The organism is Pokkaliibacter sp. CJK22405 (genome assembly GCF_046614695.1).
In the GTDB taxonomy this organism is placed as follows: domain Bacteria; phylum Pseudomonadota; class Gammaproteobacteria; order Pseudomonadales; family Balneatricaceae; genus Pokkaliibacter.
This window is the reverse complement of sequence record NZ_JBKKHQ010000001.1, coordinates 1-227,257: the sequence shown is the minus strand read 5'-3', so window position 1 is coordinate 227,257 and position 227,257 is coordinate 1. Positions and strand designations below refer to the sequence as shown.

Genomic DNA, 227,257 nt, shown 5'->3' with positions numbered 1-227,257 from the left:
TAGTTTTCTTATCAATGTCGGGCGTGGCGGGCTGGTCGAGCGGGATGCATTATTTGATGCCTTGGCTTCAGGGCATCTGGCCGGAGCCGGCCTGGATGTGTTCTGGCAGGAGCCACCTGATGCCAATGACCCGATCTTCTCCCTGAATGTGGTAGCGACGCCGCATATTGGCGGCGTAACAGATATTGCTCAGCTGGGGATCTTTCGGGCTGTTTCAGACAATCTCAGACGTTTGCAAAAAGGGCAGGAGCTGCTGTATCGCGCGGTTTAGTCCTTATATATAACCCTATTAGCTGTGCGGCCGGATGAGCGGCACAGTCCTCAGGAAGCTAACGAGGGTTAATTGCATGGATGTTATGACCAAGAATGTGGACCGTAGCGCACCTCTTCCTCAACAGAATGCCGAAGCGACGGGTTCAACACAGACCGCTAATCAACAGAACAAGCCAAATATTGATCTGACCAAGGCACCACTTCATCTGGTTGCCAATGGTTCGTCCGGTAGTGGCCAGCGTGACCAGCTGGTCAGCATTATGAAATCCCGTTGTGAAGCGGCAAATCGTGCACTGCATCTGCATTTGCCTGAGGAGCCGGATGAGTTACCCATCGCGGCTCAGGAAGCGGTTCGGGCGGCAGAGCAGGATAACGGGATTGTCATCGCGGCCGGTGGTGACGGCACCATTCGAACCGTGGTCGACAAGGTTCTCGGTAAAAACGTGCCGATGGCCGTTATCCCTATCGGCACCTTTAACTTCTTTGCCCGCAACCATGCAGTGCCGGAGGATCTGGAACAGGCCGTCGATGTTGTCCTTAATGGTCGGCTGAAGCAGGTCGATATTGGTGATATCAACGGCGAAGTGTTTGTGATTAATGCCAGCCTGGGCCTGTACACGCGCCTGATTCGTGCTCGCGAACAGCACACCAGCCGCTGGGGACGTAACCGCCTGGTAGCCACGATCTCGACACTACTCAGCCTGCTCAAAGGCGCTCCCAGTTTGTCGCTGGATATCGATTCCAACGGTCATGCCCATCATGTGAAATCGCCCATGGTCTTTATGGGCATTAACGCCTTGCAGTTGCACAGTGTCTCTCTGGATGTCGCTCATTGTGCGCTCAACAATCAGCTGGGTGTGGTGCTGATGAAGCCCACCAGCCGCTGGGCACTGATCAAGCTTTGCTTTCATGGGCTGACCCGACGTCTGAATGATGATGAAAGTCTGCGTGGTTTCTGCGCTTCCAACCTGACGATTCACTACAAGCACAAACGTATGTCAGTGGTAATGGACGGTGAGCGCCTGAAACTGGACACGCCGCTTAAGTTCAATGTGCATCGTCAGGCCGTGTCTCTAGTCGTGCCCAAGGATATTGCGGGTGCGGAAGAGCAGGTGGCCAACGATGATGTGCCGGTGCCACCGGACGCCGATGAAGTCTTACGGGATATGGAGGAATAAGCGATGCAGATTGCTCATATCTCAGACCCGCATTTCGGTACAGAGCAGTTGCCGCAGCTGCAGGCGATGGAGAAAAGCCTGCGTCAATCCGCGCCTGACCTGGTGGTGATTTCCGGTGATCTGACCCAGCGGGCACGCAAAGATCAGTACCAGGCGGCGAGGGCGTTTTTCGACCGGCTGGGTCTGCCGATTCTGGTGGTTCCGGGCAATCACGATATCCCGCTTTACAACGTATTCGCCCGGCTTCTGCATCCGTACCGTGGCTATCAGCGTCATTTTGGTGGCCAGCTGGACACCCGCTTTGTGAAGGATAACGTCGAGATTATTGGTCTGACGTCGGCCCAATGGTGGCGTCACAAAGACGGTGAAGTTGATATCAAGGCGCTGCGCCAGAAGCTCAGTGAGGAGAATCCGGCGAATCAGGAGGCAGAGAGTCAGCCCAGGCTTCGCTTAGCGGTGTTTCATCACCCTTTGGACTGCAAGCGCAAGCAGGATGAGGTCAACATCATCCGCAATGCTGATGAAGTGCTGCATACCATGATCGACTGCAAGATTGATGCAGTACTGGGGGGGCATATTCATGACCCTCTCATGCGCACCAGCGCCCATCGCTATCCACGACAACCGGCGCCTATGCTGTTTGTCCTTGCGGGCACCTGCATCTCACACCGGGTAAGAATTGGCGCGCCAAACTCCTTTAACTACCTGCGTTTGCGTCCTGAGAAGTCGCAGATTGAGACAGTACGAATGGATTGGAACAAGGATGCCAAAAGCTTCTTTGAAAAAGAGGTCCGACATTTTGAGCGGGGCGGCACCGGCTGGTTTGAATCAGCTCAGGCGGTGCATGTCAGAGACATTCATGAAACGCCAAAGCACCCCGTGAGTGATCTGATTATCTAAAGCGTCTTCTGAAGGCAGGCATCGGTACTGCTTCTACTCCATTAGCAACTAAACTTGCAGAAGGCTGGGCAGGGCGGAAGCAACCGCTATAATGCCCGGCTGATTTATTCACCCTGAGTAAGCCTGCATGTTTGATTTATCCGTCTATCTGAACGCCGTCACGGGTCTCTTTGTCATTATCGACCCCATCGGCGCGGCGCTGATCTTCCACTCCCTGATTCCTGCTGATGATATTCAGCACCGTGTCCGTATGGCGGTTAAGGCATCCATCATCACCAGCTTGCTGCTGATCGTTTTTGGTAACTACGGACAGCCACTTTTGCACCATTTAGGCATCAGTATTCACGCATTGCGCATCTCTGGCGGACTGCTGCTGTTTTACACCGCGTTCAATATGATCACCAAAGATGTGAGCCATCAGCAGCAGAAAGAGCGCAAGGATATTTCAGTGTTCCCGATGACCATCCCTTTGTTGGCGGGGCCTGGCTCTCTGACGCTCTGTATCCTGCTTTTTTCAGGGGCTCGCAGTAACAACGCTACGTTATCTGTACTGGCGGCGGTTATCTCCATTGTTTTGATTACGTTGGCACTGATGTTGCTGAGTCGTTATGTGAAACACCTGATCGGTCGAACCGGGGATGAAATCCTGCGACGCTTTCTGGGGGTGATTCTGGCAGCACTGGCGATACAGTTCGTTTATGAGGGGGTATCACGTATCGCACAGGGAAGCCTTTGAACGCTTCATGGTCTCCAACGAGGAAGTACCTCACTAACGACCTGAGTTTTCAGAGGCTCTGAGCAGCGCTTATCAGGCGTACTGCTCAGTCTGAAATAAGCGCAAAATCCGTGTTTTCAGAAATGGATAGCGATGATTATTTCAGCCTGGTTTCAGCTGGTGTCAGTTGCCGTGAACCCCTTTGAACATTCCAATGCTGCTGGCTAGGATGGATCGCAACGGTGAAATAACACCGTCCACACTGACAGGTAACCCGCTACCCCGGTAGCTAATGGTCGATACCTCAAAGGAGATGAGTCATGAATCTGTCTTTCAGCGAATCTGCGATCTGCCAACAAATGGCCCGTATGGGTGAAGCGCGTCGTGCACGCAACGCCAAGCTTTTTGATGAAGCGATGAGCAATGTCCGGGAGACCTTGCATCATATCCAGCACTCCGAACCCGATCTTTACAGCACCTATGCGCGGGTACTGGAACAGAAGTTCGAGCATCACTGATTCCATTATTTGATATCGAGTCGCTAGATAAGAAAAAGCCGGTTCCTGATGGACCGGCTTTTTTGTGCCTGCTCGTTTTGTCCCGTTGTTTATCTCTGGTTGTATATCCAAGGCAGCATTGCCATGACAGGGCTTCCTGACTAGGCTCATGGCGAAACAAGAACAGGATATGAATGTATGCCGTTGTCTGCCTGTCGCCGTGCTGAAACCTTGTCACTGGATGCTGCAACTGCCGCGATGGAGCTTGCCCGGCAACTGGAGCATCCTCATTTGGGCTACGTGCTTTTCTTCTGCTCTGCCGAATATGACCTGCCGGCCCTAGAGCACGAGCTTAAACACCGCTTTCGACAATCCATTGCTGTCTTTGGTTGCACAACTGCCGGGGAAATCACTCCTGCAGGCTATCAGCGGCGCTGCATTTCTGCGGTCGGGCTGGACCACCGCTACTTCAGGATTAGCCACCGGTTATTGCAGGACCTTGAGCACGTGGACTTCGTTACTGCGCAGGAGGTGGTCGACCAGCTCATCATCAGTAACACCCGCTGTGGTGTCGGTAATGTGAGAAGCCAGAGTTTCGCGCTGACATTACTTGATGGTCTTTCCAGTAAAGAAGAGCTAGTGCTCTCGGCGCTCTCGGCAACCCTTGCGGACATTCCGCATTTTGGCGGTTCAGCAGGGGATGATAACCACCTCAGTGAAACCTATGTTTTCTGTGATGGCGCTTTCCACACCGACGCAGCCATCGTGATGCTGATCACCACTACGCTGCCTTTTGAGGTATTTACCACCCATCATCTGCTGCCCACTGACATAAAGCTGGTGGTCACAGAGGCTGATCGGGATACCCGCACCGTCAAGGCACTGAATGGTTTACCTGCCGCTGATGCCTACGCTTCTGCGCTCGGCATCCCGACTGAACAGCTGAATGATGTGGTCTTTGCCTGCTCGCCGCTGGCGGTGCGCTTTTCTGATGAGTTTTATGTTCGTTCTATTCAGCGCGTTAATGCCGACAAAAGCCTGACCTTTTATTGTGCGGTTGATCGAGGCATCGTCCTGACCCTGATGGCAGCCGATAACATCGTCGAAAATCTGGCCCGAATGCTTGAGTGTCGGCAAAAGCGCTTAGGCAATCACAGCATTGTCATTGCCGCCGATTGTTTTCTGCGCCGGGAAGAGGTTAACGCCCGTCATTTGCAGGAGCCCATGAGCCAGTTGCTTCGCCAGCATCGCGTGATGGGGTTTAACTCCTATGGCGAGCACATTGATGGCATGCATATTAACCAGACCTTTACGGCGGTCAGGCTGGGAACCACGGATCAGGCATCACACGAGTTGAATCATGACTGACGACCACACAAAGGCGCTTGATGATGCCAATGCCACAATTCAGGCTCAGGCGGAGGAAATCCGGCAACTACGCCTGATCCGTGATGCACTGATTGACCGCGTGGAAACCAGCCGTCCTCAGCAGGCAGACCCGTACGGTGCCTTTCAGCACAGCGCCATTCTGGCCAAACAAGTGCGGGAGCGCACAGATGCCCTCAATTCTGCGCTGCATGAACTACAGCAAAGTAACCAGGCACTGGCGCAGGCCAACCAGTCAAAGTCACGCTATCTGGCGGCCATCAGCCATGATCTGATGCAACCCTTGAATGCGGCTCGACTCTTCACCGAAGCCATGCACGAGGCGCCATCCTCTGGAAGTAATTACCTTACCCAGATCAGTCATGCGCTGGATGATCTTGAAAGCCTGATTCATAGCCTCGTGGATATTTCGCGCCTGGATGCTGGCATCATGCCAGTACGTTGTGAGGAGCAAAACCTGCTGACTATTTTGCAGCCTCTCGCCGAAGAGTTTCGGATGACGTTTGATCGTCAGGGGCTCAGTTTTGCCTCGCGGCTGCGTTCTGCCTGGGTATATACCGATGCCGCACTGCTAACTCGCATCCTTCGTAATCTGGCGGGAAATGCCCTTCGGTATACCGAGCAGGGCGGAGCCTTACTTGCGGTACGTATTCGTCAACAGCAGGTCTGGATTGATATCTGGGACACGGGCATGGGTATTCCTGCCGATCAGCTTCGACCCATTTTTGATGAGTTTCATCGCGGCAAGAATAGCGTTGGACGAGGGGAACGTGGCCTGGGATTAGGGCTCAGCATTGTTCAGCGCATTGCCGGGCTGTTGGGCATTGAGGTCAACTGCCTGTCCCGCGAAGGTAAAGGCTCCTGTTTCCGCCTGAAACTGGCCTTACGTTCAGCAACCCAAACGACAAAGGCAGAAGAGAACTCTCAGCCAATCGCTGAATTCGTTCCAGCCTTAATGTCAGCTGCTGGCACGCCTTCAATTGGCATCGTGGATGATGATGTGGCTGTGTGTGCAGCGATGAAAGCCCTGCTTCAAAGCTGGGGTTTTCGCGTGGTTTTGCTGCCGCTGGAGCTTGAACCCCTCAAGCAAAATCTTAAGCAGCTAAAACCGGCGCTGATGCTGGTGGATTACCATCTGGGGAACCAGCGTGCGGATGGGCTCACTCTGGTTAAGCGCCTGAAAGAGCAGGGCGAGTGGATGCCGCCTTTGATCATGATGTCAGCCGCAGCGGATGAAACCCTGAGACAGTATCTTTATCAGAACCAGCTGCCCTTTGTCGGCAAACCGGTGAAAGCGCCACGGCTTCGGCTGATGTTGTCTGAGTTGGTCAGAAGCATGAGTGAGGATATTGAGTAGCAGTAAATCCAGTCCGGGAGACTCAAGGGTTATAGCTGCTGACGAATAGCTTCTTTGTCGATGACAGAACAGACGCGGGCAATCCTGCCCTCGTTAAATTCATAGAGCACATTTTCAATAAACTGCACCCGCGTCCCATTCACAGGTATCTGAAAAAGCTCGCCCCGCGGAGTGCAGTCAAAGTGAAGGCTGGCCGCGATCGTCGGTGGATCACTCGCCAAATGCGAGATAGTGAACGCCAGATCGGGTATTGCCTTGAAGTCTGCTTCCAACATTTCTCTGTAACCTGAAAGACCGATACGTTCGCCATTGTAGATAACGTCCTCATCGACAAAGCGATACAGGTTTTCCCAGTCCTGATGATTCAAGCAGGCAATATAGCTCCTGTAGGCGTGAATAAGCTCTTCGCGTGTCAACGTTCACCTCTCTATGTGATGGCAAATGTTGGGCAGGGAACTCTAGAGGTGTTACTCGACGTTAATCGAATTCACAACCCGTTGAACGTTATCAGCCAGCGTGGCGATGCGGATAGCGCGCTCGCGAACATCGACTGAGCTGACTGTGCCACTCAGTGTGACGACGCCTTCATCAGTGGAAACGCTGATCTGTGATGCGGGCACTGTATCGTCCCAGAAGAGTTGTTTCTTGATATCCCAGGTGGTTAGTGCGGCATCAAAACCAGTGCTCACGTGGGCTTGAGGCACGTTGGTAGCCGCCATAACCAGTGTGGAAGTGGTGAGTATTGCGATACCAGCGATAGTACGGATTCTGCGAATCATGGGAGAACTCCTTCTCACTCAGTCCTTGCGGTGATGTCGCGTTCGCAGAGAATTTCCTATAGCAGATCGCTATCAGGCGCAGCCTCTTGTCAAAGCCGACTTCTGGATTCCCGGAGTCATGCACTCCTTTTTATCTTGAACGTCACCGCGTATTGACCGGAACTCTGGCCTGTCTGGCTTACCTGCCAAAACAGACCGGCTTTCCTAAGTGTAGTTTATAGGGCCAAATGCGAAAGTTGGGAGTCTAAGGTCGTAATGGCTTGTGTGAAAACGTGGCCAACTGTTTCAGGCCTTGGAATTTTCCGTGAGCAATAAAATGGCCTGAACCCGGCTTTGTACACCCAGCTTTCTCAGGACCGCAGAGACATGTGCCTTAACGGTGGTTTCAGCAATGTGCAGACGAGTCGCAATCTGCTTATTGGACTCACCCAGAATCATCCGCTCCAGCACTTGCTGCTGCTTGCGTGTCAGGCAAAGCTCCTGAAGATTCGGTGCCTTGGGTTGGGAAGCGTGATTACTGGTGGAGCCAATGACACTGGTGGGAATAAAAACACGGCCGCTCATCACCTGGGTAATGGCTTGCTGCATCTCCAGGCGTGGCATGGATTTTGGGATATAACCCATGGCGCCGTAACTGATGGCCTGCAAAATGAAATGCCGCTCTTCTTCGGCAGAAATAATAATCAACGGTAGGAAAGGGTAGGCATTTCGAATATTGGCGACTCCCTGAAGACCTTCCATTCCAGGCATGTGCAAGTCCAGCAACAGGAGATCCGGCTCATTCTCTGCAAGCTGAGTCAGGGTTTCATCAAGGCTTGCGGCCTCACTCAGGCTAGGCTCAGGCAGACTGGCTGTTACAACATTGACCATGGCTTCACGGAAAATGGGATGGTCATCAGCAATAAGAATGTGGGTCACGAGTCAGTGGGCCTAATGGACTGATTTCGACCAGAGTAAAAAGATTTCTGTCGGGATTAAAGCAGTACTTTGGTACTGGTTATTTCACTCCTCAGCATAATTTCGCGACCTGAGCCCCTGAACTAGTCTCATTAAGCACAGGCAGAACGTCAGCAATGACGACTGACGCTGCTGAAAATAACAACAAAATGAGGCGTTATCATGATCTATGCTCAGCCAGGCACTCAGGGTGCCGTTGTCTCTTTTAAAAGCCGTTATGACAACTTCATTGGTGGTGAGTGGACTGCTCCCGTCAATAGCCGCTATTTCACCAACACCTCGCCCGTTAACGGGCAAGCCTTCTGCGAAGTCGCACGCTCTGATGCTGACGATATCAACAAAGCGCTGGATGCAGCGCATAAAGCTGCGCCTGCCTGGGGTCGTACCTCGGTGGCAGAACGCTCGAATATCCTGCTAAAAATTGCCGACCGTCTTGAGCAAAACCTGGAAAAACTGGCCGTCGCCGAAACCTGGGATAACGGTAAAGCCGTGCGCGAAACACTGGCTGCGGACATCCCGCTGGCTGTCGATCACTTCCGTTACTTTGCAGGTTGCATCCGTGCACAGGAAGGCAGCAGCGCTGAAATTGATGCGAATACGGCCTCATACCATTTCCACGAGCCACTTGGAGTGGTCGGTCAGATTATTCCCTGGAACTTCCCGATCCTGATGGCCGCGTGGAAGCTGGCGCCAGCACTGGCCGCAGGTAACTGCGTGGTACTGAAGCCTGCGGAACAAACCCCGGTATCGATTCTGGTGCTGATGGAGCTGGTCGCAGACTTGCTGCCTGCTGGCGTCATCAACATCGTTAATGGATTTGGTAAAGAGGCAGGTGAAGCGCTGGCCACCAGCACTCGTATCGCCAAAATTGCCTTCACAGGTTCAACGCCTGTGGGCTCTCATATCCTGCGCTGCGCCGCTGAAAACATTATTCCTTCAACCGTAGAGCTGGGCGGCAAGTCACCCAACATTTACTTTGAAGACATCATGCAGGCAGAAGATGCCTTCATTAGCAAGGCGGCGGAAGGGCTGATTCTCGGCTTCTTTAACCAAGGCGAAGTCTGTACCTGTCCTTCACGCGCATTGATTCAGGAAAGTATTTACGACGACTTTATCGGCCGTGTCATTGAGCGTGCCGGCAAGATCAAACGCGGTAATCCGCTGGATACGGAAACCCAGGTTGGGGCGCAGGCTTCTCAGCAGCAGTTCGACAAAATCATGTCTTACATGGAAGTTGCCCGTAATGAAGGCGCGGAATTCCTGTTGGGGGGTGGTGTAGAGCAGCTGCAAAGTGATCTGGCGACAGGCTATTACATTCAGCCTACGTTGCTTAAAGGCCGTAATGATATGCGGGTGTTCCAGGAAGAAATTTTTGGCCCTGTCATCGGTATCACCACCTTCAAAACCGAAGAAGAGGCTCTGGCCATTGCCAATGACACCCAGTTTGGTCTGGGCGCTGGCGTGTGGACGCGTGATATCAACCGAGCCTATCGCATGGGCCGTGGGATTCAGGCGGGCCGTGTCTGGACCAACTGCTATCACATGTATCCAGCCCATGCGGCCTTTGGCGGCTACAAAAAATCTGGTATCGGTCGTGAGACCCACAAAATGATGCTGGATCACTATCAGCAAACCAAAAACCTGCTGATCAGCTACGACATCAACCCCTTGGGCTTCTTTTAAGTAGGCCCTCTTCCGGGCCGGGAACGCTCCCGCCCGGAATTTTTATCACTCTTGCGTTCTCCAACGCTTTTTCTGCTGCTACTCCTAAGGCAACGGCGAGCCCCCACTCGCCGTTTTTTTCATTCCGAAAACCTCTACTGGCGTTTGATGCTGAGAATCAGCGTGACCAGCAAACCACCGACCAGTCCCCAGAAAGCGGCCCCAACACTCCAGAGCGTCAAGCCTGAGGCGGTAATCAGGAAGGTAACCAGCGCCGCTTCACGCTCACTCGGCTCAGACAGCGCCGCCGATAAGCTATTGCCAATGGTTGAGAAGAGCGCAATGCCCGCCAGTGCCATAATCAGCGCCTGAGGAAAGGCGCTAAAAAGACTGACCACAGTGGAGGCCAGCAGGGCCGTGATCAAATAGAAAACGCCTGCCCACATGGGTGCCTGGTAGCGTTGTTTGGTATCCGGATGTGCTTCAGGACCACTGCAGATTGCGGCGGTAATCGCAGCAAGATTCAGGGCAAAACCACCGAAAGGAGCCAACACCAGTGATGCAAGTCCGGTCCAGGTAATCAGTGGTGAAATCGGCGTGTCATATTGGTTCGCCCGAATCACCGCGACCCCTGGCAGGTTCTGTGAAGCCATGGTCACGATAAACAGCGGCAATGACACACCAATAATGGCGGAGAGAGAGAAATCCGGCATGACAGCCGAGGGTAGGGTAAAGGCGAAGGTTAAGTCTTCCATGTGCATTTGCCCGTTAACACCGGCGTAGGCACAGCCAACCACCAGCACTAGCAGAATCGCGTAACGTGGCAGCAAGGCTTTACCGAAGAGGTATGCCAGCAGCATCAGGCCAATCAGCAGCTGGTGGTCCTGCATTTGCGTGAAGACATTGAGGCCAAAGTGAAACAAAACGCCAGCCAGCATCGCCCCTGACAGCGCTTTGGGAATGTGCTTCATCAACCGCTCGAAAAGGCCAGTAACACCGCATAAAACGATGAGTATTGAACTCACGATAAAAGCCCCTACAGCCACATTCATGGAGTAGCCGCTAAGGGCGCTGACCAATAAGGCCGCACCGGGCGTAGACCAGGCCGTTAGCACGGGCGCCTTATACCACCAGGAAAGTCCAAAGGAGGTCAGGGCAGTGCCAAGGCCCAGCGCCATCAGCCAGGTGGTCGTTTGTTCGGCATTGGCACCTGCCGCGCTTGCGGCCTGAAATATCAATACGGCAGAACTGCTAAAGCCCACCAGCACGGCGATGAATCCGGCCACGATAGGAGAAAGTGAAAGCTGGCGCATGACGGCGCTCCTGTATTTAGCTAACCTGTACGCTATAGCGCACAACGTGCAGCGACTTTAGCATTGTGCGTTATTGCGCACAACGGCTGCGATGCCTCAACTAGAAAGGAAACTCATGGCTTATCTGACGCCTCTGGAAGATCTCACGGGTCTTATTGCCAGCCGACTTAAAGTTCTGCGTCAGGAGCAGGGCTGGAGTCTTGATAAAACAGCTGCAGCAACCGGCGTAAGTAAGGCAATGCTGGGGCAAATCGAACGCGGTGAATCCAGCCCGACGATGGTGACGCTCTGGAAGATTGCTTCAGGATTCAATGTCAGCCTATCGACCCTGCTGGATAACCAGCAGAGCGAAACGGCGGAAGTCATCAAAGTTGCGGGCAGCAGTTTCGGTGAACAACGAATCGGCATGACAGCCAAAACGCTGTTTCCATTTGATCCGCAGATGGGTTTCGAGTTCTTTGTGATTGAGCTTGAGCCTGGGGCAGAACATGTCTCTATTGCTCATCGCGAAGGTGTGGTTGAGCATGTGATCTGTATCGAGGGAACAGTTGAGGTGTTAGTGAACGGATTATGGCAACCCATCGAGAAAGGAGAAGCCATTCGTTTCGGGGCGGACAGCGAGCATGGGTACCGGAACCAGACCGCAGGCTCGGCCGTGTTCCATAACGTGATTCATTACCCCGCTTCGTGATTGCTCTCTGCGGTAGGGACAAATAAAAAGGGCTGAAAATTCAGCCCTTATTTTTTCGGAGCAGCTCAGTGTCAGGTCGAAAGTATCGCCGCATTTTTAATGCTTTGATGCTGTTCATCCAGATCGCGACGAAGCTGTCGGCGCATCTTGGCGGCCTCAAAGCGTTGCTTCTCTTCTTCCGTCTGCGGCTCAAATACCGGCACCTGCGCTGGCTTTTTGTCATCGTCCAAAGCCACCATCGTGAAGTAACAGCTATTGGTGTGCCGCACCAGCTTCTCGCGAATATTCTCGGTGATAACCTTGATACCAATTTCCATTGAGGTGTTGCCGGTGAAATTCACCGAGGCAAGAAAGGTCACCAGCTCACCCACATAAATTGGCTGGCGAAAAGTGACCTGATCAACGCTCAGCGTGACGACATAACGTCCGGCATAACGGCTGGCACAGGCGTAAGCGACTTCATCAAGGTATTTGAGAATCGTGCCACCGTGAACATTGCCGGAAAAATTGGCCATGTCAGGTGTCATCAAGACCGTCATGTGAAGCTGATGGTTATTAAATTCCATGCAGTGATTCCTGGTGATCGGTAGGAAATATAAGTAAGGCCGTCAGGCGTCGCCTTTGGGCGATCCATGGAGAATACGGTGTCGACAACCGCATAATCCATATAACCCAGACGTGTCAGGGGTTTTAGCTTGGCGATATCGACCTTGCCATCCGTCAGAACGCGCTCATCGATATACACACCCACCACTTCGCCCAGCACCATAAAGTCACTGGGCTCTGCGCCATCAGAGCGTGGAACTGGAATGGTCGCCAGATATTTACACTCCAGCGCCGCCGGTGACTCTGCCACGCGCGGTGGCTTTACCTTGACCGAAGGTGCGGCAGTCAGGCCAGTCAGGGTCATTTCATCGACACCATGATCCACCGGAACTGAGCTATCGGAGACAGCATCACGCAGTTCATAGGTTGCGAGGTTACAGACAAACTCACCCGTGGCCTCAATATTCTTCAGGGTGTCTTTACGACCAGCGCTGGAGAACATGACCACGTTGGGATTGTAGCCGACCATATTGAATGCGCTGTAGGGAGCGAGATTCACCTGGCCCTTGGTATTGAGCGTACTAATCCAGCCAATGGGTCGGGGTACAATCAGCCCTTTGAACGGGTCATGAGGAAGGCCACCGTTACCGGGTTCTTGCGGGTCAAAGTGCATAGTCATCCCTTCACATAAAACAAAAGATGGATGTGGAGCTATCCGGCACAAAAGACAAATACAGGATTAGCCACCGGCGAGTTTGACGGTGAAACCTTTAGCCTCAAGCAAGCCTTTGATCAGATCCCGGTTGTCACCCTGAATCTCGATAACGCCGTCTTTCACCGAGCCGCCGGTACCGCACTTTTTCTTAAGCTCGGCAGTCAGTAACTTAAGCGCGGCATCATCCAGATCAATACCAGAGACGGTGGTCACCCCTTTACCTTTGCGACCGCTCGTTTCACGCCGAATCCGAACAATGCCATCACCTTTAGGGCGGCTGGGCGCCTCTTTTTCTTCCTTGATACGACCAGAATCAGTGGAATAGACCAGAGTAGAGTCTCGTTTTGCCATAAGGAATTTCACGCTCCATTGCCCATGAATTGAGGGCTAGACGACATCGAAGTGCCAACACTACAGGTTAAGCGAACCGTGAATGCTCACGGCAGTGCTTTAAAAAGGTAGTGTAACGAGAATACAAAAAAGCCCCAAACGGGGCTTCTTTAAATGAGGTGTGTAACGACAGTGAGCGTCAGGCAGCCTGGGTGCAGGGCAGTTTTAACTCGCTGGCTTCCAGTACCCAGTTCATCCAGGGCTGATGATTACTGATCACCAGTTGTTGCCAGGGAATGGTATTGAACAGCTGTCCTTCTTCCGGCCAGAGGACAAACGCATGGGGCTTGCCTCCCCAGCGAAACTGCAGTGCCGCCGCATGAAGATAGGCCCGGTCAGTATTCACCGCGTTTTGAGCGTTGTAGAGCGGGTCGCCAATAATCGGCGCCGCCAGACTTTTCATGGCGACGCGCAACTGATGGGTTTTTCCGGTATGGGGGAAAAGAAAAAAGCTGCGCAGGCCCGCGCGGACGTTAATACTGGAGAACTGGGTAATCGCCGGGTGTTTCATGGTCGGCGTCAGTTTCCACGCGCCACGACGTGCTTTCACCATATCGCCCTTGATCCACCCCTGTTTCTTGCTGGGACGCTTATCTGAGAGGGCGACATAGAGTTTTTTGATCTGATGAGTTTCAAACTGAATGCCGATGCTTTGGGTGAACTCCAGCGTCTTCCCAAAAAGTACCAGCCCTGAGGTCACCTTATCCAGACGGTGAACGGGGTACAACGAATCCAGTTTCAGGTCAGCTTTAATAGCCGCCGCCAGTCCGGCTTCATCTTCACTGTGAAAATTAATGCCTGGGCATTTGTTAACCAGGAGGAAATCCTGTGTATCAACAAGCAAATGGTACATGTAGGTCTCCAACAATCAGCATAAGCTAACAAAGTTCAGGTACGGCCCCAAGCAAGACGCTGATGATGGCGTGAGAGTGACTCAATACTTCGCTAACGGATTGATTTGCATTAACGTTTATCGGGAGATAGTCATAAAAGTACTAAAGTACCGATTTTGTCGACATGCAGGTTTAGCGTTGGTTGCATACGTCAGATGTACGAAACAGAGCGGTGAACTTGTCTAAAACAAGGCTTCTTACTTTACTCACCACTCTGTTATTGGAAGCGAATACTTCAGGTGAAACGATTCAGCTTCAGATTTTTTGCAGCAATTGATGGAATTGACGCAACCATTCAGGATGAGCAGGCCAGGCTGGCGCCGTCACGAGATTACCGTCAGTAATAGCCTCAGTCACTTCAATGTCAGCAAAGACTCCGCCGGCCAGGGTCACTTCCGCGGAACAGGCCGGATAGGCAGACACCTTCTTGCCTTTAAGCGCAGAGGTTGGAGAGAGCAGCTGTGCACCATGACAGATGGCAGCAATAGGCTTGTCAGCATCAATAAAGTGCTGGATGAACTCCATCACAGACTTGTGCTTGCGCAGATATTCAGGCGCACGCCCACCAGGCAAGCACAGCGCATCATAGGAACCTGGGTCAGTATCCTTGAAGGTCGCGTTCAGGGTGAAGTTATGGCCGGGCTTTTCAGAGTAAGTCTGGTCACCTTCGAAATCATGGATGGCTGTCTTGATTTGTTCGCCCGCGGCTTTATCCGGGCAGACGGCATCAACGCTGTAGCCCATAGCCTGTAATGCCTGAAAGGGCACCATCAACTCGTAGTCTTCGACAAAGTCACCACAAATAATGAGTATTTTCTTGGCGTGTGACATTCGGCACTCTCCTTGCCTGTGTCAGAGGGGAAAACCGTGCGACAGGAGTTGCCGCGACGGGCTGCAGGCGTACATCCTCATCACCCAGAACAAGACTAACCAAGGAGATTCATCACGACCAGTCTGTATCCGGGCTCATTGAATACAAGTTGTTGCGCCTCTAAAGATCCTGAGGTGTACGAAGCTTGGCTGACAGCATTGTTGGCTTGCCTCAATCAACCCTCTGTTTTTTAATGCTTTTTAAACTTACAGCGAACTGGAGACCTTGCCCATGCACGTGATTGTGGATTTATGCGTCATTCCTTTGGGTGTGGGCGTTTCCGTCGCTAACTATGTGGCGGAATGCCAGCGCGTGCTTGAAGCCGCCGGATTGAGTTACCAGATGCATGCTTATGGCACCAATATCGAAGGTGAATGGGATGAGGTCATGGCCGCGGTGAAAAAGTGCCATGAAGTCGTCCATGAAAAGGGCGCGCCCAGGATTTCCTCTTCACTGAAAATCGGCACGCGAACGGATCGTGACCAAAGCATGCAGGACAAGATCGATAGTGTGCATGAGATTCTGGGCACTCGGCCTGAGTAAAAGAAAGTTGTACTCCACTGCTCATTTTTCTACCAGAACCGCTAATACGTAATGACACAGGAGAACAGCATGGCAGCATCAATGTCTGATTCATCCGATTTTATGCAGGCAATGGATGGTGTGGCACCCATTCGGCAGAAAGCGCGGGTTCAGGAAGCAGGAGCCTCCTCAAGAGTCGATACACAGGCTCGTCGTGAGGCCGCTACCGGCGGTTTGCTAAGCGATAAGGATGAAGAGTTTGTCGAGCTGATGGACCCTTTGGATGAACTGGGGTTTAAGCGTCCGGGGATTCAAAGCGGCGTTTACCGTAACCTGCGACTGGGTAAATATCCTTATGAAGCGCGCCTGGAAATTATGGGCATGCCGATTCGTGAAGCTCGCCGGGAGATTAAGCAGTTTATAAACGACTGCTATCGTATGGAGATTCGTTCAATTGCTATCGCTTTTGGCCGCTCTCAGCACAAGGAAAGCCATGCGGTCTGGCTGAAAAGCTATGTCAACAAATGGCTGAAAGCGCGGGAGGAAGTCCAGGCGTTCCACTCGGCGCAGCGCCAGCATGGTGGACTGGGAACCGTCTATGTTCTGCTTCGGAAAACGGAGCGTCAACGTATGGAAACACTAGAGCGGCATCAGCGCCGTATGGGATAAAACAGTACCGTTAACACCTGAGGGGACGGTACAAAGCATCATTGGTGGAGTGGCATTTCATTCGTGGCAAAGAAAAAGAGTTCGTCGGGTAAAAAAGGATCTTTGGGCTATCGCTTGAAACGCGGTCTGATCATCGCTGTGGCAATACTGGTGCTGGCACCGGTCATGCTGGTCGTGGCGGGCCGCTGGATTAATCCCTTCACCACCATGTTTATTGTTGAACGTTATGTTCAGGCCTGGGATCAGGGAGACTGGGATTTCCGTGCTGAACGCGAGTGGGTCGATTGGGACCGGATCAGCCGTAACCTGCCCCTGGCGGTCATGTCCTCGGAAGACCAGCGTTTCCCGGACCACAATGGTTTTGACTGGAAGCAGGTCGAAAAGGCCTATACCGACTGGCAGGACGGTGATCGCCTGCGCGGTGCCAGCACGATTTCCCAGCAGCTGGCGAAAAACCTCTTTCTCTGGTCAGGCCAGAGCTGGGTTCGCAAAGGCCTGGAAGTACCGCTCACCTATCTGATTGAGCTGACCTGGAGTAAGCAGCGCATTCTTGAGGTGTATCTGAATGTCGTTGAGTTTGGTGATGGCATCTATGGTGCCCAGGCCGCCGCCCTGACGTTTTATCGGGAGCCTGCATCCTCGTTGAGTATGAGCCAGGCCGCACGAATGGCTGCGGTTTTGCCTAACCCCAAGAAGTTTATTGTTGATCGCCCCTCAAACTACGTTATGTCACGCCAGCGCTGGATTGTTCGTCAGATGAACCAGCTGGGTTATGGCTACCTCGATAAGCTCCATTAACTCGACCTGCGACAGGATGTGCTTGTGCGCCAACTATTGATCTACGTTGCTGCCGCCTGGAGTGGTTTTTTTGTGATGGGAGTGGAGCTGCTCGGCGGAAGGCTTCTGGCGCCATTCTTTGGCAGCAGTATTTTCGTGTGGGGAGCAGTCATTACCGTATTTATGGCCTTCCTGTCTCTGGGATACCTGCTGGGAGGCCGGTTTTCACTGAAGAATCCCGGGCTATCGCGGCTGGGGATCTTACTGATCGCCGAAGCTTTGCTGGCAGCGCCACTGCTGATCTGTGGTAATGAGATGCTTGAGTGGGTCTCGGCGCGGGTGGGGGATCCACGTTATGGCTCCTTACTTGCCTCACTGATGCTGTTTGGCTTGCCGACGCTGCTTTCCGGGATGGTGTCACCCTATGCTGTAAGACTACTGATTCACAGTATTCATGCAGCGGGGAACTCCGCGGGCAGATTGTACTTCGCCTCGACCGTTGGCTCCGCTGCCGGAACCATTGTGACCTCCTTTTATCTGGTGTTGTATCTCCCCATAAATTCCATTCTGGGCTTATTGATGGCCATCTCATTGGCCGTTGGTTCCACACTCTTTCTGGCTTCACGCGTCTTGGGTAGTAACGCATCGCCTTCCACCTGAAAAGGATCATCATGAACCGCACAGGGACACGCTTACTATCAGCCTTGGCTTTGCTCACGGGCCTTTCCTTCAGTGCTGTGAAACCAGCCAGTGCGGATGTCGTACTGGAGAAGCAGTCGCTCTATCGGAATATTCTCATCAGCGAAGACCAGGGCTTGCGTTGCATGCTCTTTGGCCGGGAAAATGGTCCCCGCCAAAGCTGTATCGATATTGATAACCCGCAACGGCTGGTATTGCATTACTCGCAGGGATTTCTGCTCAGTCTGGCCTTTATCGAGCCACCTGAGCACATTCTGGTGCTGGGTCTTGGCGGGGGGATTCTGCCTAAAACTCTGCGGGCGCTTTATCCGCAAAGCTGGATTGACGTTGCCGAGCTGGACCCTGCGGTGATCGAACTGGCGAAATCCCAGTTCGGTTTTCAGGAAGATGCCAGAATGCGCGCTTACGCTGCTGATGCACGAGTTTTTGTCAAAGCGGCGATCAAGAAAGGCGGGAAATATGACCTTATCCTGCTGGATGCTTTTGATCAGGACTATATCCCCGAGCATCTGTTAACACAGGAGTTCCTTCAGGAGGTGAAAAGCCTGCTGCCTGCAGATGGTCTGGTTGCCGCCAATACTTTCTCCAGAAACAAGCTTGCACCTTATGAAGCAGCAACCTATCAAAGTGTCTTTGGAGATATTGATCAGCTGGCATTACCCAGTGGCAACCGAATTCTGTTTGCTACGCAGAAGCCGCTACCCTCAAAAGCAACCCTGATGGAACACGTTAAAGTACTGAAACCCAGGTTTGCGGGTTATGGATTTGATGCAGAGGCCATGGCCGGTTCCATTGAAAAAGTGCCGGAGGCAACTGTGAAACCTTTAACGGATCAGTTCTCACCGTCCAATTTGCTGCAGTTTCAGCAATAGCCTTGGCTAATAGCACTGGCGATTGGCCATTAATAAACCACACACATAAAAAAAGCGGACAGTACGATCCGCTTTCTTTTTTAAACACCTGCAGGCCGTCAGGCTTTTTTGGGTGGCTGGGCATCGAAGGCCTGACCTGTTAGGCCCTGGCTGTCCTTCCCCATCAGGAACAAATACGTCCCCATGATTTCTTCAGGTGCTCGTACATCCAGAGGATTTTCTGCCGGATATGCATTCGCCCGCATCGGTGTGCGAGTGCCACCCGGATTAATCGAGTTCACCCGGATACGTGTCGTGTTTTCCAGTTCGTCAGCCAGCGTTTGCATCATGCCTTCTGTGGCGAACTTGGAAATCGCATAGGCTCCCCAGTAGGCTCGCCCTTTGCGTCCAACGGAAGAGGATGTGTAGATGATCGACGCATCCGCTGAGCGCTCAAGCAAGGGAAGCAGTGCCTTGGTCAGGTAAAAGTGACTGTTGACGTTGACCTGCATCACCTGATTCCAGGTTTCGACATCGTACTGTCCGAGAGTTGTTCGCTGACCCAGTACAGAGGCGTTGAACAGGATGCCGTCCAGCACACCAAAAGCCTCACCCAGCTTTTCTGCGATCAACTCATAGTCATGATAAGTCGCGCCCTCGAAATGAATCGGAATAATGGCCGGTTGCGGACCGCCGGCTTTCTCGATTTCATCGTAAACAGCTTCAAGCTTGCTTAACGTCCGGCCCATGAGAACCACGGTCGCACCGTGGGCAGCGTAGGCGAGGGCGGCGCCACGTCCGATTCCGGAGCCTGCGCCAGTAACAACGATAGTCTTCCCCGCGAGTAAGTCTTTGGGGGCATGATACTCAATATGACATGTCATAAGGGTTCCTCTTTACTTGGTGCTGATGGATACAAGCAGCACCTGACGTCCTGTCATGAAAAGTCGTTTGAATCACTCATAGCTACGCTTTAACCAATCAACAAGTTCTGCCCCTGAAGCGATACAGACGTCCGCGCCCCAGGTCTCCGCCGCTGAATCCTCATCGACATAACCGTAAGCAGCCGCGACAGTCATCATGCCCGCGGCCTTGCCGGCATCGATATCACGTTGGTGATCGCCGACATAGACGCATTTATCTGGCGAGACATTCAGCTGAGCACACGCAAGATACATGGGTTCAGGATGCGGCTTGCGGTGCGTCACATCATCCGGACAAACCAGTACGGCGCAGTCAGCAAGATCAGGCAAGGCTGCCATCAATGCCTCACTGTAAAGTCGTGGTTTGTTGGTGATGATGCCCCAGGGAATTTTTCTCTGCCGTGCCCAGTTCAGTGAGGATTCAAGCCCCGCGAAGAGTGATGTATCGACACAGACCTCAGCCAGATAAAGCTCAAGCAGACGCGCTCGACGCACATCATGCTCTGCATGCTCAGGCGTAATATCAAACGCACCACAGACCAGCGCAGAGGCACCATGAGAAACGCGCGCCCGAACGAATTCATAGGAGCGCTCATCACGCTGAGCTTCACGCAACTGCTGATTAATCACCCGATAAAAATCCGGTGCGGTATCCAGTAAGGTGCCATCCAGATCAAATAATAAGGCTTCAGGCAGGGCAGAGACCGACATTGAATGGGCTCCTCAGGCTTGCGCTTTGGTGCAGTGGATCATGTAGTTCACATCCACGTCGGAGTCGACCAGACGATAAACCTTGGTGACAGGGTTATAGGTGAGCCCGGTCATGTGCTCCATCTTCAGCCCTGCCTGACGTACAAAACGGCCCATTTCTGCAGGTGTGATAAATTTTTTGAAATCGTGCGTACCTTTGGGCACCAGATTGAGCACGTATTCCGCACCGGCAATCGCCATTAACCAGGCTTTTGGGTTGCGGTTGATCGTCGAGAAGAAAACATGACCACCGGGTTTCACCAGGGCCGCACAAGCTAGCACCACTGATGCAGGGTCAGGAACATGCTCAAGCATCTCGAGGCAGGTGACGACATCAAAGCGCTCGACATCACTGGCGGCAAAGTCCTCAGCGGTGGTCAGCTGATAATTGATGGACACACCAGACTCCAATGAATGCAGACGTGCCGTTTTAAGCGGCGCCTCACCCATGTCGATACCAGTGACATCGGCACCGCGAAGTGCCATGGACTCGCTCAGAATACCGCCGCCACAGCCGACGTCGACTACACGTTTTCCGGCAAGTGAGGCTTTCTCATCCACATAATTGACGCGCAGAGGATTGATGTCGTGCAGGGGTTTAAACTCGCTGTCCTTATCCCACCAGCGGCTGGCTAAGGCTTCGAATTTGGCAACTTCACTATCATCAACATTGGGGCTGCCTGGAGCTTTACCCTGAGTGGCCATGCGGTATTCCTTTAAGACAGAGGTCATGACGACCTGATTCACGAATGGCAGTCATCATAATGTTCAACCCGCAGGGATTCCAATGTTCCGGACGGGTTGATCTGACCGACGACGAAACAATGAGGAATCAATGGCTTGAGACAGAATTGTGGTATACTCGCGAAATTTGCCGAAGCCGTAGTCGCAGGGTAGCTGATATCCTCTCTGGCTGAATCGATGTGTAGACAAAGGAAAGCGGATAACCATGGCTGAGCTGGCTAAAGAGATTCTTCACGTCAACATTGAAGATGAACTTAAACAGTCCTATTTGGACTACGCCATGAGCGTCATCGTCGGCCGTGCGCTGCCGGATGTACGCGATGGCCTTAAGCCTGTGCACCGCCGCGTGCTGTACGCGATGCACGAACTGGGCACGGACTGGAACAAGCCCTACAAGAAATCTGCCCGTATCGTCGGTGACGTCATCGGTAAATATCACCCCCACGGTGATAGCGCGGTATACGACACCATCGTTCGTATGGCGCAGGATTTCTCTCTTCGTTACACGCTGGTGGATGGTCAGGGTAACTTCGGTTCCATTGACGGTGACTCTGCTGCAGCGATGCGATACACCGAGATCCGTATGGATCGTATTGCCCATGAGCTGCTGGCAGATCTGGAAAAAGAGACCGTCGATTACATTCCTAACTATGACGGCACCGAACAAATTCCTGTCGTACTTCCCACCAAGGTGCCTAACCTGCTGGTTAACGGCTCCTCGGGGATCGCTGTTGGTATGGCGACCAATATTCCTCCTCATAACCTCACGGAAGTTATCAATGGCTGTCTGGCATTGATTGATGATGACTCCCTGAGCATCGATGACCTGATGGAATATATTCCAGGTCCGGACTTCCCGACCTCAGGCATCATCAACGGCAAGGCTGGCATCATCGAGGCCTACCGCACCGGTCGTGGACGTATTTACATTCGTGCCCGTTACCACGTTGAAGATATGGAGCGTGGTGGCAAGCAGGCGCTGGTCATCACTGAGATTCCTTATCAGGTCAACAAAGCGCGTCTGATCGAGAAAATCGCGGATCTGGTAAAAGAGAAGCGTATCGAAGGCATCACCGAGCTGCGTGATGAGTCCAACAAAGAGGGTATGCGTATTGTTATTGAACTGCGTCGCGGCGAAATGCCCGAAGTAGTGATGAATAACCTTTATGCCAACACCCAGATGCAGAACGTATTCGGTATCAATATCGTTGCTCTGGTCGATGGCCAGCCGAAAACCCTGAACCTGAAAGAGCTGTTGGAAGCTTTCGTTCTACACCGTCGTGAAGTGGTGACTCGTCGCACCCTGTTTGAACTGCGTAAAGCCCGTGAGCGCGGCCACATTCTGGAAGGTCTGGCCGTTGCCCTGGCCAATATTGATCCGGTTATTGAGCTGATCCGTAATTCTGCCAACGCAGCAGAAGCCAAAGAGCGTCTGCTGGAACGTTCCTGGGCTCCGGGCAATGTTCTGGCCATGCTGGAAAAGGCGGGGGATGATGCCTGCCGTCCAGAGAACCTCCCCGAGGCACTGGGTCTGCGTGATGGCCAGTATTTCCTGTCGCCTGAACAGGCTCAGGCAATCCTTGATCTTCGTCTGCACCGTCTGACCGGTCTTGAGCATGAAAAACTGCTCAAGGAATATGAAGAGATCATCGCTAACATCGCTGAACTTCTGAAAATTCTCGGTAGTGCAGCACGTTTGATGGAAGTTATTCGTGAAGAACTGGTTGCGGTACGTGATCAGTTTGGTGATGCACGTAAAACAGAAATCACCATGAGTCAGCAAGATCTGACTATCGCCGATCTGATCAACGAAGAAGATCTGGTAGTCACCATCTCTCATACCGGTTATGCCAAGACCCAGCCTGTGACGGATTATCAGGCACAGCGTCGTGGTGGTCGTGGTCGCGCAGCAACCTCCGTTAAAGAAGAAGACTTTGTCGAGCATTTGCTGGTCGTGAATAGTCACTCAACCATTATGCTGTTCTCTGACAAGGGTAAGGTGTACTGGCTGCGTGTCTTTGAAATTCCGCAAGCCAGCCGTGGTGCACGTGGCCGTCCGATTGTGAACCTGCTGCCACTGGATGCTGACGAGCGCATTACTACTATTCTGCCAGTTACTGAGTATCTGGAAGGCCACTACGTCTTCATGGCAACCCAGAACGGCACGGTTAAGAAAACCCCGCTGCCACAGTTCTCCCGTCAGCGCTCCACTGGTCTGATTGCACTGGCGCTGGATGAAGGTGACATGCTGATTGGCGCTGCAATCACGAATGGTCAGCAAGACGTCATGCTGTTCAGTTCTCAGGGCAAGGCGATTCGCTTCAACGAGTCTGATGTCCGTGAAATGGGCCGTACGGCACGTGGTGTCCGTGGCATGAAGCTTGGCGAAACACCGAAAGGTGAACCCGCTAAAGTGATTAGTCTGGTCATCCCTGATGATGAGGCCTTTATCCTGACGGCTTCTGTGCATGGTTATGGTAAGCGAACCGCTATCAACGATTTCCCTGTTTACGGGCGTGGAGGTCAGGGCGTTATCGCTATGCAGACAACTGAGCGTAACGGTGAGCTGGTTTCTGCCATTCAGGTAGTTGAAGGCAACGAAGCCATGCTGATCAGTGATCGCGGCACTCTGGTGCGTACCAGCATCGCAGGTATCTCCTGCCTGGGACGAAATACTCAGGGCGTTACCCTGATTCGTCTGGGTGCGGATGAGAAACTGGTTGGTCTGGCTCGTATCGAAGAGCCAAGCGTCGAAGACTTGCCGGAGGGTGAGGAAGCTGAAGGCGAAGAAAATCTGACTGCAGACAATGCCGATACGGCAGATGCTCCCTCAGCAGAGGATCAACCTGACGATAACTGATAAACCTGTAATGCGGCTCTCGGGCCGCATTACTGTTTCTTAAGAACGTATTTGTATCCAACAGCTAATCGTACTACCCGAACTATGGCCATAAGGCCTGATTACGGAGATTTTTTCATCATGACTCGCGCATACAATTTCTGTGCTGGCCCCGCTGCATTGCCGGAAGCTGTTCTTCAACAAGCACAGGAAGAAATGCTGGACTGGCATGGCAAAGGCCTGTCCGTAATGGAGATGAGTCACAGGAGTGACGAATTTGTCGGTATCGCTGAACAGGCAACTCAGGATCTGCGTGATCTACTGAGCGTCCCTGCTGAATATGAAATACTGTTCCTGCAAGGTGGTGCGAACCTGCAATTCAGCTCTGTTCCAATGAACCTGTTGGGCACTTCCACTAAAGCGGACTATATCGACACTGGCGTTTGGTCTGCCAAAGCCATCAAGGAAGCTTCTCGCTACGCCAGCATCAATGTGGCGGGCTCCACGAAGGCAGACAAGTATCACCGTGTGCCAACCCAGGCAGAATTATCACTGCAGCAGGATGCCGCTTATGTGCACTACTGCAGCAACGAGACTATCGGTGGTCTTGAATTTGATTACATCCCTGAAACCAGCACGCCACTGGTTTGTGATATGTCTTCCACGATTCTATCTCGCCCACTGGATGTCTCACGTTTCGACATGATCTATGCCGGTGCTCAAAAGAACATTGGTCCGGCAGGTCTGTGTCTGGTGATCATCAAGAAAGATCTGCTTAACCGTGAGATAGCTTCCATTCCAACCATGATGAGCTACCGTGTGGCGGCAGAAAATGCCTCGATGTACAACACGCCACCGACCTATGCCTGGTACCTGTCCGGACTGGTCTTCCAATGGCTGAAGAAGCAGGGCGGTGTCGATGCAATGGCAACGATCAACGAGCGCAAGGCAATGAAGCTTTACTCTGCGATTGATAACAGCGCGTTATTTGCTAACCCTATTGCGTTGGCCAACCGCAGCTGGATGAATGTGCCGTTTACGCTGGCAGATACTTCACTGGAAGATATCTTCCTGAAGGAATCCGAAGAAGCCGGTCTGCTTAACCTCAAAGGTCACCGTTCCGTCGGTGGCATGCGTGCCAGCATCTACAACGCAGTGCCTGAGGCAGCGATCGATGCGCTCATCAGCTTTATGAAGGACTTTGAACAGCGTCACTTTAAAGGGTAACGTCTGATAAATGTTTTTCAGTGGTAGCACCATCACAGGCGCTACCACATTTCAGTTATTTCCGCTTTGGGCATCGCCCTACGCAATACCGGAGAACTCTCATGGCAACTGAGCAAGAACAGCTTGCCCTGCTGCGCGATCAGATTGACGACATCGACCAGCAAATCCATCGCCTCATCAATGCTCGTGCCAAATGCGCGATGCAGGTGGCAGAAGTCAAACTGCATCACCATACCCCTGATCAGGGCGATCCGGTGTTTTATCGTCCAGAACGTGAAGCACAGGTATTGCGCAAAGTTATTGATCGCAATGAAGGCCCGCTGGAAGGCGCTGTTGTTGCCCGGTTATTCCGCGAGATCATGTCTGCCTGCCTGGCACTTGAAAGCCCGGTACGCGTGGCGTTTCTTGGCCCAACGGGCACCTTTACCGAACAGGCGGCACTTAAACATTTTGGCCATTCTGCGGTTTGTGTCGCCATGCCGACGATTGACGATGTCTTCCGTGAAGTGGAAGCACAAGCGGTTAAATACGGCGTCGTTCCGGTAGAGAATTCCACTGAAGGCGTTGTCCACCACACACTGGATAACTTCCGCGCGTCCGGCCTTAAGATTTCAGGTGAAGTTGAGCTGCGGATTCACCACAATCTGCTGGTGAAACCCGGTTCAGATTTACGCTCCATTACCCGTATTTATTCCCACCAGCAGTCTCTGGCCCAATGTCGCCTCTGGCTTGATTCCCACTACCCAAGTGTTGAACTGATTGCGGTGAGTTCAAACGCTGAAGCAGCCCGTCGCGTCAGCGAAGAAGGTGAGGGCGTTGCCGCCATTGCAGGTGAAATGGCTGCTCTGGCTTACGGTCTTGATCATGGCTACAACAATATCGAAGACCATCCGGAGAACACTACTCGCTTCCTCATCATTGGCCATGAGTCTGTCGGGGTAAGCCAGCGCGACAAAACCTCCATTATTGCCGGATCGCAGCATCAGCCAGGCGCGCTGTATCAGATTCTTGAACCCTTTTATCGTGCTGGAATCGACCTGACCCGCATCGACTCGCGCCCTGCGAAAGACGGCGCCTGGGGTTATGTGTTCTATATCGATTTTGTGGGCCATCAGGATGATGAGCCTATCAAGCAGGTTCTGAAAGAAGTCGGAGAGAAGTCAATTCTCCTGAAAATTCTGGGCTCCTACCCACAGGCCGTTATTTAATGAGTCGATTTAGTACCGAGCATATTCTCTTTATCGGGTTGGGGCTTATTGGTGGATCGCTGGCCCTGGCCCTGAAGAAAAAGGGAACGTCCTCCACGCTGACAGGCTTTGATCTCAAAGAAGAGAATTGCCAGCTGGCGCTGTCCCGTGGAGCAGTTGATCGTATCGCTGACTCACTTGAGAGCGCAGTACGCGAGGCAACGATGATCGTTCTTGCGGTGCCTGTCAAAGCGATGGAAAGCGTACTGACGCAAATTGCACCTTTCCTCAAAGAGAATGTGCTCCTTACCGATGTGGGCTCCACCAAAGGTAATTTGGTGAGCTTTTCACGCCGGTTATTCTCCCCCATGCCAGAAGGCTGGGTGCCAGGCCATCCGATTGCCGGGGCAGAAAACAGTGGCATGAGTGCGGCCAAAGAGGATCTGTTTCAGCGCCATAAGGTCATTCTTACGCCTTTGCCTGAATCATCAATTGAAGCAACGTCGATGATTCGCCAGGTATGGGAAATGGCGGGTGCTGAAGTACTTGAAATGGCGGTTGAGCACCACGATGAGGTGCTGGCAGCCACCAGTCACCTGCCACATCTGCTGGCTTTTAGTCTTGTCGATACACTGGCTAAAGATCAGGAAAATCTCGATATTTTCCGTTATGCCGCTGGTGGTTTTCGTGATTTCACTCGCATCGCCGCCAGTGACCCGACCATGTGGCACGATATCTTTCTTGCCAACAAATCTTCCGTTTTGAATGTGCTTGATCGCTTTACCGATGATCTTGCCGTGCTGCGTAAGGCCGTTGAAACGGGCGACAGCCTTTCAATGCTGGGTGTGTTTACACGCGCTAAAGCCGCACGTGAACACTTTTCACGTATTCTGGAAGGCACCGCCTATACCTCCGATGCCCATTTATCTGGCTCCTCGACCTATGAGGTTCACCCTGGCAGTTTCTGTCGTGGGCGTATAGACATTCCTGGTGATCGGTCCATTTCACATCGCGCAGTCATTCTGGGTGCTATTGCAGAAGGGACGACTGTTATCGAAGGCTTCTATGAGAACGAAGACAGCCTGGCTGTCATTCAGGGCCTTCGAGATATGGGCGTCGTGATTGAGGGGCCAAAAGAAGGACGTCTGACTGTCCACGGCGTTGGGCTTCATGGTCTCAAACAACCACCCGGCGAAATCTATCTGGGCAGATCGGCAACCTCAATGCGATTGCTCACCGGCCTGCTCAGTGGTCAGTCATTTGACTCTGTATTAACAGGCGATGCGTTTCTCAGCAGCCGCTCCATGGCGGAAACCGCTCAGGCCATCAAGTCCATTGGCGGAATTGCTCGTACCCAAACAGGTCATGCACCGATTTATCTTCACGGAAAAGCAGTGCTTGAAGGGGGCGATGTCTCACTGAGCACGCCAAGTGCACAGATCAAATCCGCGCTTCTGTTGGCAGGCCTGTACGCGAGCTCAGGAGTTAACATTAAGCTACCTGTGGTGACACGCGACCATACTGAGCGAATGCTTGCCCGTTTCGGCGCCCACATTCGCTATAGCGAAAACTCGGTGGCGTTAGCACCTGGAAGTGTACTGAAAGCCACTACAGTGAACGTACCTGCAGACTGTTCTTACGCGGCGTACTTTGTTGTGCTAGCGGCAGTAACGCCCGGCAGTGATATTGTTCTGGAAAATGTCGGATTAAATCCAACTCGTACCGGCTTTTTGAACGCGCTCAAGGCGATGGGTGCCAATATTGAAATCGAACCTCATCCGGTTTCATGCGAGACCGAAGAACCTATGGGTAATCTTCGAGTGCGTTATCAGGCCCTTAAGGGAGCATCGCTTGATGAAACGGTAGTGTCTCGCGCCACGGATGAGCTGATGCTCTTAGTGGTTGCCGCCAGCTTTGCGGAAGGAATAACCACCTTCAATATGGGTAGCGCGCAGCGTTCATTGACGATGAAAAGTATTCAGAGTCTAGGGGCTGAGCTACGAAAGCTGGGTATTGTCATCGAAACTCAGGATGTTATCAGTGTGATGGGTCTTGCCAATAGCAGTGATCCGTCACCATTACTGCAAAGTGCGGCTTTGACTTGTCAGGGCAACCAGCGTCTTGCTCTGGCGCTGAGTATTGCTGCCTCTCGTGCGAGCGGCAAAGTTACTATCGAAGAATGTGAAGGGCTGGATGCCTACTTTACGTCTTTTCAGACACTGGCCAAGTCTGCGGGCTTGAACCTCACTACAACTGGATGATTCATGTCTAAAAATACCGCTCCTGTTATTACTGTGGATGGCCCCAGTGGTTCTGGAAAAGGTACCGTCTGTAAACGTCTGGCCGAAATGCTGCAGTGGCAGTTGCTGGACAGTGGTGCGCTTTATCGTCTTGTGGGGCTTGCCAGCCAAAAACACTCGATCGCGATTGAAAATGTTGATGCCATTACCACCTTGGCAGCCTGTCTTGATGTGCAGTTCAATGCACTGAAGGGTCATGAAGGAGTGAGCGTTATTCTTGAAGGTGAAGACGTCACTCGAGCCATTCGTAATGAAGAGGTGGGAGCGCTAGCGTCAAAGGTGGCCTCTTACCCTTCGGTTCGACAGGCGCTTCTTGATAGACAGCGCGCGTTTTCAACCGATCAGGGGTTAGTCGCGGATGGTCGTGACATGGGCACGGTAATCTTTCCTGAAGCACCTCTTAAGGTGTATCTCACTGCCTCCGCAGAGGAGCGAGCTCGCCGCCGGGTGCTTCAGTTGCAAAAGCAGGGGGCCAGTGCTAGCTTTGATAAGATTTTACACGATATTCAGGCGCGCGATGCGCAGGATATGAACCGCAGTATTGCACCGCTCAAACCGGCTTTGGATGCAGTCATTATTGATTCCAGTGAGCTGGACATCGACACCGTCGTCGCCCGAATTGGGCAACTCCTACGTGAACGAGAGCTGGTGTAGAAGATGTGTTTTCTTAGTTGGGTTCGTTGAGCTTTCCCAGACAGTCGCTCATCGGATTTCTTGTCATTGACCCATGCGGTCTGGTGCATGGTTAAACCGATGCAGAATTATTTCTGGCGTCACAGGAACGAACATGAGCGAGAGTTTTGCTGAACTGTTTGAAGAGAGCTTAAAAGATCTTGATCTCAAGGTTGGCTCTATCATCGAAGGAACCGTCGTCGCTGTCGACAAAGAGTGGGTGACAGTCAATGCCGGTCTGAAATCTGAAGGGGTTATCCCGGTCAGCCAGTTTCTGGATGATAAGGGAACTCATACCCTGTCAGTCGGTGACACTGTCACTGTAGCAGTCGAAGCCCTCGAAGATGGCTTTGGCGCTACCCGTCTCTCCCGTGAAAAAGCCAAGCGTGCTGAAGCCTGGGTCGAACTTGAAAAAGCGTTCGAGAATGGCGATACCGTTAAAGGCATTATCTCCGGGCGTGTCAAAGGTGGCTTCACGGTCGATGTCGATGCAGTTCGTGCCTTTTTGCCGGGCTCACTGGTTGATGTTCGTCCCCTGCGTGACACCTCTCATCTAGAAGGTAAAGAGCTTGAGTTCAAGTTGATCAAGCTGGATGCCAAACGGAATAACGTTGTCGTAAGCCGCCGAGCAGTGCTTGAAGCTGAAAATTCCGCTGAGCGTGAGTCTTTGCTCACCAACCTGCAGGAAGGCCAGAAGCTTCAGGGGATCGTTAAGAATCTGACCGACTACGGTGCATTCGTGGATCTAGGCGGTGTTGATGGTCTGCTGCATATCACTGATATGGCATGGAAACGTGTTCGTCATCCCAGCGAAATGCTTGCAGTGGGTGACGAAATTGATGTGATGGTCCTGAAGTTCGACCGTGAGCGTCAGCGCGTTTCCCTGGGCATTAAACAGCTTGGCGAAGATCCCTGGGAAAACATCAAGAAGCGCTTCCCGGAAAACTCGATTACTCATGCTCGTGTGACCAATCTTACCGATTACGGCTGTTTTGCCGAGATTGAAGACGGTATTGAAGGTCTGGTTCATGTGTCCGAAATGGACTGGACCAACAAGAACATTCATCCCTCCAAGGTCGTTCAAATGGGTGACGAAGTGGATGTGATGATTCTTGATATTGATGAGGATCGCCGCCGCATATCCCTTGGTATGAAGCAATGTGTTGCCAATCCTTGGGAAGCATTTTCTTCCAACTTTAATAAAGGCGATCGGATCAGCGGCAAGATCAAGTCCATTACTGATTTTGGTGTTTTTGTTGGTCTCGATGGTGGTATCGACGGTCTGGTTCATATGTCAGATATCACCTGGAATGAATCACCAGAAGAAGTGGTGAAGAACTACCGCAAAGGTGAAGACATTGAGACGGTGGTTCTCGCTGTTGATCCAGAGCGTGAGCGCATTTCTCTTGGTATCAAACAACTGGATGAAGATCCTTTCATGAGCTATGTCTCTCTCAATGAGAAGGGAGCTGTTGTTAATGCCAAGGTGATCAGTGTTGACGCCAAAGGTGCAACCGTTGAACTGGTTGAGGGCGTTGAAGGCTATATTCGAGCGGGTGAAATTAGTCGTGATGGCGCTGCAGATGCCTCTGCCGTGGTCAGTGTGGGCGACATGCTTGAAGCACGTATTCAGCAGATCGATCGTAAAAACCGCAATATTACTCTGTCCGTCAAAGCCAAGGATGTAGCGGAAGAAAAAACCGCTATGGAAAGCCTGAAACAGGCGACCACTGAAACCGCCAGTGGTCCAACCACCATTGGAGACCTGATCAAGGAGCAAATGAAAAAGTCCTGATCAGACAGCAAGAAATCTAACACGGCCTCAGGGCCGTGTTTTTGTTTGGGTGAATTACTTTCGCTAAACCCTTGATTAAAAAGACTGAGTAATTGATTTTCCTCGATCTTTTTTTTATCTTTAAAAAACGTAGTTTGTTTTTTGAACAATTGCTGATGTGGCTGAATATGGTTAACCAGTATCGACTGGTCACCTCAGTGCAGATTACAGATAGCTATTGGTGAAGTTTTCTCACGAAGACAAGCTGACTTAATCAAGGAGAAGGGCATGACCAAATCTGAATTGATCGAGCGTCTGATTGCTCGTCACCCAGAAATGCCGATCAGAGATGTCGAGATGGCTGTCAAAACTATCCTGGATCATATGTCAGAGTCACTGGCCCAGGGCGACAGAATCGAGATTCGAGGGTTTGGGAGTTTTTCACTTCACTTCAGGGCGCCGCGGGTTGGCAGAAATCCTAAAACAGGTGAATCAGTTCCCTTGGGCCCTAAATACGTTCCACACTTTAAACCTGGCAAAGAGCTACGAGATCAAGTCAACTGCGACTGATCAGCCGAAAGTCTTCTACTTAAAGAGTGATGCTTTCGTGTCATTGCATGTCTTCGCTTGGCGCATGCGTTGTGCTTCTTTACAATGCCGATACGTTAATTTGATGAAGTGAGGAATACTGTGCGTCTACTCAAAGGATTGCTGCTCGGTCTTGCCACGCTGGTTCTTTTGTTAATCGGCATCATGTTCGCTATCCATAACACCCAGCCCGTTCCTCTGGACTTTATTGTCTTCTCCCTGCCTGCTTTCAGCGTATCTTTCTGGCTGATTCTAAGCTTCTTTATTGGTGGAGTTATTGGTGTCTCACTGAGCGTGTTGATGCTGCTTCGCATGAAGGCAAAGGTATTGCAGCTTAAGCGTAAGCTGAATCAAAACAATACCGAGCTGGCTAAGCTCAAGTCTGCTCCACAAGTTTAATAAGTTCTCTGTTGCATGCATCCCTGGATATATCTTTTCGGGATTATTGCCGCGCTGCTCTTAGGCTGGTCAATGGGGTCCGGGCGCTTACGCAAACAGCGCTTGATGGCTATGGCCAGCCGTCTTCGTCATGAATATTATCTTGGCCTGCAACATCTCCTCAGCGATCGTAATGATGAAGCCATGGAGTCCTTTGAAAGGGCACTTGAGCTTGATTCAGATGCGATCGATATTCACCTTGCCGTAGCAGATCTTTTCAGACGAAAGGGTGATGTCGCAAGAGCGGTGCGTGTACACCTCAATCTTCTTGAACGAGGTGATCTTAGCTCAAGGCAACGTCAGCATGTCCGTATCGGCCTTGCGAGGGATTACCTGTCCAGCGGCCTTCTCGACAGAGCAGAAGATATCCTGCTGCAGTTTCTGAACCGACCTGAAACGACGAATCGCCTCGAAGTCCTCTCTTTGTTGGCTGATATCTATGAGCAGGAGCGGGATTGGGAAAAAGCTATTGATGTCATGTCCCGTTATCTGGCATTGCAGGACGATTCAGGTACCCGGGCTCGTATTGCGCATTATCACTGCGAGATCGCCGAACTTGCTCTTCAGCAAAAACATCCCTCCGATGCTCAACGCTCCTGGGAAGATGCTCTGAACATGAAGCGAGGAATGCATCGCGCTTTACTGGCACGCTGCCGCTGGGCTCTTCAGCAAAGTCACTGGCGAATTGCCCTCAGAGATATCAAAAGTTTCCGTCGATACAACAAGGAGCGCCTCGTTGAGGGCTTGAGCTTACTTCTCGAGGTCTATACAGCAATCGGCCACAGAGGAAAGTTGATCAAACTGCTGGAAGACTGGTATCAGGCTTCGCAGGCCAGCAGCATTTTGATTGCTCGGGCACGTTTAATGGAGTCACTGGATCGACCCGTCGATGATTTCTTTCTGGCACAACTTAAAAGCAGGCCAACATTAAAAGCGGCTTCCTATCTTTTAGCTCGTGTTGGCCCCGGCGCCGGCGGAGTTGTCGCCGATACACTGACGATTACACGCCGCACGCTGGATGACCTAACACAGGCAAGACCTGTATACTTGTGCGCAAATTGTGGCTTCAGGACCCGCCAATTACATTGGCAATGTCCCAAGTGCCGCACTTGGGATAGTGTCAAACCCATTACCGGGCTTGAAGGCGAATAAGTTAGTAGTCTTATCTGAGGAGAGGAGTTAATGATCTCCAGCCCCATCATTGTCGCCCTGGATTACCCCACTCAAGAAGCTGCACTGGACATGGCAAGTCAGCTTGATCCCAAGCAATGTCGAGTTAAGGTTGGCAAGGAGCTTTTCACACTGGCCGGACCTGCAGTGGTGGATGCACTTCAATCCAAAGGCTTTGAGGTTTTTCTGGATCTCAAATTCCATGACATCCCCAATACAACTGCAATGGCAGTGAAAGAAGCGGCCAAACTCGGGGTATGGATGGTCAACGTCCACGCATCAGGTGGTCGTCGCATGATGGAAAACTGCCGCAATGAACTGGATAAGCTGGGCGGAACATTGCCATTACTGATTGGCGTAACGGTTCTTACGAGTATGGATCGCGAAGACTTACGCGAGATTGGGATTGATCTCGAGCCACAGGAGCATGTCCTTCGACTGGCGCGTTTGGCAGAAGACTCAGGTCTGGATGGTGTCGTTTGCTCCGCTCAGGAGGCCACCGCACTTCGTTCTGTCGTAGCCGATCAGTTTGCTTTGGTGACACCAGGCATCCGTCCACCGACAGCAGAGCAGGGTGACCAGCGGAGAATTATGACCCCGCGTCAGGCACTGGATGCAGGCAGCAACTACCTGGTCATTGGACGCCCCATTACCCGAGCTGAAGTGCCTAATGAAGCACTGGTCGATATTCTGGCGTCTCTCGACTGACGCTTCAGATATTCCTCAGGCTTTTTGATAAAGCCGTATGACAGCCTGGATGGTGACATTCAGGCTGTTGAGTTTCAGTACGGCTTCTTTCCCCGCTACCGGCGCCTTGTAACCATGTGGTGTCATACAGAGCAGATTCTGAATCGCCACTTGCTCGAGCGTAATCTTGTCTGTAACACACTCCTGAGATTCCAGCGTAAAGCCCGCATGTTCAAGATTGGCTGGAGGTCCGCCACGGCGCACCTCGTCATACAGAGCCTCCCGCAACTCAAGTAAATGCTCATCTCCCGCTTCAAGAAGAAGAATCCTGCCGCCCGGTTTCAGGTAGGGGGCAAACCATTCAAACTGATAAAAACCAAAAGCACAGATAATAAGATCCAGACTTCCCGGCGCGAATGGCAAAGCGGCATTGCTGCCTACCAGCCATGTCACTCTGTTATTGCGCTTGGTGGCTGCCTGAACTGCCCACTTAGAGATATCGAGACCATAGGCATCAAGAGGCGCGAAATCCATCTCAACGTCTCGAGCAAGGCTGTCGATGTAAAATCCTTCGCCACATCCCGCTTCGAGAGCACTGTAGGTCGAGTTTTTCCCTTGCTGGAGTAATGGCTTTACCACTTCAGTCATCCGCTGACTAAAGCTATTAAAATGCCCTTCAGCGAGAAAATCACGACGAGCATTCACCATAACTTTGTTATCGCCAGGATCTTTCGAATGCTTTTTTTGAACGGGCAGCAGGTTCACATAGCCTTGCTTGGCTATGTCGAAGCTATGACCGTTAGCGCAGGAAAGCTGCTTTGATGAGGTAGTCAGTGGCTGCTGACATAGAGGGCAAACAAGGTTTACAGAGTTCAGCATGAGAAACGCGCAAGCTTAATGAAGTTTGCGCGTCAGTCTACCACAAAGGGGAATATTCAGGTCTTATGCATCAAGCGATTACCGCTGAGCTTCGACCAGCGTTTGCTGGTAATCCTTGTTATCAGGGGCCAATGCCACGGCTCGTTTGGCCGCCGAAATAGCACTATCACGATGCCCCAACTTGCCTTCGATCACGGATAAATTGTTATACAACGGCGCCGACTTCGGATGCTGAGTGATAGCCTGCTCGAGAATCTGTTGTGATTCTTTAAAAGCATGCATCTGATAGTAGACAACGCTCAGTCCTAATGCCGCTGTTTCGCTATCAGGCCAACGCTTTAACGCTTCTCCGTAAGCTTTATGCAAGTCTTCAGTGGTAAACGATTGCTCACTTTGGGCAATGGAATCCAGCGTCAGTTGCTGATCAGCAGAGGCGGGCATTTTTCCGGGAGGCAGGGCCACAAATGCCCAATTACCACCGCGTTGCCAGGTTCTGGCAAACGTTGTGACTGAGACTCGGTGGTTTTCATCCAGAGCGGAGTGCAGTACCAGCTCCTGATTCTTCGCGTCATAACCCGTCACCACAGCATAGTGCCACTGCGGATACCAGCTAAGTGCCAGGTTCTGGAAAACCAGTACAGGATTCCCTGCACTCAGCTCCTGAGTAATGGCATTCAATGTTCCGGGAATTCTAAAAGGAATCAGGCCAAAGTGCCGGGTCGCACCGAGCATTTCCACCTGAATACTGCCTTGCTTATTAGGCAGATAAACAAAAGGTTTAACCTTATCCGGCGTGGTATCCACGCCCTGATAATCTAAAACCATGGCCAGTGCGGCCGGACCACACTGGTACTCCTCCTGAGCAAAGAAAGGCACATTCTGAACATAAACGGATTGACCCACTGCCGTTGACTGCTGGAACTGATCTACCGTTTTAGGCGGAGCCAACGAACAACCGCTCAGCCAGGCAATCGCCATTGAACTGATGATCGCTCGCAATCCATAGCGAATCGAAGGACGCATCCGTTTCACTGCCAGATCCATCAGAATGTGCCTCTTCTCTTAATGATGGTTTACAAAACTGAATACATTGGTGAAACCAAGGATGTCAGTTACCAGTAACACCAGGAACACTAAGACAATAGCGCCGATGACGCCCTGACCTGCTGGTTGTTGATCGATCTTGTTGGCGACCATTTCAGCTTCCGCATTACTCAGGCTGGCGACTCGGGATTCTACACTGGCGGGGTCTACACCCTCAGCCAAGAGCCCTTGACGTACATCATCGCGCGCTAGCAAGGCATTCAGCCTGGCTTTAGCATCCTGCTGCTGAGACTGCTGAATAGAACCGGGAGAGATCATTGCTGCATTGGCAAAACCGGGAACGGTCGCGGAGACCAGTGAGAGAGAGACCAGCAGACTACCGGTCCAACGCTTGAAAGAGGCACTCTTACGCATATTGATTCCTTGCTGTTGTGTATTCGAACTGTTTTCCATCAGCCGAAACTACTAGTGCCGGCAGAATACTGATTTTCAAAGCAGCTGTAAGGGTTCAAAACATTTCAGTCGGTTTGCAGCGTGGCAGGAAGATGTATAAAAAATCGTTCATGCCTGCATTTTCGGTTAAAGTTTCAAGCTGCAATTTCCTGAGGAAGAGTACAAGTTATGGGTTTATTGGATTCGATTGCAAAGCTGTTTGGTGGAAATGGATCGTCCGGAGCGGTTGCTCAGGACAGTGCCGAAGCTCTTGAATACAAGGGTTTTGAAATTGTTCCTCAGCCGAGAAAAGTGGGGGCGCAATATGGCGTTGGTGCCACCATCAGCAAAGAGGTCGATGGAGAGCGTAAAGAACATTATCTGATTCGTTCAGATCAGGTAGGCTCCCGTCAGGATTGCATTGATCTGACCGTCATCAAGGCCAAGAGAACTATTGATGAGCAGGGCGAACGCCTGTTTGGTTAAACCTCAATTAAAATTCGTTTGTGGGGCTAAAGACTAAGAGACCTTCCTCTTGGCACGATATTGTCTGTGCTACGCTTTATTTATCAGGTTTCAGGTGCAGCGTTTACTGTACAGGAGGCAGTGATGGGAATAGCGGCAGTATTCGGGCAAAAACTGGCAAGTTATCTTGCCAGGCCCCGCTATGCGGAATCCTCCCGATCCACCTTTGATATAGAAAAACTTCGCTCGGTTATCAAACCGGGTGATGTCCTTCTTGTAGAAGGAACGAGTCGCATCAGTACGACGATCAAATATCTGACACAGTCTACCTGGTCTCATGCAGCATTCTATCTGGGAAGTTTTACTTCTTATGAGATTAGAACCCTTGGCATTGCCTATCAGATTAAAGAAAACTGGCCAACAGAACAGGAGAGTTTTTCTCTTCTCGTAGAGGCTGACATTCTTGAAGGTGTTCGTGTTGTACCGCTTGAGGAGTACCGAGGACTCCACACCAGAATCTGTCGGCCCGTCGGTCTAATGAAGCGTGATCTTGAGCAGTTAAGACACTTCTTTCTTGCCAGAATCGGTCATCAGTATGACCTGAAAAACATAGTTGATCTGATTCGTTATCTGGTGATTCCACCGATTCCAACACCCTGGCGTCGTGCTTTTTTAAGACTGGGCAGCGGGGATCCGACACAGGCTATTTGTTCTTCCCTGATTGCTCAGGGTTTTCAGGCCATTCAATACCCCGTCTTGCCGCGTGTATCCTGGATTGCCTGGCAGGATGCCAAAGGGGTTGAGCGCCGTGAGGAAATTCTGCACAAGCGCGATGCCAGCCAATATGTTCCCAGGGATTTTGATGTCTCGCCCTATTTTCAGGTCGTAAAGCCCAGCATAGAAGCAGGATTCGATCTAAGGGATTTACACTGGGCGCGCTCTGAGCAAAATGATCAGGCAGTTGTCGAGCAAGTCGAAGAAGGGTGGTAGTCCAATCAGTGATGCCGATAATCAATGAGGATAAAGTGGATAGCAATCTGCGGGATGACACTGATGAGATTTGGTGGATATATATCATCGAGACTCAATGCGGAAAGCTCTACACTGGCATTACCAATCACTTGCTGAGACGCTGGCAGCAACATAACACCGGCAAAGGCGCTAAATATTTTCGGGGACGCTCGCCAAGATCAGTGGTCTATCTTGAGCTTTCAGAGAATCGTTCTGCCGCCAGTAAACGTGAATATGCCATCAAACAATTGGGAACGAGAGCCAAAAGGGCGCTGGTGAATGAATTCTCGGAGCTAACGAGGCTATAATGTCTCCTTTTTGCTTGCCCGGATCCCCATGCCGATTTTCGACCTTTCCCATATCCGCCAAAGCTTCCCTCTGATAGAGCAGGAAGCCCGATCAGGTCGTGTCTATCTCGATAACGCGGCAACGACTCAAAAGCCTGAAGTGGTGATCAAGGCAGTTGAAGCCTTCTACCATTCCAGCAATGCCAATGTTCATCGCGCAGCTCATCATCTCTCGACAGAGGCTACACTGCGTTATGAAGCCGCTCGCGATAGCGTAAAAAACTTCCTCAATGCTCAGCATCGTGAAGAGATTGTATGGACGTCAGGCGCTACTGAAGCCATCAATCTTGTGGTGCAAACCTATGGACGGCGCTTCCTGCAGGAAGGGGATGAAGTCGTATTAAGCCTGTTGGAACATCACAGCAATATCGTTCCCTGGCAGCTTTTGGTCCAAGAGAAGGGGATCAAGCTACGTTTTCTCGAACCTGATGACGAAGGCAGGGTCAGTATTGACCAAATACGCTCGGTCATCGGCGATCGGACAAAGTTTGTCTCTGTCACCCAAATGGCCAATGCCACAGGTGACATACTCCCCCTGAAGGACATTATCGAACGTGCCCATGAGGTGAGCGCCAGGGTATTAATTGATGGTTCTCAGGGAATTGCACATGAGAGTGTCGATGTTCAGGCACTGAACTGTGATTTTTACGTTTTTTCTGGTCACAAGATCTATGCTCCGACAGGCATCGGCGCGCTCTACGGGCGTTATGAATTGCTGGAGATCATGCCTCCCTGGAAAGGAGGTGGCGAGATGATTGACCGTGTCTCACTGCACGGAACAACCTTTGCCTTACCTCCACTGCGTTTTGAAGCAGGTACACCGAATATCGCCGGAGTGATCGGATTGGGAGCCGCCATTGAGTGGCTCGCCACGATTGACCGAACCTCTGCTTTCGAATACGAAAGGCATCTTCGCCGCACCATGGTTTCACTCTGCCAGGAAGTACCTGGTTTCCGGCTGATTGGGCACAATGAAGATACCAGCATCCTGTCTTTTATCGTTGAAGGATCACATCCTCAGGATCTTGGCACACTACTGGACATGCAAGGCGTCGCACTGCGAGTAGGGCATCACTGTGCTATGCCGCTTATGGAGTCGCTCAAGCTTAACGGAACCTTGAGGGCCTCCATCGCGCTTTATAACACCACCGATGAAGTCGTTCATTTCGCCAGCGCTCTAAAAAAAGCAGTCACGGAGTTTTAAGACATATGCTGCCTTTGCTCGATGAGGCCTTTCTACCTCAATTCAAGGAACTACCCTTCGGTATCTCGCACCAGGCCAGTGTCGATTTCGATGCACTGGTGTCGATGGGATGGGAACAGAAATATCGCGAGCTTATGCGTCTTGGTCGTGACTTTCCTTTATTACCACTCGATATAGCGAAACAAAGCCAGAAGATTGAAGGCTGTGAAAGCGAAGTCAGGATGGCTGCGGTGAAAGATGAGGCCGGGCACCTATGGTTCTGGGGGCACAGTGAGGCACGTATCATCACAGGCTTGATTGCCTTGCTGCTTCAAAAGGTGAATGGTGCGAAAGCGGCTGATATCGCCCTGATGGAAATGGAGTCCTGGTTTCAGGAGACCGGATTGATCAAACACCTGAGCCAAACGCGCGGTAATGGCTTACGTGCCATCATGCGGGAAATCCATGCGCTGGCAGTGACGATTAAATAAGTGCAAAGGCACAAGATAGTGCAATTATAAAGCCCCGACTGGTGCACGACTTCGGGGCTTTCTTCTCTGGACTTTATACTTTCGCAGCGATTTTGCTGGCAACACGTGAAGCAGCAACCATCCCGAAACTGGCGGTTACCATGGTCACGGCACCAAAACCAGCGGCGCAATCGAGTCGTACAGGGCCTTCGCCAGGTTCTGGTTTTTGATGGCAAACCGTCCCATCCGGCGAGGGGTATCGGAGCTGCTCTGTCGAATAGACACACTCAATACCAAACTTGGCTTTCTCCCCCTTGGCAAAGCCGTATTGGCGGCGTAGCTGATTACGCACCCGTGCGGCCAGAGGATCGTGCTTGGTTTTAGCCAGATCAGCGACGAGAATTTGGGTCGGGTCGGTTTGGCCTCCCGCGCCACCGGTCGTCACTACCGGAATCTTGTTGCGCTTACAGTAGTTGAGCAGAGCGGCCTTCGCACGAACACTGTCTATCGCATCCACCACATAATCGAGCTCACCACCTAGCAACTGCGCCTGATTATCCTCGCCGATAAAATCATCCACTCTGATGACGTCGCATTCAGGATTGATCGCCAGAATTCGCTCTGCCATCACATCCACTTTACTTTTACCCACGGTAGGCCCCATGGCATGCAGCTGACGGTTAACGTTACTGATGCAGACCTCATCAAGATCAATCAGGGTGATCTTGCCAAAGCCGGTCCGCGCCAATGCTTCAGCGGCCCAGGAACCAACGCCGCCAATGCCGATAACGCAGACATGGCTTTTCGCAAACCTGTGCAGAGCATCCAGCCCGTAAAGACGAGCAATGCCGCTAAAGCGTGAAAGATAGGCTTCAGAGGGCTCAAAAACATCAGGAGAAGAGGCGGACATCGGCATAACCACAGGTTAGGAATGGACAGAGCGCGAAAGCTTAACTGATGGGTATGAAATGGCAAAATTTAGTCCTGTTGGCACCGATTCATAACGGCACAGGCGCATAAGCAACTCTAATGATGCTCTGAGTATCATTAGGCTATATTCATGACTCTGTTTGACCCTAATAACGGAATGCTGTTCATGAAGACAAGTACGCTTCGCGCCGATGGCCTGCTGCTGATCACTGCGATCATCTGGGGCACTGCCTTTGTGGCCCAACGGGTAGGGATGGATCATCTTGGCCCCTTTGGCTTTAACTTCGCTCGCTTTCTCTTAGGCACACTTTCACTACTGCCTTTGTATTTTTTCCTGAAGATGCGACGTAAGCGAAAAGGTATTCAGGACGCGCAGCCGGCCAGTCGATCGTTGCTGATTTGGGGTGGGATCGCCACAGGACTGATCCTGTTTATGGGGTCGTCATTCCAGCAAATTGGTTTGCTTTATACGACGGCAGGTAAAGCGGGCTTCATTACCGGACTCTATCTGATTTTTGTCCCGATTCTCGGCTTGGCGTTTCGCCACAAAACCGGTGTCCACACCTGGGTTGGGGCGGTGCTGGCTCTGGCCGGACTCTATTTCCTGAGTATTAATGAGCACCTGGTGTTGGCACGTGGCGATGCACTGGAGTTGATCGGCTCACTCTTCTGGGCAGGCCATGTGCTGATCATCGCCTGGTTAAGCAAGCATGTGGATGCGATTGCGCTCAGTATCATACAGCTTATTACTTGTACCACCCTGAGCCTGATTGTCGCTCTGGGCTTTGAAACCCTGACGTGGCAAGCCATCGCGGATACCTGGTTCCCGATTGTTTATGCCGGTTTCTTCAGCGTGGGTATTGCTTACACACTGCAGATCATTGGTCAGAAAGAAGCTCCTCCGGCGCATGCGGCCATTATCCTGAGTGGTGAGGCTTTATTTGCGGTGGTTGGCGGCTGGCTTCTTATTGACGAAGGGCTGGGCTCTCGCGAACTTCTGGGTTGCGGCTTAATGATGGCTGGTATGCTCGTCTCCCAGTTCTCGCTGAAATGGCTCATGCGCCGCAAACGCATCAGCATGGCGGCTGTCTCCAGCTAAAGAGTTCAACTCATCACTTTTTAAAAGAGCGCTTAGGCGCTCTTTTTTCTTCTCGTACTGAAACGATCTCGTCTTCCATTGTGCAAATGCACAAAAGTGACTGGCAAATTTCACTGGGGAACACCACAGTAACTACATCACCTTTTTCAGACTGCTAAAGACAAGGAGGCAGCAATGGCACGTCCATGGGTTCTGGTTACTGGTGCAGGAAGTGGTATAGGGCAGGGTATAGCAGAGAAGCTGGCCAAAGAAGGTCACCCGGTGCTGGTGACGGATATATCAGCAGAAGCCGCCGATAAAGTTACCGCTCTGATCAATGAGTCCGGGGGCCAGGCGAAAAGCGGCGTACTGGATGTAGGTAGCGTTGAAGCCATTGAGGCTTACGTAAAATCACTGGATGTGCCCGTGGGTGTGCTTGTAAATAACGCGGGTCTACAGCACGTTGCACGGTTGGAAGAATTTCCTCCCGAACGGTGGGAGATGATGATTCAGATTATGCTGAATGGGGCTGCCATGCTGACGCGTGCTTTGCTCCCTGGAATGCGTGAACTGGGTTATGGCCGGGTGGTAAATATCGGTTCCATCCACGCGTTGGTGGCATCACCCTATAAGAGTGCCTATGTCGCGGCAAAACATGGCTTGCTGGGTTTCAGCAAGGTGATGGCGCTTGAAACGGCTGATACGGACATCACGGTGAACACGGTATGCCCGTCCTATGTTAAAACGCCTCTGGTCGAAAAACAGATTGCCAATCAGGCCAAGGAAAACGGCATCACACCGGAAGAGGTTGAGTCAGAAATCATGCTGAAGCCCATGCCTAAAGGCGTGTTTATCAGTATTGAGGAGCTGGCCGATATTACGCTGTTTTTGATGAGCCATTCGGCAAGAAATATCACTGGCCAGACCATTACCGTCGACGGTGGCTGGACCGTACGCTAGTCACCTCTTGTCTCTCCTTAAGAAAAGGGTCGCAAAATGCGGCCCTTTTGTCGTTAATTCACATCATTTAAGCGCCATTTCGATAATTTCCGCCAACGGGTTGACGCTGATCAAAGATCTCTTTAGTGTTTATTTTAAATGAACGTTCAATTAAAAAAGGATGACACGTGCCCAAGGTTGGAATGCCTGAAATTCGAAAGCCTCAGCTTATCGAGGCCACACTTGAGGTGATTGGTGAAGTTGGTTTGAACAAAACCACGGTTGCCATGATCAGTAAAAAAGCGGGCGTTTCTGCAGGAATCATCAACCATTACTTTGGCGGAAAACACGGTCTTCTGGATGCGTCGATGCGCACCATCCTCAAAGAATTGAATGATGGCGTTCGTGAGCGCCGGGACGCGGTATCGGCAGAAAAACCTTACGAGCGCATCCGTGCCATCGTCGGTGGGAACTTTGACTCTCGCCAGATTGACCCCCGGGTTATGAAGACCTGGCTGGCTTTCTGGGCTCAGGCCATGCATGACCCAGAGCTGGCACGACTGCAAAAGGTCAATGAGAAACGCCTTTTGTCACACTTACGCTATGAATTGCGAAAGCTGATGCCCGCGCAGCGTGTTGAGAACACCTCCTCAGCGATTGCGGCCCTGATTGATGGAATCTGGCTGCGCGGCGCACTCAGCGGCGGCATTGATCAGCGTAAGGCACTCGACATTATTGATGACTTTCTGAGTCGGCAGATGGCTGATCTGGAATCTCAATCCACCTCGCAACTGACAGGATGAAAAGATGACGACGAATACCCACACCTCCACAAAATATCCGCTGTCATCGGGTTATTTGTTCATTAACGGAGAACGTTGCGAGGCGTCCTCCGGTGAGACTTTCCTGAGCACCAACCCGGCGAACGGCGAAACCCTTGCCGTGATTCAGCAAGCCGATGCCTCCGATATGGAACGCGCGATGCAAGCGGCCAATAAAGGCTTTGCAGTCTGGTCTGCCATGTCAGGTATGGAACGCGGTCGTATTCTGCAAAAAGCGGTGAAACTGATTCGTGAACGCGCTGAGGAAATCGCTCGTCTTGAAGTGGAAGATACCGGCAAACCTTATCAGGAAGCTATCGCCGTTGACGTTCCCACCGGAGCAGATGCCATTGAGTACTACGCGGGTCTTGCTCCTACTGTGCAGGGCGAGCACCAGCAGTTGAATCCGGATTGCTTCTTCTATACTCGCCGTGAGCCACTGGGCGTGTGCGCAGGCATTGGCGCCTGGAATTATCCTTTCCAGATCGCTTGCTGGAAGTCAGCACCTGCGTTGGCTTGTGGCAATGCCATGATCTTCAAACCTTCTGAAGAAACACCGCTGACCGTTCTTCTGCTGGCTGAAATCTACCGTGAGGCCGGTGTGCCTGACGGGGTATTCCAGGTGATTCAGGGGGATTACCGCGCCGGACAGTTGCTCTCACGCCATCCTGACATCGCCAAAGTTTCCTTTACCGGCGAATCCGGTACCGGTCGAAAAGTCATGGCCGATGCCGCGGGCAGTCTCAAAGAAGTCACGATGGAGTTGGGTGGCAAGTCACCTTTGATCATTTTTGACGATGCCAACTTTGATAACGCCGTCACAGCGGCACTGCTGGCTAATTTCTATACGCAGGGTGAAGTCTGCACTAACGGCACGCGCGTGTTCGTTCACCGCTCAATGTACGACCGCTTTGTCGAGGCAGTGGTCAAGCGCGCACAAGCGATCACCCTGGGCGATCCTCAGGACCCTGAAACCCAGATGGGCTCGCTGGTTTCCCGCGGTCATCTGACCAAAGTGATGGAATACATCGAGAAAGGGAAAAACTCCGGCGCCACTCTCGCTACAGGTGGTTATCAGCTGACCGACGGCGAATTCGCCAAAGGCTGCTTTGTCGCGCCGACCATCTTTACTGACTGCACTGATGATATGCCTCAGGTCACTGATGAAATTTTCGGTCCTGTCATGTCAGTGCTGGTTTTTGATACTGAAGAAGAAGTGATTGAACGCGCTAACGCCACGCCTTATGGCCTGGCAGCAGGGCTCTTTACGCAAAACCTTTCTCGCGCACATCGCGTGATCGGCAAGATTCAGGCAGGGATTTGCTGGATCAACACCTATGGCGGCTCTCCCGCAGAAATGCCGGTTGGCGGTTACAAGGGCTCAGGTATTGGCCGAGAAAATGGCCAGATGACCATCAATCATTACACCCAGGTGAAGAGTGTGATGGTTGAGCTGGGCGACCTCGAAGGCCCGTACTAAGACCGCGAAAGCCAATCCATTTGACGATCACGAGAGGCGATTTATGACCCGGAACACCACATTTGATTACATCATTATCGGCGCAGGTTCTGCCGGTTGCGTGCTGGCAAACCGGCTCACAGAAGATGGCAAGGATCAGGTACTGATTCTTGAAGCAGGCCGCAAGGATGATTCCTGGACCATTCATATGCCAGCGGCGCTGACCTATAACCTCGAGTCCAAAAAATACAACTGGTACTACACCACTGAGCCGCAGGAACACATGAACCAGCGCAAAATGTACTGGCCTCGCGGCAAAGTATGGGGTGGTGGCTCTTCACTGAATGCGATGGTGTACATCCGCGGTCATGCTTTTGACTATGACCGCTGGGCGGACGAAGAGGGCGCAGAAGGCTGGAATTATGCCGACATTCTGCCGTATTTCCGTAAAGCTGAATCCCGTCGCGTGGGTGGCGATGCCTATCATGGCGCTGACGGCCCCCTGCACGTTCATACCGGTGACTTCCCGAATCCGCTGTTCAACGCTTTTATTGAAGCCGGCAAGGAAGCAGGTTACCCCTACACTGAAGATATGAATGGTTATCAGCAGGAAGGTTTTGGTGTCATGGATATGACGATCCGTGATGGCAAGCGCTGGAGCACAGCTCAGGCCTATCTGCGTCCGGCACTTGAGCGTCAGAATCTGTCTGCTGAGGTTGGCGCGCATGTCACCCGCATCCTGTTTGAAGGCACCCGTGCCGTGGGCGTTGAATACAGTCAGGACGGGGAAACCAAAAAAGTCATGGCCAACAAGGAAGTCATTCTTAGTGGTGGCGCGATCAACTCACCACAAACCCTGATGCTTTCCGGTGTTGGCCCTGCCAGTGAACTGCGCGATCTTGGTATTGATGTCAAAGTCGATCTGCCGGGTGTTGGCCAGAATTTACAGGACCACCTTGAAATCTACATTCAGCAAGCCTGTAAAGAGCCGATTACGCTGTTCCACTCCACCAAGATTCATAAACAGGTGTTGTGGGGCGCCGAGTGGTTCCTGACCCGTAAGGGTTGGTGTTCAACCACGCACCTTGAAGCAGGCGGCTTTATTCGCACAGAGCCCGGCGTTAAGCATCCGGATATCCAGTACCACTTTCTGCCCGGTCTGGTGAATGACCATGGCCGTGATCAGGGCAACTGCCATGCCTATCAGGCTCACGTGGGGCCAATGCGTCCAACCAGCCGTGGCTACCTGAAACTTAAGTCGGCAGATCCTTTTGAATATCCGATCATTCAACCGAACTATCTGCAAACCGAGCGTGACCGGATCGAAATGCGTAATGCGATCAAACTGACTCGCGAGATCTTTGCGCAGCCAGCGTTTGAGCAATATCGCGGGCATGAAATCATGCCGGGCGAGTCAGTGAAGACCGATGCCGAGATTGATGACTTTGCCCGCCGTCGTGGTGATAGTGCCTACCATCCTTCCTGCACCTGCAAAATGGGCAGTGCCTCTGACCCTATGGCTGTGGTTGATGCGCAAGGCCGTGTTCATGGCGCCGAAGGCTTGCGTGTGGTGGACGCGTCCATCATGCCTAGCATCGTCAGCGGTAACCTGAATGCTCCGACCATCATGATGGCAGAGAAACTGTCCGATGCGATTCGTGGACGCGCGCCACTTCCACGTTCTGATGCACCGGTCTGGGTTCACCCACAGTGGGAAACCCAGCAGCGATAACCAGCGAGCCGCCTGGCTGGCTGAGACTCTTACTCAAGGGTCAGAATCAGGTGAGGGCGCTTGCCCTCGCCAGTAACCACCCACCCGGGTGATATAACCTAGAATGATGTTCAGGGCAGGCAAAGCCGCCCAACAAGAACACTGAGTCACTTCATACTTGGGCCAGAGAAGTCGACAGGCGCTGTCGTCGACTTGATGGTCCGAGGTAATCCAAAGACGCTGAAGGGCACTAAAGTAGCCACTTCAGTTGCAACCCAAGTAGAAGGACATTGATATGGCAAATTCGATGACAAAACTGGCCCTGGCCATCACGCTGACCGCAACGGCGAGCAGTGCCATGGCGGCTGCAAGTTGCAGTAAGGTCCGGTTTTCAGATGTTGGCTGGACGGATATTACTGCCACTACCGCGGTAACCAGCGAAGTGCTCAATGGAATGGGCTATGAAACCTCCACAGACATGTTGTCTGTACCGGTCACTTTTTCCTCCATGGCCAACGGCGATATTGATGTTTTCCTGGGTAACTGGATGCCCAGCATGGAAGCTGATATCAAAAAGTACCTTGATAACGGTACGGTCGAATCCCTCAAAGCCAATCTCGAAGGCGCCAAATACACGCTTGCTGTCCCCAAATACGTTTACGATGCCGGCGTTCACAGCTTTGCAGATATCGCCAAGCACGCCGATGAATTCAACGGCAAAATCTACGGCATTGAACCGGGTAATGATGGCAATCGACTGATCCAGTCCATGATTGATAAAGACGCTTTCGATCTGGACAAGTTTGAGCTGGTCGAGTCCAGTGAAGCGGGCATGATGTCTCAGGTAAAACGTGCCATTCAGCGCAAGCAGTGGATTGTTTTCCTGGGCTGGGCTCCACACCCCATGAACGCCAACTTTGATATGGAATACCTGTCTGGCGGCGATGACTACTTCGGGCCTAATTACGGCGGCGCAACGGTCTACACCACTGTTCGTAAAGGCTATACCACCGAATGTCCTAACCTTGGGACCTTCTTCAATAATCTGAGTTTCACTCTGCCTATGGAGAACGAAGTCATGGGTCTGATTCTGGATGATGGAATGCAGCCTCAGGACGCCGCAAAAACCTGGCTGAAGAAAAACCCTGATGCCATGAATGCGTGGCTGGAAGGTGTCGAAACTCAAACTGGCAAGCCTGCCGCTCCGGCTGTTAAAGCCTACCTGGGCCTATAAGCCTGGAGGTCCTGAATGAACTGGCTAACAGAGCATAAGATCCCGCTTGGCAGTTGGATCGAGCATTTCGTTGACTGGCTGATCGTACATGGCGCCAGCTTTTTTGACGCAATTTCATGGGTACTTTCCTCCGTGATTGGCGGAGTCGTTGACGCGCTCAACTGGATGCCACCGCTGGTCGTGGTTGCTCTGGTCGGAGTTCTCGCCTGGTTCTTGCAGCGACGCTGGAGTCTGACACTATTTTCGGTCGGCGCCTTATTGCTGATTCTGAATCTGGGCTACTGGAGTGAAATGCTGGATACCCTGGTGCTGGTACTGATGGCGACATTGTTGTCCGTCATTATAGGTATTCCTATCGGTATCGCTGCGGCTCATCGCCCTTGGCTGTATCAGGTATTGCGTCCGATCCTGGATTTGATGCAAACCATCCCGACCTTTGTGTACCTCATCCCAACGCTGATTCTCTTCGGTCTGGGTGTGGTGCCGGGACTGATTTCCACCATCATCTTTGCGCTGCCAGCACCTATTCGCCTGACCTATCTGGGTATCAGCAAGGTGCCAGGGGAGTTGCTTGAGGCAGGTAAGGCATTTGGTGCCACACCGATGAAGCTTCTACTTCGTGTAGAGCTGCCAGCCGCTATGCCAAGCATCACCGCTGGGGTGACCCAGTGCATTATGCTTTCACTCTCGATGGTGGTGGTGGCGGCACTGGTCGGTGCTAACGGCCTAGGTAAACCGGTGGTTCGAGCGCTGAATACAGTTAACGTATCACAGGGCTTTGAGGCCGGACTGGCCATCGTACTTCTGGCCATTGTGCTTGATCGCCTGTGCCGCCGCCCCGGCATGACGGAGGACTGATTATGCCGATGATCGATATTAAAAATCTGGACGTCATTTTCGGTCGCAAGATCGCCTCTACTCTTGAGCTTATGGATCAGGGTAAGTCCCGTGATGAGATCCGTAAGCTCACCGGCGATGTTGTAGGCGTCAAAGATGCCAACATCAGCATCGAGCGTGGAGAGATCTGCGTATTGATGGGGCTATCAGGCTCGGGGAAATCCAGCCTGCTTCGCACTATCAACGGCCTGAACGATATCGCCCGCGGTGAATTGTGGGTCGAGGATGATGGCCGTCAGGTTGATGTTGCACAGTGTGATGCCAGGACGATGCGACACTTGCGTACCAAGCGCGTATCCATGGTTTTCCAGAAATTCGCACTGATGCCCTGGTTGACGGTCGCTGAGAACGTAGCGTTTGGTCTTGAGATGCAGGGTCTGTCACGTAAAGAATGGAAGAAACAGGTGGATGAAAAGCTCGAACTGGTCGGCCTTTATGACTGGCGCAAGCTTAAGCCTGATGAGCTTTCCGGTGGTATGCAGCAGCGCGTAGGCCTTGCGCGCGCCTTTACCATGGATACTGACATTCTGCTGATGGACGAGCCTTTCTCGGCACTTGACCCATTAATTCGTTCCCAGTTACAGGATGAGCTACTGGAGCTGCAGCAGCGCCTCAACAAAACCATTGTTTTCGTCAGTCATGATCTGGATGAGGCACTCAAACTCGGCACTCATATCGCGATTATGGAGTCAGCCAAAATCGTGCAGATGGGAACGCCTGAGAACATCGTACTGCATCCAAGTAACGACTATGTCCGCAACTTCGTCTCACATACCAACCCGCTCAAGGTGTTGACGGGTAAGAGTTTGATGAAGGGGAAAGACAGTCTGCTCAGCGGGAAAGTAAATGGTACGGTTCCTGTGGATCTTCACACATCGCTGATTCGTGATGACGCAGGCAGCTTTACCGGTTTACAACAGGATGGCCAGTTCATCCGGTTTACCGATTGGCACGGGATGGATGATATGCCCAATATCATCGAAGGCATGGCCGTTATTGCACATCAGGATATCGGCATGCGTGATGCGATGGAGATTCATTACCGCAGTGGCCTGCCTGTCAGCCTCAAAGATGACAGCGGCGAATTCGTGGGGATCCTCACTGAGAAGGACTACTATCAGGCGCTGATTTAATCCGCATCCTGCCGAGTCTCAAAACAAAAAGGCCGCTAAATTCAGCGGCCTTTTTTTATAACTTGACGTGCTCATTTCAAGAGTGATTTAACGTCATTGCCAGAGCAGGGTGGTTAGCAATATAGCGCTCAACGGTATCAACGATGGTTTGAGTAGAGGGGTCAATCTCAAGATTGATACGATCATTCACCTTGGCTTCACCAAAGGTGGTTACTGCCAGCGTTTCCGGGATCAGATACACACTGAACCCCACAGGGGTCACTTCGGCAATCGTAAGGCTACACCCGTTAAGACCGATATAGCCTTTATCCATAATGTATTTACGGAACTCGGCGGGGACTTCGAAAGTGATTTTACAGTTATCAGCGGTATCAACTCGGGCGGTGATAACTGCGCAACCATGAATATGGCCGGAGGTCTGGTGGCCACCGATTTCGGCATTGAAGCGAGCAGCACGCTCAAAATTACAGAGAGAGCCTTCATTAAGTTCGCCCAGATTAGTGAGGCGAAGGGTGGAGGCGATCATGTCGAAGTTTGCCGAATTCCCTGAGATTTCCGTTGCCGTTAAACAGCAACCGTTAATGGCCACGCTGGCACCAATCTCCAGTCCTTCGGTACCGTTTTCAGGAAACTCCAGCGTCATGCTGGCAAACTCGTCTTTCTTAAGCAGACGGGTGACCTTTGCTTTACCCTGTACGATTCCGGTAAACATACGGTATTCCTGATCAGTTGCACTAAAGAGCCTGTAGTGTAAAAGAACTCACTGCATAGCGCATCTGATCGGGCTCAAACGATAAGTGTTACTCAATCCACCGGCGTATCAATGCCGATGTATCCCGGAATTTCGGTGATGCGCTTAATCCAGGCTCTAATACCGGGGAAGGGGGTCAAATCAAACCCACCCTGATCTGCCATGTGGGTGTAAGCATACAGAGCAGTATCAGCGATGCTGTAGTGCTTACCCACCAGGAACTCATGCTCGGCTAAACGACTTTCCATATGGGCTAATGCACGATAGCCACGCTCATGTAGTCCCGGGAGTTCTGCATGACGCGGATGTTCCTCAGGAAGGAAGTTTAATATCCAGCGGGCCGCCGAAAGAGCAGGTAAATGCAGTGTCTGCTCAAAGAACATCCACTCCATTGCCTTGGCATGAGGATAGGCCGGGTCAGGCCAGTAATGTGTACCGCGCGCCAGAAACGTAAGAATGGCATTAGATTCATAGAGAAACTCGCCTGGAGCAATTTCCAGTACGGGCACTTTGCCGAGGGGATTAATCTTTAAAAACTCCTGGGACCGCGTTTCACCGCCAAGAATATCGACTTCATGCCACTCATAAGGAATACCTTCCTGCTCCATCATCAGGCGCACTTTATAGGCATTGCCTGAGCGGCACATTCCGTACAATTTCATCATCCTGATTCTCCTTGTTCTTTTTTCATCAGACGCATACAGACTGAGTGTATACCGACTTGGCAAGGCCGCCAGTCCTCCTTATCCTTAGCGCCCCTTGTGTTTATTCCTTTGGCCTGTATCCATGACCCAGCAAATTGTCGCCAACCGAACTGGCATGCTTTTTCTTGCCCCAATGGAAGGATTGGTCGATGCCCTGATGCGCGATCTGATCACCAGTGTTGGTGGGGTGGATGTCTGTGTAACGGAATTTTTGCGTATATCGGATCAACGCTTGCCGGATAAGGTGTTTAAAAGGCTATGTCCCGAAGCAGAATCCGGCTGGAAAACACCGGCAGGAACACCGGTTGTCCTCCAGCTCTTGGGTAGCAACCCGGAGTTGATGGCAGAGAGCGCAGTGCAGGGGGTTCAGCTGGGTGCTCCCGCGATCGACATCAACTTTGGCTGCCCGGCAAAAACCGTTAATAAAAACCGGGGTGGTTCCGTGCTTTTGCAGGAACCAGAGATCGTTTATGCCATTGTGAAAGCTATGCGAGATGCGGTGCCTTCTGATATTCCGGTCACCGCGAAAATGCGACTGGGCTATCAGGATGCGTCATTAGCACTGGAGAATGCCCAAGCTGTTGAGGCTGGTGGCGCAGCCCAACTTGTGATTCACGCAAGGACTAAAGTGGAAGGTTACAAGCCACCTGCTCACTGGCATGCATTAGCGCCGCTGCGAGAAAAACTCTCGATACCCGTCGTCGCAAATGGCGAAATCTGGACGCTTGAAGACTACATTCGTTGCCGTGAGATTTCTGGCTGTGAAGACATCATGCTTGGACGTGGCTTGGTCTCCAAACCGTGGCTTTGTGAAGAGATTAAAGCCTGGCAGCGTCAGGAAGTCTGGCAGGACAACGCCCCGGCCATCATGGCAAAGCTACTCGATAAGTTCATTAAGGAAGTGCAGGCAGCGAATATCCCGCGCTACGCCATGGGTCGTGCCAAGCAATGGCTAAAAATGATTCGGGAGGCGCATCCGTTACTGAACGAAAATGTCGAGAGCTGGATGCGGATCAAAGATCCTGAGGCATTATTTAGCGCCATTCATCGCACTACGGACGGATGGCGCTGAGAAGGTGTTGCGAGACATCCCTCAGAAGAAATCCATGCACTCGTTCAGAGTGCATTAAACTGCAGCATGGCATCACTTTTTGCCCTCATAACACGAGCCCGGGTTTCGGTCAGCATCTGCAACAGAAGATCGCTGTGCCATTCATAGCTCTGTCCTTCGTCCTGAGCAATAATCGCTGCTTCCAGATCCTGCAGGCCATATTCCAGTGTCTGATGTCGAGCATGCTGGCGAATGTCGTTTAACGTTGCGATACCTTCGCCTGGCCACACACACTGCCCCCACTCAATGATTTTCAGGCGCGCCAAACGTGGCTCATTGGCATGGCAAAGTAATGCGAGTTCTTCGTAGACCTCACTTTCTTTAGCCAACTGGCGACGCTCAACCTTTTGCTGCTGCATTTGCTCAAGATAGCCTTCAAGGCGGTTAACCTTGCGCCCGAGCCACCAGGAACGGCAGGCCAGTAACAGCGCAGCGATAATGCCAAGAGCACTGATCAGAGGCCACAGCCACGGGTATTTCGATGGCTGGTTCTCTTCAAGCGGTGTCGACACCACAGACCCGGTCACTCCCGTCAGGCCCGGAGGAGCCTCAACCTCCGGGTCAGTAGCAGTATTGTTACCTTGCGGAGCATTATCATTTCCAGATGCCTGATTACCGGTTGTGGCTGATGCGTCCAGGGAGACAGTCAAGGTTTGATCGGGCAGGGCGGCAGTATCCGGCGCTCCCGTGCTTCGATTCCACCAGCCCAGATTCCACTCAGGCAGGCTGAAGCGACCTTCTTTATTGAAGGTGAATTGTTGAACCACCGTTACCGAACCAGTGACACTGTCTTCAGTAATGTCATTGGAGGGTTTGATAATCGACTGACGAATATCGAGACCCTCTATTTCCGGTACAGGCGGTAAGGCAATGCGTGAAGCAGGCAAGCCCTGAGCAGTGATTTCAATGGTTCTGATGCGGACATCACCAGGCTTAAGGCCGGTAAGATCTTTATTCCAACTGCCATCCAAAGTCAGGTCAAAGGCCGGGTTAAAAGGCTCAGACGGCGCCTTGATAAGAGATAGCTTATGCGGCGAGGTCGTAAGGTCGATGGTTTGTGCATCACCTGTAGCAGGTTGGATATTACCCAGAAAGTTGAAACCATCGAGAGTGAAGTCGCCAGGCGAGTCCACAAAAAGCAGGTAGTTACGTGACACTTTTCGCAACTTACGACCGTCGAGGGTTTCATCCATCACCGCAGCCGGGTGCTTCAGTTCAAATAGCTCACCCTGTGACACAACAGGCGGTTGAATTCGGGCAGCGGGTAACAGTGAGCCCTGATGGGCCAGATGCACTATCACCTTTACAGGCATCCCCGGATAAAGAGGCTCCGGAGCAGAGAAGTCAACATCGAAGGTGGCTAATGGCGTAGCGGGAGTGACTGGTTTTGCTTTGGCTTGCGCATCCGATGAATCTGCTTGGGCTGAATCATCTGAGGTTACGGGATCTGTCGTGGGCTGGGAGGCATCATCTTCATAGCTACCACCCTCCTGATGCACGCCATCATTGCCATTCCCGAAACTTACTTCAGGGTTAGCCGCTACTTCAAGCTGAAGCGGGTCAGTTGACTCATTACCCACTCGCAACGGCGGAATACTTAACATTCCTGACTGACGAGGCTTAAGCTCAATCTGCCAGCGAGTGCTCTTTTGCATCGAGTTATCGACGTAGCGAAAGACACTATTTGCCCGACTGCTAAGCACTTCAAAGTCGCGATTAAGAGGAGCCAGTTGGGGAGGTTGGTCAACGACGGCGCCACTGACCGTCAATGTCAGGGTTAAAGGATCATTAAGATGTATCTGGTTGCTGTTAAGCCTCGCAGTCACTTCTGCATTTGCCAATCCACTGAGCAACATGATTGATGCACTAAGTACGGAGACTTTAAAGGCCATCAGGCTTTTCCTGTTCCAGATGAATCATTTAAAGGCATATTACTGAATATAAAGAGCCGATGCGACTCTGCGAAAACAACGCGTTACGTATTATTAATATTCAATACGTACCATAAATTAATTCTCGCATGGCATGTTACGCAAAGCGGGGGAAATTTATGCACAAAACACTATAATGGGCGCGTTCCCGAAGGAGAGCTCCATGGCATACGGCATTATTAAACCTTTACTCTTTTCCCTTTCTGCGGAAACTGCGCATGAACTCACTCTTGACTGGCTGGCTGCCGCATCAAGGCTAGGCCTTACCAAGCTGATCAAAAAGCCTGGTATTAACAAGCCAGTGAATGTGATGGGGCTTGAGTTTCCCAATGCCGTAGGCCTTGCCGCAGGCCTTGATAAGAACGGCGCCTGCATAGATGGCCTGGCAGCCTTGGGTTTCGGTTTTGTGGAGATAGGTACGATTACCCCCAAACCTCAACCAGGCAACCCAAAACCTCGTCTCTTTCGTCTTCCTGAGCGCGAAGCCATTATCAACCGTATGGGCTTTAACAATAAGGGTATTGAAGCACTCCTGCAGAACGTAGAAGCCGCTGATTACCGTGGCATCCTGGGAATCAACATTGGTAAAAACGTCTTCACTGCAGTGGAGGACGCATTACAGGATTATCTGATTTGCCTTGAAAAAGCCTATGCGCAGGCAAGCTACATTACGGTCAATATTTCATCACCCAACACCCCAGGACTTCGAACGCTACAGTATGGCGAATCCCTGAAATCGCTGCTTAAACCACTGGATGACAAGCGCGATGAGCTTTCCCAGACCTTTGGCAAGCGCGTCCCCATCGCCGTTAAAATCGCGCCGGACATGACCGCAGATGAATTCAGAATGGTTGCGGATACGCTGGTGGAAAGCAAAATGGATGCAGTCATCGCCACCAACACAACTATTTCGCGTGATGCTGTACGCGGCTTAAAGCATGGTGAAGAGGCAGGCGGTTTGAGCGGGAGGCCGGTAAAGGAAGCATCAACCGCGGCCATTCAAACGCTTGCCGATCATCTGCAGGGCACGCTACCGATTATTGGCGTAGGCGGGATTCTTGATGCTCGTGATGCCGTAGAAAAAATTGATGCAGGCGCTTCTTTGATTCAGCTCTACTCAGGACTTATCTATCGCGGACCAGCCTTGGTAAGGGAGTGCGTGGAAGCTCTGGCTTAAACAGCTTTTTGACCAGCACTTACTCAGAAGAGTTTTTCTACTTTATGCGCTTACTATCCAAACAGAAAAGCTGAGACGGCGACAATAAAAAAGGAGGCATCAGCCTCCTTTTTTAATAGCAGAGATTAAAGCGCTTACAGAGCTTTGGCCTGTGCAGCCGCTGAGCCGGTGTAGCTCGCAGGCGTCATTGCAATCAATTCCTGCTTAACATCTTCAGGTAGTTCCAACCCTTCGATGAAGACCTTCAGCGTCTGTTGATCAATACCCTTGCCGCGAGTCAGCTCTTTCAGCTTCTCGTAAGGCTTGGGAATACCATAGCGACGCATAACAGTCTGAATTGCCTCGCCCAGGACTTCCCAGCTGTTATTGAGATCGTCATCAAGACGACCAGCATTCATCTCAAGCTTGGATATACCTTTAAGAGTCGCTTCATAAGCAATCAGACTATGCCCCATGCCGACACCCAAATTACGCAGAACAGTGGAGTCAGTTAAGTCACGCTGCCAGCGAGAAATAGGCAGTTTGGTCGCCAGATGCTGGAATACAGTATTAGCGATACCCAGATTGCCTTCAGAGTTTTCGAAATCGATCGGGTTAACTTTATGCGGCATGGTGGAAGAACCAACTTCGCCTGCAATAGTACGCTGCTTGAAATATCCCATAGAGATATAACCCCAGACATCACGATCAAAGTCGATCAGAATGGTGTTAAAGCGGGCAATCGCATCAAAGAGCTCTGCGATATAGTCGTGAGGCTCAATCTGCGTGGTGTAGGGGTTAAAAGTCACCCCCAGAGATTCGATGAATTCCTGTGCATTCGCCTGCCAGTCAATCTCAGGATAAGCCGCCATATGGGCATTGTAGTTACCTACTGCGCCATTGATCTTGCCTAGCATTTCAACGGCTTTGATCTGCTCAAGCTGACGTTGAAGGCGGTAAACCACGTTCGCCATCTCCTTACCAAGAGTAGTAGGGGAGGCGGTTTGACCATGAGTACGGCTCAGCATTGGCTGATCCGCATGAGCAGCGGCAAGAGCGCTAATATCAGCAATGATTTTACTCATTGCAGGAACCATGACTTCGTCACGACCAGCCTGCAGCATCAACGCATGAGACAGATTGTTAATGTCTTCTGAAGTACAGGCAAAATGAACAAATTCACTAATGGCATGCAGCTCAGAAACTTCTTCAAGCTTCTCTTTGATGAAGTATTCAACAGCTTTGACATCGTGATTCGTGGTGCGCTCAAAGGTCTTAACTCGCTCAGCATCTTCAATACTGAAGTTATCAACCATCGCATTAAGGAAGTCGTTAGCCGCAGCAGAGAGACTAGGCACTTCGCTGATCTGAGGATGAGAAGCAAGCTTCTGCAGCCAACGAATCTCTACGATGACGCGAAAACGGATCAGACCGTATTCGCTGAAAATTGAGCGAAAAGCAGCAGTTTTGCTGCCATAGCGGCCATCAATAGGGGATACAGCGGTAAGAGCGGATAATTCCATCAGTGCGACTCGCAGCTTCCTGAATGATCATAGAAAAAGGAAGGCGCATTATAACGGATGATCCGCTCGAGTGCTTATGCAATTTTTAGTTACGTCCTTCCTGTAAGGCGATACATGCCTCCAGAAGTTTGCGACGATAGAAAATCAACTGCCAGCGCCGACCACCCAACTGTCGCCACTGGCGAGCAGCACGGATACCGGCCAGCAGTAGAGCGCGAATGCGGTGCACATTAGTCGCATCACGCAAATGACCAGGATTGCCAGCAACCTGAATCCGAAAGGAGAAAGTGCTCAAGGTGTCCTGATACAGTCCGGCCAAAGCACTTAACACGGTTGGATGACAGTAACGATCCCGCTCTGCCTCGTCCTCTCCCTCGGCAAAGAAAGTCGCCTGACGCTCAATATCCGGAATTTTCTTTGCAATTTGTTCGAGCATGTCGGAGCGACCGTCAAGTTTTCGCTCAAGGTGCAGGAGACTAATAGAGTAGCGAACAATATCACGATGCTGGTCTTCATCCTTTTCCAGCATGGCCCGCAGCTCTCGCAAACCTGTTGCCAGATTAAACCGCAGCGCATTCTCGCCACCGTAAACCTGATCAGGGGTTTGCGGTGTCATAATAAAGAGACTTTGGATCGACGTTTCCAGACACGTCTGATTAAAGGTATTGCGTTTAGCAATATCATCCACCAGACGGGAAACCTGAAAGACAGCTGCCAACGCCATGACCTGAGAGGTGTAATTTGTTGCCATATCATTGAGCCTCGTCAAAAGTAGACTCAATTACACCGCCACCGAGACAGACATCATTCAGATAAAAGACTACAGACTGGCCAGGCGTTACCGCACGCTGAGGTTCATCAAAAATAACTTTGTAACCAGCGTCGGTTCTAAGCAGGGTACAAGCCTGATCAGGTTGACGATAGCGCGTTTTGGCATAACAACGAGTTTCTGAGGCAGGGCCTTCGCCATCAACCCAATAAATATGACTAGCTATTAACCCTTTTGAGAAAAGAAGCGGATGCTCCTTACCCTGAGTTACAACCAATACATTTCGCTCAAGATCTTTAACTGCCACATACCATGGCGCATCACCAAACTCTTTAAGACCGCCAATACCCAAACCCTGGCGCTGCCCAAGAGTGTGATACATTAACCCCTGATGCTCACCTATTACCTGGCCTTCGGGCGTCTCAATATTACCTGGCTGGGCTGGAAGATACTGTTTAAGGAAATCCTTGAAACGACGCTCCCCGATAAAACAAATGCCAGTACTGTCTTTCTTGTCGGCAGTGACCAGATCATGTTGTTCAGCCAGTTTTCTGACCTCGGGCTTTGGCAGCTCGCCTACCGGAAACAGCGTCATAGCCAGCTCTTTTTCACCCACCGCATGCAGGAAATAGCTTTGGTCCTTATTGGGATCATTGCCTTTCAATAGCTGGGTACGGCCATCTACTTCAATCTTACGTACATAGTGACCGGTAGCGATGAGACCGGCCCCAAGATGCTTGGCATAATCCAGAAACGCTTTAAATTTAATTTCACGATTACAAAGAATATCGGGATTGGGCGTTCTACCAGCGCGATACTCTTCGAGAAAGTGCTCAAAGACGTTATCCCAATACTCTGCAGCAAAGTTAGCCTTATGCAGCACAATACCCAGCTTGTCGCATACAGCCTGCGCATCCGCCAGATCTGTCATGGCCGTACAGTAGTCGGTACCGTCATCTTCTTCCCAATTTTTCATAAAAAGGCCTTCAACTTGATAGCCTTGCTGAATAAGAAGAAGAGCAGATACGGAAGAGTCAACTCCACCGGACATGCCAACGATTACTTTGGTATCTGCTGGGTTCATCTGGACTGTTGCTTTCTCGAAAAATAGAGGTTGGTGAAATCAGGTTGCTGCTGACAACGTAGGGTCTTCATGCAATAAATCCAAGCTGAAGCGCTTACCGGCACGATAGTCGTTAATCGCATCGCCAACGAGACGGGATCGCCAAGTATCAGGATCAGCCAGAAGCTCATCAGGACTCAACCATGAGGCGCGTATAATATCCGGATCAAGCGCCGAGGTCACTTGTCGCACCGGACGTCCAGCAAAACAGAAACGGCAAAAGTGTGCGCCCGGCTCAGGCTGAAAAGTGTACACGCCAATCAAATAGTCAATCTCAACAAGCCATCCACTTTCTTCGAGAGTCTCACGGACGGCTGCATCAACTAACTGTTCACCGACTTCGACGTGCCCGGCCGGCTGATTCCATACCAGAGTTTGATTGCTTGCGCGCTCCTGAACCATTAGCAGCTTTCCTCGCTGCTCCACTACGGTAGCGACGGTGAGATGAATTGTCATGAGTACTCCTTGAGCTGCGCTTATGGCCGGAGGCAGGGCTTATTCCTTGAGGAAAAATCTCGACGATTTGCGTTGATGAAAGCTCAATAAGCTGTGATTCACCAGAGTTCAGGTGATGAATAGACCAGGGACCGATGGCCTCACGCACCAGACGTAATGTCGGAAAGCCAACTGCTGCGGTCATCCGTCGCACCTGCCGATTTCTACCTTCGGTAATAGTGAGTCGTATCCAGCTTGTGGGAATGTTGGCCCTGAACCTTACCGGTGGATTACGCTCCCAAAGATCTGGCGGCTCAATCCTTTCAGCTATCGCGGGTAACGTAAGGCCATCCTTGAGAATGACACCTCCAGAAAGCGTCTTAACTGCTTCCTCAGTAATCTCTCCATCAACCTGGACCAGATAAGTTTTCGGAAGTTTGAACGCAGGCGATGCAATCAGGTTTTGTAGAGGGCCATCAGAGGTCAGCAGCATTAAACCCTCAGAGTCATAATCCAGCCTACCGGCAGCGTAAACCCCCTTGATATTGATGAAGTCACTCAACGTGGCTCTGCCCTGATCATCAGTGAACTGACTCATCACCTGAAAGGGCTTATTGAAGAGTAAAACAGAAGGCATTGGCGATATTCGTGAGTGATCCACAAAGAGTGCCACACCCATCAAGCAATGTTGCACCAGAAGGAAAAGAGGATAACACTTAAGTGAAGTTCACTCGAACAAGTGATTAGATTTAGTAGTTACAAAGGCTGGATAAGTAGAAGGGCAGGCGTTTTAAAACAGGTGTAATTAAGGAAAGAGCTGACCGCACTTGAAAACAGAGCGGCCAGACTACAGCTTAAGGCTTAGTGAGTTTCAATACTCTTAACAGACTCAAGCATCGGTCGGATATTAACTGCGTGCGTCCCTTTAGGACCTGGTTGAGTTTCGAACTGTACACGCTGACCAGCTTTAAGAGTTTTGTAACCCTCAATCTGGATAGCTGAGTAATGAACAAACAAGTCTTCGTCAGTTCCGTCTTCGGCAAGAATGAATCCGTAGCCTTTGGCGTTATTGAACCACTTGACTTTCCCTGAATACATAACTTCGCCTCCTCGTCACACTAGCTCTGGTAACTAAATCAATACCAAATTTGGACAGTTAATAAATATTCCTGTAACAGCAAGAAATGACAGGAAACTTATGTAAGTTTTGTTAAGTTGAGTGTGGCACATTTTTCCATGGCCTGCCAGCATTGAAGTCATCGCGATTTGTATCCACTAAATAGTGTGGAGGCGCAGGCTGGCCGGGGATATCATTCAGAGGGAAGACGAGATGGAGACAATTTGAAACATGAGTATATGGCTCTCAGCGGATCATGATCATGATGATGCGATGGATCATGGCCTCGCAGTTCAGCCGGCCAAACCTAAGCTTAAGGAACCTCCTAAGTATCAGGTTGTAATGTTGAACGATGACTATACGCCGATGGATTTTGTGGTCCATGTCTTGCAATATTTCTTTAGCATGGACGAAGAGAGTGCGACTCAGGTCATGCTCGCGGTACATCAGAAAGGTAAGGGTATTTGCGGCATTTTCCCTAAGGATCTTGCTGAAACTCGAGCACAACAGGTGAACCAGTATGCACGCCAGAGCCAGCACCCCTTGATGTGCGAAGTTGAGCGGGTCGGGTAAATACCTGGAGAAGGGCAAAGCTATGTTGAACAGAGATCTAGAGTTCTCCCTGGGATTGGCTTATCGCGTAGCACGTGAAAAACGCCATGAATTTATGACGGTGGAGCATCTACTACTTGCTTTGCTGGACAACAAGGACGCCGTTGAAGTCCTCAAAGCCTGTGGCGCTAATTTTGAGAATCTACGTAAGGGTTTAGCGGAATTCGTCGATGCTACTACCCCACTTATTCCTGATACCGATCCTGAACGTGAAACTCAGCCAACGCTTGGCTTTCAGCGCGTAATCCAACGCGCAGTGTTTCATGTCCAGTCTTCTGGTAAAAAAGAAGTTACTGGTGCCAATGTACTGGTTGCGATCTTTAGCGAGCAGGAAAGTCAGGCCGTTTACATTCTTCACCAGCAGGGTATCGAGCGCCTCGACGTCGTGAACTTTATCTCTCATGGCATCTCCAAAGTGACTGAGGACCATGACTTCGAAGCCGAGGCAGAACAGGAAGAGCGCACTGAGTCAACGAATGAGGCGACTGCAAATCCGCTCACCAGCTATGCCACCAATCTGAATGAAGTTGCACTGAAAGGGCGCATTGATCCGTTGGTTGGTCGTTCTTCTGAAGTAGAGCGCGTTGTTCAGATTCTTTGCCGCCGTCGCAAGAACAATCCATTACTTGTTGGCGAGGCTGGGGTCGGTAAAACGGCAATTGCTGAAGGTTTGGCAAAACTTATTGTTGAAGGACAGGTTCCTGACGTTATCAAGCAAAGTGTGATTTACAGCCTGGATTTAGGCTCTTTGCTTGCGGGCACCAAGTACCGCGGTGATTTTGAAAAACGCCTCAAAGGACTGCTTGCTCAGCTCAAAAAGCAGAAGCATGCGGTACTCTTTATTGACGAAATCCATACCATCATTGGTGCAGGCGCAGCCTCTGGCGGGGCTATGGATGCCTCCAATTTATTGAAACCTTTGCTGAGTTCTGGAGAGTTGCGCTGTATTGGCTCAACAACGTTCCAGGAGTTCAGAGGTATCTTTGAAAAGGATCGCGCTTTGGCTCGTCGTTTCCAGAAAGTGGATGTGCTTGAACCCAGCGCCGATGACACCTACCAGATCCTTCTGGGCTTGAAGTCACGCTTTGAAGAACATCACGAAGTCACTTACACCGATGCCGGACTCCGCGCAGCATCTGATATGGCCGCGCGTTATATCACTGATAAGCACATGCCCGATAAAGCCATCGATGTGGTCGACGAAGCCGGAGCCTTCCAAAGACTGGCGAAAGAAGATGAGCGCAAAACAGTTATCGATGTAGAAGAAATTGAAGCTGTTGTCGCGAAGATCGCAAGAATTCCACCTAAGAGCGTGTCGGCATCAGATAAAGATTTGCTGCGTAAGCTCGAAGACAATCTCAAGATGGTTGTATTTGGCCAAGATCAGGCGATCAGTAGCCTTAGCTCTTCAATCAAACTTTCACGCGCTGGTCTTAAATCACCCAACAAGCCAGTCGGATGCTTTTTGCTAGCAGGCCCCACCGGGGTTGGTAAAACTGAGGTAACCGCCCAGCTTGCAAAAATGCTGGGGATTGAGCTGGTTCGCTTTGATATGTCCGAGTACATGGAACAGCACACCGTGTCACGGCTCATTGGCGCACCTCCTGGCTACGTAGGGTTTGATCAGGGTGGGTTGCTGACAGAAGCCATCACTAAGAGTCCCCACTGTGTACTTCTGCTGGATGAAATTGAGAAGGCGCATCCGGATGTCTATAACCTGCTTTTGCAGGTGATGGATAATGGCACATTGACAGACAACAATGGTCGCTCAGCAGACTTCCGTCACGTCATTCTTATTATGACAACCAATGCTGGTGCTGAAGTCCTCAGTAAACGCTCCATTGGCTTCTCAACTCAGGACAATAGCACTGACGGCATGGAAGTTATCCGTCGGACCTTTACGCCTGAGTTCCGCAACCGTCTGGATAGTATTGTGCAATTCCAGCCACTGGACACAGAAGTTATTAAACACGTCGTCGATAAGTTCCTGGTCGATCTGCAGACGCAGCTGGACGAGAAGCAAGTCACTATTGAAGTGGATGATGACGCTCGCGCCTGGCTGGCTAAGCACGGCTATGACGACAAGATGGGAGCTCGACCCATGGCTCGACTCATTCAGGACAAAATGAAACGTCCTCTGGCAGAAGACATTCTATTTGGCAAGCTGAGTGAGAAGGGCGGTAAGGTAGAAGTGTCAGTAGAGAATGATGAACTGAAACTCGAGGTGGAAGCAGCCTAAGGGCTGCTCCCCTGAGTCCTCGCTGCCGGGATCAGCGGGAGCGGTAGACGATGCGACCTTTAGTCAGGTCGTAAGGAGTCATCTCCACCTTAACTTTGTCACCCGTCAGGATGCGGATGTAATTCTTACGCATTTTACCGGAGATGTGAGCAGTCACAACGTGGCCGTTCTCAAGCTCAACACGAAACATGGTGTTAGGGAGGGTGTCGACAACGACGCCTTCCATTTCAATCGAATCTTCTTTGGCCATTCAGCCTTCCTCGTTAAATTTTGAAACGGGTTTTATCTGGCGGGCATTATTGTGCCCTAAGGATGATCAAGTGGCAAAGAATGAATCAGCCACCCTCACATAATTATGTGTTTTTGCACCATTTTTTTGAGATTTCAAGGCTAACGGGCAATACGGGGCTAATTGCAGAGCACCCATTGTCCATTGATAAGAAGCTGTAGCGGACGATACTCAAGCTTATAACTCATCTTTCGACAGTCTTTAATCCAGTAGCCAAGGTAGATGAACGAGTAAAAATGCTGCTTCGCATACGCGATTTGCCAAAGCACTGCGTACACACCCAGACTGTTCTTGTTATCAGGGTCGTAAAATGTGTAGACGGCCGACAAGCCGCTATCGAGGAAGTCGACAACCGCAATGGCGACTAACTGATCGCCATCACGAAACTCAACAAAGCGGGTATCTTCACGCCCCTCAACCAAAAAGCTGATGTATTGAGCCTCTGAAGGAGGGTACATATCACCATCAGCGTGCTTACCCTCAATGTATTTCACATAGAGGGCATAGTGCTCTTCATTAAACGCTGGTAGCACAATGGAGGCACGCAAGTGGTCATTTTTTCTTGCGATGCGGCGTTGACGTTTATCGGGAGTAAAACTTTCGACAGGGACTCTGACCGATATACAAGCGCTGCACTGTTCACAATGAGGCCGGTACAGGTGCTTGCCGCTTCGACGAAACCCCAGGTCTGAAAGCAAGCCATAACCGGTATGGTCTATATCAATATCCGGATCGACAAAAAGAGTTTTTGCGGTCTGGCCCGGAAGATAGCTGCAGTTATGTTCCGGGGTTGCATAAAAACGCAGCTTTTCTATCTGCATGTCTGCTCCCGACGCATTAACGGCTGGTGCGAGATCCCTTTGATGGCATCTCTTAGATAATTAGTCTCGCTCTGAGTCGTTTTCAACCGGCGTTCAAAGACGTTTCTTAGGACGCGACGACCCCCCATGCTGACCATGTGCGGGGTTTCCATCTGGCAGTCAATCATGTCACACCCCAGTTCATTGAGCTTTTGACACCACAAAGCAAAAGCGACTTTAGAAGCGTTGGGCATAAGCGAAAACATAGACTCACCGAAGAAAACCCGACCAACCGCGAGGCCATAGAGACCACCTACCAGCTGCCCATCATGCCAGACATCGACCGAGTGCGCCCAGCCAACCTGATGCATGGCGATATAGGCTGCTTGCATTTCTGGTTGAATCCAGGTGCCATCCTGACCGGGCCGAGGAACATCAGCGCAAAAACTAATAACATCCTCAAATGCCTGATTGATGGTGATATCAAAAGGTGTTTTATTGATGGCCTTACGGAGTGAACGGTTAATATTCAGTTCATCCGGATAAATCACAAACCGTGGGGCAGGGCTCCACCAGAGTATCGGCGACCCTTCGCTGTACCACGGGAAAATTCCACGCTGATACGCGGCAAGCAAACGTGTACTCGAAAGATCTCCACCAACAGCCAGCAATCCATCAGGATCTCTAAGCGCCTGGCTCGTCGGCGGAAAGTTATTTGTTTCATCTAGCCAGTGCAGCATGGATATTCGTCCAAGGGTTTTGGTTATAATACAGACCTCGTAGCGTGTCTTAAATAAAGGGCTGATTTTGCAAGCGAAAAAGATCCAACCCCGCAGTCGGGATCGCTTTATTGAATCTATTGTTCACCTCTTGAAAGACGGCTTTTTACTTGCCGTTATCGGTATTGGTGCCTTCGTTATGTTAACCCTGCTGACTTACAATCCGGGCGATGCCGGTTGGAGTCATCTCGGTTGGCACAGTGACATTCGTAATGCCGCTGGCGCCTGGGGTGCCTGGCTTGCCGATTTGCTGTTTTCTCTCTTTGGGGTCAGCGCCCTGATGCTACCTGTCCTGTTATGCCTCAAAGTCTACTGGGCGCTCAAGGTCTGGTACAAACCTAGCTGGTATACCTTAGGCATTTTGGCGATTCGTCTCATTGGCCTGTGTTGTCTGGTTATCTCAACCTCCATTCTTGCCAGCATTCACATGGATCCAAAAACGCTGGGTTATACCTATACCGCAGGCGGTTTGATTGGTCAGAATCTGGCACCTTTAATCCTTCAGGCGCTAAAAGTGCAGGGTGGCTCTATAGTCATGACCTGCGTTTTTCTGATTGGACTCTCTCTCTTTACAAACCTCTCGCTACTTCAGATTGCTGAGTGGATTGGCAAGCAGCTGTGCTGGGGCGCTGAGCAAATGGCTGCGATTTCAGAGCGTCGCAAGGAAAAGAAAGCGCAGCGTTATGAAGATGCTCTGCCCGGTGTTTCCGTTGAAGGAAAGCAGGTTCGCGTTGAGCCTGAATTTGCAGACTTTTTATCCCAGGCGAGAAATAAGCAACAACAAGAATCAGCAACCACGAAGGGACCGGTCAACTCAGCGGCTACACAACCCGAAGCGATAGAAACGATTGATGATGTTTTTACGCCCTTGCATGACGCTGAGTTACCAGAAGAAAGGACATCCCAGCCGGTTTCGCAGTCACGCGAAATGGATCAGCAATTAGATGCACTTGCGGATGAGCAAGCTAACTACATTGATGTTACGGCAACTCAGTCTCAGTGGGATCAAAGTGACGCTTTTGAAAGCGATGACTCAGAACAACCGTCACCCGATTTCACCAGCTGGTATGCAGAAAGCGCCCCTCAAAATGATGCGGAAGTTCCGGTTCTCGACAATATCGTCCCTCATCATGAGCCAGCACCATGGGACGAGACCATTGATACCGCCCAGTTTGTAGAGCAGGGCAGGGGAGAAGAGCAGGCTGAGCCAAGAGCTGTTCCGACACCTCAGGGTAGCGCTCCGTTAAAGCCGGGAATTGCAGTCCAGCCGCTGGGGCGTCAGTCTCTACCTGAAGACGATGAGCCAGCGAAGCGACCCGCACCTCTTACACCCACAGTCGCTTTATCAGCATTACCGCCGATCGAAGTACTCGACGTACCCGATGAAAACAAAGGGCCTGGCTATTCCGCAGAAAAGCTGCAGGAACTGAGCGCTTTACTTGAAGCAAAGCTTCTCGACTTTGGTGTTAAAGCTGAAGTGGTCGCCGTTAATCCTGGCCCGGTAATTACCCGATTTGAAGTGCAGCCAGCTCCAGGCGTTAAAGCCAGCAAGATCACCAATCTTTCACGAGACCTTGCACGCTCAATGGCGGTCATGAGTGTTCGTGTGGTTGAGGTCATCCCCGGTAAGTCGGTTATCGGTCTTGAAATTCCGAATGAACGTCGCGCCACAGTGCGCCTGCGTGAAGTTCTGCAATCTGATGTGTACCAGGGAACAAAATCCCCTCTACCGCTGGCGTTAGGCCACGATATTGGCGGTTTCCCTGTGGTTGCCAACCTTTCCAAAATGCCACACCTTCTGGTTGCGGGTACAACGGGCTCAGGTAAATCAGTGGGCGTCAATGCCATGATTCTGAGCCTGCTGTTCAAGTGCACACCGGAACAGGTGCGTATGATCATGGTCGACCCAAAAATGCTCGAGCTGTCGATTTATGATGGCATTCCGCATCTTTTGACACCGGTAATCACCGACATGAAAGAGGCTGCCGGAGCTCTTCGCTGGTGTGTTGGCGAGATGGAGCGCCGCTACCAGTTAATGGCGGCAGCGGGGGTTCGTAACCTTGATGGTTTTAACCGCAAGATTGCCGAAGCGGCGGCGCGCGGTGAACCCATGACGGATCCTTTATGGAAGAAAGAAGAGTCGTTTGAAGACTTTGCACCTGAGCTTGAGCCCTTGCCCTATATCGTCGTCATCATCGACGAGTTTGCCGACATGATGATGATGGTCGGCAAAAAGGTTGAAGAGCTGATCGCTCGTATTGCTCAGAAAGCACGAGCTGCGGGAATTCATCTGATTCTTGCAACACAGCGACCATCGGTTGATGTCATCACAGGTTTGATCAAAGCTAACGTTCCAACGCGTATCGCCTTTCAGGTTTCCTCAAAAATTGATTCCAGAACCATTCTGGATCAGGGGGGCGCAGAGAGCCTCCTTGGAAATGGTGACATGCTCTATATGCCGGTTGGCAGTAATCTGCCTTCTCGTGTGCATGGCGCCTTTGTAGATGATGATGAAGTCCATCGTGTCGTTGAGGAATGGAAACAACGTGGCACCCCTGAATACATCGACGAGATTCTTGAAACACCTATTGACGGTGCAGGCTCTGCTGATACAGGCGGTAACTACGAAGAGGAATCGGACCCGTTATATGATGAAGCGGTTGCCTTCGTCCTTGAAAGTGGTCGTGCGTCCATCTCCTCAGTGCAACGTAAACTGAAGATTGGGTATAACCGCGCGGCACGAATGGTTGAAGCAATGGAGTCTGCCGGACTGGTCAGTGCGCCCAACAATAATGGTGCGCGTGAAATTCTGGCACCGAATGCCGGTCGAAACTAATCATCTTGGAAATCAAAGCATCGCTATGAAAAAACGGCTGTTAACACTGGGTACTGCTTTGCTGCTGGGCTTCACCAGTCTGGTTGCCAATGCTGAAGAAAGTGCCGTAGAGGCTTTCCATCGTATTCTGAGTCAGCACAACACCTGGACGGCTGACTTCCAACAAGTGGTTGTCGACGCCAATGGTCGCCCTCTGCAACAGACCACGGGCTCCATTGATTTACAAAAACCTGATCTTTTCCGCTGGGAGACTGATGAGCCTTACGCTCAACTGCTGGTCTCCGATGGCAAGTTTGTCTGGCTGTATGACAAAGATCTTGAGCAGGTTACCAAGCAACCGCTGGATCGTCGCGCCACGGCGACACCCGCATTGTTGCTGAGTAATGATGTCAAAGCGATTGAGAAGTCCTTTGATGTGCAAGGGCGTACTGATGGGAATGGACTCTGGTTCTTCCAGCTAAAACCCAAGGATAAAGAAAGCCTTTTCACAGAACTTCGCATGAGCTTCAAGGATTCTTCTTTGCAGGAGATGAGCTTCTCCGACTCCCTGTCACAGCAAACGCGTATCACCTTCCGTAACATGGAAGAGGATGTGATGCTGCCCTCTAATCTTTTTAAATTCACTCCGCCTGAAGGCGTTGATCTTATCGAGCAAAACTAATGGCGGACGATCTGTTCGCCAACACTGATGCTCAGGATCAGCCACTTGCCAGCCGCATGCGTCCCCGGACGCTTGCGGATTATGTGGGCCAGAAACACTTGCTCGGCCCAGGAAAGCCCCTCAAACGTGCACTTGATCAGGGCCGCCTTCATTCAATGATTCTCTGGGGGCCACCGGGCGTAGGTAAAACCACGCTTGCCCGGCTGGTTGCTGAAAATGCCAGTGCCTATTTCGTTACACTCTCGGCAGTACTGGCCGGAGTGAAAGAAATTCGCGACGTTGTTGAAATGGCCAAACAACGTCAGAGCATGGGTACCAAGACACTCCTGTTTGTCGACGAAGTCCATCGCTTTAATAAATCGCAGCAGGATGCCTTTCTGCCTCACGTTGAGGATGGGTTACTGGTCTTTGTGGGAGCCACTACAGAGAACCCCTCCTTTGCGCTCAATAATGCTTTGCTCTCACGAGCCCGCACCTATCTGCTGAAATCTCTCACCGAAGAAGACTTGCTGGGCATGATAGAGCAGGCGCTCACAGAGCCCCGCGGCCTGGCTCACCTGAATCTTCAGCTTTCTCCAGAGCAAAAACGCAAAATTGCCCGCGCCGCTGATGGGGATGGAAGAACCTCACTGAATCTTTTGGAACTTATTTCCGATGTTGCTCTCCAACAGGGTGACAAGCTGATCGTCAATGATGCGGATCTTGACGATATTCTTATCCAGGGCAGCCGCCGCTTTGACCGGCAGGGCGATCTTTACTACGACCAGATTTCTGCTTTCCACAAATCTGTTCGTGGATCGTCCCCCGATGGCGCCTTGTATTGGTACGCACGCATGCTGGATGGTGGTGGCGATCCGCTTTATGTGGCTCGCCGCTTGCTGGCCATCGCGTCTGAAGACATTGGCAATGCTGACCCGCGTGCACTGGAAATTACTCTTAACGCCTGGGATATTTTTCAGCGGGTTGGCCCCGCAGAAGGAGAGCGAGCCATTGCCCAAGCTGCGGTTTACTGTGCCTGCGCGCCCAAAAGTAATGCGGTGTACACCGCCTGGAAAGCCGCCCAGGAAGCCGTCGCGCGCGAAGGCAGTCTGGAAGCGCCGGTGCATTTGCGTAATGCGCCGACAGAATTGATGGCCAGTCTGGGTTATGGTGCAGAATATCGCTACGCGCATGATGAGCCCGAAGCCTATGCAGCAGGTGAGATCTATCTTCCTGAAGCTCTGGCTCATGAGCGCTTTTATCATCCGCAGCCACGGGGTCTGGAACGTAAGATCAGCGAAAAACTCGACTATCTTCGTGGGTTGGATGAAGCCAGCCCAAACAAGCGCTATGAATCTTAATCTCTAAAGGAATGCCCGACCCATGCAAATGATGTTGTTTATCGCATTGGGAGGCGCAGTAGGAGCCATCTCCCGCTACAGCCTCACTCTTTGGCTCGCCCCATTGTTCAAACCCGGGATTCCATGGGCGACCTTTATCATCAATGTGATAGGCTCATTTTTGATTGGTGTTATCTATATTCTTATTTCTGAAAAGGGCATACTCCCTGTTTCCGCTCGCCCATTACTGATCACCGGCTTTTTGGGTGCTCTGACGACATATTCTTCTTTTGCGCTGGAAAGTGTGGCGCTTTTTGAGCGTGAACTGCCCTTGCAGGCGTTGCTTTATATGATGAGCAGCGTGTTTTGTACGGTGATCGCCGCCGCCTTAGGCATTTGGCTGATGCGCCTTATTTTTAATTCACTCTGAAAGAACAGACCTGACCATGCTTGATCCCAAACTCCTTCGCAACGAAATCGAAGAAGTCGCTCAACTGCTCAAGAAAAAGGGTTTTGAACTGGACGTGAATGCGTTCAACACCCTGGAAGCAGAGCGCAAGGAAGTCCAGATCACGACCGAGCGTTTACAGAATGAGCGCAACTCGCGGTCCAAAGAGATCGGCAAAGCAAAAGCCTCGGGGCAGGATATCGCACCTTTGCTGGCTGATGTTGGCCGTCTTGGTGAAGAACTGGACGCCGCCAAGTCTCAGCTGCAAGTGGTTCAGCAGAAGCTGGACGATTTCCTGCTGGCTGTTCCAAACCTGCCCGATGCGTCTGTTCCTCAGGGCCTGTCAGAAGACGATAACGTTGAAGTGCGTCGTTGGGGTACTCCAACACAGCTCGATTACGAACCTCGCGATCATGTCGATATTGGTGAGAAGCTGGGGCTGGACTTCGGCATGGCAGCCAAACTGACCGGCGCGCGCTTTTCGACGATCAAAGGTCCTCTGGCCCGAATGCACCGTGCGCTGATTCAGTTCATGCTGAACACTCACAGTGAAGAGCATGGCTACCAGGAAACTTATGTTCCTTACATGGTCAACTCTGACAGTCTGTACGGCACCGGTCAGCTGCCCAAGTTTGCTGAGGACCTTTTCCGTTTGGAAGGGGATCAGGGCTATTACCTGATTCCAACGGCAGAAGTCCCACTCACAAACTTTGCACGTGATGAGATTCTGCCTGCCGCAGACTTGCCTGTCCGTCTAACCGCTCACACCCCTTGCTTCCGAAGTGAAGCCGGTGCCTACGGTAAAGACACTCGCGGCATGATTCGTCAGCACCAGTTTGAGAAAGTGGAAATGGTGCAGATGGTCGAGCCTGGACGCTCTTTTGATGCACTGGAAGAAATGACCGGTCATGCCGAGCGTATTCTCCAGCTTCTGGGTTTGCCATACCGTGTGATCGTTCTTTGTGGCGGCGACATGACGTTCGGCGCAGCCAAGACTTATGACATCGAGGTGTGGCTGCCAGCTCAGGATAAATACCGCGAGATTTCCTCCTGCTCCAACATGACTGACTTCCAGGCACGTCGCATGCAGGCGCGCTGGCGCAACCCGGAAACCGGCAAGCCCGAGCTTCTGCATACGCTGAATGGTTCAGGTCTTGCGGTTGGCCGTACTCTGGTCGCGATTCTTGAAAACTATCAGCAGAATGATGGCAGTGTCATTATTCCTGAGGTTCTGCGTCCTTATATGGGTGGTCTGGAAGTTCTGACTCCCGCCTGATTTAGCGCTGCCTGCCAGCCTGAAACTCACGTGACGAAAACCCTGCCTTTGCAGGGTTTTTTATTATCTTTTCGACTTGATAAAAACTGAGACGACTTTGCGCTTTGCTTATTTGGTGCGGCGCACACTAAGATGACGTAAGACAGGTTCAGGCAGTAACGAACCTCCGAAGGTGAAGCAATCTTTAGCAGATACCACGAGGAGACAGGAATGGAGTCATTATCCATCGGTGTTGTAGGTGCCGGACAGATGGGAGCGGGTATTGCCCATGTCATGGCCCAATGTGGCTACAGCGTTTTTCTTTCCGATATGAATCTTGCCCATGCCCAGAAAGGACATTCCGGGATTCGGTCACGACTGGATAAGCAGGTAGAAAAGGGCAAGCTCAGTGCAGAGGATGCTGAAAGCATTGCCAGTCGCATTCGCCCGGTCGACGGTCTGACCGAGCTTGCCGACTGTGATCTCGTCATCGAAGCTGCCAGCGAGCGCCTTGATCTCAAGCTGGATATCTTTCGCCAGCTCGACAGCCTGTGTAAAGCCGAAACCCTGCTTGCCTCAAATACCAGCTCCATCAGCATAACCACCATTGGCGCAGTTACCCAGCGACCGGACAAAGTCATCGGAATGCACTTTTTTAATCCGGTGCCAGTAATGGGGCTGGTGGAAGTTATTCCGGGTTTGGCCACAGCACAGAGCACTGTCGATACGGTCGTGAGTGTTACCGAAAAACTGGGCAAACAGGCGGTTAAGAGCCGTGACAAGGCAGGCTTCATCGTTAACCGTATTCTGATGCCGATGCTGAACGAAGCTTGCTTTGTACTTGAAGAGGGCGTGGCTTCCGCTGCCGATGTCGACACGGCCATGACACTGGGTTGTGCCCACCCCATGGGACCACTAACCCTGGCTGACTTTATTGGGCTTGATACCTGCCTTGCCATCATGGAAGTGCTCTACAAAGAGCTTGGTGACAGTAAATATCGCCCGGCGCCACTACTTAAAAATTACGTGGCTGCAGGCTGGTTAGGTAAGAAAACCGGAAAAGGATTTTTTAGCTATGTCTGAACATGAAGCCCCCCAGTTCCAGACCCTTGATATCAGCTGGCCTGCGCCGGATATCGCACTTCTGACCCTGAACCGGCCAAAGCAACTGAATGCCCTGAATGAGACCCTGCTTGAGGAGCTGGGGCTCGTGCTTGGCTACCTGGAGCATCAGCGTATTCGCGTATTGATGATTACCGGGGCAGGCGAAAAAGCTTTTGCTGCAGGTGCAGACATCTCGCAAATGCAGGATCTGACTCCTGCTCAGGCGCGTAATTTCAGCCAACTCGGCAGCAGAGTCTTTGCGGGCCTTGCTACAGCATCTTATGCCAGCATTGCGCTGGTGAATGGCTTTGCCCTTGGCGGGGGCTGCGAGTTGGCACTGGCATGCGACATGATGCTGGTCAGTGACAAGGCCAAACTCGGCCAGCCCGAAGTCACACTGGGTGTTCCTGCAGGTTTTGGCGGGACTCAGCGACTACCACGTCGTGTTGGCCCCGCAATAGCCATGGAACTTTTACTGACAGGCCGCATGATCAATGCCGAAGAAGCACTACGGATTGGGCTATGTAACCGAGTTGTCGAAGCCGACAAACTTATTGAGGCGGGTACCAAACTGGCAGAAGAGATTGCATCGAAAGGGCCACAGGCCGTACGCATGACGCGGGAGCTGGTTCATCGCGGTCTTTCAATGCCATTGAAGGAGGCGTGTGAGCTGGAAAGTGACCTTTTCGCTCTGGCGTTTAGCACTGAAGATCAGAAAGAGGGCATGGCCGCTTTTATTGAGAAGCGTGCTCCTCATTTCAAGGATCAATAGAAGTCAGGCCAAGAAAATTTCAGTTATAAAAACACAGAACCATTGATTTCTGTAACTGATAAAAGAGTTTTACTTCGCCAAATAAAAAGCCAGCGATTGCTGGCTTTTTTCATCGCTAAAGAACATTAGTGGTGATGACCACCATCGCCATGAACGTGACCATGGGCAATTTCTTCTGCCTGCGCTTCACGCACGCTCTGAACATCCAGATCAAATGTCAGGGTTTTTCCGGCATAAGGGTGGTTCAGATCGACCGTAATCATGAACTTGCCCACTTTCTTGACAGTAACCTGACGCTGACCCGCATCTGTGTTGACTACAGCAACCATGCCGGGCTGCCAGCGCTTGGCTCCCTGCAGATGTTTGGATGGAATACGCTGCTCAGCTTCTTCCTTACGTTCACCATAGGCATCCTCAGGTGCCAGAGTAACGGTCAGCTTTTCACCAGCGGATTTACCTTCCAGCGCTTTCTCGATGCCGCTCATCATGTTGCGATGACCGTGCAGATAAGCAACCGGTGAACCTTCATCGCTGGTTTCCAGTACGTTACCTTCCACATCTTTCAGAACGTAGTTGAACTGAACCACAGTATCCTTGGCGATTTGCATGCTTGCCCCTAATCGTTGGCGATCTCAGATGGGCGGCCATATTAGCAGAACCTGCGCCCGCGCCAAGCCTTGAGACATTTCTGATGCATGAAACGACTTGCCGGAATTGTGTCGTGAATGCGCCTTGCTGAAGAGGGCGGTTGTAGCCATAGAAGGCTAAGCAATCGCTCATTTTATCGGCTGTCATTGAATAAGGATGTGACATGGCTCAGCCCGCCTCAGATCAGCACCAGGAAGCAACAACGAATAACTCAAAACTCCCTGTCATGGCCCTTGCTGCATTGGGGGTTGTCTACGGTGATATCGGCACCAGCCCGCTCTATACCCTGAAGGAATGCTTCGGCAAGGCACTGGGACTCGTACCAAATCAGGACAATATCCTCGGGATACTCTCTCTGATCCTTTGGGGGCTCATTCTGGTCGTGTCGAGCAAGTATCTGCTCTTCGTTCTGCGCGCTGATAACAATGGCGAGGGCGGTATTCTCACACTGCTGGCGTTAACCCGCCGAGTGATTACCTCGAGGACCGCCTGGCTCCTCTCGCTGGCATTAATGGGTGCTGGTTTCTTCTACGGTGAGGTGGTGATAACTCCCGCCATCTCCGTCATCTCTGCCATCGAAGGCATCGGACTGGTGGCTCCCTCGCTCGAAAGCTACGTGGTGCCTATTACATTGGTGGTGCTCATCGGTCTTTTTTCCTTTCAGCACAAGGGCACTGCCAAGGTGGGTAAAATATTCGGCCCCATCATGCTGATCTGGTTTGGCACCCTCGGTATTCTCGGCATTATGGGGATCAGTAACAGTCCGCAGGTTCTGGCTGCTTTTAACCCGTACTGGGCGGTTAACTTCATGCTGGAGCACAAACTCCAGGGGTTCCTGACATTAGGCGCAGTGGTACTGGCGCTGACCGGAGCCGAAGCACTGTATGCTGATATGGGACACTTTGGCCGAAGTCCCATCCGGCTTGCCTGGTACTTCTATGTGCTACCCGCACTCATGCTGAATTATCTGGGGCAGGGCGCTTTACTGCTTGAACATCCGGAAGCCAAGAACAACCCCTTCTTTCAACTGGTACCGGACACCTTACGCATCCCGATGGTCCTTCTGGCGACTATCGCGACGGTCATTGCCTCACAGGCAGTTATTTCCGGAGTGTATTCACTCACGCGGCAGGCGATCAACATGGGCTATTTGCCCCGCATGCCGGTGCGCTATACCAGTGAGGAAGAATCGGGCCAGATTTACATTGGCTTTATCAACTGGCTATTACTGATCGCTGTGATTTTTGTCGTACTCGGTTTTCAGTCTTCAGAAGCATTGGCAGGTGCCTACGGTATCGCCGTCACCGGCACCATGATTATCACCACCATACTCAGCTGCACCATCGCCCGCCGTCAGTGGCACTGGCCGCTATTTGTTGCTGCAGGTTTAGGCATCCTGTTGCTGCTGATTGATATTCCACTCTTTGCCGCCAATGTGGTGAAGATCGTTGCCGGTGGCTGGCTGCCCCTGCTCATCGGAGCCATGACTTTTGTCATCATGACCACCTGGTTTCGTGGCCGGTTCCTGGTGCATCAGCGAATTAATGAAGAAGCGATGGACTTTACAGAGCTACAACAGCACCTCGAAGAAACGCCGCCTGCCATGGTGGAGGGTACCGCTATTTTTATGACTCATGCTAAAAATGGCGTGCCTCATGCGCTGCTGCATAACCTCAAGCACAACCACGTGCTGCACGGGCGCAATATCTTTCTCAGCGTGCAGACTGATGACGTTCCCCTGGTGCCGAATGAGGAGAAAATCACCATTGAACAGTTATCAGCGCATTTCTGGCGTGTGAGTGCCCGGTTCGGCTTTCGGGAGCATGCGGATATTCGGCGTGTACTGGTACTGATGAATCGGCAGGACATGGAGATCGAACTGGAGGAAACCAGCTTTTTCCTGTCGCAAGGCCGCTTGTTGCAGACCGAACGGCCCGGCATGGTGTTCTGGAGAGAGTCGCTGTTTATTCTGCTGAGTCGCAATAGCCTTCGAGCCACCGATTTTTTCCGGATTCCGCCAGGAAGAGTGGTGGAAATGGGCGCGCAAATAGAGCTTTAAGCGCCCACACCGGCAGTAAACTTTATGAACTGGAGGAGGTTAGCCTTGTTGTTCAGAGGCAATTTTCTCCAGGGCTTCAAGAAATGCTTCCACTGGCTGACCGCCGGAAATCAGATACTGCCGGTTGATGATCACCGCTGGTACCGAGTGAATCCCTTGCTCCATCCAGAATCGTTCGTCCTCACGAACCTCCTCGGCGTAGCGGTTTTCTTCCAGAACCTGCGCAGCCTGAGTGCGATCAAACCCCGCTTCTGCAGCAATGTTCAACAAAACCTCAGGGTCTGACACATCACGCTGCTCGGTGAAGTTGGCAGCAAAAAGCGCCTCTTTGAGAGCGAGCTGTTTTTCTGCATTAATCTCTTCAGCCCAGTGCAGCAGGCGGTGGGCATCAAAGGTATTCCAGATGCGGCTTGCCTCATCGTAATTAAAGGTAAAATCCAGCGCTGCACCACGATCCTTCAACAACTGCCGCGTACCTGCCGACTGCTCCGGGCTTGCGCCATACTTCTCCTGAATATGCTCAGACAGGTTTTGACCTTCTTTTCCCATCGCTGGGTTCAACTCAAAAGGTCGGCAGATAATCTCTGCTTCCACATTATCCAGCTGGGCAAGGGCGGCTTTCAGTGAGCGAAGGCCAATCACACACCAGGGACAAACCACATCGGAAACGAAATCAATAGAGAGGGTAGTAGACATAACGGCGGCTCTGTATCAGAAAGCGAAGTTAGGACTGAAATATGCTGCCTCCACTATGGTGTCTCAGTGAAGAACATCCAAGCAGGCAATGCGGCAGATTCAGCAATTCAAGGTTGCAGAGAGCAGCGAAATTAAAATGCCCGTCATGCTGGCATGTTCACGGCCAGCGGCGTATGTTTGAACACGCTGCTGTGTACTGCAGCAGACGTCGCTCGGACGGTTCCGGGCGCCTACGTAAGAGAACATTGTCATGGCTGATTCCAGCAACAGCGTCCCTGTACGCCACTTTTCCCGTATTGATCGCCTTCCTCCTTACGTCTTTAACATCACTGCCGAGTTAAAAATGGCGGCGCGACGTCGTGGTGAGGACATTATCGATTTCAGTATGGGTAATCCCGACGGCCCAACACCGCCGCATATTGTCGAAAAGCTCTGTACTGTCGCCCAGCGTGAAGATACCCACGGCTATTCCACATCTCGCGGTATTCCCCGTCTGCGTCGAGCCATTTCCAAGTGGTATCAGGATCGCTACGAGGTGGATATCGACCCGGAAGATGAAGCCATCGTTACCATTGGCTCCAAGGAAGGCCTGGCGCATTTGATGCTGGCCACGCTGGATCACGGCGATACCGTCCTGGTACCTAACCCGAGTTACCCCATTCATATTTACGGTGCCGTCATTGCCGGAGCGCAGGTCCGCTCTGTGCCGCTGGTTCCCGGCGTTGACTTCTTTGTCGAGCTGGAACGCGCGATCAAGGAGTCGATTCCCAAACCCAAGATGATGATTCTGGGCTTTCCCTCAAACCCGACCGCACAGTGTGTCGAGCTGGATTTCTTTGAACGAGTTGTCGCGCTGGCCAAGCAATACGGCATTCTGGTCGTACATGATCTGGCCTACGCTGACATCGTCTATGATGGCTGGAAAGCACCTTCCATCATGCAGGTCGAAGGCGCGAAGGATGTGGCAGTCGAGTTTTTCACCCTGTCGAAAAGCTACAATATGGCGGGCTGGCGCATCGGCTTTATGGTGGGTAATGCCGAGCTGGTGAAAGCGCTGGCACGCATCAAAAGCTATCACGATTACGGCACCTTCACCCCGTTACAGGTTGCCGCCATTGCCGCACTTGAGGGAGATCAGCAATGCGTCCGGGATATTGCCGAACAATACCGGGTTCGCCGCAACACCCTGGTGAAAGGCTTGCATGAGGCAGGCTGGATGGTCGAGATGCCCAAGGCCTCCATGTATGTCTGGGCGAAAATTCCGGAACAGTACAGCCACTTGGGTTCCCTTGAGTTTTCCAAGAAACTGCTGGCCGATGCCAAGGTCTGCGTTTCACCCGGTATCGGCTTTGGAGATTACGGTGATGACTATGTGCGCTTCGCATTGATCGAGAACCAGAACCGTATCCGTCAGGCCGTTCGTGGCATCAAGCAGATGTTTAAAGCGGACGGTTTCCTGAAAGACTAAATACGCTTTCACTTAATGAACTCCAACAGCGCCCACTTTCATCGTGGGCGTTGCTGTTTCTGCTGCTCCAAAAAGCGCGGGGCAACGTAAAGCACGAATTAACCTGGGACTTGTGACATACACCCTCTGCCCCTAAATCTTTTAATAATCATTCACTTGCCATGACAGAAGTTCGCCATGTCTACTCATGATGCCTTGAAGGACTATCGCCAACGCCATCAGCAAAACAGCCGACGCGGATTCAGGGAGCGTACATTTCGTAAATCTGACAGCGGTGTGGACCAACAAATTCTCAGACTTCACGAAGCCATGGTTGAGAAGGTGCTGGCAGAGCCAGCTCTCGTCGCCAAAGTCCGCAAAAAGCTGGATGAGCGCTACTTTGCCGGCCAGCTTCGCCATGGCGCTTATCTCTACTGGTTTGGGCTGCTGGACAATATCGATAATGCCGAGCAGTTTCGCGAAGGCGTACTCACGGATAACAACCACATGCGCCGCTTGCGCCGACGCAGCCCCTTTGTCGGCATTCTCTCGGAAGAGGAGCGCGAGGCGATTCTTACCCGGTTCAATGAAGCTCCTGGCCAGATCGACTAAAGCAGCCAAAAACTTGACCTGATGGATGATCGCAGGCATGGTGCGCAGCCTTTGGCGCACCACGGAAAGGTGACGCTTTACAACGCAGTGTTGAGTGCCCGAATTGCCCGAATTATCAATGGCGGTTCTGCCTCTTGGCTTCTAGACTAAGCCCGCTTGATAACTGCCATCCTTCACCTGCTGTTGAGTAGTATTTGTGCCCAGCGATTCTGTTCCTCCCACTCAACGCCACACGCTCAGGATGAGCTTCAAGGCCTTGCTGCTTTTCTTCGCCATGTTGCTGGTTACGCTGGTGAATCAGGCGAATGCTGCGCCTGAGCACATCACCCGCACAATGATTGAAGAAAAAGTCAAAGGGCATACTTATCAGGCGCTTTATCTGGTGCCGGAGCTACCCAAAGCGGTGCTCATTCTGCTTTCAGACAGCAAAGAGTCCTGGCCGGAACAGACCCATTCCTCAGGCTTCCCGCAAGATGACTTTCTGCTTCGCGCTCAGTCTCAATGGCTCTGGCGCGGCTATGCGGTGCTGATTCCTCAGGTTATTAAAGGCAAGGGCGATGCCCGACTGCTGGGGGATGACAACCTGACGCTACTCGACCGCTGGATTGAACGCGCCCATGGGCTAAGCCGGTTGCCGGTATTTCTGGTCGGGCATGGCTATGGCACCTTGTCTGCCGTCAACGGCGCTGCGCACTCTCCCAGCGGCAGCCTTTCAGGGGTTGTGCTCAGTACGCCCATTACCGTCAATGAAAAGCACCGCAAAACCGTCTTTAACGCAGGTGTTCAGAGTGTCCGACTGCCCACGCTGATTATCGGCAACCGTCGTGACCAATGCCCGGTGTCACCTCCCGCCATGGCGACCGGTATCGCCCGAGTGATGACCCGCGCCAGCGATATTAGCCTGTCGTTTGTCAGTGGCGGCAAAACCCTGTCGAGCGACCCGTGCCACAGTAAAACCGCCCATGGCTATTTTGGTATTGAGTCCCGTGCGGTCGGGCTGATTGACCACTGGGTGGATGCAACTCTCACACGCTAGTGCCTATCACTGAAGTGTTGCAGACCGTGCCAGCACTTAAGCAGATGCAATCTGCCGTTATCCTTTGTAGTCTGATGGATTTCCCCCATTCTGCATGATCGTCCGAGGACGATGACAGACGCTACCCGAAAGGAGGCTGCAATGACCGTATCGACACGCTCCCGCTCTGCCATGTTTGCCCGAACCATGGCGATAACCGGCGCACTGATCACAGCTTTGGGCGTGGTAGCGCCTGCTGCCTATGCCAAAGCCCCCATGGTCAAAACTCAGGCAGGCTACTACCGCACCATGCTGGGGAACTTTGAAGTCACTGTCCTGTCGGATGGCACCAATCCACTGCCCGCGGACAAACTGTTAAAAGGCATTGCCCCCGACGAACTGAATGCACTGCTCAAGCAACAACACCTCACCAACCCGGTGACCACCTCCGTCAACGAAGTGCTGATCAATACCGGCGAGAAGCTGATCCTGATTGATACCGGTACAGGCGGCATGGGGCCGACCAATGGCCGTATGTTGAAGAGCCTGAAGAATGCCGGATATTCACCTGAGCAGGTGGACGAGATTTACATCACCCACATGCACCCTGACCATGTTGGCGGCCTCAGCCATGAAGGGGAGCGCGTCTTCCCCAATGCCGTAGTCAAAGCCAGTGAGGTTGAAGCCAATTACTGGCTGGATGAAGACACCATGGCAAAGGCGCCTGAAGGCAAACAACGTGGCTTTGCCGTCGCCATGGAAGAAATGGAGCCGTATCAGAAAGCCGGCGCTTTCCAGACTTTTTCCTCGGGAGCCTTGCTGTCTCCGGGTATTACCGCTCAGGCTGAATTCGGCCATACCCCGGGGCACGAGACCTATACCATCGAAAGTGAAGGGCAGAAGCTGATTGTCTTAGGCGATCTTATCCACTTTGCCGCCGTGCAGTTTGCTCACCCCGAATACGCGGTAGGCTTTGATTCGGATGACAAAGAAGCCATCGCCGCCCGTAAAGCGGTGTTTGATCATGCGGCTGAAAACGGCACCCTGGTCGTTGGTGCCCATCTGCCATTCCCAGGTCTTGGTTACATCAACAAGTCAGATAATGGCTATCAATGGGTACCCATCAATTACTCCCTCGCGGAGTAACAAACACTTTGAACCTCCAGGCCAGCCGCTCTGCTGGCTTTTTCATTGCTGATGGCGCATTACGCCAGCCCAGCCGATACAGAGTCTGCTAGACTGGCAGACTTTTTTCACCGTGATTGGATGATGGATTTACAGCAGCTTCCCGTTTTTATCGACATCCTCAGACAGGCATTAACCTCGCTTCCGGCAGAAGTGCGCCGTGTGTTCCATGGGCGCGGCAGGACCTATGCAGGCCTTGAGCAGATCACTGCAGACTGGCTGCAAGGGCAGCTGCTCATCACGCTGTTCAGTGAGGAAACACCGGAGTTTGTCACCCGACTCGAGCAACAGCTGACAACGCTGGGTCAGGAGATGAATCACACCATTCTGCTGCAGCATCGCTATCAGGCGGGTGCGCCAACACAGGTACTGACAGGCGAGGTGGATACAGCACCAGTCGTGGTGGAAGAAGGTCTGCGCTATCAGCTGGATGTCGGCAGAAATCAGAATATGGGGCTGTTCCTCGATATGCGCCTGGGCCGTCGCTGGATGAAAGCGCATAGCGCAGGCAAGCAGGTGCTGAACCTCTTTGCTTATACCTGCGGATTTTCAGTGGCCGCTATTGCCGGTGGCGCAGAACGTGTCGTCAATCTCGACATGGCACGCGGAGCACTCACGCGGGGTCGGGAGAACCATCGCCTGAATGGTCATAACCTGGATAAAGTACAGTTTTTAGGACATGAACTCTTTAAAAGCTGGGGCAAGGTACGAAAATCCGGCCCTTATGACCTGATCATTATTGACCCACCCAGCTTTCAGCAGGGCAGTTTTGTGTTAACTCAGGACTATCAGAAAATCCTGCGGCGCTTACCGGAATTACTCGCCGATCAGGGCGAAGTCCTCGCCTGCGTCAACTCGCCGGAAGTCTCGACACAGTTTCTGCTGGATGAAATGCAGCGTGAAGCACCGACGCTGACATTTGTTGAACGTTTGGAGAATCCGCCGGAGTTTCCTGAGGAAGATGCCGAGCGCAGTTTAAAAGTGCTGCACTTTATTCACCACCCCTGAGCGGACAAACAAAAAAGCCCGAGAATAATCCCGGGCTTTTCTGGTCACTGGGCTACGGCGTTAGCGGTGACAAGACCTAAGGCCAATCAGGCAAAGCCGCCGTTCGCACGCAGAATCTGGCCGTTAACCCAGCCACCTTCAGGGCCTGCCAGGAAAGCCACCACATTAGCGATGTCTTCAGGTTTGCCCAGACGCTCCAGCGGTGGCAATTTGCTCAACCGGTCAATCAGCTCTTCGCTCTTGCCCTGGAAAAACAGCTCGGTGGCTACCGGACCCGGAGCAACCGCATTCACGGTAATACTGCGGCCACGCATCTCATTAGCGAATACGCGAACCAGGCTCTCAACACCGGCTTTTGAGGCAATGTACGGTCCATAGTTGGGGTAGTTCACCGCCAGAACACTGGTGGACAGGGCGATAAAGCGGCCGCCATCAGGTAATACCTCTCGCGCCTTGCCCATCAGCATGAAGGTGCTGCGCAAATTAGTGGCGATAGTACGATCGAAATCCTCCAGAGATTCCGCACTGATCGGTGACATCGTCATCATGCCCGCGTTATGCACGATTACATCAACACCGCCGAATTGTTCAATCTCAGTGAACAGACGGGCAATATCCGCCTCGCTGGACAGATCGGCCTGAACGGCAATGGCCTTACGTCCCTTATCGGTGATCGCCGCTACCGTTTCTTCGGCTTTTTGCACGTTACCGGCGTAATTAACGACGATATCAAAACCTTCATCCGCCAGTTTGAGAGCAATAGAGTGACCAATGCCGCGAGAACTGCCGGTAACTAAGGCTGTTTTGTTGTTGGAAGACATAACAGGCTCCTGAAGAGTCGGTGAATGAATGAAGTGTTTTGTATTATTGGCATTGGCAGGGCCGGGTTAAACCGGTAAAAATTGCCAGGATAATTCAATGAGGACTAACAATCGCTATGGACAGACTGGATGCCATGCAGCTTTTCACCAGGATTGTTGAAACCGGCAGCTTCACCCAGGCCGCTAACTCATTGAACATTCCGCGAGCCACCGCCACCCATGCCATCAAGCAGCTCGAAGAGCGCTTAAGTGTGCGTCTACTGGAACGTACAACGCGAAAAGTCCGCACCACGCCGGATGGTCAGGCCTATTACCAGCGCTGTATGCAGATTCTTGATGACCTTGAAGAGGCAGAAAGCGCCCTGCAAAACAGCGCGGCCAACCCTCAGGGAATCTTGCGGGTGGATATGCATAATTCCCATGCGATCCATGTGGTACTGCCACGCATTCAGGAATTTCGCGAGCGCTACCCACGAATTGAGCTGGTGTTATCCAGTGGTGATCGCCTGGTGGACTTGCTGGGCGAGGGCATTGATTGTGTGATTCGTGGCGGCGTTCCGAAAGACTCCAGCCTGATTGCACGAAAGCTTGCGGTAGTGCCGGAAGTGCTCTGCGCCAGCCCGGCTTATATCGAACGCTTTGGTAAGCCCTCTCATCCGGATGAGCTGCTACAGCATCAGGTCGTGCGTTTTTTCAATACGCCCCATGAGCACAACTATCCGCTTGAGTTTATCGTCGATGGGCAAGAGCGCTCCTACGATGTTCCGGGCTGGATAAGCGTCAACAGCTCTGACAATTACGTGGCATCCGCGCTCTCCGGTTGCGGCATAATTCAGCTACCTCGCTTTCCAATTGAGCCACTGATTCAAAGCGGCCAGCTGGTGGAGTTACTGCCACAGTGGCAAAGCCCCGGCGTACAGATTCACGCCATGTATCCCTACCATCGCCAGCTTTCCGTGCGCGTGCGCGTGTTTGTCGACTGGGTTACGTCCCTGTATCAGGAAAAGTTTGGGCCGCTCAGGTAAGGCCTTTTTGGCGATCCTAACAACTGCTCTTTGTTTATCAATTCCGAATAGTGAAGACAAAATTCGCTGATTTATCCGGCATTATTCAAAAAGGATACTGCAATGGCATTTGACGCGGCGCTCAGCCGCTGAACAGATAAGGAGTAACACCATGCCATTTGCCAACTACAAACTGCCCGAAGGCTTTGTCAGCGATGAACAAAAGCAGGAGATTATCCAGAAAACCACCGAGATGTTTGTCGGCTTCTGGGGAGAACAGTGCCGCGCCAGCACCATTGTGCTCGTCGATGAAGTCAAAGACGGTGGCTGGGGCGTTGCCGGTGAGGTTTTCAATAAAGCCAGCGCCGGCATCGAAGACTAGTCGGTAAAAGAACCCGGGCGTTATCGGCCCGGGTGTATTGCTTAGCCTTAACGCCTTTCGACCTTAACGTTGTTCAAATAGCCCCACCGTACTGTAGGGCGCCTCTGAGTCAAAAAATCGTCGCAGGTTACTGGCGCTGGTTTTCGCAAACGGCTGTGTTCGCCTGAACATGGCCTCTTCAAATGTAGCGATGGCTTCAGGCCGGTTATCAGGCTGCTGAACCAGGTACTGCGCCAGTTCCGCGCCGTCCAGTAACGCCAGATTGGCACCTTCGCCAGCAAAGGGCGACATCAGGTGCGCAGCATCGCCAATCAGTGTAATGGCAGGATGAGACGGCCATTGATGATCCACCGGCAACTCATAAATTGGCCGCAGCAGGGCGGGCTTGTCAGTATTCTCCATCAAGGCCAGCAGCTCCGGTGCCCAGCCTGCAAAGGCATTCTGAAGCGCAGAAGGTATGGCAGCGGCTTGCAGCGCCGTGATCGATTCCAGCGATTGTGCCAACGCCACATAGAGCCTGGCACTGCCATCCTGATTGCAGTGAGCGAGAATCCCCTGACCGGGCGCGACAGCCATTAACGTTCCCGAACCGATTAACGCCGCACTGTGAGGATGAGTCGCTTTGATGTTCGCGATAGTCAGTTCAAAGAAACACAGCCCGGAATACTTCGGCTGTTCGGTTGAAACCACCGGGCGAACCCGCGACCAGGCGCCATCGGCCCCCACCACCAGTGCGGCGTCATAGCTGGCGCCATTCTCAAATCGCAGCCGCTGCGTGCCATCAGCCCCTGAGGTTATGGCCGATAGCTTGTGCCCCCAGTGAATCTGATCGGGCGGTAGTGAGTTCAGCAATAATTGCCGAAGTTCTCCCCGGTCCACTTCAGGATGGGCTGTCTGAGGGTTACCTGGCCGATCCAGCAGAATGCGCCCGTTTTTATCGACGATGCGTTTGGCATCTTCAGCGGGGCGGACCAGCGTGAGAAAGTCATCAAACAAGCCTGCCGCTTTGAGCGCCTGTTGGCCGTTATAGGTATGAATATCCAGCAGACCACCCTGAGGGCGTGCCTGCGCAGAAGGCTCAGCTTCAAAGATGGCGGCGTGTATACCGTGAAGGTGAAGAAGTCGGGCGAGAGTCAGGCCAGCAAGACCTGCGCCGATAATAGCGATCGTGTTGGGCATAGTGCGCTCCAGTTCACTTCTGCGCGGCAGAAGTCATAGGTTCAGGAGACGCTGGCCTGAGTCAATGGTGACTCAGACGTATGCTCGACACTTGCCTGTGGCTTGCTTCTGAGATTCTCTCTCAGAAGGGAAGTGCGTTTTTCGCGACGAGGCTAGTGTGCCGTCACCTGCTGCCCGATTCAACCACTCGCTTCTGTGCCAGACCCTTAACTCCTTTTCTTGTCGTTTTAAGCCGCATTATTCGCCTTAGGTGATCTTGAAGCTTAATTATGGATCGATTATTCTATAATTGTTTTTGACGGAGCAACGCTATGAATTCCGAGCGTTAAACTCCGGCCAAAACCGTAAACCAACTTCTTGAAGGGAGAGAAAATGATGAGTACGACACTGAGTCTGAACTGGACTGGCGGCAAGCAGGGTAGTGGTCAGATCGAAGGCAAGGACTTCTCTGCTGCCATTTCTATTCCTGAGTCTCTGGGTGGTGCAGGTACGGGTTCCAACCCGAAAGAGCTTTATGTCGCCTCAACTGCCGCATGTTTTCTGGCAACCTTGTCCGCGATTAGCGAGGGCAAGAAACTGCCTGTTGAAGCCCTGAACGTGCAAACCGAAGCAGAAGAAACCAAAGACAGCTTTACGATCACCCATCATGCGACGCTAACGTTAAAAGCAGAGGCCACTGAAGAAGATCAGGCCAAGGCGAAAGAGATCGTCGCCGCGGCAGACAAGATGTGTGCTGTTGGAAATATGGCGCGTAAGGCTGGCGTTGAAATCAGCGTTACCACCCAGGTCAACTGATCGAACGGCTCTTGCTGAGTGACTTTGGCGAGGCTAACTCAGAGCCCATTCTCAGGAATGGGCTTTTTCTTTGGGGTCAGCGATCACCTCCAGAATGTCATCCCGCGCTTTCCCCGAGAGATAGGCACAGCCAGCACAGGCGAGAGTGATGGCGCCAATACCGCAGATCTGTGTCATTGACAGGGTTTCGCCCAGCACCACCCAACCTGCAACCGCACTGACCGCAGGGGAGCCACTCAGAAGCACACCGAACACCCGCGATGGCAGTCGCTGCATGGCCACCATGTCCAGCACATAGGGAAACACGCTGGAAAGCAGGGCGACCAGCAATCCAAGCATCAGCATTGACGGCGACATGAGCGCTGCCCCCGCTTGTCCTGCGCCCATCGGCACAATGAAAAGCGCCGCCACCAGCATGCCGCTGGCCACCGACTGACTTCCGCCACTTGCGACTCGCGTGCCCATCACCACATAGAGTGCCCAGCAAAACGCAGCAGCCAGTGCAAAGCCAACCCCACGATAATCCAGCCCATGATCCAGATTGCCCCAGGGCAACAGCACCAAACCCAGCACCGATAGTGCAATCCAGAGCAGGTCCTGCTTTTTACGCGAGCCCAGTAAGGCCACTGCCAGCGGGCCTATCACTTCAATGGAAACGGCAATACTGACGGGAATGTAGGAAAAGGCGCGATAAATCAGCACGTTCATCAGACCGAGCATCAGCCCGTAAAGCACCAGATGCAGCGGTTTGATGGTTTTCAGCGCCCATAAGCGCCAGGGCCGTAACACCAGCGCCAAAACGATGGAGGAGATGCCAAGGCGCACTGCGGCGACGCCATCAGCACCGATCAGAGGAAACAGGGATTTGGCAAAGGCAGCGCCGGTCTGTACTGAAATCAGCCCAAGCAGGGCAGACAGCATGGCGATCTGGGTGGTTTTGACCATGAAGGCGAGGCATTCCAACAACAGTTTTGAGATACCGCCAGTCTTCATAGAAAGGCGATCACAGCAGATACAACGAGGCCCTAACAAGCCGCCGCCATCATAGTGATCTGCTCGCCAGCGGGATAGCCCGCCCACCAAATAAAACCGGGTCTGTCAGCCGATGTAGCCACTAAAGCGCATCTGCTCGGGTGCCTGACGTTCGCAGTAGCGCCGACACACCTTGCGCAGTAGCTCTGCGGTATCCGTCACGATGGGCGAGGCGTTGCGCATGTGGCTCAGGCTCATGCGTGTCGGTGGCGTGGCCGGGTAGGGCAGCTGGATCAGCTCACCGCTTTCCAGCTCTTTCAGCACTAACACCGCCGGCATGATGCCAACACCAAGGCCAATTTTGACCAGATTGATCATCGCCGCCAGCGAAGGCGTCCCCGACAGGCGAATCTCCGAGCTGGTCATACCGTAGCGGCTACCCAATTCCTGCACCATATTGGACACCAGTTCGTAGGGCACGGTATTACGCATCTGGGTAATCAGCTGGCGTTTGAGCACCTGTGCAATGGGCGTATCCACGCTGATGGGCTTGGGTTTGGCGATCCAGTGCTGGGACACTTCCATCAGCTCTTCGCTATGAATGAAGGGCGCATGTTCGCCGCTGACATGCACGATGAGATCCAGCTCACGCATGATCAGCCGCTCTCGCAGGTTCTGGGTCAGCTCCACCGAGAAGTCGATTTGTACTCCCGGCATCACCCGCTCGGCGATCCGCATAAACTCAGGCAACACCGTCAGCACCACGGTTTCATTGACCCCAAGACGAATTCTTCCGCTGTGGGTCTGGGGCGCCGCCGCACGTTCAAAGGCCTGGGCCGCTTCAACGACGTGCTCAGCGTAACTCACCAGACGAGCGCCTTTTACCGTCAGCTCCAGGGTTTTGAAATCCCAGTCAAACAGAGTGACGCCAAGACTCTCTTCCAGCTTCTTGATGCGCATGGACACCGTTCCCGGAGTGGTGTGCATCTGCCTGGCCACTTCGCGAACGTTTCTGACCTTCGCCAGCAAAATAAAGGTCTCGATAAAGCGCGTATTCATGACTGCCTCGCGGTGGTGCGGCGCGCTTCAGCGGGAAGTATTTGTGCCCGCGAGAAGTGCGTTTACTGTTCAATAAAACAAAACAGGGTAGGCCATTTTTCTTCGATAGACAGGACTCAGGTCATAGCGAAATATGGAATGGCACGAAGTTAATCCACTTTTCATGCCGGAGTCGACGAAAACGCCCTCCAGTGTGAAAAAAAACTGAACAGACAAGCGTTAACCACCGCCAGCCAGACACCCGATACCGCGCTGAGCCCTAACGCTTCCGATTGAGCAGCCCAGGCTGATTCACAGGAGATGTACATGAAAACCTTCTTGCCACTGGTGTTATCAGCCGTCGTTGCGACCCAGGCCTACGCTGCGGATTTACCGGAGACTCATCTGAAAGTGGTCGGTTCTGTGGGCTCTGCTGCCTCCTACCGTGACTTTGAAAAACCCTTCTTCAGCGAAGAGCTGGCCAAAGACAGTAACGGCAAGGTGACCGCCGAGATTCGTCCCTTTACCGAGATGGGCCTGAAAGGCGGTGAGATCCTGCGTTTGGTGAAGCAGGGCGTTATTCAGTACGGCGCGACCATCATGGCGTACATGTCCTCGGATGATCCGGTGAATGAAGCCATCGACCTCGCAGGCCTAACGACTGATTACGACAGCGCCCGTGCCGTGACCGAAGCCTATAAGCCTTATCTCAGCAAAGTCTACAACGACAAGTTTGATGCCAAGCTGCTGGGCCTGTGGCCGAACCCTGCACAGGTGCTGTACTGCAAAGGCAACATCACCGGATTGAAGGATCTGAAAGGCAAGAAGGTGCGCACCTCCTCACGCACCCAGGCTGAGTTTGTCGATGCCATGGGCGGCACCGGCGTCACCATGGCCTTCGGTGAAGTGGTCCCTGCGCTGCAGAACGGCGTCGTCGATTGTGCGATTACCTCCACGCTCTCCGGCAACCTGGCCAAGTGGTATGAAGTGTCTGACCACATCGTGCAGCTGCCTATCGCGTGGAACCAGATTGTCCTCGTCGTCGGTAACAAGACCTGGAACAGCACCGACCCGAAAGTGCAGCAGTACATCGAAACCAAGGTGAAATCGCTGGAAGATCGCCTCTGGGCGGATGTTAAGTACCAGACGGAACAGGGTTATGACTGTAACCAGGGTCTGGATAGCTGCAAGCTTGGCTCCAAAGGCGCGATGACACTGGTGAAAGCCAGCGATGAAGACAAAGCGCTGCTGCATAAAACCCTGGTAGGTGAAGTGGTACCGAAGTGGGCCGCTCGCAGCACCAAGGAAAGTGTGGATGCGTGGAATGCCACCGTCGGCAAAATCGTTGATGTACAGGCTGCGAAGTAATGGCAGCCCGTGCTCTCGCACTCTGCACCTGGTTGGCCCGCTGGGCCTCCCGGGTTGCGGGTTTCATCGTACTGGCGGCGGCCCTGGTCGTCGCTGGCGATGTACTGGTACGCAAACTCTTTGATGTGACGATGGGCGGCTCCGATGAGCTTTCCGGTTATGCACTGGCCATTGCCCTGAGCTGGGGTAGTGCTTCGGTGCTGTTAAACCGCAGCCATATCCGCATTGATGTGCTTTATCAGTACCTTCCTCCCAAATTGAAAATGCTGAGTAACCTGATCGCACTGATCGGCCTTGGCAGTTTTGTTGGCTTGCTGGTGCGTTACAGCTGGGAAGTGGTGTTCTCCTCCTGGGAGATGAATGCGCTAAGCAACACGCCACTGCAAACACCGCTCTGGATTCCTCAGGGTCTGTGGTTTGCCGGTTTCTGCCTGTTCCTGTTCACGCTGGTGATTCTGCTCTGGAACAGTGTTGATGCGCTGGTTCGCGGCGATACCGACCGCCTGCAGGCCTTGCTGTCTCCGCGCTCAGGCGTGGAAGAGGCGGAAGATGAAGCGGCACAGGCCGAAGCATTGTCCGCCAAAGGAGAACCTTCATGATTCTGACTGCTCTGGTGGTACTGCTGGCATTGCTGGCCGCCTCGATTCCCGTTGCCGCCAGTATTGGTCTGCTCGGCACGGTGCTGGATAACTTCTACTCCTTCCTGCCGGTGACCCGTGCGATTGGTGAAGTGTCCTGGTCGTCCAGCCATGAGTTTCTGCTGGTGTCGATCCCGCTCTTTATTCTGCTCGGCGAATTGCTGCTGCGCTCCGGTTATGCCGAACGCATGTACGATGCGCTGACCGTATGGCTGAACTGGCTACCCGGTGGTCTGAACCACGCCAATATCGTTGCCTGTGGCCTGTTTTCAGCCACCAGCGGCTCCAGTGTGGCAACCTCGGCGACCGTCGGCACGGTGGCGCTGCCTCAGGCACGCAAGCACCGTTACAACGAGCGGCTGTTTATCGGCTCGCTGGCGGCGGGTGGTACGCTGGGTATTCTGATTCCGCCCTCCGTTAACATGATTATTTATGGCGTACTGACGGACACCTCTGTTCCGCGTCTTTACCTGGCAGGTTTAATTCCCGGCATCGTTCTGGTGCTGATCTTTATGGCGATTATTATGACTGCCTGTCTGGCGCGTCCGCACTGGGGCGGCACCCGTCAGAAAGCCAGCTGGCGTGAGCGTCGCGGTGCGCTGGTGCATTTGCTGCCGCCGCTGTTTTTGTTCCTGGTGGTGGTGGGTTCCATCTACATGGGCATTGCCACGCCAACAGAATCCGCCGCGCTGGGCGTCGTCGCCATGATGATTCTTGCTGCCTGTGTAGGACGATTGACCTGGAAGGTACTGCGCGAAGCGGTTGAGAATACCGTGCACTCCACCGCGATGATCATGCTGATCGTGATGGCGGCATACTTCCTGAACTTCGTCATGACCTCGGTGGGCTTAACCGATGCGCTGGTAGGCTCCATCTCCGGCATGGGCATCAGCCCCACCATGATGCTGTTTCTGGTGATCGTGCTGTTCCTGATTCTGGGCTGCTTTATGGAAACCCTGTCCCTGATGATTACCACCGTGCCCATCATCGCACCGGTGATGATCAAACTGGGTTTTGACCCGATCTGGTTCGGCATTCTGGTGATTGTCCTGATTGAATCAGCGCTGATCACTCCACCCGTGGGCCTCAACCTTTTTGTGGTACAGAACGTGCGCCGCTCAGGCCCCATGCATGACACCATCATCGGCGTGCTGCCCTTTGTGGCCGGACTCTTCCTGATGATTGGTCTCTTGATTCTGGCGCCGGGCCTCGCCAACTGGCTGCCCTCGGTCGTCATGGGCTAAGCCTTAGGATACGCAGTCAATGAAGCAGGGCGGCGACAGTTTCTGCGCCGCCACTTCGGGAGAACGCTATGCAACACACACCAACCACTTCGGCTGAGAACGCAATGAACACAGCATTTTCTACTCCGGCAGAGCTGCGCGCCCTGATCGCCAGCGGCGTTTGGGCCAAACCCACCTCCGGCATTCTGGATGATTACCAGCAGGCCAACCTGGCCGTCGTTCCTCAGGCGCAGGCCTATGACTTCCTGCTGTTTTGCCACCGTAACCCTAAAGCCTGTCCACTGCTGGCCGTGTCTGATATCGGCAACCCCATGATCGAGTTTCACGGCTCGGTGATGGATGTACGCTGCATGATTCCTCGCTACCGCGTCTGGAAAAAGGGTGAGCTGGTCGCAGAACCGACGGATCTTGGCGAGTTCTGGCAGGAGGATTCCGTCGCCTTCCTGCTCGGCTGCAGCCACACCTTTGATGCGCCACTGGGCCGTGCCGGCATTCCTGTCAGCCCCGAAGCACCTGCGGTGTATTACACCAACATTGCCTGCACCAGCGTCGGCAACATCAAAGGCAACATGGTGGTCAGCATGCGTCCGGTGGAAGCGAGCAAGGTGCCGCTGGCGATGAACATCACCGCGCGCTATCCCTCCGGCCACGGTGCGCCTGTGCATGTGGGCGATCCTGCGGTGATTGGTATCAGTGACATCAGCAAGCCTGACTTTGGCGTCTTCCCCGGCGTGCCTGAAGGTTATGTGCCTGTCTATTGGGCCTGCGGCGTGACGCCTCAGGTGGTGCTACCGAACAGTGGCGGTGACTATCTTTTCACCCACTACGCCGGTCACATGATGGTCATGGATCACACCGTGGATGAAGTCGCCGGTTTCAGCGTCTGAACAGACGGCCTGAAGCCATCGGCTGATTCAGGGCAGAGGCCAACACCGGCTTCTGCCTGATCAACTTCCTGAATTTTTTATGAGCGGGAAGGGCAGCGAAGAGGAAAAACCCCAGGTTTTTGCTTTTAGCGCCCAGCCCCGGACTCCTATTGCCCGGTGACGTCCATGAAAGTTGCAAACGTCAATGAATCGACCTGTATCGTCACCCTCGGCGATACCATCAGCGAGCCCACGGCAGACCGCGTTACCCGTCTGGTCGCGGCCATTCGCGAACACCTGAGCGATGTGGTGACAGATCTGGTGCCGTCCTACACCACGGTGCTGATCAGCTACGATCTGCAGCGCATTAATGGCCTCAGCATTCGCCAGCGCATCACTGAACTGCTGGCACAGATTGATCAGGATCAGGGCAACACCAAAGCGCCGCGCCTGATCGAAATTCCCGTCTATTACGGCGCCGAAGTCGGGCTGGATCTGGATGAAGTGGCCAGCATTACCGGCCTCAGCATTGAAGAGATTATTCGCCTGCACACCGGTACGGATTACCGCGTTTATGCCATCGGCTTCACCCCCGGCTATGCCTATCTGGGAGTGACAGATGAGCGCCTGCGCGTACCACGCAAATCCACGCCGCGCCTCAAGGTGCCGAAAGGCTCAATGGCCATTGCGGATAACCAGACCGCCGTATACCCCAGCACCTCACCCGGTGGCTGGCAGGTGCTGGGACGCACTCCGACCCAGATGCTCGACTGGCAAAGTGAGACGCTGGCACTGATGGAAGTGGGGGATCGCGTGCGCTTTAACCCCATCGACCGCGATACCTATCTGCAACTGGGAGGAACCTTCGATGAGTTTTAAGGTGATCTCAAGTGGCGTGCTGTCACTGATTCAGGATGGCGGACGCTTTGGCTACCAGCATATCGGTATCACCTCCGGCGGGCCGATGGATGAATACGCCGCCTACTGGGCGAACCACCTGATTGGTAATCCGGTGCATACCTCGGCGCTGGAAATCACCTTCGGTATGTTGAAGCTGGAAGTGACCGAGGCCACGACCATCGCCCTGACCGGAGCGGACCTCGGCGCCACCATCGATGGCGAACCGCTGGCTCCCTGGCGGACCCATCAGCTGAATGCCGGCAGTGTACTGGCGTTCGCAACGCCCAAATCCGGCTTTCGCAGCTACCTTGCAGTGCCCGGCGGCTTTACCGTTCCCCAGCGCCTTGGCAGCAGCGCAAGCGTGGTGCGTGAAGGCATTGGCGGTCTGAACGGCGAGGGCGGCAAGCTGGAAAAGGGCGATGTACTGCCTTTTACCCCTGCCAAACGGCGCGATACCGAAGTCGCCTACTGGGCGATTCCGGACTACCACAAGCCACTGGAGCTGCACATGGTGCCGGGCTACCAGTTCGAGATGTTCAGCCGCGTCGAACACGGCAAGTTCTTCTCCAGCAGCTATGAAATCACCAATCACATCGACCGGATGGGGTATCGTCTGTCCGGCACGGCGGTGAAATCCTCCCGTACCGGTATCGTCTCGGAAGGCATTGCCTACGGGGCGATTCAGGTTCCGAGCGATGGTCAGCCCATTATTCTGCTGAAGGATCGCCAGACCATTGGCGGTTATCCCAAGCTTGGCTGTATCACTTCACTGGCAGCAGGCCAGCTCGCGCAGCGCGGGCCGGGTGCCAAAGTCGGCTTTGTACCGGTATCACTGGAGCAGGCGGAAGCTGAACGACTGATTTTTGAAAAGCATTTTGCGCGCTAGTCAGCACGCAGAATGAGAGATCGGGCAGGGCGCCATTACCTTGTTACGCGCTGCCCCACGACCACTTTCTGACAAGCGAGAGCCACGGTGAAAACTATCGACTTCAACAGTGACGTCGGCGAAAGCTTCGGCGTTTATCAGGGCGGGCAGGATGCGCAGATCATGCCTCATATTTCCTCAGCCAATATCGCCTGCGGTTTTCACAGCGGCGATCCGGCGACCTTGCGCAAAACCGTCGCTCTGGCGAAAAGCCACGGCGTGGCGCTGGGTGCTCATCCCGGCTTGCCGGATCTGCAAGGGTTTGGCCGCCGCACGATGGCAATCACCCCGCAGGAAGCCTACGACATGGTGGTGTATCAGGTCGGCGCCATGCTGGGCGTGGCGCTGTCGCAAGGAATGACACTGGCTCACGTTAAAGCCCACGGAGCGCTTTATAACATGGCAGCCAAAAGCCGTGAGTTGTCTCTGGCCATCAGTCAGGCGGTGAAGGACATCAACCCCAATCTGGTGCTGTTCGGGCTGGCCAGCAGTGAGCTGACCCGCGCCTGCGAAGAGATCGGTTTGCCGGTCGCCCATGAAGTCTTCGCGGATCGCAGCTATCAGGCCGATGGCACCCTGACCCCACGCGGCAAGGAAGGAGCGATGATCACGGATGTGAACCAGTCCATCGAGCAGGTCATGAGCATGGTGTGTGACGGTCGGGTGAAATCCCGGCAGGGTGACTGGGTTAGCGTTCAGGCCGATACCCTTTGTATCCACGGTGATCAGCCCGGTGCAGCCGCCTTTGCCCAGCAGATTCGTGCGGCGCTGGAGCAGGAAGGCGTGGTGATCCGCGCCTGCACCGCACAGTAAAGGCGCACATCTCAGGTGTTGGGTGGTAGCCATTTATTACCACCCCGCTAAACGCCTGACTCCAACACATGAGATCCATCCCGGCGCCCCTGGCTTTTTTCACGAAAGCAGGGCGCCCGGCAAAACTCGTCCTCAACATCGGGTTTTGCGCGAAAACTGATCATTTTTTCACCTTCTTCTGGCGCTCGTTGATCACAACGAGCAGTCCGAAAAGGCCGCCGACGGAGAGAACACCATGCGTCAGCCATCTGCTTCAGCACAGGCTCAGGCCGCACCCAGTGCCGATGAGCTTATCGCCATCATTACTGCGGCGATCAAAAAATACCGGTCGCGCTAGGCCATTTCGCAGATCAACAAGGGTTTCATCATGAACACAATCAACCAGCCACTTGGCATTACCGAACTGGTGCTGCGCGACGGTCATCAGTCTCTGCTGGCGACCCGCATGCGCCTTGAAGACATGCTGCCCATCGCCGAAAAGCTCGACCAGATTGGCTACTGGTCCATGGAAAGCTGGGGCGGCGCTACCTTTGACAGCTGCATTCGTTACATCGGCGAAGACCCGTGGGAGCGTATTCGCGAGCTGAAAAAAGCCATGCCCCATACCCGACAGCAGATGCTGCTTCGTGGGCAAAACCTGCTGGGTTATCGCCACTATGCCGATGATGTCGTGGCGAAATTCGTGGAGCGTGCCGCCATCAATGGCGTTGATGTATTCCGTATTTTCGATGCGATGAATGATCCGCGTAATCTCGAATCCGCCATTCGTGCCGTCAAGGAAACCGGCAAGCACGCCCAGGGCACCATGTCCTATACCACCAGCCCGGTGCATACCCTGGATAACTGGGTTGCTTACGCCAAAATGCTCGAAGACATGGGCGCGGATTCTCTCTGCATCAAAGACATGTCCGGCATTTTGACGCCTTATGATGCCTTTGAGCTGGTATCCCGCCTGAAGGCACAAACGGATCTGGAAGTGCAGCTGCAATCCCACGCCACCTCCGGCCTTGCGGATATGACGCTTCTGAAAGCCATCGAAGCCGGAATTGACCGGGTGGATGCGTCCATCTCCTCCATGTCCATGACCTATGGCCATACCGCCACCGAAACTGTTGTTGCGGCCCTGCAGGGCTCAAAGCGCGATACCGGCCTGCGGCTGGAGCTGCTTGAGCCTATCGCGGCCTACTTCCGTGAGGTACGCAAAAAGTACGCGAAATTCGAAGGCTCACTGCGTGGCACCGATTCCCGTATCCTGATTGCACAGGTGCCTGGCGGCATGCTGACCAACATGGAAAACCAGCTCAAGGAGCAGGGCGCAGCCGACAAGTTTGATGAAGTTCTGGCGGAAATCCCTCGCGTGCGTGAAGACCTGGGGCTGATTCCGCTGGTCACGCCGACCTCGCAGATTGTCGGCACCCAGTCCGTGATTAACGTGCTGATGGGTGAGCGCTACAAGAGCATCTCCAAGGAAGTGCAGGCAATCCTCAAGGGCGAATACGGCGCAGCACCGGCACCTTTCAATACCGAACTCCAGTCACGGGTATTGAATGGCGGTGAAGCCATTACTTGCCGCCCTGCGGACCTGATTGCGCCTGAGTTTGAGCAGCTGAGCGAAGAGCTCAGCAGCATTGCAGCGGATAAGAACCTGACATTGGCCAGCGGCGACAATCGCGTGGATGACGTTCTTACCTATGCACTCTTCCCGCAGGTCGGCCTTAAGTTCCTCGCCAATCGTGGTAACAGCGAAGCCTTCGAGCCCATGCCATCGGCCAGTGATGTGCTGGCCAAACCCGCCCCCGTCGATGCGGACACCGAGGTCTATACCGTCAGCGTTAATGGTCAGGAATACATGGTCGAGGTCAGCGGTGGCGATGTCTCCGGTATTGCGCCGGCAGGGCGGAAAAAGGCAGCTCCAGCCAGAAACGCCAATGCCGTTACTGCGCCACTCTCCGGTAATGTCTGGAAGGTCGCCGTCAGCGAAGGGCAGAGCGTGGAAGAAGGCGAGCTGTTAATGACCCTCGAAGCCATGAAAATGGAAACCGAAGTGCGTGCCACTCGCGCGGGCAAGGTCGCAGACCTGCAGGTGAAGCAGGGCGATGCCGTCAAAGTCGGACAGCCTCTCCTTAACCTCAACTAATCCTGAGCCACTATGGCTCAACCCCGATAAAACGCGATGGAGGCTGGTTGTGACACGGCGTTAACACGTGCAACCCAGCATTAACACTGCAGGCTAACTCCAACCTCAGGGCTTGCTGCTGTTAAGGCTATGGGTTTGTCCTTCATCGTGTTTTTTCAGCGACACTTCTGCCGACCTCTCTCCTGACAGGTTGACGCAGAAGCTGTCGCTGTTTTTTTATGCAAATTCAAATCCGTCCTTCACTTGCCCCGATGCACGCGACCGGGCGCACGCTCATATCAAACTCCTTATCCTGATATGACAAGCACCGCAAAGGCAGCCTTTTCCGCTATACTGCGCGGCTATTTCCCCGGTATTGCACCGGTATCGTCACAGAGAACGGAATTGCCATGAGCGGCTTTAGCGAACTGGGTCTGATCCCCGAATTACTTTCCACCCTTGATGCCCTGAATTATCAGGAAGCCACTCCCGTTCAGGCTCAGGCCATTCCTGTCATTCTCAAGGGCCGCGACCTGATTGCCGGTGCGCAAACCGGTACCGGTAAAACCGCAGGCTTTACCTTGCCGCTGCTGCAAAAGCTCTCCAGCGGCGGCAAAACCCGCAGTAATGGCGTTCGGGCGCTGATTCTGGCCCCGACCCGTGAGCTGGCCGAGCAGATTTTGCAGGCCGTGCAGCGCTACAGCAGCAACCTTAACCTGCGAAGCTACGCCGTTTACGGTGGTGTCAGCATCAACCCGCAGATGATGGCGATGCGAAAGGGCGCCGATATTCTGGTGGCAACGCCCGGTCGCCTGCTGGATCTCTACCGCAGCAACGCCTTGCAGTTCGATCAGCTGGAATATCTGGTGCTGGATGAAGCTGATCGCATGCTCGACCTCGGTTTTGCCGATGAGCTGGATGTGCTGTTTTGTGCGCTGCCACGTCGCCGCCAGACCTTACTGTTCTCAGCCACTTTCTCCGAGCGCGTCAAAGCCATGGCTGGCGTTATTCTGCGTGATCCGGCGCGCATCGAAATCGCGGCGCCCAACAGCACGGCAGACACCCTGAGTCAGTCACTGATTGCCGTTGATAAGAAGCGTAAGGTTGAGCTACTGCAAACCCTGATCCGCCGTCACGTTGAGCATGATGCCGCAGCGCAATTGCTGATCTTCGTTAAAACCCGCAAAAGCGTGGATGAACTGGAAAGCCTACTGGGTGAACAAGGCTTTAATGTCGGCGCTATTCACGGTGATAAAACCCAGGGTAATCGCATGAGTGCCATGCAGGCGTTTAAAAAACGTGAGACCCAGATTCTGGTCGCCACCGATGTGGCCGCGCGCGGGCTGGATGTCGAAGAGCTGCCGTTGGTCATCAACTTTGAGCTGCCGATCAACGCTGAAGACTATGTTCACCGCATTGGCCGAAGTGGTCGCAAGGGCAAGGAAGGCGCCGCGGTGTCGCTGGTCAGCGCCGATGAAGTCCAGCAATTAGCCGCCATTGAAACGCTGATTGGTCATTTGATTGAGCGCCGCGATGAGCCTGGCTTTGCACCAGAGCATCGGCTGCCGGAAACCGCACTGGGCGGTCAGATTATCAAGAAACCGAAAAAACCGAAGAAGAAAACCATTCCGGGCAGTGGTCAGGCCCTGGTCAAACCGGGTGAAAAGCCGGTGCGCAAGCTGCGCTTTATTGACCACCTCGACGATGGCAAAAGCTCCAATCCGGATCGCCGCCGTCGTAAGCCCAAGAAGAAGTAAGCACGGGCTAAAACCCAAAGCTTTCAACCCAGCGCCTTAAAACACAAAAAGCCCCATCAGGGGCTTTTTGCTTTCTCACGTCAGGCTGAATTAAGCCTTAACGCGGGATTTGTATTCGTTGGTGCGGGTGTCGATCACGATGCCATCACCAATTTCGCAGAACGCAGAAACCATCAGCTCGGTGCCGTTGTTCAGACGCGCAGGCTTCATGACTTTACCGGAGGTGTCGCCACGAACTGAAGGCTCAGTGTAGGCAATCACACGCTCGATGCTGGTAGGCAGGGTCACGGAGATAACTTTGCCTTCGTAGAATACGGCTTCGCACACATCGGTCATGCCGTCTTCGAGATACATCATCACATCGCCCAGATCGTCTTTTTCGATCTCGTACTGTTCATAGTTCTCGTCCATGAACACATACAGTGGATCAGCGAAGTAGGAGTAGGTCACTTCTTTGCGGTCCAGGATGATGTCTTCGAACTTGTCGTCCGCCTTGTAAACGGTCTCAGTACCGATACCGGACAGCAGGTTTTTCAGTTTCATTTTAACAACGGCGGCGTTACGGCCAGACTTGTTAAATTCGGCTTTCTGGATAACCCAGGGAGAACCGCTGATGCTGATAACCTGACCCTGGCGTAACTCTTGTGCTGTTTTCATGAGCGAAACTCAAAAAGGTGAAAAATTAAGGGCGTAAATAGTGGCCGACACTATAGCCGATTTTGCGAAATCGCAAAGAGGAAAGGGCGGATTATTCTTCGCATTTGGCTAAAAATTGCCGCATTTTGGCGACAAGATCACCCTGCTCATACAGCGCGGCGGCCCAGCGTCGGCTCTGTGCCCGCCATTCAGGCAAGGCATCGAGTAAGCGATGCCACTGCGGCGCGGCTAATTCCGGGCGGTTCCACGCCTGCCAGCTGGCGTTGACTTGCTCAGCCAGCGGTTGCGGCAATGCGGCAAGATAGCGCGCAAGAAAGGCATCCAGCTTGACCAGATGAGCGGATTCTTCCTGCGGATAGATATGCCAGATAAGCGGCTGACCTGCCCATTGTGCTCGCACAAAGGAATCCTCACCGCGCACCAGATTCAGATCACAACTCCAGAGCAGCGCATCGTAATCCCGCTGCTCCATAAAAGGCAGCACCTGCACCGTCAGATTCCCCAGGCACACGGAGTCACCTTGCTTCAGTGACGTATGGCCAAAGAAAGCGGCCACCTGTGGCAGTATTTTCCCTTCCGGAACAAGACAAAGCACAGGGCGCGAGTAGCTGCCGAACGCCTGTAAAAGTGCATCCACGGCAGTATTGGGATAAGCAAACAGGGACACCAGCAAAGGGGATTCGGCACCTGAAAAGCCAAGGCTATCGACACCAAGTTGGCTGAGCAAACCATCACGCTGGGCGGGGCTCGCCTGCCACTGGTCACGCGCCGCAAAAAGCGTGCTCTCACACAGTAACCCGCCGGTTTTAGGACTAAACCCCGGGAAATAGAAATGCTTGGCGAGGCCATTGGCCGGATGCACGGAACGTAAGCCATGACAGTCATCCGCCCAGTCTTCCAGCGCCAGATATTCCAGATTCAGCCACTTGGGCGCACGGCCCGCCGCTGCGGCTTCGACCATTGCCTGGATGTAACGCACAGGCAGCTCGCACGCGAAAGACTCAATCACCAGATCGGGCAGGGCGTGTGCGCTGAAATCCGCAGCGCAATGGTCAGCATCAGGCTGCGTTGACTCCGGGCTTTGTGGTTGCCAGCGGTAGACCTCAATGCCCTCAAGCCACTGCTGCCCAGTGATAAGCGCTTGCGGACAGATCATCTTCAGCGCGGCCAGCTCATCCACAAACAGACGTACCGCGATTTGCTGCTCATGCTGCAACTGACGGGCAAGACGCCAGCAGACACCGATATCACCGAAGTTATCGATGACCGTACAGAAAATGTCGCAACGCTGAATGGTCACAGTAATGTCTCTCAAGGCGGAATCTGCCGCGCATCATAGCAGCCGTTACCACAGAGGGAAGATGAATCCATCACCGTGGCAGCTGTTAACAAGCCGGTCAGAAGCCATTAAGGATAGTTGCGCGTTTCTGAAAAGAGCGATTGACGCACCAACCTACCAACTAGTAGATTACTTTTCATTCTGGAATACAGGCTGACGGATACCCATGACACAAGAACTGTCCCCCAAGGCATTGGAAATTGCCGATTTCACTCGCTCGCTGCTGAGTCTTGGGGGTTATAACAGCTTCAGCTACGCCGATATTGCCGCACAGGTCGGCATCAGCAAGGCCAGTATTCATCACCATTTTCCCAGTAAAGAACATCTGGTAGCGACCTGTGTCAGCCTTTACCGGCAAGAAGCAAAACAGGCGTTCACCTTCCTGAGCGGTGAGTTCAGCCACCCGGTGGAACGCTTAGGCGGCTACTTTGGCTTTTGGACGAACTGTATTGAGAATGGCATCTCCAGCTTTTGCATTTGTGCCTTACTCGCCGCCGAGCTGCCGGGGTTGCCAGAAACCATCGCCAGCGAAGTTCGCGGGCATTTTCAGGACCTTACCGAGTGGCTTGCCACCTTGCTGCAAGAAGGCGTTGAGAAGGGCATTTTTCATCCCTTTGAGGATGCCAGACTTGAAGCCTATGCACTGATGTCCAGCGTTCACGGCGCCATGCTGGCTGCACGAAGCTCAGGTGATCCAACGATGTTTCGCCAGCTGACCCAGCGTTATCTGGCACGACTGCTGATTCACTAAGCAGAACATAAGGCAGATTAAGAAGCGGAGCTGTGAGCTCCCTTTTTTAAGCACCACAACCCTACCAACTAGTAGGTTAATTGAAAAACCCACGATCCCAGACCAGTTATTAGCGAATAAAGGAGTCTCTTAATGCCACATCCCATCTCAGCCATAGGCTACGTTCATACGCTGGTGAGTCTGGTGCCCTTTTTTGCCGGGCTCTATGGCTTTGCCCGCTACGGCGCCATCCTGACAACGCGACTTTCCGGCAAGCTGTATGTGGGCGGAATCTGCCTCTCGGCACTGACGGCGCTACTGATTTCCAGTTCAGGTGGCTTCAATATCGCTCATGTCGTGAGCCTGGTGATCATGGTGATTGCACTTGCCAGTCTGGTGACTCCCAAACTGGGCTGGCTGGGAAGAGGGCGCCCGTATCTCACCACCTTTGCACTGTCTTTCAGCTATTTACTGTCTCTGGTGCCGGCCACCAATGAAACCCTGAGCCGTCTTCCACCCTCAGCACCGCTGGCACAAGGCCCGCAATCGCCCATCGTGGTGCATTTTCTGATGCTATGGGCAGTACTCTTTGTGATCGGTTTTGCAGTGCAATGCTGGAAAATTTATAGGAAGGGCGCCAACGTACACTGAAGACTGCCGCGGACAATACCCAGGAAAAAAGAGCCCTCGAATGAGGGCTATGGCAATAAAAACCACCTTTTGAGGTATCCCGTTGGCCAGCATTAACGGCTCGCCAACTGAATGAGTGCTCTCAGGGAAATGAGAGCGATACCGGTAACTCCTTCCGGCGATCTTCGGGGCATAAAGCCAGATCAGCTGCAGCTTGGCTGCGGACGTTACAGCAGGGTATTTGCCTGTTCCATTACCGTAACGCTTTGTGCTGTCCAGACCGGCATGGTGAGCGGCCTGCTGGACACGGGCTTATAGTGCCTGTGTTCGAAGTCAGTTTTATGACACTGGTTTGAGCGTTGAAAAAGAATCCTGTTCATCAAACCGACTTCTTTGTTTGCCATCATCCTGCTGTCAGTGGCACTGCCTTCAGGACCTTTCGATAGCGCAACGCCACCATCCCGCAGACATCATATTCCGGGGGCATGATGCGTCGAGATATCGCAGGTTCAGGGGTCACGCTCAGCAGTGGCATCTATAACGGCAAGCAGTATCAGGTCATCGCCAAACGCGCTCACAATCAAAGCGGCTTTAATCAGGTCATTGTTTTTATTGAAGGCCTGCCCGAGGCAGGCTCCGGGGATTTCGCCTTTACCAGTCGGGAGGAAGCCGCAGACTTCGGCTACAGCCTGGTGCGGCAAGTCATTGATGGGCGGTTATTGCATCAGGGGTGAGAGCCGTCGGATTAGATCACCGACAACTTCGGCCCCAGATCATTCTCAAAATGGGCAATCAGCATGTCGATAAAGACGCGGGTTTTCGCAGGTAGCCGTTTTTTCTCAGCGAAATAGACATTCACCGAGCCCATATCGATAGACCAGTCCGGCAACACACGCACCAGCTCACCACGCTGCAGATAGTCATAGGCAGCTTCCATGGACGACACGGTAATGCCCAGCCCAAGCGCTGCGCAGCGGCATAGGGCTTCCGGGTCATCCATGATGTATTTCGCCTTTAAGCGCGTCGAATACACCTCGCCATCACGGTGCTTAAGCTCCCATTGCCACAAACGGCGGCTCTTGTTAGACCGCAACGCAATGCCATCCAAAGGCTCGAGATCCCGTGGATGCTGTGGAGCAGGGTGGTTCTGCAGAAATTGCGGGGAGGCCAGAGCAATAAGGTGCAGCTTAAAAAGTGGCCTTGCGACCACACCGGGAGTTAATTCCGCACCACCACCAATCGCCACATCCAGGCCCTCAGCGATCAGATCCACATGGCGATTTTCAAAATGCAGCTCAGGTTCAATCAGCGGATAACGCTCCTTTAACGGTACCAGCATCGGCACGACGCGGTTATTGCCAAAAAACGGAGAAACGCTGACTTTCAGTCGCCCGGAAGGTTCATGACGGGATTCATCGACACTGGTGAGTGCATGCTGAATCCCTTCAAGATGGGCCGCGACCTCACAATATAAACGCTCGCCAGCTTCAGTGAGCGTCAGGCTTCGGGTACTTCGAAAGAACAGCTGCGTGCCAAGGTTTCGCTCCAGCTGCGCCACGTTTTTACTGACCGCTGCGGGAGAAATTCCCAGGCGGCGCGCGGCTTCGGAGAAGTTCAGCAGCTCGGCTGAACGCGCAAATGACTGCAATGCCTGCAAGGATTCCATCGGCCACCTCCAACTTTTAGTTGAAACTGATACTACGAATTCCCGACTAATACGTCCATAAAGCGCGAATTACCATACTCATCACAACCTCAGGGCCACAGGCGTTGTGGCTCTGAACAATCCGACAGCACTGGAGTCAGTGATGAGCAAGAAACTGGAAGGTAAAACAGCACTAATTACCGGCGGATCCACCGGCATCGGCAAAGCCACGCTGCTGGAATTTGTGGCACAGGGCGCGACCGTCTTTATTACGGGCCGACGCCAAAAAGAGCTGGATGCCGCTGTGGCAGAAGCCGGCTCGAACGCCATCGGCATTCAGGGTGATATTTCCAACCTGGCGGATCTTGACTGTGTCTTTGCAGAAATTGCCGCTAAAACCGACCATCTCGACATTGTCTTTGCCAATGCCGGCGTGGGTGATTTCCAACGTTTCGGCGAGATCACTGAAGAGCACTTCGACAAAGCCTTCAATATCAACGTTAAAGGGACCTTGTTTACCGTACAAAAAGCGCTGCCACTAATGCGTGAAGGCGGCTCAGTCATCCTGACCGGATCAACCACAGGCAGTAGCGGCACAGAAAACTTCAGCGTTTACAGCGCCACCAAGGCAGCCATCCGTAACTTTGCCCGTAACTGGATTCTTGACCTGAAGCCACGTGGCATCCGCGTGAACACCTTAAGCCCAGGCCCGGTAAAAACGCCCGGCGCATTGGGGCTGGTGCCTGACGAAGCCGCAGATGATTTCATGAACCAAATGGCCAGTCTGGTGCCGCTGGGTCGCGTAGGTGAGCCACGAGAGATCGCCAGGGTCGCGGTGTTCCTGGCATCCGACGACAGCAGCTTTGTGAATGGCGCAGAGATCTTCGCTGACGGTGGCGCAGCACAAATCTAGGCGATCGAAACGAGATAACTGGCCAGTAATGATGGAGAACGCGTAAAACCGTTAAAAACATCAAACTGGCCAGAAGTCCTGAGAAATAAGGGATAAAACGAGGGTTACTGCGCGCAATGTATAATTGCGCATAATATGTATTATGTTAAATACAGTATTCATATTGAAGTTTATAACTTATTTTTTGCATAGATTTAATAAGACTTTCTGTAGTCGCCTTCGAATTCACCGATCTCTGCCAAGCAATCCAATACAGCTACACTACAAGTAATAAGTCGATGCATGCGTTCAGAGTCGTCCCATCCCGCGGCACTATGCTTCCCCCCATGAAAGAGATTATTGCGAACAGTTTTTACCGCTTTAACCACCTTTTTTAGATCGGGGTCACCATCGCCAAATCTAAGTGGCTCCCACACCAAAGCTGAGCCTTGACCGACGACTTGCCGATCAGGAGGCTCCCTCAGAAGAGAGATCGCCTCTTCTGATAGTTGGTAGCTCCGTGCATGGCGACTTATAAATTTGTTCCAACCAGGCTCAGCGTTAGATCCAACATTTTCGTTCTTCAAGTAGTTATTTTCTTTGAGGCAGAACTCAAATCGAGAAAATCTATAGAAGAATTTAAACGCGAGCGATGACAGCTCAGACGTGATTTGATCTTCGCGCATTACAATTCCTTAATATGATCCGTTGTAGTCTATGACCTTCACCATCCATCCTAGGCAATGAAATCAATACGAACAGTTATAGAACGTCACCAATTCACTGACCACTCCCAGAACTTCCTTACCCTCTCCCAAAAATATCCTCTTGCAGCCCCGCGGCTTTTCCCTCAGGGTTTCTGGCTGTTGTCAGGCAATGAGCCAACGTCTTATGTTTTCACGTCCTCGTTCAAAGCTTTCTGCCACCAAAGCCATTCATTATTGGCTAAAACTGAGCCTGCTGGCGGCCGTTAGCGTTTTTTCCTCGCAGGTTCTGGCGCACCCTCACGGTTGGGTGGATATGACGGTCACGGGGATTTTTGATCAGGATGGCAAGTTGTCGGCGCTTAAGGAGCGCTGGCGTATGGACCCGATGTTCAGTCAGGTGATGCTGGAAGGCATTCCGGCGGGTAACAAGGATGAGCCAATTGAACAGAAGCTGGATGTGCTGGGTTCGAAGATTCGGGACAATCTGGCCAGCAAGAACAACCTGACCCATGTGCTGCTGAGTGATACGGATAACAGCAGCCAAACGCCTGCATCTCTGGCGCTGGATGATGTGCAGGACTACGACACTGAATACCGGCAGGAACGGCTGATTTTCAGTTTTATCGTGCCGCTGAAAACGCCGGTGTCGCTGGCCGGGAAAACCCTGCGCTATCACATTTACGATTCCACCTACTATATCGAGATGCTGCACGAGGCCGATGCCACGGGGGATAACCCGCTGCCAGGCGCCCTCACCTTGCAGCATGCGCCGACCGGCTGCACGACTAGCATCAACAAGGCACATCCGGATCCCGCGAAAATCACCGAAGCGGCGATGCTGGATATTACTCAGCAAGGCGAGCCGGATTTGGGTCGCTTTTTCACGGAAACCGGGGTGATCACATGCCCCAACTGAGTCAATCCTCGCGAGCGGTATTGCTGATCCCCGCCCTGTTTCTGGCGATCGCCGTGATGCTGTATATGAGTGGCGTGTGGCAACAGGCAGTTGTTCAGGTGGTGATCTGGCAGGGTGAGTTATACCGTGCGCTGGTGGCCGCCATCACACAGATTCGGCAGGCACCGACGCTTCAAGCCTGGGGCGTGTTATTAGGCGTCAGTTTTGGCTATGGCGTTTTTCATGCCGCCGGCCCGGGCCACGGCAAGGTGGTGCTGAGCACCTATGTCGCCAGTCAAAATAGCCACTGGCGGCGGGCGCTGGGGTTGTCGATGTTAGCCGCGCTGCTGCAGGGCCTGACGGCGATAGCCCTGATTGCCGTTCTGGTTTTTGCCCTCGGCTGGTTAACCCGGGAAGCCATGGGCACCTTGCATCAGGCGGAGCTGGCGAGCTTTATCATGGTGACGCTGATTGGCCTTTGGCTTTGCTGGCAGGCGTTGAGGGCTCTCTGGGTGCGCCGCCTGAGTGAATCAAGCCAGGTGCTGACAGGTATCACAGCATTTAAGCCGCTTTCATCGACCCATCTGCCGTCTGTCATGTCGGTAAAACCCGGCACCTCCCAGGATGACACTGGCCACGGCGCCTGCTCGGTTTGTGGTCATGATCACCACCTTGATCCAGCGAAAGTACATGACTGGCGCATTGCCTTATTAACCGCCCTGTCCATCGGCATTCGCCCCTGCAGTGGCGCAGTACTTTTATTAGGTGCCTCCGCCCTGCTCCATCAATTTGGCAAAGGCGTCGTCGCAGTACTTGCTATGTCATTGGGAACGTCCTTAACCGTAGCGGCACTGGCGATTCTGAGTGTTGTAGCGAAAGACTGGGTCGCTCGTCGCCTCGGCAACAGCTCTGGCGCAGGCCATTGGTCGGCGTGGATTCGTTTGTTCGGCGGCGTGGTAATTTTGCTTTTCGGGCTTTCCCTCACCCTCGCGTTTTTACGCTATTCGCCCACCACAGTGCCGGTATTGCTTGGCCCTTGAATGTTTAACCCTGAGGCCCCGCATCCCCAACCTCATTGTTACACTCTGGTCGATTGCACTCCCGAAGAAGCCAAAAAGCTCGATGCAGTGAGTAAGGAAATCCCCCTCGAGCATATTGCCTCATATGTTTCGCGGGGCTAACAAAGATCGCGTTTTTTGCTTATTTGTTAGTAATTAAGGAATCAGAAAGCAAATTTACACATCTATTCATATAGATGAATTATCATTACATCTTAAGCCATCAATAGGGCAATTAGATCAACAATGTTTTGTGACTGTTGCACCCGTTTGTAAGCCCGTACGTGTGATAACCTGCTGCACATTGTCAAAAAAGTACATTATTAATCATAAAAAACTGAATCGTTTTAGCTTTGATCCTTTGAGTAATTTTTAAACAAGTAATGCCCCCATTTCTGCGAATGCTATTCCCGGAGCGGGTTGCTGCTGGCCTCAAGGATGAAAAATAACAAGACCCCGCCTGCCATCGTGGCTGGAGCATAACGGGGCCGAACTGAGTTGCCCTCAGAGGCAACGGTTTCTTCCCTCAGAACATGGACCAGACAATGGCAATCAACAGAAATCTTACCCGGCGTAAATTTCTCATGGCCTCGGTTGTGGCGCTCCCGGTCAGCCAGTTACTGCTTCGCAACGCAACAGCAGCGGAAGTGCTCGAGCAAGCCGCTCCTGATCTTGATACCTACACGCCCATTTTCTTCAAAGACGCGGAATGGCAATTCATCCTCGCGGCCACGGATCAGCTGATCCCCGCTGGTGGCGAGGGCAAAGCGCCTGGTGCACTGGAAACCAACGTGCCGGTGTTTATTGACCAGCAGCTGGATGACAAGGAATTTGGGCATGAGATTTACATGGAAGGCCCCTTCCCTGCCAACCTGCCCAAAACCCTGGGTTACCAGATTCCGTTCTACCCGCAAAAGATCTATCAGCGCGGTATTGAACTGACCAACCAATACTGCAGCGACAAGCTCGGTAAAACCTTTGATCAACTGACCGTTGAGCAAAAGCAGCACGTACTGACGCAGCTGCAAAAAGACGAGATCGACTTCACCGCCTACGGTGAAGACCAGCTGAAATCGTCCCAATTCTTCAGCCAGCTACTGGACGACACCAAGCACGGCTACCTCGCAGACCCCATGTACGGCGGTAATAAAGGCATGAAAGCCTGGATTGCGATTGGCTTCCCCGGTGCTCGCGCCAGCTTCCCTGAATGGGTCAAGCAGCACAACGTGCCTTATCCGCTTGGCCCCGTCAGCTTGCTGGGTGATCGCGCCTGAGTGGCGTGACCTTTCGAAGAATTCACTGATAAAGGTTTTACGATGTCAGTTATCAATAAAAAAGAAGTCGATGTCGTCGTTTGCGGCCTCGGCTGGACCGGCTCCCTGATGAGTATTGAGCTTGCCATGGCAGGCCTGACCGTCCGGGCACTGGAGAAAGGCCCGGACCGTTCCTACGATGAGATGGCCTACCCGAAACCGGCGGATCAGTACGCTTACGCGATCCGTAATAAAGTCATGACCACCCCGCGTGAATCGGCAGTGACCGTGCGCTATACCAGCAAGGATCACGCCGTACCGACCCGTAAATGGGGCGCGTTTGTGCCTGGCGGCGGCGTGGGTGGTTCCGGCCTGCACTGGACGGCCGTTCTGCTGCGCCCCACCCCTTATGACATCAAGCTTAAGACCTACGCGGATGAAGCTTATGCACCGGGTATCCTGCAGGAAAACATGCGTATTCAGGATTTCCCCTTCAGCTGGGATGAAATCGAGCCGTACTTCACCAAGTTCGAGAAAATCTGTGGTCTTTCCGGTAATACCGGCAACCTCAAGGGCCAGATTCTGGAAGGCGGCGATCCTTTCGAAGGCCCGCGTTCAGAGCCTTACCCAATGCCTGCGCTGGTCGATACCCTGAACGCCAGCATGTTCGCCGAAACCGCGCGCAGCATGGGTTACCACCCGTTCCCGAACCCTGCGGCTATCGCCACCCAAAGCTGGACCAATCCTTACGGTAACCAGATCGCCCCCTGTAACTACTGCGGTTACTGCAGCAAGTACCCTTGCCTGAACTACTCCAAAGCCTCGCCCCAGAGCGCGGTAATGGATTCCCTCAAGCGCATGGATAACTTCTCCTATGAAGTGAATGCCGAAGTGATCAAGGTCGTGCTGCACGATGACAAGAAAACCGCCAAAGGCGTGATCTACGTTGATGCTGACGGCAACCAGTGCTTCCAGCCCGCGAAAATCGTCGTTCTGGCCGGTTTCCAGATGTACAACGTCCGCCTGATGCTGCTCTCCGGTATCGGCAAGCCTTATGACCCCATCACCGAAGAAGGTGTGGTTGGCCGTAACTATGCCTTCCTGAGCAACGGCGGCGTGCAGATGTTCTTCAAGGACAAGCACTTCAACCCGTTTGCGACTGCCGGTGCCTCCGGTGAGATGTTCAATGACATTTCCCCCGGCAACTTTGATGGCCCAGGCCTTGGCTTTATCGGCGGTGCGAAGATTCACAGCTCCCAGTCCAACGGCAACCCGATTGGTACTGCGCTACCCAAAGGCACGCCTTCCTGGGGCATGGGCTGGAAAGAAGGCATGGAGCAATGGTACGGCCACTCCATGAAGCTCAGCATCACCACCACCTGTATGTCGTACCGCGACGTGTATCTGGATCTCGATCCCAACTACACCGACCAGCACGGCCTGCCATTGCTGCGCATGACCTTCAACTGGCAGCGTAACGAGTTGCTGCTGCAGCAGTTCCTCAACAAGACCGTGAATGAAATCGCTGATCAGATGAAACCGGATCACCGTTCGTCCAGCTTCCTGTCGATGGATTCCAACTTTGACCTGACCAAGTACGTTTCCACCCACAACGTGGGCGGTGCGGTGATGGGCGATGATCCGAAAACCTCAGCCCTGAACAAGTACCTGCAAAGCTGGGATGTTCACAATGTGTTTGTGCCGGGTGGCAATGCGTTCCCGCAGAACTTCCAGTCCAACCCGACCAACACCATTGGCGCGATCACGTTGATGGCCGCTCAGGCGATCAAGGATCAGTACATCCAGAACCCCGGTCCACTGGTACAGGCATAAGCACATGAAAAGACAACTACTTAACCGTCTCGTAATGGCCAACCTGCTGCTGATGCCCCTGTGCGGTTCGGCCTTTGCAGCGGATCAGGCTTCAGGAGATCAGGCCGATCTCATCAAGCGCGGTGAATACCTTTCCCGCGCCGGTGACTGCATGGCCTGTCACAGCGTACCCGGTAAGCCCGATTACGCCGGTGGCCTGCCGATCAAGTCTGACCTTGGTGTGATCTACTCCACCAATATCACGCCCGATAAAAACGTGGGTATTGGTAACTACACCGAAGAGCAGTTCTCCGATGCTGTCCGCGAAGGTATCCGTGCTGATGGCAGCCACCTCTACCCGGCCATGCCTTACCCGGACTACGCCAAAGTTAACGATGAGGACATCAAAGCCCTCTACGCCTACTTTATGCATGGCGTGAAAGCCAGCGACTACCAGCCGCCCAAGACTGACCTGAGTTTCCCCTTTAGCCAACGCTGGGGAATGATGTTCTGGAACTGGACCTTTGGTAACGACGATGGCTTTGAGCCAATCAAAGGCGCATCCGATGAAGTGAACCGTGGAGCCTATCTGGTTGAAGGTCTGGGTCACTGTGGCAGCTGCCACACCCCCCGTGGTGTCGGCATGCAGGAGAAAGCCTACGATCATACCGATGAGGACTTCCTCGCCGGTGGTGATTTGAACGGCTGGCCTGTTCCTCCACTTCGCGGTATTGCGCACTGGACCAAGCAGGAAATTATCGATTACCTGCAAACCGGTCGTAACGACAAGGCAGGCGTGGGCGGTGAAATGACCTCCGTGGTCTACAACAGCACCTCGCACATGACTGACGAAGATGCAGCGTCCATTGCGGCGTATATCAAGCATCTCGCCGGTGATGACAAGCCTGCTGCCGTGGATGCCGCAAAGGCTCAGGCCACGACCGATAAGCTGACCAGCGCCAAAGACCTGACGCTGGGTGAGCGTCTGTATATCGATAACTGTGCAGCCTGCCACTTTGTGGATGGCAAAGGTGCGGCGAAAGCCTTCCCGCAGCTGGATGGTGCCAGCATCGTCAATGCGGACAGCCCTGATGGCCTGATCAACGTCATTCTTAAAGGGGCGCAGTTGCCTTCCACCGAGAAAGCACCGTCCGAGCTGAAAATGCCCGGCTTTGCCCATCGTCTGGATGACAACGAAGTGGCCATGCTGGCGAGCTTTATCCGTTCCGGCTGGAACAATAATGCCCCCGGCGTCACCGCTGAAGACGTCAAAAAAGTGCGCGAGAGCCTGGAGTAATCCTGCGCCCTCTTTCGCGCTTAACAAAAAAAGCGAACCTCTCGGGGTTCGCTTTTTTATTGATCCTTTCACCTCAGCTGAGGCGGTTATTGCCTTTGTGCGCGTCAGCCGTGCTCAGGCACCAGCACAAAATTGCCGATGTGCGCTTTTTTGAGGAATTCCTGCTGCGCCTGGGCAATCGCTTCCAGCGGAAACACTTTTGCGACCAAAGGCTTGATTTCACCGCGCTCGATATAGCCGATCAGGTTCGGGAAGACCGGCTCATCCCAGGCCGTACAGCCAATCAGCGTGAGATCCTTCAAATAGAAGTCCCGCATATCCAGCGTCGTGATCGGCCCGGCAATCGCACCGGATGAGGCATAACGCCCACCGCGCGCCATGATTTTTAAAAGCTCAGGGAATTGCTCACCGGCGACGTTATCAATCACCACGCTGATGTTTTCCTCTGCCAGCGCTTCACGCAGATTGGCACCGCGATAGATGACTTTATCCACCCCCAACGCCCGGACTGCATCAGCCTTGGCACTGCCGGCAATGGCGATCACCCGCGCGCCACGACGTTTACACAGCTGCACCACGGCAGAACCCACGCCGCCGGACGCGCCGGGGATCAGCACGGTATCCTTCTCGCCGACCTGCGCCCGGTGCACCATGTTCTCCGCCGTGCCATAAGCACAGGGGATAGTCGCCAACTCCGTGTCCGACCAGTCGGTATCCACGGGGAAGACTTCAGAGGCTGGCACCCGCACATACTGGGCAAAAGCGCCATCAAAGTCCGAGGCCATCCAGAGGTTATCGGTCGAGGAAAAATCCGTCAGGCGCATGCAGGAGCGCACCAGCACGCGCTCGCCTTCCACCAGAATAAACTCATCACTTACCCCCTCGCCCAGGGCGACAATTTCGCCGCAGCAATCGGTGCCCTGAATCAGCGGAAATGGCGTTGATTCATTCCAGCCGCCATCGCTGATTTCATCCTCCCCGGCGCGTGAAGACAGATCTTCCGTTCCGCCGGTGACCGATGAGGAATACCAGCCGAGGCGCGTGTTGATCTCCGTATTGTTCACCCCGGCAGCCAATACCTTGAGCAGCACCTCTCCTTTGCGCGGCTTGGGAATGGGCACATCCAGATACTCCAGCTTTTCATAACCGCCGGTGCCGTTGGTGACGATGGCCTTCATACCGGGCGCACCTTCCGTCAGGGTAAAACGCTCGGGTGAATGGGCTTGCAGGTAACGTAGATCCGCGTGATGACGCTCGGACATGAAATCTCCCTTGGGTCTGGCCACTGACTATGCAGAGTTGAAATAGGCATCGAACTCTAAAAAGTGGCGAAATCAAAAAGCCATTGGCCCCTGTTTAAAGCCATTAGCTCCTGTTTATAGGGGCAGACCCTGACCAGACAACGCTTCCCCACTCACTGGGCGTACAGCACTAACAGCACAGCAGCGCCGTCCGTTACCGACGCCAGAAAGCAAAACACCCCGACAAGCGGGGTGTTTGAGTCAGCCTTTGTTGAAGGCCATTGCCTTCTGGAAAATGTTAGCCTTCCAGCGGCAGTGCAGACATGTCCATTACGAAGCGGTGCGCCACGTCACCTTTGGCCATGGTTGCGAACGCCTCGTTGATCTGGTCAGGGCGAATCACTTCACACTTCGGATGAATGTTATGCTCGCCACAGAAATCCAGCACTTCCTGAGTTTCCTTAATGCCACCGATCAGAGAACCGGCCACACGACGACGACCGAAGATCATCGGCAGCGTCTGGAAGCCGCTCATGGGGCCAACCTGACCGACGATAACCAGCGTGCCGTCCACATCCAGCAGCGGCGCGTAAGGCGTAACATCATGCTCCACCGGAACGGTGTCGATGATAAGATCCAGGCTGGAGCCTGCTTTCGCCATCGCATCATCATCCGTTGAGGCCAGAATGCCGGTAGCGCCCAGCGCTTTGGCTTCTTCTTCTTTCTTCTTGGAACGGCTGAGTACAGTCACTTCTGCACCCATGGCCACTGCCAGTTTCACCGCCATGTGGCCCAGACCACCCAGACCAATCACACCCACGCGAGAGCCTTTGGTCACCTTCCAGGTACGCAGTGGTGAGAAGGTGGTGATACCGGCACACAGAATAGGTGCGGCACGGGACAGATCCAGAGAATCCGGCACACGCAGCACGAACTCTTCACGCACAACGATGTGCTTGGAGTAACCGCCCTGAGTGATTTCACCGGAGATGCGGTCAGGCGCGCCGTAGGTGGGCGTCATGCCGTGACGGCAGTATTGCTCTTCGTGGTTGTGACACTGGTCACATTCCTGGCAGCTATCGACCATACAGCCGACACCGACCTGATCGCCGACTTTGTAGCCTTTCACCTCAGGGCCGACTTCAACCACACGGCCCACAATTTCATGGCCAGGCACCAGCGGATAATGCTGTGGGCCCCAGTCACCGTTCACGGTGTGCAGGTCAGAGTGGCACACGCCGCTGTACAGAATCTCGATCGCCACGTCATTCGCGCGCAGGGCACGACGCTCGAAGTGGTAAGGCTTCATCACCGCATCATCGGAATAGGCTGCATATCCAACAGTTTTCATGAAATCTCCTTGCACTAGGCGTTAACAGACAGTCGCCGACATCACTGCATCAGCATGACGGCATGGGAGTTATTGTGCATGGAGAGCGGCAAGCCTGCTTGTTCGATGCTGCGGAAGACTTGCCTATTTCTACGAGAGTGGATAGAGGTTCAAGATAGGCCTATTCCTGCTTGCTTAAGCCAGCTCTCTGCTGATCTGCGCGATATGAATACTGAGAAGGCTCAATTTTAAAAATTACATTTGAAATATCATAATCCATAAGATCATTTTTCTTATGGCCAAGAGATATTCTTATTTGTCTGGTCATTCTTGTAAAAGCAAGTATTCCTGATTCAAGCTCCAGTGTAGCTCCGCTTTCAATAAATTCGATCATAAAATGTATTACTTTTACATCACCACTAATCAATATTCTATTTTTAGCATCATTAAGCTTTGCCAAGTCTTCAATTTCATTAGAGGTATTCCCAATTCTTCTTGAAGCAGAAAGTCTTGAGGTAGCACTAAAAAAATCAGCATAAGCCATTAATTTAAACTTAGTAAGTTCGCTATGCTGCATTCTTTGTGTAGCGAAATAGTGACCTATTAATATTCCCAATATCGATCCAAATAGCGTAAAAATCAGAGTCATAATTTTTTCTCTACAAAAGCAAAGTCTATAATCGACTTAAGATTTTCTTCGCTTTCTTGTGACAAATTAATTTGCCCATCTATATACTGCCTTATACGCTTCCAAGAATTAAATGGCTTTCCGTTAGATTTCAACCCCTCTCTTTCTTTTTCATTCCAAATTAAATGCTCGAAAGTATCCTTAACCAAAAAAACCTTTCCCTCACCAGCGACATCTAAAATTTTTTTATTAGCATTAAATGGATGTATAGCTGGTAACTTTTCCAATTCATCATCATTTAAACCTTTCCTATCTTCATCATGAATAACAAGATACTCGATATCCATTTTCTCAAGAATTCTTGCAATTGCTGGAATAGTCCATTTTCCACCAGCAGAAATGACTGTTATATCTTTGTAGAGATTATCTGTAATTCCTAGTCTGGCTGATAATTCAGTCAATAAACTAAATACAGCAACCTCGGTATCGCCCTCTACAACAATAACCCTTTTAGCGAAGATACATTCACACACTGTGGGATGAAAGTCTAAAGTTGCACGCAACATAACTCTTTCATCATACTCACCGCTAACTTCAAATATAGTTTCATCGATCTGATGAACTTTTCTTGCATTTTGCTTGTCTCTCTTAATTAATTTTATTGACTTTGGGTTATCCGCCAGACTTATTAAGAAAGGTGAATGCGTAGAGCAAATAACTTGCCATTTTGATGATTTGGATCTTTGTCCTAATGTGTTTTTTAAGCGTCGCATTAAATGAGGATGAATATATAGTTCAGGCTCTTCATAAAGTACGATAATCGTTCTTTGATCACCAGATACTTCTGACTCCACCTCAGCATTTGTTTCTAGCATTGCAAAAGCTAATGCTCTTTGCACTCCACTACCTTGGTAATTCAGACTAGTTTCTATTTCGTCATCAATTAAAAATGTAGCAGCCTTAACAAAGAGATTTTCTATATCTATATCACCTATTGAAAGTTTTACTTTTGAGTCAAAATCTAAAATCTGATTCAATGTTTCAGATATTTTTCTGAGAGCCCCGTCTAATCCTTCGATAAAACCCTCGCTTTCAGACTGACCTCTTAACTTTTGTTGCAATAAGCTTGCCTTTTCAAGATATTGATTATAAGAGTCATCTTTCCTAACAAGAGGAAACAATTTATTAGAAAACAAATACGAAAACGGACTGTTATTGGTGGATTTCAATTCATCTTCAATTTTAAAGCTTGCAGGGACGTACATAACATGAGGTATAGCCTGCTGAAGTGAAGTTGCAAATTTTTTCTCATGCCAATCTATGTTTTCTTTTATTTTTTCTGGGAAAGTTCCTCGTGTGAAATCTTTCAATGACTCTATCGCCTCCTTATAATCGGCAGCACTCTTTATTCCAAAATCATCAAAAATTTCTTTGCATACATCATCCTTTCTCGCTTCAGAGTAATTTTTAAATCCATCCCAAGGATATATGTATTCGTTTGAGAATACAGAATAGTAATATGAGTAGTTGCTTTTATCTTCATTCCATTCAGCAAGAAGTCGTACTTTTACTTTACCTTCATGGACTAACTTCGATATTGCAGGCTTTTTACTTTCCCATTCCTCAATATCTTTAAACTCACAAACTATTATCATTTTTTCATCTGAAGCAATTTTATTCGGCCAGTCCTCGGGTTGCGGCTTTTTATTGTCTAAAACCAAATGAATTGCATGAAGAATTGTCGACTTTCCTATATTATTTGGCCCCACCAAAGTAGTGAAGTCTTCTATGTCTATAACTGCCTCACCAATTCCACGAAAATTTTTAATTTCTACTCTTGAAAGTTTCATTAATTATTCCTGAATATTTTTTATAATTCCCCTCAACCACCGATGCGCCGGATCATGCTCCAGTCGCGGATGCCATAGCTGCGATATGGTAATTTCGGGGGTGGAAACCGGTAATGCTTTGACTGTGATACCGCGATTTTCACTCTGTGCCAAGGGATGATTGGCGATATAAGACCAGGGCACCGCGGCAATCATGTCGGAATTAAGAATCATCGCCACAGCGGCGGGATAGCTTGGCACAATGCTGACGACCGTGCGCTGACGGTTAACCTCGGCCAATGCCGTATCGATAACGCTGTGAAACCGCGCATAGCGGGAGACTTCGACCTGCGGATACTGGCAATAACTCTCGGGCGAAATAGCCGGCAGCGTTTCAGCAGATTTGGGTAATTCAATCACTGTTGGCTCATTAACGAGTAGTGGGTGCCCTGCCCTCATAATCGCCACAAAGTGATCCCGATACAGCGCCTGTACCCGAATCTCCGGCCCCATATCGCCAATGACACCCACTTCAAGGTCAACATCACCCTCACGCAACGGACGGGATTCTTTGCGTTGTTTGAGGGTAAAGCGCACCCGTACCTTCGGCGCCTGCTCTTGCATTGCAAGAATCAGTCGCGGCCCCATCACTTCGATAAAGCCTTCATTGGCCCGAATCGTAAAGGTGCGCTCCAGGGTTGCGGGGTTAAATTCCGCCCGGTGGGCGCTCAGCACTGTTCGCGCATCCAATACCGCCTGATGGGCCTGTTCCCGCAGGGATTCAGCATAAGGCGTCAGTACCATCGTGCGTCCAGCCCGCACCAGTAGCGAATCGCCGGTGGTGTCCCGAAGCCGGCTCAGGGTGCGGCTCATGGCTGATTCGCTCAGCCCCAGACGGCGCGCGGCACCGGCCACACTGGCCTCTTTCAACAGCGCATCGAGTGCTACCAGCAGGTTAAAGTCCGGGTCGGCCATCGTTAAAACTCCCAGATACGGGGTTGGAATAAAACATACGGCGGTAGTGAAAGCCGCGTGATGCCTCACCTTCCGTCATATATGGCGTTTTATGCAAGTATTAACTGCAACCCCTGCGTCTTCCGACAGGTGAACCTGATCCCTAGAGTAAGCGCTGTTCCCACTGCACGCTGGAGTTGTTATGAATGCTACGAATACACCGCTGAACGTTCTGATTATTGGCGCTTCCCGTGGCCTTGGGCTGGCTATCGTCGAGCAGTATTTGCTGCGCGGTGATCAGGTGATTGCCACCGCGCGCTCGGCAAACTCGCCGGGACTGCTTGCGCTGCAGAAAGACTTTCCTGAGCAATTGCGCATCGAGCTTTTGGATATAACGCACCCTCAGCAAGTGGCCGCGCTGAAAAAGCGCTTAGTAAATGCCGAAGTCACGCTGGATTTCCTCTTTGTGAATGCGGGTGTGACCAATGAACCCACGCAGACCATCGCCGATGTCAGCACCGAGGACTTCAACTGGGTCATGCTGACCAACACCTTGAGCCCGATGCGAGTAATTGATGCGCTGCAGGATGTGGTGGCAGAAAACGGTTCCATCGGTGTGATGTCTTCCGGTCAGGGCAGCATCACCAATAACAGCAATGGCCTGCGGGATGTGTACCGCGCCAGTAAGGCGGCGCTGAATATGCTGATGAAAGGCTTTGTTGCGCGCCATCCGCTGCCGACTCGGACTTTCTTTATCATGGCGCCGGGTTGGGTGAAAACGGATTTGGGCGGTGAGGATGCCCGTTACACCGTCAAGGAAACCATACCCAAACTGGTGAACACGCTGGAGCTGCACCGCGGTGAAACCGGGCTGCATTACCTCGACTTTCAGGATCAGCGCGTACCCTGGTGAAAGCAAAGCAGCGGTAAAAGCATCAGCCTCGGAGAAAGCATCTGCCTGAGCGGAGCACTCCTCCGTCGAATGAGGGCGAGTCCAGTGTCTCGCCCTGCCTGATTGACGATGAGTTGCTGTTTATACAGCGGCTCGCGCTGCGAGTGCTGACTGATGCGACTCAATAAAGGCACTCATGCTCATCTCCCCCAAATCAACGGCTTTGGCGCCACCACCGGCGATGATCTGAATATCCTCAAAACCCAACACTTCAAGAATCAGTTTCAGGTACTGGCTGGCAATATCCCGCTCGGCGATGGGTGAGCCTTCGCTATAAACCCCGCCCGAGGCGATCACCACCGTCGCCTTTTTGCCTTTCACCAGGCCTTTACCGTCAAAACCCAGGGTCAGGCCTTTACGCACAATATGATCCACCCAGGATTTAAGATTGGCTGGAATGTTGTAGTTGTAGACCGGCGTTGAAATCAGCAGATGATCCGCAGCGAGAAGTTCTTCAACGAGCTGATCGGAAAGAGCCAGTTGCGCCTTCATGGCCTCAGTCTGCACGGGTGGCGGCGTGAAGTAAGCGGTCAGCCAATCCGCCGAGAGATAAGGCAGCGGCTGGGTGACCAGATCTCGCCTGGTCACAGCCTCATCCGTGTGCATGTTCAGCCACTGTTCAACAAAGCTCGCAGATAACTGGCGGGAGACAGAGCTTTCGCCCCGTGGACTGGCTTCGATAACAAGTAAACGGGCCATCGTTAATTCCTTTGGTGAGTAAGTGATGACGGCGCCGAATGGGCAACGTCACGATGGCACTATTGTTAATTGCTTAATCCTTCGGCGGGAGTGATATTAATTCGATACTATTGATCGGTTACACCGATAGATCAAGTTCCACAACGACGGATATTCCGATGATTGGCAGCCTGACCCTCGACCAGCTGCGTATTCTGGTCACCATTGCTGATACTGGCAGTTTTTCCGCAGCGAGCCGGCTTCTGCTGCGTGCGCAATCCTCTATCAGTCAGGCGATTGCGACGCTTGAGAATGTTCAGGGCGTTCAGTTATTTGACCGTTCATCACACCGGCCGCAGCTCACACCGACTGGTCAGGCATTGGTGACGCAGGCCCGCGCGGTGCTCAAAAGTGCCGATCAGTTTGAGGCAATGGCAGCAGGCTCACGTCAGGGGATTGAAGCCGAGCTGGCGATTGCCATTGACCCCTTGGTGCCGACCGAAGCCTGCGTGAACAGTCTTCAGGCACTGAATAACCAGTTTCCCCATCTGGCGGTGCGCTTTTACACGGAAGGATTAGGCGGTGCTGAACGTCGGCTGCAACAGGGAGATGTTGCCCTCGCCTTCGGCACCTTGCTGCCCAGCGTGCCGGACTGGCTGATTGCCTACCCTTTGATCACGCTGGAGATGGTTCCTGTCGTCGCGGCGGCGCATCCGTTGGCAGCACTGAATCGGCCCGTTAGGCTGGCGGAGCTAGAAAGCCACACCCAACTGGTATTGTCTGCGCCTGAGAGTGACAGCAGCCCAAGCTACGGTGTGCTCAGTACCCGGCAATGGCGGTTTGTAGAGCTTCACCGTCGGCTGGATTTTCTGTTGGCCGGTTTTGGCTGGTGTCGTATGCCGACAACGCTGGTGGCACCCATGCTGGCGGATGGAAGCCTTAAGCAACTGACCATTGAAGGTGATCCGGAAGCCAATCAACAGAGGCTGCCGATCTACGCCTCCCATCGGCGAGACCAGGGACTGGGTCGGGCGGGAAGCTGGTTGTTGAATCATTTATTGCGGAAGAATTAGAAGCAATTTGGTGGTAATAAAAAAGCGGCCATCGCAGGGCCGCTTTTATTCTAAAGCGTCGGCTCGTTTATGGTTCGCACCTTTACGGCTTCGCGCTTGAAGGTAAGAATGTAGCCTTGAAAGTCCTCGGTCAGATAATCCGTGTGTGCCGGTTTGCTGTGTACGGAATCAAAACCTTGCAGGAGCAATTGCTTACTGAGCAGGGTCTTACGGCCACGCCCCGGATCAACCAGTATCACTTCGCAGGTCGGGTTGGCGTGGTCACGAATAAAGCCGGACAGCAGTTCGACATGCGCATCTTCATACAGCAGATCGCTGCCAATAATAAGATCAAAGCGTCCCAGTTTGTTTTGCTTCTCCGCCCAGTCAATCCGCTCAAAAGCAATACTCTCCCCCTCGTTCAGCAGTGAGTTACGCTCCAGAAAAGTTTCGACTTCAGGATGATGATCCGTCGCTGTGATATCGGCATTCAGCTTCTTGAGCAGCAAACTTGAAAGGGCCATGCCGCACCCCACTTCCAGAATGCGTTTATTGGCGATGTCATAGGTTGCCATGTGATGAGCCAGCACCATGCTGGAGGGCCAGATCACACCAAACAGTGGCCAGCTGGCCGAGGAAATACCCAGTTTTTCTGCCTTACCGTCGGGGTCGAAGAATTCCTGAGTATCGCGAAGTGTGCAAACGTGAATATCGATGTCACCAAACTCGATAGTTCGGTAACTCAGACGAAGAGGCGTCATGATTTGTCCCAGTGAGCGTGAAGCTGCCATCAAGGAACAATGACAAAGAAAGCTGGTTACCAGCCAAGAACCTCAAGGATATAGCACTGAGGATGGAACACAACCATTCTCTAGCCTCAAGTCGATCTTATTCGACTATCTGAACTATCCTGCTTTGTCGTGCTTTTTAAATAAACATTGGTTGCTCATCTCTTACCATGGCCTGGTGATTAGCCTGATCCCCGCCCAGACAAGAGGCAGAAGCAGCAACCACACAGGGATCAGCCATGATGCGCCAACAAGTAAGAGATAACCCCAGTCAGTATCACAATCCACAGGATCTGCATTCAGGCAAAACGCTCAAGTCATTTCAGAAAAGTCTTGTGAGTTACCCAGCTCACTTAAATAAGACTCCACCGCCAACAATAAAAGCGGCATCACCTGCCGCTTTTTCATCTTACTGCGTTACCCCTGGCCTAAAGCGCGATAGCTCAGGCCAGCGTTGACAGTGATGCCGGGTCGTAGCCTTTCAGTGCATCCATATCACCGGCCTTGACCTTCGCCACCCAGTTCGGGTCCGTTAGCAGCGCACGGCCGACGGCGATCAGATCAAACTCGCCGCGTTCCATGCGCTCAAGCAGCTGATCCAGCCCCGAGGAGGCGGAGCCTTCGCCGGTAAAGGCGCCCATAAAGTCGCCGCTTAAACCAACCGAACCCACGCTGATTGTTGCCGCGCCGGTCAGTTTCTTAGCCCAGCCGGCAAAGTTAAGGCCCTTGTCGCCATCCAGTTCAGGGAATTCAGGTTCCCAGAAACGGCGCTGTGAGCAGTGCAGAATGTCCGCGCCTGCCTCGACCAGCGGTGTCAGCCATTGCGCCATCAATTTCGGCGTTTCTGCCAGACGTGCGGTGAAATCCTGCTGCTTCCATTGGCTTAAACGGATAATGATGGGGAAGTCTTCACCGACTTCTTTACGCACCGCAGCGATGGTTTCTGCGGCAAAACGTGAGCGCTCGCCGATGGTTTTTCCGCCAAAGCGGTCAGTACGCAGGTTGGTGCCCTGCCAGAAAAACTGGTCGATCAGGTAGCCGTGAGCACCGTGCAGTTCGATGGTGTCATACCCCAAACGCTTGGCCTCTCCTGCGGCGTTGGCGAAGGCGGCGATGGTGTCGGCAATATCGCTGTCACTCATGGCCTTGCCACGTTCCACGCCCGGAGCATCCAGTGCCGATGGGCTTTCCACAGGGGCGTCAGGTTCCCACTCGGTCAGGAAGCTTTTGACCGCGCCGGTATGCCACAGCTGCGGGCCCATTTTGCCACCGGCCTGATGGACCGCATCGATGATGTTCTTCCAGCCAGCCAGCGCCTGCTCACCGTGAAAGAAAGGAATCGCCGGATCATTACGTGATGCCGGGCGGTCAATCACCGTGCCTTCCGACAGAATCAGACCGACCTGCCCTTCAGCACGGCGCTGGTAGTAGCCGGTGTTTTGCGCCGTTGGAATGCCGCCATCAGTCATGGAACGCGTCATCGGCGCCATCACGATGCGGTTAGGCAATGACAGGGACTTCAGACGGAAGGGTTCGAATAAAACGTGGTTGGCGTGGTTGCTCATCACAGGCTCCCTCAAAGTTGAGATGCTGATGGTATACTCCGTAAACCTAGCGTCAATTACGCACTTTGTTTCGCCCAGGTATACCGGAGTAAACCATGTCGACCGAGATAAACTGCTTTCATGTGAATTGCCCCAGCCGTCTGCTGTTTGATCAGATCGCCGATAAATGGTCGATGATGGTACTCACGGCACTGAACGATGGGCCGATGCGCTTTAACGCCATCAAACGGATGCTGGAAGGTATCACCCAGAAAGCCCTCACCCAGTGTTTACGCCGTCTGGAGCGTAATGGCCTGATCAGTCGTGAAGTCTTACCGACCTCGCCCGTCGCTGTGCAGTACGAAATCACCACCCTGGGCCGGTCACTGCAGACGCCCTTTAAGGCGCTGTATGCCTGGACACAGGAGAATCTGGATGCCGTGGAAGCGGCGCGTGACGCCTTCGATAGCAAGCGCGAAGCCGAGGCGGCTCTGGCGTAATGATGGGCGCGAGCGTGTGAGGTTTAAGGCAGGTGCATCACCGCACTGCGGATGGCAGCTTTGACCGGCGGCTATCGGGTAACAGTGCGGGATGCGTAAAGCGCATGCGCACCGCTCTAGCGTGCCGGGTTCACCAGAAAGATCACTTCACCACGGTAAAAATCAGAGCTCGCAAGGCGCTGTTGCCACGCGGCGTCCCACTCACCGCCCTGCACCAGGCCCACTTTGAATGGAATGGCGAGGGAGTGAAGGCTCTGCAGATACTCAGCGTAGTTCGGCACGGAATGCGTCCCCCGGTAAGTTTGCACCACCAGCTCATCCAGCGTTCCCTGAAGGTTATTCAGTGCTTTGACATCGCCGGTTTTCGTCCAGTCCAGCAGCCCGGTAATACTGAGCTTGTACTGAGCAGGCAGTTGCTTTCGCAGGTGGGTCAGAAACTGGGCGTACTGTTCAAGCTGATAAGTCCGGGCATCAAAATCCAGCTGAATGCCAACGGGTGTGGTGCTCACCTGCTGCCAGCGGGACAGCTGCGCCAGCACACTCGCCAGCACCGCGTGATTCCACTTAAGGCTATGAACACGATAAGCAAGCCAGACGTTTTTTGCCCTGACTGGCCCCATCACCGTTGGGCCCTGCGGCACTAATACCGCGCCACCCTTCGCGGCATCAATCTGCCCCTGCAGCACATAAAGCGTACTGGCCTTGTTCAATACGGGCTGCGGCTTAACCGCGGCCCATAACCAGAACTGCTGATAATTCTCGGCGTTAACGCGGGCCTGAACCTGAGCCGCCATCAGCAGACTTATGACCAGCAACGCCACCCTCTGAATGGCGTTAACAGGCCAACGGCGTAATCGGAAGAGACAGAAAGATGCCATGACGGTTACCAGTAGTACTTCAGAGCTTTCGCCCACGGCGTTGAGCCATAATCTTTCTTCAACCGGGTAAACCAGGCTTTACGCTGGGACTGAGGAATTTCCGCCTGACTGCAACTGTTATAACCACTGGTGGCAAAGCAGCGCACCGCACGGTACAAGGCATAGCCACGGTCATTATCGGATGCTCGCGGGTAGTCGATCACTTTGAGATACAGGTCGAGACGCGGGGTCGGCTTATCACCAAACTGGTCTTCAGTCCCACCCAGCGCGGTCGGGGCAGGACGGTACTCATAAGGCACGCGTTCGCTGATACCATTACGCAAATAAAACTCACCCAGACAATTCAGGCCACGGGTATCGTTACTGTTGTTGATCAGCCGTTTGACGTTATCCGCCAGACTTTCGCACTGATAAGCGCCCTTCACTGTCTGGCCTTCCCACAGGAACACGCCGGGGTACTGAGTCGCATCGCCAAGATCAAGGTCATCCACCTTCATCGTCGCGTCATACCCCGATTGCCAGTAGCGCTTAAAACGCTGCGCCTGCTCATGGTTGGCGGTTAAATCCAGCAGGGTGCTGTCACGCAGGAAGTCTTTATAACGCCCCCGCGTCAGCTCCTTATACAGCAAGGTGTAATAGGCGGTATTGCGCTCTTTTTCATTCAGCGCGCCACCCTTTACCAGCCCAAGCAGGGTGTCCTCATCGGCGATATTACGAATCAAAAAGCGGCGAGCAACGTCGTGAGTGATCCAGGAATCTGCGGCGAAGACTTTATTCAGCTCATGGCTGCGTTCATAGGTCATGGCCTGTGCAATTTGCAGCACCTGACTTTGCAGTGCATCTGTCGTGATCAGGTGCAGCGCGTTCCAATGGGCCTCGGCCTCAGACCATTTTCCCAGAGACATCAGTGACAAACCTTTGAGGATTTGGGTACTGAAGGCACGCACATCGAGGGGGCCTTCAGCGGGCAAGTCCGGAACGGTACTGATCACGGCTTGATAGTCTTTGCCAACGTAGTATCGCTGTGCGGTTCGGATAAACGCGGCATCCTGCTCGCTTAGCAGCTTCTGCGATGCCTGATAGTTGATTTCCTGAGGGGCAAGCTTGTCTGTATCGCTGGAGTTATAGCTTCTTAGCCAGCGAAGATCCTGCACCAGATTAAAGTCTGAAGCGCCCGGATACAGCGCGCTTTCTTCAGCCCAGAGTTTGTTATCAATCTCATTGAGCAGCTTCAGGGTTTGGGAATCGCTGGTCGTGGCATCCAGCGCCGCATGGCTTTCCCTGGCCAGTGCCGCCTTGTCTCCACGCTGCCAGGTGATGCGGCGGAACAGGCCTTTGGCTGACTCGGCATAGCGACCTTCAGGATACTGAGCCAGATAAGCCTCAAAACGGTCTTTCGAGGTACTCAGCGCGTCCTGATCGACCTTTGTCACATCGAAGAAGCCATAATCGCCAACGGCATGTACCTGTGCCCGATTCAGCGCAACCCGCCCCTGCATGTAACGGGACGCTTCCGCCACCCAGGCATTAGTCGATTTTGCCAACTCATCAAAGGTCGCATCCAGTGTCCAGAGCGCCTGCTCATTGCCATAAAACGCTGTAATGGCATCCAGATACGTCTCCAGCGCCGCCTTGCCTGAAAGCCCCTGCACGTTGACCGGGCCGGTCATCTCGGCACCAACGCGGCAATTTTCGAGCAGATTCCAACGGCGCTGAATCAGTCCGGTACGATCGGCATCACTGAGATCAGGCTCAGCCAGCACCACTCGCGAGAAGGCATCAACACTGGCCACCGTGTTACTGACGCAGCGTGCCGGATCATCATAATGCGTGTAGGCATCCGCAAATCTGGCAAGGGATTCATCATTCAGGCCAAGCGCCAGCAACTGGTCATGAATGGAGCCTTGCTGCGCCTCTACGTTGCTCTTGGCTGTAGCCGTGGCAGTGCGTTCATCGTTCTGAACCTCCTGCGTTATCGAGTAGGTCGAGAACGGAATACTGGCGGACGACGGGGTCATTGAATCGGCGTTGCGTGTGATCAGCCCATTCAGATCAAAACGTTTTTTATCGGCGAGCAATAACGCGAGGTTAATTCGGGTGTCATTGGCGGGGCTGAGAAAAGGCATCTGCCCGGCCTCGCAGTCGAACATCGCGCTGGTGAGATCAATCTCGTAAACACCGCCACAGCCATCGGCGCAGCCAAAAGCCATGACGGGCATCATCGCCAGCGCCAGAAGGCTGGGCTTCAGAAGAGGTTTCGCCAGAGAGGAAGCAGTGACTGCAAGAACGGCGGTTTTCATGACAACGCTCCATGTCGTCGCGAAGCACAGCGCTTCGCGTTAAAAATCGGAGCGAATTATGGTCAGAACAGACAAAACTGCCAAGGAGAACAGGGCTTATCTACCAAAACAGGATTTGAAGTTAGCTGACCCTAAGCAAGTCATAGAAGAGATAAACTCGACTATAACCTACGTTTTAGGAACCCGGCGCATTACGCTGTTCAGGCGTTTTAGTGAAATGACCAATGGCATCATCTGGGTTTACCGCACTTCGCTGCGCTTTAGCGGCTTCTGCCCACCAGCGAAGCTGGGCGCTGCCTCGTGCAAAATAACTCTCCCATCGGCTACCATCGACACCGTCAGCATAGCTGCCATCCTCCTCAAAGACGTCCTGCGCCTTGGGCAGATGAATCATGGCAGAAACGGCAAGACAGCCCAGCTCACCCAGGAAAGTGCGCATTCCTACCGCCGCTCTCGCCCCACCCCATTGACCGGCAGAATAGGTCACGATCAGGCTTGGCTTAAAGCCATAGAGTGAGCTGCCAAAATGATTGAGCAAGTGCGCCAGCGCCGGGCTCATGCTGTGGTTGTATTCCGGGCTAACCATCACATAACCATCAGCCTGACGGATTTTGTCTGCCAGCGTGGCCAGCGCTTGCGGTGCGTTCTTCGGCGCGTAGGCAAAGTAAGGCTTAAACACCTCACCGAGGTCATACTCCAGAGGATCAATGATCTCAATAACATCATCACTGTTCCCGGATGATAAATGCGCCGCCATGGCCCTGGCCACGCGTGCGCCAAGACGTGCAGGTTTTGGCGGCTGGCTCTGACGAATCGAACCTAAAAAGACCAGGATTTTCATGCTTTTCCTCGCGCTGAGAACGTGTTTCTGAGGCCTGTGGTATCAGGCCACTTCACTCACGTGTTCATTAGCCAGCTCTTCAAGAATGGCGTGGAAATTCTTCACCGTAGTGATGGGCTGAATATCACAATGCATCAAGGTGAAGGGAACCGTTGGGAGTTTGATGTCGGAGTCGATATCTCTGAAGACGATTTCGTGCCGATTCATCAGGCCTACTGAGGCGGGAAGCAAAGCAAAGCCCAGTTGTGCCGCCACCATAAGCAAGGTTGAGCCAACCAGAGAGGCACTGCGTGTGAGCCGTGGTTCAAAACCCGCACGCCGACAGGCTTCAACAGAGGCCTGATAAATACAGTTGGCTGTGGGCGTAAAGATGAAGTCTTCCTCTTTCAGCGCGATGAGTGGAATCGGCTCGCCTGACTGCGCCAGAGGATGATGCCTTGAGAGAGCAATCTGCAGAGGCTCACGGTCAAGATGAAAGCTTTTATAGCCTTTAAGCTGCTCGGCAAGTGGTCGGACCATCAACGCATCCAGCTCGCCTTTGTCCAGCAACTCCATCAGTGGCTCCGTACCCTGTTCCACCACCGTCAGTAATACATCCGGATAGCGCTTTCGAAATACCCGCAGGCCATCGCTGGCCAGCTTATTAAAGGTAGCGGTACCTGTGACGCCAAGTCGCAGTTTGCCCGCTTCCCCCCTACTTGCGCGCTGGGCCATCTCGATACCGCGATTGGCAAAATAAGGCAGGCATTTCACTTCTTCAAAGAAAGCCCGCCCTGCTTCCGTCAGCTCAACCCCGCGAGGTAAGCGCTCGAACAGTGCGGTGCCCACTTCTTTTTCAAGATCCTTAATTTGCAAACTTAAGGGAGGTTGCGCCATTTGCAGCTGCTCAGCCGCCCGAGTAAAGCTTTTTGCCTCTGCAACGGCCAGAAAATAGCGGATATGTCTGAGTTCCATTATTCAAAACCTGATCTATATACAATGCATATCAATAACATACCAGTCATATATTAGATTAATAATTTATCAGCCAATACAATTATATGAATTTTTTCCGCAACGCAGTCGACTGTGTCTGCCTGTGCAATTTGAGCTGGTTAAACCGGAAATTGTGCACGCAAAAACAGTTGCTGAATCGAAATAGCCTGACCCTTTCAAGTCTCTTCCTGCCTGGAAAGTCTTCGCTCGCTGACCGTGAGCAGCGTGTTGGATTTTGCTGTGTCTCTTGAAAGGGTATTGGCCACAAAAACCTGGAACCAGGGCATAAGACCCCGGTCACAAGGAGTCATGATGAACCGTCGAGAAGCCCTGCTCTCACTGGGCACGGTAGCCACAGCGGCTGCTATCGCTCCAGTCAGCGCCAAGGAAATAAGCGGATTCCCCCATGGAACCGCACAAAGTGCCGACCACATGCCAAAGCCGATCCGCTTTGGTGGCTATCAAGTCCTCACCGATGACACTGACCGTCAGACCCTGACGGCCATTTTTGATCGCCTGATTCCTGCGGATGATCTTGGCCCCTCGGCCAGTCAGGCCGGTTGCCTGGAGTTCCTCGATGACCAGCTCGCCGGTGATTACGGCGCGGGCAAGGCGCTCTACCTTGAGCAGCCCCTGCACCCTGAAAATGAAGAAGCGCTGATGGGTTCCCCGCAGTTTCTGACCACGCCGAAAGAGCGCTACAAGTCCGGCCTTAATGCCCTGCGCGCTTATGCCAAGGCCGTGGAAGGCAAGCCTTTCCATGAGCTGAGCGCTGATCGCATCGACGCCCTGCTGATGGCGATGGAAGCTGGCAAGCTCGATCTCGGTAAGGATGTTAATGCTCAGGCTTTCTTTGAGCTGATGCTTCAGAACGCCCGTGAAGGTTATCTGGCAGACCCGATTTACGGCGGCAACCGCGACATGGCGGGCTGGAAGATGATTGGCTTTCCTGGCGCCCGTTACGACTACCGTCCTTATATCGATCGCCGTGGCGAAGAATTGAGTTTTATCCCCGTTAGCCTGATTCCGGCCGATTGATCTGGAGCCCTGAATGAATACTCGTCCAAAAGCAGATGTTGTGATCTGTGGTCTCGGCTGGGCCGGATCCGTCATGGCAGAAGAACTGACCCGCGCTGGCCTGAATGTCGTCGCTATCGAGCGTGGCGCCTGGCGCGACACGTCGACCGACTTCCCGCCCGCTGTTGATCCTGATGAACTGCGCTGGCACACCCGCCGCTCCATGCTACAACCCATGAGCGTGGAAACCACCACCTTCCGTAACCGTCATGATCAGCTGGCTGCGCCCGTGCGTAACTGGTCTGCCTATCAGTTCGGCTGGAACGTGGGCGGCGCCGGCACTCACTGGGCTGGCATGTCCTGGCGTTTCACCCCGTGGGATTTTGAAGTCGCGACCCGTACCCGTGAGCGTTATGGCGCAGAGCGCGGCAAAGACCTGCAACTGCAGGACTGGGGCGTCACCTATGAGGATATGGAGCCTTACTACGACCGCTTTGAGCGCATCGCTGGCACCTCCGGTTTTGCCGGTAACCTCAAAGGTGAAAAGCGCCACGGTGGTAACGTCTTCGAAGGCCCGCGTGAGCGTGACTATCCAACGCCACAGCTGAAAGACACCCATTGGATGTCAACCTACCGCAAAACCACGGAAGACATGGGTTATCACCCTTTCACTGTGCCTGCCGGTAACCTGTCTCAGGCGTATGTGAACCCCCTTGGCGTCACCATGGGCCCCTGCACCTATTGTGGTTTCTGTGACTTCCACGGTTGCGGCAACTTCTCCAAGTCATCCCCACAGGCCTGTATTCTTCCGGTACTGATGCGTCGTCCCAACTTCACCGTGCTGACCGAAACCGAAGTGCTGCACGCGGTGAAGCATGAAGATGGCAAAACCGCCAAGGGCGTGAAGTTCATCACCAAAGAAGGTGAGATCGGCTTCCAGCCTGCGGATGTGGTGTGTATCACAGCTTACCAGATGGATAACGTACGCCTGATGCTGCTGTCCGGTATCGGCAAGCCATACAACCCCATCACTGGCGAAGGCACGGTAGGTCGTAACTACAACTACCAGACCTGCTCCTCCGTGAGCGCGTTCTTCCCCGGCCAGAAGATGAACCCCTTCATCGGTGCTGGCGCACTCGCGGTTCAGATCGACGATTACAACGGCGATAACTTCGACCACTCTGAACTCGACTTCATCGGTGGTGCCGGCATCATGGGCTTCAACACCAATGGCCGTCCGATCCAGAACATGAATGGCGTTCGTCCCGGCACCAAGCGCTGGGGTAGCGAGTGGAAAAAAGCCTATGCCCGTGACTATCAGGAAATCGCCACGATCTTCTGTCAGGGCACTTCCATGCCGACCCGCGGTGCGTTCCTGGATCTTGATCCGAACTACAAGGACCGTCACGGTCAGCCGCTGCTGCGTGTCACCTTCGACTGGAACGACAACGACGTTCGCATGAGCAAGTATGTGACGGATAAAGCAGTCAACATCATGAAGGAAGCCGGTGGTGAAGACCTGATGATCGACAATCAGGCCGAAGCCAGCTGGAACCCCTACAAACAGCACAGCTCCCACACTATTGGTGGCGCTGTGATGGGTGCTGATCCAAGTACCTCTGCACTGAACCCGTACCTGCAAAGCTGGGATGTGCCCAATGTCTTCGTGGTTGGCGCCTCTGCCTTCCCGAACAATGGCGGCTATAACCCAACAGTCACCGTAGGTGCACTCGCCGTGCGTGCTGCTCGTGCCATCCACGAGAAGTACGTCAAGAATCCTGGCAAGCTGGTGGGGTAATCAGTCATGGCAAAAGGAAAAACCATCGTTAAGGGTATTGCCGGTGTTGTTGTGATCGGCGCCGTGGTGGCAGGCGTAATGGCCTGGAACACCTTCGATACCAGCCGTTCTGGCGTAGCGGATGATTCAGTACCGCTGTCGCAGGTGAAAGTCACTGATCAGGACGCCATCAAGCGCGGCGAATACGTGATGCGCCTGGGTGATTGCGCCGCCTGTCACACGGCGGGCGAAGGCGACTTCGCAGGCGGATATCAGATCGGCACGCCGTTCGGTGTGCTGCTCAGCTCCAACATCACCCCTGATGCCGACACCGGTATCGGCAAGATGACCGAGCGTGAGTTCTTCAACGCCGTACGTCAGGGTATCGGCTCTCATGGCCTGCTCTACCCTGCCATGCCGTACACTGCCTACGCCAAGTTCAGCGATCAGGACATGCATGACCTCTGGGCCTATATGTCCACCATCAAGCCTGTGAAAAACGAGATTGATGAAAACGCCGGCATGTCATTCCCCTATAACATCCGTCTGGCGATGGCGGGCTGGGACATGCTGTTCTTCAAGAACAAAGGCTACGAGCAGGACTCCGGCCAGAGTGAGGAATGGAACCGCGGCAAGTACATCGTGGACGGCGGCGGCCACTGCTCTGCCTGCCACAGCCCTCGTAATGCACTGGGTGCCGAAGTGGATTCCAAGTACCTGCAAGGCGCAAGCCTGGGTACCTGGTATGCACCGGACATCACCTCTAACCCGCACACCGGTATCGGTGAGTCCAGCGTGGAAGAGCTGATGCAGTACCTGCACACCGGCGCTAACGGCACCTCTGTCGCAGGTGGCCCGATGGCGGAAGCGGTTGAGAACTCGACTCAGTACTTCAACGAGAAAGACCGCCGTGCCGTCGCTGTGTACCTGAAGAGCGTTGCCGCGTCCGATGGCGTGAAGCCACAGGGCATGACCCTGAGCCAGCAGGACAAAGACAAGGGCGCACTCATGTATGAAGTGAACTGCTCTGCCTGTCACGGTCTGAATGGTGAAGGCATCAAGGACATGGTTCCCGCCTTTGCAGGCAATAAAGGTATTCAGGCAAACAACGCCAATAACCTGATCCATGCCATGCTCGAGGGTAACCGTGCGCCTCACACCGAGGCAGCACAAACTGCCGCTGGCATGCCTTCTTTCGCCTGGAAAATGGACGACAAGCAGGTGGCTTTGATCCTGAACTACGTCCGCAACAGCTGGGGGAACGGCGCACAGCAAATCAGTGCTGATGACGTTGCCAGCATGCGTGCCAAGCTGGATGCTCATGAGCCACTGCGCGCCAAGGTTAAGTAAGCAAAAAGTTCAGTAAGCAAAAGTTCGGTAAGCAAAATGCTTATCAGAGCCTGATGCTCTGATCTGAAAACGCCGCCCTCAGTTATGGGGCGGCGTTTTTTTATGTCTCGCTCACAGTTTTTTCCCTACGCCCGCAACCCCTGTCGCTCCAGCTGCGCCTGAATCAGCTCCGTCAGTGGCTGACAGCAGTGCTCAATATTTCGCTCGCTAATATTGGTGATTCCCAATAACAGCCCTCGCGGCGCAGTGGCTGGCTGGTCATACCACATGGAAAGCGGGCCTGGCGCCAGTTCAAGCTGTAGTGCGCTGCTGGCAATGGCGACATCATCACAACCCTCTGGCAGGGATAGCAATAACGCCAGCCCCGCCAACGAGTCACTCACCACCTGTGCTCCAAGAGACTGTAGCAACAGCCGTGAGCGTGTCCGGTAGGCCCGTTTCATCTTGCGAAGATGCCGTAAATAATGGCCCTGACGTAAGAATTCGCTCAGCATCAACTGACTGAATACCGAGGCCGCTGGCACCAAAGACGCAGCCACATCGCCAAAGTGATTGACCAGCTGAGGGGGAATAACCGCAAAACCCAGACGCAGACCGGGGTTAATGGTTTTACTGAATGTCCCCACATGAATCACCCGCCCATGAGCATCCTGTGAGGCCAGAGCCGGGGCCGCCCGGCCGGACAGCTGTAGTTCGCTAAGATAATCATCCTCAATAATCCAGCGGTCATTCGCTGCCGCCCACTCCAGCAACTCTCGCCGTCGTGCCAGTGATAAGGTCATGCCTAACGGCGCTTGCTGACTGGGTGTGACAACAGCGACACGCGCCTGCGGGCAAGCCTTGATACCCTGATGCACCTGCAACCCTTCCTCATCCACGCTGACCGCAAAGCGCTGAATTCCTGCCAGCGAAAGCGCGATTTTAGTGACCGGATAACCAGGATCCTCCACCCAGGCCGTTGTGCCTTTCAGATCCAGCGCCTGAGTAATCAATCCCAGCGCCCCTGAATAACCTGCCGTAATGATGATTTGCTGTGAGGTGCAGTTGAGCCCGCGCGCCACCGAAAGATAGGCGGCAATTTCCGCCCGGAGCGCAGGCTCCCCTCGGGGGTCGGGATAGCTGACAACCCGGGATACCGATTGCTTGGCGGCCTGGGAAGCCATGCGAGACCATAATTTATGCGGGAAGAGATCCTGCGCCGGAATACCCAGCTGAAAGACGCGCGGATGCTCACTAAAGGGTTGAACGAACAGCTCTGGCAAGGGCCGTCGCACGGTCTGGGTGTCAAATGCCTGAGTCGTGGGCGGATGCTGCGTCACAAAGGTACCGGCAGAGCCTCGCGATACCAGCAGCTGCTCATCAATCAGTTGCTCGTAGGCCGCGCGCACCGTACCTCTGGCCACGCCAAGCTGCGCACTCAGGTCATTCCAGGAAGGCAGCCTCGCGCCAGCATAAAGCTGCCCCTCTCTGATCGAACGCCCGATGGCATTCACGATCTGATCGACCAGTGACGTTCCTGCTTCACGGTTTATAGCAATACGAAGATCACTCATAAGCCACCTGAGGCTGTCTCGGAGAAATGAGCCCTCATCCTGAACCGAAGGGAGAATACGCGATGGTACAGTAAAATAACTGTTTTTTGGTTCTAATTAATAGACCAAGCCCTTTCTATAATCTGCGGCCAATAAGGATGCACTTTTAACCCTTCTCTGGCTGAGGTATGGCTTGTGAAAACACTTCCAGCGCTCACTGCGCTCTTTCGCGCATCACGTAAATACTGGCTCATTCCACTGACGGTAATGTCGCTCTCTGTCCCGGTTCATGCTGATGAAAACTGGGATGCAGCAGGAGAGAATCTGGCGAGCACTGTGCGTGCAGATCTGGTGGGGCAACCTGCCCCGCCCGCCGTTCTCAAAACCATTGACGGCGACACCATCGATTTGAGCTCCTTGTACGGCAAAACCCCGGTATATCTGAAGTTCTGGGCGACATGGTGCATTCCCTGTCGTCAGCAAATGCCGGGGTTTGAAAAAATTTATGACGAGATGGGTGATCAAATCAAAGTGATCGCCGTGGATACCGGCTTCGCCGATGACATTGATGCAGTTCGCAGCTACCGCAAAAAACATCAACTAAAGATGCCTATCGTGATGGATGACGGCTCGCTGGGCGCCGCATTGAAGCTACGGGTCACGCCCCAGCACGTAGTGATCGACCGTCGGGGAATCATCACCCATATCGGACATCTGGATGATGAAAAGCTGCACCTTGCCCTGAAAAGCGCCATTGCTGAGCAAGCAGGCCCGGCGGTTGCGCCGCAAACAACCCAGGCGAACACCACCTACGGTGTCGGTGATCAGGTCAGTGACCTTGCGCTAAAACGCCTCGATGGCACCCCGGTTAACCTTGCCCAGTCCGCCTCGGGTCAACCGCAGGCACTGGTATTCTTCGCCCCCTGGTGCGAATGGTATCTGGAGCATTCACGCCCGGAAACCTCAAAAGCCTGCAAGCGTGTATTGGGGCAAACAGAGGAGCTGATGAAGCAAGGCGGCGTGGAATGGCTGGGTATCTCGTCCGGGCTCTGGGTCACCGCGGCAGATTTGCAGGATTACCAGAAAACCTCCAACCGCCATCTCCCGCTGGCACTGGACACCGATGATGCCGTATTCCGTGCCTTTGGCATCCGGGATATGCCAAGCGTGGTGCTGCTGGATGCCAAGGGTCGCGTGCGCCGGATTCTGGGGCCAAAGGATACGACCCTGAAACAGGCCATCCAGGCGCTTAGAACCCCCGCCCAGTAAGCGCGGGGATGGTTTGCCACTCGCCGCTTATCTGAGCAATAAGCCCTGGAAGAGGAAGCGCGCCTGCACTTTTCTGCAGCCGCTTCCTTTTCGTTATCACGCCATCATGCAGGTTGGATATCGACGATGCCTCATTCTGATTACCGTGCCCGCCCCTGGCAGTCTCTGATCCGGTGGCCCCTGGCACTGCTTTGCTGCCTACTGCTGGCCACCACTCAGCCCGCGCTGGCCGAGGTGTCAGCAGCTCAAGGACAAACACCTCAGAGCCAGGCTCTTATTCAGTCTTCACTGATCCCAGAAAGCGCCACACCAGAAGCGGGCAAAAGCGTCACACTGGCTATCGCCATGACGCCACAGCAAGGGTGGCACGGCTACTGGAAGCAGCCGGGAGATGCCGGCATTAAGCCCACCTTCCAGTGGACACTGCCTGAAGGTGTAGAGGCAGGTGAACCAGAGTACCCCGTCCCGGAAACGCTGGTCACCGAGGGGCTGATGAACCACGTTTATAGCCAGCCCTATGCCCTTCTAACGCAACTGACTCTTGCCGATCAACTCAAACCCGGCACCGTGCTGCCGGTTCATCTGGAAATGCAGTATCTGGTCTGCAGTCATGAAGTCTGCGTACCGGAAAAGGCTCAGCTGGACACCACGCTAACGGTGGGTCAGGGCGAGGCGGATGGCCGGTATACCAGCCAGTTTGACACCTGGCGTCGGCAATTACCCAAACCGCTCCTGGCTTCGGCAGTGTTCACTCAGCAAGAGCACGATGAGATGACCATCAAGGTTCCGCTTCCCGCTGGCATCACGCTTAATCACCCTCATCTTTTCGCGGCGCAAAGCGGTGTGCTGGTCGATGCGGCTCCCCAGCATTTTGAGCGTGATCAGGACACTCTCATCATAACCACTCAGGCGTCCGGCCCGCGCCAGACTGCCTTTGATGGAGTGCTGGCTCTCAACGAAAACCTTGGCCTTGCGATTACTCTTGCGCCGGAAGCGGCTTCGGCGCCGGTGAACAACAGCTTAAGCCCGCTGACGATTCTGTTGACACTGGCGAGCGCAATAGCCGGTGGCTTACTGCTGAATCTTATGCCCTGCGTTTTTCCGATTCTTAGCCTGAAAGCCATGAGCCTCGCGCGCTCCGGTGGTAACGCCAGCCATGCCAGAGCAGAAGCGCTGGCCTACACCCTTGGCGTGGTGCTGGTTTGCGTGGCGCTGGGCGGTATCATTCTGGCACTTCGCGCCGGTGGCACGCAGATTGGCTGGGCCTTCCAACTGCAAAGCCCCGCGATGATCTTCGTGCTGTTTTTGCTGGCCGGGGTGATCGCCTTTAATTTTGCAGGCCTGTTTGAACTGGGCTCCATCAGCTTTGGCTCTGGTGTTACTCAACAGCCGGGCGTCACCGGAGCCTTTGCCACTGGCGCCCTCGCCGCCTTTGTTGCCACCCCCTGCTCCGGGCCATTTATGGCGGCCGCACTCGGGGCTGCGCTCGTCTTCCCTACACTGCTTGCCCTGCTGATCTTCGCCGGGTTGGGTGTTGGCATCGCTCTGCCTTTTCTCCTGATAGGCTTTATTCCGGCAGCCCAGCGACGCTTGCCCAAACCGGGCCCGTGGATGTCAACGCTGCGCCATTGCCTCTCGGTGCCCATGTTTATCACCGCCCTCGCGCTGCTCTGGGTGCTGGGCCATCAGGTATCCTATAACAGCCTGATCGGCGCCCTTGGCTGTGCTTTACTGCTCGCACTGGGGTTATGGATGACCGGGCTCAGGCAGCAAAAGCACAAGAATAGCGCCTGGTTACCTGCCGCAGGGGCCGCACTACTGGCGCTCGCTTTGGGTTTTGGACTTCTGCGTGACAAGCCAGTTCCTGCCGAGGCAACACCAGAGCAGATGGCGTTCAATGCAGAGCAGCTAAAGACGCTGCGCGCTGGCGATGATCCGGTATTTTTGTATTTCACTGCAGACTGGTGCGTCACCTGCAAAGTGAATGAGCAGGTCGCCATCGACACAGAGGCGACTCAACAGGCCTTTGCCAGAGCGCATGTAAAGGTAATGCGGGGCGACTGGACTCAGGGCGACACCGCCATCACGGCCTTTTTACAACAGCATGGACGCTCTGGCGTTCCCCTTTATCTCTGGTATTCGCCCGGACACACCGAGCCGGATGTATTACCGCAATTACTTGCCCCCAATAGCCTGGTTGAACGTGCCCGGCTCTAGGTGAGCACCCATCGCTCCCGCTAATCTGTCGAACGAGGATACCCATGAAAAATCTGCTCGTCGTGAATGCCAGCCCCCAGAGTCATCCTTCCCACAGCCGGGAAATGACGCAGCGTTTCATCACTCAGTGGCAAGCCAGCCACCCCAAGGGTTCAATTGTGTACCGGGAACTTGGCGGCCAACCGATTCCCCATGTGGATGAGCATTGGATCGACGCGGCTTTTACGCCTGCAGAACAAAGGACGCCAGCACAGCGCGAAACGCTGGCACTGAGTGATGAGCTGGTTGAAGAGCTGCAGGCAGCAGACTGCCTGCTGATGGGAGTGCCGATGTACAACCTGTCGATTCCCAGCACCCTGAAGGCCTATATCGATCAGATTATCCGCATGGGCGTGACCACCTCGCTGGTCCCCGAGACGCCCCGCAGCCCTTACCTTGGCAAGCTGCACGGCAAAAAAGCCTATCTAATGCTAAGTCGAGGCGGTTATGGCTATAACCCGAATGGCAGCTATGCGCACCTGAACTTTCAGGATAACTATCTTGTGGAAGTGCTGAACATGCTGGGGATCACCGATATCACGCGTATTGCACTGGAATACACCGCCATTGGAGGTGACGCGCTGCAACAGGCACTCAGGGAAGCCCAGCAACGTATTGACCAGCTCAGCCTCTAAGCCAGGAACTTAACCAGAGCGGCACCAGCAGTGCCGCTTTTAACCGCCCTGCCCGTGATCAAGCGCGTGGTAATAATGGCCATCCACCCCAACGAAGATCGCGAGAACAGCGACAGCCACCATCGCGGTCTGTAGTAACTTCACCTTGATGGGCTGAGTACGCGCCTGCCGCCCGAGCCACAGGCTATAACTCATCAGCGCCAACCCAGGAATCGCACAGTAGTAATACAGACCACGCACCGCCGCCGCATACTCCGTCACATGGCCATCCGGCCAGCCCGCTGAATACACATACTCAACATAGCCCAGCGCCAGTAATAGCAGCACCAGCACACCCAGCATAAAGGCCGGGACAGAAGCCATTTTCATTGAAGAATCCTTTCTGTGAGATTAAGGCCTGGGCGGGCTATCCTAGCGGGTTAAGCTCACCTTTCCACTGAATAAGCACCAGAACGATATCTCTTAACTCTGGACTAACCAACGCCTTATCGCTGCAAACATGCCGTCGAATCGGCCATGGCTGCCACCCGTAGCCTTGGTCTTACGCGTCGAAAGTAAAACAGGCGGTCCTGCCGCCTGTGATATCACCTACTTTTCCCGATAAAACACCATACCGCCGTGATAGAGCACATCATCGATGAACTTCCCGTCGGCACTAAAGCCCGTGTCGTCCTGATAATCGATATGCTCCCCCGTGACCTGATAATTGCCCTGATAAGCGCTTTTGATACTGCCTCGCGCCTCGTCATAGCGGCCGTTGGGTAGCAGCTCCTGCCGAATCCGGCCATCTGCGGTGACCCACATGCCAAGGTAGGGATGTGACTGACGCTCACTCATTGTTTGCTCTCCTGAATCTGTCACAGACATTAAAGCGGTGAGGCCGCAGGACGAACGACAATCTCGCTGACATCCACATCCAGCGGCTGATCCATCGCAAACTGCACTGCACGGCCGATCGCATCCGGTGTAAGGGCAATGGCGCGGTAGGTTTGCATCATCTCGGCAGCACTTCGATCAGTGATGGTGCAGGCAAGCTCGCTTTCAACCACGCCGGGGTGAATACAGGTGACGCGCACATGCCGGCTTTCCTGACGCAACCCTTCAGAAATCGCCCGCACGGCGTATTTGGTCGCGCAATACACCGCGGCGGTCGGCGACACCCTTAGCGCACCGATCGAGGCGATATTGATAATTTGCCCCGCCTGACGCTCGGTCATCACGGGCAGTACGGCAGCGATACCATGCAGCACGCCTTTGATATTCACATCCACCATGCGATCCCACTCATCGACCTTCATGGAGGCCATCGGCGACAGCGGCATAATGCCCGCGTTATTGACGATCACATCCACAGGGCCGAAGGCTTCATTACCTGCATCGACCAGGGCCTGCACCTGCCGGGAATCCGTCACGTCAGTTTCCAGAGCAATCGCCTGGCCGCCCGCAGCAGTAATCTCAGCCACCAGCTGATTCAGGCGCGCCAGACGGCGTGCGCCCAGTACCAGCCGGGCACCGTGTTTTGCCAGCTCACGGGCGATGCCTTCGCCAATGCCACTGGAAGCGCCGGTAATAACGACAACTTTGCCGTTGGGTTGGGTGTTAGCTGTGTTTTGGCTCATGTTTAAGCGTCCTCTTCGACTCAAAGTGACGGGCAAACCTTGCTGCCCCTTAGTGACCCTGAGTAGAGTAAGAACCAGCCTTTGTTTAGAGAACCCAGCGAGAGCTAACGACCTTGGTAAGCAAAACTAACGCAACGCCCGACAAGAATGCCCTCAGTGACTTTGTGATGGTGGCGCAAACCGGCGGCTTTCAGTCTGCCGCCGAGCGGCTGGGCGTCACCCGCTCCGCCGTTAGCCAAAGCATTCGCAAGCTGGAAAATCAGCTCGGTATCACACTGGTTAATCGCACCACACGCAGTGTTAGCCTGACCGAAGCCGGTGAAGCGTTGTATCTGCGTATCGCGCCTGCGCTGGGTGAAGTGAATCAGGCCGTGGAAGATGTTCTGGAGAGTAATCGTCTGCCCCGCGGCAGGTTGCGGCTCGCGGTATCGTCCATCGCCGAGCGCTTTATCAGCGGCGAATTGTTCGCAAGCTTTATGCAGGCTTACCCCGAGGTTGGGCTGGATATCACCATTACCGATGATGAGTTTGATATTGTCGCCAACCACTTTGATGCAGGCGTGCGGCTGGGCGAGGTGATTGAGCAGGACATGATCGCCGTGCCGGTGTCGGCCCCCCAGCGGCAAGTAACGGTTGCCACCCCCGACTACCTTGAGCGCTTTGGAACACCGCAGCATCCGCAGGAGTTACTGGAACACCGCTGCATCGGCTGGCGACCCGCGCCGGATTCAGCACCCTATCGCTGGGAATATGCAGAGAATGGCCGCGAGTTTGATCTGGCCGTGCCGGCCAGCCTCACCACCAACGACATGGGCCTGATGATTCGCACCACACTGGCGGGTGGTGGCATTTCCTTTGGCATGGAAGAAACCTACCGCCCCTATATCGACGCCGGTCAGCTGGTGACCTTGCTGGAGGATTACCTGCCAGGCTTTCCCGGCTTCTATCTCTATTTTCCCAGCCGCCATAACCTCGCCCCGAAACTGCGAGCGTTAATTGAGCATGTGAAATACCGCGCCGGCTAAGTTGGCAGTGTTAATGACAGCGCGGTGCTTACAACAGCCGTAAATTCCCTGCGACTTCACGGCGCAGGCGTTCGGGGACTTCCCACTCCCGCGCCAGTGTCGGCCAGCGAGAAACGCTTTCCACCACGCGGTCGATGACCTCATTGATATAACGCGCGCTAAACGACGGTACGGTCTCCTGAATAGTGAGGATATCGTCCCGGTTAAAATCATCGCGCTTGTTATTGAGGCTCATCCAGTGGCTGTTCACCCAGGGGCTGCCGGGCTTATAGCTGTAAGCCAGGTCATAGGCCGGCGCCAAACGCCAGCGACCGGAGTCTTCCATCAGGAAGCTGAAGTTTTTGGCATGGTCATCATGGTTGCGTGCGACGATGTTAAATACCATACGATGCAATAGCTGTTCTGCATCATGTCGTGGCAGTTTCAGCGCTCGGGCAATGCCGAAAAGCTCGTAATAGGAGTAACTTCCGGGCTTTTTATAATCGACATGCGCAATGCCATTTAAGGTCTGAACATGCTTTTTATGGTTGCCATCGCGGTCAAAGCGCTGCGTCAGGAAGTGGCGGCGATTCCCTTCAGCCAGCAGATGACAAGCCGACATCTCAACGCCCGCCTCCGTCGCCATACGATAGTAAACGTATTCCATAGCACCGTAGCCGAGAGGGTCGCCGAAGGTTTCTGATTGGGCGCTGTGTTCTGAAACGCCATCAAACTTCATCAGGTAATGGGTGAAACCTTCAGGCGCATCGACCTGCCCGGAGCGGGCCTGTGTCAGGTCCTGATTAAACGCCAGCACCGCCTTGGGGCGCGCGCCACCGGCACTCATGCCCACCTGCAATAACTGACGCATGGCATCGGCATCTTCAGAGTGATCCTGCGCCAGCGAGGCTTCAAAGCCGCCACGCTGATCAACCACTTCCTGCGCCATCCGTACCAGTTCGTTGAGCGCCACATCCTGAGAAGCAGCCAGCCCTTTTTGTCGTTTCGACGGAGAGAAGCTCAGTGCGCCCATGCCGCGCTGGCCGGTGTACTGCAAGCGCTGCAGTGGCGAAATATCCGCCGGTTTCCCACCCTGACGGGCAATCCAGGCATTCAGCACCGCGTTACCAAAGTCGTCCGGCAGAGCATCGGCGATCATACCCGGCAGGCCCTTAAAGGTTTCCCAATTGAGATGACCAAACTGGAATATCCGGCCTTGCTGTGCCTGTTCAATCGGCATCATCAGCGGCGCCATATCCAGCCCTTTGCGCAGAAATGCAGGCTCAAACTGAAAGGCGCCCTGTCCGGTTTCCGTGTTAAAGGTCACCGCGCCGATACTGTCACCGGCGTACCTGACCGAGACAACTTCCATCACCATGAGCTGTCCTCGCTGGCGGAGTCTTGATCCTGTGAATGGCCGCGAGATCCGGTGGCACGCTGGCGGCGCTGCCCCTGCAGTTTGGCCAACTGAATCGGAGAAATACCAACCGGCGGCAGAAACTGATCGAGCTGATCCACCAAACCCAGCACCGACAAAATGCCAACCACCGTTACCAGTGTGGCTTCGCCTTTTTCTGCGTTAGCAACCAGACGGCGATCCGCGCCGATCTGCTCGGCAACATCCGCCTGAGTGAGATTTCTGTTCAGCCGAGCCTGACGCAAACGCTCGCCCAGCAAGCGCTGGATCTGCTCCACGGGCATTCCGTTTTTAATGGGCTGGTCTGACATGGTGTCTCCCTCTCAGAACGCGACAGGATTAACAAAAACCCTTTCTCTATTAATGATCAATAAAACGTACATAGATTTTAAAAATCAATTCTATGCTCACTATAGCGATCATTATAGGACATTAAAAATAAATATTTAAATGATCATTAATACGTACACAAATTCAAAATAAAGAGATAATGAACATTATAACGCACTTTATAAAACTATAGAAAAACCACTCTTTTGCCGAGATTCTCCCCTTGCAGCACACCGATTAATGCCTCAGGAATCGCCGCGAGACCGCCTTTTACGACATCCAGTCGCCACGCCATCTGCATCAGCAGTGCAGGCATTTCCTGGCGGAATTGAGGCAGTAGCTCGTAATAATGTGGCGCAACAAAGGGCGTGACGCTGACGCCTCGTCGCTGAAGTTCCGAGAGATTCGCCGGTGCCTGCCTTGGATTGGCCGTTTGATACTGGCTTACCAACCCGCAGACCACCACGCGCCCGCCTTGCTGCATAAGTCGATTGGCACTGGCGAAGACCTCTCCGCCAATCATTTCCATATTGAGGCTAATACCCTCAGGTGCTGCGGCGCGTAGCTCTGTTTCAAAATCAGGCTGCCGGTGATCCAGCACCGTGGCAAAGTCTAAACGGCTCAGCCACTGGCGCTTATCTTCACGGCCTGCGGCGACAATGACTCGCGCGCCACGGAGTCTGGCGATCTGCGCGATAAGTGATCCCACCGCACCCGCCGCAGCACACACCAGTACCGTATCGCCCGCTTCCGGCTGGCCGAGATGACAGGCCAGCCAGGCGGTAAAACCCGTCATGCCAAGGGGATGAAGGTATGCCTGAGCCTCCGCATTGTCAGGAATACGCAGAAGCTGATCCGCAGGGACAAGGCTCTGACTCTGCATGGGTAAGTGCCCTGCCACCAGGCAACCCACCGGCAAGATGTCTGAGCCTGACGCCATCACGCGGGCCAATGACCAGCCCGACAACACCGAACCTGCCTGCCAGCGGTCAATATACCCGTAACCCTGCGGCTGCATGCGGGTGCGCATATACGGGTCAACACTGAAGGCCAACGGCTCAAGCAACACCTGCCCGGCGTCCAGCGTTGGTGAAGGGCGATTCACGGACACCAACTCGCAGTCAGTCGGCTTAAGCTCACCGTCGGGAAGGCAGCGCAGACGAAGCTGTTGCACAGCGGTGATGCCATCGGCCATGGAGTTAGAGCTTATCGACAAGGGAGAAAGCGTCGATAACCCAGAAAGAGTCTGATCAGAAGTCATAAGCGGCTCATAGACGGCACGTAGACGACGGTAAGGAGGTCGATTATTCCAGCTTAGGGCTCATAGGTCATTGCCGGTTTCCCACTCGGATCAAGCAATCCATTACCTCACATTCAGGAAAGAGTGCATCCCACTAGCGCCAATTTATCAGGCAATCAACACGGAGTAGCCTTGGTACCAGATCCGCTGGACACACACCCTCGCCCGTCCGGTGCTTTACCGTTTTTCCGGCGATTCATGCTGACACAGGTATGACCATGACTGCACACACCAAAGATCAACTCATCACTGAACCCTCAACCGGCCTGCAGTACCGCGTACTGCAGCAGCCAGCGCATGCACTGGGTCGATTGATTCTGATGCACGGTGTCGGCGGTAATGAAAGCAACTTTGATAGCATCGTTGGATTGCTGGATAGCCGTCTTGAGGTGCTGAGTGTTCGCGGGCCACTCACGCTGCGCCCCGGCAGCTTTGCCTGGTTTGTCGTCAACTTTGGTGCCAATGGCCCGGTGATTGACGAAGCTCAGGCGGAACAGGCACGGCTGAAAATCCTTGGTTTTATTGATGCCCTGCAAGACGTGAGTCCGCTGCCCACAGCGGTGTCCGGCTTTAGTCAGGGCAGCATTATGAGCGCCAGCGCAGGCCTGACCGCACCTGAAAAAATCGCCGCCGTTGGGTTGATCAGCGGCCGGATTCTGCCGGAGATCGCGCCACACCTGCCGAAAATTGAACCGCATACGGCGGCGTCGAATGCCCTGCTGAAACTGCCCGTCTTTATTGCCCATGGCGAGCAGGACGCCACCTTGCCGATTTTCTGGGCTGAGCGCGCCACCAGCATGCTGACAGAGCTGGGAGTCCCCCATCAGTTCAAACGTTATTCCCACGGTCATGAGATTTCTGCCCGCGTCATACAGGACTTCAACGCCTGGCTGGTCACACAGCTTGAAAACCTCTGACAACACACTGAAAGAGGTGCATTCCTGCCACAGCTGATAGGATGGAATTTTTTCGCCCTGCGGGGGTCAAAGTCAGGGGCAGCACGCCCCGGACCAGAGAGACAGGAAGCCTATGCACCCAATGAATATGAAGCGACTGACCAGACATAGCCTGCTTAGCCTTGGCGCGACCCTCGTGTTAGCCAGCGGCGTGGCGACAGCAGCGGATGACCTGCCCGCCCCCATCAAGAACCTGCAGGCACAGGGCGTGGAGATCAAAGGCCAGTTTGATGCCCCCGGCGGTGTTCAGGGCTATGCCATCAGCAACCGCGGTCAGGGCTATACCGCCTATGTCACCGGCGACAAACAGCACGTCATTGTCGGCACCATGCTGGATGCAGAGGGTAATGACCTGTCCACCCCGGCGCTGTCGAAACTGGTCGACGGCCCGGCCAATGTCGCCCTCTGGGGAGATATCGAAAAAAGCCACTGGGTTCGTGAAGGCAAGGAAGATGCTCCCCGCATCGTGTACGTGTTCAGCGACCCTAACTGCGGTTTCTGCCAGCGCTTCTGGCGTGATGCTCAGCCCTGGGTCGAAGCCGGCAAGGTGCAGCTGCGCCATATTATGGTCGGTGTGATCAAGCCACAGTCTGCCGCCCAGTCTGCCGCGCTGCTGAACTCGAAAGATCCTGGCCTGGCGATTGCCAAACACTTTGGCACCGGTCAGCAGCCCACGGACTACAGCGATGAGAACATGCAGTGGGTGATCAAAAACACCAATATGATGCGTGAGCACAACCTCAACTACACGCCGGTGATTCTCTACAAGGAAGGTGATGATGTGCAGCGCGTCGATGGCTCACCCACCGCCGACAAGCTGACCGAGATCATGGGCAGCGAAAAGCCGAGCTGATCACAGCGATAAGCCAAAAAACGTAAGCGATGATCCCAACAAAAAAGCCAGCACACTCTGCTGGCTTTTTATTCGTGCTATTTGCCTCGATGCTTAATCAAGCAAGGCGGCAAGCACCCGGCCCATTTCCGCATCACAGCGGTGGAAGGTTTCATCAGGCACATTCAGCATCGCCTCGGCGGTTTGAATATACGCGCCCTGCTCTGCCAGCTCCTCCCCTTCATGGGCAATCATCTTCTCAAGCGAAGGACGGTCCAGCTCCAGGTGAAACTGAAAACCCAGCACCTTTTCGCCCAGGCGAAACCCCTGATTGGCACACACCTCGGTGGAACCCAGCAGCACTGCGCCCGCAGGAATGGAGAAGGTCTCGTTATGCCAGTGCATCACAGTGATGCCCTGCGGCAGCTGATAACCCGCCTCGTCAGCGCCCGCGGTGGATGAAAGCGCAAACCAGCCAATTTCGGTGGCTTTACCCGCGTTGACGGTCGCGTTCTGAGTGACGGCGATCAGCTGCGCCCCCAGACAAATCCCCAGCGCAGGCTTACCCAAGGCAAGGTACTCGGCAATAAAGGCTTTCTCCGGCACCAGCCAGGGCAACGTGGCTTCATCATGCACACTCATCGGCCCACCCAGAATAATCAGAAAATCAGGCTCACTGGCCGGCGGCAGCGGTTCGTTATCAAAAAGGCGGGTGTAATGAAAATGGGCGCCGCGCTCAGCTAACCAATGGCGCATATTGCCAATGTCTTCAAACGGCGCGTGTTGCAGAACCTGTACGTGCATAAGGGTTTCCCAATCAGGCAAATGAGGTTGATACCGGGGTAGTTTGGCTCATCAGCAAATGTTCCAGATCTTTAAGGGCCGCCGCAGCGGTAGCCATCGGGCTGGTGCGCGCCATGGCCTGAACCTCGCCCATGGTATCCGTGGTGACGCTGACTGCTTTCATTCCCGCACCCACCAGCGCGAAAGGATGATCCTGCGGGTACAGCGCTAACTCAACGCGGGCACAAGCTGCCTGCGAATCGGCAGACTTCTCAATAATGCCAACCAGTTTAGGGACCAGACTCGCCTGCTGCCACTGCCGAATCATGGCGGGGGTAGTCCCCATCAAACCCTGCACGGAGACATCGGCCAGGGTTAAACCAGCATTCATTCCGGCATTGGCGAGAATCAGGGTTTTGCAGGCGGTATCCCAGCCCTCAAGGTCAAAGCGTGGGTCCGGCTCTGCCATGCCAAGTTGCTGCGCAAGGCTGATTGCCTCCTCCAGCGCCATGCTTTCCATCATTTTGCTGAGCACAAAGTTGGAGGTCGCGGTAAGAATGCCTTCCAGCCGCTCAATCTGGCAGCCCGCTAGGTTATAACGCAGCAAATCCAGCGTAGGCAGCGCCGCCGCCGTTGCTCCGCTGATGCCTAAAAAGCAGTGATGCGCTTTCGCCAGCGCGGCCAGCTCGGGATAAGCCACCACCAAAGCCCCTTTGGAAATGCTGATACCGTGGCAACCGCCGGACAGCGCTGCGCGCAGGTAGCCAAGTCCGGCACCGCCGGTGGTAAAGTCGGTCGGGCTGGCTTCAATCAGCACATTCGCCCGGGCCTGAGCAAGCCACGCCTCGCCGGTCAGACCGTCCTGAGCCAAGGCTTCGTAGTTATCGACCGTCAGGCCATCGTCCGCCACTGCACCCTGGCGTGAACCGCAAGCCGCCACGAGCCGGACATCCACACCATAGCGCTGCCGGTAATGCGCTCGCCGCTCAACAAGCAGGCTTGCCACCTGCCTGCCAATGCTGCCAAAACCACTGATCGCTACCCGAAACTGCTGCATCACCCCTCCCGACATCGGCGATATTGCTTGAGTGATGCCAGTATCAGACAAAATAAAATGATTTAAAAACGAGGATTATTGGTGTCGAGCAAGATAAATTTTGATTATTACCGAGTAGCTGACTTTTGCCTTTCTCTAATGAAATCAATATCCGGCCAATAATTCTTATTTGAAGGAAGACGTAAGCGGTCTAACCCAGAGATTTCACTCTTTGCAAATTGCAGCTGCTTTTTTGAACGAACTTTTCCTTCATTAAGCTCTATTTTTAAATTTTCATTCACAATCAATATATCAGCATCAAATAATTTATGATGATTTGCGCAAAGCAATAGCCCATTACTGGGCAATATTCGTTCTTCAGAACTACTCTTCTCCCACGACTTTATGTGCGCTGCTTCAAGATAATTTTCAAGACAGCCTCCACAAAAAGCACATTCGCCTTTGTACGTTTTAAGTAAAATTTTTCTAAAAAGTAATTGAGATACCCCACGTTGCTTTACGTATTTAGAGATATCTTTAATTTCTTTAGAAGAGTTTAAATAATCCTTAATCAATCCATCGATAGACTCATCTGCATCAAACTCTGCAAATGGATTAACTAGATTATTCCAAGGAAAATCATAGACATTATCTTTTAACACATTGATTTCATTTAAATTAAAATCTTCCATCTGGAGACCACGTCCTGGCCTTTCAAAGCTCTTGTTGATAACTAATATCGTTAACGGTGGTAGACTCTGTATCTCGCAGAACTGTTTTATTGGGTCTAAAAAATGTCCAACTCCATACGCAATTCCTCCAATCAATGAAGCAATATCTTGATAGTAAAGAGTTGCTTTAGGTCTGGTCTGGGCACACCTCACTAATTCATCCCAAATAAGACGTGCTTTATATTCCCGACTTGCGTTCATTAATTTGCTCCTTCGATAAATTTCATCACCACAACTCCACCCCAAAGCGCTTTAACACCGCCGCTAATCCCACAAAGCAGATAAACGTCAGTACACAGCTAGCGAGTAGCGACAGCCAGAAGCCGAAGCGCTGCATCATCATCGGGAAGAATAAAAACATGGGTAAGGTCGGCAACACGTACCAGAAGGTATACCAGGCGTGATTGGCAATTTTGGCGGCGGGTTGCTGCTCGATATAAAGCCAGACCAGCGTGAGAACGGTCACCAGTGGCAGTGAGGCGACCAGTGCGCCGAGACGGTCGCTGCGCTTGGCCAGTTCTGAGATAACGACCACCATCAGCGCGGTGATCAGGTATTTCACAATCAGAGAGTTCATCGGCGTTATCCGAAGTGCGGGAGTCACACCGACGATACCCCAGCACTTCAGAAAAAACAGCAGGCGACATGGCAAGATACCTTCAGCCACCTCCGGGCAAGAGTGCTAGGTGCTCTTACGCGGGTCGCCATCGACAAACTGCTGCACCAGACTCATGCCAAACATGGAAGCCGCCTTGCGTGAGGCAAAGGCAAAGTTACCGGAGTTAAGTTCTGGAAAGCCGTCGATAAACACCACGACCTGATTGAACTCATTCTTGATTCGCGTCTGACGACCGACGATCTGATACTTTCTGCCGCGATAGGTGCCTGAGCTGAGCACATCCCCGGAGCCAAATAAGTGGCGCATTACTTTCCTCCATGAAGCCGTTTTTATTGTTTTGCTTCTGACCAACCGTGGCCGAATTACCCTGTATAGCTCAACACCGGGGTATTAAACAACAGCATGACATAGATGGAAACAAGTCATGAAAACCAGCAGTGACGGGCACTGTAGCGCAGCATGAAGATAAGTTTCGATAGATGAAACGCAAAATGGAGTGGGTAGAGAATGTAAGAGGTTGGTGAAACCGGACAAGGGGCGCTTTTTGGTATTAAACGCCCGGTTGAGTACACTGCCCTTTGGGAGGATCGACAACATTATTCAATGAACTCTGGAAATCCAACATGCGGTATGCGCAAACCATATTATTCAAAGCTTTGGAACAGAGCATGATGAATTATCGTTTATCCATTAGTTCATTAATATCCCATGAAATAGATCGCCTTTTTAATATCTAACAAGAGAAGATGATATTTTGGCTCAATAGAATAAAAATTAACTCCAAATAATACTTTACTCTGACATAACTTTATCAATCTTATAATTACAATAACCACAAAAAATACTATCGGATAGTTCTTCTGCTGGAATATTGCTTCCACATCCTGCACACTGATGATTTGCGGAACCACCACATGAAACACAAACACCTTCATGGACAATATATACGCCAATGCCACATAAAGGGCAATCAACGACTGGTATATCGCCTCCATCCTTTAAAGCTAAATAAGTTGCGCCTGCATAATATTCATTCACGGCGTCATTCACAATCTCGTCATATTGAAGTTCATTTTCACATGCACGACATTTAAATACACATCTTGCATCATCGAATTCTAGCAAATCTGAACCACACTCACTGCAATTATATTCTCTTAATGCGTGAAATATCTCATCAGTATAATAACTAAGCTGTTCCAACGTTAAATCACACTTTTGTTTTTCCTTTAGATAAACTTCATTCACTTCTACCAAAATCTTCCATGATTTATCCCCAAGCAGAGATTTAGGATCTTTATTAAGTTCATCAACGATGAAGTCTCTAATAATAATAAATGAATCAGAAATCATTTTCTTAACAGCATCTCTTTTCAGAGTGCTATGATAATGCTCTATATCATTCCTGTATTTATTTATATTATCGAGGCGTTTCCAATCCACTGATATTTTCAAGGATTCAAAACGCTCCTTAATATTTTGCACGTCAACAGTTTTCTTTCCTCGACCTATCCATTTGATCACTCCAGCCTCATCAGTTTCTGGTAAAATTTTTTGTTTAATTAGAGCCTCATCAGAACCTTGAGGACTTATCTCACAGAGCTTTGCTTTAAACAAAAGCAAGATTCCAGAAAATATATTTCTGGTCGCAGAAATTATTCTTCTATCATCAGTGGATTCAAAATCTTCTAAACCAATAGCAATTGAATCTAATGCATTATTGAGAATACTCATATTTATCCTCGATCATTCTATTCATATAAAATTGAGAAAATATATAAAACTATATACTGATAAAAAAACAGAAATAAACGTAACATTTTTAGCAGCGTCATACACGAGATGCAAGCCTGAGAAAACGTACTTTCAGCAACTACCGAACAAAAATCCGTTATCAATCAATAGGCAGGGAAAAGCAATAAATGCTGTGGCGTAGGATTACCACAAGTCGAGGTACAGCGAGAGCGGAGATCTAAAGGACTACTTCCCCCTGATCATCAGGCGCGTGGATGAATCACGCTGGGAAAACGCGTAAGGCTGTATCAGAAGTGAAGCTGGTTATTTTCAGGCCACCTCTTTCAGGCAACCAAGGCTTCAAGTTCGGACTCATCCACCAGCTCTTCAACAATATGCTTGGCGAAGTCGAGGGCTTCTTCTTTGGAGTCAAAGGAGAGGGAATCGCTGGTCATCAAAGGCAGGCCTTCGACGGCGATGTAAAGCTGGCTCAAGGTGCGTGGCGCGATAACGATATAAAGCTTTTCTTTATAACGACCACTGCCGATACGCAGGCTTTGAACTGGAAAAGAGGTGGTCATATAAATACTCCCCGGAGTCACCTGACTGCATCCTGCCGCCCGGTGTTTGCGCTTCACCCGTAAGAACCCATGTTCCTACTTTCATGCTGGCGCAGCATATTCATATATATGTTTGTGGGACGATCCTGGATCACAGTTCCAAAAAAATTTTTATCGCGTGTGAGCGCCTTATACCGCGAGAGGTAAAACGCCACCCCCCGCGGAAGCAGAATGGCGTTGAGGACATCATAAAGGATCAGGCGGGTTTGACACTGACGGTCGATTGCGTCGCCGCCTTGTAGCGCTTGGGCTGGTAGAACATCACCACGTTGCCGCCGAGAATCAGCGCCAGTCCGATAAAGGCTGACGCACTCCAGACATAGCCTTCAAACAGGGTGGAAATGGTCAGCGCAACGATGGGGAAAAGTACCGTGGCATAGGCGGCCTGCCCTGCCCCGATTCGCCCCACCAGCGCAAAGTAAGTGCCAAAGGCAATGACCGAACCAAATACCGAGAGGTACACCAGCGCACCCCAATACACCGGACGCGGGTCGATGGCAAAGCTCTGGCCCTGCAGCAGAATCACCACCAGCATGGTCAGCGCACCGTAGGTCATGGCGTAAGCATTGCTGGAGAGCAGATCCCGCCCGGCACGCTGGTGGCGCGCGCTGATCATATTGCCGAGGGAAAACCCATAGGTGCCAAGGAGGCAGAGGCCGATACCCAGCAGCACTTGCGGTTGCATATCTGCAGGGTTGAGGTCACGCCAGAACAGGCAGATGATCCCGATCAGCCCCAGAGCATTGGCACACATCAGCTTGCGGGTAATGCGCTGGCCGAGGAAGAACACGCCGTTCAGCGCATTAAAGAGAATCGCCATGGAGAACAGCACGGACTCAAGACCGCTGTTGATGTAGTGGTTGGCGACATAGAAACAGTAGAAGTTAAAGCAGAACACGCACATGCCCTGCAACACACAGAGGCCATGCTCGCGCAGGGTGAAAGGCTTGAGCCTGCCGCTTACCCGCAGCACCGCCAGCAATACCACGGCCGCCAGCAAAAAGCGGTAAAACACCGAGACCGGAGCCGCCACCTCGCCGGTTTGGGCGCTGATGGCAATCCAGGTGGTACCCCAGATCAGAACGGTCGCAACGTAGAGTAAAAGTGTCATCAGGCAAGCCTCGACAAGGTGGAATATCAACACAACGGAATAACGCCATTATGCCGACTCCGCATCCATGAGACTTTTACAAAACCGCGGCGAGTTGCACATTCTTGCGGTTATTTGGCGAAGACGCCGCACAAGCCTTGGTCATTAAAGTCAGGCTGGGTAAGATAACCCTTCGCCTAACTGACCTTTGCTCACTCTGGTGGATTGAACGACCGTGGACAGCCGCTATCAGGTTCTTGAGGAACTCAAACAGCACCGCACCCAACTGCGCGACAGCGCCCTGCTGAGTAACGGCATCGGGCTGGCATCCTGGTATAACGATCAGGATCTGGTTGCCCTTGAACAGGTGAGCCACCACACCCTCAGCATGTACGTGGCCGATGGTTACGAGAGCTACATGAAAACCCGTGGGGGTTGGAAGAACGGCGGCGGGCCGGGGCGTATGTGCCTGATGCCGAAGGGCTATGACTCGACCTGGAATATCAAAGGCCCGCTGACCTTTGTCCACTTCTACTTTACCGATCAGCACCTCTCGGATATCGCCGAGAAAACCTGGGACAAGCGCCCTTCCTCCTTCACGCTGGATGAACGGATTTTCGCTGAAGATCCGCAAATCACCCTGCTCTATCGCCAGTTTTTGCTGGCCTGTGACTGGGGCGATAAAGCCGACCAGTTACTGCTGAGTAGTACCTCATCGCTGATGCTCACCCACATGGCGCGTCAATACCTGCATTGCCAGTGGGAGCTGCCACGCATCACCGGCGGACTGGCACCATTTCAGCTGGCACGGGTGCGGGAGTTTATTGATGCTCATCTTGATCAGCCCTTGCTGCTGTCTGATCTTGCCGAGCAGGCAGGCTTGAGTGACTACCACTTCGCGCGGATGTTCAAACAAAGCCAGGGCCTAGCGCCCCACCAGTATGTGATGGCGACACGCCTTGCCCGCGCAGAACAACTGCTGATCACCACCGAACAAAGCCTGAGCGATATTGCCCTTAACTGTGGTTTTAGCTCCTCCAGCCATTTTTCAAACCGCTTCCGCCAGCATTTCGGCACCAGCCCGTCACAGCGGCGCAGCGCTTTGGTCTAGAAAGCGCTTTGGGGCGGGCGCAAACTATTCCGAGCAGCACTCCGAATGCGATGTTTCTGCGTCTGACTACTTTCAACGCGGCCTAACCTCATCCATTCATGTCTCTCATTCATAGAAGCTAGGCTTTTACCCGCCTTATTCTCATAAGACCTTCCCCCATAAACTTCTCTTCATCACGTTAATGGATTAACGCCCCCGCTGTTGTCGCGTTGGTTACCTCTTTCTGGCAACTGACCTTACAGCCACACCGTTGAAGATACTGATAGCACCATGAACCTGATCGAAAATACCTTTTTTGAAGGCGAACGCGCCTGCTTTGCCGCTCACGATACCCGCTTTGAAAATGTGAAGTTTTACCCCGGTGAATCCGCCATTAAGCACACCAGAAACGTACAGGCCTCTGGCTGTGAGTTCATGGGCAAGTACCCGTTCTGGCACGATGAGAATGTGCTGATTGAGAACTGCCTTTTTACCGTGTATGCCCGCGCCGCGATCTGGTACACCCGCAATCTGCACATGCGTAACACCCGTGTGGAAGCGCCAAAGATGTTCCGCGAGATGGACGGGCTGGTGCTGGAAAACGTGCAGCTCCCCAATGCCGAGGAATGCTGCTGGAACTGTCGTGATGTTCTCTTTCGCAATGTCAGCATTCAGAAAGGCGACTACTTGCTGATGAATGGCCAGAACATTGAAGCCGAACACTTCTCCCTGCAGGGCAATTACAGCTTTCAGGATGCCCGCAATGTCATCATCCGCAACGCTCATCTCGACTCCAAGGATGCCTTCTGGGGTTCAGAGAACGTCACGGTGTATGACTCGGTACTCGATGGCGAATACCTCGGCTGGCATTCCACCAACCTGCGACTGGTGAACTGCACCATTCGTGGCAGTCAGCCTCTGTGTTATGCCAAAAATCTGGTCATGGAAAACTGCATCATGGAGAACACGGACCTGTGCTTTGAATACAGCACGATCGATGTCGATATCACCAGTGACATCATCAGCATCAAGAACCCGGAGGGCGGCATTATTCGGGCGAACGCCATTGGTCACGTCATTCTGGATGAAGCGTTTATTAGCCCTGAACTGACCAGAGTCCAGCTTAAAGCATCCAACGCAGAGGCAGCAGTCGAGGCGAATGCCTGATGGCTGGCGTTAACACACCCTTCGATGCTGTGCCGGAGCGTCGCGGTACCCATAGCGTGAAGTGGGATAGCGCCGCCAATGGGAATGTGCTGCCGCTGTGGGTTGCGGATATGGACTTCACCACCGCACCTGCCATTACCGAGGCGCTGGTACAACGTGCCAGGCATGGCATTTTTGGTTATACCCGCGTGCCGGAGAGCTTCTTTACCGCTTTCACGAACTGGCTCAGGCGGCGCCATGCTCTTTCGGTAACGTCCGAGGCGCTGCTCTACACCACCGGCGTCGTTCCTGCTCTCTCCGCCATTATTCAGGCCCTGAGTATTCCGGGGGATGGCGTCATCGTCCCTAGCCCGGCATACAACTGCTTTTTCTCCTCGATCCGTAATAGCGGCTGCACTCTGGTAAGCAGCCCTCTCAAAGAGGAAAACGGTCATTACGGCTTTGATTTTGAGGATCTGGCCAGCAAGGTCGCAGAGCCGAAAAACACCCTGCTGCTGTTGTGTAATCCGCATAATCCGGTGGGTCGTAGCTGGACAGAAGCTGAGCTTCGCCAGCTCGGCGAGTTGTGTTTCGCTCACAACGTCACGGTGATCTCCGATGAGATTCACTGCGACCTGACGATGCCCGGTTTTACCCATGTGCCCTTTGCCTCCCTGGGCGAGGCATTTATGCAGCACTCCGTCAGCTGCTTTTCACCGAGTAAAGCCTTCAATCTCGCCGGTTTGCAGGTCGCGACGATTCTTGCCGCCGACCCGGAAACCCGTCGGCGCATCGACCGCCGTCTCAATATTAATGAAGTCTGTGAGATCAGCCCTTTTGCCGTGACAGCAGTGGAAGCCGCCTATAACGAAGGCGAAGTCTGGCTGGATGCCTTACGCGGCTATCTTGATGAGAATTATCAGGCACTAAAACGTTTCATCGAAACGCATTTGCCGCAACTCAAAGTGACTCCGCTGCAGGCAACCTATCTGGTCTGGATTGACTGTCGGGCGTTATCGGTCACTAGCCAGACACTTGCCCGTTCTCTTTATGACGATCATGGGCTCTGGATCAACGAAGGCACGGTTTACGGCCCAGAGGGGGATGGCTTTATCCGAATCAACATCGCCACCTCCCGCGCCCGACTGGACGATGCGCTGTCCCGTCTTTTTGCCGCACTGGTCAATGAACCACCACCGGCATGACCCCTTTCTTAGTCATCAATAAACCCTCTGCACAGAAGGATATTTCCCCATGTCTGTTACCTATGATTTTTCCAACAAAGTCGCGCTGGTCACTGGTGCCGCCTCCGGAATGGGCTTTGCCACAGCCAAAGCCTTTGCTGAATCCGGTGCCAGTGTGGCTCTGTCTGACATCAACGCCGAAGCCCTCAATAGCGCGGTGGAATCCCTGAAAGGGATTAATCCCAATGTCGCGGGTTTTGTGTGTGATGTGGCGGATGAACCCCAGGTCGCGCAGCTGATTAAAGATATTGTCAGCCGTTTTGGCCGTCTGGATATCGCCTTTAACAATGCCGGCATTCAGGTGCCTGCGTGCGATGCCGCCGATGAGCCGGTTGAAGCCTTTGACAAGGTCAATGCCATCAACCTGCGTGGCGTGTGGGCTTGCCAGAAGTATGAACTGCAACAAATGCGCGATCAGGGCGAAGGCGTGATTGTGAACTGCTCCTCCACCGGCGGTCTGGTCGGTTTGGCAAAACTGGCGTCTTACCATGCCTCCAAACACGGTGTGATTGGCATGACCAAAAGCGCCGCGCTGGAATATGCTCCTCGTGGTATTCGCATCAACGCGGTATGCCCCGGCGCCATCGATACGCCCATGGTGGCGGATATGCTGAAAAAAGGCGCATTGACCGATGAAATGATTGCTGCCGCGCAACCTATTGGTCGTTTGGGCAGACCCGAGGAAATCGCTGCCGCTGTGCTCTGGCTGTCCAGCCCTGGCGCGTCTTTCCTGGTGGGCCATGCGCTGGCCGTGGATGGTGGTTTTACCGCTCACTAAGCCATTAGTGCATGACCACTTCCTGAACAAAAAGCAGGGACAAGCAGAGCTACTGTGTTAGTTAGAAAGCTGCTGTCTCTGCTTTTCTTGTTATCACCATAGCGCTGTGCTCATCAAAAAAACCGGTGTCGAAGCATCACTCTCCTGAGTGGCTATTACTCACATCAGTCACGCTCTGACGCCCCATTCATGAGCCAGCATCATAATTGCTACTCTCCGGTCAGCGTTGTCCCGGATGGCAATCCTCCGCATGCTAAATGCTTCCTTAATTTCATGTTTAACGATGAAAGAGGCATGTGCCATGCAGGCGTTATTCAAACCCCATTGCTCGTTTAGGCTTGGTGCCGTAGTGATCGCGACGGTGTTATCCGTCAGTACTGTGCAGGCTGAAACCAGTGCGTCCGAAAATGCCTCCGCTGCCGCCAATACCCAGGTGCAATTTCCTGCTAACCCGACTGCAGGCGCCCATTACGCCACCGTCACCCGTGGCAGTACCCGTGAAGAGCTTTACACCAGTCACGAAGCCATTGCAGCGGCCAGGGCTGGAGAACCCTTGCCCAATGGCACCACCATTGTGCTGGAGGATTTTCGCGACGATACGCTCTTTCGCTACGTCATTATGGAAAAGCAGGCAGGTTTTGGTGAACAGGTTCCTGAGCACCAACGCACCGGCGACTGGCTATTTCGGGAGTTTGCCCCCGATGGCACGCCCAACGCCTCCGTTGATGGCTCTCGCTGTATGAGCTGCCACCAGTCCCAGTCCGCTAATGACTTCGTTTTCACACTTGATCGCATGAAGGCCTATTCGGACTGACCTGCAACCGCTTCTTATCCCGTCTCCCCAGTTTTCACTCACCCTTCGTAAAAGGAAGTTTCGATGAAAATCACCACCACTGCCGCCCTCTTGCTATCCCTGGGCCTGTCCGGTCAAACCTTTGCAGCAGACAAGCCGGATCTTGCCAAGGTGTCACCGGCCCTTGAGCACTATCAGCAGCAGCTACAAAACGAAGTGTGGAAGCGCGAGGCTCTGTCACCCCGCGATCGCAGTATCGCCACACTGGCGGCAATGATTGCCCGTGATCAGGCTGCTGAGCTGCCTGCGGCGATTCGAACAGCGCTTGATAATGGTGTGAAACCGGCAGAAATCTCCGAAACCATTACTCATCTGGCGTTCTATTCCGGCTGGGGTAATGCCATGGATGCGGCGCGCGCAGCGCAAACGGTATACGAAGAGAAAGGTATTGGGGCGGATCAGCTGCCCGAGGTTGATCCTCAGAAACTGCCACTGGATAAGGAAAAAGAGGAGCAGCGTCAGCAATTTGTTGAGGAACGTTTTGGCAAGGTCGCTCCCGGTGTCACTCACTACACCACCGAGCTACTGTTCCTCGACTTGTGGCTACGCCCGGCGCTGGCGCCGCGTGATCGCAGTCTGGTCACCGTCAGCGCACTGGTCGCCGCCGGTAAAGTCGAGCAGGTGCCCTTCCACCTGAATCGCGCTATGGATAATGGCCTAAAGCAAAGTGAAGCTTCCGAACTCCTGACCCATCTGGCCTTCTACGCTGGCTGGCCTAATGTGTTCTCAGCCCTGCCGGTCTTCAAGAAAGTCTTTGAAGAGCGTACTGCGGGTTAAAGCCAATACACCGTTGATAAAAAGGGAATCCCACGGATTCCCTTTGCAAATGGAACACTACTTACTTCAGGCAAATGCACCCTTGAAGAAGCTTTGTAGTTTATCGAAGGGAATCAGGTCGGTTTTATCGTACAGATCAACATGATTGGAGCCTTCAACGATATACAGCTCTTTGGGCTCGGCCGCCTGAGTGAAGATATCCTCACTGAAATAGCGGGAGTGAGCTTCATCACCCATGATGAGGAGCACTGGGCGCGGAGCAATCCAGGCCAGCTTGTCCAGCAGCGGGAAGTTCATAAAGCTCAGCGATGAGGTTTTAGTGAACTGGGTGCTGGAGTTGGGGTGGTAGCCCCGTGGACGGGAGTAAAACTCGCCAAATTCACGGCCAATGGGATGAGTTTCTTCGGTAATTTCAAGGGGCGCACCACGATCTGCCAACGCAGGACGGCCATCCTTGAATTCCACCCAGCGCTGCTCGGCCAGGGTTTCCAGCAGTGCTTTACGGCTGTCGTCATCCAGCGAACCGCCAAAGCCTTCCGCATGCATACGGGAAATATCGTACATGCTCACCGTAGCCACTGCCTTGATGCGCGGATCAACCTGCGCAGCACTCAAACCAAAACCACCAGAGCCACAAATACCGATCACACCCAGTTGGTCGCGGTTAATGCCGGGATAGGTACCCAGAAAATCGATACCGGCGTGGAAGTCTTCCACGAATACCTCGGGCGAAGACAGACGGCGCACATCACCTTCGGAGTCGCCGTTGTAGGATGGGTCAAACGTCAGCACAGCAAAACCGCGTTTAGCCAGTTCATTGGCGTAAATACCGGGGCCCTGCTGCTTTACGCCACCATAAGGCGCCCCGACGATCAGACCGGGCAGTGCGCTGTGCTCATTGGCATTTCTGGGCAGGTAAAGATCACCGCTCAGGGTAATACCGAAACGTGTTGGGTAACTGACAGGTGTGCGCGTTACCTCAGGGCTAAGAGTAAAAATATAGTTATCCATAGGGAGCTCAGTTCATGTCAGAAAATGTCATCAGTGAAAGCCTCCCTCACCGCCCGAAATCAGAGTACGAACGGTAAGGCAGACAAGCGAAGGGGCTTAGTCCTTCTTCACTTCTTTGGCGAGGTACACCTCATCCGTCACAGGCTCCATCCATTCAACAGGAGAACCGTTTTGCGATTCCTGCATGGCAACGTGCTGCATGGCGGTTTTGTCGGTGGCACCGTGCCAATGACGGCGGCCGCAGTTACACCAGATCAGGTCACCCGCGCGGATTTCAGTTTTAGGGCCGCCTTCACACTGAGTCCAGCCCACACCGTCAGTCACCAAAAGTACCTGACCCACCGGATGGGTGTGCCAGTTGGTGCGCGCACCGGGGGCAAAGTTCACTACCGCCATTCCCAGGCGCGAAGGTTCAGGTGCAGTAAACATCTTGTCGATACGAACCTCCCCAGTGAACCAGTCTGTCGGGCCCTTAATGGCTTCATTGTCGCTGGCACGCTGCACAATCATGTCGAGGGATGCTTTATCGATATCGCTCATAACAACCTCCTGAGGTCATAAGTGGGGATCCATCATTAGTACGATTTTTACTCTAACAAAGACTTATTAGGCCGATTAGATGTAGAATTCTTAAATCGGCATTAAGCAGAGCTTTATAATCATGAGTTACAGTCTGGATGAACTGGCCACGTTCGTGACGGTTGGTCGTGAGGGGAATTTCACTCGCGCAGCGGCTCATCTGGGCGTCTCGACCTCCGCCGTGAGCCAGACCGTGCGATCACTGGAAGAAAAACTGGGTGTCCGTTTACTGACACGTACGACCCGCAGCGTCGCCCGAACTGAAGCAGGCGAACGCCTGTTACGGGGGATTGCGCCACTGCTTCAGGAAATTCATGCGCATGTCACCGCAGTGGCAGACATGAGCGAGCGCCCTGCCGGCACCGTTCGCATTAATGCCGATGAATACGCCATCAAAGCGGTGCTATGGCCGCGCTTGCGTCCGCTACTGACCCGCTATCCCGAACTATCGATAGAACTCACCACTGACTACGGCCTGACCGATATCGTCGCCGAACGTTTTGATGCAGGAGTGCGCCTCGGCGGCATCATCGCAGCCGACATGATTGCGGCTCCCATCTGTCCGCCCATGCGCATGGCCGTCGTGGCCTCACCGGCGTATTTACTGGAAAACGGTATCCCCAGGACTCCCGAAGCACTGACCGGTCATCGCTGTATTAACCTGCGATTACCAACACATGGCGGCCTTTATGCCTGGGAATTTGGCAGTGGTGAGAAGGAGTTCAGCGTTCGTGTGGAAGGGCAGCTGATCATGAACAGCGTCTTTCAGATTCTGGATGCCAGCATCGCTGGCGTCGGTCTTGCCCAACTACCGCTGGGGCTAGTTGAAGATGCCCTCGCCCGCAACGAGCTGCAGGAAGTGCTGCGCGACTGGTCAGACCCTTTCGAGGGCTATCACCTCTACTACCCCAGCCGACGACAGCAAACGGCGGCTTTTAAAGTGGTACTGGATGCCCTGCGTTATCGAAGTCGATAAATACAGAAAGCGCCCCCGTGGCGATCAGGGCGCAAGCTCGAGGCGCACTTCCTGATTGCCCAGAGTGCGAACCGCTGCGGCGCCACCTTCAATACGCCCTAGCAGCACCAGTCCGCTGGCATAGCCGAAACCTTTGGTGAAAATCGCCAGATTGCCCCAGGGCGAGTAATAGGTCACATCGCCCACTTCCGGCTTGATGCCCGCTGGCGCATCCGAGGTATCAAGCCGCTTGGGCAAGTCTGCAACCTTCTCGATTCCATGATAGTCACTGAGCTTAAGCGTCATCGGTAATAGCGCGATAAAGGAACGCGCCGCCTCACTGTCTGCCATGGTGATACGGTAGGTGTTGTCCTGAGCGGTCATCAGCACGGTTATCATCATATTCTCCGTTACAGGTACAGAATTCGGACCGGCGATGGCCAGCCCCGGGTTAGTCAGCCAGACAATGAACGTGGCCATCAGACAGTGCCGACTCCAGTGCCAAAGCCAGCGCAGGCCTGGGAAGAAACCCTGATAACACGCCTTCACTGTTTTCCACCGTGGCGTGCAGCGGAAGCCGACGCCTGAGACAGCGTGGATAATCTTTCGGACATCGGTTCGACTCCTTAAGCAATGACAGGCAAAGCTTCGCCCGCGCTCTGTTTTCAGAACGCCAGCAACACTCAGTGGATAGAGAAAAAAGAGTTCAGTTTAACGGGCAGCGGTGAGCCGATACTTACTCCAGATCACGCCGTCTTCCAGAATCGAATAGCCTAAAAAATGCGTATTCAGAGGCGCTGCGACTGTCGTTTGAGACTCAGAATCTGTCGACTGAAAAATGCCTTTGAAGGTTGTCGCTCCATCCAAGGCAGGACAAACCAGGGTGCTGATTTCATCAATGGCCCCGGCACGCAGAAAATGGCCGTTGGTGATCGCCCCGCCCTGAAGCAGCAAGCGCTCAACGCCATAGAAAGCCGAAATTTTCTCCAGCGCCTGCAGCACATCATCACCCTGCTGACCGGCAAAAAGATAAGAGACGCCTGCACGCTGTAGATGCTCAATGGCATAGGTTGGCGCCTGTGCTCCCAGCACCAGTACCAGATGCTCTCCATCCAGTTCTGCCGTCTCGGGGCGTAGCCGCCCCTTGGGATCAAAGGCAATCGCCAGCGGCTTGCCATTGGCAGGCTTGAGGTTATCTTCACGCCACTGAGCGGCAATAAACCCCTTCTCATCGCTAACACTTTCGTCAGCCACGCCGGGCACATAATGCGACATGGTTTCGCGTCCCACGATCCAGCCCTGCGCCTTAAAACTATCGGCACAATGGTCGTAATGGCGCTCGATCATCGCGTCGACACTGACCTCGGCAGTGGAATGCCACTGATCCGGAAGAATGCTTCCATCCAGACTGGTGATCATGTGACAGATGATATAGGGGCGCATAAATCCTCAGGTACGGCTGCAACCATCAGTGCCAGTACTGATGGCAATATGACAGAGCAAGGTAGTCACCGACGATAAATTAGTGAACAACATAGTTTTAATATCTTCTATGACTGCCACTCATTAATCTTTGGTTGCTTTACCCAGCCGATCAAAGCGATAAATAAGCTCTGCGCCACCGGGTTGGCCGTAGGCCAAGGCAGCGGTAACCATGGCAAAGGGTTCAACAAAGCGCCCGTTAGCCAGTCCGCCGATGAACACCGGCTCAAAGCCGATATCATCAATCAGCCCGGCCACCAGTGGCTTTAAGGATTCATGATCACAGTAGTACAGCATCTGAGCTGCCGGTTTTAAGGAATGACGGCAGGAAAAAACCTCCGGGATAACTTCACTGGGGCACGTCGTAAAGGCACCGGCAATACGGGTAGCCGGCAGGCATCGGGCCAGGAATTCGATACCGGAGTCCTGACCGCCGAGCAGCAGATACTCATCCTCAGGATCAAGTGGAACGCAGCAACTAATAAGGGTTTTACCGGTGAGATCTCCCGCCTGTGTCAGGGCATCCTCAAGCTGGGACCAGTGCACAGCAAGCAGAACAACCTCGGCAAGGGCAGCCGCTTGCGCCGGTGTGGCCGCCTGAGCGCCGACCTGATCGGCAAGGGCAGATAAACGTGCCGGTGAGCGCGAATAGCTGAAAATAATGTTGTGCCCTGCCGCAGACCAGCATCGGCCCAACGCAGCGCCCATTCGACCGGCACCGATAATGGCAATCTTCATGGGATATCTCCTACAGGCTGGCAAGAAATCAGAAGCGCATCGTGGGGTTGGCAGAGGAAAAAGCCAAGATTGGGCGAGTGCTTCTCCCTATTAACAGCAAAGCAGGTAACAGCAACGCAGACCACCCTGCTTTTGCACAATGAATCCGTCATCAGGAGTGAGCCAAGATGCTCCGCGAAAATGTCGCCGACTTATTACTCTTTATCATCGTTGCCCGCTCCGGCAGCTTTACCCAGGCAGCGGCGCAGGTGGGCTTGTCTCAGTCGGGTGTCAGCCATGCCATACGCGGGCTGGAGAAGCGCCTGGGCCTTCGTTTGCTGAACCGCTCAACCCGTCGCGTCACGCCCACCTCTGAAGGCCAGCGGATACTTGACCGTATCGCGCCGCACTTTAACGAGATTGAAGATGAGCTGACCAATATGGTGGAGATGCGTGACCAACCCGCCGGGACGATTCGCATTACCGCCACGGACTATGCCGCCGACCGGGTCATCTGGCCCAAGCTGGCACCGGTTCTCAAGCAGTATCCGGATCTGCATGTTGAGATCGTCACGGATTACAGCCTGACGGACATCATTCGTGAAAAGTTCGACGGCGGCGTTCGCCTGGGTGAACAGCTCTCAGAGGGTATGATTGCCGTTAAAGTCGGCCCGGACTTTCGCATGCTGGTCGTGGGGTCGCCCGAGTATTTTGCTCAGAATGACAAGCCCACGACCCCGCAGGATTTAAAAGACCATAACTGCATTAATCTGCGCCTGGCGACCCACGGCGGGCTGTATGCGTGGGAATTTGAAAAGGATGAGCGCGAGCTGAGGGTCAAAGTGCAGGGACAGTTCACCTTCAATACGATCTATCCTGTAGTGACGGCGGCTCTGGACGGTTACGGCCTTGGCTATATTCCTGAAGAACTGGTACGCGAGCACATCGATGCAGGCAGGCTGGTATCCGTACTGGAGGACTGGACGCCGCCCTTTGCCGGCTATTACTTCTACTACCCACACCGTCGCCAGACCTCTAACTCCTTTAAGGTCATCGTTGATGCCTTGCGCTATCGAGACGAGTAGCCCTTTTCTCTCAACATGTGCGCTGCTTAATGCAGCGCCATTCATGAGCCTGCCTTGTAAGTCCTATCACTGATTCCTGCCTAATTATTCAATTAGCGATCACTACAATAACTCTTTGCTGCTTAAACCAGTGCGGTCATACGCTGCCTGAGGGTCTGGCTTTCTAAAAAGCTGCCCCTTAGCGGATTCAATAATAACAATCCCGCCTTATCACTCCGCTACCCGGCCCTGAGCGTTACCGCTTGGCAGGCTTAGGGTGAGATTTTTATCCAATTCGGGATTACCCCATGTCCGATACCTCATTACTAAATAACCAGGACCGCGAGCGAACGGGCTCACCACGGCTTGAATCAACCTGTTGGAGTGCCGTCTTTGCACTGGCCTTAAGCGTGGCCACGGTGCTGATTACTGAACTGCTGCCTGTCAGTTTGCTGACCCCCATGGCCCATGATCTTGATATCAGCGAGGGGCTGGCAGGCCAGAGCCTCACCGCGACAGCATTAGTGGCGATTTTCTCCAGCCTGCTGACAGCACGGGTCACGCAGGGCATTGACCGGCGCAAAGTGGTGATGGGGTTTTCAGCATTACTGATGCTGTCCAACGTTATTGTCGCCCTGTCTTCCGACTTTCTCTGGCTTTGCGTGGGGCGCTTGATTCTCGGGCTGGCGCTGGGCGGTTTCTGGGCGATGGCACCGGCTTTGACCATGCGTCTGTCTCAACAGCAGGACATTCCCCGTGCCATGTCGATTGTGTTCGGCGGCGTCTCGGTCGCCCTGGTGCTTGCCGCGCCTTTGGGCAGTTTTCTTGAGGTTATCGTTGGCTGGCGTGGTGTCTTTGCCATTACCGGCGTACTGGGCGTTGTCTGCCTGCTCTGGCAGGCACTGAGCTTCCCCAAATTACCCTCTACTCATCCTCATTCCTTTGCCAGCCTGTGGCGCACTGCCTGCCGTCCGGGTATGGCTGCAGCGCTACTGGCCATGTTTCTGGTGTTTGGGGGGCAGTTCACCTTTTTCAGCTATATGCGTCCCTTCTACGAAAGCTTTGCAGGCTTCAAAAATAATGAGCTCTCCGCGATTTTCCTGGCTTTCGGTATCGCCAATGTGATTGGGACTTCCCTGTCGTCCTACTTCATCCAGCGCGGGCTGAAAAAGACCCTGCAATTCGCACCGCTGGTCATTGGTATTAGCGCACTGCTGCTGGCCATGCTGGGGGAAAACAAGGGCCTGACGATTGTGATGACGCTGGTCTGGGGTTTTGTGTTTGGTGCGGTGCCCGTCGGCTGGTCAACCTGGATCACCCGCAACTTTTCTGAGGAAGCGGAAAACGCCGGTGGCCTGCAGGTGGCTGTCATCCAGATTGCCAATACGCTCGGCGCAGCTGTTGGTGGCTATCTACTGATCGTGGCAGGAGCAGTTTCACCGGTCTTTTGTGCGGGAATTCTGATGATTCTTACCAGTGTCGTCATCGCCGGCTGGGTTACCAGCCAGTGATGCGCAGGGCACGGGCTCAGGTATTAGAGAACTCGCCCAGGAGGCTTCGGCTCAGTCGATTCTGATGGGCCAACAAGTAACAGCGAAAATCACCGCACAAAAGGCTGCCAAAAGTCGGGCTGGCCCAGCGTACTCACTCAAAACTAGGAAACACTCCATGAAAGCGATAGGTCTTAATAACTATGGTGGCCCTGAGGTACTGGAAGTCGTTGAGCTTGAAACGCCTTCGCCCAAGGCCGGAGAGGTTCGTATTAAGGTCAGCGCAGCCGGGATCAACCCTGTCGATGTCATGGTCAGGGACGGTTTGCTGGCAGCCTTTTTTGCCGATGAACCCTTCCCCTTTGTTCCCGGCATGGACGCCAGCGGCGTCATTGATTCGCTGGGAGAAGGCATCTCAGCAGAAAGCGGCCTGAGTCTTGGTCAGGAAGTCGTTACCGTCGTCGATAATCACGGTGGTTATGGCGCTTACAGCGAATATATTTGCGTACCAGCCAGCTCTGTGATTGCCAAACCTGCCAATACCACCCCGGAGTCCGCGGCTTCATTTTTGATGAATGCCCTCACCGCGCAGAATGCGCTGGACACCCTGAATTTACCCATGGGTTCAACCGTACTCGTTACGGGTGCCGCGGGAGCCGTTGGCACCTATGCGTTAGTGCTGGCAGTGAATGAAGGCCTGAACGTGGCAACGCTTGCCTCAGAAAGCGATAGCGAATTTCTGCGATCATTGGGGGCTGCTTCGGTATTTACGCGCGAAGATGATGCCCTTGAGCAGATTCGTGCAGCCTATCCGCAAGGGGTGGATGCTGTGATTGATGCCGCCGGGCTTGGTCAGGCGATTGTGCCCGCCATTGCCGATGGTGGAATGTTGATTCAGCTGCGACCCACCGATGACAACTTTGATCCGCGCATTACGGCAACGTTCGTCAATGTCCGTGAACGCGCTCAGGATCAATCCGTGATTGCACGTTTAGGTGAGCAAGTGGCTTCCGGCCTATTGCCCGTGCGTGTTGCAGCCATTTTTCCCGCAACCGAGGCTGTCGCCGCCCATCAATTCTTCGATGAAGGCGGTCACCGAGGCCGGGTGATTCTTGATATGACGGCGCTTGGCTGATCAGTCTCCCCGAATACTCTTTGCTAGTATATCTGGCACCGGGTGCCAATCACGCTCAGTGATACGCCCGGTTTTTTTCTTGTTGTGTCCACTTCCCACTAATTGCGATACGCAATGCAGCCCGCTGCACCATTCATTCAAACCGCCCATAAGCGCATTTATCACTTTGTCGCAAATCAGCCACTAACATTCGGCGAGACCTGGGGGGTGGAGATGCGCAGAGATATATCAGGGCTTAACAGGGTTTCGACCACTTCGGCCGTCTGAGCCAGATGCTTACGGCTATCATTCACCGCATCCTGAAGTACTTTGTCCTCCGGCTCGACCGCTCGAGCAACGCGCTCCACGATCTGCGTCAGAGACTGACTGACGTTAAGCAGAGCCTGGCCGTCTTCCTGCTCCTGGGATGCTTTTGGGAGTGCCTGCAGAATCTGCAAGCCAATGGGCAGGTCAGATGAAGGTTCCTGCATTGTGCTCTTATCGATTTGCTCAGTGTCAGCGGCTGCCTGATCCGTCTCGACGGGCTTATCCATGGCAGAGGAGTCAACGGCACTCGTTGCCATGGCCTCGGTGGCCGTGGTCTCCGCCATTCTTGCCTCCCCTTGCTCGGCGGCTGACGCAGCGGCCTGATTGGCAGAAGCCAACTGGCTGGTATCAGCGCTGGTGCTGGTATCGGTTTTACTCTTGCTGCCACTGCCGAGAATATCGGCGATACGGTGCAGCTCTTCGGTCAGCATGCGCAACTGCTGCATGGCACCTTTGGTCATGGATTCAGGCATGCCGCCTATGAGCTTATTCAGGGTTTCAATCTGCTTTTTCAGGCCGCGTAGCCGCTCACGCGCCGTGGCTTTTTGCTGTTCCTCAAGTTGAGAGCCGACCTGCGTTGCTTCCTCACTCGCCGTGGTCGTCGGGTTCAACTCAAGCGCCAGAGAAGACTGCTGCGCAGCGGCCGATAACGAAACCCGGTCTTCTGCAGAGGATGAGCTGGCAGTAGCGGTACTCGCGAGAATCTGGCTAGCGTGCGCCGGGCTAGAAAGTACTGGACTAGACACAGTACCCGTTGCCGTAGAGGCTTTCTCCTGCCCGACAGTCTGCCAGGATGATGTGGTTGTTACTTGCGTACCTTGAATGGTTCCCATCGCGGCTCCCTGCTCCTTGGCCAATAACAGGTTATCGACGGGATGGGCCCAGTCTTCAATGAAGCCTTTGCGTGAAAGCGCGAGTATTCATGAATTCTATCGATAGCACCTAGTGCAGAATCGGCCTACAGAGTCAGTCATCACAGCGTTAGGGTAAAAATGTGCAAGCATTTGGCAAAAATCACCCCTTCAAGGAGAGACCTGATGAAACGACTGACTTCACTCGCTGCGGCCCTGCTGGTCACCGCGTCCACCTGCGTTAGTGCCGACTCCATGACGATCAGCCCCAACGCCAGCCATGAAGTGATGATGGGCTCGCCTGACTTCTTCACCGGGCAGGTGATGGTTGAAATGCAGTTTCCCGCCAATGACACTCACACCAGCAGTGCCGGTAAGGTGACATTCTCTCCCGGCGCCCGTTCCGCCTGGCATACACATCCCGCCGGTCAGTACCTTATCGTCACCGAAGGCACCGGCTGGGTGCAGGAATGGGGTCAGGAGAAGCAGGTAATTCAACCCGGCGATGTTGTCTGGACACCACCCGGTGTAAAGCACTGGCATGGCGCGACTGATAAAACCTCGATGAGCCATCTGGCACTGACCTCGCAGTCAGAAGGTAAGAAGGGGGTCGAGTGGCTGGAACAGGTCAGTGATGAGCAATACACCGGCAAGTAATAATTCCCCGTGACAGCTCCAAACAAAAACACCGCCAGCAGGCGGTGTTTTAACTTTCGATAAGTGCTCGCAATACATCAGGCCGCCGCTTTACGTCCCAACAGGCTAAGCCAAAGCCCTGCCAGAGCAATCAATGCCGTCAGTGCGCATACCGCCAGCCAGCCGCCATGCTCCCAGAAATACCCACCAATTGTCCCGGTGATGCTGGAGCCAAAGTAATAGAACATCAAATACAACGACGATGCGTGTCCTTTCGTGCTGCCTGCCAACGGGCCAATGGCACCGCTGGCCACCGCATGGCCGATAAAGAAGCCAATGGTGACCAGCGCAATACCAAGAATGATCACCGGTAACTGGTTATCCAGAGTCAGCAAAACGCCCGCCAGCGTCGCTGTAAAACTGATCACAAGGCTTTTACGCTGGCCAAATCGTGTGGTCAGGTTACCGGCGACGGTGGAAGACACCATGCCCATGCCGTACACCAGAAAAATCAGGCTGCGTGCCGTCTGGCTCAGCTCAAACGGCGCTTCAGCCAAACGGAAGGATGCATAGTTGAACATGGTAACGAAGATGCTGGTAAAGACGAACCCCAGGCCGTAAAGGCGCTGCATCTGCGGATTGCGAAGATGCTCTCCCCAGGTGCGGAAGTGATAACTAAGCGGCTGCTTGCGCTGGGCGACGAAGTTTTGCGAGCGTGGTAACAAGAAGGCGAACCCAACGGCGGCGACAAAACACATCACGCCCAACGTCCCGAGCGCCGTCTGCCACGAAGCAAACTCGGTAATAACGCCCATGCCGACCCGGCCCATCATGGCACCAAAAGCATTACCGGCAATAAACAGCCCCATCACTTTGCCAAGCTGAGCAGGTTCGATCTCTTCCGCCAAATACGCCATCGCAACAGCAGGCACACCACCCAGCATCACCCCCAGCGCCGCACGGGAGATCAGCAAGGCATGCCAGCTCGGCACAAGGGCTGCGATGATGGTGAGCACGGCTGCAACCGTCATCGATGCCAGCATCATGCCGCGTCGTCCCATACTCTGGGAAATGGCCGCCGTCACCATAATGGAACAGGCGAGAAAACCGGTGGTCAGCGACAATGCCAGTGATGCCGCGCCGGGGCTTAGCCCGAAGCTTTGAGCAAATGAGGGCAGCAGCGGCTGCACACAGTAGATCAGAGAGAAGCAGGCGAAACCTGCCAGAAATAAGGCAATCTCGACGGCTCGGTAGGCCGGTGTGCCCTTGCGAATCCAATGTGCGCCCTCTTCCTCACTGGGAATCGGCGTATCGGTCGGTGTGCTGATGGCCTGGTTTCGGATGCTCGGGCGAGTATCGTCTGCTGCCACTCTGGAATGAGTAGCAGCGGGCTTTTCGAGGGTATCTGTCATGATTAAATTCTTCTGCATAAGACGTGTGTGCTCACGGGTGCAAGAGTTGCTGAACCACCTGTCTGCTGATCCGCACGACTTCTGAGTTAGTGCGATGAAATGAGTATAGGGTTCTGCGTACCAGTCATCTAATATATGCAGATTACATTCTCAATAGCTTTTACAGATACCATAGCAACTACGGGGTTTGGAGCAACGATAAGGCCACGATGGAGCTAAGATGGAGCTACCATGGAACTACGACACCTGCGCTATTTTCTGACTGTTGCTGAAGAGCTGAACATGACGCGAGCTGCCGCACGACTCGGCATTGGTCAGCCGCCGCTTAGCCAGCAGATCAAAGATCTGGAAAAGGAAATGGGCGTTAAGCTCTTTCACCGCATACCCCAAGGAGTCGAGCTCACTGAGGCAGGCACAGCTTTTCTGGAGAAGATCAGACCGATTCCAGGGTTGGTGAGCCAGGCCGTGCAAGCCGCTCAGCGTGCAGGTCGGGGAGAATCAGGCATGTTGCATCTTGGCTTTAACGGCACGGCGGCGATAAACCCGATCTTTCCCAAAGCGATCCGTGCATTTAGGGAGCGCTATCCTGAGGTTGCCCTTCGTCTTGATGAGGCCAACTCGGTGCGGTTAATTGCCAGCTTAATGGATGGCTCCGTCGATGTGGCGCTGCTACGGCCCAATCCCAGTGATCCTGAAGAGTTGCAAACCTATCCGTTGGTCGATGAGCGACTTATCGCAGCATTACCGGATGACTGGCTTAGAGATCCTGAACGCTGGGGGCTTGGCTTTGCCGAGGATGGCAGTGTGCATTTGCCCAGCCTTAAAACGGCGCCCATGGTGCTGACGCCCCGGAATCTGGGAATCGCGTTGCATGATGAAATTCTCAAGGTCTGCCGTGATGCCGGGTTCAGTCCGGTGCTGGGCCAGCCTGCGCCACAGATTGCCTCTATTCTTTCCATCGTTTCCGCTGGCATGGGATATTCCCTGCTCCCCGAAACCATGCAGCAGCTTTCGGTCAAGGGCGTGAGCTTCCGGCACATTCATGGCGAGCCGTTACTCGTTCACCTGTCGATTATGTACTTGCGCTCAAACCTCTCGCCGATAGTGCACAATTTCGTTCAACATTTGCGCAATCAGGCATCAGGGTGATTAGCCAATAGTCGTAAATTCGGTCAGATATCAAAAGACACGCAATGCATAAGAATATTTAAAGTTGACTTAAATGCGCATCTGGCTCAGTATCGTCGTAGCTCAAAAGTAAGTCTCTATTTATCCTCTCCAGTCGTTGTGCTTTTTCCAGTACCACGTCCTGTAGTAGTGAAAATGTAAGTTTATTTTTTGGCGTTAAATGCCATGTGGCAGCACTTTCCCAAGAACAGGATATGAAAAATGTCTAACACCGTTACTGGTACCGTTAAGTGGTTCAACGAAGAGAAAGGTTTCGGCTTCATCCAGCAGGAATCCGGTCCTGACGTATTCGTTCACTACAGCGCAATCGTTAGCGAAGGCTTCAAAACTCTGGCTGAAGGCCAGCGCGTTGAGTTCGTAGTAACTCAGGGCAAAAAAGGTCCTCAGGCTGAAAACATCGTTGTTCTGTAACGATTAAGCCTAAAGAAAAAGCAGGCCAAGGCCTGCTTTTTTTATGCCTGAAATTTCACTCTCACCGACTTCAACGCCACACAGCTCCAGCGCCTTACCCTGTTAGCGGCGATCAGGCCATACTCATTCAAGCGTCAGTTTCATCTCTGAAACCAGTGAGCGAAATCCAAGCTTTTGATAAGCCCGAATGGCTGCAGTGTTCTCGCTATACACCTCCAGGTAGAAATCCTTTACTCCCTGACTTTTACCCCATTCCAGCAAAGCATTAATTAACTGCTGATTAATCCCCTGCCCACGAAATGCCTCTTCAACATACATAAAACCCAAATAACCATGTTGACGATGCTGTAAATGCGCCTTTGATTCGCGTATCTGCAGATACCCCACCGCGATGACTTCACCCTGATATTCCCCGACCAGAAGCTCGGTATGCACATCCGAGATCAGAAAATCGAGATCATAATAATGCGCACCCTTTTCTTTAATAGCAGCATTAAAAGGTCGCTCAGCACCTATGACCTGTTGTTCAAACTCAAGCAGTGTGGCTTTGTCTTCTTGAATAGCAGGTCGAAAATCAATCAGAACATTACTCATTAGCGGCTCACTTTCTTATTCAAGTGACTTCTCTGTACATCAACCTTAGAACTTATCTCAGGCTCTGCAGCGATACAAACCGAACCAGCCCCAACCGTCATGCTCAGGTAGATTGAGTGAAAGTTTGGGAGGATCACACCGTGTTTGAGTGGATTATGCAGCCTGAAGCGTGGATGACATTATTGACGCTCACAGCGCTTGAGATAGTACTTGGTATCGACAACCTCATCTTTCTGTCCATCCTTGTGAACCGCCTGCCGGAGCATCAGCGTCAGCGTGGCCGCTTAATTGGCCTGGCGCTGGCATTAGTAACACGCCTCCTTCTGCTTTTAAGCCTGAGTTGGGTAATGAAGCTGACCACCCCGCTATTCACTCTGCAGGGGAACGAAATTTCAGGACGAGATGTGCTGCTGATCGTCGGCGGGATTTTCTTACTCTGGAAAAGCACTCAGGAAATTCATCAGGCGCTATCAGAAAGTAGCGAGGAGCATGCCGGGACGGCTAAATCCGCCTCGTTTCTCTGGATCGTGCTGCAGATTGCCATTATCGATATTGTCTTCTCACTGGACTCCGTTATTACCGCCGTTGGTCTTTCTCAACATTTAGCAGTGATGGTAATCGCGGTGATTATCGCCGTACTGATTATGATGATCGCTGCCAGGCCCATCGGCGATTTTGTCGAGCGCAATCCAACCCTCAAGATGCTGGCCCTAAGCTTTTTGCTGCTGATCGGCATGTCACTGATTGCCGAAGGCTTTGATGTGCATGTGCCCAAAGGTTACATCTACTTCGCGATGTTCTTCAGCACCGGCGTTGAGCTGCTAAATCTGCGCATGCGCCGCGGTAAAGAAAAGCTTAAGCACCTGTCGCCACCCAGACCCTGAATCCGAAAGAAAAGACATATCGAAAATCCGGAATCTATCAGCAAGGCTTCCGGATTTTTTTATACCCAGAGATCAGACGATGCGGGTCATGACTATTCTGTTAAACCTGCTTACTTGGCCGCCAATATGGGATATCGCCGAGAACTACTGCCGAATCAATAGCGGCACCTGCTCCACCAGTGAATCAATCAGCAAGCGTATACGATGGGGCAAATATTGGGTTTTCGGCCAAATAACGTAGATATCGACGGATTTAACCCGCTGGCTTCCCATCACCAGACTTAGCTGGTTATTGGCAAGGTAGGAGGAACCCAGCCAGTCCGGCAGCCATGCCAGCCCGCCACCTTCAATGGCTGAATCGGCAATGACCTGCAGATCGTCATAGACTTCATTACTGGGCGGATAAACATCGACAAACTGGCCATTGTCATCACGAATAATCCAGGGTTGCAGCTTGCCCGAGCGCCCATACAGAATACCGCGATGTTTGTGTAAATCGTGAATCGACACAGGCGTGCCGTGACGTTGCAGATACTCTGGCGATGCGAAAATCGCCATATGCTGCTCGGTGATTTTACGCCCAATCAGTGCGGTGGAATCTGCCAGCATGCCGACTCGAATCGCCAGATCAAACCCTTCGACCAGCACATCGACCACACGGTCAGACAGCTCCGTTTCAATCTGAATATGGGGATGGGTTCTGGTCAGCGAGCGCAACACGGGAGCAACGCAGCGCCGCCCGAATAGTACCGGGCAACTTATCCGAATCTTCCCCTCCGGCCCCACCTGGCCATCGCGCAACTCGGACTCCAGTGCATTTAAGTTGCCGTACATGCCCAGGCAATGCTCGTAATAAAGCCCGCCTTCATGGGTCAGGGTTTGCTGCCTTGTGGTGCGGTGAAAAAGCTTAATGCCGAGGCGTTTTTCAAGCTTAGCGATGGATTTGGTAATGGCTGAACGGGTCAGGTTCATCCTGAACGCCGCGCCAGAAAAGCTGCCTGCCTCGACCACCGTGATAAAGGTCATGATGCCGTTAAAGCGCTCTTCCCACGGATTACGGTTGTTCATCAGGGCTTTTCCTTTTCAAAAATCGCGGACGTACATTCCCGAAGGTGCAGCTCATGCCCGTTTAATTGCTTCCTGAAAGTACACAATGTGCTGATTTTTGGTCAACCTCGGGGCCCAAAATTCTTTGTAGGATGGTGTTGTTCCCGATACCCACTGACCGACACCCCCAGCATTTTTATGCACTTCAGCACAAAAGGCAGAATGATGATGAACCTCGCAACCGTGCAACAAGCCCCCGCTGTTAACCGTAAACGCTACGGCGATACGCTGGTCACCATGCTGAGTGATGGCTTTCTTGATGTGTCGTTTGAGCTTTTGGATGGCATTAAGGCCAATGAGGCTGAATCGCTATTAAGCCAAAAAGGCATCGCTCCGCTGCCGCGCATCAATATCAACGTCTTTGTTATTCAAACGGCAGGCCGCACGATTCTGGTCGATAGTGGCGCGGGCGGCGTCAACGGCTGGGGAGGACGGTTGCCGCAAGCACTCTTTGCTGCAGGTATTGATCCTTTGTCTATCGATACGGTGCTGGTGACCCACGCCCATCCCGATCACATCGGTGGTCTGGCAGGCCCGCTGGCATCTCCGGTATTTCGTAATGTGCAGGCGCTTTATGTGCAGGAAAGAGAGCTTGCCTTCTGGCGTGATGAGGGGGTTTATGCTCAGGCGCCTAAAGACTTCAAACCTTTTATTGATCTGGCCCGCAATGCGTTTAACGCCTATGACGAGAAAATCGTCACCTTTAACAATGAGGATGTGCTACCCGGCATTCAGGCCGTGCCGCTCTTTGGGCATACGCCGGGCCACACGGGCTATCTGATTGGCGATCAAAAAGAGTCGCTGCTGATCTGGGGCGATATTGTCCACTTCCCCCATTTGCAGATTGCCAAACCCGACGTCACCATCGCTTTTGACAGTGACCCGCAGCAAGCCGCTGCCGTGCGCAGTAAACTGCTTGATCGTGTCGCGACAGATCAACTCTCGATCAGCGGTATGCACTTTAACCTGCCGGCCTCCGGCAAAGTCTCGCGTCAGGCGGGTGAATATGTCCTGCAGTACGATACCTGGTCGCCGGTGATTTAAAGCTTGGATGCCCTTCGCAAGCCCTGACCATCACGGCTTCGATCATTTGCCACAGATAAAAAAACCGGTGAGCACCTGTAAAGCGCTGACCGGTTTTTCATTTCAACCTGAATCATCAGGCCGAAGGAGTCTCAGGAAAATTGTTGGTTCAGATACGCGATGATGTCTTTTGACTCATACATCCAGCGGGTCTGGCCATTCTCCTCAATACGCAGGCATGGCACCTTGATGCGGCCACCGCCCTGCTCCAGCTCCTGGCGATGGGTGGGGTTGTTTTTCGCATCACGGGTTTCAATCGGCAGATTCAGGCGATGCATGGTGCGGCGGGTTTTCACACAGAACGGACAGGCACGGAACTGATACAGCGACAACGAACGGGTCGCCTGCTCCACTTCTGACTGCGCCTCTGCGCTGCGTTTCATTTTACGGGGACGGCTGACCAGATCACCGAAAATGACCAGCTCGCCCAGACCTAAGCGCAATGCCTTAACTAACACTGTGAACTCCTCAAGGTATTCGATGGGTCACTACTGCGCAGTCATGCACAAACCCAGAGGCGCAACAGTTTACCTGATGTTGTGGCCTAAACCACGGCTTCCCATCTAATTGCGCAATGCAGGCAGGAATGTGCAGCCGACGTAACATGGCCGCCCAGCGCCAATCCCTCTACTCCCTGTTTTAAAACAAACCCCACCAAATCAAGCGATAACCACGTTGGAAAAGCTGATCTGCATCAACGGTGCAATCTTGATACACCCTTCTCCCTTTATAAATTCCTTTTCAGCAGCCAGATACTCAACATGGGTGAAATAGCGCAGTTACCACATCCATGACCAGAACTGTGGCAGTCCTGATAAGTACGACGTCAACACACTAACAATAAGCGTTTCCCTACGGCGCGGCTTCCTCAAAGGTGCCTCGCGACGGACAAACGCAATGGACATATCGTCAAGGAGAAGTCCCATGCTGAGCAGATCACTTGCTGAAAATGATGCCCAGGCTATCGCTCACTTCGTTTCTGCCTGTGAGGATGGCAAACACTTCTACGTTCACGCTCTGAAGGAAGTCAAACTCAAGGACTTGCGTGACCTTTTCCTGGACCTGGCCGCCGTGCGCGATGAAATTGAAAAAGCGCTGGAGCCGGAATACGAAGCGCGTGTCGGAAAACCTCTGCGCCGCCATCGCAGTTTTGAGGGTCGCATTAATGAATGGTTCGCCGAAGCGCGGGAATCCCTGCAGGACCCGGGTCGTGAGAACTACTTTCTGGTGAAAGAGCTGGAAGAAGCCGAAGACCGCACCCTGATCGAGATGCAGCGTGCCATTAATGATGTGCTGGACCCTAAACTGAAAAACCGCATGAATGATTTTCTGACCCTGATGCACAAAAGCCATCAGCAGATGCTGACGTATAAACGCGGTATGGAAGGCGACGCCCGCCCCTCGTTTTCCTGAGCAGATACAACGTCAAACGCTGCCAAGCCAGGCAGTTAACCACTCAGCCCGCCGTGCATAGCCTCCGCACAGCGGGCTTTTCTTTGCCTGGGCCAACCTCAGTAAGTGCAGTTCTAACGCTCAAGAAAGGGTTTCACCTCAGGTGTCCGCACCTGCGGTAGTTGGCATACATACTGATATCAGAGCCTTTCACACCATTCGTACTAAGATAGCAGGTGCCCCCTTACGACTCGCGCCGCCCATCAGCGTGCCCAACAACGACAACGACAACGACAACGACAACGACAACGACAACAACCACTGTCGATAAAGGTTATTCCCGCAGCCAATCCACCGAGCAGACAGATCAGCGAGCCGCCGCTGGCACCCGGGAAGGTAATGACAGAAACCACAAGGGTATCGATTGCCTTTGATAAAACCGGAGAACTCAAGATCCGTTGGCTACGTCAGCCGTGTTCCGCCCTTGCCCCGCGCCTGATCCATCGAATAGCCTGCCGCACCGATTTTCTCGGCACTACTCGTCAGATCGAAAATCAATCGCGCCTGACTCCAGTCGGGCAGATAAGGCTTGATGGTTTCACAAGGCAGCTTGTGCGGAAGCGGCAGATTGAGGCGAGCATCACTCTTGAGTGCTGAATTCGCTAATAGGTCGCCATTGATGATGGCTTCTCGTTTAAAAAGTTAATAGTTACGTATAGGAGTGTTTATGCATTGATAAATTGTATTTTGAATTTTTACAGGCTTTAAAATTAAAAATTTATATATTATTGATGGAAAATATATAAATAAAAACCAGCATTCATTGCTCACGCACTATTACTACTCTCTCCGGTGGCTAATGCAGAATTGATCAAATGAGACATTCTTAAGCACTCAGGGATTTTTCCATGTAGTGTTGACTGTGCCAAGACTATAGCGGCCACCTCTGTGGAACATCCCTTTACCTGAAAATAGTATCCATCCTTTTGAAGGACATCCCCTGCACGGTGTAATGCAGCAAACCTTTTATCGCTGTGTGGCAGATTCTCAATTGCTTTCTTAAAAGCATCCATATCAGGAGCTTTTCTCATAACGGCAATGCAAGGGATTTTTAGTTCTTCAGATAGCTTGCTCAGATCAAGAGTATTGAAGCCACCAAGCGTAATACCATCAATCAGGACCGCGTGAAGCTGTCTATAAAACTTACTATTAAGTATCATCTGAGAAATTTTTTGGGTGGCATCCATGCCATCTTGAGTAATATCACTTTTTAGCATGCCCTCAAATCGTGTACCCGTGCAAATAATACCTGTGATTGACACAAGATCAGGCTGACCAATATTAAAAGGCATATCATCGATGCCTATTGTTCTGAGTGTTCTTTTTCTTTCTATTGCCCTTTCTATATTCATCATTGTTATTTTTCTAAATAGGTTTTAGGGAAGTATGAGTCAATTAATTCATTGCTTAATAGTCTGTCTTTCTGAAAATCGACTGTCTCGGATACACAAACGTATTTTCTGAGCGGCTCAGGAAAGTCACTTATTTCTGAAAAAATAGAAGGAATTAAGTGTCTATAATAGTCTCCCATGCTGTATGTTCCGTTGTAGCCTACAGGGGTGTCGTCCCCTTCTTTATACCCTTCAATTCCTCTGAAAAGATATAAGCCTTTCCTAATGACTAAACTTAGATCGCTTAATTTCTTGTTTCTTGAGTTTCCATCTAAAAGAGCCTTTTCTACCTCCTCTTTGGTTAATGCTTTCAAATTGAATGATGTTATTTTTTCTTTATGCGAATACATAAAACTGCTATAAATATCTAACGTGTAAGCTCCATTTTTATCTGGATAAGGTGTGTAGTTTGTTAACTCCTCATATAAATACTCGCTTATTTCATCTAATCCTAATCTCCAGTCTTTAATTGATTGAAGGGATATTGGAATATCTCCCCAGCCAAAATTTTTCATTAAGGCTATGTGCCCATTTTTATCCATTGCGTACCAGTCTATTCTGGTATAGAAGTCTGGTTTAAATCTACTTGTGTTCACTCATCAATCCTCAGAAGAGGGCCTGTAGGTGTTCGGAAAGTAGGAGTCAATATGCTGACTTTCTATTAATCTATCTTTATTGAAGTCAATGCTATTTGAAATGCAAACATATTGTCTAAGTGGTGCGGGTAGTTCACTTATTTTTAGATACTCAGTGGGCCTTAAAAATCTATAGTAGTCACCCATTTTGAATTCTCCATCGAATCCTACTGGTGTATCATCACCCTCCTTGTATCCTTCAACGCCTCTATAGGTGAATATTCCTTTTCTGGTAGCTGCGCTTAAAGGGCTATTTTTTGGATTTATAGAGTATGTTTCCAGCAAGTCTCTAACAACCTCATCTCTTGAAAAAGTTTTATATGATTTTCCACCTGGCTTTTTATATGAATATATTACACTTCCATATATATCCAATTCAAAACCACCATTTTTATTTGGATAGGGCTTATATGGAGTAAGCTCTTCATTAATGTACTCATTAAGATCATCTAGTCCCTGAAGCCAGTCCTGAAGTTTTTGCAGAGAATATGGTATATCACCCCAGCCAAAATTTTCCATTAAGGCTATGTGTCCATTTTCATCCATTGCATACCAGTATATTCTTGAGTTGAAGTCTGGTTTAAATCTACTTATGTTCACGCATCAATCCTCAGAAGAGGGCCTGTAGGTGTTAGGGAAGTAGGAGTCAATATGCTGGCTTTCTATTAATCTATCTTTATTGAAGTCAATACTATTTGAAACGCAAACATATTGTCTAAGTGGTGCGGGCAATTCACTTATTTTTAGGTACTCAGTGGGCCTTAAAAATCTATAGTAGTCACCCATTTTGAAATCTCCATCGAATCCTACCGGTGTATCATCACCCTCCTTGTATCCTTCAACGCCTCTATAGGTGAATATTCCTTTTCTGGTTGCTAAGCTTAAAGGGCTATTTTTTGGTTTTATAGAGTATGTTTCCAGCAAGTCTCTAATAACCTCATTTCGTGAAAGAATTTTATATGGTTTTCCACCTGGCTTTCTATGTGAGTACATTACACTTCCATATATATCCAATTCAAAACCTCCATTTTTATTTGGATAGGGCGTATATGGAGTCAATTCTTCATATATATACTCATTAAAATCATCCAGCCTTTCACTCCACTCCTGCAGTTTTTGCAGAGAATATGGTATATCACCCCAGCCAAAATTTTCCATTAAGGCTATGTGCCCATTTTTATCCATTGCATACCAGTCTATTCTTGTGTAGAAGTCTGGTTTAAATCTGGCTTCTTTTGTCACAGTATTCTCCAGGGTTAGCCCCCGAATAAAATTCGCATACATTCTCCTGAGTTGAGAACTATTAATGCTTCATTTATATTTAGGTTTCTTGTTCGCCACCTTTAACTCTATTGGCCGAAGATTTCTTAGCTACTAGATCACGTTGGAGCATATTTTTTAAGCCCTCTCTCAATTCCTCTGTGGTATAGAATTCTTCAAATAGCTCATAGGCAACATTGCTATCAGTACAAAAAGTACGATTATCGAATTCGTCATCACCAATTAACGTCACCCCACTAAAAGGAGGCTCTGTTGGATCCCACCATTCACGAATCCTATAGTAATAGTTGTCGTCGTTTGTGGTCGCTAAAATTTTAAATTTTGTTTTAAGTGATATCATCTCTAAAAATTTAACGTATCCACTATCTTGAGGAAACTTATATAACTTGACCATTCCTCCATCATGAAGCACTTCGGCAATAGCATCGTTGATATTGCTCCAAACAGGTCTCTCAACATTGTTGGCGCCATTTGATGTTTGACTTCTGTAACATAGGTAGAAGCAAGTTGACTCGCCAGAAAAAAGCTCCATTGTTTTTCTCATATTAATATTGCCGATGAGTGTACATCTCGGACAACCGGCATTTTATTTAGACATATTTATTATTGTTTAATATTTTTGGTAGTTCAGTCTTTAGTTCCAGCGTCCCATAGAAAGCGCCCGGAGGCGCTTATCAAGATCATAGCCTTAACTATGGCCGACAAGACTGGGCACTAACGCTCTGTTTTTAACAAAGCTTCATAATGGCCAAACTCAGGATAGGCTTCATAATTTCCCGAAGCATCAAACGAATCAGTGCCTTCTTGCGTGGTTTTAGTAATGTGATCAGTCATTGTTACACTTACTGAACCGCTTTTATTAAAATAAAAAATTGTACTTTTACTCATGGCCTTATCTTCGCTATGACTTATATACTCACTATAGTTAGCCATCGAGAGAAATAAAGTTTTTTCATCTAATTCCACAAAACTGTAAGATAGTACTATCCTTAAAAAATCGTCAAAGAAATTTACTCCGATAAAATTAGTTTCTTTATTCACTTCAATAGCTACTTTCGGTCGATAGAAATCACCAAAAAGCACTGTATAGGGTTTTCCTTGAGTATGAGCCGCATGAGCGGTTGCTTCATCCATCTGTTCTATAGGCACCTTGTAAGCGGAAGCCCAACGAACGCAATAAAATATTTTTAGTTTATTCATATCCCTTCGCTTATATCCCTGATACAGATTTTTCTAAGAATATTGAGTGGTTACTTAGAAGCACACGTTGCCTCTATGTCATAACCTAAATAGTAATCCCCTTCCCAGAGTTTCTGATCACGCTCAGTCACACTGAAATGAATTCCTTCCGAAGTACTACAGTAACCAGCACTCCATGATGCGGATTCCGTCGTGGAATTGCCGATTTCGGCAATCGCCAGCGTGATGTCATGATCAGTCATGACCGGGTAAAAATGCCAACCACTATCGCGATTGACTGCAGCACGATCAGGTATCAACCCATTACAGCTATTCTGGTCGGCTTTGCTATCACTGATCTGCGCACTGAATATGGCATCAGTATCAAGGTCATGAACTTGCAGCGCCGTTCCCGCAGACAAGTGATCATTTTTTGAGGCAAGGCAGGCACCATCAAGCCAGCCAAACTCCTGCGTTACGGCACTGGCACTTTGGCAAATAAGTACACCGGCGAACAGACATGTGACGAAAATACGCTTCATGAATTTGAGTACCCATCGCAGATAACAAAGAATTGGGACAGCCCCGGATTTTGCCATAAAAAAAGCGCCCGAAGGCGCTTATCTCAAATGCTGTATCACTCACTTAAGCTTCTTTCATTCCAGATAACGGCTGATCTCAAGGCCAGAGCCTACCGGCAGCATGACACTGCTAACTCCAGGTAGCTTACGAATGGCATTGGCATAAGCAGTCACATTTCCGCCCGCGCGTGAGGAAATCATGTTATCAGCAACGATAATCGCCCCTTCATTCAGCAGAGGATAGAAGGCTTCAAGACAAGGCACATACAGCTCTTTCCAAAGATCGAGCAGAATAAAGTCAATCTTCTGTGTCATGCCTTTCAGCATTTCAACGGCATCTCCCACACGAAAATCGATGACGTCTGCAAGGCCGGCCTCTTCCGCCATACTTTTGGCGTAACGAGATTTATAATCGTGCAGCTCCAGTGTGGTTACTTTGCCACCGACAGCTTTCGCGGCCTCTGCCAGCCAGATACCGGAATAACCAAAGCTGGTCCCGATCTCAACCACATGCGGTGAATCCAGGCTACGAACCAACGTATTCATCAATTGGCCTGTTGCAGGGCCAACCGCACGCATCCGCTGATCTTGCCCGCCGTCGCGCCCACCGGGTGGCTCTACCCGGGGTTCATTACGCTCTTTTGTAATCCGCTGATGATAGGCATCAAGTACTGCCTCCACACGAGCATCCATAAAGCACTCTCCTCATAGATCGTTGTCGAGAATCATTATCAGTCATGCAGACAGGAAGAAAGAGGAAGAATGTATGGCGGTGTATGACGGGAGATAGCAGAAGCTTCTGCGTCAGGAGACGCCCTTACGCCAAGTCGAACAAAACACCCGTTCAGGGGTTTGAATAAAACATAAAGGGATCAAACTCTTCGTCAGTTTCGGGATCTTCAGGATTAAACTTAGTCATCTGCGTCAGGCTCACCTGCCGATGAGTATCTTCTATTTTCTCATCGAGTAACTCCGCGAGAAGCTGCTTCTCATGAGTACTGATATTCATATTAAAGAGCGAAGTCAGATCTTTGGAACTGCCGTGACTTAACAGGTCCAGCGTGACATAAACCCGGTCATCAACCTTATCACGATGGTCAAAATCCCCCTGGATACCTAGTGCCTTTTTGAGGATCTTACTGCCAAGAATGGATTTGTAGCTGAGAGGCATATCCGATTTCAGGGTGTCATCAAAGTTTTTCACCAGACGGTTAATCAGCTGATTATTGTCTTCAACACTTGGGTCTTTAGCTTTCTCAATCGCCAGTTTGGTCTTGTTGTACTCAAACAGCTCAATGTAGAAGCTTTTCATGGCATGGCTTACCGGCTGGGTATCTTTACAGTTTCCAAATACCAGTTTTTTGCCGTGGGAATTGGCAACAGAATAATAGTGGTTGTTCGCACCATCATTCATTGGTTCAAGCATCATCGCCAAGTTCACATTACGGTCTTTTAACAAGGCACTGGCCACTGCCTTGTTCGCATGGAGGTAGAAGTTCCCATTTGGCTGGCTAAGGTTATCTTTGAGTAATTGCAGCCGTTCCTGCGCCGCTTCCTTACCTTCCTCCCCAAAGACCAGACAGATTTTAGTGCCATTAGGATTACCACCCTCCCAACAGGCCAGCGCATTCTTTATCTGGTTATCGTGCCCTCGTTGGGTAACCACTTTGTCGTAGTAGCCATCCAGCTTGCTCATAAACTCTTCTTTGCTCATTACCTCACCGCCGATTTTGGCGTAGGTCGTCTCGTAGAGTTCACACAGCTTTTCTTTATCCTGCTGAGTCAGTGTCGGGCTTTGTGCCTGCCGGGCACGTTCTGCATGAGTAGAGTTCAGGTGATTCGACGGATTTACATCCAATTGACCAGAGTTAAGAGGGCTGCCAAGACGCATGGGAATTCCTAAGCTGTATGAAAAACCACGTTCTTTGTAGCAAAAAAGGAGCAATAATTCCCTACATCTTGCAATGGTTTATACAACAGCTTGTTGCAAGTAGTTTAGCCGTATAAAAAAAGCGCCCGAAGGCGCTTCCTGTCAGCATCTAAAGCTTAGCTTCGCACCGGTTTCATCGGCGCAATGACCACATTAATGCCTTTGTCTTTCATGCGTTTGACGGTGGTTGCTGGCGTGCCCTGGTTGACGATCACCACATCAAACTCGGTGAGGTCAGCAAAGCTGTGCAGCGCGCGGCGTTCGAACTTGGTGTGATCGGTGAGAAGAATCCGCTTTTCAGCAGATTCGAACATGGCGCGCTTGGTTTCGACCATTTCTGCTGACTGATGAAAGACACAGTCATCAATAATCGCGGACATGGAGACGAAAAACATATCGGCACGCAGGTTGGCAATTTCATCGCGGGTCATGCGACCCATAAAGGCGTTACACCAGTTATAGAACTGGCCACCAAGCCCCATTAGTGTGATATCCCGCGCTTCTTTCAGCTCGGTCATCAGCGTCAGGGAGTTTGTGATGGCTGTCAGTGGCGCCTTGGCGGGCAGGAAGCGCGCCATTTGCAGCACGGTGGTGGAGTCATCAAAAAAGATGGCCTGACCAGGCTCGATGTAACTTGCGGCGACTTCGGCGATCGCGCGCTTTTCCGCTAATTGGCGGGTGGCCCGATACACATCACTGGATTCCACCAGACTGGTCGGTGTCGCCGACACCACGCCCCTCGCCTTGCGCAACAAGCCGCGCTCAACCAGTTCATCGATATCACGATGAGCGGTCATCAGGCTGATGCCGAAGCGGTCGGTGATGTCTTCAATGCGGATAGCGCCTTCACTCATGACGGCTTCGACGATCAGCTGACGGCGGGCTAACTGCCTTGCCTGACGGCTATCGCTCGGGAGCTGCTCTGCCATGAATACATCAACGACACTGTCCTGTGCGCTTGTGGCCATATGAAATCCAGAGGCTTTTCAAAAAAGCCGTTATTGTCTTTGTGATCTGGCTTCTTTACAACGCTGATCTTCTTAACGGCAAAATCAGCCTGGTAAAAAAGCCAGAGGCCATCCGAAGATGACCTCTGACGCTTTGCTTATTCAGACAGTACGAAGGGAGAGGTGTACTTGTCTGCGTTGTCTTTGGTGATCAGCATGCAATCGAACAGCTGCTTCTCGTGGTCTACGCCGGTTTTACCGGTTTTGATCACGCTGTCAGCCTGCTTGACCGCGGCTTCTGCGAAGACCGCCACTGGCTGCAGTACGGTGTAGGCCATTTCACCGGCTTTCACTGCGTCAACCGCATCAGGTGAACCGTCAAAACCGCCGACTTTAACGCCGTCCAGTTTGCCCGCTTCTTTCAGTGCCGCGATGGCGCCCAGTGCCATTTCGTCGTTACCGCTGATAACGCCGTTGATGTCTGGATTCGCCTGCAACATGGACTGGGTTTTGTTGTAACCCTGAGTACGGTCCCAGTTGGCAACGTCTTTACCAACGCGCTTCAGGTCCGGGTACTGTGACAGCACGGTTTCGTAACCGTTGGAACGGGTCGCGGCGTTGTTGTCGGAAGGCGCACCGAACAGCTCAACGTATTTACCGGAATCGCCTACTGCTTCAACCCACTGCATCGCACCCAGAGCAGCGCCCTGCGCGTTGTTGGATACCAGCTGGGCTTTTGCCAGACCGGCCTGGTTCAGCTCGGCGTTAACGATAATGACAGGAATACCTGCCGCGACGGCTTTCTTCACCGCACCGACAGAGCCGTCAGCGTTGGCTGGGTCAAGAATAATGGCTTTGGATTTGTTGGTGATCGCGGTATCGATCATCTGGCTTTCAGTGTTGGTATCGCCCTTGTGACCGGAAACCGTAGCGGTATAGCCCATGGACTCAGCCGTTTTCTTGGCAACCTGACCCTCGGTGTACCAGTAAGGGTTGGATGGGTCGTTAACGATGATAGTCATCAGGCCGTCTGCCCAGGATGCGCTGGCGAACAGCATCATGCCGGAGGTAGCGGCTGCCATCATTAAACGCTTGCTCTTATTCAACATGTTGCACACTCCATTTATTGTTTTTGGTTCGGGTGCCGACAGTTTGCGGCGAGGTTGCGCTGCAGCCTTGGGTTTCCCCTCCACTGCAGCAGGGCTTCACTTACGGGTTATTTCCCACGGCTACCGTATTGCAGGCTGTTCAGAAGAACCGCCAGTACGATGACCGCACCAGTAAAGACGGTCTGCCAGTAGGCGGAGACGCCGATAATGACCAGACCATCAGAAAGAAAACCGATAACAAAAGCACCGAGCATGGTGCCGCGGATGTTACCGCGACCACCGGTCAGAGCAGCACCGCCGATGACCACAGCAGCGATAGCCGTCAGCTCATAGGTGGTACCTGCCGTTGGGCCAGCCGAGGTCAGCTGTGAAGACAGCACCAAACCTGCGATGGCCGCGCAAATACCGGAAAGCACATAGACAGAGACTTTGACACGCTTGACCGGCACACCGGACAGTTCAGCGGCACGTTCGTTGCCGCCGGAGGCATACAGCCAGCGACCAAAGGCGGTACGGCTCAGCAGGAAACCACAGGCCAGGGCAATCACCGCCAGAACGATAACGCCGATAGGCACATCAAACAGACGGTTAAAGCCCAGCCAGTCAAAGCCGGTGTTACCCAGCTCGGGGCGACCGCTCAGCTTGTTGTAGGTCAGACCGTTCGTCATCAAAAGCGCGATACCGCGAGCCACATAGAGTGAGCCCAGAGTAGCGACGAACGCAGGAACACGGAAATAGGCAATCAGTACGCCGTTTACCAGACCGACAATGGCGCCCAGTGCGATGGTCAGAATCACCACGGCCCACAATGGCAGATAGAGAATCACGCCCAGGGATTCGATATTGATGCCCTGCATCAGGAAACCGGCGAAGACACCGGCAAGGCCTAACGTCGAACCAACGGACAGGTCGATACCGCCGTTCAGAATCACCAGCAGCATGCCGATCGCCAGCAGGCCGAAGATCGCCACGTGGGACGCCATGGTCAGGAAGTTGCCCACGGTAAAGTAGTTAGGCGACAGGAAAGAGAAGACGGCAATAATCACCAGCAAGGCGAAAAACGCACGGCCTTCCAGGAGCAATCGCGTAATGTTCATGGCAGGCGAAGTGCCACTGGACTGGCTCCCGGCTGGAAGCGCTTGGGTCTTGTCAGTCATGGTAAAGGGCTCCGTTTTTATCTTATTTTTAGGCAACGAGCGACTCACCGGAGGCTGCCATAATTCGTTCTTTAGTCACGTTGGAGTCAAAGGTCGCGGAGATTCGGCCTTTGTGCATCACGATGATGCGATGAGCCACGCTCAGGCACTCACCCACTTCGGAGGTGGAATAAACCACCGCGAGGCCTTTCTTGGCATTCTCCGCCAGCAGTTTGAACACCTCGGCTTTGGCGCCGATATCAATACCGCGGCTGGGCTCATCCAGCAGCACCACTTCCGGGTTGGTCGCCAGCATTTTGCCGATAACGACTTTCTGCTGGTTACCGCCGGAGAGTGAACCAATCGCCGCTTCACCACCGGCGGTTTTCACCGTGACGTTACGGATGGAGTCATTCACCAGCTCTTCTTCACGCTTGGGTGAGGTGACCAGTTTGCGAGTGAACTCGCCGATGCTGGCCAGTGACAGGTTCTCGCCAACGGTCATGGTTTGCACCAGACCATCACGCTGACGGTCTTCCGGCACCAGCACCAGGCCATTGTTAATACGGTCAGAAATCGTCAGGCCGGCAATGTCCTGCCCGTTAAGCAGAATGCGACCGGAATGAGGCTTCATGCGCCCGGCGATGCATTCCATAAGCTCGGTACGGCCAGCCCCCATCAAACCGTAAATGCAGACGATTTCACCGGCCTGCACTTCCAGTGACAGGTTATCCACGACGTTAAAGCCGCTGGAATCCTTCACCACCAGATTCTCGACCGTCAGCGCAACCTCTCCCATGGCATAACCGGTGGGCGGAGAACCGAGGTCAAAATGCTCACCCACCATGTTGCGCACGATCCACTCAAGATCGATGTCGCTGCGCTTGGCATAGGCGGTCATCACACCGTCACGCAGTACCACCGCGTGATCAGTGACTTCCAGCGCTTCTTCCAGGTGGTGAGAAATATAAACAATGGAAACGCCCTTGCTGGTGAGGTCATGAATCACCTTGAACAGCACTTCCACTTCAGAAGCAGACAGCGCTGAGGTCGGCTCATCCATAATCAGGATGCGGGCATTCACCGACAGAGCACGGGCAATCTCGACGATCTGCTGCTGACCCAGACGCAGGTCTTCAACGGGGGTCAGCGGATCAATATCCTCTTCCAGCTCGGCCATCAGTTCGCGGGTGATGCGCTCTTCCTCAGCGAAGTCCACGCCACTGCCCTTCATGATTTCACGACCCATAAAGATGTTGTCGCGGACATTCATGTTGGGTGCCAGGCTCAGCTCCTGATGGATGATGGAAATGCCGCACTCACGGGCTTCCGTCGAGGAATTAAACACCTTGGACTCGCCATTCAGGACGATCTCGCCCGAGGTCGGCGTGACAACGCCTGAAAGAATCTTCATTAGGGTCGATTTACCGGCACCGTTCTCACCGAAGAGTGTGGTGACCTGACCGCGATGGATCTCGAAGTTCACACCTTTCAGGGCATGGGTCGAGCCGTAAATCTTGGTAACGTTGCGCGCTTCGAGCACAACTTCGCTGGTGGAAGTCGAGGTCATTTCACTTCCATCCTTACTGGCGTAACCAGCCAGTTTTTAGGGTTCAGCAAACGAAAGGCACCGGTGATCTCGACGGTACGGCCAGCAAGATCAGCGTTATCAATATTCTTGAGAACCCCTTCTTTCATCGCATCGTTAATTGCCGCGCCGGCGTTCTGGTACTCAATCTGGTTTTTGAAGTCGCCAAACTTGATGTCGCCTGTGGCATCACGCAGGTCTGTGCCGTTAATGGCCGGGCCTGTCTGCACGCGAATTTTCACGTTATCCGGCACGCCATCGACATTGACGTAGTAGGTGCCCATGCGACCTTCACCAACCACTCCGGTAAAGCTCACGGGAATCACCGGCATGGGAGAACCGACACCGTACTTCTTCACCGCTTCGGCTTTGTTGTCCGCCAGCGCCTGGGCCAGAGTGGCAGCATCCACCGCACGGCTTTCAATACTTTGCTGAACGATCGGGAAGGTTTTGGTGCCATATTTCTCAGGGGAGAACACCTGCTCCTGAACATCTTCATCAGAGCCGATCTTGACGACCTTGGTGTCGATAGCGATAGCAGCAAGTAACACGAGGACTGCCGCCGAAGCGATGGCAACCCGTTTTCTCGTCCTGGACGACACCTGCACGGAAAGCGCAGATACATTACTCATGTTGTAGACCTCGTATTTATTCTTGTTGTACGTCAGGGTCCGGCAGTGACCACTCAGCTCACCCGGCATGAAGGTGAAGGACTGAGCTTAAATCGAGGTATCAGCACAATCTTGTGTGATGGTTGCCGGGACCTAGCGCTACCCATTTCCGTTCTGATGTTAGAAATGTGATAACTGATTGAGAGAAAAATGTTATATCTCAGCGCCTTTGTCAACCAATAACATCCCTTTTTTTAGTCCTAGACCTAAGTCTAACACTCACAAAAAACAGGGTTTCAGAAGGCTAAAAACCCCTTCCCCGTGTCTTTTTTACCACCTTAACCTTCGACAAAAGTGCAATAGGCGCTATTCAATCCTGCCGCTCAAAAACTCCGAAAAAATCCTACAAATCATTGATAAATAAAGATTTAACCAGAATAAATGAACCAATCATCAGTCCCCTGCGATGCTTTGGAGTGTCGTTAACTTACAAGACCGCCAGCGTTAAAACGTCTTATCCGGGTGATGGCGGAATATTGAAACAAAGGTTGATTGACACTCCGAGGATCGAATGAAATAATTTTTTTAATTAGAAAAATAATTCATTCTTAGTGTTATCTTAATGAGATATAGTGAGAGCCTTTCTGCTATCTTTTTGATAGAGACCTAACAAAAACAGGCATTCGCAACGCAGGACTTATCATAAGTCATCGGGATTCCCTTGAATTTCGCCTGCCAAAGCAAGCCGCCCAGGCAAAAAGCTCACTCTCGGATAGCCGCTAAAAACGGGATAACAATAACAATGACCACACAATCCACTGTTCTGACTGCCCGTGATCTTCGGGTGGCCCGGCGCTGCCTCTGCTGCGGAGGTCTTCATGAGTAATAAAGACATCATTGTCGGTATAGACTCCGGCACCTCTGTCGTCAAAGCCGTTGCCTTTACCCTCGAAGGTCGCCAGCTCGGTACTGCCTCTGTTCGCAATACCTATAAAAGTGGCAAGGATGGCTCCGCGCTTCAGTGTATGGAGCAAACCTGGCAGGACTGCGCGAAAGCCGTTCGTGGTTTATCGGAGGTGATCGACAACCTGTCAGCCCGTGTGGCGGCCGTGTCGGTGACTGCTCAGGGCGATGGCACCTGGTTAGTTGGGAAGGATAACCGCCCGGTCGATGATGCCTGGATCTGGCTGGATGCCCGCGCGGCGTCCACCGTAAAGAAACTCTCCACCGGCCCGCTGGCTCGCGCCCGCTTTGAAGCAACGGGCACCGGGCTCAATACCTGTCAGCAGGGCTCACAACTCGCGCACATGGATCAGCACCATCAAAGTCTGGTGGATAGCGCGGAAGTCGCCCTGCACTGCAAAGACTGGCTTTATCTGAATCTCACCGGTGTTCGCGCGACAGACCCTTCAGAAGCCAGCTTCACTTTCGGTAACTTCCGCAATCGCCAATATGACGACACGGTGATCGACGCCCTGGGTTTACAGCATCGCCGTCATTTATTGCCAGAAATTATCGAAGGCACCCAGACCACTCATCCCCTGACCGAGTCGGCAGCGCAGGCCACCGGCCTGCTGGCGGGCACGCCTGTGTGCCTGGCTTATGTGGATATGGTGATGACTGCGCTGGGCGCGGGTGTTCATACCGGTGATGCCAACACCGCCTGCTCGATTGTCGGCTCGACCGGTGTTCACATGCGCGCGGTGACTTCAGACCAGGTACATCTGAATGATGCCCAGACCGGCTATGTGATTACCCTGCCCTCCGCCAACTGGGTGACGCAGGTACAGACCAACATGGCCTCGACCCTGAATCTGGACTGGATTCTTAAAGTCGCGCAGGACCTGATTAACGATTTCGGCGGCGACACCAGCCATGCTGCTCTGGTCAAACATATCGACCGCTGGCTGGCCGCTTCTCAGCCCGGCACCCTGCTGTATCACCCCTATATCTCCGAAGCCGGCGAGCGCGGCCCCTTTGTTAATGCCGATGCCCGTGCTGACTTTATCGGCCTCAAATACAGCCACGGCTTTGCCGACCTGCTGCGTGCCGTTGTGGAAGGCATGGGCATGGCCGCGCGTGATTGTTATCAGGCGATGGGGGCTGGCGCTCCCAGAGAATTACGCCTTTCTGGCGGTGCCGCACGTTCCGGCGCCCTTCGCCAGATTCTCGGTGCGGCGGTTGGTGCACCGGTACGTATCAGTGAACGTGAAGAAGCAGGTGCTGCCGGTGCCGCCATGATGGCCGCCGTGGCTATCGGCGCTTTCCCGACAATGGATGACTGTATCGCCACCTGGGTAACGCCATTGCTGGGCACAGCGGAAGCCGCCGATGCGGCGCTGATGGAACGCTACGCCAGCCTTTACCCAAGCTATCAGCAGACGCGCGCGATGTTACCGCCCGTCTGGACACAAATGCAGGCCCTGAACGCCAACCGCGGCTGAACTCACCCTTATTGATGGCAGAGCATGGAATGGTGCTCTGCAAGGAGTAAACAATGTCTGATTCACCCATGCTGGATCTGTTTGTTATCGGTGGCGGAATTAACGGTGCAGGTATCGCCCGTGATGCTGCCGGTCGCGGCCTTAAGGTCATGATGTGTGAGAAGGATGACCTGGCACAGGGCACCTCCTCACGCTCCGGCAAGCTGGTCCACGGTGGCCTGCGTTATCTTGAATACTATGAATTTCGTCTGGTGCGAGAAGCGCTGATCGAACGTGAAGTGCTGCTGAACTCCGCCAGCCATATTATTTGGCCCATGCGTTTCGTGCTGCCCCACAGCCCTCAGGACCGGCCGGCTTGGTTGGTTCGCCTGGGTCTTTTTCTTTATGACCATCTGGGAGGCCGCAAAAAGCTCCCCGGCACACGTACTTTGAACCTGCATCGTGACCCGGAGGGTACGGCGATTCTGGATCAGTACAGCAAGGGTTTTGAATATTCTGACTGCTGGGTCGATGATGCCCGCCTAGTCACGCTGAATGCGGTGGATGCCGCTGAGCGTGGCGCGACAATACTGACCCGCACCAGCTGTGTCTCGGCAGACCGCAAGCCGGATCACTGGGTGATTACCCTTAAGGATGAAAACACCGGCGAGACCCGTACCGTCAACGCCAAGGTGATCGCTAACGCCGCGGGCCCCTGGGTGCTGAATATTGTCAGCAACGTCACCAAAACCCACAGCTCACGCAAAGTACGACTGGTTAAAGGCTCGCACATCATCGTGCCTAAGTTCTGGGAGGGTCAGCAGGCCTATCTGGTGCAAAACCACGACAAACGCGTGATCTTTATCAACCCTTACGAGGGTGATAAAGCGCTGATCGGCACCACGGACATTCCTTACGATGGCAAGGCAGAAGAAGTCACGGCCGATGAGACGGAAATTCAGTACCTGATGGATGCCGTCAACCGCTACTTCAAGGTGAAGCTGCGCCGTGATGACGTACTGACCAGCTTCTCCGGTGTGCGCCCGCTGTTTGACGATGGCAAGGGCAACCCTTCAGCAGTCACCCGCGATTACGTTTTTGATCTGGATGAAAATGGTGGTGCTCCGCTGCTACATGTATTTGGCGGCAAAATCACCACCTTCCGCAAACTGGCAGAGCATGCCATGCAACGTCTGGCTCCCTTCTTCCCCACCATGGGAGATGACTGGACGTCTGCTGCCACCCTGCCCGGCGGCGAAATCCCTAATGCGGATTTCGAAACCTTCTCCCAGAAACTCAAAGAGCAATATCCCTGGATGCCACGCGCCCTTCGCAAGCATTACAGCCGTCTCTATGGTGCGCGCACCAGGGATCTGGTGGGCAATGCCGAATCCCTGAGCGATCTTGGTCAGCATTTTGGCACGGAGCTGTATGAAGCCGAAGTGCGCTATCTGGTGCAGAAGGAATGGGTACAGCAGGCAGAAGATGTTCTGGTTCGCCGAACCAAGCATGGCCTGCACATGACCGATGAGCAGAAAACCACCTTCACCACCTGGTTTGATCAGACGTTTGTGGCTTCCAGCGCCACCGTTCAGGTCGCAATGAGCTAACCCGATCGCCTTGCGCCAAGGAGTTTTTCGATGTCACTGACGCTGTCACTTAACACCAACCCGCTGGTGAACCGCTTTGCCGAGCCAGAGGACCTGATCCACACCGTTGGTCGTGAGATTAAAATCCGCGACCTGCAGCTGACCCATGAGTTTATTAACCCCAGCTGGGAGTCCTCCACCCTGCGCCGTCTAACCCGTCGTATGGTGACGGCGATGAACGAGACCGGCGTGCGTGTCACTTCCGGCATGACCGGCCCTTACGGACGCCTGAATCACTTCGGCCACCCCGATGCTGAAGTGCGCCGCTACTACGTGGAATGGTTCAAAACCTTTGCCGACATCACCGCTGATCTTGGCGGCAAGTCGGTCGGAACGCAGTTTGCGATCTTCACCTACAAGGATTATGACGACCCTGCCCGCCGTGAAACGCTGATTCAGATCGCCATCGACTGCTGGGCTGAAGTGGCTGAGCACGCCAAATCAGCCGGTCTTGAGTACGTATTCTGGGAGCCGATGAGTGTGGGCCGTGAGTTTGGCGAAACCATAGCCTCGAGCCTTGCCCTGCAGCAGCGTCTGACCGATGCCAATATGGCCATTCCCATGTGGATGATGGCGGATATTGACCACGGCGATGTCAGCTCCCCCAACCCATCGGATTTTGATCCCTACGCCTGGGCAGAAGCCGTCCCGCCCTATTCACCCATCATTCACATCAAACAAAGCCTGATGGACAAAGGCGGCCACCGTCCTTTTACGGCGCAGCACAATGCCAATGGTCGTATTCAGCCCGCTCCACTACTGGAAGCCTTTGCCCGTGGCGGTGCCAAAGATAATGAAATATGTCTGGAGCTGAGCTTCAAGGAGCGCGAACCGAGTGATCGTCAGGTGGTGGCCGATATTGCCGAGAGCGTGGCTTTCTGGGCACCGCATATTGATTCCGGCATTCAGGACCTGAACCTCTAGGCGATCAATAGCGAGGATTGCGCAACTCACTGGAAGATGAGTTTTCCTGCGGGGAAACTCTCTTTACACTACGTCTCCTCAATTAGGCAGGCTCCGGCCTGCCCGTTTTTATTCTGCACATGTGCGCGTCACCCACAGGAGTCAGCATGGGCCGCTCGTTGAACATCGCCTTTATCAAAGCAAACTGGCATGCGGATATCGTTAATCAGGCATTGATGGGTTTTCGTGAAGCCATGGAAGCCAGTGGCCAGCCTTTCACTATCGACGTCTTCGACGTTCCCGGTGCCTATGAAATGCCACTACTGGCCAAACGCCTCGGCAAAACCGGCGCGGTGGATGCCATTGTCTGCGCGGCACTGGTGGTTGATGGCGGTATTTACCGTCACGACTTTGTGGCTCAGGCGGTCGTTTCCGGCTTGATGCAGGCGCAGCTGGAAACCGATATACCGACCTACTCTGTTTCTCTGACGCCCCATAACTTCCAGCCTGCGGAAGAGTTTATCGACTTCTATCAGGGTCACTTTGTGAAGAAAGGCGCAGAAGCGGCCAATGCAGTGCTGACCATGGCCAAACTGGAAGCACGCATCGACGATCTTCAATAAGCAGGTTCAGCCTGCAGGGAGCCACCATGACCCAGACTGCCTTTAGCTTTTTAAGTGCCGGAGAAATCCGTTTTGGTCGTGGTGTCTCAGCGGCAGTGGCCGAGGAGCTGGCGGCTCGCTATCAACGCATTCTTCTTGTCCGGGGCGCCAATCCCGCTCGCAGTGCTCACTTCTGTGACGTGTTCAGGGATAAAGGAGCAAGTGTTACGCCCATCAGTATCCTGCGTGAACCTGCACTGGAGGATATTGAAGCTGCGCTCATTACCGCCCGCGATGCCAACATTCAGGCGGTGATCAGTCTTGGCGGTGGCGCGGTGATTGATGCCGGCAAAGCCATCGCCGCGCTGGTCAGCTCGACCGGCCCGGTACAGGATTATCTTGAAGTCGTTGGTACCAGTCGGCGCCTTGAGCATGATCCCCTGCCCTTTATTGCCATTCCCACCACCTTTGGCACCGGTGCAGAAGTCACCAAAAATGCCGTGATTGATGTACCGGAACATCAGCGCAAAGTCAGCCTGCGGGATAACCGTATGCTGCCCACCCTGGCGGTCATTGACCCGGCGCTGAATGATCATTGCCCGCGCAGCGTGACCCTGGCCTCCGGGCTGGATGCCATTACCCAGGTCATCGAGCCTTACCTGTGCAGCCGTGCCAACCCCATGACTGATGCCCTGTGTCGGGATGCGATTCCGCGGGGGCTGAATGCACTTGCCTCCCTGATGCAGGAAGAATCGACCGAGGCACGGGATGAGATGGCCTGGACCAGCCTTTGCGGCGGTCTGGCCTTGGCGAATGCAGGCCTTGGAGTGATTCACGGGCTGGCGGGGCCACTGGGTGGCGTGTCTTCTGCGCCGCACGGTGCGATTTGCGGTGCACTCTTACCTTACGGCCTGGCATTAAACCTGAGCCAGTTACCTGAGGATGCGCTGGTTCGCAAACGCTTCCAGGAGGTCGCCGTGTGGATTAGCCAAAGCCTTGGCGGCTCACCTGACATGGCCTTTGAAACCCTGCGGCAGTGGAGCCGTGATGCCGGTCTCAACACCCTGAAGGAACTGGGTATCGGTGATGAGCTACTTAAGGGCGTTGCTGAAGCCGCCGGCGCCTCATCCTCGATGAAAGCCAATCCGGTCAGCCTGAGTGCAGAGGATCTCTTGCAGATGCTGACCCTCGCGCATCAGGGCAAGGCGTTATCACTTCAGGACACCACAACACTCTGATGGCGATGTCACTTACCGGGGCTACGGCCCGCAGTCGATGAGGAAACACCATGGCCAATGACCTTCCCGACAATGATGATTCTCTGGCGCTGCGAGCGGCATGGCTTCATTACGTGGGCGGCCTGACTCAGGCAGCTGTTGCCAAGCGCCTTGGCCTGCCGTCCGTCAAAACCCACCGCATGATTGCCAAGGTTGTTGCCGATGGCGCGGTGCGCGTCAGCATTGATGGCGACATCATCGAATGTGTGGAGCTTGAGAATAAGCTTAGCGAACGCTTTGGTCTGAATGTCTGTCAGGTCGCACCTGATTTGGCAGAAGAAGGCTTACCGGTAAAAGCCCTGGGCCTTGCCGGTGCTGAGTTCCTGCGCACACTGCTTATCAGCAACCCCAGCACCACGATTGGTCTGGGTCACGGGCGAACCCTCTCTGCCGCCATTCAGCATTTGCCGAAGATCGATGCCAGTAACGTGCATTTTGTCTCCCTGCTTGGCGGCCTGACCCGCAATTACGCCATTAACCCTCACGATGTCATGCACCGCATCGCTGAACGCACCGGCGGTAAAGCCTATGTGATTCCCGTGCCCTTCTTTGCCAATACGGTGGAAGACCGCAAAGTGTTACTGGCACAGCGCGGCGTGAGTGAAGTCTTCGCCATGGCGGAACAGGCTGAGATCAAACTGGTGGGCATCGGCACCGTTGAGCCTGCCGCACAGCTGGTTGAGGCCGGGATGATTCAGGCCAGCGAGATCAGCGATATTTCCGCTTCGGGTGCCGTGGGTGAAATTCTCGGCCACTTCTTTGATGAGCAGGGTTATATGATCAAAACCCAGCTGACTTCCCGCACCCTGGCGGTGGCAGTCAATGAAGACCGCAAGGATAAGGTCGTGGCGATTGCGGGCGGCAAGTCGAAACTCACCGCGATTCGTGCGGTTCTGGCCAGCGGGTTATTGCACGGTTTAATTACGGATGAAGTGACTGCACGCGCCCTGCTTGACGACTAGAGGCGAATAAAACCGTCTCCAATCAGCCTGGTTTGCCAAAGCGCGACCATAAAAAACGCCCCGATAATGGGGCGTTTTTCATTGGCAGTTCAGCCTTACATCAGCTGACTTTTTTCACAAATTCGGATTTCAGGCTCATGGCACCCACACCATCGATTTTGCAGTCGATGTCATGGTCACCGTCCACCAGGCGAATATTTTTCGCTTTAGTACCCACCTTAATGACCAGTGAAGAGCCTTTCACTTTCAGGTCCTTGATTACCGTGACCGTATCGCCGTCCTGCAGCACATTGCCAACTGAATCGCGGATAACGTTCTCGGACTCACTGGCCGCAGCTTCACCTTCCTGCCACTCGTGACCACATTCTGGGCACACCAGCTGGATGCCATCGTGGTAGGCGTATTCGGACTGGCATGAAGGGCAAGGAGGAAGCGTGCTCACGTAAAGAACCTCAACTCAGTAATGACGACAGAAAAGAAGCCGCACATTATATAGGGTTTTTAACGATGACGCAGCGCCTTGAGCCAATTTGATTGCCTCAGCACCTTACTTACGTCTTGCTTGAAGCTGATCCACCGCTTTAACAACGGAGTCTGCCGACTTGTTAATCTCATTCATGATCTGTCCACCCTCTTCGGAGATTGAACGGCAGGCATCCACATGGTGCTGCAATTCTTCCATATGCTGTCTGGAGAGGTTAGAGAGTGACTGAATTTCCTCCACCATGCTGCGGATTTCAGAGGTGGAAGTAGCCGTTCTCTCGGAGAGATTACGTACTTCATCCGCAACCACCGCAAAGCCACGGCCCTGATCGCCCGCTCGCGCCGCTTCAATGGCGGCGTTTAATGCCAGCAGGTTGGTTTGGTCAGCGATATCGCGGATCGTCTGCACAATGGAGGAAATCTTGTCGGAATACTGGCCGAGCTGATTAGTCGTGCCACGGGCCTGACCGATGCTGGAGGACATCATTTCCGCTTCGCTTAAACCGCGACCAATGGAGTCAACGCCTTTAACACACCACTCACTGGTTTGTTTTGAGACATCGTAGGCAAAAGAGACACCTTGCTGCTCCTCTTCCTGCAACAGTACTTCGCGAGTGATATCCGAGGCAAATTTGACGACGCCCGTTACCTTGCCATCGTCACCCACTATCGGGTTATAGGTGGCCTGCAACCAGCGTATTTTGCCATCTTTGGCAAAACGTTTTACGCGCGAAGAGTAGAAAAGCCCCTGCCTGAGATGATCCCAAACCCGCTCATATTCTTTACTGGTGGCGTAAGCAGGATCGACAAAATTCTTGTGATGAAGCTTGGGTAAATCATCCCGGCGATAGCCCATCACACTCAGGAAATTATCATTGGCATTCAAAACCTTGCCATCGGGGGTAAACTCAATCAGCGCCATCGACCGGTCAAGGGCAGAAATAATGGCTTTGCTGCGCATGCTTTCCAGCATCTGTGCGGTGATATCTGAGGCAACCTTAATAAAGCCTGTCACGTTGCCCGCTTCATCGACGATGGGGTTATAACTCGCTTCGAGATAAATCACCTGGCCCTTGGCCGTTACTCGTTTGATACGCCCACTAAAAAACTTGCCACGGCGCAGACTTTCCCAGAAACCCGCGTACTCTTTACTGTTGCGCGTTTCTTCATCGCAGAAAATGCGATGGTGCTTGCCTTTGATCTGATCAAGGGTATAGCCCATTGCGCTCAAAAAGTTGGCGTTGGCATCTTCAACATTGCCTTGCAGATCAAAGTTGATCACGGCCATTGAACTCTCAATCGCGCGCTGTTCTGCCAGCAATAAGCGTCGCTCTTCTTCAAGAGCCTTGATTCGCGCTTCAAGCGCTTTGGTCTTACCGAATGAGAACATGGCAACTCCTTTCCAAGCAGAGGCCGTGAGGTCTTTGCTGCAAAACTCGCTTTTTATACTGATCTTTATAGTAATCCAGCCAACCGGTATGAATCCTGTTCGTTTACTGCAAAGGAATAACTCTTGGCATAATTGGCACCAGAGGTTATCTCGCTAAGCCATCCGTACTCACGGTGATACTACCCAATCTGCTTACTGATACTTAAACGCAAAGAATTTTGCACAAACAAGGCTTCAAACGAGAAAAAAGCAGCAATTAAGTATCAGAAATTGCTAATAAGTCCTCATCACCAGTTATACGCGTACTCAGCCATTTCCGATTCCATTCAGTGTATTCGCCTGACTGAATTTGGGTTAAACCCACTTTAAAAGCATAATCCAACCTTTGCAGAAGGCAGCGGCCAATAAACAGGAAACAAGAAACAAAAAGCCCGGCGAGTAATGCCGGGCTTTGCGAAAAGTAATGCGGGAGGACGGGTCAGGAAAGAGTATCGGCGATTCGTGGATTCAGGCTAAAGAGCCCGGTCAGGTTCGCTTCAGCCAGAATGTGGCCTTGCATTGCTTCACGGACATTGGCGCCGGTGAGGTCGCCTGAAACCTCAAGCCTGTCTACATCCAGTGCATAAAGGGTGAAGACATAATGGTGAACGATGGAGTCATTCCAGGGAGGACACGGCCCGTCATAACCAAAATAGGTGCCTTTCATATCGTCATCACCAGCAAACCAACCGGTGTAGTCATTGATTCCATGACGCTGACCCTGTGGACCTGAGGGGCCGGATTTACCGCGCACGCTAATGCCATTGCAGTAGGCACCTTCAGCGATTTCATGCTGAGAGTGCGGGATATCCAACAGCACCCAGTGAAAGAAGTCGGTACGTGGCAGATCCGCCGGAACTTCGCGGCCTTCCTGATTCACATCATCCGGCCGTGTAGGTACATCGTAATCATGGCAGATCAGTACATAGGAGGCCGTTTCTGCCGGCGCCCCTTCCCAAGCGAAATGCGGATTAATGTTATCCGACAACGTCACGTGGGTGTGCGGATCAATCTTGCCAAAGGCATACCGAACCGGAATGGCCTGACCTTCTTTGAAGCTCTGACTTTCAAGTTTCATAAGACTTCCTTGCTTGAGATGAAGAGCATTTCCCTGATCAGACAGAAACCTGAGGGCAGAAAACTGTCAGCGGGAATTGACCCCGCCAGCATGCCCGCTCAGGATAACGGCAGCAACCACCCGGCATTTACAGCCGCCGCAATCGCCTTCGTTCGTTGAATTCAGGAAAACAGTAAACCGGTTATGTCTGTAACAACCAATCAGCAGAACTCAACCCTGAAACCTGGCTCCGCTGTCAGTGCCATTATTCTCGCCGGCGGCCAGGGAAGCCGCATGGGTGGTCAGGATAAAGGCATCGTGCTCTGGCAAGGCAAGGCGCTGGTGGACTATGTGACTGATGTCGTTCGCCCCAGGGTGCAAGAAGTCATTATTTCCTGTAACCGTAATCAGGAGTTTTACCGGCAACGCGCAGACCGGATTGTGAGTGATGAGGGCATGCTGCAGGCACTGGATGACTCAAGTTCAACGGCTTATCCCGGACCGTTAACCGGTATTCTTGCCGGGTTGAGTATCGCAAGTCATGGGCGCAGCCTGATTCTGCCGTGCGATGCACCGCGGCTTTCTGAAGCGGTGATCAACACACTGATTCACCACGGCTCCCCGGTGATGCTGCGCCAACACGGTTTCCCCCAGCCGCTTTTTAGCTGCATTCCAACCCTTTGGTATGCGCCTTTATATCAGGCATTTGTTGATGGTGAGCGGCGTTTCAAATTCGTTGCCGAGCAATTAGGGATCACCTATCTCGACTGGCCGGACGATGACCTCGCCCTGAGTAACATCAATACGCCTGAGTTATTAAATGGAATGGAGTAATGGACTTGCCTAACGGCGTTTCTCCTCCCAAAAACAATTCGTGATGACAGTCTGGGTGGAATGACCCCAGCGAATTAAATACCGCTTCATGGAAAATCAGGCTACCCAGATTCTCAATCACCTAATAGACTAATGGCGCATGCCCCGTCCGGTATCGTTTCAGCGCCTATAACTGTACAATTCCCGACGGTGTCGAGTGCACCCGATGATTTTCGCGCCTGTTCTGAACGGCATCGTTTTTCGAAAGCGACTTTTCCCAAAGTACACGGAAAACACAGATGATCAGATCAGGGCTCGTGGCACACATGCCGTGAGAGGGTTGGGCCCTCGCTGGTCCCGCCTGCTACCTCTGCGCCCATGGCTGCATGTCTCTACATACCGCTAACTCCGTAGGAAGAAATATGGATACACCTAAGATTATTTATACCGAGACCGACGAAGCCCCAGCATTAGCCACCTACTCTCTTCTGCCGATTATCCAGGCCTACGCCAAAGCGGCTGATGTGACCGTCGAAACCCGCGATATTTCTCTCTCCGGCCGTGTCATCGCCAACTTTTCCCAATACCTGAAAGAAGAACAGCGCATTCCTGATGCGTTGGCCGAGCTGGGCGAAATGACCCTGAAAGCCGATGCCAACATCATCAAGCTGCCTAACATCAGTGCTTCTGTTCCTCAGCTGCGTGCCACCATCAAGGAACTGCAGGCCAAAGGCTATGCCCTGCCTGAGTATCCGGCTGAGCCAAAAACTGACGAAGAAAAAGCCATCAAGGCGACCTACGACAAGATCAAGGGCTCTGCAGTAAACCCTGTGCTGCGTGAAGGTAACTCTGACCGACGCGCGCCTGCTTCCGTTAAGCAGTACGCACGCAAGCACCCGCATTCCATGGGCGCCTGGAGCAAGGACTCCAAGTCTCACGTATCCCACATGGATGCCAACGACTTCTACGGCAGCGAGCAGTCCGTGACTGTGCCTGAAGCGACCACCGTTAAAATCCAGTTCGTCGCGAACGACGGCAGCATCAACGTGCTGAAAGAGAAAACCGCTCTGTTGGCGGGTGAAGTGATCGACAGCGCCGTGATGAACTGCACTGCACTGCGCTCCTTCCTGACCGAGCAGATCGCCGATGCCAAAGACAAAGGCGTGCTTTACTCTCTGCACCTGAAAGCCACCATGATGAAAGTCTCTGACCCCATCATGTTTGGCCATGCCGTCACTACTTTCTACGCTCCTGTGTTTGAAAAACACGCTGCCACCCTGAAAGAGCTGGGCGTTGATGCCAACACCGGTTTTGGTGATCTGGTCGCGAAGATTGAAAACCTGCCTGCTGAGAAGAAAGCAGAAATCGAAGCGGACATCGAAGCCTGCTACAAAGAGCGTCCTGCCATGGCGATGGTTAACTCCGCCAAAGGCATCACTAACCTGCACGTGCCCAGCGATGTCATCATTGATGCCTCCATGCCTGCAGCGATCCGTACCTCCGGTCAGATGTGGGGTGCTGATGACAAGACTCATGACACCAAGTTCATCATCCCTGATCGCTGCTACGCTGGCGTCTATCAGGAAACCATCAACTTCTGTAAAGAAAATGGTGCGTTTGATCCCAAGACCATGGGCACCGTGCCTAACGTTGGTCTGATGGCGCAGAAAGCCGAAGAATACGGCTCACACGACAAGACCTTCGAAATCAAGGCAGAAGGTAAAGTCCAGGTGGTTGATGCCAGCGGCACTGTACTGATGGAGCACAGCGTTGGTGCGGGCGACATCTTCCGTATGTGTCAGACCAAGGATGCGCCGATCCGTGACTGGGTCAAGCTGGCCGTTAACCGTGCCCGTGCGACCAAAGTGCCTACCGTATTCTGGCTCGACAGCGCTCGCGCACACGATGCTGAAATCATCAAGAAAGTGAACGAGTACCTGAAAGAGCACGATACTTCAGGTCTGGAACTGCCCATCATGGCACCGGTTGAAGCGACCCGCTTCACTCTGAAACGCCTGAAAGACGGTCAGGACACTATCTCCGTCACTGGTAACGTTCTGCGTGACTACCTGACTGACCTGTTCCCCATTCTGGAGCTCGGCACTTCTGCCAAGATGCTGTCTATCGTTCCTCTGATGAATGGCGGCGGTCTATTCGAGACCGGTGCTGGCGGCTCTGCACCTAAGCACGTGCAGCAGTTCGAAGAAGAAAACTACCTGCGCTGGGATTCCCTGGGTGAATTCCTGGCACTGGCGGTGTCTTTCGAGCATTTGGCTCAAGTCTTCAAGAACGACAAGGCTCAGGTACTGGCCGATACGCTGGACAAAGCCACTGCGCGCTTCCTGGACGAGAACAAGTCACCTTCCCGTAAAGTCGGTGAAATCGACAACCGTGGCAGCCACTTCTATCTGGCCATGTTCTGGGCAGAAGAGCTGGCCAAGCAGGACAGCGATGCTGAGCTGAAAGCGCGTTTTGCGCCTCTGGCGAAAACCCTGACCGAAAACGAAGGCAAGATTGTTGGCGAGTTGAACGGTGCGCAAGGCCCTGCGCAGGATATCGGCGGTTACTACCGTCCAAATCCTGAGCTGGCAGCCAAGGCAATGCGTCCAAGCGCCACCCTGAACGCAGCTATCGCTTCTCTGTAAGTACGTCTTCCAGAGACAGCAAAACGGGCACCTCGGTGCCCGTTTTTTATTGCCTCACTGATGCCCACTGCTTTGGCTAACAGCCGCACCCTGACTACTCTGCCGTCTCTATCAAATTGGTCGTCATCTTTTTCAGTGCCTGCTGCAACAGCACGACCTGCTCATCCGACATGTCCTTTACCAGCCGCTCACGAATCCGGCTCGCCGCCATTTCAACGAGCTTCATGCACTCTTCAGCGCCATCACAGAGAAACAACCGGTGCGCACGACGATCCTCCGGATCAGCTCGACGCTCCACCAGACCCGAGCTGGCGAGCAAATCCAGCAATCGAGCAAGAGTGATGGGCTGAACTTCAAGACGCTCCGCCAAATCGACCTGCCGCAAACCGGGAGTCTTGGCGATATGCATTAGCGCCTTGGCTTGGGCAAAGGTCAGGCGAGGCTCATCGGTAACACGCTCCAGCTCTCGCTGAAACTCCCGGCGCATGGTTCGGGCTAGGTCGCCCACCAGAAATGCTGTTGAGGTTTCAGTTGCTGCTGTCGTCATGCCGGGGCCATAAAAAGAGAGTGAGATTCATAGAGCAAGCCTATAAGGATCTCTCTTGTCATTCGGGAGGTCAATGAGGCGATAGGATAAGGCCGCTGGCGTTCGCCCATGCCCCGTGGCTGGTCAGGCCTGAATACCCAGCTGATCACAGAGGCCATGAACCTGCTGCAGTAGCTGCTTATTATTGCGCTGTTCACTAAGGCCACCCAGCATACTGCGCGCCTGATCCGAAGCGCCCACCACATTACCGAGCAAGCGGTCGAGTGGCGCCGCCATGCCACCAAGCTTGGAGCCTAGCGATGTTCCCGCCAGCCATTGCGGCTGACTGGCAATCATGGAAGAGGTATTCGCACTCATTCGCCCCAGACCGGCAGAGTGCATGGACAAAGGCTGTACCTGTTGTGAGCTGAGCCCCAGACGTTGCGACAAACTATCGCTGGAAGCAGCATCCAGCAGCGACAGCTCCGAACCACCTTCACCCACTTGCTGCCTGATCAGCTCTGCCCCTTTTTTACTGTCTTTTAACGCCTCAACCCCGTGATTCAGATAGTCCTGCTGCAGCGCTGACTTGTTAGACCCCGGCATGGCCAGTTCATAGATCGCTTTTTTCTGATCTGCCTTAAGTACGGCCTGCTCTGGGGACGCACCTTTCTCTTTTAGCGTGGCGCGCAGCATGCTGCCCTGACCAAAGCTCTGATAGGAGCGCTGAATCATTTCACTGAGTTCAGGTTTGGTCGAAATCACCTGAGCCGTGGTCGGCACCTGCCCGGTCGAGCTGAGATCACGGTGCAGCTGTAATTCGTTTTCGAGGCTGCCGATCGCCGCCGAGTAATCAATCGGATTACGCTCATCAGGTTTTTTGTCCTTGTTGGACTTCACCCAATGCTGCTGGATGGACTGCATGTCCTTCTCCAGCTGGGAGCCGGTAGCGATATTGGCAAAGCGGCTCTTGGCTGCATTCGCCATGGCAGGATCAATACTGATCAGCTCACGCTCCTGAGCGGGAACCACACTGCTCATGTAGGCCTGTACATCACGATCTTGTCGTAACTGGCCAATATGCTCGCCGAGGCCGGAGCGTAACGAGTCGGTCTTGCTGCCTTGCCCCTGCAGCAGTTTGTCAGCCTGCTGGAGACGAATCAGCAGAGCCGATTTCTGCGCACCGCTGTAGTGCTCAGGGTTATTGAACACATCATCCGTCAGCTGGCTGATGTCAGTATCAGCCACTGCATTTACGCTGGCAGCATCGCTCAGCATGGATGCAAACTCACCGCCATTGCGTGGCGCCTGATGGCGCATCCACTGGTCGATACTGTCAGCGGTAATGCGTTGATCACTGGAGCTATTGGACAAGGTAGGCTCTGCGATCTGGCTCATGAAACCTGGTTCACTGAACATACGGGCAGATTGCTGAAGCGATGAACCCAGTCCGGCGTTATCTTCAAACAGCGATTTCAATCCGGCATCACTGGTGACGTTCTGGAGTTTGGTGGTGCCGGTAGCGTAACGGGGATCGGCAGCGCGGGTCAGTGGTTCATTGGCACGCAACACAGCTGCAGAACGAACCATCTGCAATGACTGATCATCTGCCAGTGGGTTATTCCGTACATAATCCCGCAGCTCTTTACTGGCGGCAGAGCGTGAGCGCTGCATACGATCAGCAAAGGCTTCACACTTGCCCTCAGTAATCTTGCCTTCCATCTTGCTGCCTGGCTTGCCCATATCAATGGCCGCTTTTAGCGCAGGGTTGCTATCGATGAAAGCGCGAGCTTTAGCGCCATCCATACCGCCCTCGGCCGCCATACGAGCCGCAGCGATGGGGCGGTTCAACTGCTTTTGCGCCTGCAGACGCTGATCAGCCGGCAGGCTCTGCACCATACTGCCCCAGCCTTTAAGTTCATCCGCCTGCGAGTAGACAGACTCATCCAGAAAGTCAGCACTTTGTACTGTCGGCAGAATACTGCTGGTCGGCGCGCTGGAGAATGAAGTGGAGGTGGCAATAGGTTTAGAGACTTCAGTTACTGGTGCCAATGACACGGGCGGCTGAGTATCACCTTCGTCATCAGCATCCACTGTGCCGTCATCGTCGCCGAGTAACCCTTGTAGAACGGAGCCACCTGCATCGCGGTCAACGGACTGACGCTGACCAATAAACTGAGCAATATGGCCCAGCACCGAGACACCGCTATCGGCATCTTTATCCATGATTTCGGTAAGAGTGGAACTGCCCTGCTCAGATGCACGAGCGCTCCCCTGATGGCGATGGCCACCAAAGTTCACCACCTTGCTATTCACTGCAGCAGGCGGATTCTGCTTCAGCTGCGCCTCAACCTGCTTTTCCGCCAATGGCGTCAAAGTGGTTTCGGGGGTGGTTATTGAGCGATTCGATACGTGCATACATTTCCTCGCAGGACACAATCCTGGTTGATCCTTTTGTGGTGCGCTATATGCCCAGGTTCCGCGTTACTACAGCATTACAACAAGACTCCTACACCCGAACGCTTTGCTTACAAAGAGATTCGTTACGCAAGATAACAAACATTGCACTTCAAAATTTTACATTCAGAAATAATCAATGGTTAAACAATTGATTTACATAACCCAATAAAAAGATTGACAGAGTTTAAATAGCCATTTTTCTGGTTACATAAGCCTTTTTGGCGCTTTTTCGCGGTCACCCATGCAACAAACGTCGTATGACCACCACACAGAACAACATCGGATGCGGATGCCGGTTGTATTGGTGAGTATGAGTAACACCGGGAGATTACCCATGCTGAATGGCAACTGCACCGTGGGCGCGCGCATGAAAAGGCATGCCCACGGCTGGTTGATGGCTATACGCGACAGCTACATTATTTTGCTACCCCTGACCTTGTTCGGCGCAGCCGCTGAACTCTTTCAGCACTTTCCATGGCCTGGCTACACCACCCTTATGGCCTGGGCATTTGGCGAGCAATGGATGGCGCCCTTACAGGCGATGGTTCAGGCAACACAGGGCATTTATGGGTTGGTGATTGCCGTTTTGGTGGCGATTCATCTGACTTTACGCCTGCCTGTGAATGACTCAGGCGACAACCTTCCGCCCATGCTGGTTGGCATGTCGGCGATGGTTAACTTCGTCATGTGCATTCTCGCGGTCTCCGGCACCAGCCTTAAATTCGGCCACAGCAGCGTGCTGGTCGGCATTCTCATCGGCGGGCTGTCGACAGAGTTGTTGCGCCTCGCCGTCAAGATTCGCTGGGTGAATAAAGCACCTTATGAGAGCGACATCATCGTTTACCACACGCTCAGACTCACTCCAGCCATTTTGCTGATCGGGGCGCTGCTGGTTGGCGCCAGCCTGCTGGTGAAGCAGATTCATTTTTCTGAACAGCCGATTGCGGACTTAATCGACACCTTTCAGCACTCAGGCGCCGGATTCTGGCTCAACACTCTTCTGGCCTCGGTGATCAACCAGGTCGTGTGGTTTGTTGGGGTGCATGGCGGCCACTTGATTGACAGTTTTTTCCCGCAGATTTTCGGCAGCCCGGAAGCGGGCCTCGCCTCCCGAACGTTAATCACTTCCATGGTTTTGATTGGCGGTAGTGGCGCAACGCTGGGTTTAATACTGGCCATTTTTATCGCCACTCAGGAAGGTCAGCAATACAAGGTCGCTCGTCTGAGCCTGATACCCTCTCTGTTTAACATCAACGAAGTTATCCTTTTTGGCCTCCCGGTAATCTGGTCTCCGCTCTACCTGATCCCCTTCCTGCTTATTCCTCAACTGCTGACGATTCTGGCGCTTTCAGCCGTCAGCAGCGGTTTTATCAGCCTGCATAACCTTGATATTCCCTGGTCTACGCCTCCGATCATTTCAGGCCTGCTGATCACCGAATCCTGGCGCGGCGCCTTCCTGCAGGTCATCGCCATTGGCATCAGCGCACTGGTGTATTTGCCTTTTGTGCGCAAAGCGGAAGCGATCCGCCGTGATCAGCATCAGCAGCTGATGAGCAAGGCCACCCACCTGATTCTGACGGGTGGACGTGAGCGCAAGCCAGTGATTCGCCGCCATGACCAGATTGGCGTGCTGGCTCGCGGGCTACTGCGTGATTTGTGCGAGGCCATGAACAAGAGCCAGCTCACCCTTGCCTATCAGCCAAAGCATGATATTCAGGGTCAGGTAGTCGGCATGGAAGCGCTACTGCGCTGGGAACACAGCCGACATGGGGCCATATCGCCAGCGCTGGCCGTCGCTCTGGCCGAAGACAGCGGCGATATTCGCCCGCTAGGCCTATGGGTGCTGCGAGAAGCCTGTGCCTGCAAGGCCCGCATGAACCGCAAGAACCGCCAGTTTAAAAAGCTCAGCCTTTCCATTAACGTCTCACCGCTACAGCTGACCGATCCTGAACTGCCCGCCACCCTGCTTCGCAGCCTCGAACGTTACGATCTTCGTCCCGAGGAAATTGAGCTTGAGATTACGGAATCCAGCGCCCTGCCAGAAACGCCTGAAGCGGATGATGCGTTAGCCAAGCTGGCCGCCAGCGGCGTATTGATCTCCCTGGATGATTTCGGCATGGGATATGCCTCGCTGATGCACCTGCGCCGCTTCCGCGTAGGCACCATCAAGATTGACGGCTCTCTCACCCGTGACGTACTCAAGAATGAAACCAACGCTGACATCATTCGCTCCATCACCACGCTTGGTCATAGTCGCCAAGTGGATGTGGTTGCCGAGTTTGTGGAAACCTCGGACCAGCGCGAGGCACTGATTCGTTTGGGCTGTACGCTGTTTCAGGGCTACTTCCATAGCCGCCCGCTGTATGAAAACGATTTTATGAGTTATTGCGAAGGCTGCTGGGCAACGCAGGAAATGGAAATGCCTCGTCCGGCCAAGCCCAAACTACAGATTATTGCGGGTATTTGAGCCAGGTACTGCCCTGACAAACAGGCTCTGCAATGGGGTTAACGAAAAAAGCGCGATCCGGATTTTCAGGGTCGCGCTTTTTTTATGATAAGTACTTGATGAGGGTTAACACTTAGCGATGAATGGCCTGCGCCTGATAAGCCTTGACGCTTTGTGCCAACTGATCCAGATCGCGGTCAGCGATGCCGCTCTGATGTAATCCTTCGCAGGTATGGAAGAGATATTCTGCACAACTCCCCAAGGCACCACCTGCATAGGCAATACGGTACAGTAATTCTTCTTCAGTTAAATCACCGGCATATTGCTCATGCCCATGGTCCATGGTGAAGGCCAGCCCATAACCCCGCGCCTCACCGGTCAGGGATAGCATCGGCAGCCAGCGAGGGATATAAGCGCCGGAAACCATCTCACGTCGCCAGAGTAATTCCAACTCACGCCAGACATTCGCCTCTTCAAGCTGATAAGCCACACCCGAGCAGCTACCACCTTCATCCAACGCCAGCACCAGACCCGGTTGCTCCGGGCTGCCGCGCCCGGCAGTCACACTCAGACAAAAGGAACGATGCCAGCCATGAATGCGCACAGGTTGGGAGTCAATGTGATGAATCGTCGGGTTCCAGATCAGTGATCCATAGCCAAAAACCCAGGTCTCACCTGCAGGCTTTTGCGCAAGCGCCTCACGCAAAGATGCATGTCGCTCCTCTTCCGTCAGAATCCGGTGAGTGGGTGAGTCACGGGCAATCATGGCCTCTACCCCACCGCTTTCCATCAGCAGGCGGCTCAGGACATGGGAGTTCTTTTGTTCACTCATGGCAGATCAGCTGTCCGGGCAAATAAGTTATACGACGCACCGCTACGTTTCGATGAACCCCGAAAGACGCCAGACTCACCCAAGCACGTCACTTTTATGACTTTCCATTCATTGGCTCATCGATTCGGTCGGGACGTGGTCAGGGCTCAACGCAGGTCACCAGCCACCTTCGCAAACAAAGACTGATATCTCAAGGAAGAATCAGCTCTTTACCCATCGGCAAAAGCCGAAGCTTACGCAACAATCGAGACACAAAACGGCTTTTTGTCTTCGTTTCGCACCCATAAGCCGGTAAAATCGCTCCCTTAGGCGAAATTGGCTTAAGCAAAGGATCGCTGCCCGCTCATGAATACGCACTTCGAAACAAGCCTGAGCTGGTTTGATCAGGCACTGATAAACCTGCTCCACCTCAACCCTGCCGCCCTGCCCGGCTACTGGCCCTGGGTACAGGCGCTGACCATTCTGGTACTGGCCCTGACGTTCTATGGTCTGATCAAGGGACTGGCGATTCGTTATGCACGCAGCCTGATCATTCGCAGTGAATGGCGCTTTGGCAGCTATCTGATCAAGAACAACCTGCTCACCCGCGTTCTGCGTTTCCTGCTGGTCATCATGACCTTCGAAGCCCTGCATCATATTGACAGCAGCTCGCTCCGACCTGCACTGCAGGAACTGGGCAAGTTCGCCATTCTTTTCTGCGCCGTCCATCTGATTTACAGCCTGCTCAATGCCAGCTTTGATGTGATGCAGCATCAGGGCATTACCAAGAAACTGCCCATCAAATCCCTGATCCAGCTGGTCAAGCTCATTACCGTGCTGATCAGCATCATCATTATTATCAGCATCCTGCTCGGCAAATCGCCCATGTACCTGCTAAGCGGTATTGGTGCTCTTTCCGCCGTATTGCTGCTGGTTTTCAAGGATTCCCTGCTGGGACTCGTCGCCGGGATTCAGCTCACAGCCCACAAAATGGTAGAGCTGGGTGACTGGATCGAGATTGATGGCGCAGACGGTGAAGTGATCGACATCACTCTGCAGACGGTCAAAATCCGTAATTGGGACAACACCATTTCCACGGTGCCGGCCTACCAGCTCATTAGTCAGAGCATGAAGAACTGGACTCCGATGTCCCTTAAAGGGCGGCGCATCAAACGCGCGGTGTATATCGATATCGACAGCGTACGCTTTATTTCCGAAGCCGAGATGACGCCTTATACCCAGTCGCCACTGCTTGGTACCTACATGCATGGAAAGATCTCTGAACTGGCCGCCATGCCACCATCCGCCCTCGGCATTGATAGCCGAAGGCTGACCAACGTCGGCACCTTTCGGGCTTATATCCTGCGCTATCTGCAGCAGCACCCTGAGATTTCATCCAGTCAGACCATCATGGTGCGTCAGCTGGAAAGTACCGCTCGCGGGCTTCCGCTTGAGTTGTATTGCTTCACCAGCAATACCGCCTGGGAGCATTATGAGAGCGTTCAGGCAGATATTTTTGACCACCTGATCGCGGTCATGCCTGAGTTCAATCTAAAGCCCGCTAACCTGATGTGGCCTGCTCTGGAGAAAGGTTGAAGTTGCTTTGATTGAGGTGTCAGGACTCCTGGCACCTCAGTTTCCACTCTCCCGGTTGATCTTCCTGTCACTTGCCACCACAACCAGCCTCACATCATTAACTGTCTCAGCAAGGATGATCACGGATGAGCAAACACCTCCCGGCCTACGCTGGCTGGACTCTGTTGGTATTTATCACAGCGGCATTGGGGGCCTGGGCCTCGGTGGATGCCAGAAGTTTCTATGCAAGCCTCAACCAACCTTCCTGGGCGCCGCCGGGCGGCGTCTTTGGCCCGGTCTGGACGCTGCTTTACATCATGATGGCCGTCGCGGTTTGCAGGATCTGGCGACAACGGCATGCATCCGAGACAAGCTCAGTCGCACTCTCCCTCTTTGTCATCCAGCTTGTTCTCAACGGCCTCTGGTCATGGCTGTTCTTTGCCTGGCATCTGGGCCTTGCTGCCTTTGTTGATGTGATTGTGCTCTGGGTATTTATTTTTCTGACTCTGCGAAGCTTCCAGCGCACGGATAAACTCGCTGCCTGGTTACTGCTGCCCTATCTGGTATGGGTCGCCTTTGCCACGGCACTCACCTTTGCCGTCTGGCAGGCGAACCCGGGCATTTTGTAAGGTTCACACCCTTGCTGCCGGGAGTACTGATATTCCCGGCACTTCCGGATTATGACCACCTCAGTCAGCAGCAAGCCTGCCATCCCATGGATATAAAATAGATTTATTCAAATCTTGATCCGCCTAAACAGCTTAAATCCGGAGTTTTCAGAAATTTTTCTACGCTATAAACCCTGCTACTCCCACCCTTTCCAATCGTTTATCTCAATGACCCTACGACCAAAGGATGAGATTAATTCACTCTACTGCTGAGCCAGATGACAGGTTGATGAAAGGTTGCCTCCGTAGACTCTGCTTCATCGGTTAATCCGATCCTGATGCTTTTCTAAGATCACAAAAATAAGGAAACGCGCATGTCCATTTTGTCATTTGCATCCCTCCGTCGCCCCCTGATTGCCGTTGCTCTGGCTGGTGTTGCCAGTGTGAGCTATGCCCAAGGAGGCAAGCCTGAATGTCTGGCTCCAGCAAAACCTGGCGGTGGTTATGACCTGACCTGTCGTCTTGCCTCCAACGGTCTGGAAAAAACCGGTCTGCTGGATACCCCCATGCTGGTCAACTACATGCCCGGTGGTATCGGCGCAGTTGCCTTTAACCACATCAACGGTGTGCGAAGCGGCGATCCTGATCTGCTGGTAGCAGCCAGTACCGGTGCAGCACTGAACCTGGCGCTGGGTAAATTTGGCCGTCAGTACGATGCCAGCAATGTTCGCTGGGTTGGCGCTCTGGGCGTTGACTACGGTGCGGTTGTGGTAAGTGCTGATGCTCCCTGGAAAAACCTTGATGAGCTGATGAAAGCACTGCAAGCGAACCCCAGCAGCGTCGTCATTGGTGCCGGTGGTACCGTGGGTAGCCAGGACTGGATGAAAGCCGCGCTGATGGCCAAATCGGCAGGCGTTGATCCTCGCAAACTGCGCTACGTTTCCTTTGAAGGTGGTGGTGAGTCTCTGGCGGCACTGCTGGGTGGACACATTCAGGTGTTTACCGGTGATCTTTCTGAGCTGAAGCCTCAGCTTGATAGCGGCAAGATCCGTGTTCTGGCATCCCTGTCTGAGGAACGCATGGATGGCCCCTACGCGCAGATCCCTACCGCTAAAGAGCAGGGTTATGACGTTGAATGGCCAATCTGGCGCGGTTACTACATGGGCCCTAAAGTCAGCGATGCCGACTACAACACCTGGGTTGAGCGCCTGAAAGAACTGGATGGCAAGCCTGAGTTTGCTGAACTGCGTGAAGCACGCGGCCTGTTCCCCATGCACAAATTTGGTAGCGACTTCGATAGCTACGTGAAAAAACAGGTCGAGGACTTCCGTGCTCTGGCCAAAGAAGTAGGACTGGTTAAATGAGTTATGCCGCCGACCGAGTGCTAAGTCTTTTGCTGCTCGGTCTGGCGGCGTTTATCGCCGTCCAGGCCCACCAGCTTGATGTACCTTTCAGCTATGATCCGGTGGGTCCCAAGGCCTTCCCCATGCTGCTGGCAGGAATTCTTGCCTTTCTCTCTGTCATCCTGTTTTTCCGCCCTGGTCCAGGCCAATCCTGGCCAACAGGTGCACTATTGCTTCGTCTGGTGAGTGTGCTGGTGTTGCTAGGTTTGTATGCCTGGTTCTTTACCAGTGCCGGTTATCTCATCACTACCGCGGTCACCGTTGCAGTACTGGCCTGGCTGTTTGAAGCAGGCACCGTAAAAGCACTGATCACCGGCCCGCTGATGTCTATCGGCTCCTATCTGCTATTCACCTACGCCCTTGGCATCACCCTGCCCTGGGGTGACTGGCTAACTTCAGTCGCCTGATTTCGGAGCACAAATTATGTGGGATTTTCTTTTCCATGGTTTTGCCATTGCCATCACTCCGCTGAATATCGGCCTGGTGATGGTTGGCGCACTGCTGGGCACCCTGTTTGGCGCCCTGCCCGGTATTGGCCCGATTAACGGTATCGCCATTCTGATGCCTCTGGCCTATACCCTTGGCTTACCGGCGGAGTCTGCCCTGATTCTGCTGGCTGGTATTTATTGCGGCTCCGAATACGGCGGTCGTATGTCCAGTATTCTTCTGAATGTGCCAGGCGATGCCGGTGCGGTCATGACGACACTGGATGGTTTCCCTCTGGCACAGAAGGGCTTGGCTGGTCCGGCACTTGGGATGTCAGCTATTGCCTCTTTCGTTGGCGCAACGCTGGCGATTATCGGCCTGACACTGTTCGCCCCTCTGCTGGCAATCGTTGCGGTAAAATTCGGTCCGTCGGAATTCTTCGCACTGATGGTGTTCGCCTTTGCCTCCATGTCCGCCATGATGGGCAAAGACCCGCTAAAAACCCTGATCGGTGCCGTGCTCGGTATTATTCTGGCAACCGTGGGTGTGGACTCGGGTACCGGCGTGCTGCGCTTCACCTTCGATATGCCTGAACTCTATGACGGTATCGACTTCGTGGTACTGATCATCGGCATGTTTGCGATCAGCGAAATTCTGCTGATGCTGGAGCATAACTTCCATAAGTCTGCTGAATCCCAGATGGCCCCGATTGGCCGTGTTATGGTCAGCATGAAAGAAGTCATGAGCTGCAAATGGACCATGCTTCGTTCCGGTGTTATCGGCTTTATCATCGGCGTACTGCCCGGCACCGGCGCCTCAGTTGCCAGCGCAGTGGCATACACCACGGAAAAACGCATCTCTGACAAGAACAACACTTTCGGCACCGGCGACATGCGTGGTCTGGCAGCTCCTGAAGCCGCCAACAATGCTTCTGCCGCAGGCTCGTTCGTGCCTATGCTGACGCTGGGTATTCCTGGCTCCGGCACCACCGCCATCCTGCTGGGCGCATTGATGCTGTATAACATCCAGCCCGGCCCCATGATGTTCAGCGAACAGCCTGTCATTGTCGGTGGCCTGATTGCATCCTTGTATATCGGCAACGTCGTCCTACTGGCACTAAACCTGCCTCTGGCAGGCTTCTTCGCCCGTGTATTGACCGTACCTCGTTGGGTGCTGGTTCCCGGTGTGGCTATTTTGTCCTTTGTCGGTGTTTTCCAGCTGCACTCTGACCTGCACGCCATCTACCTGATGCTGGTGATCGGTATCTTTGGCTATGTGCTGCGCAAGTTTGGCTTCTCGCTGGCGCCGATCATCCTGGGCTTTGTGCTTGGCGGCCTTATGGAGCAGAACCTGCGCCGCGCGCTGGCCATCAGCGGTGGAGATGTGCAAATTCTGTGGGAATCTGCCCTGTCTATCGGCCTCTGGATCGCTGCGGTTCTGGTGATGGTCGCTCCCTGGGCACTTGGTAAAATGAGTGCCAGCAAAGCGCAGCCTCAGATCACTGACGACGAATAAGTCTTACTGACTGCAAACACAATGGCCGGGATATTCCCGGCCATTTTTATTGATAGCATCAGTTCACAAGAGAGTATGTATGAAGGCTAATCTTTCATCTGCTCCCGCCAGCGCTTAAGAAAGGCTGCGCGTCGCAGTGGGTCAACAAAGGCCAGCAGGCTTGCATCCAGCGGAATCGGGTAGAGGTGATCTCCCACCTCATCCCGCAAGCGCTGTGCTGTATAGGGCCCGATCACATCCGAGCGCAGGCTAAAGAGCGGCGTATCCCCCGCCATCACACTCTGCCCCGCTTTGCTTAGCAGGAAATTCACAAAACGTTTGCCCGCCACAGGGTGCTGCGCATCGCGATGCACCAATGCCGTTCGCATCATTACCAGCGAATAGTCATTCGGCACCTGAACAATCACTTCAGGGTGATGCTGCGCCCAGACCATCGCGTAGGAACCCAGCACGTTATAGGCCAGCCAGTAGCGTCCTGCGCTTAAGCCCTCCAACATCGCTTTTGAGCTGGTGGCTTCGCGCACATAGGCGTGGCCCATGGCAGAAACCAGATCCCACATTTTTGGGGTATAGCGCGCATCCTGCTGAGCCAGCACATCACCGATGCCACTACTCTGGGGCGAATAAGTCACAACGCGTCCGCGGAGCACTTCCTGATGTTCTCGCAGCAGCGTCAGCATGTCCTGATGGGTCATCGGCGGTTTCATCGCTGCTGCCAAGTCCAGCCGATACGCCATCACAATGGGCTCGAAGGTAAAGCCGAAGACTTCCTCCCGCCATTTTGCCCAGGCAGGCCACTGGCGCGTTTCTTCGGTGTCGATGGGCTGCGCCAGACCATCATTACTGAGTGCCAGTTGCCATGGCATGGCAGAGCTGATGACGACATCGGGTGCGGGCCGTGCCGTTCGTGCCAGCGTGTCTGCCATCAACGTCGAGCGGTCCCGGTAATCCATTTGGATATCCGGATTACTGGCTAGAAATGCATCCAGTACCGGCTGAAAAACATCCTGATCCAGCGCGCCTTCAACGATCAGCGGCTGCGCCTGCACGCTCAGGCCTGCAAAACTCGTTACAATCCCTACCGATAACAGGCTGCGTTTGAGCCAGCGCCGGGGAAGCTTTAGCGTGGGCAGTTTTAGCGAGGGTAGCTTCATGGGAGCTCCACCCTGACAAAGCGTAACCGGACTTTTAATCCCTGGGGGTCAAGGCTGGTCAGAAGGAGTTCAGCATGATGACGCTCAGCAATCGAGGAAACGATCGCCAGACCCAGACCAGAGCCTTCAGTATCCTGCCGCCCGCCTCTGGCAAAGGGAACCAGCCATTGCTGCGGATCAGGCTCGGTGCAAGGGCCGTTGTCTTCCACCCACAGTTCGGGAATCCCGTCCACAACGGCTAGCCCTACCGTAATGAGTGTGCCGGAAGGTGTATAGCGAAGTGCGTTATCAATCAGGTTACTGAGCAGTTCATGCAGGGACCAGGCTTCTGCCTCAAACCAGAGATCCTCCTCCGGTAGCTCAACGCCGAGGTCATGACCCCTCGCCTGCTGCCGGTCAGCCCATTCCAAAACGGTATCGCGTACCAGCGCAGAGAGATTGATCCGCACCCAATCCTCTGCCGTCAACTGATGGCGAAGTCTGGCAAGATTGAGTAGCTGGGAGGCCAGTCGTGAAGTACGGCCCGAAGCCTGACAGATAGTATTCAACGCCTCCCGCCAGCGTTCAGGATCCTGACTGGAAAGCGCCAGTTCACTGGTGTTCTGCAACCCGGCCAACGGCGTTCGTAGCTGGTGAGATGCATCGGCGATAAAACGCAGCAAGGCATCACGGTGCTGATCCTGCCGCTCCAGAAGATGATTGAGCGTATCCGTCAGCTCCCGTAGCTCTGAGGGTACATCCACGTGCAGTGCAGAATGCTCTTCAAACTCCCGTTTTCTGAGAGCATGACGCAAACGCCGGATCGGCATCAGCCAGGCGCGCATCACAAACACCAGAATCAGTCCCGTGATCAGCATGGTCATCCCCAAACGAGTGAGCGTACCTTCGATCAGCGTTTGGGCCAGCGCATCACGCCCACGCGTGGTGTGAGCCACCCAGACCGTCACGGGTTCCTGTGTTTCCCAACCGGCGGAATTAACCTCACGACCATGAAGCCGAATGGATACGCCTTTGTAGTGGGCATTGGTAAATACGGGTTCGTGACTGACATCTCGCTTGAGTTGATCCGTCAGTGGCAGGAAGGCATTGGAGGTAATCACTTCGCCATGAGCCCCAATCAGCTGATAAAACACGCGCTCCTGCCAGTGCGTTGCCAATACCTGCAGTGCTGACGCGGGTACTTCGATCATGGGCCGGCCATCCGGCCACTGAATCGCCTCGGCGATGGTCAGGCTCGCTGCTTCGAGCTGACCATCGAGAGCCTGATCCGCCGAACGCTTGGCACTCGTCCACGCCTCGACCAGCAGCAAACCGCCGAGACACAGCATGATGACACACCACCACAAGGCGAGATTGCGCTTGAGTGACTGCGCCACCTAGGACTGAACCTCTTCCAGACGATAGCCCAAACCACGCAAGGTGCGAATTTCCACACCACTGTCCTGTAAGCGCTTACGCAGGCGGCTGATGTACACCTCCAGCGCGTTGGCGCCCACCGCCTCAAAGCCAAAGAGTCGTTGTTCCAGGGCTTCGCGCGGGACAATTTTGCCCGCATTCAGCATCAGGCCTTCCAGCAGATTCAGCTCACGCCGGGGAAGGTCCACCGGCATGGCATCAACCGATACCGTTGCTGAAGCGACATCGACCTCAAGCCTGCCCAGCCGCATGATGTTATCCAGGCGTTGCTGGCTGCGGCGCAGTAAAGCCCTGACCCGCGCTTCAAGCTCAATCAGAGAGAAAGGTTTGGTGAGATAGTCATCCGCGCCCAGATCCAGCCCACGCACCCGGTCATCCAGACTGTCACGGGCAGTCAGCATCAACACCGGGGTGGTGTCATGGCGCTGACGCAACAGGCGGACAATCTGGCTGCCATCACCATCAGGAAGACCAAGATCCAGCAGCACCAGATCATAACGGGACAATGTCAGGCCGTGAGCAGCATCCTGCACACGTGAAAAATGATCGACAACATGACCTTGCTGGCGCAGGGCATTGCCCACACTTTCGGCCAGCAGCGCATCATCTTCGACAAGGAGTAAGTGCATAGGTTTTAGGGGATTCAGGAGAAACTGCTTTGGTCGACTCTCCTTGTGCGACCACCTGCCGGCCAGTGTCTCTTGTCCTCCGGCAGGGGTCAATCCAGAGAAGGATCAATCAGAAAAGACTTCCACCAGAATCAGCTCAGAATCTTCCAGCGCTTTAAAGCGCAGCGAGCCTTCATCCGCAATAGCCACGCCATCACGCGCCGATGCCACCACCGCATGGTTAATCTCGACAGCGCCGGTTGCAGGTACCAGATAGGCTTTTCTGCCGGGCGGCAATTGATAATCAAGGGTGCCATCGGCTTCGAGGGTCGCCGCCAGGAGGCGCCCCTGAGTGCGAATCGGCAAGGCATCTTCATCCTCGGAAAAACCACTGGCTAATACTTTAAAGCCACCACTACGGTCAGCTTTAGGGAAAGGTTTGGTGCCCCAGGATGGCGCCAGCCCTTTGCTCTCCGGGATAATCCAGATCTGAAAAATCCGCGTTAGCTCATCCTCCAGGTTGTATTCGGAATGGGTAATACCTGTGCCTGCACTCATTACCTGCACATCACCGGCGACGGTGCGACCTTTGTTGCCCAAACTGTCCTGATGGCTGATCGCCCCTTCGCGAACATAGGTGATAATTTCCATGTCCTGATGAGGATGGGGAGGAAAACCGGATTTTGGAGCAATCTCATCATCATTCCAGACACGAAGACCACCCCAATTCATGCGCTGGGGGTCATAGTACCCGGCAAAGGAAAAATGATGCCTGGCATTAAGCCAGCCGTGGTTGGCTCCACCCAAGGTGGCAAAGGGTCTGACTTCGATCATGGCCTGTCCTCATTCGGCATACAGCAAAAGCGCCGCTCAGAAAATTCACTGAGCTAATGATTACCCGAAGCCAGTACCAGCAAAAGTGCAAATATCCGCACCCTTTGTTCAGTATTTTAGAACGCCTGCATTTCCTCAGGCATCCTTCTGGGTAGAGAACATACTAATCCCGTCCTGCTCTGCATCCACCTGAACCGCATTCTCACGTGCCAAAGTCACCAGACGCTGCATGGTCGGGCTGTTAGGCTGATCGGATATGACCAGACAGCCACTTTGCGGATCCTGTACCAGATAGACATTCTCCGCATCGAATTTACATTCATCAGGCAAAATCAGCGTTTGACGTGATCCCTGAGTAACCAGCTGAACAACGAATTCCTGTGTCATGAGCCGACTCCTTCTTCCCGTGGTAATGTCATAGTCCCGTTTGTTCTTGCTCATACCCTGAGCAGCATCTGCTCTCAGGCTATGTATTGCTTATGGGGGATTAGGGGAATTTCCAATCTGCAGAGCTAACAAACCTGACGAATTTTCTGGCAGTGCTAGACTGTCGCCATCGCAAAAAACGCCTCTGGCTCAGCATCACCGATGCTTTGTATTCATCAGGAAAGACCATGACTCATCCCGCTTCCTCCATGCATCCCAGCGTACTGACCGAACGACTTCAGCAGAATATGCCGCTCATCATCGATGGTGCGCTGGCAACGGAGCTTGAAGCCCGTGGCCTGGATTTAAATGACGCTCTCTGGTCGGCGCGGGTGTTGATGGAGAACCCTGACGTGATCAGGCAGGTGCATCGTGATTATTTTGAAGCGGGAGCCCAGATTACAATTACCGCCAGCTATCAGGCCACCTTTGAAGGCTTTGCCCAACGCGGCATCTCCCATGAGCAGGCTGCTAAGCTGATGCAGCGCTCGGTTACTCTGGCTATCGAGGCTCGGGATGAGTATTGGCAAAGTCTTACTAACGAGCAGCGGGCACAACAGGTCAGCCCGCTCGTTGCGGCGTCTGTAGGCCCTTACGGTGCAATGCTGGCCGACGGCTCGGAGTATCGTGGGCATTACGGTGTTAGCGAACGTGAGCTTATGAACTTTCACCGCCCACGCATGCAGGTACTTGCGGCCTCTGGCGCCGATCTTCTGGCGTGTGAAACCATTCCCTGTCTGACCGAAGCGCTGGCGCTGGCTAAGTTGATGGATGAGCTCAGTGTGGTCGGCTGGATCAGCTTTAGCTGCAAAGACAACCAGCATACCTGTGAAGGTGACACATTGGCTGAATGCATTCAGGCTCTTGCGGATTTCTCCAGCGTAGTCGCCGTAGGTGTCAATTGCACAGCACCTGAATATGTCGCCCCACTCCTGAACTCACTTTCCGATCTTAGTTGCAAGCTGCTGCTGGCGTACCCCAACTCGGGCGAAAGCTATGACGCGACGCATAAGTGTTGGCATGGCGATGCCACTCCCGCCGACTTTTTACATAGCGCACAAGCATGGCAAGCCGCTGGAGCTCAGTTGATTGGTGGATGCTGCCGGACAACTCCGGCAGATATCCGTGAGATAGCCAATTATTGGAAGGGACAGCCTGAATCGCAGTAATTCAGGCTGTCGGCTCAGTCAGGATAGTTAACTCGCCAGCGCTTCTGGGTCTGTTCATACGCCTGACGCAGCAAGGCCTTATCGGTTTCAGCGGTCATCCCATGGCCGCCTCGCTCCATCGCAAGCTCGGCATGAAAACGAATGGGTTCTTTATAACTGTCAAAGCCCATTTCACAGAGCCCCTGCAACACCCGCTGCAGACGAAGGCCAACCTCAATAAACGCCGCACCATCACGCGCGATCGGATTAAAGGCATCCATGAAGAAGTCATTGATATCAATTGCCGGAACATAAATACGGTCATAGCACACGTCCAGCTGATCACGGCTTTCACGCACCGTTCGAGCCCAACACTCCAACATACGCAGCTGAGCGCCCAACACCTTGATCGCCGTTCCCGGATCATTTACCGCTGGTGATAGCGCCCGAATCGCGATCTCCTGCGCCACCACAAAGCCCAGCCGCGGGTCCTGACTGTAGGTTCTCGCATCGCCGACGATAACGGCAGAAGCAACCGTTTCACGCTGTGCAGGCGAAAGATCCCCTGAAAAACGGAACAACGGTTCATAGTGCGAGACCAAATGCCCTGGCAGGGTCAGAAGATAAATTTTAGCGCCCGCGTCTTCCGCGACCTCTTGCAGGCGCTTCATATCGACATGCTGCAAAAAGCCGGAATCAGGTGCATTCATGGTAAAGGCAGGCAACGCCATATCAGGCGTTAGACGCTGGCCACCCAGTTCAGGCGCCAGAGCCCGTGCAGATAAAGATTCACGGCCGGTCTGCTCAACCAGATCAATAGTTTCACCCACGCGCCCCAGATGGGAGATTTGCTCAATCCAACGCAGCAAGGTCACGGTGATTACCACAATCACAACAATGGTCACGATAAAGAGCACAAAACGGCTGCCCTCTTCGTACATCGGTGTGCTTAGTGCCACGATACCCACGATGCTGTAGAGGAAGGCACCGATAAAGGTCGCCAGCGCACTTTGCACATTGGAGTTCTGAATCAGCAGTTTGGTCGCTCTTGGCGTGGTCGCACTGGAAGCGGTAGCAAAGGCAGACACAACAGTGGTCAGGGAGAAAGTCGTCACCGCCAGCATACTGGAGGCAAGAATATTCAGGATGCCGTCAATGGAGTCCGCACCGACAGCAGAGGCCCAGTCTTTGGGAATCCAGGAGTTGGCCACGGGGCTAACTAGCACAGTAAAGATCGCAAGGAGGCAGTAGAGACTGGAGCGAAACCACATGCGCCTTACCATAAGACGCAGATAGAAGAACCAGCGAGAGGCAGTTACGTCCCTGAGGGTCATAATGAGAAATCCCTGAATATCCAAGGTGTTGGCACCGTTTATAACAGCCACCTGCACCACAAAAGGCTTATTCAGGGATATGGGTACAACTCAGAAAGATTCACAGTGGAGAAGCCATAAAATCTGCGGGTACAACCGCGGGTATCAGGCATCTTTGCGGTATCAGTTGGCCACGATACCATCTTTCACAGCGCGTAAGGCCAATTCGGCATGATTGCGCACCTCAAGCTTGCGCATCAGGTTGGCACGATGGGTATGTACCGTTTTGACACTGAGGTGGAAAGTTTCTGCGATCTCCGCGACGCTGTTGCCCTTGGCCAAGGATTCATAAATCTGCAGCTCACGACGCGTCAGCTCCCCTGCGGGTTCAATCGCCTGGCGGTTGCGCTGAGCTTCCAGCATGGTGCGGATATTCGTGGCGTAATACTCCTTACCCTGCCCTACAGAATCCACGGCCTCCAACAATTCTTCCGGCGCACAGCGCTTGGTCAGATAACCAAGCGCACCAGCCTCGATGGCTTTTTGCGGGAAAGGCTCGCTCTCGTGCACCGTCAGCACCAGAATTCGTGCGCTGTCATCGTGGCTCCGAATTCGGCGCACACCTTCAAGGCCGCCTAACCCCGGCATCGACATATCCATTACCACGACATCGGGCTGGATCTTGCCATACTTCTCCAGCGCCTCTTCGGCACTTCGCGCCTCAGCGACAATCTGACAACGGCCGGACGCTTCCAGTAATCGGGAGAAACCGGCTCTGACCACATCATGGTCATCCACTAACATTACTCGCACGCTTGTCACTCTGTTGACCTCCAACAGGCCCGGCATCACACCGGGCACTGGTCAGAAATTAGAGGCTAAACGCCTCAAAGCCTGCATCCTGCAAGGTTTTTAGTCCCTGCTCATGAGTTACCACCGCAGCGCTGGCAAGCTCAGGCTTGAGATAGGTTTCAGCGACACGGCGCAGATCATCAACGGTCGTTTCCAGTACGCGCTGACGATAGAGCGTACGCTGCTCATAGGTACGACCATGAAGCTCGTTATGGAACGTCTGCATCGCCTCACCGGCAGGTGATCCGGGTTTATCCAGACCACTGACCACCCCGAGAATAGCCTCTTCAAGTTTATCGGCTTCGATAGGCTGGTTCAGAATCCACTCCACTGAGCGGTCAAAGTCAGCCAGCGTCTGCACATTTCGAGGATCGCGGTAGGAATAGAAGCGGAACACACCATTGGCCGCATCATGACCTGCGCCACCGCCATAAGCACCACCCTGCTCACGAATTGCCTTGTGCAGGAAGCCGTTACGCAGGTATTCACCCAGCACTGTCAGCACAGGACCATCAGCATGACCAGAGGGCACCGTTGCATAGGCCTTGGCACAGAAGTTCACCTGAGTATTAACCTTCCAGGCCTGCAGGCGCGGCAGATCTTTCAGGGCGCCCGGCGTCCAGTTGTCAGAACTTACATGGCCTGAATGACCCCAGCGCTCATTCAGCGCCTGCACATGTTTATCCATGTGCTCGCCTTCAGCCACCAGCAACATCTGGCGCCCCTGGGCCTTGAAGAGTCCGTGAATATCCTCGAAGGTTTTCTGTACCTGACCAATTTTGTCATTGGAAGCCAGGTCTTTATCCAACGCCTGAATAAAGCGAATGGCTTCCAGACCAGAATTGTAATGCCCTAAACGTGCACCGGGACAGAACACAGCGGAGGCTGCCAGCATTGCCAGCGCGTGGCCACTGCCAGTCACGCTTTGGCGCTTGCGGGCACTGCGTTGAGCAATCAGCTCACGTATACGTTTGTGCTCATCAAAACGAACATCCTCAAAGGTTTCGAGCATGAGGTTGTCCATCTTCTCATGATTACGCGCCAACGATTTGGCAGTCATCACAAGATAGGCACTCAGCTGACCGGGATCATCAATTTTGGCACGCATGGAATTGAAGAGAGTCAGCCCGCCACTGACCCGGGCCTGCAGAGCCTGACGGGCAAGATAATCTTCTTTACCGACGCCAAGCTCAGAGACGCTGGAAATGAAATAAGGCAGTAGCTGGAGCTGCTCCTGAGTCAGTGCAGGCATCGGCATAATCGCCTGCTGATAGACCAGACCATTGGTCCCCTGTTCGTAGGTAGTGACTTTTACCGGCACATCTACATGACTGCCTACGACTCTCAGGGTTTCCTTCGGAACATCATCCAGCGTCACTTTGGGAAGAATGCTGGCATCGTCCACGCTGTCCTGACGCTCCTGCAAAGCCTTGGCCTGCTTCACCAGTTCGCTCTTTTCTTCCTCTGTCAGCGCTGCCTGAATCCTGGCCAAAGTCGCCTTTTCTGCTGCTTCTTTACGACCAGAGAGTTCACTGTCCGGACGAAGGGTCAGACGCAAGCGATGCGGATTATCCAGCAGTAGCGTCTGAATCAGCTCAGGAATAAAACGCGGATTCTCAGTATCTTTGCGCAACTGCGCGAGTGCATCTTCGATATCCAGAAGCGCAATGGCATCACCACGGTGAATAGCACTGGAAAGAATACTAAGACCGAGCTGTAGTCCGTAAGGGTAACCATCTCCACCGATTTCACGCTGCGACATTTCCAGCTGATGAAGTGCAGAGTCCACCTGATCCTGATCGACACCATCCTTGACGATATTCTCAAGGGTCTCAAGCACCGCCTTTTCAAAGGCTTCCGCTTTCTCAGGCTCGCTACCTTCCAGACCGCACATGAAACTCATTTCACGGTTGGAATCTTCCAGACCACAAAGTGGTGATGGCGACTGACCGATGCCACAGGTTTCCAGCATATGGCGCAGTGGAGAACCACTGTGATCAAGCAGCACGCGCCCCATCAGGTTGGCTTTCATGACCTCATAGAGATCAATGCTTGAACCCAGCAGCCAGGCCAGTACGTGATGAGTTTGCTTGCTCAGGTCTTCCTCGTTACAGGCGTAAGCCTCCTCCACACGCACCGGTGCAAAGAAGCGCTTCTCATCCTTCACTTCAAGCTTGTCTTCAAGGCGCTCAAAGTGACTGAGGGCCTGCTCATGGATTTTTTTCTGGTGATCCTCGACCGGCAAATTACCAAAGGTCATGAACACCGCATTCGTTGGATGATAGTGGCGTTTATAAAATGCCAGCAGATCTTCATAAGTCAGATCAGGAATGGACTCCGGATCACCACCGCTATTGAAGTGATAGGTTTGCGTCGGGAACAGGTGCTTTGTCAGCGTCTGCCAGAGCACGCTGGTCGCTGAGCTCATCGCCCCTTTCATTTCGTTAAACACAACACCTTTGTATTGCAGCTCCGACTCGGGATTATCCCCTTCAGCGAACTCCAAGCGGTGACCTTCCTGCTTGAAATCCAGCTCATCAAGACGCGAAAAGAACGTGGCATCCAGATAAACATCCAGCAGGTTATTAAAGTCTTTAGGGTTCTGACTGGCGAAGGGATAAGCCGTCCAGTCACTACTGGTGAACGCATTCATAAAGGTGTTCAGGGAACGACGCGTCATCATGAAAAACGGATCACGCACAGGGTAACGTTTGCTGCCACACAGGGCAGTGTGTTCGAGAATGTGGGCTACGCCAGAGGAGTCCATGGGCATCGTTCTGAATGCCACCAGAAAAACGTTTTCTTCGTTGTCGGACTCGATGTGATAGTGCATCGCTCCTGTCTGCTGATGCTGAAACTCAGCGACAGTGATGTTCAGGGATGCAATGGGGACAGACCGTAACAGGGTAAAACTTGTGTGGGACTTCATCATGCTCTACTGATTCAGGCGACTTTGCCCCAGCATAACCCCAGTGTTCTTCGTTGGCTATGCATTCTCAGAGATCGAAAAGCACATATATAAGCTACTCCTAATAATTTACCGGCCCGGATTGACCTCTTTGAAAATGTCACAGGCATTGGCGCGATTGGCACAACACCGAAGCCAGATCAATTTCTCCAGTGAATATTTTGACTAAATAATGACCTCGGCATAACATCAACTTCACCATTGTGCATTGCACAAATAAGCCCTATAACTATGTCATCGCACTATATTAAGTGCATGATTAAAGCTGAGCCTTGCCGTACTAACGGCATCTTTTGCAAGTGCGAAGCGTCAGGTAGCTGTAACTCTTCCTTAGTACTTTCAACAAGTAACGGGAGACCCGGACGAACAAGCCCTTCAGCCTCAGCGCAAGCCGACTATCCTCGAAGGAGTTACGCCATGTACGAAGCATACCTAACTGATCTGAGCAAAGTCTTCGCCCCCATGACGGAAGCCATGGAAATCAACAAGAAGGCTTTTGAGAAACTCTCCAGCACACAGAGTGCTTACCTGACTGACGTCAGTAGCAAGGTGATGAAACAGTCCCAGGCGCTGATGGACACCAAGGATCTGAAAAACATCGTGGATATGCAGATGTCTTTCGCCAAGGAGCTGGAAAGTCGTTTCCTGAATACCTTCGAAGAAAGCATGTCCACCATGAATGAAGCTCGCGAAAGCTACAGTGAACTTCTGGAAAAACATATGTCAGAGATGTCTGAACAAGCGCCTTTCTTTGACATGAGCAAGTTTGTGGATCTTAGCCAGTACACGATGGATAAGGCCAAGGCAGCAGCCAAGTCATCGGCACGTACTGCCAGCAAAACAGTTAAGGCAGCTGCAGACGCGGCCTAATTAAATGCTTGAAAAAAGGGGCCGGTTGGCCACTGCTGTCCCATAGTTTTTGATCATAAAGGGATCCTCATTTGAGGATCCCTTTTTTGTGGCTCTGGTGGAGTGGGATTAAGCAGCGCCCAAAGGGGGATACGCTCGAACAAGCTCACCTGAAGTGTTCGCATGATGCGTTGCACACTCCAGCCTTGCCGAGCGCTGTGGCGAGCAAATGAGAGCAGCAGATAGCAAATCATGGCGATCCAGATCTGCGTTAGCACAGCATTCTTACTATGACCTAAAAATGCCTTGATCTTCAGATTCTGCTTGAGTGCTTTGAAGAAGAGTTCCACCTGCCAACGATCCTTATAAATCGCCGCAATCGTCGTTGCGGCCAGCGTGAAGTTGTTGGTGACAAAACGGAAGTGCTTACCACTTTGTGGGCAGTGATACCCCACTAAGCGAAGCTTAGGCGCCCCCTGTTTTTGCGCGTGCTGACTGCTCAACGCAATGACTTGATCGTACTCAACCGACGTCTC

223 protein-coding genes and 1 pseudogene (1 of these 224 cut by a window edge) are annotated in these 227,257 nt (G+C 53.0%); 120 read left to right on the top strand and 104 right to left on the bottom strand.

All coding sequences use genetic code 11. The features are described from left to right. From ACKC9G_RS01120 to ACKC9G_RS01090, 7 genes are all read left to right on the top strand, one after another. Positions 1-271, top strand: partial view of a 2-hydroxyacid dehydrogenase gene (locus ACKC9G_RS01120; protein WP_411403087.1) — the final stretch only. The gene continues 677 nt to the left of window position 1, outside the view; only the last 271 of its 948 coding nucleotides appear in the window; its start codon lies beyond the left edge, outside the window; the stop codon is at positions 269-271. A gap of 76 nt (positions 272-347) precedes the next feature. After that, entirely contained in the window at positions 348-1,451 is a 1,104-nt protein-coding gene (locus tag ACKC9G_RS01115) for a diacylglycerol/lipid kinase family protein (protein WP_411403085.1), read from the top strand. A 3-nt stretch (positions 1,452-1,454) separates the two neighbouring features. Beyond that, positions 1,455-2,351: a metallophosphoesterase family protein gene (locus tag ACKC9G_RS01110; RefSeq protein WP_411403083.1), complete on the top strand. Its 897-nt coding sequence runs from the start codon at positions 1,455-1,457 to the stop codon at positions 2,349-2,351. A gap of 127 nt (positions 2,352-2,478) precedes the next feature. Beyond that, positions 2,479-3,087, top strand: coding sequence for a MarC family protein (locus ACKC9G_RS01105; RefSeq protein ID WP_411403081.1), 609 nt, complete (start codon positions 2,479-2,481; stop codon positions 3,085-3,087). A 299-nt stretch (positions 3,088-3,386) separates the two neighbouring features. Then, a complete protein-coding gene (locus ACKC9G_RS01100) occupies positions 3,387-3,584 on the top strand; it encodes a hypothetical protein (protein ID WP_411403079.1) in 198 nt (65 codons plus the stop codon). 177 nt (positions 3,585-3,761) lie between these two features. After that, positions 3,762-4,931 carry a nitric oxide-sensing protein NosP gene (nosP, locus tag ACKC9G_RS01095; protein WP_411403077.1) on the top strand — a complete coding sequence of 390 codons (1,170 nt, stop codon included), beginning with the start codon at positions 3,762-3,764 and terminating at the stop codon, positions 4,929-4,931. Further along, positions 4,924-6,306 carry an ATP-binding protein gene (locus ACKC9G_RS01090; protein WP_411403075.1) on the top strand — a complete coding sequence of 461 codons (1,383 nt, stop codon included), beginning with the start codon at positions 4,924-4,926 and terminating at the stop codon, positions 6,304-6,306. Before nosP ends, ACKC9G_RS01090 begins: the two co-directional genes overlap by 8 nt. Positions 6,307-6,335: 29 nt before the next feature. Here ACKC9G_RS01090 and ACKC9G_RS01085 read toward each other — a convergent pair whose 3' ends face one another. From ACKC9G_RS01085 to ACKC9G_RS01075, 3 genes are all read right to left on the bottom strand, one after another. Next, complete coding sequence (locus tag ACKC9G_RS01085) at positions 6,336-6,722, bottom strand: ester cyclase (RefSeq protein WP_411403073.1); 387 nt, start codon at positions 6,720-6,722, stop codon at positions 6,336-6,338. Positions 6,723-6,773: 51 nt separating this feature from the next. Then, the gene (locus tag ACKC9G_RS01080; protein WP_411403071.1) at positions 6,774-7,085 is read right to left on the bottom strand and encodes a BON domain-containing protein; all 312 of its coding nucleotides are present in this window, start codon (positions 7,083-7,085) and stop codon (positions 6,774-6,776) included. Positions 7,086-7,370: 285 nt separating this feature from the next. Continuing rightward, on the bottom strand, positions 7,371-8,003 hold the full coding sequence (locus ACKC9G_RS01075) for a response regulator (RefSeq protein ID WP_411403069.1): 633 nt from the start codon (positions 8,001-8,003) through the stop codon (positions 7,371-7,373). Between the two features lie 201 nt (positions 8,004-8,204). Between ACKC9G_RS01075 and ACKC9G_RS01070 the strand changes: the two genes are divergently transcribed. After that, positions 8,205-9,725: an aldehyde dehydrogenase family protein gene (locus ACKC9G_RS01070; RefSeq protein ID WP_411403067.1), complete on the top strand. Its 1,521-nt coding sequence runs from the start codon at positions 8,205-8,207 to the stop codon at positions 9,723-9,725. Between the two features lie 134 nt (positions 9,726-9,859). Here the strand turns inward: ACKC9G_RS01070 and ACKC9G_RS01065 are convergent, their stop codons facing one another. After that, positions 9,860-11,017 carry a benzoate/H(+) symporter BenE family transporter gene (locus ACKC9G_RS01065; RefSeq protein ID WP_411403065.1) on the bottom strand — a complete coding sequence of 386 codons (1,158 nt, stop codon included), beginning with the start codon at positions 11,015-11,017 and terminating at the stop codon, positions 9,860-9,862. A gap of 115 nt (positions 11,018-11,132) precedes the next feature. Between ACKC9G_RS01065 and ACKC9G_RS01060 the strand changes: the two genes are divergently transcribed. Then, the gene (locus ACKC9G_RS01060; protein ID WP_411403063.1) at positions 11,133-11,708 is read left to right on the top strand and encodes a helix-turn-helix domain-containing protein; all 576 of its coding nucleotides are present in this window, start codon (positions 11,133-11,135) and stop codon (positions 11,706-11,708) included. 71 nt (positions 11,709-11,779) lie between these two features. On the opposite strand, the gene ACKC9G_RS01055 is transcribed toward ACKC9G_RS01060, so the two are convergent. The 5 genes from ACKC9G_RS01055 to ACKC9G_RS01035 all read right to left on the bottom strand — a co-directional run bounded on the left by ACKC9G_RS01055 (position 11,780) and on the right by ACKC9G_RS01035 (position 15,083). Next, a complete protein-coding gene (locus tag ACKC9G_RS01055; protein ID WP_411403061.1) occupies positions 11,780-12,274 on the bottom strand; it encodes an acyl-CoA thioesterase in 495 nt (164 codons plus the stop codon). After that, entirely contained in the window at positions 12,244-12,933 is a 690-nt protein-coding gene (locus ACKC9G_RS01050; RefSeq protein ID WP_411403059.1) for a flavin reductase family protein, read from the bottom strand. Before ACKC9G_RS01050 ends, ACKC9G_RS01055 begins: the two co-directional genes overlap by 31 nt. Positions 12,934-12,993: 60 nt before the next feature. Continuing rightward, positions 12,994-13,320: a stress response translation initiation inhibitor YciH gene (gene yciH, locus ACKC9G_RS01045; RefSeq protein ID WP_411403057.1), complete on the bottom strand. Its 327-nt coding sequence runs from the start codon at positions 13,318-13,320 to the stop codon at positions 12,994-12,996. Positions 13,321-13,498: 178 nt separating this feature from the next. Continuing rightward, the gene (locus ACKC9G_RS01040; protein WP_411403056.1) at positions 13,499-14,212 is read right to left on the bottom strand and encodes a TIGR01621 family pseudouridine synthase; all 714 of its coding nucleotides are present in this window, start codon (positions 14,210-14,212) and stop codon (positions 13,499-13,501) included. Positions 14,213-14,507: 295 nt separating this feature from the next. Further along, complete coding sequence (locus ACKC9G_RS01035; RefSeq protein WP_411403054.1) at positions 14,508-15,083, bottom strand: DJ-1/PfpI family protein; 576 nt, start codon at positions 15,081-15,083, stop codon at positions 14,508-14,510. Between the two features lie 271 nt (positions 15,084-15,354). Between ACKC9G_RS01035 and ACKC9G_RS01030 the strand changes: the two genes are divergently transcribed. From ACKC9G_RS01030 to ACKC9G_RS01010, 5 genes are all read left to right on the top strand, one after another. Beyond that, positions 15,355-15,666 (top strand): MTH1187 family thiamine-binding protein, encoded by a 312-nt coding sequence (locus ACKC9G_RS01030; protein WP_411403052.1) that lies wholly within the window; start codon positions 15,355-15,357, stop codon positions 15,664-15,666. Positions 15,667-15,735: 69 nt separating this feature from the next. Further along, positions 15,736-16,314: a DNA endonuclease SmrA gene (smrA, locus tag ACKC9G_RS01025; protein ID WP_411403050.1), complete on the top strand. Its 579-nt coding sequence runs from the start codon at positions 15,736-15,738 to the stop codon at positions 16,312-16,314. 63 nt (positions 16,315-16,377) lie between these two features. Next, entirely contained in the window at positions 16,378-17,112 is a 735-nt protein-coding gene (gene mtgA / locus ACKC9G_RS01020) for a monofunctional biosynthetic peptidoglycan transglycosylase (protein WP_411403048.1), read from the top strand. A gap of 24 nt (positions 17,113-17,136) precedes the next feature. Beyond that, positions 17,137-17,751, top strand: coding sequence for a fused MFS/spermidine synthase (locus ACKC9G_RS01015; RefSeq protein WP_411403046.1), 615 nt, complete (start codon positions 17,137-17,139; stop codon positions 17,749-17,751). An 11-nt stretch (positions 17,752-17,762) separates the two neighbouring features. Further along, positions 17,763-18,662: a spermidine synthase gene (locus ACKC9G_RS01010; RefSeq protein WP_411403044.1), complete on the top strand. Its 900-nt coding sequence runs from the start codon at positions 17,763-17,765 to the stop codon at positions 18,660-18,662. A 98-nt stretch (positions 18,663-18,760) separates the two neighbouring features. On the opposite strand, the gene ACKC9G_RS01005 is transcribed toward ACKC9G_RS01010, so the two are convergent. The 3 genes from ACKC9G_RS01005 to ubiG form a co-directional block, all read right to left on the bottom strand. Next, entirely contained in the window at positions 18,761-19,525 is a 765-nt protein-coding gene (locus tag ACKC9G_RS01005) for a YciK family oxidoreductase (RefSeq protein ID WP_411403042.1), read from the bottom strand. A 72-nt stretch (positions 19,526-19,597) separates the two neighbouring features. After that, positions 19,598-20,275 carry an HAD family hydrolase gene (locus ACKC9G_RS01000; protein ID WP_411403040.1) on the bottom strand — a complete coding sequence of 226 codons (678 nt, stop codon included), beginning with the start codon at positions 20,273-20,275 and terminating at the stop codon, positions 19,598-19,600. Between the two features lie 12 nt (positions 20,276-20,287). Continuing rightward, positions 20,288-21,019, bottom strand: coding sequence for a bifunctional 2-polyprenyl-6-hydroxyphenol methylase/3-demethylubiquinol 3-O-methyltransferase UbiG (ubiG, locus tag ACKC9G_RS00995; protein WP_411403038.1), 732 nt, complete (start codon positions 21,017-21,019; stop codon positions 20,288-20,290). Between the two features lie 244 nt (positions 21,020-21,263). Here ubiG and gyrA point away from each other — a divergent pair, with 244 nt between their 5' ends. The 10 genes from gyrA (at position 21,264) to pyrF (ending at position 33,961) form a co-directional block, all read left to right on the top strand. Continuing rightward, entirely contained in the window at positions 21,264-23,918 is a 2,655-nt protein-coding gene (gene gyrA / locus ACKC9G_RS00990) for a DNA gyrase subunit A (protein ID WP_411403036.1), read from the top strand. 120 nt (positions 23,919-24,038) lie between these two features. Next, the gene (gene serC / locus ACKC9G_RS00985; RefSeq protein WP_411403034.1) at positions 24,039-25,124 is read left to right on the top strand and encodes a 3-phosphoserine/phosphohydroxythreonine transaminase; all 1,086 of its coding nucleotides are present in this window, start codon (positions 24,039-24,041) and stop codon (positions 25,122-25,124) included. A gap of 101 nt (positions 25,125-25,225) precedes the next feature. Beyond that, positions 25,226-26,332: a prephenate dehydratase gene (gene pheA / locus ACKC9G_RS00980; RefSeq protein WP_411403032.1), complete on the top strand. Its 1,107-nt coding sequence runs from the start codon at positions 25,226-25,228 to the stop codon at positions 26,330-26,332. Next, positions 26,332-28,572: a prephenate dehydrogenase/arogenate dehydrogenase family protein gene (locus ACKC9G_RS00975; RefSeq protein ID WP_411403030.1), complete on the top strand. Its 2,241-nt coding sequence runs from the start codon at positions 26,332-26,334 to the stop codon at positions 28,570-28,572. The genes pheA and ACKC9G_RS00975 overlap by 1 nt, the downstream gene beginning before the upstream one ends. A 3-nt stretch (positions 28,573-28,575) precedes the next feature. Continuing rightward, positions 28,576-29,265: a (d)CMP kinase gene (cmk, locus tag ACKC9G_RS00970; protein WP_411403028.1), complete on the top strand. Its 690-nt coding sequence runs from the start codon at positions 28,576-28,578 to the stop codon at positions 29,263-29,265. Between the two features lie 133 nt (positions 29,266-29,398). Next, positions 29,399-31,078 carry a 30S ribosomal protein S1 gene (gene rpsA, locus ACKC9G_RS00965; RefSeq protein WP_411403026.1) on the top strand — a complete coding sequence of 560 codons (1,680 nt, stop codon included), beginning with the start codon at positions 29,399-29,401 and terminating at the stop codon, positions 31,076-31,078. A gap of 252 nt (positions 31,079-31,330) precedes the next feature. Next, positions 31,331-31,627, top strand: a complete 297-nt coding sequence (ihfB, locus tag ACKC9G_RS00960; RefSeq protein ID WP_411403296.1) for an integration host factor subunit beta — start codon at positions 31,331-31,333, stop codon at positions 31,625-31,627. A 120-nt stretch (positions 31,628-31,747) separates the two neighbouring features. Then, positions 31,748-32,044, top strand: coding sequence for a lipopolysaccharide assembly protein LapA domain-containing protein (locus ACKC9G_RS00955; RefSeq protein ID WP_411403025.1), 297 nt, complete (start codon positions 31,748-31,750; stop codon positions 32,042-32,044). A 105-nt stretch (positions 32,045-32,149) separates the two neighbouring features. Next, complete coding sequence (locus ACKC9G_RS00950) at positions 32,150-33,235, top strand: tetratricopeptide repeat protein (protein WP_411403023.1); 1,086 nt, start codon at positions 32,150-32,152, stop codon at positions 33,233-33,235. A gap of 30 nt (positions 33,236-33,265) precedes the next feature. Beyond that, complete coding sequence (gene pyrF, locus ACKC9G_RS00945; RefSeq protein ID WP_411403021.1) at positions 33,266-33,961, top strand: orotidine-5'-phosphate decarboxylase; 696 nt, start codon at positions 33,266-33,268, stop codon at positions 33,959-33,961. Positions 33,962-33,976: 15 nt separating this feature from the next. Here pyrF and ACKC9G_RS00940 read toward each other — a convergent pair whose 3' ends face one another. From ACKC9G_RS00940 to ACKC9G_RS00930, 3 genes are all read right to left on the bottom strand, one after another. After that, entirely contained in the window at positions 33,977-34,819 is an 843-nt protein-coding gene (locus ACKC9G_RS00940) for a putative RNA methyltransferase (RefSeq protein WP_411403019.1), read from the bottom strand. Positions 34,820-34,897: 78 nt separating this feature from the next. Next, positions 34,898-35,863 (bottom strand): PA2778 family cysteine peptidase, encoded by a 966-nt coding sequence (locus ACKC9G_RS00935; RefSeq protein WP_411403017.1) that lies wholly within the window; start codon positions 35,861-35,863, stop codon positions 34,898-34,900. Between the two features lie 18 nt (positions 35,864-35,881). Then, on the bottom strand, positions 35,882-36,277 hold the full coding sequence (locus tag ACKC9G_RS00930; RefSeq protein WP_411403015.1) for a PA2779 family protein: 396 nt from the start codon (positions 36,275-36,277) through the stop codon (positions 35,882-35,884). Positions 36,278-36,484: 207 nt separating this feature from the next. On the opposite strand from ACKC9G_RS00930, the gene ACKC9G_RS00925 reads away from it, so the two are divergent. From ACKC9G_RS00925 to ACKC9G_RS00905, 5 genes are all read left to right on the top strand, one after another. Next, positions 36,485-36,781 (top strand): HlyU family transcriptional regulator, encoded by a 297-nt coding sequence (locus ACKC9G_RS00925; RefSeq protein WP_411403013.1) that lies wholly within the window; start codon positions 36,485-36,487, stop codon positions 36,779-36,781. 66 nt (positions 36,782-36,847) lie between these two features. Further along, positions 36,848-37,750 (top strand): lipo-like protein, encoded by a 903-nt coding sequence (locus ACKC9G_RS00920; protein ID WP_411403011.1) that lies wholly within the window; start codon positions 36,848-36,850, stop codon positions 37,748-37,750. A 35-nt stretch (positions 37,751-37,785) separates the two neighbouring features. Beyond that, a complete protein-coding gene (locus tag ACKC9G_RS00915; RefSeq protein WP_411403009.1) occupies positions 37,786-38,079 on the top strand; it encodes a GIY-YIG nuclease family protein in 294 nt (97 codons plus the stop codon). 28 nt (positions 38,080-38,107) lie between these two features. Next, positions 38,108-39,322, top strand: a complete 1,215-nt coding sequence (locus ACKC9G_RS00910; protein ID WP_411403007.1) for an aminotransferase class V-fold PLP-dependent enzyme — start codon at positions 38,108-38,110, stop codon at positions 39,320-39,322. A gap of 5 nt (positions 39,323-39,327) precedes the next feature. Continuing rightward, positions 39,328-39,792 carry a SufE family protein gene (locus tag ACKC9G_RS00905; protein ID WP_411403005.1) on the top strand — a complete coding sequence of 155 codons (465 nt, stop codon included), beginning with the start codon at positions 39,328-39,330 and terminating at the stop codon, positions 39,790-39,792. Positions 39,793-39,865: 73 nt separating this feature from the next. Here ACKC9G_RS00905 and tcdA read toward each other — a convergent pair whose 3' ends face one another. Then, positions 39,866-40,681: a tRNA cyclic N6-threonylcarbamoyladenosine(37) synthase TcdA gene (tcdA, locus tag ACKC9G_RS00900; protein WP_411403003.1), complete on the bottom strand. Its 816-nt coding sequence runs from the start codon at positions 40,679-40,681 to the stop codon at positions 39,866-39,868. A gap of 186 nt (positions 40,682-40,867) precedes the next feature. On the opposite strand from tcdA, the gene ACKC9G_RS00895 reads away from it, so the two are divergent. From ACKC9G_RS00895 to choV, 8 genes are all read left to right on the top strand, one after another. Further along, the gene (locus tag ACKC9G_RS00895; RefSeq protein WP_411403001.1) at positions 40,868-41,800 is read left to right on the top strand and encodes a DMT family transporter; all 933 of its coding nucleotides are present in this window, start codon (positions 40,868-40,870) and stop codon (positions 41,798-41,800) included. 174 nt (positions 41,801-41,974) lie between these two features. After that, positions 41,975-42,739 (top strand): 3-hydroxybutyrate dehydrogenase, encoded by a 765-nt coding sequence (locus ACKC9G_RS00890; protein WP_411402999.1) that lies wholly within the window; start codon positions 41,975-41,977, stop codon positions 42,737-42,739. Positions 42,740-42,906: 167 nt separating this feature from the next. Continuing rightward, the gene (gene betI, locus ACKC9G_RS00885; protein ID WP_411402997.1) at positions 42,907-43,521 is read left to right on the top strand and encodes a transcriptional regulator BetI; all 615 of its coding nucleotides are present in this window, start codon (positions 42,907-42,909) and stop codon (positions 43,519-43,521) included. 4 nt (positions 43,522-43,525) lie between these two features. Next, complete coding sequence (gene betB, locus ACKC9G_RS00880; RefSeq protein ID WP_411402995.1) at positions 43,526-45,019, top strand: betaine-aldehyde dehydrogenase; 1,494 nt, start codon at positions 43,526-43,528, stop codon at positions 45,017-45,019. 43 nt (positions 45,020-45,062) lie between these two features. Further along, positions 45,063-46,730 carry a choline dehydrogenase gene (betA, locus tag ACKC9G_RS00875; protein WP_411402993.1) on the top strand — a complete coding sequence of 556 codons (1,668 nt, stop codon included), beginning with the start codon at positions 45,063-45,065 and terminating at the stop codon, positions 46,728-46,730. 274 nt (positions 46,731-47,004) lie between these two features. Further along, positions 47,005-47,943: a choline ABC transporter substrate-binding protein gene (locus tag ACKC9G_RS00870; protein WP_411402991.1), complete on the top strand. Its 939-nt coding sequence runs from the start codon at positions 47,005-47,007 to the stop codon at positions 47,941-47,943. 15 nt (positions 47,944-47,958) lie between these two features. Further along, positions 47,959-48,801: a choline ABC transporter permease subunit gene (gene choW / locus ACKC9G_RS00865; protein WP_411402989.1), complete on the top strand. Its 843-nt coding sequence runs from the start codon at positions 47,959-47,961 to the stop codon at positions 48,799-48,801. A gap of 2 nt (positions 48,802-48,803) precedes the next feature. Next, positions 48,804-49,973 (top strand): choline ABC transporter ATP-binding protein, encoded by a 1,170-nt coding sequence (gene choV, locus ACKC9G_RS00860; RefSeq protein ID WP_411402987.1) that lies wholly within the window; start codon positions 48,804-48,806, stop codon positions 49,971-49,973. Between the two features lie 76 nt (positions 49,974-50,049). Here choV and ACKC9G_RS00855 read toward each other — a convergent pair whose 3' ends face one another. Both ACKC9G_RS00855 and ACKC9G_RS00850 read right to left on the bottom strand, forming a co-directional pair. Next, positions 50,050-50,685, bottom strand: coding sequence for a riboflavin synthase subunit alpha (locus ACKC9G_RS00855; RefSeq protein WP_411402985.1), 636 nt, complete (start codon positions 50,683-50,685; stop codon positions 50,050-50,052). 92 nt (positions 50,686-50,777) lie between these two features. Further along, the gene (locus ACKC9G_RS00850; protein ID WP_411402983.1) at positions 50,778-51,389 is read right to left on the bottom strand and encodes a glutathione S-transferase family protein; all 612 of its coding nucleotides are present in this window, start codon (positions 51,387-51,389) and stop codon (positions 50,778-50,780) included. Positions 51,390-51,510: 121 nt separating this feature from the next. On the opposite strand from ACKC9G_RS00850, the gene ACKC9G_RS00845 reads away from it, so the two are divergent. Next, complete coding sequence (locus tag ACKC9G_RS00845) at positions 51,511-52,500, top strand: tRNA dihydrouridine synthase (protein ID WP_411402981.1); 990 nt, start codon at positions 51,511-51,513, stop codon at positions 52,498-52,500. Between the two features lie 44 nt (positions 52,501-52,544). On the opposite strand, the gene ACKC9G_RS00840 is transcribed toward ACKC9G_RS00845, so the two are convergent. After that, entirely contained in the window at positions 52,545-54,431 is a 1,887-nt protein-coding gene (locus tag ACKC9G_RS00840; RefSeq protein WP_411402979.1) for a BatD family protein, read from the bottom strand. Between the two features lie 202 nt (positions 54,432-54,633). On the opposite strand from ACKC9G_RS00840, the gene ACKC9G_RS00835 reads away from it, so the two are divergent. Continuing rightward, positions 54,634-55,647, top strand: coding sequence for a quinone-dependent dihydroorotate dehydrogenase (locus ACKC9G_RS00835; RefSeq protein ID WP_411402977.1), 1,014 nt, complete (start codon positions 54,634-54,636; stop codon positions 55,645-55,647). A 134-nt stretch (positions 55,648-55,781) separates the two neighbouring features. On the opposite strand, the gene purB is transcribed toward ACKC9G_RS00835, so the two are convergent. The 6 genes and pseudogenes from purB to ACKC9G_RS00805 all read right to left on the bottom strand — a co-directional run bounded on the left by purB (position 55,782) and on the right by ACKC9G_RS00805 (position 60,574). Next, entirely contained in the window at positions 55,782-57,149 is a 1,368-nt protein-coding gene (gene purB, locus ACKC9G_RS00830) for an adenylosuccinate lyase (protein ID WP_411402975.1), read from the bottom strand. An 85-nt stretch (positions 57,150-57,234) separates the two neighbouring features. Further along, a complete protein-coding gene (gene hflD, locus ACKC9G_RS00825) occupies positions 57,235-57,900 on the bottom strand; it encodes a high frequency lysogenization protein HflD (protein WP_411402973.1) in 666 nt (221 codons plus the stop codon). A gap of 1 nt (position 57,901) precedes the next feature. Next, positions 57,902-59,005, bottom strand: a pseudogene (gene mnmA, locus ACKC9G_RS00820) (tRNA 2-thiouridine(34) synthase MnmA); the annotation flags it as partial. 36 nt (positions 59,006-59,041) lie between these two features. Then, positions 59,042-59,443, bottom strand: coding sequence for an NUDIX domain-containing protein (locus ACKC9G_RS00815; protein ID WP_411402971.1), 402 nt, complete (start codon positions 59,441-59,443; stop codon positions 59,042-59,044). Beyond that, on the bottom strand, positions 59,373-60,113 hold the full coding sequence (locus ACKC9G_RS00810) for a pseudouridine synthase (protein WP_411402969.1): 741 nt from the start codon (positions 60,111-60,113) through the stop codon (positions 59,373-59,375). The genes ACKC9G_RS00815 and ACKC9G_RS00810 overlap by 71 nt, the downstream gene beginning before the upstream one ends. Positions 60,114-60,337: 224 nt before the next feature. Then, positions 60,338-60,574, bottom strand: a complete 237-nt coding sequence (locus ACKC9G_RS00805; RefSeq protein ID WP_411402967.1) for a cold shock domain-containing protein — start codon at positions 60,572-60,574, stop codon at positions 60,338-60,340. 250 nt (positions 60,575-60,824) lie between these two features. Between ACKC9G_RS00805 and clpS the strand changes: the two genes are divergently transcribed. Further along, positions 60,825-61,166: an ATP-dependent Clp protease adapter ClpS gene (gene clpS, locus ACKC9G_RS00800; protein ID WP_411402965.1), complete on the top strand. Its 342-nt coding sequence runs from the start codon at positions 60,825-60,827 to the stop codon at positions 61,164-61,166. Positions 61,167-61,188: 22 nt separating this feature from the next. Beyond that, positions 61,189-63,444 carry an ATP-dependent Clp protease ATP-binding subunit ClpA gene (gene clpA, locus ACKC9G_RS00795; RefSeq protein WP_411402963.1) on the top strand — a complete coding sequence of 752 codons (2,256 nt, stop codon included), beginning with the start codon at positions 61,189-61,191 and terminating at the stop codon, positions 63,442-63,444. A gap of 31 nt (positions 63,445-63,475) precedes the next feature. Here clpA and infA read toward each other — a convergent pair whose 3' ends face one another. From infA to aat, 3 genes are all read right to left on the bottom strand, one after another. Next, on the bottom strand, positions 63,476-63,694 hold the full coding sequence (infA, locus tag ACKC9G_RS00790) for a translation initiation factor IF-1 (protein ID WP_411402961.1): 219 nt from the start codon (positions 63,692-63,694) through the stop codon (positions 63,476-63,478). 158 nt (positions 63,695-63,852) lie between these two features. Continuing rightward, positions 63,853-64,554 (bottom strand): arginyltransferase, encoded by a 702-nt coding sequence (locus ACKC9G_RS00785; RefSeq protein ID WP_411402959.1) that lies wholly within the window; start codon positions 64,552-64,554, stop codon positions 63,853-63,855. Next, a complete protein-coding gene (gene aat / locus ACKC9G_RS00780) occupies positions 64,545-65,273 on the bottom strand; it encodes a leucyl/phenylalanyl-tRNA--protein transferase (protein ID WP_411402957.1) in 729 nt (242 codons plus the stop codon). Before aat ends, ACKC9G_RS00785 begins: the two co-directional genes overlap by 10 nt. Positions 65,274-65,340: 67 nt before the next feature. Between aat and ACKC9G_RS00775 the strand changes: the two genes are divergently transcribed. From ACKC9G_RS00775 to ACKC9G_RS00745, 7 genes are all read left to right on the top strand, one after another. Beyond that, on the top strand, positions 65,341-68,148 hold the full coding sequence (locus ACKC9G_RS00775; protein WP_411402955.1) for a DNA translocase FtsK: 2,808 nt from the start codon (positions 65,341-65,343) through the stop codon (positions 68,146-68,148). Between the two features lie 25 nt (positions 68,149-68,173). Further along, on the top strand, positions 68,174-68,809 hold the full coding sequence (lolA, locus tag ACKC9G_RS00770) for an outer membrane lipoprotein chaperone LolA (RefSeq protein ID WP_411402954.1): 636 nt from the start codon (positions 68,174-68,176) through the stop codon (positions 68,807-68,809). Beyond that, positions 68,809-70,149 (top strand): replication-associated recombination protein A, encoded by a 1,341-nt coding sequence (locus ACKC9G_RS00765; RefSeq protein WP_411402952.1) that lies wholly within the window; start codon positions 68,809-68,811, stop codon positions 70,147-70,149. Before lolA ends, ACKC9G_RS00765 begins: the two co-directional genes overlap by 1 nt. A 22-nt stretch (positions 70,150-70,171) precedes the next feature. Then, positions 70,172-70,558 (top strand): fluoride efflux transporter CrcB, encoded by a 387-nt coding sequence (gene crcB, locus ACKC9G_RS00760; protein WP_411402950.1) that lies wholly within the window; start codon positions 70,172-70,174, stop codon positions 70,556-70,558. 16 nt (positions 70,559-70,574) lie between these two features. After that, positions 70,575-71,852 (top strand): serine--tRNA ligase, encoded by a 1,278-nt coding sequence (gene serS / locus ACKC9G_RS00755; RefSeq protein ID WP_411402948.1) that lies wholly within the window; start codon positions 70,575-70,577, stop codon positions 71,850-71,852. Positions 71,853-72,062: 210 nt separating this feature from the next. Further along, complete coding sequence (locus ACKC9G_RS00750) at positions 72,063-72,914, top strand: 3-hydroxybutyryl-CoA dehydrogenase (RefSeq protein WP_411402946.1); 852 nt, start codon at positions 72,063-72,065, stop codon at positions 72,912-72,914. Further along, entirely contained in the window at positions 72,907-73,707 is an 801-nt protein-coding gene (locus ACKC9G_RS00745) for an enoyl-CoA hydratase-related protein (protein WP_411402944.1), read from the top strand. The genes ACKC9G_RS00750 and ACKC9G_RS00745 overlap by 8 nt, the downstream gene beginning before the upstream one ends. A gap of 125 nt (positions 73,708-73,832) precedes the next feature. On the opposite strand, the gene ACKC9G_RS00740 is transcribed toward ACKC9G_RS00745, so the two are convergent. Continuing rightward, positions 73,833-74,315 (bottom strand): FKBP-type peptidyl-prolyl cis-trans isomerase, encoded by a 483-nt coding sequence (locus ACKC9G_RS00740; protein WP_411402941.1) that lies wholly within the window; start codon positions 74,313-74,315, stop codon positions 73,833-73,835. Positions 74,316-74,518: 203 nt separating this feature from the next. Here ACKC9G_RS00740 and ACKC9G_RS00735 point away from each other — a divergent pair, with 203 nt between their 5' ends. Next, the gene (locus tag ACKC9G_RS00735; protein ID WP_411402939.1) at positions 74,519-76,414 is read left to right on the top strand and encodes a potassium transporter Kup; all 1,896 of its coding nucleotides are present in this window, start codon (positions 74,519-74,521) and stop codon (positions 76,412-76,414) included. Positions 76,415-76,453: 39 nt separating this feature from the next. Here ACKC9G_RS00735 and ACKC9G_RS00730 read toward each other — a convergent pair whose 3' ends face one another. After that, positions 76,454-77,110 carry a DsbA family oxidoreductase gene (locus tag ACKC9G_RS00730; RefSeq protein ID WP_411402937.1) on the bottom strand — a complete coding sequence of 219 codons (657 nt, stop codon included), beginning with the start codon at positions 77,108-77,110 and terminating at the stop codon, positions 76,454-76,456. Between the two features lie 250 nt (positions 77,111-77,360). Here ACKC9G_RS00730 and alaC point away from each other — a divergent pair, with 250 nt between their 5' ends. From alaC to ACKC9G_RS00705, 5 genes are all read left to right on the top strand, one after another. Beyond that, positions 77,361-78,578 (top strand): alanine transaminase, encoded by a 1,218-nt coding sequence (alaC, locus tag ACKC9G_RS00725; protein WP_411402935.1) that lies wholly within the window; start codon positions 77,361-77,363, stop codon positions 78,576-78,578. Between the two features lie 177 nt (positions 78,579-78,755). Further along, complete coding sequence (locus ACKC9G_RS00720) at positions 78,756-79,169, top strand: hypothetical protein (RefSeq protein ID WP_411402933.1); 414 nt, start codon at positions 78,756-78,758, stop codon at positions 79,167-79,169. Between the two features lie 196 nt (positions 79,170-79,365). Next, positions 79,366-80,205 (top strand): hypothetical protein, encoded by an 840-nt coding sequence (locus ACKC9G_RS00715; RefSeq protein ID WP_411402931.1) that lies wholly within the window; start codon positions 79,366-79,368, stop codon positions 80,203-80,205. 141 nt (positions 80,206-80,346) lie between these two features. Next, entirely contained in the window at positions 80,347-81,330 is a 984-nt protein-coding gene (locus tag ACKC9G_RS00710) for an MBL fold metallo-hydrolase (RefSeq protein WP_411402929.1), read from the top strand. A gap of 120 nt (positions 81,331-81,450) precedes the next feature. Next, positions 81,451-82,377, top strand: coding sequence for a class I SAM-dependent methyltransferase (locus ACKC9G_RS00705; protein ID WP_411402927.1), 927 nt, complete (start codon positions 81,451-81,453; stop codon positions 82,375-82,377). An 86-nt stretch (positions 82,378-82,463) separates the two neighbouring features. Here ACKC9G_RS00705 and ACKC9G_RS00700 read toward each other — a convergent pair whose 3' ends face one another. Continuing rightward, entirely contained in the window at positions 82,464-83,198 is a 735-nt protein-coding gene (locus ACKC9G_RS00700; protein WP_411402925.1) for an SDR family oxidoreductase, read from the bottom strand. Positions 83,199-83,314: 116 nt separating this feature from the next. Here ACKC9G_RS00700 and ACKC9G_RS00695 point away from each other — a divergent pair, with 116 nt between their 5' ends. Together ACKC9G_RS00695 and ACKC9G_RS00690 are read left to right on the top strand one after the other, a co-directional pair. Beyond that, positions 83,315-84,223: a LysR family transcriptional regulator gene (locus ACKC9G_RS00695; RefSeq protein WP_411402923.1), complete on the top strand. Its 909-nt coding sequence runs from the start codon at positions 83,315-83,317 to the stop codon at positions 84,221-84,223. 151 nt (positions 84,224-84,374) lie between these two features. Then, a complete protein-coding gene (locus ACKC9G_RS00690; protein WP_411402921.1) occupies positions 84,375-84,584 on the top strand; it encodes a tautomerase family protein in 210 nt (69 codons plus the stop codon). 63 nt (positions 84,585-84,647) lie between these two features. Here ACKC9G_RS00690 and ACKC9G_RS00685 read toward each other — a convergent pair whose 3' ends face one another. Further along, complete coding sequence (locus ACKC9G_RS00685; protein ID WP_411402919.1) at positions 84,648-85,763, bottom strand: FAD-dependent oxidoreductase; 1,116 nt, start codon at positions 85,761-85,763, stop codon at positions 84,648-84,650. Positions 85,764-86,135: 372 nt separating this feature from the next. Between ACKC9G_RS00685 and ACKC9G_RS00680 the strand changes: the two genes are divergently transcribed. Next, on the top strand, positions 86,136-86,558 hold the full coding sequence (locus ACKC9G_RS00680; RefSeq protein WP_411402917.1) for an OsmC family protein: 423 nt from the start codon (positions 86,136-86,138) through the stop codon (positions 86,556-86,558). Between the two features lie 51 nt (positions 86,559-86,609). Here ACKC9G_RS00680 and ACKC9G_RS00675 read toward each other — a convergent pair whose 3' ends face one another. Together ACKC9G_RS00675 and ACKC9G_RS00670 are read right to left on the bottom strand one after the other, a co-directional pair. Next, the gene (locus tag ACKC9G_RS00675) at positions 86,610-87,503 is read right to left on the bottom strand and encodes an EamA family transporter (protein ID WP_411402915.1); all 894 of its coding nucleotides are present in this window, start codon (positions 87,501-87,503) and stop codon (positions 86,610-86,612) included. 153 nt (positions 87,504-87,656) lie between these two features. Next, complete coding sequence (locus ACKC9G_RS00670; RefSeq protein WP_411402913.1) at positions 87,657-88,589, bottom strand: LysR family transcriptional regulator; 933 nt, start codon at positions 88,587-88,589, stop codon at positions 87,657-87,659. 306 nt (positions 88,590-88,895) lie between these two features. Here ACKC9G_RS00670 and ACKC9G_RS00665 point away from each other — a divergent pair, with 306 nt between their 5' ends. The 9 genes from ACKC9G_RS00665 to ACKC9G_RS00625 all read left to right on the top strand — a co-directional run bounded on the left by ACKC9G_RS00665 (position 88,896) and on the right by ACKC9G_RS00625 (position 99,195). Then, positions 88,896-89,936, top strand: a complete 1,041-nt coding sequence (locus ACKC9G_RS00665; RefSeq protein WP_411402911.1) for a TRAP transporter substrate-binding protein — start codon at positions 88,896-88,898, stop codon at positions 89,934-89,936. Then, positions 89,936-90,535, top strand: a complete 600-nt coding sequence (locus tag ACKC9G_RS00660; protein ID WP_411402909.1) for a TRAP transporter small permease subunit — start codon at positions 89,936-89,938, stop codon at positions 90,533-90,535. The genes ACKC9G_RS00665 and ACKC9G_RS00660 overlap by 1 nt, the downstream gene beginning before the upstream one ends. Next, complete coding sequence (locus ACKC9G_RS00655; protein WP_411402907.1) at positions 90,532-91,818, top strand: TRAP transporter large permease; 1,287 nt, start codon at positions 90,532-90,534, stop codon at positions 91,816-91,818. The genes ACKC9G_RS00660 and ACKC9G_RS00655 overlap by 4 nt, the downstream gene beginning before the upstream one ends. Positions 91,819-91,922: 104 nt before the next feature. Further along, on the top strand, positions 91,923-92,705 hold the full coding sequence (locus ACKC9G_RS00650; protein ID WP_411402905.1) for a D-glutamate cyclase family protein: 783 nt from the start codon (positions 91,923-91,925) through the stop codon (positions 92,703-92,705). Between the two features lie 165 nt (positions 92,706-92,870). After that, positions 92,871-93,563: a 5-oxoprolinase subunit PxpB gene (gene pxpB / locus ACKC9G_RS00645; RefSeq protein ID WP_411402903.1), complete on the top strand. Its 693-nt coding sequence runs from the start codon at positions 92,871-92,873 to the stop codon at positions 93,561-93,563. Beyond that, complete coding sequence (locus tag ACKC9G_RS00640; protein ID WP_411402901.1) at positions 93,553-94,470, top strand: biotin-dependent carboxyltransferase family protein; 918 nt, start codon at positions 93,553-93,555, stop codon at positions 94,468-94,470. Before pxpB ends, ACKC9G_RS00640 begins: the two co-directional genes overlap by 11 nt. An 87-nt stretch (positions 94,471-94,557) precedes the next feature. After that, the gene (locus tag ACKC9G_RS00635) at positions 94,558-95,322 is read left to right on the top strand and encodes a LamB/YcsF family protein (RefSeq protein WP_411402899.1); all 765 of its coding nucleotides are present in this window, start codon (positions 94,558-94,560) and stop codon (positions 95,320-95,322) included. Between the two features lie 367 nt (positions 95,323-95,689). Then, positions 95,690-97,459 (top strand): sodium-extruding oxaloacetate decarboxylase subunit alpha, encoded by a 1,770-nt coding sequence (oadA, locus tag ACKC9G_RS00630; protein ID WP_411402897.1) that lies wholly within the window; start codon positions 95,690-95,692, stop codon positions 97,457-97,459. 389 nt (positions 97,460-97,848) lie between these two features. Further along, entirely contained in the window at positions 97,849-99,195 is a 1,347-nt protein-coding gene (locus tag ACKC9G_RS00625; protein WP_411402895.1) for a DEAD/DEAH box helicase, read from the top strand. A gap of 90 nt (positions 99,196-99,285) precedes the next feature. Here the strand turns inward: ACKC9G_RS00625 and efp are convergent, their stop codons facing one another. Further along, entirely contained in the window at positions 99,286-99,852 is a 567-nt protein-coding gene (efp, locus tag ACKC9G_RS00620; protein WP_411402893.1) for an elongation factor P, read from the bottom strand. A 91-nt stretch (positions 99,853-99,943) separates the two neighbouring features. Then, complete coding sequence (earP, locus tag ACKC9G_RS00615; RefSeq protein ID WP_411402891.1) at positions 99,944-101,167, bottom strand: elongation factor P maturation arginine rhamnosyltransferase EarP; 1,224 nt, start codon at positions 101,165-101,167, stop codon at positions 99,944-99,946. A gap of 190 nt (positions 101,168-101,357) precedes the next feature. Here earP and ACKC9G_RS00610 point away from each other — a divergent pair, with 190 nt between their 5' ends. The 3 genes from ACKC9G_RS00610 (at position 101,358) to ACKC9G_RS00600 (ending at position 103,285) form a co-directional block, all read left to right on the top strand. After that, entirely contained in the window at positions 101,358-101,942 is a 585-nt protein-coding gene (locus tag ACKC9G_RS00610; protein ID WP_411402889.1) for a TetR/AcrR family transcriptional regulator, read from the top strand. A gap of 132 nt (positions 101,943-102,074) precedes the next feature. Next, positions 102,075-102,572 carry a hypothetical protein gene (locus ACKC9G_RS00605; protein WP_411402887.1) on the top strand — a complete coding sequence of 166 codons (498 nt, stop codon included), beginning with the start codon at positions 102,075-102,077 and terminating at the stop codon, positions 102,570-102,572. 467 nt (positions 102,573-103,039) lie between these two features. Continuing rightward, positions 103,040-103,285 (top strand): hypothetical protein, encoded by a 246-nt coding sequence (locus tag ACKC9G_RS00600; protein WP_411402885.1) that lies wholly within the window; start codon positions 103,040-103,042, stop codon positions 103,283-103,285. An 11-nt stretch (positions 103,286-103,296) separates the two neighbouring features. Here the strand turns inward: ACKC9G_RS00600 and ACKC9G_RS00595 are convergent, their stop codons facing one another. Beyond that, the gene (locus tag ACKC9G_RS00595) at positions 103,297-104,217 is read right to left on the bottom strand and encodes a LysR family transcriptional regulator (protein ID WP_411402883.1); all 921 of its coding nucleotides are present in this window, start codon (positions 104,215-104,217) and stop codon (positions 103,297-103,299) included. Positions 104,218-104,359: 142 nt separating this feature from the next. Here ACKC9G_RS00595 and ACKC9G_RS00590 point away from each other — a divergent pair, with 142 nt between their 5' ends. Further along, entirely contained in the window at positions 104,360-105,109 is a 750-nt protein-coding gene (locus ACKC9G_RS00590) for an SDR family NAD(P)-dependent oxidoreductase (protein WP_411402882.1), read from the top strand. A gap of 194 nt (positions 105,110-105,303) precedes the next feature. Here the strand turns inward: ACKC9G_RS00590 and ACKC9G_RS00585 are convergent, their stop codons facing one another. Then, positions 105,304-105,774, bottom strand: a complete 471-nt coding sequence (locus ACKC9G_RS00585; RefSeq protein WP_411402880.1) for a hypothetical protein — start codon at positions 105,772-105,774, stop codon at positions 105,304-105,306. A 205-nt stretch (positions 105,775-105,979) separates the two neighbouring features. On the opposite strand from ACKC9G_RS00585, the gene ACKC9G_RS00580 reads away from it, so the two are divergent. From ACKC9G_RS00580 to ACKC9G_RS00560, 5 genes are all read left to right on the top strand, one after another. After that, positions 105,980-106,711 carry a DUF1007 family protein gene (locus tag ACKC9G_RS00580; protein ID WP_411402878.1) on the top strand — a complete coding sequence of 244 codons (732 nt, stop codon included), beginning with the start codon at positions 105,980-105,982 and terminating at the stop codon, positions 106,709-106,711. Beyond that, entirely contained in the window at positions 106,699-107,730 is a 1,032-nt protein-coding gene (locus ACKC9G_RS00575) for a nickel/cobalt transporter (protein ID WP_411402876.1), read from the top strand. The genes ACKC9G_RS00580 and ACKC9G_RS00575 overlap by 13 nt, the downstream gene beginning before the upstream one ends. 563 nt (positions 107,731-108,293) lie before the next feature. Continuing rightward, positions 108,294-109,022: a gluconate 2-dehydrogenase subunit 3 family protein gene (locus tag ACKC9G_RS00570; RefSeq protein WP_411402874.1), complete on the top strand. Its 729-nt coding sequence runs from the start codon at positions 108,294-108,296 to the stop codon at positions 109,020-109,022. A gap of 42 nt (positions 109,023-109,064) precedes the next feature. Then, positions 109,065-110,834 (top strand): GMC family oxidoreductase, encoded by a 1,770-nt coding sequence (locus ACKC9G_RS00565; protein WP_411402872.1) that lies wholly within the window; start codon positions 109,065-109,067, stop codon positions 110,832-110,834. A gap of 4 nt (positions 110,835-110,838) precedes the next feature. Beyond that, positions 110,839-112,110, top strand: a complete 1,272-nt coding sequence (locus ACKC9G_RS00560) for a c-type cytochrome (protein WP_411402870.1) — start codon at positions 110,839-110,841, stop codon at positions 112,108-112,110. A gap of 104 nt (positions 112,111-112,214) precedes the next feature. On the opposite strand, the gene ACKC9G_RS00555 is transcribed toward ACKC9G_RS00560, so the two are convergent. From ACKC9G_RS00555 to ACKC9G_RS00535, 5 genes are all read right to left on the bottom strand, one after another. Then, positions 112,215-113,372 (bottom strand): alcohol dehydrogenase family protein, encoded by a 1,158-nt coding sequence (locus ACKC9G_RS00555; protein WP_411402868.1) that lies wholly within the window; start codon positions 113,370-113,372, stop codon positions 112,215-112,217. A 277-nt stretch (positions 113,373-113,649) separates the two neighbouring features. After that, positions 113,650-114,702, bottom strand: coding sequence for an NAD(P)-dependent alcohol dehydrogenase (locus ACKC9G_RS00550; RefSeq protein ID WP_411402866.1), 1,053 nt, complete (start codon positions 114,700-114,702; stop codon positions 113,650-113,652). 160 nt (positions 114,703-114,862) lie between these two features. Continuing rightward, entirely contained in the window at positions 114,863-115,330 is a 468-nt protein-coding gene (locus ACKC9G_RS00545; RefSeq protein ID WP_411402864.1) for a hypothetical protein, read from the bottom strand. Beyond that, positions 115,327-117,159 (bottom strand): ATP-dependent nuclease, encoded by a 1,833-nt coding sequence (locus ACKC9G_RS00540; protein WP_411402862.1) that lies wholly within the window; start codon positions 117,157-117,159, stop codon positions 115,327-115,329. The genes ACKC9G_RS00545 and ACKC9G_RS00540 overlap by 4 nt, the downstream gene beginning before the upstream one ends. A gap of 3 nt (positions 117,160-117,162) precedes the next feature. Next, positions 117,163-118,113, bottom strand: a complete 951-nt coding sequence (locus tag ACKC9G_RS00535; RefSeq protein ID WP_411402860.1) for a LysR family transcriptional regulator — start codon at positions 118,111-118,113, stop codon at positions 117,163-117,165. Positions 118,114-118,294: 181 nt separating this feature from the next. Between ACKC9G_RS00535 and ACKC9G_RS00530 the strand changes: the two genes are divergently transcribed. Next, entirely contained in the window at positions 118,295-119,005 is a 711-nt protein-coding gene (locus ACKC9G_RS00530) for an SDR family NAD(P)-dependent oxidoreductase (RefSeq protein ID WP_411402858.1), read from the top strand. A 120-nt stretch (positions 119,006-119,125) separates the two neighbouring features. On the opposite strand, the gene ACKC9G_RS00525 is transcribed toward ACKC9G_RS00530, so the two are convergent. Beyond that, entirely contained in the window at positions 119,126-119,743 is a 618-nt protein-coding gene (locus ACKC9G_RS00525) for an FMN-dependent NADH-azoreductase (RefSeq protein WP_411402856.1), read from the bottom strand. 158 nt (positions 119,744-119,901) lie between these two features. Here ACKC9G_RS00525 and ACKC9G_RS00520 point away from each other — a divergent pair, with 158 nt between their 5' ends. Then, entirely contained in the window at positions 119,902-120,795 is an 894-nt protein-coding gene (locus ACKC9G_RS00520) for a LysR family transcriptional regulator (protein ID WP_411402854.1), read from the top strand. 50 nt (positions 120,796-120,845) lie between these two features. Here ACKC9G_RS00520 and ACKC9G_RS00515 read toward each other — a convergent pair whose 3' ends face one another. Beyond that, complete coding sequence (locus tag ACKC9G_RS00515; protein WP_411402852.1) at positions 120,846-121,535, bottom strand: class I SAM-dependent methyltransferase; 690 nt, start codon at positions 121,533-121,535, stop codon at positions 120,846-120,848. 470 nt (positions 121,536-122,005) lie between these two features. Continuing rightward, a complete protein-coding gene (locus tag ACKC9G_RS00510) occupies positions 122,006-123,127 on the bottom strand; it encodes an NADH:flavin oxidoreductase (protein ID WP_411402850.1) in 1,122 nt (373 codons plus the stop codon). Positions 123,128-123,222: 95 nt separating this feature from the next. On the opposite strand from ACKC9G_RS00510, the gene ACKC9G_RS00505 reads away from it, so the two are divergent. Then, positions 123,223-123,606, top strand: a complete 384-nt coding sequence (locus ACKC9G_RS00505) for a winged helix-turn-helix transcriptional regulator (RefSeq protein WP_411402848.1) — start codon at positions 123,223-123,225, stop codon at positions 123,604-123,606. A gap of 116 nt (positions 123,607-123,722) precedes the next feature. Here ACKC9G_RS00505 and ACKC9G_RS00500 read toward each other — a convergent pair whose 3' ends face one another. The 4 genes from ACKC9G_RS00500 to ACKC9G_RS00485 form a co-directional block, all read right to left on the bottom strand. After that, positions 123,723-124,484 (bottom strand): DUF3142 domain-containing protein, encoded by a 762-nt coding sequence (locus ACKC9G_RS00500; RefSeq protein WP_411402846.1) that lies wholly within the window; start codon positions 124,482-124,484, stop codon positions 123,723-123,725. A gap of 5 nt (positions 124,485-124,489) precedes the next feature. Continuing rightward, entirely contained in the window at positions 124,490-126,784 is a 2,295-nt protein-coding gene (locus ACKC9G_RS00495) for a hypothetical protein (RefSeq protein ID WP_411402844.1), read from the bottom strand. A gap of 175 nt (positions 126,785-126,959) precedes the next feature. Next, positions 126,960-127,625, bottom strand: coding sequence for an NADPH-dependent FMN reductase (locus tag ACKC9G_RS00490; RefSeq protein WP_411402842.1), 666 nt, complete (start codon positions 127,623-127,625; stop codon positions 126,960-126,962). A 42-nt stretch (positions 127,626-127,667) separates the two neighbouring features. Further along, complete coding sequence (locus ACKC9G_RS00485) at positions 127,668-128,579, bottom strand: LysR substrate-binding domain-containing protein (RefSeq protein WP_411402840.1); 912 nt, start codon at positions 128,577-128,579, stop codon at positions 127,668-127,670. A gap of 333 nt (positions 128,580-128,912) precedes the next feature. Between ACKC9G_RS00485 and ACKC9G_RS00480 the strand changes: the two genes are divergently transcribed. Genes ACKC9G_RS00480 through ACKC9G_RS00470 form a run of 3 tightly spaced genes read left to right on the top strand, consistent with a single transcriptional unit; the run spans position 128,913 to position 132,744 of the window. Next, entirely contained in the window at positions 128,913-129,638 is a 726-nt protein-coding gene (locus ACKC9G_RS00480; RefSeq protein WP_411402838.1) for a gluconate 2-dehydrogenase subunit 3 family protein, read from the top strand. A 13-nt stretch (positions 129,639-129,651) separates the two neighbouring features. Continuing rightward, positions 129,652-131,415: a GMC family oxidoreductase gene (locus tag ACKC9G_RS00475; RefSeq protein WP_411402836.1), complete on the top strand. Its 1,764-nt coding sequence runs from the start codon at positions 129,652-129,654 to the stop codon at positions 131,413-131,415. A 6-nt stretch (positions 131,416-131,421) separates the two neighbouring features. Further along, on the top strand, positions 131,422-132,744 hold the full coding sequence (locus tag ACKC9G_RS00470; RefSeq protein WP_411402834.1) for a c-type cytochrome: 1,323 nt from the start codon (positions 131,422-131,424) through the stop codon (positions 132,742-132,744). Positions 132,745-132,869: 125 nt separating this feature from the next. On the opposite strand, the gene ACKC9G_RS00465 is transcribed toward ACKC9G_RS00470, so the two are convergent. After that, positions 132,870-134,297: a PLP-dependent aminotransferase family protein gene (locus tag ACKC9G_RS00465; RefSeq protein ID WP_411402832.1), complete on the bottom strand. Its 1,428-nt coding sequence runs from the start codon at positions 134,295-134,297 to the stop codon at positions 132,870-132,872. A gap of 174 nt (positions 134,298-134,471) precedes the next feature. Between ACKC9G_RS00465 and ACKC9G_RS00460 the strand changes: the two genes are divergently transcribed. From ACKC9G_RS00460 to ACKC9G_RS00450, 3 genes are all read left to right on the top strand, one after another. Continuing rightward, on the top strand, positions 134,472-135,545 hold the full coding sequence (locus ACKC9G_RS00460) for a TlpA family protein disulfide reductase (protein ID WP_411402830.1): 1,074 nt from the start codon (positions 134,472-134,474) through the stop codon (positions 135,543-135,545). A 126-nt stretch (positions 135,546-135,671) separates the two neighbouring features. Further along, positions 135,672-137,762 (top strand): protein-disulfide reductase DsbD family protein, encoded by a 2,091-nt coding sequence (locus ACKC9G_RS00455; protein WP_411402828.1) that lies wholly within the window; start codon positions 135,672-135,674, stop codon positions 137,760-137,762. A 44-nt stretch (positions 137,763-137,806) separates the two neighbouring features. Continuing rightward, positions 137,807-138,436 carry an FMN-dependent NADH-azoreductase gene (locus ACKC9G_RS00450; RefSeq protein ID WP_411402826.1) on the top strand — a complete coding sequence of 210 codons (630 nt, stop codon included), beginning with the start codon at positions 137,807-137,809 and terminating at the stop codon, positions 138,434-138,436. Positions 138,437-138,475: 39 nt separating this feature from the next. Here ACKC9G_RS00450 and ACKC9G_RS00445 read toward each other — a convergent pair whose 3' ends face one another. From ACKC9G_RS00445 to ACKC9G_RS00435, 3 genes are all read right to left on the bottom strand, one after another. Next, positions 138,476-138,805, bottom strand: a complete 330-nt coding sequence (locus ACKC9G_RS00445) for a hypothetical protein (RefSeq protein ID WP_411402824.1) — start codon at positions 138,803-138,805, stop codon at positions 138,476-138,478. A 219-nt stretch (positions 138,806-139,024) separates the two neighbouring features. Further along, entirely contained in the window at positions 139,025-139,273 is a 249-nt protein-coding gene (locus tag ACKC9G_RS00440) for an Atu4866 domain-containing protein (RefSeq protein ID WP_411402822.1), read from the bottom strand. A 29-nt stretch (positions 139,274-139,302) separates the two neighbouring features. Further along, positions 139,303-140,055, bottom strand: coding sequence for an SDR family oxidoreductase (locus ACKC9G_RS00435; RefSeq protein ID WP_411402820.1), 753 nt, complete (start codon positions 140,053-140,055; stop codon positions 139,303-139,305). Between the two features lie 113 nt (positions 140,056-140,168). Here ACKC9G_RS00435 and ACKC9G_RS00430 point away from each other — a divergent pair, with 113 nt between their 5' ends. After that, positions 140,169-141,080: a LysR family transcriptional regulator gene (locus ACKC9G_RS00430; protein ID WP_411402818.1), complete on the top strand. Its 912-nt coding sequence runs from the start codon at positions 140,169-140,171 to the stop codon at positions 141,078-141,080. 28 nt (positions 141,081-141,108) lie between these two features. On the opposite strand, the gene ACKC9G_RS00425 is transcribed toward ACKC9G_RS00430, so the two are convergent. The 3 genes from ACKC9G_RS00425 to ACKC9G_RS00415 form a co-directional block, all read right to left on the bottom strand. Next, entirely contained in the window at positions 141,109-142,437 is a 1,329-nt protein-coding gene (locus tag ACKC9G_RS00425; RefSeq protein ID WP_411402816.1) for a type II toxin-antitoxin system HipA family toxin, read from the bottom strand. Next, positions 142,431-142,787, bottom strand: coding sequence for a helix-turn-helix transcriptional regulator (locus tag ACKC9G_RS00420; RefSeq protein WP_411402814.1), 357 nt, complete (start codon positions 142,785-142,787; stop codon positions 142,431-142,433). The genes ACKC9G_RS00425 and ACKC9G_RS00420 overlap by 7 nt, the downstream gene beginning before the upstream one ends. A gap of 206 nt (positions 142,788-142,993) precedes the next feature. Next, the gene (locus ACKC9G_RS00415) at positions 142,994-144,067 is read right to left on the bottom strand and encodes a zinc-binding dehydrogenase (RefSeq protein WP_411402812.1); all 1,074 of its coding nucleotides are present in this window, start codon (positions 144,065-144,067) and stop codon (positions 142,994-142,996) included. 257 nt (positions 144,068-144,324) lie between these two features. On the opposite strand from ACKC9G_RS00415, the gene ACKC9G_RS00410 reads away from it, so the two are divergent. Then, positions 144,325-145,023, top strand: a complete 699-nt coding sequence (locus ACKC9G_RS00410) for an alpha/beta hydrolase (protein WP_411402810.1) — start codon at positions 144,325-144,327, stop codon at positions 145,021-145,023. Between the two features lie 112 nt (positions 145,024-145,135). Continuing rightward, the gene (gene dsbG / locus ACKC9G_RS00405) at positions 145,136-145,915 is read left to right on the top strand and encodes a thiol:disulfide interchange protein DsbG (protein WP_411402808.1); all 780 of its coding nucleotides are present in this window, start codon (positions 145,136-145,138) and stop codon (positions 145,913-145,915) included. Between the two features lie 93 nt (positions 145,916-146,008). Here the strand turns inward: dsbG and ACKC9G_RS00400 are convergent, their stop codons facing one another. From ACKC9G_RS00400 to ACKC9G_RS00365, 8 genes are all read right to left on the bottom strand, one after another. Beyond that, the gene (locus tag ACKC9G_RS00400) at positions 146,009-146,698 is read right to left on the bottom strand and encodes a type 1 glutamine amidotransferase (protein WP_411402806.1); all 690 of its coding nucleotides are present in this window, start codon (positions 146,696-146,698) and stop codon (positions 146,009-146,011) included. 13 nt (positions 146,699-146,711) lie between these two features. Continuing rightward, positions 146,712-147,734 (bottom strand): hypothetical protein, encoded by a 1,023-nt coding sequence (locus ACKC9G_RS00395; RefSeq protein WP_411402804.1) that lies wholly within the window; start codon positions 147,732-147,734, stop codon positions 146,712-146,714. Positions 147,735-147,841: 107 nt separating this feature from the next. After that, a complete protein-coding gene (locus tag ACKC9G_RS00390; RefSeq protein ID WP_411402802.1) occupies positions 147,842-148,645 on the bottom strand; it encodes an HNH endonuclease in 804 nt (267 codons plus the stop codon). 25 nt (positions 148,646-148,670) lie between these two features. Continuing rightward, the gene (locus ACKC9G_RS00385; protein ID WP_411402800.1) at positions 148,671-149,096 is read right to left on the bottom strand and encodes a DUF3147 family protein; all 426 of its coding nucleotides are present in this window, start codon (positions 149,094-149,096) and stop codon (positions 148,671-148,673) included. A 30-nt stretch (positions 149,097-149,126) separates the two neighbouring features. Continuing rightward, positions 149,127-149,369 (bottom strand): hypothetical protein, encoded by a 243-nt coding sequence (locus ACKC9G_RS00380; protein ID WP_411402798.1) that lies wholly within the window; start codon positions 149,367-149,369, stop codon positions 149,127-149,129. Between the two features lie 486 nt (positions 149,370-149,855). Further along, complete coding sequence (locus tag ACKC9G_RS00375) at positions 149,856-150,797, bottom strand: hypothetical protein (protein WP_411402796.1); 942 nt, start codon at positions 150,795-150,797, stop codon at positions 149,856-149,858. Between the two features lie 344 nt (positions 150,798-151,141). Beyond that, on the bottom strand, positions 151,142-151,378 hold the full coding sequence (locus tag ACKC9G_RS00370; RefSeq protein ID WP_411402794.1) for a hypothetical protein: 237 nt from the start codon (positions 151,376-151,378) through the stop codon (positions 151,142-151,144). Between the two features lie 235 nt (positions 151,379-151,613). After that, positions 151,614-152,528: a DMT family transporter gene (locus tag ACKC9G_RS00365; protein WP_411402792.1), complete on the bottom strand. Its 915-nt coding sequence runs from the start codon at positions 152,526-152,528 to the stop codon at positions 151,614-151,616. Positions 152,529-152,742: 214 nt separating this feature from the next. Here ACKC9G_RS00365 and ACKC9G_RS00360 point away from each other — a divergent pair, with 214 nt between their 5' ends. The 6 genes from ACKC9G_RS00360 to ACKC9G_RS00335 all read left to right on the top strand — a co-directional run bounded on the left by ACKC9G_RS00360 (position 152,743) and on the right by ACKC9G_RS00335 (position 158,395). Next, complete coding sequence (locus tag ACKC9G_RS00360; RefSeq protein ID WP_411402790.1) at positions 152,743-153,618, top strand: helix-turn-helix domain-containing protein; 876 nt, start codon at positions 152,743-152,745, stop codon at positions 153,616-153,618. A gap of 270 nt (positions 153,619-153,888) precedes the next feature. Further along, the gene (locus ACKC9G_RS00355; RefSeq protein ID WP_411402788.1) at positions 153,889-154,764 is read left to right on the top strand and encodes a DUF3737 family protein; all 876 of its coding nucleotides are present in this window, start codon (positions 153,889-153,891) and stop codon (positions 154,762-154,764) included. Beyond that, the gene (locus ACKC9G_RS00350; RefSeq protein ID WP_411402786.1) at positions 154,764-155,948 is read left to right on the top strand and encodes a MalY/PatB family protein; all 1,185 of its coding nucleotides are present in this window, start codon (positions 154,764-154,766) and stop codon (positions 155,946-155,948) included. Before ACKC9G_RS00355 ends, ACKC9G_RS00350 begins: the two co-directional genes overlap by 1 nt. Positions 155,949-155,997: 49 nt before the next feature. Beyond that, positions 155,998-156,765, top strand: coding sequence for an SDR family NAD(P)-dependent oxidoreductase (locus tag ACKC9G_RS00345; RefSeq protein ID WP_411402784.1), 768 nt, complete (start codon positions 155,998-156,000; stop codon positions 156,763-156,765). A gap of 283 nt (positions 156,766-157,048) precedes the next feature. Next, positions 157,049-157,579: a cytochrome P460 family protein gene (locus ACKC9G_RS00340; protein WP_411402782.1), complete on the top strand. Its 531-nt coding sequence runs from the start codon at positions 157,049-157,051 to the stop codon at positions 157,577-157,579. A gap of 63 nt (positions 157,580-157,642) precedes the next feature. Beyond that, entirely contained in the window at positions 157,643-158,395 is a 753-nt protein-coding gene (locus ACKC9G_RS00335) for a carboxymuconolactone decarboxylase family protein (RefSeq protein ID WP_411402780.1), read from the top strand. A 66-nt stretch (positions 158,396-158,461) separates the two neighbouring features. Here ACKC9G_RS00335 and ACKC9G_RS00330 read toward each other — a convergent pair whose 3' ends face one another. Beyond that, positions 158,462-159,406, bottom strand: coding sequence for an alpha/beta hydrolase (locus ACKC9G_RS00330; RefSeq protein ID WP_411402778.1), 945 nt, complete (start codon positions 159,404-159,406; stop codon positions 158,462-158,464). A 96-nt stretch (positions 159,407-159,502) separates the two neighbouring features. Next, on the bottom strand, positions 159,503-159,946 hold the full coding sequence (locus tag ACKC9G_RS00325) for a cupin domain-containing protein (protein WP_411402776.1): 444 nt from the start codon (positions 159,944-159,946) through the stop codon (positions 159,503-159,505). Positions 159,947-160,067: 121 nt separating this feature from the next. Here ACKC9G_RS00325 and ACKC9G_RS00320 point away from each other — a divergent pair, with 121 nt between their 5' ends. Further along, a complete protein-coding gene (locus ACKC9G_RS00320) occupies positions 160,068-160,961 on the top strand; it encodes a LysR family transcriptional regulator (protein WP_411402774.1) in 894 nt (297 codons plus the stop codon). Positions 160,962-160,985: 24 nt separating this feature from the next. Here ACKC9G_RS00320 and ACKC9G_RS00315 read toward each other — a convergent pair whose 3' ends face one another. The 3 genes from ACKC9G_RS00315 to ACKC9G_RS00305 form a co-directional block, all read right to left on the bottom strand. Continuing rightward, the gene (locus ACKC9G_RS00315) at positions 160,986-161,420 is read right to left on the bottom strand and encodes a cyclophilin-like fold protein (RefSeq protein ID WP_411402772.1); all 435 of its coding nucleotides are present in this window, start codon (positions 161,418-161,420) and stop codon (positions 160,986-160,988) included. A gap of 231 nt (positions 161,421-161,651) precedes the next feature. Beyond that, positions 161,652-162,383, bottom strand: coding sequence for a dihydrofolate reductase family protein (locus ACKC9G_RS00310; protein ID WP_411402770.1), 732 nt, complete (start codon positions 162,381-162,383; stop codon positions 161,652-161,654). Positions 162,384-162,506: 123 nt separating this feature from the next. Continuing rightward, on the bottom strand, positions 162,507-163,160 hold the full coding sequence (locus ACKC9G_RS00305; RefSeq protein ID WP_411402768.1) for an NADPH-dependent F420 reductase: 654 nt from the start codon (positions 163,158-163,160) through the stop codon (positions 162,507-162,509). Positions 163,161-163,327: 167 nt separating this feature from the next. Here ACKC9G_RS00305 and ACKC9G_RS00300 point away from each other — a divergent pair, with 167 nt between their 5' ends. The 3 genes from ACKC9G_RS00300 to ACKC9G_RS00290 all read left to right on the top strand — a co-directional run bounded on the left by ACKC9G_RS00300 (position 163,328) and on the right by ACKC9G_RS00290 (position 166,828). After that, a complete protein-coding gene (locus tag ACKC9G_RS00300) occupies positions 163,328-164,224 on the top strand; it encodes a LysR family transcriptional regulator (RefSeq protein ID WP_411402766.1) in 897 nt (298 codons plus the stop codon). A 287-nt stretch (positions 164,225-164,511) separates the two neighbouring features. Further along, on the top strand, positions 164,512-165,714 hold the full coding sequence (locus ACKC9G_RS00295; RefSeq protein ID WP_411402764.1) for an MFS transporter: 1,203 nt from the start codon (positions 164,512-164,514) through the stop codon (positions 165,712-165,714). 157 nt (positions 165,715-165,871) lie between these two features. Beyond that, positions 165,872-166,828 carry a quinone oxidoreductase family protein gene (locus ACKC9G_RS00290; protein WP_411402762.1) on the top strand — a complete coding sequence of 319 codons (957 nt, stop codon included), beginning with the start codon at positions 165,872-165,874 and terminating at the stop codon, positions 166,826-166,828. Positions 166,829-167,004: 176 nt separating this feature from the next. On the opposite strand, the gene ACKC9G_RS00285 is transcribed toward ACKC9G_RS00290, so the two are convergent. Next, the gene (locus tag ACKC9G_RS00285; RefSeq protein ID WP_411402760.1) at positions 167,005-167,967 is read right to left on the bottom strand and encodes a hypothetical protein; all 963 of its coding nucleotides are present in this window, start codon (positions 167,965-167,967) and stop codon (positions 167,005-167,007) included. Between the two features lie 204 nt (positions 167,968-168,171). Between ACKC9G_RS00285 and ACKC9G_RS00280 the strand changes: the two genes are divergently transcribed. Then, a complete protein-coding gene (locus ACKC9G_RS00280) occupies positions 168,172-168,642 on the top strand; it encodes a cupin domain-containing protein (RefSeq protein ID WP_411402758.1) in 471 nt (156 codons plus the stop codon). Positions 168,643-168,719: 77 nt separating this feature from the next. Here the strand turns inward: ACKC9G_RS00280 and ACKC9G_RS00275 are convergent, their stop codons facing one another. Next, positions 168,720-170,033 carry an MFS transporter gene (locus ACKC9G_RS00275; protein ID WP_411402756.1) on the bottom strand — a complete coding sequence of 438 codons (1,314 nt, stop codon included), beginning with the start codon at positions 170,031-170,033 and terminating at the stop codon, positions 168,720-168,722. Positions 170,034-170,264: 231 nt separating this feature from the next. Here ACKC9G_RS00275 and ACKC9G_RS00270 point away from each other — a divergent pair, with 231 nt between their 5' ends. Both ACKC9G_RS00270 and ACKC9G_RS00265 read left to right on the top strand, forming a co-directional pair. Next, a complete protein-coding gene (locus tag ACKC9G_RS00270) occupies positions 170,265-171,182 on the top strand; it encodes a LysR family transcriptional regulator (RefSeq protein ID WP_411402754.1) in 918 nt (305 codons plus the stop codon). A gap of 240 nt (positions 171,183-171,422) precedes the next feature. Continuing rightward, on the top strand, positions 171,423-171,632 hold the full coding sequence (locus ACKC9G_RS00265; RefSeq protein WP_411402752.1) for a cold-shock protein: 210 nt from the start codon (positions 171,423-171,425) through the stop codon (positions 171,630-171,632). Between the two features lie 123 nt (positions 171,633-171,755). Here ACKC9G_RS00265 and ACKC9G_RS00260 read toward each other — a convergent pair whose 3' ends face one another. Next, the gene (locus tag ACKC9G_RS00260) at positions 171,756-172,226 is read right to left on the bottom strand and encodes a GNAT family N-acetyltransferase (protein ID WP_411402750.1); all 471 of its coding nucleotides are present in this window, start codon (positions 172,224-172,226) and stop codon (positions 171,756-171,758) included. Positions 172,227-172,342: 116 nt separating this feature from the next. On the opposite strand from ACKC9G_RS00260, the gene ACKC9G_RS00255 reads away from it, so the two are divergent. Next, positions 172,343-173,110 carry a TerC family protein gene (locus ACKC9G_RS00255; protein ID WP_411402748.1) on the top strand — a complete coding sequence of 256 codons (768 nt, stop codon included), beginning with the start codon at positions 172,343-172,345 and terminating at the stop codon, positions 173,108-173,110. A gap of 144 nt (positions 173,111-173,254) precedes the next feature. On the opposite strand, the gene ACKC9G_RS00250 is transcribed toward ACKC9G_RS00255, so the two are convergent. Then, positions 173,255-174,178, bottom strand: a complete 924-nt coding sequence (locus ACKC9G_RS00250) for a LysR family transcriptional regulator (protein ID WP_411402746.1) — start codon at positions 174,176-174,178, stop codon at positions 173,255-173,257. Between the two features lie 204 nt (positions 174,179-174,382). Between ACKC9G_RS00250 and ACKC9G_RS00245 the strand changes: the two genes are divergently transcribed. Beyond that, on the top strand, positions 174,383-175,261 hold the full coding sequence (locus ACKC9G_RS00245) for an MBL fold metallo-hydrolase (RefSeq protein ID WP_411402744.1): 879 nt from the start codon (positions 174,383-174,385) through the stop codon (positions 175,259-175,261). A gap of 131 nt (positions 175,262-175,392) precedes the next feature. Here ACKC9G_RS00245 and ACKC9G_RS00240 read toward each other — a convergent pair whose 3' ends face one another. Further along, positions 175,393-175,758, bottom strand: a complete 366-nt coding sequence (locus tag ACKC9G_RS00240) for a glutaredoxin family protein (RefSeq protein ID WP_411402742.1) — start codon at positions 175,756-175,758, stop codon at positions 175,393-175,395. A 466-nt stretch (positions 175,759-176,224) separates the two neighbouring features. On the opposite strand from ACKC9G_RS00240, the gene ACKC9G_RS00235 reads away from it, so the two are divergent. Together ACKC9G_RS00235 and ACKC9G_RS00230 are read left to right on the top strand one after the other, a co-directional pair. After that, complete coding sequence (locus ACKC9G_RS00235; protein WP_411402740.1) at positions 176,225-176,713, top strand: DUF2383 domain-containing protein; 489 nt, start codon at positions 176,225-176,227, stop codon at positions 176,711-176,713. Positions 176,714-177,091: 378 nt separating this feature from the next. After that, a complete protein-coding gene (locus ACKC9G_RS00230) occupies positions 177,092-177,349 on the top strand; it encodes a hypothetical protein (RefSeq protein WP_411402738.1) in 258 nt (85 codons plus the stop codon). Between the two features lie 170 nt (positions 177,350-177,519). Here the strand turns inward: ACKC9G_RS00230 and ACKC9G_RS00225 are convergent, their stop codons facing one another. The 14 genes from ACKC9G_RS00225 to ACKC9G_RS00160 form a co-directional block, all read right to left on the bottom strand. Continuing rightward, a complete protein-coding gene (locus tag ACKC9G_RS00225) occupies positions 177,520-178,107 on the bottom strand; it encodes a DUF99 family protein (RefSeq protein ID WP_411402736.1) in 588 nt (195 codons plus the stop codon). A gap of 2 nt (positions 178,108-178,109) precedes the next feature. Continuing rightward, entirely contained in the window at positions 178,110-178,739 is a 630-nt protein-coding gene (locus tag ACKC9G_RS00220) for a hypothetical protein (protein ID WP_411402734.1), read from the bottom strand. Between the two features lie 3 nt (positions 178,740-178,742). Further along, a complete protein-coding gene (locus tag ACKC9G_RS00215; RefSeq protein WP_411402732.1) occupies positions 178,743-179,378 on the bottom strand; it encodes a hypothetical protein in 636 nt (211 codons plus the stop codon). Between the two features lie 3 nt (positions 179,379-179,381). Then, a complete protein-coding gene (locus tag ACKC9G_RS00210) occupies positions 179,382-180,020 on the bottom strand; it encodes a hypothetical protein (RefSeq protein WP_411402730.1) in 639 nt (212 codons plus the stop codon). A 79-nt stretch (positions 180,021-180,099) separates the two neighbouring features. Beyond that, the gene (locus ACKC9G_RS00205) at positions 180,100-180,591 is read right to left on the bottom strand and encodes a DUF6911 family protein (RefSeq protein ID WP_411402728.1); all 492 of its coding nucleotides are present in this window, start codon (positions 180,589-180,591) and stop codon (positions 180,100-180,102) included. Between the two features lie 182 nt (positions 180,592-180,773). Then, positions 180,774-181,259, bottom strand: a complete 486-nt coding sequence (locus ACKC9G_RS00200; RefSeq protein ID WP_411402726.1) for a hypothetical protein — start codon at positions 181,257-181,259, stop codon at positions 180,774-180,776. Positions 181,260-181,309: 50 nt separating this feature from the next. After that, on the bottom strand, positions 181,310-181,780 hold the full coding sequence (locus ACKC9G_RS00195) for a hypothetical protein (protein ID WP_411402724.1): 471 nt from the start codon (positions 181,778-181,780) through the stop codon (positions 181,310-181,312). Between the two features lie 114 nt (positions 181,781-181,894). Next, positions 181,895-182,512, bottom strand: a complete 618-nt coding sequence (locus ACKC9G_RS00190; protein WP_411402722.1) for an O-methyltransferase — start codon at positions 182,510-182,512, stop codon at positions 181,895-181,897. 151 nt (positions 182,513-182,663) lie between these two features. Then, entirely contained in the window at positions 182,664-183,710 is a 1,047-nt protein-coding gene (locus tag ACKC9G_RS00185) for a hypothetical protein (protein WP_411402720.1), read from the bottom strand. Between the two features lie 155 nt (positions 183,711-183,865). Next, a complete protein-coding gene (locus tag ACKC9G_RS00180; protein WP_411402718.1) occupies positions 183,866-184,717 on the bottom strand; it encodes a DeoR/GlpR family DNA-binding transcription regulator in 852 nt (283 codons plus the stop codon). A gap of 137 nt (positions 184,718-184,854) precedes the next feature. Further along, positions 184,855-185,805, bottom strand: a complete 951-nt coding sequence (locus tag ACKC9G_RS00175; RefSeq protein WP_411402716.1) for a D-ribose ABC transporter substrate-binding protein — start codon at positions 185,803-185,805, stop codon at positions 184,855-184,857. 107 nt (positions 185,806-185,912) lie between these two features. Beyond that, the gene (locus tag ACKC9G_RS00170; protein ID WP_411402714.1) at positions 185,913-186,962 is read right to left on the bottom strand and encodes an ABC transporter permease; all 1,050 of its coding nucleotides are present in this window, start codon (positions 186,960-186,962) and stop codon (positions 185,913-185,915) included. 28 nt (positions 186,963-186,990) lie between these two features. Next, entirely contained in the window at positions 186,991-188,511 is a 1,521-nt protein-coding gene (locus ACKC9G_RS00165) for a sugar ABC transporter ATP-binding protein (protein WP_411402712.1), read from the bottom strand. Further along, a complete protein-coding gene (locus tag ACKC9G_RS00160; protein WP_411402710.1) occupies positions 188,508-189,161 on the bottom strand; it encodes a DUF2291 family protein in 654 nt (217 codons plus the stop codon). The genes ACKC9G_RS00165 and ACKC9G_RS00160 overlap by 4 nt, the downstream gene beginning before the upstream one ends. Before the next feature lie 857 nt (positions 189,162-190,018). Between ACKC9G_RS00160 and ACKC9G_RS00155 the strand changes: the two genes are divergently transcribed. The 6 genes from ACKC9G_RS00155 to ACKC9G_RS00130 all read left to right on the top strand — a co-directional run bounded on the left by ACKC9G_RS00155 (position 190,019) and on the right by ACKC9G_RS00130 (position 196,956). Continuing rightward, positions 190,019-191,584 (top strand): FGGY-family carbohydrate kinase, encoded by a 1,566-nt coding sequence (locus tag ACKC9G_RS00155; protein WP_411402708.1) that lies wholly within the window; start codon positions 190,019-190,021, stop codon positions 191,582-191,584. A 53-nt stretch (positions 191,585-191,637) separates the two neighbouring features. Then, positions 191,638-193,173 (top strand): glycerol-3-phosphate dehydrogenase, encoded by a 1,536-nt coding sequence (locus ACKC9G_RS00150; protein WP_411402706.1) that lies wholly within the window; start codon positions 191,638-191,640, stop codon positions 193,171-193,173. A 30-nt stretch (positions 193,174-193,203) separates the two neighbouring features. After that, entirely contained in the window at positions 193,204-194,136 is a 933-nt protein-coding gene (locus tag ACKC9G_RS00145; protein ID WP_411402704.1) for a sugar phosphate isomerase/epimerase family protein, read from the top strand. 146 nt (positions 194,137-194,282) lie between these two features. Continuing rightward, positions 194,283-194,738 carry a 6,7-dimethyl-8-ribityllumazine synthase gene (locus ACKC9G_RS00140; protein WP_411402702.1) on the top strand — a complete coding sequence of 152 codons (456 nt, stop codon included), beginning with the start codon at positions 194,283-194,285 and terminating at the stop codon, positions 194,736-194,738. Positions 194,739-194,764: 26 nt separating this feature from the next. Then, the gene (locus ACKC9G_RS00135) at positions 194,765-195,955 is read left to right on the top strand and encodes an iron-containing alcohol dehydrogenase (protein ID WP_411402700.1); all 1,191 of its coding nucleotides are present in this window, start codon (positions 194,765-194,767) and stop codon (positions 195,953-195,955) included. A 50-nt stretch (positions 195,956-196,005) separates the two neighbouring features. Then, positions 196,006-196,956: a sugar-binding transcriptional regulator gene (locus ACKC9G_RS00130; RefSeq protein ID WP_411402698.1), complete on the top strand. Its 951-nt coding sequence runs from the start codon at positions 196,006-196,008 to the stop codon at positions 196,954-196,956. Between the two features lie 100 nt (positions 196,957-197,056). Here ACKC9G_RS00130 and ACKC9G_RS00125 read toward each other — a convergent pair whose 3' ends face one another. The 3 genes from ACKC9G_RS00125 to ACKC9G_RS00115 all read right to left on the bottom strand — a co-directional run bounded on the left by ACKC9G_RS00125 (position 197,057) and on the right by ACKC9G_RS00115 (position 199,946). Continuing rightward, positions 197,057-197,398, bottom strand: a complete 342-nt coding sequence (locus ACKC9G_RS00125) for a zinc ribbon domain-containing protein YjdM (protein WP_411402696.1) — start codon at positions 197,396-197,398, stop codon at positions 197,057-197,059. Positions 197,399-197,503: 105 nt separating this feature from the next. Continuing rightward, positions 197,504-198,829, bottom strand: a complete 1,326-nt coding sequence (locus tag ACKC9G_RS00120) for a methyl-accepting chemotaxis protein (protein WP_411402694.1) — start codon at positions 198,827-198,829, stop codon at positions 197,504-197,506. Between the two features lie 478 nt (positions 198,830-199,307). Continuing rightward, positions 199,308-199,946: a YbhB/YbcL family Raf kinase inhibitor-like protein gene (locus tag ACKC9G_RS00115; protein WP_411402692.1), complete on the bottom strand. Its 639-nt coding sequence runs from the start codon at positions 199,944-199,946 to the stop codon at positions 199,308-199,310. 183 nt (positions 199,947-200,129) lie between these two features. On the opposite strand from ACKC9G_RS00115, the gene mobA reads away from it, so the two are divergent. Both mobA and ACKC9G_RS00105 read left to right on the top strand, forming a co-directional pair. Beyond that, positions 200,130-200,759 carry a molybdenum cofactor guanylyltransferase gene (gene mobA, locus ACKC9G_RS00110; RefSeq protein WP_411402690.1) on the top strand — a complete coding sequence of 210 codons (630 nt, stop codon included), beginning with the start codon at positions 200,130-200,132 and terminating at the stop codon, positions 200,757-200,759. 401 nt (positions 200,760-201,160) lie between these two features. Continuing rightward, positions 201,161-203,383, top strand: coding sequence for an NADP-dependent isocitrate dehydrogenase (locus tag ACKC9G_RS00105; RefSeq protein WP_411402688.1), 2,223 nt, complete (start codon positions 201,161-201,163; stop codon positions 203,381-203,383). A gap of 94 nt (positions 203,384-203,477) precedes the next feature. Here ACKC9G_RS00105 and ACKC9G_RS00100 read toward each other — a convergent pair whose 3' ends face one another. Both ACKC9G_RS00100 and ACKC9G_RS00095 read right to left on the bottom strand, forming a co-directional pair. After that, positions 203,478-203,930, bottom strand: a complete 453-nt coding sequence (locus ACKC9G_RS00100; protein ID WP_411402686.1) for a MarR family winged helix-turn-helix transcriptional regulator — start codon at positions 203,928-203,930, stop codon at positions 203,478-203,480. A 123-nt stretch (positions 203,931-204,053) separates the two neighbouring features. Continuing rightward, positions 204,054-206,327, bottom strand: coding sequence for a type III effector HrpK domain-containing protein (locus tag ACKC9G_RS00095; protein WP_411402684.1), 2,274 nt, complete (start codon positions 206,325-206,327; stop codon positions 204,054-204,056). A gap of 376 nt (positions 206,328-206,703) precedes the next feature. Here ACKC9G_RS00095 and ACKC9G_RS00090 point away from each other — a divergent pair, with 376 nt between their 5' ends. Beyond that, a complete protein-coding gene (locus tag ACKC9G_RS00090; protein ID WP_411402682.1) occupies positions 206,704-208,836 on the top strand; it encodes a PTS sugar transporter subunit IIC/EAL domain-containing protein in 2,133 nt (710 codons plus the stop codon). 112 nt (positions 208,837-208,948) lie between these two features. On the opposite strand, the gene ACKC9G_RS00085 is transcribed toward ACKC9G_RS00090, so the two are convergent. Further along, the gene (locus tag ACKC9G_RS00085; protein WP_411402680.1) at positions 208,949-209,647 is read right to left on the bottom strand and encodes a gamma-glutamylcyclotransferase; all 699 of its coding nucleotides are present in this window, start codon (positions 209,645-209,647) and stop codon (positions 208,949-208,951) included. A gap of 345 nt (positions 209,648-209,992) precedes the next feature. On the opposite strand from ACKC9G_RS00085, the gene ACKC9G_RS00080 reads away from it, so the two are divergent. The 5 genes from ACKC9G_RS00080 to ACKC9G_RS00060 all read left to right on the top strand — a co-directional run bounded on the left by ACKC9G_RS00080 (position 209,993) and on the right by ACKC9G_RS00060 (position 215,153). Then, entirely contained in the window at positions 209,993-211,222 is a 1,230-nt protein-coding gene (locus tag ACKC9G_RS00080) for a mechanosensitive ion channel family protein (protein ID WP_411402678.1), read from the top strand. A 125-nt stretch (positions 211,223-211,347) separates the two neighbouring features. After that, complete coding sequence (locus ACKC9G_RS00075; RefSeq protein ID WP_411402676.1) at positions 211,348-211,830, top strand: TspO/MBR family protein; 483 nt, start codon at positions 211,348-211,350, stop codon at positions 211,828-211,830. A 353-nt stretch (positions 211,831-212,183) separates the two neighbouring features. After that, positions 212,184-213,173, top strand: a complete 990-nt coding sequence (locus ACKC9G_RS00070) for a Bug family tripartite tricarboxylate transporter substrate binding protein (protein ID WP_411402674.1) — start codon at positions 212,184-212,186, stop codon at positions 213,171-213,173. Further along, positions 213,170-213,619 carry a tripartite tricarboxylate transporter TctB family protein gene (locus ACKC9G_RS00065; RefSeq protein WP_411402672.1) on the top strand — a complete coding sequence of 150 codons (450 nt, stop codon included), beginning with the start codon at positions 213,170-213,172 and terminating at the stop codon, positions 213,617-213,619. The genes ACKC9G_RS00070 and ACKC9G_RS00065 overlap by 4 nt, the downstream gene beginning before the upstream one ends. Before the next feature lie 16 nt (positions 213,620-213,635). Then, positions 213,636-215,153: a tripartite tricarboxylate transporter permease gene (locus ACKC9G_RS00060; protein WP_411402670.1), complete on the top strand. Its 1,518-nt coding sequence runs from the start codon at positions 213,636-213,638 to the stop codon at positions 215,151-215,153. 86 nt (positions 215,154-215,239) lie between these two features. Here ACKC9G_RS00060 and ACKC9G_RS00055 read toward each other — a convergent pair whose 3' ends face one another. The 5 genes from ACKC9G_RS00055 to ACKC9G_RS00035 form a co-directional block, all read right to left on the bottom strand. Next, a complete protein-coding gene (locus tag ACKC9G_RS00055; RefSeq protein ID WP_411402668.1) occupies positions 215,240-216,307 on the bottom strand; it encodes an ABC transporter substrate-binding protein in 1,068 nt (355 codons plus the stop codon). Beyond that, on the bottom strand, positions 216,304-217,683 hold the full coding sequence (locus ACKC9G_RS00050) for a sensor histidine kinase (RefSeq protein WP_411402666.1): 1,380 nt from the start codon (positions 217,681-217,683) through the stop codon (positions 216,304-216,306). The genes ACKC9G_RS00055 and ACKC9G_RS00050 overlap by 4 nt, the downstream gene beginning before the upstream one ends. Then, positions 217,684-218,352 (bottom strand): response regulator, encoded by a 669-nt coding sequence (locus tag ACKC9G_RS00045; protein WP_411402664.1) that lies wholly within the window; start codon positions 218,350-218,352, stop codon positions 217,684-217,686. A 105-nt stretch (positions 218,353-218,457) separates the two neighbouring features. Then, positions 218,458-219,165, bottom strand: a complete 708-nt coding sequence (locus ACKC9G_RS00040; protein WP_411402663.1) for a pirin family protein — start codon at positions 219,163-219,165, stop codon at positions 218,458-218,460. A gap of 135 nt (positions 219,166-219,300) precedes the next feature. Then, on the bottom strand, positions 219,301-219,552 hold the full coding sequence (locus ACKC9G_RS00035) for a hypothetical protein (RefSeq protein ID WP_411402662.1): 252 nt from the start codon (positions 219,550-219,552) through the stop codon (positions 219,301-219,303). 227 nt (positions 219,553-219,779) lie between these two features. On the opposite strand from ACKC9G_RS00035, the gene mmuM reads away from it, so the two are divergent. Continuing rightward, positions 219,780-220,760 (top strand): homocysteine S-methyltransferase, encoded by a 981-nt coding sequence (gene mmuM, locus ACKC9G_RS00030; RefSeq protein WP_411402661.1) that lies wholly within the window; start codon positions 219,780-219,782, stop codon positions 220,758-220,760. A 14-nt stretch (positions 220,761-220,774) separates the two neighbouring features. Here the strand turns inward: mmuM and ACKC9G_RS00025 are convergent, their stop codons facing one another. The 3 genes from ACKC9G_RS00025 to ACKC9G_RS00015 all read right to left on the bottom strand — a co-directional run bounded on the left by ACKC9G_RS00025 (position 220,775) and on the right by ACKC9G_RS00015 (position 225,836). Beyond that, positions 220,775-222,073, bottom strand: coding sequence for a DUF2254 domain-containing protein (locus tag ACKC9G_RS00025; protein WP_411402660.1), 1,299 nt, complete (start codon positions 222,071-222,073; stop codon positions 220,775-220,777). A 162-nt stretch (positions 222,074-222,235) separates the two neighbouring features. Beyond that, complete coding sequence (locus ACKC9G_RS00020; protein WP_411403295.1) at positions 222,236-222,856, bottom strand: response regulator; 621 nt, start codon at positions 222,854-222,856, stop codon at positions 222,236-222,238. A 67-nt stretch (positions 222,857-222,923) separates the two neighbouring features. Then, entirely contained in the window at positions 222,924-225,836 is a 2,913-nt protein-coding gene (locus ACKC9G_RS00015; protein WP_411402659.1) for an insulinase family protein, read from the bottom strand. Positions 225,837-226,289: 453 nt separating this feature from the next. On the opposite strand from ACKC9G_RS00015, the gene ACKC9G_RS00010 reads away from it, so the two are divergent. Further along, positions 226,290-226,742, top strand: a complete 453-nt coding sequence (locus ACKC9G_RS00010) for a phasin family protein (RefSeq protein WP_411402657.1) — start codon at positions 226,290-226,292, stop codon at positions 226,740-226,742. Between the two features lie 53 nt (positions 226,743-226,795). On the opposite strand, the gene ACKC9G_RS00005 is transcribed toward ACKC9G_RS00010, so the two are convergent. After that, positions 226,796-227,257, bottom strand: a 462-nt coding sequence (locus ACKC9G_RS00005) for a transposase (RefSeq protein WP_411402655.1), incomplete at its 5' end; no start/stop codon positions are given.

What these genes read in the sequence shown, in the direction of transcription:
- ACKC9G_RS01115 (WP_411403085.1), top strand. Translation starts at nt 348, where the DNA reads ATGGATGTTATGACCAAGAATGTGGACCGTAGCGCACCTCTTCCTCAA.
- ACKC9G_RS01110 (WP_411403083.1), top strand. Translation starts at nt 1,455, where the DNA reads ATGCAGATTGCTCATATCTCAGACCCGCATTTCGGTACAGAGCAGTTG.
- ACKC9G_RS01105 (WP_411403081.1), top strand. Translation starts at nt 2,479, where the DNA reads ATGTTTGATTTATCCGTCTATCTGAACGCCGTCACGGGTCTCTTTGTC.
- ACKC9G_RS01100 (WP_411403079.1), top strand. Translation starts at nt 3,387, where the DNA reads ATGAATCTGTCTTTCAGCGAATCTGCGATCTGCCAACAAATGGCCCGT.
- nosP (WP_411403077.1), top strand. Translation starts at nt 3,762, where the DNA reads ATGCCGTTGTCTGCCTGTCGCCGTGCTGAAACCTTGTCACTGGATGCT.
- ACKC9G_RS01090 (WP_411403075.1), top strand. Translation starts at nt 4,924, where the DNA reads ATGACTGACGACCACACAAAGGCGCTTGATGATGCCAATGCCACAATT.
- ACKC9G_RS01080 (WP_411403071.1), bottom strand. Translation starts at nt 7,085, where the DNA reads ATGATTCGCAGAATCCGTACTATCGCTGGTATCGCAATACTCACCACT.
- ACKC9G_RS01070 (WP_411403067.1), top strand. Translation starts at nt 8,205, where the DNA reads ATGATCTATGCTCAGCCAGGCACTCAGGGTGCCGTTGTCTCTTTTAAA.
- ACKC9G_RS01065 (WP_411403065.1), bottom strand. Translation starts at nt 11,017, where the DNA reads ATGCGCCAGCTTTCACTTTCTCCTATCGTGGCCGGATTCATCGCCGTG.
- ACKC9G_RS01060 (WP_411403063.1), top strand. Translation starts at nt 11,133, where the DNA reads ATGGCTTATCTGACGCCTCTGGAAGATCTCACGGGTCTTATTGCCAGC.
- ACKC9G_RS01055 (WP_411403061.1), bottom strand. Translation starts at nt 12,274, where the DNA reads ATGGAATTTAATAACCATCAGCTTCACATGACGGTCTTGATGACACCT.
- ACKC9G_RS01050 (WP_411403059.1), bottom strand. Translation starts at nt 12,933, where the DNA reads ATGACTATGCACTTTGACCCGCAAGAACCCGGTAACGGTGGCCTTCCT.
- yciH (WP_411403057.1), bottom strand. Translation starts at nt 13,320, where the DNA reads ATGGCAAAACGAGACTCTACTCTGGTCTATTCCACTGATTCTGGTCGT.
- ACKC9G_RS01040 (WP_411403056.1), bottom strand. Translation starts at nt 14,212, where the DNA reads ATGTACCATTTGCTTGTTGATACACAGGATTTCCTCCTGGTTAACAAA.
- ACKC9G_RS01035 (WP_411403054.1), bottom strand. Translation starts at nt 15,083, where the DNA reads ATGTCACACGCCAAGAAAATACTCATTATTTGTGGTGACTTTGTCGAA.
- ACKC9G_RS01030 (WP_411403052.1), top strand. Translation starts at nt 15,355, where the DNA reads ATGCACGTGATTGTGGATTTATGCGTCATTCCTTTGGGTGTGGGCGTT.
- smrA (WP_411403050.1), top strand. Translation starts at nt 15,736, where the DNA reads ATGGCAGCATCAATGTCTGATTCATCCGATTTTATGCAGGCAATGGAT.
- ACKC9G_RS01010 (WP_411403044.1), top strand. Translation starts at nt 17,763, where the DNA reads ATGAACCGCACAGGGACACGCTTACTATCAGCCTTGGCTTTGCTCACG.
- ACKC9G_RS01005 (WP_411403042.1), bottom strand. Translation starts at nt 19,525, where the DNA reads ATGACATGTCATATTGAGTATCATGCCCCCAAAGACTTACTCGCGGGG.
- ACKC9G_RS01000 (WP_411403040.1), bottom strand. Translation starts at nt 20,275, where the DNA reads ATGTCGGTCTCTGCCCTGCCTGAAGCCTTATTATTTGATCTGGATGGC.
- ubiG (WP_411403038.1), bottom strand. Translation starts at nt 21,019, where the DNA reads ATGGCCACTCAGGGTAAAGCTCCAGGCAGCCCCAATGTTGATGATAGT.
- gyrA (WP_411403036.1), top strand. Translation starts at nt 21,264, where the DNA reads ATGGCTGAGCTGGCTAAAGAGATTCTTCACGTCAACATTGAAGATGAA.
- serC (WP_411403034.1), top strand. Translation starts at nt 24,039, where the DNA reads ATGACTCGCGCATACAATTTCTGTGCTGGCCCCGCTGCATTGCCGGAA.
- pheA (WP_411403032.1), top strand. Translation starts at nt 25,226, where the DNA reads ATGGCAACTGAGCAAGAACAGCTTGCCCTGCTGCGCGATCAGATTGAC.
- ACKC9G_RS00975 (WP_411403030.1), top strand. Translation starts at nt 26,332, where the DNA reads ATGAGTCGATTTAGTACCGAGCATATTCTCTTTATCGGGTTGGGGCTT.
- cmk (WP_411403028.1), top strand. Translation starts at nt 28,576, where the DNA reads ATGTCTAAAAATACCGCTCCTGTTATTACTGTGGATGGCCCCAGTGGT.
- rpsA (WP_411403026.1), top strand. Translation starts at nt 29,399, where the DNA reads ATGAGCGAGAGTTTTGCTGAACTGTTTGAAGAGAGCTTAAAAGATCTT.
- ACKC9G_RS00950 (WP_411403023.1), top strand. Translation starts at nt 32,150, where the DNA reads ATGGCTATGGCCAGCCGTCTTCGTCATGAATATTATCTTGGCCTGCAA.
- pyrF (WP_411403021.1), top strand. Translation starts at nt 33,266, where the DNA reads ATGATCTCCAGCCCCATCATTGTCGCCCTGGATTACCCCACTCAAGAA.
- ACKC9G_RS00940 (WP_411403019.1), bottom strand. Translation starts at nt 34,819, where the DNA reads ATGCTGAACTCTGTAAACCTTGTTTGCCCTCTATGTCAGCAGCCACTG.
- ACKC9G_RS00935 (WP_411403017.1), bottom strand. Translation starts at nt 35,863, where the DNA reads ATGGATCTGGCAGTGAAACGGATGCGTCCTTCGATTCGCTATGGATTG.
- ACKC9G_RS00930 (WP_411403015.1), bottom strand. Translation starts at nt 36,277, where the DNA reads ATGCGTAAGAGTGCCTCTTTCAAGCGTTGGACCGGTAGTCTGCTGGTC.
- ACKC9G_RS00925 (WP_411403013.1), top strand. Translation starts at nt 36,485, where the DNA reads ATGGGTTTATTGGATTCGATTGCAAAGCTGTTTGGTGGAAATGGATCG.
- ACKC9G_RS00910 (WP_411403007.1), top strand. Translation starts at nt 38,108, where the DNA reads ATGCCGATTTTCGACCTTTCCCATATCCGCCAAAGCTTCCCTCTGATA.
- ACKC9G_RS00905 (WP_411403005.1), top strand. Translation starts at nt 39,328, where the DNA reads ATGCTGCCTTTGCTCGATGAGGCCTTTCTACCTCAATTCAAGGAACTA.
- tcdA (WP_411403003.1), bottom strand. Translation starts at nt 40,681, where the DNA reads ATGTCCGCCTCTTCTCCTGATGTTTTTGAGCCCTCTGAAGCCTATCTT.
- ACKC9G_RS00895 (WP_411403001.1), top strand. Translation starts at nt 40,868, where the DNA reads ATGAAGACAAGTACGCTTCGCGCCGATGGCCTGCTGCTGATCACTGCG.
- ACKC9G_RS00890 (WP_411402999.1), top strand. Translation starts at nt 41,975, where the DNA reads ATGGCACGTCCATGGGTTCTGGTTACTGGTGCAGGAAGTGGTATAGGG.
- betB (WP_411402995.1), top strand. Translation starts at nt 43,526, where the DNA reads ATGACGACGAATACCCACACCTCCACAAAATATCCGCTGTCATCGGGT.
- betA (WP_411402993.1), top strand. Translation starts at nt 45,063, where the DNA reads ATGACCCGGAACACCACATTTGATTACATCATTATCGGCGCAGGTTCT.
- ACKC9G_RS00870 (WP_411402991.1), top strand. Translation starts at nt 47,005, where the DNA reads ATGGCAAATTCGATGACAAAACTGGCCCTGGCCATCACGCTGACCGCA.
- choW (WP_411402989.1), top strand. Translation starts at nt 47,959, where the DNA reads ATGAACTGGCTAACAGAGCATAAGATCCCGCTTGGCAGTTGGATCGAG.
- choV (WP_411402987.1), top strand. Translation starts at nt 48,804, where the DNA reads ATGCCGATGATCGATATTAAAAATCTGGACGTCATTTTCGGTCGCAAG.
- ACKC9G_RS00855 (WP_411402985.1), bottom strand. Translation starts at nt 50,685, where the DNA reads ATGTTTACCGGAATCGTACAGGGTAAAGCAAAGGTCACCCGTCTGCTT.
- ACKC9G_RS00850 (WP_411402983.1), bottom strand. Translation starts at nt 51,389, where the DNA reads ATGATGAAATTGTACGGAATGTGCCGCTCAGGCAATGCCTATAAAGTG.
- ACKC9G_RS00845 (WP_411402981.1), top strand. Translation starts at nt 51,511, where the DNA reads ATGACCCAGCAAATTGTCGCCAACCGAACTGGCATGCTTTTTCTTGCC.
- ACKC9G_RS00840 (WP_411402979.1), bottom strand. Translation starts at nt 54,431, where the DNA reads ATGGCCTTTAAAGTCTCCGTACTTAGTGCATCAATCATGTTGCTCAGT.
- ACKC9G_RS00835 (WP_411402977.1), top strand. Translation starts at nt 54,634, where the DNA reads ATGGCATACGGCATTATTAAACCTTTACTCTTTTCCCTTTCTGCGGAA.
- purB (WP_411402975.1), bottom strand. Translation starts at nt 57,149, where the DNA reads ATGGAATTATCCGCTCTTACCGCTGTATCCCCTATTGATGGCCGCTAT.
- hflD (WP_411402973.1), bottom strand. Translation starts at nt 57,900, where the DNA reads ATGGCAACAAATTACACCTCTCAGGTCATGGCGTTGGCAGCTGTCTTT.
- ACKC9G_RS00815 (WP_411402971.1), bottom strand. Translation starts at nt 59,443, where the DNA reads ATGGTTCAGGAGCGCGCAAGCAATCAAACTCTGGTATGGAATCAGCCG.
- ACKC9G_RS00810 (WP_411402969.1), bottom strand. Translation starts at nt 60,113, where the DNA reads ATGCCTTCTGTTTTACTCTTCAATAAGCCCTTTCAGGTGATGAGTCAG.
- ACKC9G_RS00805 (WP_411402967.1), bottom strand. Translation starts at nt 60,574, where the DNA reads ATGTATTCAGGGAAAGTCAAGTGGTTCAATAACGCCAAAGGCTACGGA.
- clpS (WP_411402965.1), top strand. Translation starts at nt 60,825, where the DNA reads ATGAGTATATGGCTCTCAGCGGATCATGATCATGATGATGCGATGGAT.
- clpA (WP_411402963.1), top strand. Translation starts at nt 61,189, where the DNA reads ATGTTGAACAGAGATCTAGAGTTCTCCCTGGGATTGGCTTATCGCGTA.
- infA (WP_411402961.1), bottom strand. Translation starts at nt 63,694, where the DNA reads ATGGCCAAAGAAGATTCGATTGAAATGGAAGGCGTCGTTGTCGACACC.
- ACKC9G_RS00785 (WP_411402959.1), bottom strand. Translation starts at nt 64,554, where the DNA reads ATGCAGATAGAAAAGCTGCGTTTTTATGCAACCCCGGAACATAACTGC.
- aat (WP_411402957.1), bottom strand. Translation starts at nt 65,273, where the DNA reads ATGCTGCACTGGCTAGATGAAACAAATAACTTTCCGCCGACGAGCCAG.
- lolA (WP_411402954.1), top strand. Translation starts at nt 68,174, where the DNA reads ATGAAAAAACGGCTGTTAACACTGGGTACTGCTTTGCTGCTGGGCTTC.
- ACKC9G_RS00765 (WP_411402952.1), top strand. Translation starts at nt 68,809, where the DNA reads ATGGCGGACGATCTGTTCGCCAACACTGATGCTCAGGATCAGCCACTT.
- crcB (WP_411402950.1), top strand. Translation starts at nt 70,172, where the DNA reads ATGCAAATGATGTTGTTTATCGCATTGGGAGGCGCAGTAGGAGCCATC.
- serS (WP_411402948.1), top strand. Translation starts at nt 70,575, where the DNA reads ATGCTTGATCCCAAACTCCTTCGCAACGAAATCGAAGAAGTCGCTCAA.
- ACKC9G_RS00750 (WP_411402946.1), top strand. Translation starts at nt 72,063, where the DNA reads ATGGAGTCATTATCCATCGGTGTTGTAGGTGCCGGACAGATGGGAGCG.
- ACKC9G_RS00745 (WP_411402944.1), top strand. Translation starts at nt 72,907, where the DNA reads ATGTCTGAACATGAAGCCCCCCAGTTCCAGACCCTTGATATCAGCTGG.
- ACKC9G_RS00740 (WP_411402941.1), bottom strand. Translation starts at nt 74,315, where the DNA reads ATGCAAATCGCCAAGGATACTGTGGTTCAGTTCAACTACGTTCTGAAA.
- ACKC9G_RS00735 (WP_411402939.1), top strand. Translation starts at nt 74,519, where the DNA reads ATGGCTCAGCCCGCCTCAGATCAGCACCAGGAAGCAACAACGAATAAC.
- ACKC9G_RS00730 (WP_411402937.1), bottom strand. Translation starts at nt 77,110, where the DNA reads ATGTCTACTACCCTCTCTATTGATTTCGTTTCCGATGTGGTTTGTCCC.
- alaC (WP_411402935.1), top strand. Translation starts at nt 77,361, where the DNA reads ATGGCTGATTCCAGCAACAGCGTCCCTGTACGCCACTTTTCCCGTATT.
- ACKC9G_RS00720 (WP_411402933.1), top strand. Translation starts at nt 78,756, where the DNA reads ATGTCTACTCATGATGCCTTGAAGGACTATCGCCAACGCCATCAGCAA.
- ACKC9G_RS00710 (WP_411402929.1), top strand. Translation starts at nt 80,347, where the DNA reads ATGACCGTATCGACACGCTCCCGCTCTGCCATGTTTGCCCGAACCATG.
- ACKC9G_RS00705 (WP_411402927.1), top strand. Translation starts at nt 81,451, where the DNA reads ATGATGGATTTACAGCAGCTTCCCGTTTTTATCGACATCCTCAGACAG.
- ACKC9G_RS00700 (WP_411402925.1), bottom strand. Translation starts at nt 83,198, where the DNA reads ATGTCTTCCAACAACAAAACAGCCTTAGTTACCGGCAGTTCTCGCGGC.
- ACKC9G_RS00695 (WP_411402923.1), top strand. Translation starts at nt 83,315, where the DNA reads ATGGACAGACTGGATGCCATGCAGCTTTTCACCAGGATTGTTGAAACC.
- ACKC9G_RS00690 (WP_411402921.1), top strand. Translation starts at nt 84,375, where the DNA reads ATGCCATTTGCCAACTACAAACTGCCCGAAGGCTTTGTCAGCGATGAA.
- ACKC9G_RS00685 (WP_411402919.1), bottom strand. Translation starts at nt 85,763, where the DNA reads ATGCCCAACACGATCGCTATTATCGGCGCAGGTCTTGCTGGCCTGACT.
- ACKC9G_RS00680 (WP_411402917.1), top strand. Translation starts at nt 86,136, where the DNA reads ATGATGAGTACGACACTGAGTCTGAACTGGACTGGCGGCAAGCAGGGT.
- ACKC9G_RS00675 (WP_411402915.1), bottom strand. Translation starts at nt 87,503, where the DNA reads ATGGTCAAAACCACCCAGATCGCCATGCTGTCTGCCCTGCTTGGGCTG.
- ACKC9G_RS00670 (WP_411402913.1), bottom strand. Translation starts at nt 88,589, where the DNA reads ATGAATACGCGCTTTATCGAGACCTTTATTTTGCTGGCGAAGGTCAGA.
- ACKC9G_RS00665 (WP_411402911.1), top strand. Translation starts at nt 88,896, where the DNA reads ATGAAAACCTTCTTGCCACTGGTGTTATCAGCCGTCGTTGCGACCCAG.
- ACKC9G_RS00660 (WP_411402909.1), top strand. Translation starts at nt 89,936, where the DNA reads ATGGCAGCCCGTGCTCTCGCACTCTGCACCTGGTTGGCCCGCTGGGCC.
- ACKC9G_RS00655 (WP_411402907.1), top strand. Translation starts at nt 90,532, where the DNA reads ATGATTCTGACTGCTCTGGTGGTACTGCTGGCATTGCTGGCCGCCTCG.
- ACKC9G_RS00650 (WP_411402905.1), top strand. Translation starts at nt 91,923, where the DNA reads ATGAACACAGCATTTTCTACTCCGGCAGAGCTGCGCGCCCTGATCGCC.
- pxpB (WP_411402903.1), top strand. Translation starts at nt 92,871, where the DNA reads ATGAAAGTTGCAAACGTCAATGAATCGACCTGTATCGTCACCCTCGGC.
- ACKC9G_RS00640 (WP_411402901.1), top strand. Translation starts at nt 93,553, where the DNA reads ATGAGTTTTAAGGTGATCTCAAGTGGCGTGCTGTCACTGATTCAGGAT.
- oadA (WP_411402897.1), top strand. Translation starts at nt 95,690, where the DNA reads ATGAACACAATCAACCAGCCACTTGGCATTACCGAACTGGTGCTGCGC.
- ACKC9G_RS00625 (WP_411402895.1), top strand. Translation starts at nt 97,849, where the DNA reads ATGAGCGGCTTTAGCGAACTGGGTCTGATCCCCGAATTACTTTCCACC.
- efp (WP_411402893.1), bottom strand. Translation starts at nt 99,852, where the DNA reads ATGAAAACAGCACAAGAGTTACGCCAGGGTCAGGTTATCAGCATCAGC.
- ACKC9G_RS00610 (WP_411402889.1), top strand. Translation starts at nt 101,358, where the DNA reads ATGACACAAGAACTGTCCCCCAAGGCATTGGAAATTGCCGATTTCACT.
- ACKC9G_RS00605 (WP_411402887.1), top strand. Translation starts at nt 102,075, where the DNA reads ATGCCACATCCCATCTCAGCCATAGGCTACGTTCATACGCTGGTGAGT.
- ACKC9G_RS00600 (WP_411402885.1), top strand. Translation starts at nt 103,040, where the DNA reads ATGCGTCGAGATATCGCAGGTTCAGGGGTCACGCTCAGCAGTGGCATC.
- ACKC9G_RS00595 (WP_411402883.1), bottom strand. Translation starts at nt 104,217, where the DNA reads ATGGAATCCTTGCAGGCATTGCAGTCATTTGCGCGTTCAGCCGAGCTG.
- ACKC9G_RS00590 (WP_411402882.1), top strand. Translation starts at nt 104,360, where the DNA reads ATGAGCAAGAAACTGGAAGGTAAAACAGCACTAATTACCGGCGGATCC.
- ACKC9G_RS00585 (WP_411402880.1), bottom strand. Translation starts at nt 105,774, where the DNA reads ATGCGCGAAGATCAAATCACGTCTGAGCTGTCATCGCTCGCGTTTAAA.
- ACKC9G_RS00580 (WP_411402878.1), top strand. Translation starts at nt 105,980, where the DNA reads ATGTTTTCACGTCCTCGTTCAAAGCTTTCTGCCACCAAAGCCATTCAT.
- ACKC9G_RS00575 (WP_411402876.1), top strand. Translation starts at nt 106,699, where the DNA reads ATGCCCCAACTGAGTCAATCCTCGCGAGCGGTATTGCTGATCCCCGCC.
- ACKC9G_RS00570 (WP_411402874.1), top strand. Translation starts at nt 108,294, where the DNA reads ATGGCAATCAACAGAAATCTTACCCGGCGTAAATTTCTCATGGCCTCG.
- ACKC9G_RS00565 (WP_411402872.1), top strand. Translation starts at nt 109,065, where the DNA reads ATGTCAGTTATCAATAAAAAAGAAGTCGATGTCGTCGTTTGCGGCCTC.
- ACKC9G_RS00560 (WP_411402870.1), top strand. Translation starts at nt 110,839, where the DNA reads ATGAAAAGACAACTACTTAACCGTCTCGTAATGGCCAACCTGCTGCTG.
- ACKC9G_RS00555 (WP_411402868.1), bottom strand. Translation starts at nt 113,372, where the DNA reads ATGTCCGAGCGTCATCACGCGGATCTACGTTACCTGCAAGCCCATTCA.
- ACKC9G_RS00550 (WP_411402866.1), bottom strand. Translation starts at nt 114,702, where the DNA reads ATGAAAACTGTTGGATATGCAGCCTATTCCGATGATGCGGTGATGAAG.
- ACKC9G_RS00545 (WP_411402864.1), bottom strand. Translation starts at nt 115,330, where the DNA reads ATGACTCTGATTTTTACGCTATTTGGATCGATATTGGGAATATTAATA.
- ACKC9G_RS00540 (WP_411402862.1), bottom strand. Translation starts at nt 117,159, where the DNA reads ATGAAACTTTCAAGAGTAGAAATTAAAAATTTTCGTGGAATTGGTGAG.
- ACKC9G_RS00535 (WP_411402860.1), bottom strand. Translation starts at nt 118,113, where the DNA reads ATGGCCGACCCGGACTTTAACCTGCTGGTAGCACTCGATGCGCTGTTG.
- ACKC9G_RS00530 (WP_411402858.1), top strand. Translation starts at nt 118,295, where the DNA reads ATGAATGCTACGAATACACCGCTGAACGTTCTGATTATTGGCGCTTCC.
- ACKC9G_RS00525 (WP_411402856.1), bottom strand. Translation starts at nt 119,743, where the DNA reads ATGGCCCGTTTACTTGTTATCGAAGCCAGTCCACGGGGCGAAAGCTCT.
- ACKC9G_RS00520 (WP_411402854.1), top strand. Translation starts at nt 119,902, where the DNA reads ATGATTGGCAGCCTGACCCTCGACCAGCTGCGTATTCTGGTCACCATT.
- ACKC9G_RS00515 (WP_411402852.1), bottom strand. Translation starts at nt 121,535, where the DNA reads ATGACGCCTCTTCGTCTGAGTTACCGAACTATCGAGTTTGGTGACATC.
- ACKC9G_RS00510 (WP_411402850.1), bottom strand. Translation starts at nt 123,127, where the DNA reads ATGAGCAACCACGCCAACCACGTTTTATTCGAACCCTTCCGTCTGAAG.
- ACKC9G_RS00505 (WP_411402848.1), top strand. Translation starts at nt 123,223, where the DNA reads ATGTCGACCGAGATAAACTGCTTTCATGTGAATTGCCCCAGCCGTCTG.
- ACKC9G_RS00500 (WP_411402846.1), bottom strand. Translation starts at nt 124,484, where the DNA reads ATGGCATCTTTCTGTCTCTTCCGATTACGCCGTTGGCCTGTTAACGCC.
- ACKC9G_RS00495 (WP_411402844.1), bottom strand. Translation starts at nt 126,784, where the DNA reads ATGAAAACCGCCGTTCTTGCAGTCACTGCTTCCTCTCTGGCGAAACCT.
- ACKC9G_RS00490 (WP_411402842.1), bottom strand. Translation starts at nt 127,625, where the DNA reads ATGAAAATCCTGGTCTTTTTAGGTTCGATTCGTCAGAGCCAGCCGCCA.
- ACKC9G_RS00485 (WP_411402840.1), bottom strand. Translation starts at nt 128,579, where the DNA reads ATGGAACTCAGACATATCCGCTATTTTCTGGCCGTTGCAGAGGCAAAA.
- ACKC9G_RS00480 (WP_411402838.1), top strand. Translation starts at nt 128,913, where the DNA reads ATGAACCGTCGAGAAGCCCTGCTCTCACTGGGCACGGTAGCCACAGCG.
- ACKC9G_RS00475 (WP_411402836.1), top strand. Translation starts at nt 129,652, where the DNA reads ATGAATACTCGTCCAAAAGCAGATGTTGTGATCTGTGGTCTCGGCTGG.
- ACKC9G_RS00470 (WP_411402834.1), top strand. Translation starts at nt 131,422, where the DNA reads ATGGCAAAAGGAAAAACCATCGTTAAGGGTATTGCCGGTGTTGTTGTG.
- ACKC9G_RS00465 (WP_411402832.1), bottom strand. Translation starts at nt 134,297, where the DNA reads ATGAGTGATCTTCGTATTGCTATAAACCGTGAAGCAGGAACGTCACTG.
- ACKC9G_RS00455 (WP_411402828.1), top strand. Translation starts at nt 135,672, where the DNA reads ATGCCTCATTCTGATTACCGTGCCCGCCCCTGGCAGTCTCTGATCCGG.
- ACKC9G_RS00450 (WP_411402826.1), top strand. Translation starts at nt 137,807, where the DNA reads ATGAAAAATCTGCTCGTCGTGAATGCCAGCCCCCAGAGTCATCCTTCC.
- ACKC9G_RS00445 (WP_411402824.1), bottom strand. Translation starts at nt 138,805, where the DNA reads ATGAAAATGGCTTCTGTCCCGGCCTTTATGCTGGGTGTGCTGGTGCTG.
- ACKC9G_RS00440 (WP_411402822.1), bottom strand. Translation starts at nt 139,273, where the DNA reads ATGAGTGAGCGTCAGTCACATCCCTACCTTGGCATGTGGGTCACCGCA.
- ACKC9G_RS00435 (WP_411402820.1), bottom strand. Translation starts at nt 140,055, where the DNA reads ATGAGCCAAAACACAGCTAACACCCAACCCAACGGCAAAGTTGTCGTT.
- ACKC9G_RS00425 (WP_411402816.1), bottom strand. Translation starts at nt 142,437, where the DNA reads ATGGTGATGGAAGTTGTCTCGGTCAGGTACGCCGGTGACAGTATCGGC.
- ACKC9G_RS00420 (WP_411402814.1), bottom strand. Translation starts at nt 142,787, where the DNA reads ATGTCAGACCAGCCCATTAAAAACGGAATGCCCGTGGAGCAGATCCAG.
- ACKC9G_RS00415 (WP_411402812.1), bottom strand. Translation starts at nt 144,067, where the DNA reads ATGACTTCTGATCAGACTCTTTCTGGGTTATCGACGCTTTCTCCCTTG.
- ACKC9G_RS00410 (WP_411402810.1), top strand. Translation starts at nt 144,325, where the DNA reads ATGACTGCACACACCAAAGATCAACTCATCACTGAACCCTCAACCGGC.
- dsbG (WP_411402808.1), top strand. Translation starts at nt 145,136, where the DNA reads ATGCACCCAATGAATATGAAGCGACTGACCAGACATAGCCTGCTTAGC.
- ACKC9G_RS00400 (WP_411402806.1), bottom strand. Translation starts at nt 146,698, where the DNA reads ATGCACGTACAGGTTCTGCAACACGCGCCGTTTGAAGACATTGGCAAT.
- ACKC9G_RS00395 (WP_411402804.1), bottom strand. Translation starts at nt 147,734, where the DNA reads ATGCAGCAGTTTCGGGTAGCGATCAGTGGTTTTGGCAGCATTGGCAGG.
- ACKC9G_RS00390 (WP_411402802.1), bottom strand. Translation starts at nt 148,645, where the DNA reads ATGAACGCAAGTCGGGAATATAAAGCACGTCTTATTTGGGATGAATTA.
- ACKC9G_RS00380 (WP_411402798.1), bottom strand. Translation starts at nt 149,369, where the DNA reads ATGCGCCACTTATTTGGCTCCGGGGATGTGCTCAGCTCAGGCACCTAT.
- ACKC9G_RS00375 (WP_411402796.1), bottom strand. Translation starts at nt 150,797, where the DNA reads ATGAGTATTCTCAATAATGCATTAGATTCAATTGCTATTGGTTTAGAA.
- ACKC9G_RS00370 (WP_411402794.1), bottom strand. Translation starts at nt 151,378, where the DNA reads ATGACCACCTCTTTTCCAGTTCAAAGCCTGCGTATCGGCAGTGGTCGT.
- ACKC9G_RS00365 (WP_411402792.1), bottom strand. Translation starts at nt 152,528, where the DNA reads ATGACACTTTTACTCTACGTTGCGACCGTTCTGATCTGGGGTACCACC.
- ACKC9G_RS00355 (WP_411402788.1), top strand. Translation starts at nt 153,889, where the DNA reads ATGAACCTGATCGAAAATACCTTTTTTGAAGGCGAACGCGCCTGCTTT.
- ACKC9G_RS00350 (WP_411402786.1), top strand. Translation starts at nt 154,764, where the DNA reads ATGGCTGGCGTTAACACACCCTTCGATGCTGTGCCGGAGCGTCGCGGT.
- ACKC9G_RS00345 (WP_411402784.1), top strand. Translation starts at nt 155,998, where the DNA reads ATGTCTGTTACCTATGATTTTTCCAACAAAGTCGCGCTGGTCACTGGT.
- ACKC9G_RS00340 (WP_411402782.1), top strand. Translation starts at nt 157,049, where the DNA reads ATGAAAGAGGCATGTGCCATGCAGGCGTTATTCAAACCCCATTGCTCG.
- ACKC9G_RS00335 (WP_411402780.1), top strand. Translation starts at nt 157,643, where the DNA reads ATGAAAATCACCACCACTGCCGCCCTCTTGCTATCCCTGGGCCTGTCC.
- ACKC9G_RS00330 (WP_411402778.1), bottom strand. Translation starts at nt 159,406, where the DNA reads ATGGATAACTATATTTTTACTCTTAGCCCTGAGGTAACGCGCACACCT.
- ACKC9G_RS00325 (WP_411402776.1), bottom strand. Translation starts at nt 159,946, where the DNA reads ATGAGCGATATCGATAAAGCATCCCTCGACATGATTGTGCAGCGTGCC.
- ACKC9G_RS00320 (WP_411402774.1), top strand. Translation starts at nt 160,068, where the DNA reads ATGAGTTACAGTCTGGATGAACTGGCCACGTTCGTGACGGTTGGTCGT.
- ACKC9G_RS00315 (WP_411402772.1), bottom strand. Translation starts at nt 161,420, where the DNA reads ATGGCCACGTTCATTGTCTGGCTGACTAACCCGGGGCTGGCCATCGCC.
- ACKC9G_RS00310 (WP_411402770.1), bottom strand. Translation starts at nt 162,383, where the DNA reads ATGCGCCCCTATATCATCTGTCACATGATCACCAGTCTGGATGGAAGC.
- ACKC9G_RS00305 (WP_411402768.1), bottom strand. Translation starts at nt 163,160, where the DNA reads ATGAAGATTGCCATTATCGGTGCCGGTCGAATGGGCGCTGCGTTGGGC.
- ACKC9G_RS00300 (WP_411402766.1), top strand. Translation starts at nt 163,328, where the DNA reads ATGCTCCGCGAAAATGTCGCCGACTTATTACTCTTTATCATCGTTGCC.
- ACKC9G_RS00295 (WP_411402764.1), top strand. Translation starts at nt 164,512, where the DNA reads ATGTCCGATACCTCATTACTAAATAACCAGGACCGCGAGCGAACGGGC.
- ACKC9G_RS00290 (WP_411402762.1), top strand. Translation starts at nt 165,872, where the DNA reads ATGAAAGCGATAGGTCTTAATAACTATGGTGGCCCTGAGGTACTGGAA.
- ACKC9G_RS00285 (WP_411402760.1), bottom strand. Translation starts at nt 167,967, where the DNA reads ATGGGAACCATTCAAGGTACGCAAGTAACAACCACATCATCCTGGCAG.
- ACKC9G_RS00280 (WP_411402758.1), top strand. Translation starts at nt 168,172, where the DNA reads ATGAAACGACTGACTTCACTCGCTGCGGCCCTGCTGGTCACCGCGTCC.
- ACKC9G_RS00275 (WP_411402756.1), bottom strand. Translation starts at nt 170,033, where the DNA reads ATGACAGATACCCTCGAAAAGCCCGCTGCTACTCATTCCAGAGTGGCA.
- ACKC9G_RS00270 (WP_411402754.1), top strand. Translation starts at nt 170,265, where the DNA reads ATGGAACTACGACACCTGCGCTATTTTCTGACTGTTGCTGAAGAGCTG.
- ACKC9G_RS00265 (WP_411402752.1), top strand. Translation starts at nt 171,423, where the DNA reads ATGTCTAACACCGTTACTGGTACCGTTAAGTGGTTCAACGAAGAGAAA.
- ACKC9G_RS00260 (WP_411402750.1), bottom strand. Translation starts at nt 172,226, where the DNA reads ATGAGTAATGTTCTGATTGATTTTCGACCTGCTATTCAAGAAGACAAA.
- ACKC9G_RS00250 (WP_411402746.1), bottom strand. Translation starts at nt 174,178, where the DNA reads ATGAACAACCGTAATCCGTGGGAAGAGCGCTTTAACGGCATCATGACC.
- ACKC9G_RS00245 (WP_411402744.1), top strand. Translation starts at nt 174,383, where the DNA reads ATGATGAACCTCGCAACCGTGCAACAAGCCCCCGCTGTTAACCGTAAA.
- ACKC9G_RS00235 (WP_411402740.1), top strand. Translation starts at nt 176,225, where the DNA reads ATGCTGAGCAGATCACTTGCTGAAAATGATGCCCAGGCTATCGCTCAC.
- ACKC9G_RS00230 (WP_411402738.1), top strand. Translation starts at nt 177,092, where the DNA reads ATGACAGAAACCACAAGGGTATCGATTGCCTTTGATAAAACCGGAGAA.
- ACKC9G_RS00225 (WP_411402736.1), bottom strand. Translation starts at nt 178,107, where the DNA reads ATGATGAATATAGAAAGGGCAATAGAAAGAAAAAGAACACTCAGAACA.
- ACKC9G_RS00205 (WP_411402728.1), bottom strand. Translation starts at nt 180,591, where the DNA reads ATGGAGCTTTTTTCTGGCGAGTCAACTTGCTTCTACCTATGTTACAGA.
- ACKC9G_RS00200 (WP_411402726.1), bottom strand. Translation starts at nt 181,259, where the DNA reads ATGAATAAACTAAAAATATTTTATTGCGTTCGTTGGGCTTCCGCTTAC.
- ACKC9G_RS00195 (WP_411402724.1), bottom strand. Translation starts at nt 181,780, where the DNA reads ATGAAGCGTATTTTCGTCACATGTCTGTTCGCCGGTGTACTTATTTGC.
- ACKC9G_RS00190 (WP_411402722.1), bottom strand. Translation starts at nt 182,512, where the DNA reads ATGGATGCTCGTGTGGAGGCAGTACTTGATGCCTATCATCAGCGGATT.
- ACKC9G_RS00185 (WP_411402720.1), bottom strand. Translation starts at nt 183,710, where the DNA reads ATGCGTCTTGGCAGCCCTCTTAACTCTGGTCAATTGGATGTAAATCCG.
- ACKC9G_RS00180 (WP_411402718.1), bottom strand. Translation starts at nt 184,717, where the DNA reads ATGGCCACAAGCGCACAGGACAGTGTCGTTGATGTATTCATGGCAGAG.
- ACKC9G_RS00175 (WP_411402716.1), bottom strand. Translation starts at nt 185,805, where the DNA reads ATGTTGAATAAGAGCAAGCGTTTAATGATGGCAGCCGCTACCTCCGGC.
- ACKC9G_RS00170 (WP_411402714.1), bottom strand. Translation starts at nt 186,962, where the DNA reads ATGACTGACAAGACCCAAGCGCTTCCAGCCGGGAGCCAGTCCAGTGGC.
- ACKC9G_RS00165 (WP_411402712.1), bottom strand. Translation starts at nt 188,511, where the DNA reads ATGACCTCGACTTCCACCAGCGAAGTTGTGCTCGAAGCGCGCAACGTT.
- ACKC9G_RS00160 (WP_411402710.1), bottom strand. Translation starts at nt 189,161, where the DNA reads ATGAGTAATGTATCTGCGCTTTCCGTGCAGGTGTCGTCCAGGACGAGA.
- ACKC9G_RS00155 (WP_411402708.1), top strand. Translation starts at nt 190,019, where the DNA reads ATGAGTAATAAAGACATCATTGTCGGTATAGACTCCGGCACCTCTGTC.
- ACKC9G_RS00150 (WP_411402706.1), top strand. Translation starts at nt 191,638, where the DNA reads ATGTCTGATTCACCCATGCTGGATCTGTTTGTTATCGGTGGCGGAATT.
- ACKC9G_RS00145 (WP_411402704.1), top strand. Translation starts at nt 193,204, where the DNA reads ATGTCACTGACGCTGTCACTTAACACCAACCCGCTGGTGAACCGCTTT.
- ACKC9G_RS00140 (WP_411402702.1), top strand. Translation starts at nt 194,283, where the DNA reads ATGGGCCGCTCGTTGAACATCGCCTTTATCAAAGCAAACTGGCATGCG.
- ACKC9G_RS00135 (WP_411402700.1), top strand. Translation starts at nt 194,765, where the DNA reads ATGACCCAGACTGCCTTTAGCTTTTTAAGTGCCGGAGAAATCCGTTTT.
- ACKC9G_RS00130 (WP_411402698.1), top strand. Translation starts at nt 196,006, where the DNA reads ATGGCCAATGACCTTCCCGACAATGATGATTCTCTGGCGCTGCGAGCG.
- ACKC9G_RS00120 (WP_411402694.1), bottom strand. Translation starts at nt 198,829, where the DNA reads ATGTTCTCATTCGGTAAGACCAAAGCGCTTGAAGCGCGAATCAAGGCT.
- ACKC9G_RS00115 (WP_411402692.1), bottom strand. Translation starts at nt 199,946, where the DNA reads ATGAAACTTGAAAGTCAGAGCTTCAAAGAAGGTCAGGCCATTCCGGTT.
- mobA (WP_411402690.1), top strand. Translation starts at nt 200,130, where the DNA reads ATGTCTGTAACAACCAATCAGCAGAACTCAACCCTGAAACCTGGCTCC.
- ACKC9G_RS00105 (WP_411402688.1), top strand. Translation starts at nt 201,161, where the DNA reads ATGGATACACCTAAGATTATTTATACCGAGACCGACGAAGCCCCAGCA.
- ACKC9G_RS00100 (WP_411402686.1), bottom strand. Translation starts at nt 203,930, where the DNA reads ATGACGACAGCAGCAACTGAAACCTCAACAGCATTTCTGGTGGGCGAC.
- ACKC9G_RS00095 (WP_411402684.1), bottom strand. Translation starts at nt 206,327, where the DNA reads ATGCACGTATCGAATCGCTCAATAACCACCCCCGAAACCACTTTGACG.
- ACKC9G_RS00090 (WP_411402682.1), top strand. Translation starts at nt 206,704, where the DNA reads ATGCTGAATGGCAACTGCACCGTGGGCGCGCGCATGAAAAGGCATGCC.
- ACKC9G_RS00085 (WP_411402680.1), bottom strand. Translation starts at nt 209,647, where the DNA reads ATGAGTGAACAAAAGAACTCCCATGTCCTGAGCCGCCTGCTGATGGAA.
- ACKC9G_RS00080 (WP_411402678.1), top strand. Translation starts at nt 209,993, where the DNA reads ATGAATACGCACTTCGAAACAAGCCTGAGCTGGTTTGATCAGGCACTG.
- ACKC9G_RS00075 (WP_411402676.1), top strand. Translation starts at nt 211,348, where the DNA reads ATGAGCAAACACCTCCCGGCCTACGCTGGCTGGACTCTGTTGGTATTT.
- ACKC9G_RS00070 (WP_411402674.1), top strand. Translation starts at nt 212,184, where the DNA reads ATGTCCATTTTGTCATTTGCATCCCTCCGTCGCCCCCTGATTGCCGTT.
- ACKC9G_RS00065 (WP_411402672.1), top strand. Translation starts at nt 213,170, where the DNA reads ATGAGTTATGCCGCCGACCGAGTGCTAAGTCTTTTGCTGCTCGGTCTG.
- ACKC9G_RS00060 (WP_411402670.1), top strand. Translation starts at nt 213,636, where the DNA reads ATGTGGGATTTTCTTTTCCATGGTTTTGCCATTGCCATCACTCCGCTG.
- ACKC9G_RS00055 (WP_411402668.1), bottom strand. Translation starts at nt 216,307, where the DNA reads ATGAAGCTACCCTCGCTAAAACTGCCCACGCTAAAGCTTCCCCGGCGC.
- ACKC9G_RS00045 (WP_411402664.1), bottom strand. Translation starts at nt 218,352, where the DNA reads ATGCACTTACTCCTTGTCGAAGATGATGCGCTGCTGGCCGAAAGTGTG.
- ACKC9G_RS00040 (WP_411402663.1), bottom strand. Translation starts at nt 219,165, where the DNA reads ATGATCGAAGTCAGACCCTTTGCCACCTTGGGTGGAGCCAACCACGGC.
- ACKC9G_RS00035 (WP_411402662.1), bottom strand. Translation starts at nt 219,552, where the DNA reads ATGACACAGGAATTCGTTGTTCAGCTGGTTACTCAGGGATCACGTCAA.
- mmuM (WP_411402661.1), top strand. Translation starts at nt 219,780, where the DNA reads ATGACTCATCCCGCTTCCTCCATGCATCCCAGCGTACTGACCGAACGA.
- ACKC9G_RS00025 (WP_411402660.1), bottom strand. Translation starts at nt 222,073, where the DNA reads ATGACCCTCAGGGACGTAACTGCCTCTCGCTGGTTCTTCTATCTGCGT.
- ACKC9G_RS00020 (WP_411403295.1), bottom strand. Translation starts at nt 222,856, where the DNA reads ATGTTAGTGGATGACCATGATGTGGTCAGAGCCGGTTTCTCCCGATTA.
- ACKC9G_RS00015 (WP_411402659.1), bottom strand. Translation starts at nt 225,836, where the DNA reads ATGATGAAGTCCCACACAAGTTTTACCCTGTTACGGTCTGTCCCCATT.
- ACKC9G_RS00010 (WP_411402657.1), top strand. Translation starts at nt 226,290, where the DNA reads ATGTACGAAGCATACCTAACTGATCTGAGCAAAGTCTTCGCCCCCATG.